The sequence below is a fragment of the Paenibacillus sp. JNU01 genome, from assembly GCF_059130585.1.
Window position 1 is genome coordinate 5,651,802 of the sequence record NZ_CP169723.1, and the last position, 230,686, is coordinate 5,882,487.

The 230,686-nt window shown below is 44.7% G+C and carries 254 protein-coding genes, 2 pseudogenes and 2 riboswitches (2 of these 258 only partly in view); of the genes and pseudogenes, 202 read left to right on the plus strand and 54 right to left on the minus strand.

The window, feature by feature from the left end:
- From NLBNIHML_RS24560 to NLBNIHML_RS24600, 9 genes are all read left to right on the plus strand, one after another.
- On the plus strand, positions 1-603 hold the 3' end of the coding sequence (locus NLBNIHML_RS24560) for a TadA family conjugal transfer-associated ATPase (protein WP_494352987.1). Its footprint begins 702 nt before the window's first position; only the last 603 of its 1,305 coding nucleotides appear in the window; the start codon falls outside the window, past its left edge; its stop codon occupies positions 601-603.
- A gap of 40 nt (positions 604-643) precedes the next feature.
- Positions 644-1,387 (plus strand): type II secretion system F family protein, encoded by a 744-nt coding sequence (locus NLBNIHML_RS24565; protein WP_494354759.1) that lies wholly within the window; start codon positions 644-646, stop codon positions 1,385-1,387.
- A gap of 12 nt (positions 1,388-1,399) precedes the next feature.
- Positions 1,400-2,269, plus strand: coding sequence for a type II secretion system F family protein (locus NLBNIHML_RS24570; RefSeq protein ID WP_339259617.1), 870 nt, complete (start codon positions 1,400-1,402; stop codon positions 2,267-2,269).
- An 11-nt stretch (positions 2,270-2,280) separates the two neighbouring features.
- Positions 2,281-2,469, plus strand: a complete 189-nt coding sequence (locus tag NLBNIHML_RS24575; protein WP_494352988.1) for a Flp1 family type IVb pilin — start codon at positions 2,281-2,283, stop codon at positions 2,467-2,469.
- Entirely contained in the window at positions 2,453-3,127 is a 675-nt protein-coding gene (locus NLBNIHML_RS24580) for a TadE/TadG family type IV pilus assembly protein (RefSeq protein WP_494352989.1), read from the plus strand. The genes NLBNIHML_RS24575 and NLBNIHML_RS24580 overlap by 17 nt, the downstream gene beginning before the upstream one ends.
- 91 nt (positions 3,128-3,218) lie before the next feature.
- The gene (locus tag NLBNIHML_RS24585; RefSeq protein ID WP_494352990.1) at positions 3,219-5,336 is read left to right on the plus strand and encodes a hypothetical protein; all 2,118 of its coding nucleotides are present in this window, start codon (positions 3,219-3,221) and stop codon (positions 5,334-5,336) included.
- 29 nt (positions 5,337-5,365) lie between these two features.
- Complete coding sequence (locus NLBNIHML_RS24590; RefSeq protein ID WP_494352991.1) at positions 5,366-6,397, plus strand: pilus assembly protein; 1,032 nt, start codon at positions 5,366-5,368, stop codon at positions 6,395-6,397.
- 16 nt (positions 6,398-6,413) lie between these two features.
- Complete coding sequence (locus NLBNIHML_RS24595) at positions 6,414-6,923, plus strand: A24 family peptidase (RefSeq protein ID WP_339259627.1); 510 nt, start codon at positions 6,414-6,416, stop codon at positions 6,921-6,923.
- Positions 6,924-7,080: 157 nt separating this feature from the next.
- Complete coding sequence (locus NLBNIHML_RS24600; protein ID WP_494352992.1) at positions 7,081-8,859, plus strand: DUF6382 domain-containing protein; 1,779 nt, start codon at positions 7,081-7,083, stop codon at positions 8,857-8,859.
- 24 nt (positions 8,860-8,883) lie between these two features.
- On the opposite strand, the gene NLBNIHML_RS24605 is transcribed toward NLBNIHML_RS24600, so the two are convergent.
- Both NLBNIHML_RS24605 and NLBNIHML_RS24610 read right to left on the minus strand, forming a co-directional pair.
- A complete protein-coding gene (locus tag NLBNIHML_RS24605) occupies positions 8,884-9,795 on the minus strand; it encodes a TIGR01777 family oxidoreductase (protein ID WP_339259631.1) in 912 nt (303 codons plus the stop codon).
- A 156-nt stretch (positions 9,796-9,951) separates the two neighbouring features.
- Entirely contained in the window at positions 9,952-10,419 is a 468-nt protein-coding gene (locus tag NLBNIHML_RS24610; protein WP_339259632.1) for a DUF2621 domain-containing protein, read from the minus strand.
- A 170-nt stretch (positions 10,420-10,589) separates the two neighbouring features.
- On the opposite strand from NLBNIHML_RS24610, the gene NLBNIHML_RS24615 reads away from it, so the two are divergent.
- Positions 10,590-11,696, plus strand: a complete 1,107-nt coding sequence (locus tag NLBNIHML_RS24615; RefSeq protein WP_149846393.1) for a deoxyribonuclease IV — start codon at positions 10,590-10,592, stop codon at positions 11,694-11,696.
- Between the two features lie 43 nt (positions 11,697-11,739).
- Positions 11,740-12,633 carry a formyltetrahydrofolate deformylase gene (gene purU / locus NLBNIHML_RS24620; protein ID WP_339240413.1) on the plus strand — a complete coding sequence of 298 codons (894 nt, stop codon included), beginning with the start codon at positions 11,740-11,742 and terminating at the stop codon, positions 12,631-12,633.
- 73 nt (positions 12,634-12,706) lie between these two features.
- Here purU and NLBNIHML_RS24625 read toward each other — a convergent pair whose 3' ends face one another.
- Positions 12,707-13,183 (minus strand): hypothetical protein, encoded by a 477-nt coding sequence (locus NLBNIHML_RS24625; protein ID WP_339240414.1) that lies wholly within the window; start codon positions 13,181-13,183, stop codon positions 12,707-12,709.
- Positions 13,184-13,614: 431 nt separating this feature from the next.
- On the opposite strand from NLBNIHML_RS24625, the gene tkt reads away from it, so the two are divergent.
- The 5 genes from tkt to NLBNIHML_RS24650 all read left to right on the plus strand — a co-directional run bounded on the left by tkt (position 13,615) and on the right by NLBNIHML_RS24650 (position 19,092).
- Complete coding sequence (tkt, locus tag NLBNIHML_RS24630; protein ID WP_494352993.1) at positions 13,615-15,657, plus strand: transketolase; 2,043 nt, start codon at positions 13,615-13,617, stop codon at positions 15,655-15,657.
- A gap of 150 nt (positions 15,658-15,807) precedes the next feature.
- Complete coding sequence (ppnP, locus tag NLBNIHML_RS24635; protein WP_105408176.1) at positions 15,808-16,125, plus strand: pyrimidine/purine nucleoside phosphorylase; 318 nt, start codon at positions 15,808-15,810, stop codon at positions 16,123-16,125.
- 188 nt (positions 16,126-16,313) lie between these two features.
- Complete coding sequence (locus NLBNIHML_RS24640) at positions 16,314-17,669, plus strand: glucose-6-phosphate isomerase (RefSeq protein WP_017689982.1); 1,356 nt, start codon at positions 16,314-16,316, stop codon at positions 17,667-17,669.
- Between the two features lie 176 nt (positions 17,670-17,845).
- Positions 17,846-18,478, plus strand: coding sequence for a YigZ family protein (locus NLBNIHML_RS24645; RefSeq protein ID WP_253431918.1), 633 nt, complete (start codon positions 17,846-17,848; stop codon positions 18,476-18,478).
- Positions 18,479-18,483: 5 nt separating this feature from the next.
- Entirely contained in the window at positions 18,484-19,092 is a 609-nt protein-coding gene (locus NLBNIHML_RS24650) for a TetR/AcrR family transcriptional regulator (RefSeq protein ID WP_339240417.1), read from the plus strand.
- A 189-nt stretch (positions 19,093-19,281) separates the two neighbouring features.
- Here the strand turns inward: NLBNIHML_RS24650 and NLBNIHML_RS24655 are convergent, their stop codons facing one another.
- Positions 19,282-19,683 (minus strand): secondary thiamine-phosphate synthase enzyme YjbQ, encoded by a 402-nt coding sequence (locus tag NLBNIHML_RS24655; RefSeq protein WP_339240418.1) that lies wholly within the window; start codon positions 19,681-19,683, stop codon positions 19,282-19,284.
- Positions 19,684-20,183: 500 nt separating this feature from the next.
- Between NLBNIHML_RS24655 and cysT the strand changes: the two genes are divergently transcribed.
- The 8 genes from cysT (at position 20,184) to clpP (ending at position 27,123) form a co-directional block, all read left to right on the plus strand.
- The gene (gene cysT / locus NLBNIHML_RS24660; RefSeq protein ID WP_494352994.1) at positions 20,184-20,999 is read left to right on the plus strand and encodes a sulfate ABC transporter permease subunit CysT; all 816 of its coding nucleotides are present in this window, start codon (positions 20,184-20,186) and stop codon (positions 20,997-20,999) included.
- Complete coding sequence (locus NLBNIHML_RS24665) at positions 20,996-21,793, plus strand: sulfate ABC transporter permease subunit (protein WP_494352995.1); 798 nt, start codon at positions 20,996-20,998, stop codon at positions 21,791-21,793. The genes cysT and NLBNIHML_RS24665 overlap by 4 nt, the downstream gene beginning before the upstream one ends.
- 1 nt (position 21,794) lies before the next feature.
- The gene (locus tag NLBNIHML_RS24670) at positions 21,795-22,859 is read left to right on the plus strand and encodes a sulfate/molybdate ABC transporter ATP-binding protein (protein ID WP_494352996.1); all 1,065 of its coding nucleotides are present in this window, start codon (positions 21,795-21,797) and stop codon (positions 22,857-22,859) included.
- Between the two features lie 24 nt (positions 22,860-22,883).
- Entirely contained in the window at positions 22,884-23,948 is a 1,065-nt protein-coding gene (locus tag NLBNIHML_RS24675; protein ID WP_339240420.1) for a sulfate ABC transporter substrate-binding protein, read from the plus strand.
- Positions 23,949-24,105: 157 nt separating this feature from the next.
- Positions 24,106-24,552 carry a hypothetical protein gene (locus NLBNIHML_RS24680; RefSeq protein ID WP_339303536.1) on the plus strand — a complete coding sequence of 149 codons (447 nt, stop codon included), beginning with the start codon at positions 24,106-24,108 and terminating at the stop codon, positions 24,550-24,552.
- Between the two features lie 194 nt (positions 24,553-24,746).
- Positions 24,747-25,541, plus strand: coding sequence for an MBL fold metallo-hydrolase (locus tag NLBNIHML_RS24685; protein WP_494352997.1), 795 nt, complete (start codon positions 24,747-24,749; stop codon positions 25,539-25,541).
- 112 nt (positions 25,542-25,653) lie between these two features.
- Positions 25,654-26,523, plus strand: coding sequence for an RNA polymerase sigma factor (locus NLBNIHML_RS24690; protein WP_494352998.1), 870 nt, complete (start codon positions 25,654-25,656; stop codon positions 26,521-26,523).
- 18 nt (positions 26,524-26,541) lie between these two features.
- On the plus strand, positions 26,542-27,123 hold the full coding sequence (gene clpP / locus NLBNIHML_RS24695; RefSeq protein ID WP_307538868.1) for an ATP-dependent Clp endopeptidase proteolytic subunit ClpP: 582 nt from the start codon (positions 26,542-26,544) through the stop codon (positions 27,121-27,123).
- Positions 27,124-27,179: 56 nt separating this feature from the next.
- Here clpP and NLBNIHML_RS24700 read toward each other — a convergent pair whose 3' ends face one another.
- Entirely contained in the window at positions 27,180-28,601 is a 1,422-nt protein-coding gene (locus tag NLBNIHML_RS24700) for an aminotransferase-like domain-containing protein (protein ID WP_494352999.1), read from the minus strand.
- A 121-nt stretch (positions 28,602-28,722) separates the two neighbouring features.
- Between NLBNIHML_RS24700 and NLBNIHML_RS24705 the strand changes: the two genes are divergently transcribed.
- A complete protein-coding gene (locus NLBNIHML_RS24705) occupies positions 28,723-29,661 on the plus strand; it encodes a DMT family transporter (RefSeq protein WP_494353000.1) in 939 nt (312 codons plus the stop codon).
- A 64-nt stretch (positions 29,662-29,725) separates the two neighbouring features.
- Here the strand turns inward: NLBNIHML_RS24705 and NLBNIHML_RS24710 are convergent, their stop codons facing one another.
- Entirely contained in the window at positions 29,726-30,295 is a 570-nt protein-coding gene (locus NLBNIHML_RS24710) for a TetR/AcrR family transcriptional regulator (RefSeq protein ID WP_494353001.1), read from the minus strand.
- A gap of 156 nt (positions 30,296-30,451) precedes the next feature.
- On the opposite strand from NLBNIHML_RS24710, the gene NLBNIHML_RS24715 reads away from it, so the two are divergent.
- Together NLBNIHML_RS24715 and NLBNIHML_RS24720 are read left to right on the plus strand one after the other, a co-directional pair.
- Positions 30,452-31,978 carry an NAD(P)/FAD-dependent oxidoreductase gene (locus tag NLBNIHML_RS24715; protein ID WP_494353002.1) on the plus strand — a complete coding sequence of 509 codons (1,527 nt, stop codon included), beginning with the start codon at positions 30,452-30,454 and terminating at the stop codon, positions 31,976-31,978.
- 39 nt (positions 31,979-32,017) lie between these two features.
- Positions 32,018-32,197: a hypothetical protein gene (locus NLBNIHML_RS24720; protein WP_339240437.1), complete on the plus strand. Its 180-nt coding sequence runs from the start codon at positions 32,018-32,020 to the stop codon at positions 32,195-32,197.
- Between the two features lie 114 nt (positions 32,198-32,311).
- Here the strand turns inward: NLBNIHML_RS24720 and NLBNIHML_RS24725 are convergent, their stop codons facing one another.
- Entirely contained in the window at positions 32,312-33,115 is an 804-nt protein-coding gene (locus NLBNIHML_RS24725; protein WP_192134328.1) for a Cof-type HAD-IIB family hydrolase, read from the minus strand.
- 279 nt (positions 33,116-33,394) lie between these two features.
- Positions 33,395-34,399: a lipoate--protein ligase gene (lplA, locus tag NLBNIHML_RS24730; RefSeq protein WP_339259649.1), complete on the minus strand. Its 1,005-nt coding sequence runs from the start codon at positions 34,397-34,399 to the stop codon at positions 33,395-33,397.
- Between the two features lie 189 nt (positions 34,400-34,588).
- Between lplA and cobD the strand changes: the two genes are divergently transcribed.
- From cobD to NLBNIHML_RS24785, 11 genes are all read left to right on the plus strand, one after another.
- Entirely contained in the window at positions 34,589-35,779 is a 1,191-nt protein-coding gene (gene cobD, locus NLBNIHML_RS24735; protein WP_494353003.1) for a threonine-phosphate decarboxylase CobD, read from the plus strand.
- Complete coding sequence (locus tag NLBNIHML_RS24740; RefSeq protein WP_339259650.1) at positions 35,776-36,606, plus strand: adenosylcobinamide amidohydrolase; 831 nt, start codon at positions 35,776-35,778, stop codon at positions 36,604-36,606. The genes cobD and NLBNIHML_RS24740 overlap by 4 nt, the downstream gene beginning before the upstream one ends.
- A gap of 44 nt (positions 36,607-36,650) precedes the next feature.
- Positions 36,651-37,631, plus strand: coding sequence for an adenosylcobinamide-phosphate synthase CbiB (cbiB, locus tag NLBNIHML_RS24745; RefSeq protein ID WP_342573295.1), 981 nt, complete (start codon positions 36,651-36,653; stop codon positions 37,629-37,631).
- Positions 37,622-38,308 (plus strand): histidine phosphatase family protein, encoded by a 687-nt coding sequence (locus NLBNIHML_RS24750; RefSeq protein WP_342572220.1) that lies wholly within the window; start codon positions 37,622-37,624, stop codon positions 38,306-38,308. The genes cbiB and NLBNIHML_RS24750 overlap by 10 nt, the downstream gene beginning before the upstream one ends.
- Positions 38,309-38,454: 146 nt before the next feature.
- Positions 38,455-38,604: riboswitch (cobalamin riboswitch) on the plus strand.
- 443 nt (positions 38,605-39,047) lie between these two features.
- On the plus strand, positions 39,048-40,046 hold the full coding sequence (locus tag NLBNIHML_RS24755; protein WP_342572221.1) for an ABC transporter substrate-binding protein: 999 nt from the start codon (positions 39,048-39,050) through the stop codon (positions 40,044-40,046).
- The gene (locus NLBNIHML_RS24760) at positions 40,043-41,089 is read left to right on the plus strand and encodes a FecCD family ABC transporter permease (protein ID WP_494353004.1); all 1,047 of its coding nucleotides are present in this window, start codon (positions 40,043-40,045) and stop codon (positions 41,087-41,089) included. The genes NLBNIHML_RS24755 and NLBNIHML_RS24760 overlap by 4 nt, the downstream gene beginning before the upstream one ends.
- Positions 41,086-41,898: an ABC transporter ATP-binding protein gene (locus NLBNIHML_RS24765; RefSeq protein ID WP_494353005.1), complete on the plus strand. Its 813-nt coding sequence runs from the start codon at positions 41,086-41,088 to the stop codon at positions 41,896-41,898. The genes NLBNIHML_RS24760 and NLBNIHML_RS24765 overlap by 4 nt, the downstream gene beginning before the upstream one ends.
- 45 nt (positions 41,899-41,943) lie before the next feature.
- Positions 41,944-43,062: a nicotinate-nucleotide--dimethylbenzimidazole phosphoribosyltransferase gene (gene cobT / locus NLBNIHML_RS24770; protein WP_494353006.1), complete on the plus strand. Its 1,119-nt coding sequence runs from the start codon at positions 41,944-41,946 to the stop codon at positions 43,060-43,062.
- Positions 43,059-43,619, plus strand: coding sequence for a bifunctional adenosylcobinamide kinase/adenosylcobinamide-phosphate guanylyltransferase (gene cobU, locus NLBNIHML_RS24775; RefSeq protein WP_339240453.1), 561 nt, complete (start codon positions 43,059-43,061; stop codon positions 43,617-43,619). The genes cobT and cobU overlap by 4 nt, the downstream gene beginning before the upstream one ends.
- The gene (gene cobS, locus NLBNIHML_RS24780; RefSeq protein WP_494353007.1) at positions 43,616-44,506 is read left to right on the plus strand and encodes an adenosylcobinamide-GDP ribazoletransferase; all 891 of its coding nucleotides are present in this window, start codon (positions 43,616-43,618) and stop codon (positions 44,504-44,506) included. The genes cobU and cobS overlap by 4 nt, the downstream gene beginning before the upstream one ends.
- A 129-nt stretch (positions 44,507-44,635) precedes the next feature.
- Entirely contained in the window at positions 44,636-46,180 is a 1,545-nt protein-coding gene (locus NLBNIHML_RS24785) for a cobyric acid synthase (protein WP_494354760.1), read from the plus strand.
- A 265-nt stretch (positions 46,181-46,445) separates the two neighbouring features.
- Here the strand turns inward: NLBNIHML_RS24785 and NLBNIHML_RS24790 are convergent, their stop codons facing one another.
- Positions 46,446-48,146 carry a methyl-accepting chemotaxis protein gene (locus tag NLBNIHML_RS24790; protein ID WP_494353008.1) on the minus strand — a complete coding sequence of 567 codons (1,701 nt, stop codon included), beginning with the start codon at positions 48,144-48,146 and terminating at the stop codon, positions 46,446-46,448.
- 351 nt (positions 48,147-48,497) lie between these two features.
- Here NLBNIHML_RS24790 and NLBNIHML_RS24795 point away from each other — a divergent pair, with 351 nt between their 5' ends.
- The 3 genes from NLBNIHML_RS24795 to NLBNIHML_RS24805 all read left to right on the plus strand — a co-directional run bounded on the left by NLBNIHML_RS24795 (position 48,498) and on the right by NLBNIHML_RS24805 (position 51,517).
- The gene (locus NLBNIHML_RS24795; protein ID WP_342572226.1) at positions 48,498-49,895 is read left to right on the plus strand and encodes an L-cystine transporter; all 1,398 of its coding nucleotides are present in this window, start codon (positions 48,498-48,500) and stop codon (positions 49,893-49,895) included.
- A gap of 375 nt (positions 49,896-50,270) precedes the next feature.
- On the plus strand, positions 50,271-50,954 hold the full coding sequence (locus tag NLBNIHML_RS24800) for a queuosine precursor transporter (RefSeq protein ID WP_339259662.1): 684 nt from the start codon (positions 50,271-50,273) through the stop codon (positions 50,952-50,954).
- Between the two features lie 209 nt (positions 50,955-51,163).
- Positions 51,164-51,517, plus strand: coding sequence for a hypothetical protein (locus tag NLBNIHML_RS24805; protein ID WP_339259664.1), 354 nt, complete (start codon positions 51,164-51,166; stop codon positions 51,515-51,517).
- Positions 51,518-51,804: 287 nt separating this feature from the next.
- Here NLBNIHML_RS24805 and NLBNIHML_RS24810 read toward each other — a convergent pair whose 3' ends face one another.
- A complete protein-coding gene (locus NLBNIHML_RS24810) occupies positions 51,805-52,893 on the minus strand; it encodes a M24 family metallopeptidase (protein ID WP_494353009.1) in 1,089 nt (362 codons plus the stop codon).
- Between the two features lie 271 nt (positions 52,894-53,164).
- On the opposite strand from NLBNIHML_RS24810, the gene NLBNIHML_RS24815 reads away from it, so the two are divergent.
- Positions 53,165-54,379, plus strand: coding sequence for a PQQ-dependent sugar dehydrogenase (locus tag NLBNIHML_RS24815; protein WP_494353010.1), 1,215 nt, complete (start codon positions 53,165-53,167; stop codon positions 54,377-54,379).
- A gap of 611 nt (positions 54,380-54,990) precedes the next feature.
- On the opposite strand, the gene NLBNIHML_RS24820 is transcribed toward NLBNIHML_RS24815, so the two are convergent.
- Together NLBNIHML_RS24820 and NLBNIHML_RS24825 are read right to left on the minus strand one after the other, a co-directional pair.
- Entirely contained in the window at positions 54,991-55,722 is a 732-nt protein-coding gene (locus tag NLBNIHML_RS24820) for an MBL fold metallo-hydrolase (RefSeq protein WP_494353011.1), read from the minus strand.
- A 56-nt stretch (positions 55,723-55,778) separates the two neighbouring features.
- A complete protein-coding gene (locus NLBNIHML_RS24825) occupies positions 55,779-56,321 on the minus strand; it encodes a hypothetical protein (protein WP_494353012.1) in 543 nt (180 codons plus the stop codon).
- Positions 56,322-56,424: 103 nt separating this feature from the next.
- Here NLBNIHML_RS24825 and NLBNIHML_RS24830 point away from each other — a divergent pair, with 103 nt between their 5' ends.
- Positions 56,425-57,288, plus strand: a complete 864-nt coding sequence (locus NLBNIHML_RS24830; protein ID WP_494353013.1) for an SDR family oxidoreductase — start codon at positions 56,425-56,427, stop codon at positions 57,286-57,288.
- Between the two features lie 47 nt (positions 57,289-57,335).
- Here NLBNIHML_RS24830 and thrS read toward each other — a convergent pair whose 3' ends face one another.
- The 3 genes from thrS to NLBNIHML_RS24845 form a co-directional block, all read right to left on the minus strand.
- Positions 57,336-59,336, minus strand: a complete 2,001-nt coding sequence (gene thrS / locus NLBNIHML_RS24835; RefSeq protein ID WP_494353014.1) for a threonine--tRNA ligase — start codon at positions 59,334-59,336, stop codon at positions 57,336-57,338.
- 472 nt (positions 59,337-59,808) lie between these two features.
- Positions 59,809-61,569 carry a sensor histidine kinase gene (locus tag NLBNIHML_RS24840; protein WP_339259679.1) on the minus strand — a complete coding sequence of 587 codons (1,761 nt, stop codon included), beginning with the start codon at positions 61,567-61,569 and terminating at the stop codon, positions 59,809-59,811.
- On the minus strand, positions 61,566-62,327 hold the full coding sequence (locus tag NLBNIHML_RS24845; protein WP_494353015.1) for a response regulator transcription factor: 762 nt from the start codon (positions 62,325-62,327) through the stop codon (positions 61,566-61,568). Before NLBNIHML_RS24845 ends, NLBNIHML_RS24840 begins: the two co-directional genes overlap by 4 nt.
- A 221-nt stretch (positions 62,328-62,548) precedes the next feature.
- On the opposite strand from NLBNIHML_RS24845, the gene NLBNIHML_RS24850 reads away from it, so the two are divergent.
- Together NLBNIHML_RS24850 and NLBNIHML_RS24855 are read left to right on the plus strand one after the other, a co-directional pair.
- Positions 62,549-63,649, plus strand: coding sequence for a M23 family metallopeptidase (locus NLBNIHML_RS24850; RefSeq protein ID WP_339259683.1), 1,101 nt, complete (start codon positions 62,549-62,551; stop codon positions 63,647-63,649).
- Between the two features lie 296 nt (positions 63,650-63,945).
- Entirely contained in the window at positions 63,946-64,449 is a 504-nt protein-coding gene (locus NLBNIHML_RS24855; protein ID WP_494353016.1) for a GNAT family N-acetyltransferase, read from the plus strand.
- Between the two features lie 133 nt (positions 64,450-64,582).
- Here NLBNIHML_RS24855 and NLBNIHML_RS24860 read toward each other — a convergent pair whose 3' ends face one another.
- Complete coding sequence (locus NLBNIHML_RS24860; RefSeq protein ID WP_494353017.1) at positions 64,583-65,074, minus strand: DinB family protein; 492 nt, start codon at positions 65,072-65,074, stop codon at positions 64,583-64,585.
- Between the two features lie 284 nt (positions 65,075-65,358).
- On the opposite strand from NLBNIHML_RS24860, the gene NLBNIHML_RS24865 reads away from it, so the two are divergent.
- The 10 genes from NLBNIHML_RS24865 to NLBNIHML_RS24910 all read left to right on the plus strand — a co-directional run bounded on the left by NLBNIHML_RS24865 (position 65,359) and on the right by NLBNIHML_RS24910 (position 75,409).
- Positions 65,359-65,778, plus strand: a complete 420-nt coding sequence (locus NLBNIHML_RS24865; protein WP_339259688.1) for a hypothetical protein — start codon at positions 65,359-65,361, stop codon at positions 65,776-65,778.
- Positions 65,775-67,064, plus strand: a complete 1,290-nt coding sequence (locus NLBNIHML_RS24870; RefSeq protein WP_339240485.1) for an ammonium transporter — start codon at positions 65,775-65,777, stop codon at positions 67,062-67,064. The genes NLBNIHML_RS24865 and NLBNIHML_RS24870 overlap by 4 nt, the downstream gene beginning before the upstream one ends.
- A 149-nt stretch (positions 67,065-67,213) precedes the next feature.
- Positions 67,214-68,155, plus strand: a complete 942-nt coding sequence (locus tag NLBNIHML_RS24875) for a DUF1963 domain-containing protein (protein WP_339240486.1) — start codon at positions 67,214-67,216, stop codon at positions 68,153-68,155.
- Between the two features lie 437 nt (positions 68,156-68,592).
- Positions 68,593-69,051, plus strand: a complete 459-nt coding sequence (locus NLBNIHML_RS24880; protein ID WP_339303503.1) for a DinB family protein — start codon at positions 68,593-68,595, stop codon at positions 69,049-69,051.
- 107 nt (positions 69,052-69,158) lie between these two features.
- Positions 69,159-70,115 (plus strand): aminoglycoside phosphotransferase family protein, encoded by a 957-nt coding sequence (locus tag NLBNIHML_RS24885; protein WP_494353018.1) that lies wholly within the window; start codon positions 69,159-69,161, stop codon positions 70,113-70,115.
- Positions 70,112-70,846 (plus strand): response regulator transcription factor, encoded by a 735-nt coding sequence (locus tag NLBNIHML_RS24890; RefSeq protein WP_339261349.1) that lies wholly within the window; start codon positions 70,112-70,114, stop codon positions 70,844-70,846. The genes NLBNIHML_RS24885 and NLBNIHML_RS24890 overlap by 4 nt, the downstream gene beginning before the upstream one ends.
- A gap of 55 nt (positions 70,847-70,901) precedes the next feature.
- Complete coding sequence (locus tag NLBNIHML_RS24895; RefSeq protein ID WP_339259697.1) at positions 70,902-72,035, plus strand: sensor histidine kinase; 1,134 nt, start codon at positions 70,902-70,904, stop codon at positions 72,033-72,035.
- A gap of 99 nt (positions 72,036-72,134) precedes the next feature.
- A complete protein-coding gene (locus tag NLBNIHML_RS24900) occupies positions 72,135-72,875 on the plus strand; it encodes a hypothetical protein (RefSeq protein WP_339259698.1) in 741 nt (246 codons plus the stop codon).
- Positions 72,869-74,737: a transglycosylase domain-containing protein gene (locus tag NLBNIHML_RS24905; protein WP_494353019.1), complete on the plus strand. Its 1,869-nt coding sequence runs from the start codon at positions 72,869-72,871 to the stop codon at positions 74,735-74,737. Before NLBNIHML_RS24900 ends, NLBNIHML_RS24905 begins: the two co-directional genes overlap by 7 nt.
- Before the next feature lie 120 nt (positions 74,738-74,857).
- On the plus strand, positions 74,858-75,409 hold the full coding sequence (locus NLBNIHML_RS24910; protein WP_339240491.1) for a DUF2569 domain-containing protein: 552 nt from the start codon (positions 74,858-74,860) through the stop codon (positions 75,407-75,409).
- Between the two features lie 101 nt (positions 75,410-75,510).
- Here NLBNIHML_RS24910 and NLBNIHML_RS24915 read toward each other — a convergent pair whose 3' ends face one another.
- From NLBNIHML_RS24915 to NLBNIHML_RS24975, 13 genes and pseudogenes are all read right to left on the minus strand, one after another.
- Positions 75,511-75,969 (minus strand): threonine/serine exporter family protein, encoded by a 459-nt coding sequence (locus tag NLBNIHML_RS24915; RefSeq protein ID WP_339240493.1) that lies wholly within the window; start codon positions 75,967-75,969, stop codon positions 75,511-75,513.
- Positions 75,970-75,987: 18 nt separating this feature from the next.
- On the minus strand, positions 75,988-76,749 hold the full coding sequence (locus NLBNIHML_RS24920; protein WP_342573298.1) for a threonine/serine exporter family protein: 762 nt from the start codon (positions 76,747-76,749) through the stop codon (positions 75,988-75,990).
- 244 nt (positions 76,750-76,993) lie between these two features.
- A complete protein-coding gene (locus tag NLBNIHML_RS24925; protein WP_091015194.1) occupies positions 76,994-77,299 on the minus strand; it encodes a hypothetical protein in 306 nt (101 codons plus the stop codon).
- Positions 77,300-77,363: 64 nt separating this feature from the next.
- Positions 77,364-78,407, minus strand: coding sequence for a S66 family peptidase (locus tag NLBNIHML_RS24930; protein WP_494353020.1), 1,044 nt, complete (start codon positions 78,405-78,407; stop codon positions 77,364-77,366).
- A gap of 97 nt (positions 78,408-78,504) precedes the next feature.
- Complete coding sequence (locus tag NLBNIHML_RS24935; RefSeq protein ID WP_494353021.1) at positions 78,505-79,839, minus strand: DUF4179 domain-containing protein; 1,335 nt, start codon at positions 79,837-79,839, stop codon at positions 78,505-78,507.
- Positions 79,836-80,351, minus strand: a complete 516-nt coding sequence (locus NLBNIHML_RS24940) for an RNA polymerase sigma factor (RefSeq protein ID WP_339240499.1) — start codon at positions 80,349-80,351, stop codon at positions 79,836-79,838. The genes NLBNIHML_RS24935 and NLBNIHML_RS24940 overlap by 4 nt, the downstream gene beginning before the upstream one ends.
- Before the next feature lie 222 nt (positions 80,352-80,573).
- On the minus strand, positions 80,574-81,101 hold the full coding sequence (locus NLBNIHML_RS24945; protein ID WP_339259704.1) for an ankyrin repeat domain-containing protein: 528 nt from the start codon (positions 81,099-81,101) through the stop codon (positions 80,574-80,576).
- A 32-nt stretch (positions 81,102-81,133) separates the two neighbouring features.
- Complete coding sequence (locus tag NLBNIHML_RS24950; RefSeq protein WP_494354761.1) at positions 81,134-81,538, minus strand: NUDIX domain-containing protein; 405 nt, start codon at positions 81,536-81,538, stop codon at positions 81,134-81,136.
- A gap of 189 nt (positions 81,539-81,727) precedes the next feature.
- Positions 81,728-82,168, minus strand: a pseudogene (locus tag NLBNIHML_RS24955) (GNAT family N-acetyltransferase); the annotation flags it as partial.
- Positions 82,169-82,316: 148 nt separating this feature from the next.
- Positions 82,317-82,727 (minus strand): flagellar basal body rod protein FlgB, encoded by a 411-nt coding sequence (gene flgB / locus NLBNIHML_RS24960; RefSeq protein ID WP_253432078.1) that lies wholly within the window; start codon positions 82,725-82,727, stop codon positions 82,317-82,319.
- A gap of 184 nt (positions 82,728-82,911) precedes the next feature.
- Positions 82,912-83,727, minus strand: a complete 816-nt coding sequence (gene speD, locus NLBNIHML_RS24965) for an adenosylmethionine decarboxylase (RefSeq protein ID WP_253432081.1) — start codon at positions 83,725-83,727, stop codon at positions 82,912-82,914.
- A gap of 167 nt (positions 83,728-83,894) precedes the next feature.
- The gene (locus NLBNIHML_RS24970) at positions 83,895-84,473 is read right to left on the minus strand and encodes an SLOG family protein (protein WP_442031603.1); all 579 of its coding nucleotides are present in this window, start codon (positions 84,471-84,473) and stop codon (positions 83,895-83,897) included.
- A gap of 79 nt (positions 84,474-84,552) precedes the next feature.
- A complete protein-coding gene (locus NLBNIHML_RS24975) occupies positions 84,553-85,701 on the minus strand; it encodes an RluA family pseudouridine synthase (RefSeq protein WP_494353022.1) in 1,149 nt (382 codons plus the stop codon).
- Positions 85,702-85,889: 188 nt separating this feature from the next.
- Here NLBNIHML_RS24975 and NLBNIHML_RS24980 point away from each other — a divergent pair, with 188 nt between their 5' ends.
- Entirely contained in the window at positions 85,890-86,297 is a 408-nt protein-coding gene (locus NLBNIHML_RS24980; RefSeq protein ID WP_339240503.1) for a hypothetical protein, read from the plus strand.
- Between the two features lie 224 nt (positions 86,298-86,521).
- Here NLBNIHML_RS24980 and NLBNIHML_RS24985 read toward each other — a convergent pair whose 3' ends face one another.
- The gene (locus NLBNIHML_RS24985) at positions 86,522-87,232 is read right to left on the minus strand and encodes a GT-D fold domain-containing glycosyltransferase (RefSeq protein WP_339259707.1); all 711 of its coding nucleotides are present in this window, start codon (positions 87,230-87,232) and stop codon (positions 86,522-86,524) included.
- 327 nt (positions 87,233-87,559) lie between these two features.
- Between NLBNIHML_RS24985 and NLBNIHML_RS24990 the strand changes: the two genes are divergently transcribed.
- The 5 genes from NLBNIHML_RS24990 to NLBNIHML_RS25010 all read left to right on the plus strand — a co-directional run bounded on the left by NLBNIHML_RS24990 (position 87,560) and on the right by NLBNIHML_RS25010 (position 93,178).
- A complete protein-coding gene (locus NLBNIHML_RS24990) occupies positions 87,560-88,249 on the plus strand; it encodes a glycosyltransferase (protein WP_339303489.1) in 690 nt (229 codons plus the stop codon).
- A 17-nt stretch (positions 88,250-88,266) separates the two neighbouring features.
- Entirely contained in the window at positions 88,267-89,256 is a 990-nt protein-coding gene (locus tag NLBNIHML_RS24995; RefSeq protein ID WP_124113486.1) for a polysaccharide biosynthesis protein, read from the plus strand.
- Positions 89,257-89,319: 63 nt separating this feature from the next.
- The gene (locus NLBNIHML_RS25000) at positions 89,320-90,846 is read left to right on the plus strand and encodes a nucleotide sugar dehydrogenase (RefSeq protein WP_494353023.1); all 1,527 of its coding nucleotides are present in this window, start codon (positions 89,320-89,322) and stop codon (positions 90,844-90,846) included.
- Positions 90,833-91,579, plus strand: coding sequence for a class I SAM-dependent methyltransferase (locus tag NLBNIHML_RS25005; protein WP_494353024.1), 747 nt, complete (start codon positions 90,833-90,835; stop codon positions 91,577-91,579). Before NLBNIHML_RS25000 ends, NLBNIHML_RS25005 begins: the two co-directional genes overlap by 14 nt.
- 468 nt (positions 91,580-92,047) lie before the next feature.
- Positions 92,048-93,178, plus strand: coding sequence for a glycosyltransferase family 2 protein (locus tag NLBNIHML_RS25010; protein ID WP_494353025.1), 1,131 nt, complete (start codon positions 92,048-92,050; stop codon positions 93,176-93,178).
- 383 nt (positions 93,179-93,561) lie between these two features.
- Here NLBNIHML_RS25010 and NLBNIHML_RS25015 read toward each other — a convergent pair whose 3' ends face one another.
- Positions 93,562-94,086, minus strand: coding sequence for a DUF5412 family protein (locus NLBNIHML_RS25015; protein WP_494353026.1), 525 nt, complete (start codon positions 94,084-94,086; stop codon positions 93,562-93,564).
- Positions 94,087-94,421: 335 nt separating this feature from the next.
- Between NLBNIHML_RS25015 and recQ the strand changes: the two genes are divergently transcribed.
- From recQ to NLBNIHML_RS25075, 12 genes and pseudogenes are all read left to right on the plus strand, one after another.
- Positions 94,422-96,302 (plus strand): DNA helicase RecQ, encoded by a 1,881-nt coding sequence (gene recQ, locus NLBNIHML_RS25020; RefSeq protein WP_339240531.1) that lies wholly within the window; start codon positions 94,422-94,424, stop codon positions 96,300-96,302.
- A 525-nt stretch (positions 96,303-96,827) separates the two neighbouring features.
- A complete protein-coding gene (locus NLBNIHML_RS25025; RefSeq protein WP_494353027.1) occupies positions 96,828-98,870 on the plus strand; it encodes a B12-binding domain-containing radical SAM protein in 2,043 nt (680 codons plus the stop codon).
- A 131-nt stretch (positions 98,871-99,001) separates the two neighbouring features.
- Positions 99,002-99,325 carry a hypothetical protein gene (locus NLBNIHML_RS25030; protein ID WP_494353028.1) on the plus strand — a complete coding sequence of 108 codons (324 nt, stop codon included), beginning with the start codon at positions 99,002-99,004 and terminating at the stop codon, positions 99,323-99,325.
- A 28-nt stretch (positions 99,326-99,353) separates the two neighbouring features.
- Positions 99,354-99,437 (plus strand): annotated as a pseudogene (locus NLBNIHML_RS25035) (hypothetical protein); the annotation flags it as partial.
- A 120-nt stretch (positions 99,438-99,557) separates the two neighbouring features.
- Entirely contained in the window at positions 99,558-100,094 is a 537-nt protein-coding gene (locus NLBNIHML_RS25040) for a tyrosine-type recombinase/integrase (RefSeq protein WP_494354762.1), read from the plus strand.
- A 167-nt stretch (positions 100,095-100,261) separates the two neighbouring features.
- Positions 100,262-100,750 carry an AAA family ATPase gene (locus NLBNIHML_RS25045; protein WP_472473727.1) on the plus strand — a complete coding sequence of 163 codons (489 nt, stop codon included), beginning with the start codon at positions 100,262-100,264 and terminating at the stop codon, positions 100,748-100,750.
- A gap of 171 nt (positions 100,751-100,921) precedes the next feature.
- Positions 100,922-101,305, plus strand: coding sequence for a nuclear transport factor 2 family protein (locus tag NLBNIHML_RS25050; RefSeq protein ID WP_472473725.1), 384 nt, complete (start codon positions 100,922-100,924; stop codon positions 101,303-101,305).
- 212 nt (positions 101,306-101,517) lie between these two features.
- A complete protein-coding gene (locus NLBNIHML_RS25055) occupies positions 101,518-102,096 on the plus strand; it encodes a histidine phosphatase family protein (protein ID WP_494353029.1) in 579 nt (192 codons plus the stop codon).
- 487 nt (positions 102,097-102,583) lie between these two features.
- The gene (locus tag NLBNIHML_RS25060; RefSeq protein ID WP_494353030.1) at positions 102,584-103,708 is read left to right on the plus strand and encodes a GntR family transcriptional regulator; all 1,125 of its coding nucleotides are present in this window, start codon (positions 102,584-102,586) and stop codon (positions 103,706-103,708) included.
- Positions 103,709-104,080: 372 nt separating this feature from the next.
- On the plus strand, positions 104,081-105,382 hold the full coding sequence (locus NLBNIHML_RS25065) for an ABC transporter substrate-binding protein (RefSeq protein ID WP_339259722.1): 1,302 nt from the start codon (positions 104,081-104,083) through the stop codon (positions 105,380-105,382).
- A 72-nt stretch (positions 105,383-105,454) separates the two neighbouring features.
- Positions 105,455-106,390 carry a carbohydrate ABC transporter permease gene (locus NLBNIHML_RS25070; RefSeq protein WP_494353031.1) on the plus strand — a complete coding sequence of 312 codons (936 nt, stop codon included), beginning with the start codon at positions 105,455-105,457 and terminating at the stop codon, positions 106,388-106,390.
- A gap of 17 nt (positions 106,391-106,407) precedes the next feature.
- Positions 106,408-107,244, plus strand: coding sequence for a carbohydrate ABC transporter permease (locus tag NLBNIHML_RS25075; RefSeq protein ID WP_091015157.1), 837 nt, complete (start codon positions 106,408-106,410; stop codon positions 107,242-107,244).
- A gap of 410 nt (positions 107,245-107,654) precedes the next feature.
- On the opposite strand, the gene NLBNIHML_RS25080 is transcribed toward NLBNIHML_RS25075, so the two are convergent.
- Positions 107,655-108,269 (minus strand): hypothetical protein, encoded by a 615-nt coding sequence (locus NLBNIHML_RS25080; protein ID WP_494353032.1) that lies wholly within the window; start codon positions 108,267-108,269, stop codon positions 107,655-107,657.
- 287 nt (positions 108,270-108,556) lie between these two features.
- Here NLBNIHML_RS25080 and NLBNIHML_RS25085 point away from each other — a divergent pair, with 287 nt between their 5' ends.
- A complete protein-coding gene (locus NLBNIHML_RS25085) occupies positions 108,557-109,141 on the plus strand; it encodes a chloramphenicol phosphotransferase CPT family protein (RefSeq protein WP_472473715.1) in 585 nt (194 codons plus the stop codon).
- 42 nt (positions 109,142-109,183) lie between these two features.
- On the opposite strand, the gene NLBNIHML_RS25090 is transcribed toward NLBNIHML_RS25085, so the two are convergent.
- Positions 109,184-109,555 (minus strand): hypothetical protein, encoded by a 372-nt coding sequence (locus NLBNIHML_RS25090; RefSeq protein ID WP_494353033.1) that lies wholly within the window; start codon positions 109,553-109,555, stop codon positions 109,184-109,186.
- 160 nt (positions 109,556-109,715) lie between these two features.
- On the opposite strand from NLBNIHML_RS25090, the gene NLBNIHML_RS25095 reads away from it, so the two are divergent.
- The 13 genes from NLBNIHML_RS25095 (at position 109,716) to NLBNIHML_RS25155 (ending at position 120,026) form a co-directional block, all read left to right on the plus strand.
- A complete protein-coding gene (locus tag NLBNIHML_RS25095; protein ID WP_494353034.1) occupies positions 109,716-110,009 on the plus strand; it encodes a hypothetical protein in 294 nt (97 codons plus the stop codon).
- A gap of 136 nt (positions 110,010-110,145) precedes the next feature.
- On the plus strand, positions 110,146-111,186 hold the full coding sequence (locus NLBNIHML_RS25100; RefSeq protein WP_494353035.1) for an ABC transporter substrate-binding protein: 1,041 nt from the start codon (positions 110,146-110,148) through the stop codon (positions 111,184-111,186).
- A gap of 1 nt (position 111,187) precedes the next feature.
- Entirely contained in the window at positions 111,188-111,964 is a 777-nt protein-coding gene (locus NLBNIHML_RS25105) for a ferric iron reductase (RefSeq protein WP_494353036.1), read from the plus strand.
- A 44-nt stretch (positions 111,965-112,008) separates the two neighbouring features.
- Positions 112,009-113,730 carry a helix-turn-helix domain-containing protein gene (locus NLBNIHML_RS25110; RefSeq protein WP_494353037.1) on the plus strand — a complete coding sequence of 574 codons (1,722 nt, stop codon included), beginning with the start codon at positions 112,009-112,011 and terminating at the stop codon, positions 113,728-113,730.
- Positions 113,731-113,879: 149 nt separating this feature from the next.
- A complete protein-coding gene (locus tag NLBNIHML_RS25115; RefSeq protein ID WP_494353038.1) occupies positions 113,880-114,305 on the plus strand; it encodes a hypothetical protein in 426 nt (141 codons plus the stop codon).
- A gap of 306 nt (positions 114,306-114,611) precedes the next feature.
- A complete protein-coding gene (locus NLBNIHML_RS25120; RefSeq protein WP_124113519.1) occupies positions 114,612-114,833 on the plus strand; it encodes a hypothetical protein in 222 nt (73 codons plus the stop codon).
- A gap of 11 nt (positions 114,834-114,844) precedes the next feature.
- Positions 114,845-115,255, plus strand: a complete 411-nt coding sequence (locus NLBNIHML_RS25125) for a hypothetical protein (RefSeq protein WP_494353039.1) — start codon at positions 114,845-114,847, stop codon at positions 115,253-115,255.
- 84 nt (positions 115,256-115,339) lie between these two features.
- Positions 115,340-115,648: a hypothetical protein gene (locus NLBNIHML_RS25130; RefSeq protein WP_494353040.1), complete on the plus strand. Its 309-nt coding sequence runs from the start codon at positions 115,340-115,342 to the stop codon at positions 115,646-115,648.
- Positions 115,649-116,162: 514 nt separating this feature from the next.
- Complete coding sequence (locus NLBNIHML_RS25135) at positions 116,163-116,570, plus strand: DUF4279 domain-containing protein (protein WP_494353041.1); 408 nt, start codon at positions 116,163-116,165, stop codon at positions 116,568-116,570.
- 103 nt (positions 116,571-116,673) lie between these two features.
- Positions 116,674-116,904 (plus strand): hypothetical protein, encoded by a 231-nt coding sequence (locus NLBNIHML_RS25140; RefSeq protein ID WP_310333564.1) that lies wholly within the window; start codon positions 116,674-116,676, stop codon positions 116,902-116,904.
- Between the two features lie 88 nt (positions 116,905-116,992).
- A complete protein-coding gene (locus NLBNIHML_RS25145) occupies positions 116,993-117,628 on the plus strand; it encodes a chloramphenicol acetyltransferase (protein ID WP_494353042.1) in 636 nt (211 codons plus the stop codon).
- Positions 117,629-117,733: 105 nt separating this feature from the next.
- Entirely contained in the window at positions 117,734-118,108 is a 375-nt protein-coding gene (locus NLBNIHML_RS25150) for a hypothetical protein (protein ID WP_494353043.1), read from the plus strand.
- Between the two features lie 112 nt (positions 118,109-118,220).
- The gene (locus NLBNIHML_RS25155; RefSeq protein WP_494353044.1) at positions 118,221-120,026 is read left to right on the plus strand and encodes a serine hydrolase domain-containing protein; all 1,806 of its coding nucleotides are present in this window, start codon (positions 118,221-118,223) and stop codon (positions 120,024-120,026) included.
- 840 nt (positions 120,027-120,866) lie between these two features.
- On the opposite strand, the gene NLBNIHML_RS25160 is transcribed toward NLBNIHML_RS25155, so the two are convergent.
- The gene (locus tag NLBNIHML_RS25160; RefSeq protein WP_253432264.1) at positions 120,867-121,232 is read right to left on the minus strand and encodes a hypothetical protein; all 366 of its coding nucleotides are present in this window, start codon (positions 121,230-121,232) and stop codon (positions 120,867-120,869) included.
- Positions 121,233-121,306: 74 nt separating this feature from the next.
- Entirely contained in the window at positions 121,307-122,056 is a 750-nt protein-coding gene (locus tag NLBNIHML_RS25165) for a hypothetical protein (RefSeq protein ID WP_494353045.1), read from the minus strand.
- Positions 122,057-122,686: 630 nt separating this feature from the next.
- Here NLBNIHML_RS25165 and NLBNIHML_RS25170 point away from each other — a divergent pair.
- From NLBNIHML_RS25170 to NLBNIHML_RS25265, 20 genes are all read left to right on the plus strand, one after another.
- A complete protein-coding gene (locus tag NLBNIHML_RS25170; protein ID WP_494353046.1) occupies positions 122,687-122,860 on the plus strand; it encodes a hypothetical protein in 174 nt (57 codons plus the stop codon).
- Positions 122,861-123,194: 334 nt separating this feature from the next.
- On the plus strand, positions 123,195-123,467 hold the full coding sequence (locus NLBNIHML_RS25175) for a hypothetical protein (RefSeq protein WP_494353047.1): 273 nt from the start codon (positions 123,195-123,197) through the stop codon (positions 123,465-123,467).
- Between the two features lie 103 nt (positions 123,468-123,570).
- Entirely contained in the window at positions 123,571-124,107 is a 537-nt protein-coding gene (locus NLBNIHML_RS25180; protein ID WP_494353048.1) for a tyrosine-type recombinase/integrase, read from the plus strand.
- A 172-nt stretch (positions 124,108-124,279) separates the two neighbouring features.
- On the plus strand, positions 124,280-124,810 hold the full coding sequence (locus NLBNIHML_RS25185) for a P-loop nucleotide/nucleoside kinase family protein (protein WP_366345996.1): 531 nt from the start codon (positions 124,280-124,282) through the stop codon (positions 124,808-124,810).
- A 247-nt stretch (positions 124,811-125,057) separates the two neighbouring features.
- The gene (locus tag NLBNIHML_RS25190; protein ID WP_494353049.1) at positions 125,058-125,783 is read left to right on the plus strand and encodes a HEPN domain-containing protein; all 726 of its coding nucleotides are present in this window, start codon (positions 125,058-125,060) and stop codon (positions 125,781-125,783) included.
- 157 nt (positions 125,784-125,940) lie between these two features.
- Complete coding sequence (locus tag NLBNIHML_RS25195) at positions 125,941-127,335, plus strand: hypothetical protein (RefSeq protein WP_494353050.1); 1,395 nt, start codon at positions 125,941-125,943, stop codon at positions 127,333-127,335.
- Positions 127,336-127,574: 239 nt separating this feature from the next.
- The gene (locus NLBNIHML_RS25200) at positions 127,575-128,105 is read left to right on the plus strand and encodes a hypothetical protein (protein ID WP_494353051.1); all 531 of its coding nucleotides are present in this window, start codon (positions 127,575-127,577) and stop codon (positions 128,103-128,105) included.
- A gap of 135 nt (positions 128,106-128,240) precedes the next feature.
- Positions 128,241-129,140 (plus strand): GIY-YIG nuclease family protein, encoded by a 900-nt coding sequence (locus tag NLBNIHML_RS25205; RefSeq protein WP_494353052.1) that lies wholly within the window; start codon positions 128,241-128,243, stop codon positions 129,138-129,140.
- A gap of 161 nt (positions 129,141-129,301) precedes the next feature.
- A complete protein-coding gene (locus NLBNIHML_RS25210) occupies positions 129,302-129,811 on the plus strand; it encodes a hypothetical protein (RefSeq protein ID WP_494353053.1) in 510 nt (169 codons plus the stop codon).
- Entirely contained in the window at positions 129,798-131,030 is a 1,233-nt protein-coding gene (locus NLBNIHML_RS25215; protein ID WP_494353054.1) for a hypothetical protein, read from the plus strand. The genes NLBNIHML_RS25210 and NLBNIHML_RS25215 overlap by 14 nt, the downstream gene beginning before the upstream one ends.
- Before the next feature lie 180 nt (positions 131,031-131,210).
- Entirely contained in the window at positions 131,211-131,984 is a 774-nt protein-coding gene (locus NLBNIHML_RS25220; RefSeq protein ID WP_494353055.1) for a hypothetical protein, read from the plus strand.
- A gap of 258 nt (positions 131,985-132,242) precedes the next feature.
- Entirely contained in the window at positions 132,243-133,001 is a 759-nt protein-coding gene (locus tag NLBNIHML_RS25225) for an HNH endonuclease (protein ID WP_494353056.1), read from the plus strand.
- A gap of 246 nt (positions 133,002-133,247) precedes the next feature.
- The gene (locus NLBNIHML_RS25230; RefSeq protein ID WP_494353057.1) at positions 133,248-133,748 is read left to right on the plus strand and encodes an SF0329 family protein; all 501 of its coding nucleotides are present in this window, start codon (positions 133,248-133,250) and stop codon (positions 133,746-133,748) included.
- Between the two features lie 208 nt (positions 133,749-133,956).
- Entirely contained in the window at positions 133,957-134,817 is an 861-nt protein-coding gene (locus tag NLBNIHML_RS25235; protein WP_494353058.1) for a DUF4238 domain-containing protein, read from the plus strand.
- Between the two features lie 201 nt (positions 134,818-135,018).
- Positions 135,019-135,642, plus strand: coding sequence for a hypothetical protein (locus NLBNIHML_RS25240; protein ID WP_494353059.1), 624 nt, complete (start codon positions 135,019-135,021; stop codon positions 135,640-135,642).
- Positions 135,643-135,813: 171 nt separating this feature from the next.
- Positions 135,814-136,377, plus strand: a complete 564-nt coding sequence (locus NLBNIHML_RS25245) for a hypothetical protein (RefSeq protein ID WP_494353060.1) — start codon at positions 135,814-135,816, stop codon at positions 136,375-136,377.
- A 520-nt stretch (positions 136,378-136,897) separates the two neighbouring features.
- A complete protein-coding gene (locus tag NLBNIHML_RS25250) occupies positions 136,898-137,101 on the plus strand; it encodes an aspartyl-phosphate phosphatase Spo0E family protein (RefSeq protein WP_494353061.1) in 204 nt (67 codons plus the stop codon).
- 12 nt (positions 137,102-137,113) lie between these two features.
- Positions 137,114-137,410: a hypothetical protein gene (locus tag NLBNIHML_RS25255; protein WP_494353062.1), complete on the plus strand. Its 297-nt coding sequence runs from the start codon at positions 137,114-137,116 to the stop codon at positions 137,408-137,410.
- Between the two features lie 197 nt (positions 137,411-137,607).
- Positions 137,608-137,952, plus strand: coding sequence for a hypothetical protein (locus NLBNIHML_RS25260; RefSeq protein ID WP_494353063.1), 345 nt, complete (start codon positions 137,608-137,610; stop codon positions 137,950-137,952).
- Between the two features lie 359 nt (positions 137,953-138,311).
- Positions 138,312-138,896 carry a hypothetical protein gene (locus NLBNIHML_RS25265; protein ID WP_494353064.1) on the plus strand — a complete coding sequence of 195 codons (585 nt, stop codon included), beginning with the start codon at positions 138,312-138,314 and terminating at the stop codon, positions 138,894-138,896.
- Positions 138,897-139,021: 125 nt separating this feature from the next.
- Here NLBNIHML_RS25265 and NLBNIHML_RS25270 read toward each other — a convergent pair whose 3' ends face one another.
- The 3 genes from NLBNIHML_RS25270 to NLBNIHML_RS25280 all read right to left on the minus strand — a co-directional run bounded on the left by NLBNIHML_RS25270 (position 139,022) and on the right by NLBNIHML_RS25280 (position 144,646).
- Entirely contained in the window at positions 139,022-140,701 is a 1,680-nt protein-coding gene (locus NLBNIHML_RS25270) for a type 2 periplasmic-binding domain-containing protein (protein ID WP_100529643.1), read from the minus strand.
- A gap of 297 nt (positions 140,702-140,998) precedes the next feature.
- Positions 140,999-142,609, minus strand: coding sequence for a response regulator transcription factor (locus tag NLBNIHML_RS25275; protein WP_342572282.1), 1,611 nt, complete (start codon positions 142,607-142,609; stop codon positions 140,999-141,001).
- A gap of 231 nt (positions 142,610-142,840) precedes the next feature.
- Entirely contained in the window at positions 142,841-144,646 is a 1,806-nt protein-coding gene (locus NLBNIHML_RS25280; protein ID WP_494353065.1) for a sensor histidine kinase, read from the minus strand.
- 274 nt (positions 144,647-144,920) lie between these two features.
- Here NLBNIHML_RS25280 and NLBNIHML_RS25285 point away from each other — a divergent pair, with 274 nt between their 5' ends.
- From NLBNIHML_RS25285 to NLBNIHML_RS25295, 3 genes are all read left to right on the plus strand, one after another.
- Complete coding sequence (locus NLBNIHML_RS25285) at positions 144,921-145,778, plus strand: ABC transporter permease (protein ID WP_179086446.1); 858 nt, start codon at positions 144,921-144,923, stop codon at positions 145,776-145,778.
- 16 nt (positions 145,779-145,794) lie between these two features.
- Positions 145,795-146,667, plus strand: a complete 873-nt coding sequence (locus NLBNIHML_RS25290; RefSeq protein ID WP_253432288.1) for a carbohydrate ABC transporter permease — start codon at positions 145,795-145,797, stop codon at positions 146,665-146,667.
- Positions 146,668-147,345: 678 nt separating this feature from the next.
- A complete protein-coding gene (locus tag NLBNIHML_RS25295; RefSeq protein WP_494353066.1) occupies positions 147,346-148,491 on the plus strand; it encodes a hypothetical protein in 1,146 nt (381 codons plus the stop codon).
- 171 nt (positions 148,492-148,662) lie between these two features.
- Here the strand turns inward: NLBNIHML_RS25295 and NLBNIHML_RS25300 are convergent, their stop codons facing one another.
- Both NLBNIHML_RS25300 and NLBNIHML_RS25305 read right to left on the minus strand, forming a co-directional pair.
- Entirely contained in the window at positions 148,663-149,091 is a 429-nt protein-coding gene (locus tag NLBNIHML_RS25300; RefSeq protein WP_494353067.1) for a hypothetical protein, read from the minus strand.
- 115 nt (positions 149,092-149,206) lie between these two features.
- The gene (locus tag NLBNIHML_RS25305; protein WP_278296211.1) at positions 149,207-150,544 is read right to left on the minus strand and encodes a SpoIID/LytB domain-containing protein; all 1,338 of its coding nucleotides are present in this window, start codon (positions 150,542-150,544) and stop codon (positions 149,207-149,209) included.
- Between the two features lie 800 nt (positions 150,545-151,344).
- On the opposite strand from NLBNIHML_RS25305, the gene NLBNIHML_RS25310 reads away from it, so the two are divergent.
- Positions 151,345-151,986 carry a FusB/FusC family EF-G-binding protein gene (locus NLBNIHML_RS25310; RefSeq protein WP_494353068.1) on the plus strand — a complete coding sequence of 214 codons (642 nt, stop codon included), beginning with the start codon at positions 151,345-151,347 and terminating at the stop codon, positions 151,984-151,986.
- Positions 151,987-152,174: 188 nt separating this feature from the next.
- Here the strand turns inward: NLBNIHML_RS25310 and NLBNIHML_RS25315 are convergent, their stop codons facing one another.
- Complete coding sequence (locus NLBNIHML_RS25315) at positions 152,175-152,762, minus strand: NAD(P)H oxidoreductase (RefSeq protein WP_494354763.1); 588 nt, start codon at positions 152,760-152,762, stop codon at positions 152,175-152,177.
- A 245-nt stretch (positions 152,763-153,007) separates the two neighbouring features.
- Between NLBNIHML_RS25315 and NLBNIHML_RS25320 the strand changes: the two genes are divergently transcribed.
- The 8 genes from NLBNIHML_RS25320 to NLBNIHML_RS25355 all read left to right on the plus strand — a co-directional run bounded on the left by NLBNIHML_RS25320 (position 153,008) and on the right by NLBNIHML_RS25355 (position 158,404).
- Entirely contained in the window at positions 153,008-153,406 is a 399-nt protein-coding gene (locus tag NLBNIHML_RS25320; RefSeq protein ID WP_124113551.1) for a winged helix-turn-helix transcriptional regulator, read from the plus strand.
- Positions 153,403-153,897 (plus strand): NUDIX hydrolase, encoded by a 495-nt coding sequence (locus NLBNIHML_RS25325; RefSeq protein WP_494353069.1) that lies wholly within the window; start codon positions 153,403-153,405, stop codon positions 153,895-153,897. The genes NLBNIHML_RS25320 and NLBNIHML_RS25325 overlap by 4 nt, the downstream gene beginning before the upstream one ends.
- A gap of 60 nt (positions 153,898-153,957) precedes the next feature.
- Positions 153,958-154,347 (plus strand): hypothetical protein, encoded by a 390-nt coding sequence (locus NLBNIHML_RS25330; RefSeq protein ID WP_494353070.1) that lies wholly within the window; start codon positions 153,958-153,960, stop codon positions 154,345-154,347.
- Between the two features lie 59 nt (positions 154,348-154,406).
- Positions 154,407-154,922, plus strand: coding sequence for a hypothetical protein (locus NLBNIHML_RS25335; protein WP_494353071.1), 516 nt, complete (start codon positions 154,407-154,409; stop codon positions 154,920-154,922).
- 28 nt (positions 154,923-154,950) lie between these two features.
- A complete protein-coding gene (locus NLBNIHML_RS25340; RefSeq protein WP_494353072.1) occupies positions 154,951-155,814 on the plus strand; it encodes a DUF4085 family protein in 864 nt (287 codons plus the stop codon).
- A gap of 605 nt (positions 155,815-156,419) precedes the next feature.
- The gene (locus NLBNIHML_RS25345; protein ID WP_494353073.1) at positions 156,420-156,968 is read left to right on the plus strand and encodes an HAD-IIIA family hydrolase; all 549 of its coding nucleotides are present in this window, start codon (positions 156,420-156,422) and stop codon (positions 156,966-156,968) included.
- A gap of 21 nt (positions 156,969-156,989) precedes the next feature.
- Positions 156,990-157,463 (plus strand): NUDIX domain-containing protein, encoded by a 474-nt coding sequence (locus tag NLBNIHML_RS25350; protein WP_494353074.1) that lies wholly within the window; start codon positions 156,990-156,992, stop codon positions 157,461-157,463.
- Between the two features lie 77 nt (positions 157,464-157,540).
- A complete protein-coding gene (locus NLBNIHML_RS25355) occupies positions 157,541-158,404 on the plus strand; it encodes an aminoglycoside phosphotransferase family protein (RefSeq protein WP_494353075.1) in 864 nt (287 codons plus the stop codon).
- A gap of 45 nt (positions 158,405-158,449) precedes the next feature.
- Here NLBNIHML_RS25355 and NLBNIHML_RS25360 read toward each other — a convergent pair whose 3' ends face one another.
- Positions 158,450-158,581, minus strand: a complete 132-nt coding sequence (locus tag NLBNIHML_RS25360) for a hypothetical protein (RefSeq protein ID WP_339240598.1) — start codon at positions 158,579-158,581, stop codon at positions 158,450-158,452.
- 243 nt (positions 158,582-158,824) lie between these two features.
- Here NLBNIHML_RS25360 and NLBNIHML_RS25365 point away from each other — a divergent pair, with 243 nt between their 5' ends.
- The 6 genes from NLBNIHML_RS25365 to NLBNIHML_RS25390 all read left to right on the plus strand — a co-directional run bounded on the left by NLBNIHML_RS25365 (position 158,825) and on the right by NLBNIHML_RS25390 (position 162,824).
- The gene (locus NLBNIHML_RS25365; RefSeq protein ID WP_339240599.1) at positions 158,825-159,241 is read left to right on the plus strand and encodes a MerR family transcriptional regulator; all 417 of its coding nucleotides are present in this window, start codon (positions 158,825-158,827) and stop codon (positions 159,239-159,241) included.
- A gap of 25 nt (positions 159,242-159,266) precedes the next feature.
- Positions 159,267-160,238 (plus strand): aldo/keto reductase, encoded by a 972-nt coding sequence (locus NLBNIHML_RS25370; protein ID WP_494353076.1) that lies wholly within the window; start codon positions 159,267-159,269, stop codon positions 160,236-160,238.
- Positions 160,239-160,543: 305 nt separating this feature from the next.
- Positions 160,544-160,927 (plus strand): hypothetical protein, encoded by a 384-nt coding sequence (locus NLBNIHML_RS25375; protein WP_494353077.1) that lies wholly within the window; start codon positions 160,544-160,546, stop codon positions 160,925-160,927.
- Between the two features lie 150 nt (positions 160,928-161,077).
- A complete protein-coding gene (locus NLBNIHML_RS25380) occupies positions 161,078-161,932 on the plus strand; it encodes an MBL fold metallo-hydrolase (RefSeq protein ID WP_494353078.1) in 855 nt (284 codons plus the stop codon).
- Positions 161,933-162,080: 148 nt separating this feature from the next.
- Positions 162,081-162,464 carry a hypothetical protein gene (locus tag NLBNIHML_RS25385; protein WP_494353079.1) on the plus strand — a complete coding sequence of 128 codons (384 nt, stop codon included), beginning with the start codon at positions 162,081-162,083 and terminating at the stop codon, positions 162,462-162,464.
- A 63-nt stretch (positions 162,465-162,527) separates the two neighbouring features.
- On the plus strand, positions 162,528-162,824 hold the full coding sequence (locus tag NLBNIHML_RS25390) for an SHOCT domain-containing protein (protein WP_494353080.1): 297 nt from the start codon (positions 162,528-162,530) through the stop codon (positions 162,822-162,824).
- A 144-nt stretch (positions 162,825-162,968) separates the two neighbouring features.
- Here the strand turns inward: NLBNIHML_RS25390 and NLBNIHML_RS25395 are convergent, their stop codons facing one another.
- On the minus strand, positions 162,969-163,940 hold the full coding sequence (locus NLBNIHML_RS25395) for a cation diffusion facilitator family transporter (protein WP_494353081.1): 972 nt from the start codon (positions 163,938-163,940) through the stop codon (positions 162,969-162,971).
- A gap of 289 nt (positions 163,941-164,229) precedes the next feature.
- Between NLBNIHML_RS25395 and NLBNIHML_RS25400 the strand changes: the two genes are divergently transcribed.
- From NLBNIHML_RS25400 to NLBNIHML_RS25420, 5 genes are all read left to right on the plus strand, one after another.
- A complete protein-coding gene (locus tag NLBNIHML_RS25400; RefSeq protein ID WP_339259797.1) occupies positions 164,230-164,907 on the plus strand; it encodes a response regulator transcription factor in 678 nt (225 codons plus the stop codon).
- Positions 164,904-166,280 (plus strand): sensor histidine kinase, encoded by a 1,377-nt coding sequence (locus NLBNIHML_RS25405; RefSeq protein WP_494353082.1) that lies wholly within the window; start codon positions 164,904-164,906, stop codon positions 166,278-166,280. Before NLBNIHML_RS25400 ends, NLBNIHML_RS25405 begins: the two co-directional genes overlap by 4 nt.
- Before the next feature lie 67 nt (positions 166,281-166,347).
- The gene (locus tag NLBNIHML_RS25410; RefSeq protein WP_494353083.1) at positions 166,348-167,478 is read left to right on the plus strand and encodes an ABC transporter permease; all 1,131 of its coding nucleotides are present in this window, start codon (positions 166,348-166,350) and stop codon (positions 167,476-167,478) included.
- On the plus strand, positions 167,475-168,152 hold the full coding sequence (locus tag NLBNIHML_RS25415; RefSeq protein WP_494353084.1) for an ABC transporter ATP-binding protein: 678 nt from the start codon (positions 167,475-167,477) through the stop codon (positions 168,150-168,152). Before NLBNIHML_RS25410 ends, NLBNIHML_RS25415 begins: the two co-directional genes overlap by 4 nt.
- 120 nt (positions 168,153-168,272) lie before the next feature.
- On the plus strand, positions 168,273-168,851 hold the full coding sequence (locus NLBNIHML_RS25420; protein ID WP_494353085.1) for an NUDIX hydrolase: 579 nt from the start codon (positions 168,273-168,275) through the stop codon (positions 168,849-168,851).
- Between the two features lie 299 nt (positions 168,852-169,150).
- On the opposite strand, the gene NLBNIHML_RS25425 is transcribed toward NLBNIHML_RS25420, so the two are convergent.
- From NLBNIHML_RS25425 to NLBNIHML_RS25445, 5 genes are all read right to left on the minus strand, one after another.
- A complete protein-coding gene (locus NLBNIHML_RS25425; RefSeq protein ID WP_494353086.1) occupies positions 169,151-169,531 on the minus strand; it encodes an IS3 family transposase in 381 nt (126 codons plus the stop codon).
- 45 nt (positions 169,532-169,576) lie between these two features.
- Entirely contained in the window at positions 169,577-169,876 is a 300-nt protein-coding gene (locus NLBNIHML_RS25430; protein ID WP_494354764.1) for an IS3 family transposase, read from the minus strand.
- 155 nt (positions 169,877-170,031) lie between these two features.
- A complete protein-coding gene (locus NLBNIHML_RS25435) occupies positions 170,032-170,262 on the minus strand; it encodes a hypothetical protein (protein ID WP_494353087.1) in 231 nt (76 codons plus the stop codon).
- Positions 170,263-170,307: 45 nt separating this feature from the next.
- Entirely contained in the window at positions 170,308-170,487 is a 180-nt protein-coding gene (locus NLBNIHML_RS25440) for a hypothetical protein (protein WP_494353088.1), read from the minus strand.
- A gap of 132 nt (positions 170,488-170,619) precedes the next feature.
- Positions 170,620-171,114 (minus strand): PLAT/LH2 domain-containing protein, encoded by a 495-nt coding sequence (locus tag NLBNIHML_RS25445; protein ID WP_494353089.1) that lies wholly within the window; start codon positions 171,112-171,114, stop codon positions 170,620-170,622.
- 396 nt (positions 171,115-171,510) lie between these two features.
- Between NLBNIHML_RS25445 and NLBNIHML_RS25450 the strand changes: the two genes are divergently transcribed.
- Genes NLBNIHML_RS25450 through NLBNIHML_RS25460 form a run of 3 tightly spaced genes read left to right on the plus strand, consistent with a single transcriptional unit; the run spans position 171,511 to position 173,309 of the window.
- Positions 171,511-171,948 carry a DUF4304 domain-containing protein gene (locus NLBNIHML_RS25450; protein WP_494353090.1) on the plus strand — a complete coding sequence of 146 codons (438 nt, stop codon included), beginning with the start codon at positions 171,511-171,513 and terminating at the stop codon, positions 171,946-171,948.
- A gap of 40 nt (positions 171,949-171,988) precedes the next feature.
- On the plus strand, positions 171,989-172,996 hold the full coding sequence (locus NLBNIHML_RS25455) for a phosphotransferase (RefSeq protein WP_472473635.1): 1,008 nt from the start codon (positions 171,989-171,991) through the stop codon (positions 172,994-172,996).
- A gap of 19 nt (positions 172,997-173,015) precedes the next feature.
- Positions 173,016-173,309, plus strand: coding sequence for an RNA polymerase alpha subunit C-terminal domain-containing protein (locus NLBNIHML_RS25460; protein ID WP_472473633.1), 294 nt, complete (start codon positions 173,016-173,018; stop codon positions 173,307-173,309).
- A gap of 19 nt (positions 173,310-173,328) precedes the next feature.
- Here NLBNIHML_RS25460 and NLBNIHML_RS25465 read toward each other — a convergent pair whose 3' ends face one another.
- Positions 173,329-174,276 (minus strand): hypothetical protein, encoded by a 948-nt coding sequence (locus NLBNIHML_RS25465; RefSeq protein ID WP_494353091.1) that lies wholly within the window; start codon positions 174,274-174,276, stop codon positions 173,329-173,331.
- A gap of 367 nt (positions 174,277-174,643) precedes the next feature.
- Between NLBNIHML_RS25465 and NLBNIHML_RS25470 the strand changes: the two genes are divergently transcribed.
- From NLBNIHML_RS25470 to NLBNIHML_RS25500, 7 genes are all read left to right on the plus strand, one after another.
- Entirely contained in the window at positions 174,644-175,150 is a 507-nt protein-coding gene (locus NLBNIHML_RS25470; protein ID WP_494353092.1) for a DUF2569 domain-containing protein, read from the plus strand.
- A gap of 142 nt (positions 175,151-175,292) precedes the next feature.
- Positions 175,293-175,907 (plus strand): histidine phosphatase family protein, encoded by a 615-nt coding sequence (locus NLBNIHML_RS25475; protein ID WP_494353093.1) that lies wholly within the window; start codon positions 175,293-175,295, stop codon positions 175,905-175,907.
- Positions 175,908-176,011: 104 nt separating this feature from the next.
- The gene (locus NLBNIHML_RS25480) at positions 176,012-176,668 is read left to right on the plus strand and encodes a pyridoxine/pyridoxamine 5'-phosphate oxidase (protein WP_494353094.1); all 657 of its coding nucleotides are present in this window, start codon (positions 176,012-176,014) and stop codon (positions 176,666-176,668) included.
- A gap of 78 nt (positions 176,669-176,746) precedes the next feature.
- Entirely contained in the window at positions 176,747-177,319 is a 573-nt protein-coding gene (locus NLBNIHML_RS25485) for a GNAT family N-acetyltransferase (protein ID WP_339240620.1), read from the plus strand.
- Between the two features lie 233 nt (positions 177,320-177,552).
- A complete protein-coding gene (locus tag NLBNIHML_RS25490; RefSeq protein ID WP_339259822.1) occupies positions 177,553-178,509 on the plus strand; it encodes a radical SAM protein in 957 nt (318 codons plus the stop codon).
- Positions 178,510-178,806: 297 nt separating this feature from the next.
- Positions 178,807-179,820 carry a phosphodiester glycosidase family protein gene (locus tag NLBNIHML_RS25495; RefSeq protein WP_339259825.1) on the plus strand — a complete coding sequence of 338 codons (1,014 nt, stop codon included), beginning with the start codon at positions 178,807-178,809 and terminating at the stop codon, positions 179,818-179,820.
- Complete coding sequence (locus NLBNIHML_RS25500) at positions 179,817-180,830, plus strand: GtrA family protein (RefSeq protein WP_472473619.1); 1,014 nt, start codon at positions 179,817-179,819, stop codon at positions 180,828-180,830. Before NLBNIHML_RS25495 ends, NLBNIHML_RS25500 begins: the two co-directional genes overlap by 4 nt.
- Positions 180,831-180,984: 154 nt before the next feature.
- Here the strand turns inward: NLBNIHML_RS25500 and NLBNIHML_RS25505 are convergent, their stop codons facing one another.
- From NLBNIHML_RS25505 to NLBNIHML_RS25515, 3 genes are read right to left on the minus strand one after another with little or no spacing between them, the layout of a single operon-like run.
- Positions 180,985-182,439, minus strand: coding sequence for a PTS transporter subunit EIIC (locus NLBNIHML_RS25505; RefSeq protein ID WP_494353095.1), 1,455 nt, complete (start codon positions 182,437-182,439; stop codon positions 180,985-180,987).
- Positions 182,440-182,469: 30 nt separating this feature from the next.
- A complete protein-coding gene (locus tag NLBNIHML_RS25510; protein ID WP_494353096.1) occupies positions 182,470-182,976 on the minus strand; it encodes a PTS sugar transporter subunit IIA in 507 nt (168 codons plus the stop codon).
- Positions 182,973-183,857, minus strand: coding sequence for a PRD domain-containing protein (locus NLBNIHML_RS25515; RefSeq protein WP_494353097.1), 885 nt, complete (start codon positions 183,855-183,857; stop codon positions 182,973-182,975). Before NLBNIHML_RS25515 ends, NLBNIHML_RS25510 begins: the two co-directional genes overlap by 4 nt.
- Positions 183,858-184,154: 297 nt before the next feature.
- Here NLBNIHML_RS25515 and NLBNIHML_RS25520 point away from each other — a divergent pair, with 297 nt between their 5' ends.
- The 43 genes from NLBNIHML_RS25520 to NLBNIHML_RS25730 all read left to right on the plus strand — a co-directional run bounded on the left by NLBNIHML_RS25520 (position 184,155) and on the right by NLBNIHML_RS25730 (position 210,715).
- The gene (locus NLBNIHML_RS25520) at positions 184,155-184,865 is read left to right on the plus strand and encodes an AAA family ATPase (protein WP_494353098.1); all 711 of its coding nucleotides are present in this window, start codon (positions 184,155-184,157) and stop codon (positions 184,863-184,865) included.
- Positions 184,866-184,938: 73 nt separating this feature from the next.
- Entirely contained in the window at positions 184,939-185,427 is a 489-nt protein-coding gene (locus tag NLBNIHML_RS25525; RefSeq protein WP_339259835.1) for a cysteine hydrolase family protein, read from the plus strand.
- Between the two features lie 262 nt (positions 185,428-185,689).
- A complete protein-coding gene (locus tag NLBNIHML_RS25530; protein WP_494353099.1) occupies positions 185,690-186,217 on the plus strand; it encodes a GNAT family N-acetyltransferase in 528 nt (175 codons plus the stop codon).
- A 162-nt stretch (positions 186,218-186,379) separates the two neighbouring features.
- Positions 186,380-186,862: a hypothetical protein gene (locus NLBNIHML_RS25535; RefSeq protein WP_494353100.1), complete on the plus strand. Its 483-nt coding sequence runs from the start codon at positions 186,380-186,382 to the stop codon at positions 186,860-186,862.
- Positions 186,863-186,933: 71 nt separating this feature from the next.
- Entirely contained in the window at positions 186,934-187,188 is a 255-nt protein-coding gene (locus NLBNIHML_RS25540; RefSeq protein WP_494353101.1) for an NUDIX domain-containing protein, read from the plus strand.
- Positions 187,188-187,391 carry a hypothetical protein gene (locus NLBNIHML_RS25545; protein ID WP_494353102.1) on the plus strand — a complete coding sequence of 68 codons (204 nt, stop codon included), beginning with the start codon at positions 187,188-187,190 and terminating at the stop codon, positions 187,389-187,391. The genes NLBNIHML_RS25540 and NLBNIHML_RS25545 overlap by 1 nt, the downstream gene beginning before the upstream one ends.
- Before the next feature lie 43 nt (positions 187,392-187,434).
- Entirely contained in the window at positions 187,435-188,076 is a 642-nt protein-coding gene (locus tag NLBNIHML_RS25550) for a hypothetical protein (protein WP_494353103.1), read from the plus strand.
- The gene (locus NLBNIHML_RS25555) at positions 188,063-188,401 is read left to right on the plus strand and encodes a hypothetical protein (protein ID WP_472473607.1); all 339 of its coding nucleotides are present in this window, start codon (positions 188,063-188,065) and stop codon (positions 188,399-188,401) included. Before NLBNIHML_RS25550 ends, NLBNIHML_RS25555 begins: the two co-directional genes overlap by 14 nt.
- A gap of 458 nt (positions 188,402-188,859) precedes the next feature.
- The gene (locus NLBNIHML_RS25560; RefSeq protein ID WP_494353104.1) at positions 188,860-189,363 is read left to right on the plus strand and encodes a DUF4188 domain-containing protein; all 504 of its coding nucleotides are present in this window, start codon (positions 188,860-188,862) and stop codon (positions 189,361-189,363) included.
- Positions 189,364-189,388: 25 nt separating this feature from the next.
- Positions 189,389-189,889, plus strand: a complete 501-nt coding sequence (locus NLBNIHML_RS25565; protein WP_339240642.1) for a hypothetical protein — start codon at positions 189,389-189,391, stop codon at positions 189,887-189,889.
- Positions 189,890-190,098: 209 nt separating this feature from the next.
- Positions 190,099-190,545 carry a LytTR family DNA-binding domain-containing protein gene (locus NLBNIHML_RS25570; protein ID WP_339259851.1) on the plus strand — a complete coding sequence of 149 codons (447 nt, stop codon included), beginning with the start codon at positions 190,099-190,101 and terminating at the stop codon, positions 190,543-190,545.
- Complete coding sequence (locus NLBNIHML_RS25575) at positions 190,542-190,952, plus strand: hypothetical protein (protein WP_339240644.1); 411 nt, start codon at positions 190,542-190,544, stop codon at positions 190,950-190,952. The genes NLBNIHML_RS25570 and NLBNIHML_RS25575 overlap by 4 nt, the downstream gene beginning before the upstream one ends.
- A gap of 15 nt (positions 190,953-190,967) precedes the next feature.
- Complete coding sequence (locus tag NLBNIHML_RS25580; protein WP_494353105.1) at positions 190,968-191,366, plus strand: hypothetical protein; 399 nt, start codon at positions 190,968-190,970, stop codon at positions 191,364-191,366.
- Between the two features lie 41 nt (positions 191,367-191,407).
- The gene (locus NLBNIHML_RS25585) at positions 191,408-192,151 is read left to right on the plus strand and encodes a hypothetical protein (protein ID WP_494353106.1); all 744 of its coding nucleotides are present in this window, start codon (positions 191,408-191,410) and stop codon (positions 192,149-192,151) included.
- A 239-nt stretch (positions 192,152-192,390) separates the two neighbouring features.
- Positions 192,391-192,900, plus strand: coding sequence for a hypothetical protein (locus tag NLBNIHML_RS25590; RefSeq protein WP_494353107.1), 510 nt, complete (start codon positions 192,391-192,393; stop codon positions 192,898-192,900).
- 65 nt (positions 192,901-192,965) lie between these two features.
- The gene (locus NLBNIHML_RS25595) at positions 192,966-193,808 is read left to right on the plus strand and encodes an adenylyl-sulfate kinase (RefSeq protein WP_494353108.1); all 843 of its coding nucleotides are present in this window, start codon (positions 192,966-192,968) and stop codon (positions 193,806-193,808) included.
- 42 nt (positions 193,809-193,850) lie between these two features.
- On the plus strand, positions 193,851-194,102 hold the full coding sequence (locus tag NLBNIHML_RS25600) for a DUF7660 family protein (protein WP_472473591.1): 252 nt from the start codon (positions 193,851-193,853) through the stop codon (positions 194,100-194,102).
- 198 nt (positions 194,103-194,300) lie between these two features.
- Entirely contained in the window at positions 194,301-194,459 is a 159-nt protein-coding gene (locus NLBNIHML_RS25605) for a YcxB family protein (RefSeq protein ID WP_446723761.1), read from the plus strand.
- A 15-nt stretch (positions 194,460-194,474) separates the two neighbouring features.
- Positions 194,475-194,660, plus strand: coding sequence for a hypothetical protein (locus NLBNIHML_RS25610; protein WP_342572322.1), 186 nt, complete (start codon positions 194,475-194,477; stop codon positions 194,658-194,660).
- Between the two features lie 53 nt (positions 194,661-194,713).
- Positions 194,714-195,280, plus strand: a complete 567-nt coding sequence (locus tag NLBNIHML_RS25615; protein ID WP_494353109.1) for a phosphoglycerate mutase family protein — start codon at positions 194,714-194,716, stop codon at positions 195,278-195,280.
- A gap of 21 nt (positions 195,281-195,301) precedes the next feature.
- Positions 195,302-195,826 (plus strand): GNAT family N-acetyltransferase, encoded by a 525-nt coding sequence (locus NLBNIHML_RS25620; protein WP_494353110.1) that lies wholly within the window; start codon positions 195,302-195,304, stop codon positions 195,824-195,826.
- Positions 195,827-195,842: 16 nt separating this feature from the next.
- Positions 195,843-196,217 (plus strand): hypothetical protein, encoded by a 375-nt coding sequence (locus NLBNIHML_RS25625; protein ID WP_339259869.1) that lies wholly within the window; start codon positions 195,843-195,845, stop codon positions 196,215-196,217.
- A gap of 41 nt (positions 196,218-196,258) precedes the next feature.
- Positions 196,259-196,801 carry a GNAT family N-acetyltransferase gene (locus NLBNIHML_RS25630; RefSeq protein ID WP_494353111.1) on the plus strand — a complete coding sequence of 181 codons (543 nt, stop codon included), beginning with the start codon at positions 196,259-196,261 and terminating at the stop codon, positions 196,799-196,801.
- A gap of 20 nt (positions 196,802-196,821) precedes the next feature.
- Complete coding sequence (locus NLBNIHML_RS25635) at positions 196,822-197,487, plus strand: Type 1 glutamine amidotransferase-like domain-containing protein (protein ID WP_494353112.1); 666 nt, start codon at positions 196,822-196,824, stop codon at positions 197,485-197,487.
- Complete coding sequence (locus tag NLBNIHML_RS25640; protein WP_494353113.1) at positions 197,480-198,373, plus strand: PhzF family phenazine biosynthesis isomerase; 894 nt, start codon at positions 197,480-197,482, stop codon at positions 198,371-198,373. Before NLBNIHML_RS25635 ends, NLBNIHML_RS25640 begins: the two co-directional genes overlap by 8 nt.
- Positions 198,374-198,399: 26 nt before the next feature.
- On the plus strand, positions 198,400-199,161 hold the full coding sequence (locus tag NLBNIHML_RS25645) for an aminoglycoside adenylyltransferase domain-containing protein (RefSeq protein WP_494353114.1): 762 nt from the start codon (positions 198,400-198,402) through the stop codon (positions 199,159-199,161).
- Between the two features lie 4 nt (positions 199,162-199,165).
- A complete protein-coding gene (locus NLBNIHML_RS25650) occupies positions 199,166-199,420 on the plus strand; it encodes a GNAT family N-acetyltransferase (protein WP_494353115.1) in 255 nt (84 codons plus the stop codon).
- Positions 199,404-200,402 carry a phosphotransferase enzyme family protein gene (locus NLBNIHML_RS25655; RefSeq protein ID WP_494353116.1) on the plus strand — a complete coding sequence of 333 codons (999 nt, stop codon included), beginning with the start codon at positions 199,404-199,406 and terminating at the stop codon, positions 200,400-200,402. The genes NLBNIHML_RS25650 and NLBNIHML_RS25655 overlap by 17 nt, the downstream gene beginning before the upstream one ends.
- Positions 200,403-200,450: 48 nt before the next feature.
- Positions 200,451-201,290, plus strand: coding sequence for a GNAT family N-acetyltransferase (locus tag NLBNIHML_RS25660; protein WP_494353117.1), 840 nt, complete (start codon positions 200,451-200,453; stop codon positions 201,288-201,290).
- A 30-nt stretch (positions 201,291-201,320) separates the two neighbouring features.
- Positions 201,321-201,911: an HD domain-containing protein gene (locus tag NLBNIHML_RS25665; protein ID WP_472473577.1), complete on the plus strand. Its 591-nt coding sequence runs from the start codon at positions 201,321-201,323 to the stop codon at positions 201,909-201,911.
- Between the two features lie 39 nt (positions 201,912-201,950).
- On the plus strand, positions 201,951-202,283 hold the full coding sequence (locus NLBNIHML_RS25670; RefSeq protein ID WP_339259884.1) for an HIT domain-containing protein: 333 nt from the start codon (positions 201,951-201,953) through the stop codon (positions 202,281-202,283).
- A gap of 179 nt (positions 202,284-202,462) precedes the next feature.
- Positions 202,463-202,606: a hypothetical protein gene (locus NLBNIHML_RS25675; RefSeq protein WP_181155325.1), complete on the plus strand. Its 144-nt coding sequence runs from the start codon at positions 202,463-202,465 to the stop codon at positions 202,604-202,606.
- A gap of 107 nt (positions 202,607-202,713) precedes the next feature.
- Complete coding sequence (locus NLBNIHML_RS25680) at positions 202,714-203,493, plus strand: hypothetical protein (protein WP_472473572.1); 780 nt, start codon at positions 202,714-202,716, stop codon at positions 203,491-203,493.
- Between the two features lie 129 nt (positions 203,494-203,622).
- A complete protein-coding gene (locus NLBNIHML_RS25685; RefSeq protein WP_494353118.1) occupies positions 203,623-204,297 on the plus strand; it encodes a zinc dependent phospholipase C family protein in 675 nt (224 codons plus the stop codon).
- A 101-nt stretch (positions 204,298-204,398) separates the two neighbouring features.
- Entirely contained in the window at positions 204,399-204,821 is a 423-nt protein-coding gene (locus NLBNIHML_RS25690; RefSeq protein ID WP_494353119.1) for a YhfM domain-containing protein, read from the plus strand.
- Positions 204,822-204,848: 27 nt separating this feature from the next.
- A complete protein-coding gene (locus tag NLBNIHML_RS25695) occupies positions 204,849-205,427 on the plus strand; it encodes a GNAT family N-acetyltransferase (protein ID WP_494353120.1) in 579 nt (192 codons plus the stop codon).
- Positions 205,428-205,569: 142 nt separating this feature from the next.
- Positions 205,570-206,067 carry a PH domain-containing protein gene (locus NLBNIHML_RS25700; protein WP_339240668.1) on the plus strand — a complete coding sequence of 166 codons (498 nt, stop codon included), beginning with the start codon at positions 205,570-205,572 and terminating at the stop codon, positions 206,065-206,067.
- Complete coding sequence (locus NLBNIHML_RS25705; protein WP_494353121.1) at positions 206,064-207,632, plus strand: PH domain-containing protein; 1,569 nt, start codon at positions 206,064-206,066, stop codon at positions 207,630-207,632. Before NLBNIHML_RS25700 ends, NLBNIHML_RS25705 begins: the two co-directional genes overlap by 4 nt.
- A gap of 75 nt (positions 207,633-207,707) precedes the next feature.
- On the plus strand, positions 207,708-208,484 hold the full coding sequence (locus NLBNIHML_RS25710; RefSeq protein ID WP_494353122.1) for a Cof-type HAD-IIB family hydrolase: 777 nt from the start codon (positions 207,708-207,710) through the stop codon (positions 208,482-208,484).
- Positions 208,485-208,595: 111 nt separating this feature from the next.
- Entirely contained in the window at positions 208,596-208,766 is a 171-nt protein-coding gene (locus NLBNIHML_RS25715; RefSeq protein WP_339240672.1) for a YHYH domain-containing protein, read from the plus strand.
- Between the two features lie 35 nt (positions 208,767-208,801).
- On the plus strand, positions 208,802-209,464 hold the full coding sequence (locus tag NLBNIHML_RS25720; protein WP_339240674.1) for an HAD family hydrolase: 663 nt from the start codon (positions 208,802-208,804) through the stop codon (positions 209,462-209,464).
- A 68-nt stretch (positions 209,465-209,532) separates the two neighbouring features.
- Positions 209,533-210,057, plus strand: coding sequence for an NUDIX domain-containing protein (locus tag NLBNIHML_RS25725; protein ID WP_339240676.1), 525 nt, complete (start codon positions 209,533-209,535; stop codon positions 210,055-210,057).
- Positions 210,047-210,715 carry a DUF3298 and DUF4163 domain-containing protein gene (locus NLBNIHML_RS25730; protein ID WP_472473557.1) on the plus strand — a complete coding sequence of 223 codons (669 nt, stop codon included), beginning with the start codon at positions 210,047-210,049 and terminating at the stop codon, positions 210,713-210,715. Before NLBNIHML_RS25725 ends, NLBNIHML_RS25730 begins: the two co-directional genes overlap by 11 nt.
- Before the next feature lie 111 nt (positions 210,716-210,826).
- Here NLBNIHML_RS25730 and NLBNIHML_RS25735 read toward each other — a convergent pair whose 3' ends face one another.
- On the minus strand, positions 210,827-211,987 hold the full coding sequence (locus tag NLBNIHML_RS25735; RefSeq protein ID WP_494353123.1) for a glycosyltransferase family 4 protein: 1,161 nt from the start codon (positions 211,985-211,987) through the stop codon (positions 210,827-210,829).
- Between the two features lie 427 nt (positions 211,988-212,414).
- Between NLBNIHML_RS25735 and NLBNIHML_RS25740 the strand changes: the two genes are divergently transcribed.
- Together NLBNIHML_RS25740 and NLBNIHML_RS25745 are read left to right on the plus strand one after the other, a co-directional pair.
- Positions 212,415-212,984 carry a DMP19 family protein gene (locus tag NLBNIHML_RS25740; protein WP_339240681.1) on the plus strand — a complete coding sequence of 190 codons (570 nt, stop codon included), beginning with the start codon at positions 212,415-212,417 and terminating at the stop codon, positions 212,982-212,984.
- Between the two features lie 27 nt (positions 212,985-213,011).
- A complete protein-coding gene (locus tag NLBNIHML_RS25745; protein WP_494353124.1) occupies positions 213,012-213,296 on the plus strand; it encodes a hypothetical protein in 285 nt (94 codons plus the stop codon).
- A gap of 154 nt (positions 213,297-213,450) precedes the next feature.
- On the opposite strand, the gene NLBNIHML_RS25750 is transcribed toward NLBNIHML_RS25745, so the two are convergent.
- The gene (locus NLBNIHML_RS25750; RefSeq protein WP_339240684.1) at positions 213,451-214,224 is read right to left on the minus strand and encodes a sporulation protein; all 774 of its coding nucleotides are present in this window, start codon (positions 214,222-214,224) and stop codon (positions 213,451-213,453) included.
- Between the two features lie 184 nt (positions 214,225-214,408).
- Between NLBNIHML_RS25750 and NLBNIHML_RS25755 the strand changes: the two genes are divergently transcribed.
- The 17 genes from NLBNIHML_RS25755 to NLBNIHML_RS25835 form a co-directional block, all read left to right on the plus strand.
- The gene (locus NLBNIHML_RS25755; protein ID WP_472473551.1) at positions 214,409-214,849 is read left to right on the plus strand and encodes a cupin domain-containing protein; all 441 of its coding nucleotides are present in this window, start codon (positions 214,409-214,411) and stop codon (positions 214,847-214,849) included.
- A gap of 19 nt (positions 214,850-214,868) precedes the next feature.
- Complete coding sequence (locus NLBNIHML_RS25760) at positions 214,869-215,417, plus strand: hypothetical protein (protein ID WP_339259903.1); 549 nt, start codon at positions 214,869-214,871, stop codon at positions 215,415-215,417.
- Positions 215,417-215,956, plus strand: coding sequence for a GNAT family N-acetyltransferase (locus tag NLBNIHML_RS25765; RefSeq protein ID WP_494353125.1), 540 nt, complete (start codon positions 215,417-215,419; stop codon positions 215,954-215,956). Before NLBNIHML_RS25760 ends, NLBNIHML_RS25765 begins: the two co-directional genes overlap by 1 nt.
- Positions 215,957-216,001: 45 nt before the next feature.
- A complete protein-coding gene (locus NLBNIHML_RS25770) occupies positions 216,002-216,526 on the plus strand; it encodes a YfiT family bacillithiol transferase (protein WP_339259907.1) in 525 nt (174 codons plus the stop codon).
- 34 nt (positions 216,527-216,560) lie between these two features.
- The gene (locus NLBNIHML_RS25775) at positions 216,561-217,076 is read left to right on the plus strand and encodes a GNAT family N-acetyltransferase (protein ID WP_494353126.1); all 516 of its coding nucleotides are present in this window, start codon (positions 216,561-216,563) and stop codon (positions 217,074-217,076) included.
- A 30-nt stretch (positions 217,077-217,106) separates the two neighbouring features.
- Positions 217,107-217,188: riboswitch (ZMP/ZTP riboswitch) on the plus strand.
- Positions 217,189-217,341: 153 nt separating this feature from the next.
- Positions 217,342-217,815 (plus strand): GNAT family N-acetyltransferase, encoded by a 474-nt coding sequence (locus tag NLBNIHML_RS25780; protein ID WP_494353127.1) that lies wholly within the window; start codon positions 217,342-217,344, stop codon positions 217,813-217,815.
- 258 nt (positions 217,816-218,073) lie between these two features.
- Positions 218,074-218,457: a VOC family protein gene (locus NLBNIHML_RS25785; protein ID WP_339303347.1), complete on the plus strand. Its 384-nt coding sequence runs from the start codon at positions 218,074-218,076 to the stop codon at positions 218,455-218,457.
- A 220-nt stretch (positions 218,458-218,677) separates the two neighbouring features.
- Entirely contained in the window at positions 218,678-219,397 is a 720-nt protein-coding gene (locus tag NLBNIHML_RS25790; protein WP_339240693.1) for a class I SAM-dependent methyltransferase, read from the plus strand.
- 69 nt (positions 219,398-219,466) lie between these two features.
- Positions 219,467-220,192, plus strand: a complete 726-nt coding sequence (locus tag NLBNIHML_RS25795) for an SDR family NAD(P)-dependent oxidoreductase (protein ID WP_339259912.1) — start codon at positions 219,467-219,469, stop codon at positions 220,190-220,192.
- A 25-nt stretch (positions 220,193-220,217) separates the two neighbouring features.
- On the plus strand, positions 220,218-220,907 hold the full coding sequence (locus NLBNIHML_RS25800; protein ID WP_091033021.1) for a response regulator transcription factor: 690 nt from the start codon (positions 220,218-220,220) through the stop codon (positions 220,905-220,907).
- On the plus strand, positions 220,904-221,902 hold the full coding sequence (locus NLBNIHML_RS25805; RefSeq protein WP_494353128.1) for a sensor histidine kinase: 999 nt from the start codon (positions 220,904-220,906) through the stop codon (positions 221,900-221,902). The genes NLBNIHML_RS25800 and NLBNIHML_RS25805 overlap by 4 nt, the downstream gene beginning before the upstream one ends.
- A gap of 116 nt (positions 221,903-222,018) precedes the next feature.
- Positions 222,019-222,774 carry an ABC transporter ATP-binding protein gene (locus tag NLBNIHML_RS25810; RefSeq protein ID WP_339259915.1) on the plus strand — a complete coding sequence of 252 codons (756 nt, stop codon included), beginning with the start codon at positions 222,019-222,021 and terminating at the stop codon, positions 222,772-222,774.
- Entirely contained in the window at positions 222,771-224,696 is a 1,926-nt protein-coding gene (locus NLBNIHML_RS25815) for an FtsX-like permease family protein (RefSeq protein ID WP_494353129.1), read from the plus strand. The genes NLBNIHML_RS25810 and NLBNIHML_RS25815 overlap by 4 nt, the downstream gene beginning before the upstream one ends.
- Positions 224,697-224,892: 196 nt before the next feature.
- Positions 224,893-225,432, plus strand: a complete 540-nt coding sequence (pgsA, locus tag NLBNIHML_RS25820; protein ID WP_494353130.1) for a CDP-diacylglycerol--glycerol-3-phosphate 3-phosphatidyltransferase — start codon at positions 224,893-224,895, stop codon at positions 225,430-225,432.
- Positions 225,433-225,623: 191 nt separating this feature from the next.
- Entirely contained in the window at positions 225,624-228,293 is a 2,670-nt protein-coding gene (locus NLBNIHML_RS25825; protein WP_494353131.1) for a winged helix-turn-helix domain-containing protein, read from the plus strand.
- Positions 228,294-228,428: 135 nt separating this feature from the next.
- Positions 228,429-230,489 (plus strand): S-layer homology domain-containing protein, encoded by a 2,061-nt coding sequence (locus tag NLBNIHML_RS25830; RefSeq protein ID WP_494353132.1) that lies wholly within the window; start codon positions 228,429-228,431, stop codon positions 230,487-230,489.
- Positions 230,490-230,645: 156 nt separating this feature from the next.
- Positions 230,646-230,686 carry the beginning of a GNAT family N-acetyltransferase gene (locus tag NLBNIHML_RS25835; protein ID WP_494353133.1) on the plus strand. The gene runs 385 nt beyond the window's last position, so the window shows 41 of its 426 coding nt (coding positions 1-41); its start codon is at positions 230,646-230,648; its stop codon lies beyond the right edge, outside the window.

Here is a 230,686-nt window from a genome sequence, read left to right on the forward strand (position 1 = left end):
TCGGCTGAGTTACAGATTGTTACGGTACCCAATCTGGTGTCACTGGAAACGCGGAATGCCAATACCGAAGGCAAGGGGCAGATATCCATTCGGGATCTGATCAAGTCTTCCTTACGGATGCGTCCGAATCGGATTGTGATTGGTGAGGTAAGGGGCGCAGAAGCGCTGGATATGTTACAGGCCATGAACACAGGTCATGATGGATCTTTATCAACTGGGCACGCGAATACCATCTCGGACATGATTAGCAGACTGGAAACGATGGTGCTCAGTGGTGCGGATCTCCCCATTACGGTTGTAAGGCAGCAGATTAGTTCAGCAATTGATATTTTTGTACATCTGTCCCGGCTACGAGATCGCTCACGGCGGGTGACAGAGATTAGTGAAGTGATTGGCATGCAGAACGGTGAGGTTTTGCTGAACCCACTGTTTCGTTTCCAGGAGCAAGAAGAGCGTGAAGGCAAAATTATTGGTGGACTAATACAGGTTGGAAAGTTGAATCAGGTGGATAAAATTCAGATGGCTGGGCTCGGAGAATGGCTGGATGGATACATAGAACAATATAGTATGGAATCGGATTCATCAGATAACAACGTGAATTAAAGTTATTGGAAGGTGATTACTGTTGGGTGAAGCCAGACAGATGTTGACGGATTACACCGTATATACACTTTCCCGGAGACAGCAAATGGTCTGTATGCTGATTAGCGGTCTGTTGTTTTTTGGCATCGGAATTCTGTTCTACCATCACTGGTTGGCTGGGGCAATCCTGGCTGCAGGTTGTATATGGGTACCAAAACATTGGACTAAAGTGCTGCTGGAACGAAAAAGAATGACACTCAGTTTACATTTTAAACAAGCATTATATGCATTATCTTCGGCACTTGCCGCCGGAAAATCGGTGGAAAATGGATTCAAGGAATCCGTAGAGGATCTGCGAATGTTGAACCCGGAAGCAGATACCGATCTGATTCGTGAGTTCACGATATTGCGAACACGGATGGAGTATGGACAACCGATTGAAGAGGCACTACAGGACTTTTCGGATCGGGCACAGATTGAGGACATTACGAACTTTGCAGATGTGTTCATTACTTGTAAACGAACGGGCGGGGATCTGGTTGAAGTCGTGCGCCGCACCTCGGCTGTTATCGGGGAAAAGCTGGATATTCAGCAGGATATTATGGTCGCAGTGGCACAGAAGAAATTTGAATCCAAGGTCATGTTTGCAGCTCCATTTATTTTTTTGATATTTCTCAATCTGACCGCCAAGGACTTTATGGAGCCATTATATAGCGGGATGGGATATCTCGTCTCTACTGGTGCACTTGCAGTGTTGGCCTGCTGTTATCTGTGGATTAATCGCATTATGGATATCAAAGTATAAGGAGCTGAAACGATGCTGCTTCCCGTTATAGTCGCAGGGATGCTCGGAGCGGGATGGCTGGTACTGGATCGAACCCGGGGACAGACCTACCGGCATCTGCGCAAACTGGATATGGAAGGATTACGACTGAAGAAATTGCATGGCCCATTCCTGTTCATACTGGACAAGTTCGAGATTGGACGCAGATTGCCTGTGCTCATGTTTCGGATGCAACATGCCATTCAGAAAATGTATGGCATACAGCACAGTGGGGAGAAAACGATGCTCTATTGCGCTGAAATGTTAACCTACACGTGGCTTATGTTACTGGCAGGTTGTCTGTTAACACTTGTTGGAGATATGGGCATCGGAGGTATGGTGGGTGGACTGGCATTAGGAATAGCTTTACCTTTTGCACTCTATAAAGACCTCAATACCAAGGTCCAGCGGAGAGATCAGGACATCCTTATGGAGCTGCCCGAGCTATTGAACCGAATTGTTCTATTAGTAGGCGCCGGGGAGACCGTTCAGCGTGCCATCGTCCACTGTGTCACAAGCCAGGGGGAACGAGATCATCCGCTGTACAACGAACTCAGAAAAACCGTGGGAGATTGGAATAATGGCTACTCGTTTCAACAATCATTTGAACAGTTCAGTCGCCGCTGCGGTGTGCAGGAAGTGACGATCTTTACAACAACGGTGCTGCTGAATTTCCGGCGTGGGGGAGGTGACTTTGTATTGGCGCTGCGGGATCTGTCACATGTGTTGTGGGAGAAACGCAAGGCTGTCAGTCGGGCGAAGGGAGAACAGGCTTCTTCCAAACTGGTGTTTCCGATGGTACTTATCTTTTTTACAATTGTGGTCATGATCGGGACACCTGCTTTTATGATGATGAATATGTAGGAGGAATTGGGATGATGGAAGTATTGAAGAACAAGGTCAACGCATTTTGGAAGGAAGAGGACGGACTCGGCACGTTGGAGCTGATTCTGATCATTGGTGTTATTATCATTATTGCTTTGATATTCAAGAACCAAATCAAGACGTTAGTTGAAAGACTTTTGAAGAATGTTAGTGATAGAAGTAATGAATTTTTCGAATAACAAGTTCAAAAAGGAAGAAGGGAGCTTCACCGTTGAAGCCTCCCTGGTCTTCCCTGTTGTGCTGTTTATTTTGGTGTTACTGCTATTCTTCACCATGTACATGTATCAAAAGACATTCCTGAATCAACATGCCTATGCAGCTTCCGAACGTGCAGCTTATAGCTGGGACAACAGCCACAAGCAGGCGATGACAGGTGAATTTGTCGCTGGAGAACATGACAATCTGTACTGGAGACTGACGGATGATCGGATGCTCGGAGCACTGTTTGGCTGGGCGGGAGCGGACAACCAGGTTAGCGTTTCAATACCTGCTGGTGAAGGCGGAAGTCTCTCGGAACAGAAATTGGCACAAGCAGTTCAACATATGCCCTCAGCCATGAAAGGTACGATTGAGTATCAGAATTCTCTGATTCAGCGGAAAATAACGACCAAGCTGGAACAAGTGATTTCTTTGCCTCTTCCTTCCTTTTTGTTTGATTCAGGTAACCGGGTTCTAACTCAAGGATCATCTGCGGTTGTTGATCCGGTTGAATTCATTCGAACGGTAGATTTGGTCCGTTATTACGCAGCCAAGTTTAAAGGCAAGGGTGGTACGGCGACCAGTACAGCGGCAGAGGCCGGACAGGTTGTGCAGCATTTTGGCAAAAGCAAAAAATGAGAAAAGGAGGAGGGCGGAGCTGTTTAGAAAAAAAGACGGTGAGTTGGGAGCCGTAACCCTTTTTTTAATATTAATATTGGCGGGAGTTTATATGTTTGTCGCCATATTCATTGATTATGCTCGTATTGCTGCCTTCAAGGTGCAGACCGAACGAATGACTCATGCTGCAATGAGATCGGTCATGTCAGCCTATGACACCTCCCTGCGGGAGTATGGTTTATTCGGGTATGGTGACAGCAGTGGGGATGCAATTATGGCGAAAGTGCTGAATGATAGTGTGAAACCCTCGTCTGTAAAAGACAAATTTCCCATTCTGGATATCCAGTGGGATACAACTTCGCTGAACATGGAGCGTGAACTGGGAAGATACGATATATTTAATCGTCAGATTCAGGAGGATATGAAGTATCGGGCTCCGGTTGATTTTACCCTTGAAGTAATCAATCGGTTCAAACCGATGTCAGACGAGATGAAGGAAGCCGCGCACACGGTAGACTTGCTGAAGAAATTACAAAAGTTATATGACAAACGTGAAGAGTTGTTGGATGAGGCCATTGCCAATCAGACGGAATCGGCAGAGAAACTGAAGAATCTTCCGAAGTTGATTATGGACCCGCCTTCACAGGCTATCTACGATGAGATGCTGGAAGATACACCAGAGACTGCTGCCGAGGCAGCGGCACGTTATGCGGATTATCTGAACAAGCAAAGGGCGGACGAGGGATTGCCGTTCAGAGAGCAACAATACATATTGGAACTGGCTCGTTATCGGACGGGTGTTGGGAATGTGGTCACGGGCATCAGCATGATCATACAACCGGCGTTACAGGCCCATCAAACGAAGCTGGAGGAAGCACAGTCCAAGATCGAAGAAGCACGCAAGATCAATGAGGAAATGAAACGTGTGATCGCGGAGGGGGAGAACCGTTCGGAGAACGCCAGTTACGACAACGTGGGCAATTCGAATCTGCCTGGAACGAGCCCTGCATCTACAGGATCGGGCACTGAAGCCAAGAGTGCACGTTCTCTCGCTTCGGAGCTTGTGAGGGCAGATAGCCTGTTTGATCAGTTGAAGGCACGAGTGATTTCCCAGAACTCGGACTTCTCTAACGTCAGAAGAGACAACATGGAATTAAATACACAGCTTCGCAGTGTCACGGGTATGAGCGGTGTTCCGATTAAACCCGCGGTTAGACAGGCAAGCCAGATAACAGAACGATACATGGATACTTATGTGCGCAGCGGCCCTGCTAACCTCATCGAACAGAGTAAACAGCAGCTGGAGAGTGGTCGTGGTTCGGACGCCCAGCGTAAAGCGAATGATAAGGAATCCAAAGGGAAATTAAAGGAAGTTAAACGAATCTTGTCGCAGATTCAGAGTGGAAGTTCAGGTTCCATGGACGCTTTCAAACAGCTGGAGGAGTATTACAACGCTAATATAGCTTTTAATGAGGCTAGTCGTGAGGAGTCCAAAAAGGCAGAGATTGCTGGTGATCCCTATGACTCTGGTGGCGATGCCGTGAAGGGAATGGACAGTTTGTTTGGCGGGATGTCAGGTCTGCTGGATAGCCTGGGTGATGAATTATTCCAAAATGAATACGCTCTAGCCTATTTCAATTCCATGGATTTTGGTCAGCTATTTACCTGGACTGAAGGTGGTGGAGATGCGGGTGATGTTTTCAAATTGGAGAATCAGGAACTGGAGTATATCGTATACGGGTTTCATAATCCATCGGGTAACATCGCAGCGGCATATGCGGAAATCTTCGGGATGCGCCTCGCTATTCGAACCGCAGAAGGATTAATTGAACACAGCAAGCTGGGAAATCCACTTTTGGTGTTATCGGCAGCCATTTTATATGGAATTACAAACGCTATTGCGGATATGGTGAAACTTGCAAAAGAGGGCAGTGTGGAACTGTCCAAATATATCAAAGTCAAATTGACGTATAGGGACCATCTTCGATTGTTCCTCTTGATGCACAGCAACAATGAACGCAAAATGTCCAGAATGCTGGCGTTAATTCGATTGAATACGGGTGTGAATACGGATGAGAAACAGACGTACGCTTCGGGTAACATGCGAAGTAGCATCAAGCTGTGGTTTTTGCCAGGGGTGGTTAGAAGCATAGGTGCAGTTATGGGTAGTGAGGATCAGGTTGAAGGTGGGCGATTTTTCATTGAGCGGAAGGCGGATTATTCCTATTGAGTGATCGGGATTGTTTCGGTGGAGGGATTATGGATAAGCAGCAACGATATGAAAAAGAAAACGCACAATTACAGATTCGTTTAACCAGAATAATCAGATTGCAACGTTTGAAGTCTCTGAATAATCACATATGTTCTCCGAAAAAGGAACAGGGCAGCATGGTTCTGGAAGCCTCACTGGTGTTGCCTGTCTTTCTGTTCTTTATCATGTTTCTCATCTTCATTGTGCAAATGACTTTAATCTCCACAGCGCTACAGAGCACAGCAGGGGAAGCGGTGAAGCAGTTATCAACGAAAATATATCCTGTTTCCCTTGCATTCACACCTTCTGATTCTGCCGGTGGTGAAGGCTCTGGAGGAGGGTGGAAGATACCGGAGTTGTCTCTGACGGAATGGGCAGAAGGTTATGCTTCTTCTCTGCCCGAGCCATTAAGTGATTGGGTACGTTCAGCAGCGGCCAGTGGTGAACAACCACTACAGGAGATTAAGACATCCGTCTTGGAAACCGTGCTTGATCCCACGGTAAAACCACTGCTTCAACCCTTTATCGAGCCAACTCTGCTGAATATGGAACGGGTTCATGTGAATGGGATTTCCATACCTGATCTCAAAAACAAAACAAATCCATATTTCCGACTGGAACTGAGTTATGAATTGCCGGTAAAAGTCCCCTTTCTCAGTAAACCGCTTCGGATTCAGGCTGCTGCGGCAGAACGGGTATGGATTGGAGATACCGGAGAAGGGGCAGATGGCAGCGCAGGGAGCGGGGATACTGCCGGTTCAGCAACGGTATTGTCTAAGCCTGACCCGGCTTACATAGGCAACAATGCAACGATCAAGGTGAAGGTAGAACCAGGAGCGAGCGCCAATTTAACGATATTTTACAAGTCAGGTGAAAGTTCTGCGAAGCACATCGGATGGGCCACCGCAGATGAGAATGGAATAATTGAATGGACCTGGTTTGTTGGCACTCGGACAACAGAAGGAACATGGAGTTTTGTTGTCGAGACAGGAGACGGTACCAAGACGGAGACTACGTTTAACGTGGCTTCCAGAAAATAAGGAAGGGGATGATAGAGTGGAGTGGTTCTACATTGCCTGTGGCATATACATTATTGCAGCTTTTATTACTGACATACGATCCATGAAAATTCCAAATCGATTAACTTTACCCGTGACTGTTGCAGGTGTACTGGCCCATATCATATGGGGAGGTTGGGATGGGTTCTTATTCTCGGCTGCTGGATTTGCAGCAGGTTTTGGTATTTTGTTTCTGATGTATGTCATTGGCGCAGTAGGGGCAGGAGATGTGAAATTGTTTGGTGCGATTGGCGCATGGACGGGGTTTGCTTTTGGCATTCATGTGATTATTTACTCTGTTTTGTATGCAGGAGCTATTGGTTTAGTGATACTTCTATTCCGCAAGGACTCAGCGAAACGAATTCGTGGCATGGCAGGCAATCTTGCCGGTTTTTTCATGCTTGGTTCCCTCAAGCTGCTGAACACAGAGAAGACATTAAAGTTTCCATTTATGCTGGCCGTATTGCCTGGATTTATCACGGTGCTTATTTCAGGACTTTTCCCTTGAGTGAAGGAGTAAAGAAGTTTTGAGAGTAACAGTGATAGAAGATGGCACTACAATAGGAGTGGCAGAGTGTAACATATTGTAACTAAAACTTATATCAACTAAACTTTTTAAACTTTCTTTAGTTGATCCTATATAACAATGGAAAGAGAGGATTGGCATGTATGGATTAACGAGAGATTTTATTCGTAACGGCGGAGCGTTTATGGTTTTGGAGAAAGAGGACGGACTACGAATGGAGGAATTGAGCCGGGTACAGATGGGCATGCTGTCCTCCAATCAGATTCCGCGACTTCTTCCTGTTCATATTCGGGAAGTGGACCGAAATGTAACTTTGCAGTACGACATATCGGGGTACAAGATGTTATCCCAGATGTTAAAGTCAAGCAAAATCAAGTTGCGTGTTCTATATGGTCTGTTGTTCCAGCTAGCCGATGCCTTCACGGAATGTCGACAATATATGCTGGAGCCCCGTAAATTATTGATTCAGGAGGAGTACTTGTTCATCAACGGTTCATTCGAACAGGGTGAGCTTGGCATAGTCTATGTACCAATCATGGATACGGTTGAATTTGATCCAACGCCTCAGCAATTCCGTGAGCTGGTAATCAGGCTGATGGCCCATGTACAGGAATTGCAGGGTGAAGGCATTCAGCGTGTTCTACAGTTGTGTGACAATGAACGCTGGGATATCAGACAGCTGCGAGAGCTCTTGCTGGAATTGTACGCGGACGAGCAAGAGAATGGAGGAAGTGCAGCATTTCTTTCGTCCAGAACATCGGAAAACGTCAATGATCTACGAGGTAATTTTCATTCGTCAATTACTGGGCGGGATAACAGGCAATCCACTAGTTATTCTCGTCCAGATCAACCTGGTGCGCCTGTTCAAAAGGTTGCTGCGGAGCCCGTGCTAAATTTCCGTCAGACACAGAAAACGAGTGAATCCGAGGTTGAAGACTTTCCGATGAGATCTCGAACCTTTTCAGGCAGGCGCTCACCTGAACAATCTTCATTGGAGAGTTCAAACAGCATGGATAAGAGACGAAGTAACCCGCATAATTCTGATTCGCTAGAGCCCGTTGATATGGAAGTAGAGGAAAAGCCTACAACCTCCAAAATAACCTATGTCATATTGGGCTGCATGGTAGCCATGGCATTGGTATGGAGATTCATATACATGGAGCAACCGGGACAGACGCAGATGATCCTGTGCATGGTACTGAGCCTTGGTTTGCTTGGTGTAGCAGGATGGACTTGGAAGCGTAAGGGAATCACTCATAATGAACCAGAAAATAAGCGGACTTTTTCATTCAATTTAGGTAAGAACAAAGGGAAGCAGACGGAAGAAGAAGAGGAACCGTTTCAGGAGAGTTGGCGCTGGAATACAGCTGAAAGGCCGGTGGAACGCATAAACCAAACGATTGCATCCGCGTCAGAAGGTGGTAGTGAGCATTCCCATTATCAAAGCCTGCATATGACACCTGAACACTCTGATCCACCGTTCGTTCAGCGCCATGTGGAATCGGTAGCTTCAACTTCAGAGTTAATCCGGCATGATACAGTTGCGGAAGCAACCGTGAATCTGCAGAATCTGACCAAAGGTAACTTTAATGGGGAAGGGCCGGTGAAGGCGTCTTATTATCTTGAACGAAGATCGGGAAGCAGTGACCAACATGAACGGATGGATGTGCAAGGAGCATCTTTTGTCATCGGAAGATCAGCCGACATGGTTCAGTGGGTCGATACAGCGACCGGTGTGTCCCGTGCTCATGTGGAATTGAGCCGGAACAAATCGGGCTATGTCATTAAGGATCTGGGTTCAGTGAATGGAACTATTCTTCAGGGTAATATTCTTGCTCCTTATAAGGAGTATCCCTTGGCGGATGGAGATACATTTACATTGGCGGAATCTGTCTACATTTATCGGTCGGTTGGATAAGCAAAGATCTGTCCCGCAGTTGTATTAATCAGATAATCCACGATGCTTCAAGTCTTCCAGCGCTTGAGTTAACGTAGGGAAGGTGAATTGGAATCCGTGGTCGAGTGCTTTTTGCGGAATGACTCTCTGCCCTTGAAGCAAAACAACGGATAGTTCACCAACTAAGGTTTTAATTAAGAAACCGGGTACGGGGAACCAGTGAGGGCGATGATATACCTTGCCCACCGTGCGACCGAATTCATCATTGGTGACAGGGTTCGGGGAGGAAGCATTGACCGGACCTGACACTTGTTTATTTTGAATGCTAAAATCAATGAGTCTTACGATATCCATAATGTGAATCCAGCTGGTCCACTGTCTTCCACTGCCGATTTTGCCGCCAAAACCCAGCATATAAGGAAGTTTCATCAATGGAAAAGCACCTTTTTTATGACCGAGAACCAGACTCACCCGGATTTTAACGAGTCTTACATTTTTGATTGCATCTGCAGCAACTTCCCACTGTTCCGAGACCCGGGATGGGAAATTCATGGATTTTTGCGGACTGCTTTCGTCAAAGGTTTCGTTCGGTGAGGTTCCATAGATGGCCATGGCAGAAGCCTGAACGACCACTTCCGGCTTTTGCTCCAGGGTTTCTACCAATCGGGCTACCCGCGCTACGGTCGTTACTCGGGATTCAACAATCTCCAGCTTCGCCTTGGTTGTCCAGCGTTGATTCAGCGTTTCTCCAGCAAGGTTAACGAGAGCGTCCATACCTTCCAGCAAGTGAGGTTGTTCTTCGACTTGCTCCCATGATATATATGTAAGATTTTTACTTGGATTATGCAGGTCAGGCAGTTTTCGTGTAATAACTTTCACATGGTGCCCGGCTTGCAGCCAGTAATCTACAAGTGCTCCTCCCACAAATCCGGTACCTCCACAAATGGCAATTTTCATATCAAACATCCTCTCTATATTTAACTGCCCTGATATACACCCATGAATCGACAAACAGCCCCGTACGGTAAGCAATGCTTGTTGGGAACGACTTACCTGACGGAGCATATCTGTACATTAACCAAATCTATATATGGCTTAACTTATCTTTGTACTTTATTTAATCAAATGTTGATAAGGGGAATAATCGATTTTGTTTTTCTCCAAGAATTTTACCAAAAACTTATTATCCCGCTTCGGGGTGGCAATAATGTATCCTTTGATACAATGATCTCTCGATACTTCCGTGGCGTTGTCTTCAACTGCAATTTTACCGATCTCTGCAGCAATGGAATGTTTGGCGATGTCACGAAATGGCCCAGGTACAGGCTCGACGAGTTGATCCAAAAAAGCTTTGGCTTCATCCGTCCACAAGTGACGGCTGGTTTCCACCCAATAATTTTGCCAATCCAGTTTGGACTTTCCGTCTGCTTTGGGTAGCACTTTCAAAAACTTGCGCATCATGAAAAATCCACCGATACACATGCTGCCAAGCAATAAAAAAGTCCAGAATGCGATCGTATTCATAAACCAGTTGCTGGGGGAACTGCTGGTCAGTATCATTGTGTAGGAGTCGAAAATCATTGCGGAGTCACCTCGGTTCATTGATTTTCACGGAAAGACGGATTCCGCCTACCCATGTTCCATAAATTAGCTGTCAAAAATAGCCTCTATCCCGAATTATAGCGCATTTCTAGATTTATTTCGATAATCGCGTTAGAATAAGGGATAATTCAGATTAAGGGGGATCAATAATGCTGAAAATCGGCTCCCACGTGTCCTTTTCGGACAAGGGATTATTGAGTGCAACGAAGGAAGCGTCCTCGTACGGTTCCAGTTCGTTTATGATATATACGGGTGCACCACAGAATACACGTCGCAAGCCAATTGAATCCATGTATATTGAAGAAGGTAAGCTAGCCATGCAAGAGGGTGGAATGGAAGATATCGTTGTCCATGCACCGTACATTATCAATCTTGGCTCATACAAAGACAACACGTATAGACTCGCTGTAGATTTCCTACAGGAAGAGATCCGTCGTACTCATGCCATTGGTGTCAAAAACATCGTATTACATCCCGGCGCTTTTACAGATAAAGATGCCCACTATGGGATCGGACGGATCGCAGAAGGGTTGAATGAAGTGCTGGAAGGTGTGAAAGAGACAGATGTGAACATCGCTCTGGAAACCATGGCTGGCAAAGGTACGGAGATGGGGCGCAGTTTTGAAGAGATCGCCCAGATTATCGAGAAAGTAACGTATAACGAGCGCCTGACAGTGTGTATGGATACGTGCCATATTCATGATGCCGGATACGATATCGTTAACGATTTTGACGGTGTATTGGAACAATTCGATCGCACGGTAGGACTTGACCGCATTGCCGTAATGCATATTAATGATAGTAAGAATGCTGTGGGTGCGCACAAGGACCGTCATACTCCAATTGGCTCCGGCTGGATTGGGTTTGAAGCGATTAACCGCATTGTTAACCATGAGAAGCTTCAAGGACGTCCATTTATTCTGGAGACACCTTGGATTGGCAAAGAGGCCAAAACACAGCGCCCAATGTATGAGGTGGAGATTGCGTTGCTTCGTGGGGATGTGGCCGGTCGATTCGGCCAGGAATTCCTGACAGAAGTAGAACAATTGCAACACTTTTTCAAAGGTAAAGAGATTGAGTCCCGTTCGTATATTCTGGATGTGTGGACGCTGCTCAAAAATGATGCCAAAGCCAAAAAGGCAGACCCGCGTGAACCGCTGGAACGCCTCTATGACATGGTGACTGAAGCTGCGTTGTTCCCACATTTGAATGAAGAACAACTGAATCATCGCTTGATTGCATGGCTTGCGGGTTAACCCCGCAGGTCATGGCTTATATTGAAGGAGGAAGAATAACCCGATGGAGATCCACGCTAAACAAGTACGCCCTGATTCTAAAAACCGCGCCGATCGTGCGCGCATGCTCATTTCCTGTCCGGATGGTCCAGGAATTGTAGCTGCGGTATCTCATTTCCTGCATCAGCATGGAGCAAATATTGTTCAGTCGGACCAGTACACCATGGACCCTGCTGGCGGCATGTTCTTTATGCGAATTGAGTTTGATCTTCCGCAATTGTTGGTCAATTTGCCGAAACTGGAAGCAGACTTTGCAGAAGTGGCAAGCCGTTTTCAAATGGAATGGACGCTATCAGCGGTTAGCCGCAAGAAGAAATTAGCTATCTTTGTATCCAAAGAAGATCATTGTCTGGTGGAATTGTTGTGGCAATGGCAGGCAGGCGATCTGGATGCAGATATTGCGCTTGTGGTCAGCAACCATCTGGACATGAAAGAATATGTAGAATCATTCGGCATTCCATATCATCATATTCCGGTTACAGCAGATACCAAGAAAGAAGCGGAACAGCGTCAACTGGACGTGATCGGCAACGATGTGGATGTGATCATTCTGGCTCGTTACATGCAGATCATCTCTCCAATGTTCATTGAGCACTATCGCAATCGAATCATTAATATCCATCATTCATTCCTGCCCGCCTTTGTGGGTGGTAAACCGTATGCACAAGCGTATAACCGTGGTGTCAAAATCATCGGTGCGACAGCGCACTATGTTACGGAAGAACTGGATGGCGGCCCGATTATTGAACAAGACGTGCAACGTGTAAGCCACGGGGATGATGTCACCGAACTGAAGCGTATTGGACGTACCATTGAGCGTGTTGTGCTTGCACGTGCCGTGAAATGGCATGTTGAAGACCGGGTTCTCGTTCATGAAAATAAGACGGTTGTATTTTAAGTTTATACTTTAATACTGTGCAAGGTTGATTCGGAACCACATAACAGATTGAGTAAAAAGCGACCCCATTCGTTTACGAACGGTGAGTCGCTTTTTTTGCGCTGATATACTTTCCGCACAAGCCGAGCACAATACCGAATAACAGATGTCCGATTATCCAGTAGATAATGGCTGTAATATCGTAAAGGTCGGGTACACGTGAAGATAGTTGAGAGAGCGGGATGTAGAGCAGGGACGATCCAGCTCCAAGCAAGATTCCTTTGAACATCGGGTGACCTGAACGCCCTACCCACCATAGATAGAAGATGCCGATGAACACGGAAACGACGAGATGCAGAGAGAATTCAATCCATTCGGGAAGGGTTGGCGGAAGTCGAGGTACAAAATCAATATTCAGAAGCAGGGTATATACCTTTTCACCAGTGTAAAACTGAATTGTTTTGAGAAAGAATCCAAGGACAACGCCCGAAACCATACCTGTTAAAATACCCGGGAACCAGGGTAATGAACGATTTGAGTACCTAGTAGGGGGAGCAGCGGGTACAGACATGATAACAACCTCCTATGATTGATGCTTACTTTGAAAAGTAAACCACAGTCCCGCTTTCGAATCCATATTCAGGATATGTTATGTAAATTTAACTTGGATATCTAAAAAGTGTATGGTTTTCGTGTTAAAGGTTATACTTCATGCGATGGATTTGCGAGGCTTAATAGGTCTGTTTATGGAATTTAATGCCTTGTCCTGATACGGTTTTTGCTTGATTGGCAAGGGATTATTCATCAAAAACAACCGATTTTTCACGAACTTCTAAAAGAAGGTTATGGAAAAGCTTCACGCCAAGTGATACAATACAAAAGTGAATAAGTCAAAATGAAACACTCAAGCGGATTCACTTATTGTGAAATTCGGTTTGCTTGTATGATGAGAGGGATTCGCTTGCGCACCCGACTTATCTAAAGACATGAGGAGGACAAACCATGACTGACAAAAACGAAGCGATTCAAAAGGATGAAAATACTACAATCGACAACCTGTCGATTACGACCGTACGTACTTTGGCGATTGATGCAATTGAGAAGGCAAATTCCGGACATCCGGGTATGCCTATGGGCTCCGCTCCAATGGGGTACCAACTTTTTGCAAAAACGATGACTCATAACCCGGACCACCCAACTTGGGTTAACCGGGACCGTTTTGTCCTGTCTGCAGGACACGGCTCCATGTTGCTGTACAGCTTGCTGCACCTGAGCGGATATGATCTTCCAATGGAAGAACTGAAACAGTTCCGTCAATGGGGAAGCAAAACACCGGGTCACCCGGAATTCGGACATACTGCAGGTGTTGATGCAACTACAGGCCCACTGGGTCAAGGTATTGCAATGGCTGTAGGTATGGCGATGGCTGAAGCTCAACTGGGCGCAACTTACAATAAAGATAAGTTCAACGTAGTTGACCACTACACTTACGCAATCTGTGGTGATGGTGACTTGATGGAAGGCGTATCGCATGAATCAGCTTCCCTGGCTGGACGTTTGCACCTAGGCAAATTGATCATGTTGTTCGACTCCAATGACATCACACTCGATGGTAAATTGGATCTGTCTTCTTCCGAAAGTATCGCGAAGCGTTTTGAAGCTTATGGCTGGCAAGTGCTGCGCGTAGAAGATGGTAACGATCTGCCTGCAATCGAAAAAGCAATTCAGGAAGGTCAAGCAGATACACTGCGTCCTACACTGATCGAAGTTAAAACGGTTATCGGTTATGGTAGCCCGAACAAACAAGGTAAAGGCGGTCACGGCGGTACTCACGGATCTCCACTGGGTGCAGACGAAGCCAAATTGACTAAAGAGTATTACAAATGGGTTTACGAAGAAAACTTCCACGTACCAGCTGAAGTTCGCGATCACTTTGCACAAGTGAAAGATCGTGGTATCTCTGCTAATAAAGCTTGGGACGAGAAATTTGCCGAGTACAAAAAAGCATACCCTGAGCTGGCAGCTCAATTCGAAACAGCGATTAACGGCGACCTTCCAGAAGGATGGGACCGTGATCTTCCTAAATATGCAGCAACAGACAAAGCGCTCTCCACTCGTGTAGCATCCGGTAACGCTCTGAACGGTCTGGCACATAACGTGCCACAACTGACAGGTGGATCTGCTGACTTGGAAAGCTCCACAATGACTCACTTGAACAACCTGGAGAACTTCACACCTGAAGATTACTCCGGCCGTAACATCTACTTCGGTATCCGTGAATTCGGTATGGCTGGAGCAATGAACGGTATGGCACTGCACAGTGGTGTGAAAGTATTCGGAGGTACGTTCTTCGTATTTACCGATTACCTTCGTCCGGCTGTTCGTCTGGCTGCCCTGATGGGATTGCCTGTAACGTATGTTCTGACTCACGACAGTATCGCTGTTGGTGAAGACGGTCCTACGCACGAACCGATCGAGCAACTGGCATCCCTGCGTATCATCCCTAACCTGACGGTTATTCGTCCGGCTGATGGTAATGAAACTTCGGCTGCTTGGGCTTACGCGCTTGAGAACAAGAGCAATCCGGTTGCACTCGTACTCACTCGTCAAAACCTGCCGATCCTCGAAGGTACCGTTGAAGGTTCACGTGAGAACGTGAAACGTGGTGCTTATGTTGTGTCTGATGCAAAAGATGGCAAACCGGTAGCACAAATCATCGCTACAGGTTCTGAAGTGCAATTGGCTGTTAAAGCTCAAGTAGCACTTGCAGAACAAGGCATTCAAGTTCGCGTAATCAGCATGCCAAGCTGGGATCTGTTCGAGAAACAGGACAAAGCTTACAGAGAGTCCGTTCTTCTTCCGGATGTTAAAGCTCGTCTTGCCATTGAAATGGCTTATCCAATGGGCTGGGAGAAATATGTTGGAGATCAAGGTGACATTCTCGGAATCAGCACATTCGGTGCTTCCGCGCCTGGCGACCGTGTTATCCAAGAGTATGGCTTTACAGTGGACAACGTGGTTAGCCGCGTAAAAGCATTGCTGTAATAGTTTCATAAGCGCTGCTATGGTTGGGAGGGCACCATGCTCTCCTGATCCATGGCAGTAAGTTATTTCCGCAGAACATGGGCGGTAACTCATTATCGCCCTGATCTGTTTTGCCTTTTGTTTTCATTAACTTCAGGGGAGCGGGTACGCATGTCACAATTCGATCAAGTCAGTGTAGTGAAAGAGGCCAACATTTATTATGAAGGTCAGGTAACCAGCAGAACGGTTATTTTGGGGGATGGCAGCAAAGTGACTCTGGGCATCATGCTTCCAGGCAGTTATGAATTCGGTACGGATTCCCGTGAAATTATGGAGATTCTGTCCGGAGATCTGAAAGTATTGCTTCCCGGAGAAGAAGAGTGGCAAGAGATTCAAGGCCAAGCTACGTTCCACGTGCCTGCCGAATCCAAATTTAAACTGGAGATACGCAGCGTTACTGACTACGTCTGCTCGTACCCGGCGGAATAACATAAGAAGGGTAAGCAGAACCGCAACCTGCGGATTCGGTTTACCCTTTTTGCTTCTTGAATACGAACGACAAAGTTCGAGCGGCAAGCTTGTCAGCCCCGTGGATTTGAAGTATCCTTAAGGCAAGTTGTTTAGAATGGAATACGGAAAACACGCACTATAACCGAAATCAGGAGGTATTTGAGATCATGGCAAAAAAAGTGACATTTGACTATAGCACAGCATTGCAATTTGTAAATCAGCACGAAGTGGATTATTTCGCAGAACCAATTCGTTTGGCTCATGAGCAGCTCCACAACGGAACAGGAACAGGGTCCGACTATCTGGGCTGGATTGACCTGCCAACGGCTTATGACAAAGAAGAGTTCGCCCGCATTCAAAAAGCAGCTGCCAAAATCCAAAGCGACTCCGAAGTACTGATCGTTATCGGTATTGGTGGATCTTACCTGGGTGCACGTGCAGCGATTGAAATGCTGACACACTCTTTTTATAACAACCTGCCAAAAGATAAACGCAAAACACCTGAAATCTATTTTGCAGGAAACAATATCAGTTCCACATATGTAACTCACTTGCTGGATCTGGTTGAAGGCAAAGATTTCTCCGTAAACGTGATCTCCAAATCAGGTACAACAACAGAACCGGCAATCGCTTTCCGTATCTTCCGTGCAGCATTGGAAGAGAAATACGGTAAGGAAGAAGCACGCAAACGCATCTATGCAACAACAGACAAAGCGCGCGGTGCATTGAAAGAACTGGCAAATGCTGAAGGGTATGAATCTTTCATTATTCCGGACGATGTAGGTGGACGTTACTCCGTTCTGACAGCTGTAGGTTTGCTGCCTATCGCAGCAGCGGGGATCAGCATCGAAGAAATGATGCAAGGTGCGGCTGACGCATCCAAGGAATACAGCAACCCGAACGTAGCAGAGAACGAAGCATATCAATATGCAGCTGTTCGTAATGCATTGTATCGTAAAGGAAAAGGCACAGAGATTCTCGTAAACTATGAGCCATCCCTGCACTTCGTGTCCGAGTGGTGGAAACAGTTATTCGGAGAGAGTGAAGGTAAAGACTACAAAGGGATCTACCCAGCATCTGTTGATTTCTCTACAGACTTGCACTCCATGGGTCAATTCATTCAGGAAGGTAGCCGGAATATCTTCGAAACCGTGATTCAGGTTACTGAAGTTGCAGAACATATCTCGATCAAATCCGATCCGGATGACTTGGACGGTCTGAACTTCCTTGAAGGTAAAACGATGGACTTTGTTAACAAAAAAGCATTCCAGGGAACACTGCTTGCACATACAGATGGTCAAGTACCAAATCTGATTGTGAACATTCCAGATATGACTCCATATTCTTTCGGATATCTGGTATACTTCTTTGAAAAAGCATGCGGCATCAGTGGCTACCTGCTGGGTGTCAATCCATTTGACCAACCGGGCGTGGAAGCGTACAAGAAAAATATGTTTGCATTGCTGGGCAAACCAGGCTTTGAAGAAGAGAAAGCAGCGCTTGAAGCGAGACTTTCCGAATAATTCATCGGTCTGCTCATATAGTTAAATAAGCTAATGTAAATCTATCCGGGGATTACTGTTGAGTGTAATACAGGGTTCCCGGATATAGATAACCAGGGCAGTTCGTCCGCGTTCACGCGGGGAACTGCTTTCTTGTAAAATGGGACTCAGGAAAAGACTAGAAAGTTGGATTTGGGATGATTGAACGTTATCGCACGGTTCGAGGACCGGGCAATCTGGAAATTGTAATCAAGAAGTCGCGATTTATCGGACATATTATGCCGGTCACGACAGAGGAAGAAGCCGTTGCCTTTATTGATGATATCAAGAAAAAACATTGGAATGCGACTCATAACTGCTCTGCGTACATGATTGGGGAGCGGGATGAGATCCAGAAGCAATCCGATGACGGGGAACCTAGCGGAACAGCAGGGAAACCCATTCTTGAAGTGATTAAAAATCAGAAATTAAAAAATGTGGCAATTGTGGTTACACGATACTTTGGGGGAATCATGCTTGGAGCCGGAGGGTTAATTCGGGCTTATACGGATGGAGCTGTAGCAGCCATTGAAGCCGGAGAAGCCATTACCAACGTGCTGCATCGTGAAGTGTTTGTTGAACTGGATTATACATGGTTGGGTAAAGTGGAAAATGAGTTAAGGAGCCGGGAAGTCCGTACAGGTGAAACTGGATTCACCGATAAGGTTACGTTGACTTGTCTTCCGCCGGATAGTGAAACCGAGGCTTTTGTAGCCTGGATCACGGATTTGACGCAAGGGCAATCCCGGATCACGGAGGGACAGCGGCTTTATTTTATTGAAGGGGAATAAAATATATGGCTAGAAGAGCAGTCGAACAGGAGTTGTCGAGGGAGCGGATACTGGAGGCGGCGAGGCACCTTTTTATTACCAAAGGATACCGCGCCATTTCGATGCGAAGCATCGGCCAGCATCTAGGCTATAGTCATGGGTCGCTGTATTATCACTTTAAGGAAAAGGCAGAGCTGTTCTATGCCATCGTGGTTGAAGATTTCAATTATCTGGGGCATTTGCTGCTGCAAGCTATGGTCAGGCCGGTTCGTGATGATGTGAGCAAGGTAGAGCACATTATGATGGAGTTTATTCGTTTTGGTCTGGAGAATCCCTATCAATACGAGATTATGTTTATGATCAGGGACGAAGAACTGTTGTCTTATTGTCGTACCGAACAGGGACGCTGCTTCGAATTATTTGCATCGATTATAAGGCAGTATATGAACGAAGCGAACTGTACGGAAGAGGATATTCAAAGGGTACCGCGTACGCTATTTTTGGCTATGCACGGATTCATTTCTTATTACATTCAGGACCGTTTAACGTTTGAGGAGATTGAATCGTCTGCGCTGTCTCATGTCAAAGTGCTGTGCCGCAATCTGGGTCAGCAGCCTGAGTCTGGCGTCCAATAATGGCGCAATTGTTGCACCCCTACACTTCAGGGCGGTGATTTGTCATAACTTTAATTCTTTATCACATTGTCTCGCGAAAGTTAATGAGCGCAGAAGACCAAGTCAGGCGGCTCCGACCCGGTAAGAGGGTGGACCGCCTGTTTGTGTGTGCAAAAACGAAAGAACAGATGCAGGCCTGTTCGCCTGGAACTAGCCTTCCATGATTTTGAGAAAGTACTCCCGCTCACGTGGTCCATCGAATTCGCAAAAATAAATGCCTTGCCAGCGGCCAAGCAGCAACCTGCCTTCGTGAATAATCACCGTCTGTGATGGCCCTGTTGTGATTGATTTGAGGTGAGAGGCTGTATTGCCTTCGGCATGTCGGTACTTGGGATGCTCCCAAGGATACACTTCGTCCAGACGTAACAAGACATCGTGTTTTACATCCGGGTCTGCATTCTCGTTGATGGCGATACCCGCGGTTGTATGTGGGCAGTAGATGAGCACCGTCCCGTTCTGCACACCACTACTCTGGACAACCTGCTTCACGTCCCGTGTGATATCCTTCATTTCATCTCGTGTGGAAGTGGATATATTCTTCGTATATAACATGTTTAATCACTCCTTATCATCTCTGTTCTTACCCTCGATTGTACCTTAACCACTACATACCAAACAAACCACATATGTAAGGTGAAAAAAAGAAAATCGCCTCATAACGGAGAGGACAGAAATAACCTGAAGAAGCGTAAGCTAAAAGCTTTCTGTAAGAAAGCTGCTTCGGAAGCATAAGCTTCACCTTTATCACCGGATTTCCCCTTTAATACAAAGGGGATTAAAGAAATCTGGGGATAACAGTGATCGGAAGGTTGTTCTGGCCTCGCAGTGTACAGGTGCGATTATAATTAATTGATCTTATATCTGGCCTAATTATATTCAATAAAAGCATTGACGATTAGCACTGCAAACTGGTAAAGTATCAGAAAAGCAAAACCAAGTAGACTAATGGGAATAATAATGAAGTAATATCATCCAACTTAGGAAAATGTCGTATTGAAGCCAGGAAGACTGCCGACCGGAGCTAAAGCCGGAGGCTGGGAGGGAACGCAGCAATGAATACCGTTCTTCGTCATAAGGGATGGACTTGGGGATTCCGCAGTACCGTATTGTTATATTTTATCGTACTTATTGTACTTCCAATCATCGGTGTGTACGTCAATTCCTTCTCTGAAGGATGGAGCAACTTTGTTCAGAGCATTATGGACCCCATCGCGTGGAAAGCCGTACTGCTGACGATTCGGTTGGCCGTGATTGCTACGCTGATTAATGTGGTTCTGGGCACGATGATTGCCTGGGTGCTGACAAGGTATCGCTTTGTAGGCCGATCGTTTCTTAACAGTCTGGTTGATCTCCCGTTTGCACTGCCAACAGCGGTGGGCGGCTTGATGATTATGCTGCTATTGGGTCCGGTCAGTGCCATCGGGAAACTGGCACAATCCATGGGGTTTGAGATTGTATTTCACCAGCCCGCAATTGTTATCGCGATGACTTTTGTCACGTTTCCGTTTGTGATCCGTGCGGTGCAGCCTTTGCTGGAAGAAATCGATCCTTCCGAGGAAGAGGCCTCGTACACAATGGGGGCATCCAAGGCTCGCACGTTCATGCAAGTTATTCTGCCATCCATGGCACCTGGCATGATCAGTGGAGGGATGCTCGCTTTCTCCAGAGGACTGGCTGAATTCGGGGCTGTCGTGTTGGTGGCTGGTAACATTCCGGGAAGAACACTGACTGCTTCCGTATTTATCTACGGGGAGATTGAAAGTGATAATCCCACGGGCGCGGCTGCTGTATCCGTGTTGCTCCTAACGCTCTCCTTCCTGATCCTCTGGCTGATCAATCTGGTGCAGATGCGGGGGAGAAGACGATGAGACGACTCTTAATCGGATTGACGTTTGCGGTATTTATCGTACTGCTGATCATCCCGCTTGGACGCATTTTTATTGGTGCATTTGAAGACGGGGCAGATGGATTCCTGAAAGGGCTGATGAGCCCTGAGGCGTTACATGCTTTGATGATGACCGGACTGGTAGTCCTGGTGGTCACCCTGTTAAATACATTGTTTGGCATCATGATGGCTCTGTATCTGGTTCGTGCCGGATGGTTGAGTGAACGGATAAAAGGGCTGCTGAACAGCATTGTAGACCTGCCTTATGCTGTATCTCCTGTCATTGGCGGTTTGATGATTGTGTTGATGTTGGGACCTAACAGCATTATGGGCGCTTTTTTTGAAGGGATTGGATTTAATGTGGTCTATGCCTTCCCGGGTATGGTGATCGCAACGTTATTCGTTACCTTTCCACTGATGGTCAGAGAGGTTATGCCTGTCCTGCAGGAACTGGGTTCTCAACAAGAGGAGGCTGCTTCTACACTGGGCGCCTACGGCTGGAGAACGTTCTGGAGTGTGACATGGCCTTCGATCCGCTGGGCGGTAGTGTATGGTCTGGTCTTGACGGTTGCGCGCTCACTTGGAGAATTCGGTGCAGTGCTGGTTGTATCCGGTAATATTATGAACAAAACGCAGACAGCAACAACCCTGGTGTATCAGGATGTTGAGAATTTTAATGTGGCTGCCGCAAATGGTGTTGCATTGGTGCTGGTCACCTTCTCCATCGGGCTGCTGCTCCTGATGGAATGGGCCAAGAAGCGAAAGGAAGTGCATTGATATGCATGTAGAAGTCCGTGATCTGAACAAACATTTCGGTGATTTTCATGCGGTAAAAGATGTCTCATTCGATATTGCCAAAGGCCATCTGATCGGTCTGCTTGGACCCAGCGGAGGCGGGAAGACTTCCATTCTGCGGATGCTTGCGGGTCTGGAGAATCCAGGTTCCGGAGAGATTCGCTTTCATGGGAAAGTCGTGAACCATCTGCCTCCACAGGAACGTGGAATCGGATTTGTATTCCAGAACTATGCCCTGTTCAAACATATGACGGTATTTGAGAATATTGCTTTTGGACTCAAGGTCAAGAAGACACCGAAGGCCAAGATCCGTGATCGGGTTATGGAACTTGTTGAACTGACCGGGTTAAAAGGTTTCGAACAGCGCTATCCACATCAGTTGTCTGGTGGGCAGCGTCAACGTGTGGCTTTTGCCAGAGCACTCGCCCCGGAGCCGCAGTTGTTATTGCTGGACGAACCGTTCGCGGCCATTGATGCCAAGATCCGTCAGGAACTGCGTTCATGGTTACGGGAGCTCATCGAGCGAGTGGGAATTACTTCGATCTTTGTAACGCATGACCAGGATGAAGCGATTGAAGTAGCAGACGAGATTATGATTATCAGCCAGGGGCGTCTGGAACAGAAGGGCACACCTTGGGATATCTACAAAAATCCGCAGACACCGTTTGTCGCTACATTTATCGGGGAGTCTACGGTTGTGGAGGATGCCTCCCAGTTGAAAGGATTCGAACATGCCGTCGAGGGTGAACACACCAAAGCGCTAATTCGACCGGAATATATTGAGATCGGCTTGAAAAACGAGTTCACCATGTTGTCCGCAACGGAAAAAGGTACAGTCAAACATCTTCATTTCCGCGGCAGTCAATGGATGGTAGAGGTGGATGTACAAGGGCACAAGTTAATCACCTATCGTTCCCTGGAGAAAACGACATTGGAGATTGGTCAACAAATTCGCGTCCTTGTACACCGTGCATACCTGTTCAATGACTCCAACAGTTGGGTGGTTGAGAACCGACTGAAGGAAGATCCGATGCCGGTGATGATTTAGTCAAGTGGAAGAAAGGGGCTGCCCATGCAGATGAGGAAGAAGAAAGTCATACTCTTATATGTTGCCCTCATGCTTCTGCTCGTCTGCATGACCGCTGGATGCAGCAAGCAGGAGGAGTCAAGCGAACAGAATGAGCCCGCTGGTACCGATTCATCCAATACGCTAGTGATCGGTGCTTATAGTGTAGCAAAAGACGCTGTAGGCGAGTTGCTGCCCAAGTTCCAGGAAGAGTGGAAGGCAAAGACCGGACAGACGATTAACTTCCAGGAGTCCTATGAAGCTTCGGGTACACAGGCAAGAGCCATCGTCGGTGGATTCGAGGCGGATGTGGCCTTGCTCGCGATGGAGAGTGATATCGACAAGCTGGTCAAAGCCGATCTGGTTAGCCCCGATTGGAAACAGACCCCTCATGAGGGCATGATCACCCGTTCGATTGTTGTTCTGGGCACCAGAGCTGGCAACCCGCTTGGAATTCATGATTTTCAGGATTTAACCAAGCCGGGAGTGAAGGTACTCTACCCTAATCCAAAGACATCCGGGGGCGCACAATGGGACATTAATGCCATTTATGGTGCCGGATTGAAACTGTCGGAGGAGCAAGAGGGGAAGAAAGATCCTGCCGCAGCCAAAGCTTTTCTCGAACAGGTACATCGTAACGTTGAGTCATTGGACAAGAGTGGGCGTTCTTCGATGGCAGCTTTCGAATATGGCGTAGGTGATGTAATCGTCACATATGAAAATGAATTGCTTGCCCGGATCGCCAAAGGTGTAGATTACGACATCGTTATTCCGAAAAATACGATCCTCATTGAGAACCCGGCAGTCGTGGTGAATAAGTATGCCGACAAACATGGGAATCGTGAACTGGCTGAAGCCTTTGTCGCATATCTGCGTACACCGGAAGCACAGCAGATTTTCGCGAAGCATGGTTTTCGTTCCGTAGACCCGGATGTATTTGCACAGACGGAGTCGACATTCCCAACACCTGAAGGGTTATTTGATATCAACTATCTGGGTGGATGGGACGAGGTACGCAGTACGCTGTACTCCAAACGTGGCGTGTGGTATCAGGTGCTTGCGGGATTATGAGTATTGCTGATGTAATCGAATAGATAACCGAGCATGTGGATACTAAACCTTCATTTCAATGGAAGTAGAGATGAAGGTTTTTTACTGCCAATAGGATATAATAGAGGTATACTGAATCATGATTGTTACATAGTACTAACAGGAAGGCGTGAATTGGATGAGTTCAGAGATTAAATTATCCCAAAGTACAGCGATTCGACTGGAGCAGGCCCGCGGTAAGGGGATGTCCGAGGAAGATATTTTAAAAGCCATTCAAGCCAAAGACGTTTCCGCTTTTGACGCAGTGTCTGAAGAGGAATACCGATATAATGAATTTTTCTCGTATGCGGACGAGCACGGTGAAAATCTGGAGACAGCAGTGAAAGAAGGCTACCGGATTACCTTTAACACGCGTGGTGGGCTCGGAATTTGGTTGGAAAAGGCCTTTAAGGTGCAGCCAGAGAAAGACTTCACGGTGGGTGAAGGAATCGTTACCGGATTACAGTTGAAACCGGAGCAGGCAGAGGTGCTGGCGAAGCGACTTGCGTCGAACTGGGTGATTACGGAGTCGAAGGATGTACCTGCGGGTAAGGAATTGACATTGAAGCTGCGGGCACTGGTGTAGTTCGAGCGTTGAATTCATATGAGTTGAACGCTCCCGAATGGAGCGAAGCATGGAGATGAAGTCTGACGGTGAACAGTCAGACCACAGACTGTCCCGAATTGCAGTGCATAACTGCTGCGGGATGGTCTTTTTTTTGCAAAAACAGAGGTGCACGATTACAATTTACATATCATGAATTCAGGGGGGAATGCAGATTGAATCAGCTAACATTTCTGGGCACTGGCGATGCGATGGGCGTTCCACGTGTGTATTGCGATTGCGAAGTGTGTACAGAGGCGAGGCTTACGGGAGAGAATAAACGGAAACGTTCCTCTGTTCTGATTGACTATGATGGCGATGGTGCGAGTGAACAATTCATGATCGACTGCGGGCCGGACTGGAGATCACAGATGGAGGATCAGGGATTGCGTATGGTGCATACGCTGCTCATCACGCATGCCCATTTTGACCATATTGGAGGATTGCCGGAATGGGCAGATGCGTGCCGCTGGTTGGGTGTGAAGGGACGTTTATATTCACCACGTGAAGTGATATCCACCATTCAGGGACAGTTTCCCTGGTTGGGGCGTCATATGGACTTTCTAGAAACGGATGATGATATTGAACTCGGGGGATGGAGGGTGCATTCCTGGAAAGTGTGCCATGGGCATAACGGGTATTCGTACGCGTATCGGCTGGATCGGGTTGGGTATAGCTGGGCGTACTGTTCAGATGCCATTGACCTGAAGGAATCCGAGAAAGAGCCGCTACACGGATTGGATATGCTGGTGCTGGGAACAAGCTTTGTACATGAACATGCGGAATTCTCCACACGTTCCGTGTACGATATGCGCGAGGCACAGGAGCTGCTGCGGGAACTGAAACCGGGTCATACCTATTTTACACATATGTCCCATGACGTTGATGTACGCCAGAATTATAATCTGGATCAAGGTATCACGATTGCTCTTACTGGGATGAAAGTGTCGCTTGGAACCCTTCGAACTTAAAAGTGGGAGCAGGGAAAAAATGATTTTAGAAGAGCGTATCCTTTGGAAGAGGTTCTTCGTTTACATAGTGTGAGTCACAATAATCAGGAACCAGCAAAGGGGGGCCCCCGATATGGCCTTTGTGAAGTCCGTGAATTGCCGCATGAACAGACCACAAGAGGATGAACTAAAAAATAAACCTGATCTGGAATCCGGTGATATCGCCGGACATCCAGTTAACCAGAACATTCATGCCGTCTTAACCGACCTGATGGGTCCGTTATATGCGTATTGCTTATCCCTGACCAGATCTGTACCCGAGACCGAGGACTTGGTTCAGGATACCTGTCTCAAAGTATTGTCGTCCACGGCGGTGCAATCTTCCGAGACGACGAAAGAGATGAACTGGGAAGCTTATCTGATCCGAATTGCTCGCAACAGCTGGATTGATATGCTTCGGAAGCAACAGAGATTGCATTCCATATTGGATGGCTTGAAGCCTGTTATGCGAGAGTTCGCAGAGGAAGAGCATTTTGAAGAGCTAGAATCTGCTGTTCAGTTATTAATTAGCGAATTACCACCCTGGCAGCGTGCCATATATGTATTACGTGAATTAATGGGTTATAAGGCGGCAGAGACTGCGGATATGCTGGAGACGACAGAAGGCGCTGTGAAAGCGGCGTTAAGTCGTGCCCGTTCAGCCATCGCTGAGGTGAGGCACAGGTTGGAACAATCGGACGCTGAATTGCAGTATGGAGAGGGCTCAGTGGAGGACAATCAACAGGAGCTGCGCAGCTATCTGCTGGCATTCCGCACGGGAGATACCGCGCGCATCATTGATCTGTGCCTGAATCGGACCGATGATCCGATGGCTGTGGCCGGCAGCATTTTGCAGCAGACTCTGCCGTCTCCATCCATGCAGCCAGTGATGTACGGGTACGCCGCTTCCGGAACGAATGCGATGTCGTATGGAGGTGGGTACACGGTCAACATGGTTGCCTAAACCAAGGAGGCGACACACATGAATGTAGTACCCTATGTAGTGGAACAGACCGCTCGTGGTGAGCGGAGTTATGATATTTATTCACGTTTGCTCAAAGACCGAATTATTATGGTTTCCGGGGAGATTGAAGATCAGATGGCAAATGCCATTGTGGCTCAGTTGTTATTTTTGACTGCCGAGGACCCGGAGAAAGATATTCAGATGTACATTAACAGCCCTGGTGGGTCGGTGACCGCGGGATTTTCGATCTATGACACGATGCAATTCGTGAAGCCGGATATCTCCACGATCTGTACAGGTATGGCGGCAAGCTTTGGCACAATATTGCTGGTGGGTGGAACAAAAGGTAAACGTATGGCATTGCCAAACAGTGAGATCATGATCCATCAGCCACATGGCGGTACGCGAGGGCAGGCGTCGGATATGCTGATTCATGCTAACCGCATCATTCAACATCGTCAACGTCTTAACAAGCTGTTAGCCGAACATACAGGACAGTCGATTGAGCGGATTGAGAAGGACTCAGATCGAGATTATTTCCTGACTGCTGCTGAAGCAGTCGAATATGGATTGGTGGATAAAGTCATATCCAGCTCATAACAGTAGCCCGGAGGGTCATGTGACCTTTCGGGCTTTTTTGATTTATAATTCAAACTTTACATTTCGTTGGCCAGCGTAATAAGCCTGTTCATGCCTTCCCGAATCTGCTGCTCATGCGCATAAGAGAAGGACAAACGCAGCTTGCGACTGGCTGAATGATCCGAAGAATCGAATACGGTTCCGGGTACAAAGGCAACGGATTGTTCCATGCACTGGTGAAGCAGTCTTCCTGTATCCATGCCCCTCGGAAGCTCCACCCAAAAGTTAAGTCCGCCCTCGGGTCGGGTCCACGTCCAGTCTGTTTCCAGCAGATATTGTTCCATCACTTCCATACGTAGTTGGATGGCGGTCCGCAGCTTGGACAGATGCTGATGCATACGTTCTGACTGAAAATAACGGAGAAAAAGCTTCTGGTTCAGGAGAGGCGATCCGTTATCTGTCAGTGATTTTACGGCCTGTAGTCCTGGCATGAAACGCTGACGGCATATGATGGCTGCAATCCGCAGTCCGGGCGCAACATACTTGCTATAACTGCGAATGTACAAGGTGTGTCCGGTGGTGTCATAGGTGAAAATGGGTGCAGGAGGTTTCTCCTTAAAATAGATATCATAGGTGCTGTCGTCCTCGAGCAGAAAACAACCGTACTGTTCTGCAAGTTCGGGTAACTGTTTGCGCTGTTCTACTGGAACATTAATACCGGTTGGATTCTGAAAGGTCGGTGTCATATAAAAGAGGCGCGGCTTCTCACTCTTCATCAGCTGTTCGATCTGCTCCAGATCATAACCCTCGGGATGAATGTCGGTGAAGATGAGCCGGGCACCTTGTTTGCGGAAAATCTCCATTGCCGGTCCATACGTAGGCCGTTCCATCAAGACCCGATCTCCGGGCTTGACCAGCGTCCGCGAGATGACGTCAATTGCTTGCTGGGCACCCGATGTAATTAACACCTCGTCTGCGGAGAGGTAGAAGCGTTCCTTGGTTGTCAGATGGCTTGCCATTGCACTACGCAATTCCAGATCTCCTTGAATCGTGGAGTACGTTCCGAGCAGACGTGGATATTGATCCAACAGATCGCGCATCAGTTCTCCCCAATACCGATTGGGAAGCAAGGCGGGATCAATCAATGATTTGGAAAACTGGAATTCGGCTTCAAGCGATTGTACATGTGCGAGGGAGTCCCAATGCAACCAGGCAGACACGGCGGGATCATCCGCCTGATCTGTTACTGAGAATGGAGTTGCTGGACTGACATAATAGCCGGACTTGTCCCTCACATAAACATTCCCGCGCTCCTTTAACTCCTGATAGGCTTTGAAAACGGTCAGACGATGTACGCCGAGCAGTTCGGACAGGCTTCGTACAGATGGCAGTTTTTCATGTTCAGCCCACTCTCCCGCTTCAATACGTACAACGAGATAATGGATGACTTGCTCATATAATTTCAGGCTGTTATCTGTCATCATCAAGGTTTTGCCCATCCGGCTCACACTCCTTTGTGAACTCTATTGTAACAGCTAATAGGCGCCAACTGTTCTGTTTTATTCATTCTGTTCTATAGACCATGAGATATGATGAAGAACAGATAAAGGAGTGGTTATCATGGTGGGGATTGCATTTACGGTTATGTGTCTTATTTTCGGTACAACGTTTCTGGCTATTAAAATTGGAGTGGAGGCAGGCATGCCGCCTTTTCTGTCAGCCGGACTGCGTTTTGTAATCGCGGGAGCGCTGATGTTTGCATGGATGTGGATGAAGGGCAAGGTGAGCTGGTCCCTACTGTTCCGCAAGGAGATGCTGTTGACGGGAGCGGGTCTGACCTTCGGCACCTTTGCCACATTATATTGGGCTGAACAGCATGTGAGCTCGGGTGTGGGTGCCATTTTGTCAGCGACAGGGCCGCTTATGATTATGTTGATGCAGACGGCACTGTTACGGCAAAAAACATCTGCTCGTATGATGGTAGGCTGCCTAATCGGGTTCACGGGTGTGGTTCTGGTTGTGCTGCCAGGTGTATCGCTTGGTGCAGGTTACCTGTTCATGTGGGGCTGTATTGCGGTATTGGTGGGGGAAGTCTGTTATTCGGCAGGTGCATTGTACTCCAAAAAGGTCATTCATCAGTTCAAGGAGGCTAGTCCTGTAGCGATTAATGCGGTGCAGATGATGTATGGGGGATTGCTGCTGACTCTGCTCTCTGCTGGAACGGAATCGTGGAATATGTCTGTTCTGGATTGGGTGCCTGCTGTCTCGTCGGTCATCTATCTGACGGTCATTGGCTCGATGGTTGGACATAGTCTGTTCTATTGGATCATGTCGCGTACCAATCCGTTATTCCCGGCAACCTGGTTATACATCTCACCGCCCATCGCCGTTGGGCTTGGCGCTGTTGTCTATGGTGAGCATGTAAGCTGGATTACGTGGATCGGTGTGGTGCTGGTCGTTTCAGGTCTGCTGGCGATGAATGAAAAGGTGAGCGGCTGGTTGAAGAAAGGAAAGCGTGCGAGGGTGACAGTGCAGGCTTCCAAAACTGTTTTAAAATAGGTAAAGACTAATAGTATGCAGCTCCATCTCAAAATCAGCTCTTGATTTTAGGTTGAGCTGTTTGTTATTCCAACATAATGTTCTCGTTAACCAGTTGGTAGTAGTATTCATCCATTTGTTCTGCTGTAACATTTTCTTCGAAATGTTGTATCCACCACGTCACAAGTAAACGCATTACCCCCGAGTGAAACTCGGCTACCAGTTCTATGGGAAGTGAAAATTGTTTACCTCTTCTCTTCAATTCCAGAAAATCTCTTCTGAATATCTCTCCGATAAAATGTATGAAAAAGTTGTTAAAGCTCCCATCCTTCTGTTGGTTCTGCACGATGGTCTCCAGTACATTGCCAAACAAAATTTTAGATACGCTTTGCAAAGGCTGCTGTAGTCGATCTTCTACATTCATTTGTAAATAATCCCGAAGGACCCAAGTTAGGGTGGAGGACAGTAGAGCAAATTTATCCTTAAAATGTTTGTAAAACGTGGTCCGGTGAACCATAGCTTTGTCACATATTTCATTAATCGTGATGTTGCTGAATAGCTGGCCTTTCTCGCATAACAGATCGAGTAGCGCCATTGTTAACAATTTATGAGTTCGGGTAACTCTCAAATCCACCTTTTTACCAATCATTTTCATCTACATCATTTCCTTATTGTAGTTTAGCTATATAGTATCCTGATATTGATTCTTACTTGATAGGAGATTTCGAGTGTATATTGGTATTATAAGTAATTTTTTGATATAGCTACAAGTACGAAAGGATTATGATGGATTAGAGAGGATGAAGTGGCGATGTCCGACATGAAAAAAGCTGTAGTAATTGGGGCAGGTATTGCAGGGTTAATCACTGCAAGGATGTTATCTGATTATTATGATGAAGTATGTATCATTGAGCGAGATGAATTGCCTTCTGAGCCGGCGAATCGGCAGGGTGTGCCACAATCCTTTCATCCACATCGTGTATTACCGCGCGGCGGACTCATTTTGGAACATTACTTTCCCGGATACAATGATGAATTGGTCGCACTTGGCGCCATTCCTTCACAGGAAGAGAAAGTTGTGATTGCCAATCGCTACGGTACATTAGTGAATAAGGCGAATGCTGCTTCCTCATTCAAAATTGCATCGAGCAGTAGAGCCTTGCTGGAATGGGTACTGCGTCAGCGAGTCCGGAACATAGATCATATAAGCTTTTTAACGAATACAGAAGTTACGGGATTAATGGCATCAGAAGATCAGCGTTCCATTACAGGTGTGTATACCAAAGAAAGAGGCCGGGATCATCAGGAAGAAATGCTTGCAGCGGATATGGTTATAGATGCTGCGGGACGTTCTTCCAAATTAATTAGATGGCTTGGTAAGATAGGGCTGTCCGTGCCTGAGCCGGAAGTACTAAAGGTGTCTCTTGGTTACAGCACTCGCTATTATAAGATACCACCCTCTATTCAAAATAACTGGGCAACGGTCATAACAGAATCCGATCCTGCGCAAGGAATGCGTGCAGGCATGTTGTGGCGCATTGAAAATGATATCGCTGGACTATTACTGTTTAACGCAGGAGGAGATGAATATCCTTCAACCCATCCAGATGAATTCCAAGAACAAATCAAGCTTCTGTTTGCTTCGGATGATAACATAGCGTTGATAGACCAGCTGGAGCCTTTTCAAGGACCGCGGGGATACCGTATTTCCGAATCTGTCCGTCAACATTTTGAACTCATGGAGAATTGGCCCTCCGGATTACTCGTACTTGGCGATGCATTTTGCAGCTTCGATCCGATCCATGGCCAAGGCATGACGGTCGCTGCAATTGAAGCCGAGACCATAGGGAAATGTTTGGATGAGCAGCGAATGCACCTTGAGCCACAGTTTGAACGCCAAGTACTGCATCGTATGCAGCAGGCCATTGAACCGGCCTGGTGGCTTAGTTCTGTGGCTGATCTGCGTTGGAAAGGGGTCGTACATATCGGGCCTTCCCGAATGAAAGGGGTCGTCTTTGCGCAGAAATATATCAATTTGTTCAACAAGCAGGCCATGAAAAAGGCGAGTCAGGAAAACAATAAGCATCTCTTTATTTTGCAGTTCCTGATGAATGCTTTAATTCTTCCGCCAAGAGAATTTTTTAAAGCGGACGTTCTGAATATGATCCTGAATGATAACGGTTCCGAAGAAGAATTGGAGTTAAGAGCAGAGCTTGGTGTACAGGATCCTGAGCGGTTTCAGCAAAGAATTGATGAGCTCCTTCCGTCTTTTCAGCTGGAGCCTGATGGCCGAATCAAGAAACTGCTGGAGTCTATTCAACATGCCTTGAGCAAGTAAGCAGTTTAAAAGTGGGGGGAGTCGGGGAAAAGGCAAAACATGAAACAAATCATTCTTAATTTCTTAGCTAGCATTGTAATCTCATTCATTGTATTTTTTATTGTTTTGTTTTTTGACGATGTCCCAGATACAGATCGTGTCATCTTAGCTATGGCGATTACGATTTCACTACAGTTATCCCTGATCACCGCATTATTGCTCTCAAAACATAAAAAATAACAGAGAGAATATACCCAATATAATCTTATAAACAGCAAAGTGACTTATTTTTAAACATCAAACAAACAGCCCTGCACAGTGAAATTCACTGACCGGGCTGTTTGTTGACCTTATCTACTCTGCGTTCAATACAAACTTCTCAATAACCTCTTTTACACCGTCTTCGTTATTACTCGCCGTGATGTAGTCTGCCAGCTCTTTCAACGCAGGGATGGCATTCCCCATCGCTACACCAAGACCAGCAACTTCGAGCATCTCATGGTCATTCCAGGAGTCGCCGATGGCAATACACTCGCTGAGCTGGTGACCGAAGTGGTCAGCCAGGAACGTAAGGGCGTGGCCTTTGGTTCCTTCATTGTGCATAATCTCGAGGAAGTAAGGTTTGGATTTGGTAATATGCACTTGTGGTCCGAGCAATTCACGCAGTTCAACAGCAACCTTATCCAAGTAGTCAGGCTCATCGATAATAAGCAGCTTCGGTGTCTTCTGTTCGATGACTTTGATGAAATCAGATTCGATATAATATTGGGTGCCGTTTAGTTTGGCATAATCACGCAGCTTGTCGTTTTCCTCACGAGCATACAGCTTGTCGTCAATATATGTTTGAAGGTGGAGATTGTTCTCCAGGCAGTAATCATACAATTTGCGGGAAGCTTCCTGTGGAACGTAACGCTCATAAAGTACTTTTTCGTCCAGCAGGTTTTTCACCAAAGCGCCTTGATACGTAATAATTGGCACGTTAAGTCCGGTTTGACGAGCGAGGGCTTGTGCGGAAGCATAAGCACGTCCAGTCGCCAGCGTTACCGTTACACCATGGGCAACGGCTTGTTCCAGTGCAGTCTGTGTAGCAGGGGTAACTTCCTTGTTGTCGTTGATCAGGGTGTCATCAATGTCGATTGCAATCAATTTGTAGGTCATCTGTGTTTCTCTCCTTTTTTATCTGTATCTATACTAACGAACGAAAAAATAAGTTTTACACGAGGCCACTCCGAATACAGATTCATCTTTCGATCGCTGTTATCCCCGGATTTTTGATTCTATTCCCCTAAGGGGAAATCCGTTGATAAGCGTATGCTTCCGATGTAGCTTTTTTTCAAAAAGCTTTAAGCGAACGCTTCGCTTCTCCCGATAAATTCTGTCTTCTCCGTTAACGTGTAATCTTAGACTCCATTCTAAAACTATACTTCCATCTAAATCTTACTCTTCCAGGAAAACAAGGCCAATAAAGTCTTCCAGCTCAAGGTTGCCGAAGTAATGTTTTACATCCAGGCCCTCAAGTGCAGTACGCACCTCGGATTCCTCATAACGCTTGCCGCGCAGCATATTTTCGATATCCGCCACATCGCCTACACCGAAGAAGTCGCCAAAGATTTTGATATCCTCAATGCGTCCATCCTTGATGTTCATGCGCAGATCGATGATGCCGACAGGGAATTTGCGAGTGTGCTTCACATTGCTTTCCGGAGACAAGCCATAGTTCCAGTCCCAGTTGTTATAACGCTCAGCAGAGATTCCCTTGATTTTGTCCCAGTCCTTCTCAGTGAGCGTGTACTGTGGAACGTCCTTAGGCTCCATTCTGAAAATGTGACGCAAAAGCTCATCACGGAACTGCTCGATCGTCAGGTTGGTGTCAATCAGATCCCGTATGTTGGCGACCCGGCTGCGCACGGACTTGGTGCTCTTGGATTTGAATTTCTCGGGATTGACGTTCAGGGAAGCCTGAACATGCTCCAGATTCAGATCAAACATCAAGGTGCCATGACTGAACATGCGCCCACGTGTGGAAAACTGAGCGTTGCCCGAAATTTTCTTTTCGCCCACTTGCAGATCATTACGCCCGGTCAACTCGGCATTTACACCAAGCTCGTGCAAAGCTTCAACGACAGGCTGGGTAAACTTGCGGAAATTGTGGAAGGATTGACCGTCATCCGCTGTAATAAAACTGAAATTCAGGTTGCCCAGATCGTGATATACCGCTCCGCCGCCCGAAAGACGACGAACCACCTGCACACCGTTATCCTGAACGTACTCGATATTAATTTCTTCAATTGTATTTTGGTGCTTTCCGATGATGATTGACGGACGGTTAATGTAGAACAGCAGATAGCTGTCATCCTCCATCGGCAGATGCTTCAGAATGTACTCCTCAATCGCCAGGTTTACAGAAGGATCTGTAATGCCCTGATTGTCTACAAACAGCATGCTCATTCCTCCATTAATGTATGTGAGGGATTGCTAGTCCCTTATGTAGTGAACCTTGTATATCAAAAGGAACCGAAATTCCTCTTCTATTGTAAACGAATTATGGTTGGGACACAAAGAAAACAGGATTGACCCACACCTCCGGTGCCATCCATAATAAAAAGGACATACAGAAAGGATGACGGAAGAATGACCGGTTATATCGAAGTGTTCGGACATGGCGGGGACGTGGAGACGGCTGCGTCACGATTTGGAAGGGAAGCCGCTGAATTTCTGGATTTCAGTGCTAACATTAATCCGCTCGGTCCGCCCAGAGAAGTGCTGGAGTCTATACAGCAAGGGTTGCAGTCCGTGATTCGGTACCCCGATCCGGGGCATCGTAGATTCAAAGCACTGCTGAGCGAGCGTCTTGGTGTGATGCAGGAGCAGATTTCCGTGGGCAATGGTGCAGCCGAAAGTATGGCGCTCATCCTGCTGGGGCTTGCCCCGCGCAAGGTGGGTACGGTGGAACCGGGATTCTCGGAGTATCGGGCGTTGGCAGAACAATTCGGTGCCGAGGTTGTGCATACAGAGGGAAGAGAAGAGCTGGCGTGGCGAGCGGAACCCGAGGACATCGAACAGCTCATGGAAAAGGTAGACCTGCTCTTCCTCGGTCAGCCCAACAATCCGAACGGTGTACAATATCCGCTTGAGGTATTGCAAAGGCTTGCCCGCAAAGCGGAAAAAACGGGAACTGTCCTCGTCATTGATGAGGCATTTATGGATTTTATCCCGGTAGCCCGGCGTCAGTCCCTGGCAGCACATCTGAGCGACTATCCCAATGTGATCATCATTCGTTCGATGACGAAGTTTTATGCCATTCCGGGCTTGCGTCTAGGATATGCTTTGGGCCGTGCGGAATACATTCAGGCAATGACGAAGAAACAGGTGACCTGGAGTGTCAACGGTCTGGCGCTTATGGCAGGTGAAGCCTGTCTGCGCAGTGGAGAACGGTACGAACAGGAGACCATTTCACAGATCACGCGGGAACGGGAACATCTCATCGCAGGATTGCAGACGTATGGATGTGCGATCACACCGGGAGAAGCGAACTTTATTTTGGCACGTGTTCCAGCGCCTTGGACAGCAGCATCCATGCAGGAGGCGCTGGGCCAAAGGGGGATCTTGATTCGCAGCTGTGCGATGTATCCGGGACTTGATGAAGGCCATGTACGTTTCGCGGTCAAGGATGCAGACGCCAATGCCACATTACTCGAAGTGCTGGGCAGCGTGCTGGAAAGCAAGGGAGATCCGAATGCTGATCAGACCTCCATTCATGAATCAAGTCAGCAGGAGCAGACGAAAGATTCGGAACAGGAACAGGGAGGGAAACGGCAGTGACACTCCCGTTTTATAACTACTTCGCGAATGGAAAAACAGACGAGAATGAATATGCCGCCTCTTCCTGGCCGGGACTAAACATATCTGCATATGAACGACATATCAAAGCACAGAGCCCAATGGCTGCCCAAGCGTTGTCGAGTGCGGTATATGGCGGTGGGATGCTAGAACTGGATCGCATATTTAATATCTATGTGGACAGGCATTACCGTTGTGATGATCCGCCGCGTGATATCGAACAAGCACTGAACGAATGGCATGAGCCAGAAGATCAATGTGCCGGATTGTTGACAGCGGTAAGGCTGGAGCATACCTCCATTCAGGAATTTACAAGTGATGAATTTGGTCTTCTGTGCTGCACCACTGCGGGGGTATCGAATGCAGCACGCGCGGGTTCGGAGAGAACGGTATTTGATGCAGCGGGAAATAAGAAGATGGCTTCCGACATGAAGCATTCTGCTCCTTCAGCACGGAATCTAACGAAGCAGCCCTATGTCCCGGGTACAATTAACATCATGCTCTGGTTGAATGGACGCATGACCACCGGGGCGATGGTGAATGCGGTGCAGACGGCGGTGGAAGCCAAAGCGGCAGCGCTGGCGGATGCAGGTGTTTTGGATTCGGAGAACGGGTTGCCCGCCACCGGCACCACAACTGATGCCATTGTGTTTGCAGTACGTCAGGCAGTGGAGGAACCACAACCGATGATCACTTATGCCGGGACGGCGACTACGGCGGGGGCGGCGATTGGCAGATTGGTATACGACACGGTGACGGAGAGCCTTCAGGCCGGACTGTTATGGAAAGAGAGGATCAGGCACAAATGACTTTTGAGATAGAGCATCTATGGACCTGGCCGTTCTGGACAGGCATGGCTGGAGCCTGGATTATTATACTGGCGTACCTGTTAGACCGATGTATCGGTGATCCGCGCTGGATTCCCCACCCGGTGATTGGCATGGGAAAAGGCATCTCGGCGTTGGAGCGTGTTATTCGCTCGCGTGTGAACACAGATTCGGGGCTGAAGAGAGCAGGGCTGTTGTTCCCGCTTGTGGTTGCGGGGGGTTCTTTTGCCATCACTTGGGGACTTGTATATGTGCTTGGATTGATTCATCCTGTCATTGCGGCGGCAGCTGAAGTGGTGCTCATCGCAACGACCATTGCTTCAAAAGGGCTGAAGGATGCAGGTATGGAAGTGTATCGTCATCTGAAGCATCAGGATTGGCCGGCGGCCAGACGTTCACTGAGTATGATTGTAGGACGTGATACGGCGCATCTGGATGAACCGGAGGTTGTGCGGGGAACGGTAGAGACGGTTGCCGAAAATATCGTGGATGCCATTGTATCCCCGTTATTCTATGCGCTTATTGGAGGCGCTCCGCTAGCCATGGCTTATCGTGCCGTCAACACACTGGATTCCATGGTCGGATATAAAAATGACAAGTATCTGCATCTTGGTTGGGCCTCGGCCCGTCTGGATGATGTGGCGAACTGGATACCCGCCCGGCTCACCGCAATGCTGTTAATCGTGGGTGCCTGGGTCATGAAATTTGATGCCAAAGGAGCAGCACGGATGGTCGCTCGGGATGCAAGACTGCATCCAAGTCCGAATAGCGGGTTTCCCGAATCAGCAGTGGCTGGAGCACTGGGCATCCGACTTGGCGGACATAACGTGTATCACGGAGTTGCTTCGTTTCGTGCCTATATGGGCGAGGCCACACGGCCGATGGAAGCCGAGGATATTGTGCGAACATCACGCCTAATGTTCTGGTCCGCAGGGGCTTTTGTTGCACTTTGTGTGTTAATATCGCTGGGTGGCTGGCTGGCAGGAGGGATGCTGTTATGGCCCTAAATGAGGGGGATGCAGGCAAGGACATACATACGGATCAACCGGCTTCAATGAAAAGAAACATTCTGTGGGTCCGTCACGGGACAACGCTATGGAATGTGGAAAAAAGATACCTGGGGCATACCGACATCGGTCTGCTGCCAGATGCCAAAGAAGAACTGGCTCCGCTTCATGAACAATTGAGCCGTGTTTCGTGGCACGAGGTATATTGCAGTGATCTGCTGCGCTGCCGACAGACGCTGGAACAGATTCTTCCTGATGCCAGCGGAGAGGTGAAGTTCGATTCGCGTCTGCGTGAAATTGATTTTGGACAGTGGGAAGGGCTAACGTATGAGCAGCTCAAGGATAACCCTGAGTACCGAAACTGGATTGATGCGCCGCAGAAGGTCACTCCGCCTGATGGGGAATCGTGGCAGGAGTTTACGGGACGGTTGGATTCCTTTCTCCAAGAGATGTTGTTGGAGGGTCGTCCTTCGATGCACGTTGATGAGGGGCGCGAGTCAACCATAGTTGTGGTTACGCATGGTGGTGTCATCCGGTATGCCTTGTCCCGTCTGATTGCCGGGCTTGGATTCTGGGATACACATGTTGTCCCGGGACAGGCGATTCAGGTTCAGCTTGATCAACAGGGGAATGAGTGGTTTGGCAGCAGAGTGACTTTTCCGCCGATCGGGTTGTAAGGATGTACAATATACCCTATAATCACAACAGAAGTGTGACTTCAGCATGGATACAGATACGGTGCAGGCTGTGAAGCCTAATGCGTATATAACATGTAGAAATTACATGACAATGATATACCATATCAGCGACCAAGGGTCCCGCGTGTGAAGGCTATGTTCATGGCAGATTAGTACGAGTCGTGAAACACACAAGGGTGAAATGGGGAAGCCGGTGCAAATCCGGCACGGTCCCGCCACTGTAAAACAGGATGATTCCTGTAAGTCAGGTTACCTGCCCTGGACGTACAAACCGGTGTTCCTTCGAGGAAAGGACAGCGTTTCGGGCAATTCTATGCGCATGGACAACCTTTGGTTGAACATGTACAGATCGCCATATGCGAGACGTCATCCCTGATCCTGGACGTATGGATTGGGGATTTTTTATTGTTCATGTAAAAGAACCGAACTTTTACACGTTAACGAAGAGTGCAGAACCGATCTGAAGAAACGAAGTGTTCGCTTAAAGCTTTCTACAAGAAAGCTACATTGGAAGCATACGCTTATCCCCGGATTTTCCCTTTCGAAAAGGGAATCAAACAAATCTGGGGATAACAGCGATCGGAAGATGGTACTGCAATCGGAGTGGATTTGTGTAAAATTGATGGGTTTAACTTGTACAGGAACACCAAGGCATGGGAGCAGGAGTTTGAGCACGATGCAAGAAAATAGCACAAATAGAGAAGGGGAGAATAACAGAATGAATTTCAAGAATTGGAAAAGCGTAGCGTCCCTGCTAAGTGCAGCGGCACTCGTACTGGCTTTGGCCGGATGTGGCAATGCAACAACGAACGAGGGCACAGGTACTTCACAGCAACCGGCACAGGAGCAGTCCGAAGGCCAGGCGCAGACGGACCTCAAAACACAATATCCACTGACCGTTACGGATGCAACGGGTGAGTCTTTCACTTTTGAAAAGGCGCCAGCCAAAATTGTATCCGTGTCTCCGGCTGAGACGGAATCCCTGTTTGCCCTTGGATTGGACGATCAAATCGTTGGTGTATCCGACTATGACGATTATCCGGAAGCAGCAACAACCAAAGCGAAAATGGGTGGCATCACCAAGCCCAACGAAGAGTCCATCATTGCATCTGAAGCCGACATCGTCTTCACAGGAATCTCGATGAGCGAGGATGCCGTGAAGAAGCTGCGCGAGTTGGGTATTACCATTTTCAAAACGGATCCTAAATCCATTGACGATGTGATGAACAATATCGAAACCTTCGGTAAAATCACCGATCATCAGGAAAAAGCACAAGAAATCATCACTCAGATGAAACAGGACGTGACGGATGTAACCGAAGCGGTGAAGGCAGTTAAACCGGAAGAGAAGAAAAAAGTATACGTTGAATTCTCCCCAGGTTGGTCGGTAGGTAAAGGTGAGTTCATGGACGAACTGATCACTGTAGCCGGAGGAACCAATATCGCTTCAAACGAAAAAGGCTGGTACCAAATCAATGAAGAAAACGTGATTGCCTCCAACCCGGATGTGATCCTGTATGCCAACGATGTAATTGACGAAAACTCCAAAACACTGGATCAGATCATCAAGGCGCGCAGCGGCTGGGATCAAATTACGGCTGTGAAAAATGACGCGGTTATTGGCCTGGATGCCAACCTGTTGAGCCGTCCGGGTCCACGGGTAACTCAAGGGTTGAAAGAAGTAGCCAAAGCGATCTACCCTGACTTGTTCCAATGAGTAAAAAGCTGATCCTGTTCGGAACGACGGGCATGGTGCTGCTGGTGCTCACCGTGCTCATCTGCACGGGCATTGGTTCAGTAGCTTTGCCAATTCGGGATATTGCAGGCATCCTGATTCACAAAATTCCCTGGGTGGGCGACTGGATAACACCGGATTGGAATAAGCCAGCTGAACAGATTATCTGGAAAGTCCGTTTTCCGCGTGTACTGCTTGCTGTGCTCGTGGGGGCTTCACTGGCCATTGCGGGTGCGGGCTTCCAGGGTGTGCTGCGTAATCCGCTGGCCGATCCGTTTACACTCGGTGTATCATCCGGTGCATCGGTAGGGGCTGCTTTCCTGATTTTCTTCGGATTGCAGTACGCACTGATCGGGATTTGGACGTTACCTTTGATTGCGTTTTTGACGGGTGTAATCACGTTATGGTTTGTGATGGCACTGGCTCGTGAAGGGCGTAAAATACCAACACACAGCCTCATTCTGGCTGGTGTGGTTATGCAAAGTTTCCTGGGCGCAGTTGTTTCCTTCCTGTCGACCATGTCGAAACAGACGATTAATGAAATTATATACTGGACGATGGGAAGTCTGGCATTACGCGGGTGGTCGTATACGGCCATCCTTTTCCCGTATTTTTTGCTGGGGCTGGTCTTTCTCTGGAGCCGGGCACGTTCGTTGAATGTGCTTGCGCTGGGAGAACGTCAAGCGGCACATATCGGGATTGGCGTGGACAGGCTTAAGCTGTCCGTGCTGGCAGTCGGTACACTGCTGACCGCAGGGGCTGTCTCGGTATCCGGTGTCATCGGATTTGTCGGATTGGTGATCCCGCATATGTTGCGGCTGCTGGTGGGGCCGGATTATCGACTGCTGGTACCTTTGTCTGCCATTGGTGGAGCGATCTTCATGGTGTGGGCCGATACCATCGCAAGGTCGTTGCTGGCGCCCACTGAAATTCCACTCGGGGTGGTCACCGCCTTTGTTGGTGCGCCGTTCTTTGCTTACCTGCTGCACCGGAACAAAAAGTTGCAGAAGGGGATGATGCCATGAATTCCAGTACCAGTTCGAACTCAACTTCACTTATTTCCATTAAGGGAGCTGGGAAGTCATATGGTGATCATCAGGCATTGCGCAGTGTAGACTGGCATGTTGGTGAAGGTGACTGGTGGGGAGTTGTCGGTCCAAACGGTAGCGGCAAGTCCACCCTGATCCAGCTTATTGCCGGAACGGAACAGTTAAGCGAAGGTCAGATCCGTATCGATGGTCGAGATATCAGCTCATACAGCCGTAAGGACCTGTCACGCATGATCGCTGTATTGCAGCAGGACGGCTTGCCAGCCATCTCTTATCCTGTACGGGACGTGGTGGAGATGGGGCGATATCCGTACCAGAACTGGCTGGGGCGGGAAGTGGGTGATGGGGCACTTGTGGTAGACAGGGTGCTCGAAGACTTGGGATTGACGGAGCTCGCGGACAGACCGCTGGATGCACTCAGCGGCGGACAACGGCAGCGGGTCGCACTAGCGAAAGTCATGGCTCAGGAGCCGCGGTTGCTGCTGCTGGACGAGCCGACTACGTTCCTGGATATTAAGTATCAATTGCAATTCATGGAATTGTTATCGGCCTGGCGACAGAGAAACAACATTACGATTGTGGCTGTGCTGCATGATCTGAATCTCGCCGCGTTATTTTGCGATCATATTCTGGCGCTGCGTGAGGGCGTGGCGGTGGGAAAGGGCACACCTCATACGTTAATCAACGATGAGAATATTCAGGACATATTTCGCGTCAAACCCGCAATTGTCTCCCATCCCGACCATGCCATACCTCAACTGCTGCTACGGCGGGACATCGATTAGTTGAAGCGGGGCAACCCATATTTTGATGAAGGAAGTGCTGGTTGTATGAATAATGAACAGATGTTGGAGCAATTAACGAAAAGGATTACCGCTCCTGACCAGAAAGTGGCGGCAGAAACCTCTGCGCATGTGGATTCGTTGACGAAGCCGCCAGGGAGTCTGGGCAAATTGGAAGAGCTGGTGATCCGCCTGGCTGGCATGACGGGTATTGCTCGTCCGCGTTTTGATCACAGGGCGGTCATTGTCATGGCAGCAGATCACGGCGTAGTGGAAGAAGGCATCAGTGCTTTTCCTGCTGAAGTAACCCCGCAGATGGTCATGAATTTCCTCGCTGGGGGCGCAGCCGTGAATGTGCTTGCACGTCACGCAGGTGCTGATGTGATCTGTGTGGATATCGGGGTGAATGCCGATCTTGAACATCCGAATCTGCTTTCCCGTAAAATTCGCAAAGGCACGGCCAACATGGCCCGAGGCGCAGCGATGACACGGGATGAGGCAGTTCGGGCGATCCTGGCAGGAGCCGAAGTTGTATCGGCAGAGGTAGCGAAGGGAACACAGCTGTTTGTCACCGGAGAGATGGGAATCGGCAACACCACTGCAAGTGCTGCGGTAATGAGCGCACTAACCGGAGTTGCCCCGGCTGCTGCCGTGGGGAGAGGTACCGGCATTGATGATGCTGGCTTGCAGCGCAAAGCTGCAGTAGTTAGCCGGGCGCTTAGCGTAAACGCTCCGAACCGGGAAGATGCACTGGATGTTCTGTGCAAAGTGGGTGGACTGGAGATTGCCGGACTCACGGGGGTTATCCTCGCAGCAGCTGCTCATCGTTGCCCGGTTGTTGTAGACGGGTTCATCTCTACCGCCGCGGCGCTGGTTGCGAGACAACTTGCACCCCTGAGCACCGCTTATATGATCGCTTCTCATACTTCACATGAAAATGGACATGGAGCGCTGCTGCGTGAACTGGACCTGAAATCGATGCTGGATCTGGACATGCGTCTGGGTGAAGGCACAGGTGGTGTGCTCAGTCTTCATCTGATTGACGCAGCATGTCTTATTCTGAACGAGATGGCGACCTTTGCAAGCGCGGGTGTCTCAGACGGGACAAGCCCTGCTTCGGACTCTGCGTCGGATGACTCATCCGTGCAAAGAGAGGGTTCCCGATGAGTGTACTGGTGACGGGCGGGGCACGCAGTGGCAAAAGCTCCTTTGCCGAACGTCTCTGCATGCAGCGTTCCTCGGAGGCCTGGTATGTGGCGACAGCCCAGGCGTACGATGATGAAATGCGTGAGCGTATCGCCATGCATCAGCAACAGCGCGAGGCATCGGGGTATCTGTGGCATACGATGGAAGAGCCGATGCATCTGCCTGCTTTGATTAACCGCATGGGTGAAGGGCACACAGGGACTTCTGCACCCACCATTCTGGTGGATTGCCTGACGCTTTGGCTGACGAATGTTTTGTTAGCACATGAGCATGACGAGAAGCAGGTGTTACAGGGACATTTGGACGCACTGGTTGAAGCGATTCGAATCTATCCCGGTTTGCTTGTTCTTGTTACAAATGAAGTGGGGGACGGGATCGTACCGGAATATGCCCTTGGCAGGAAATATCGGGATCTGGCCGGTGTATTGAATCAGCGCATTGCGGCGATATGCGGTGAAGTGTTTCTGGTAACCGTAGGCATTGCGACTGAACTGAAAAGCAAGGAGTATCGCTTATGAAGGATGGCACGCCTGCTCCTCAGCGCAAACATGCCGCGGCAGCCGCTTTTCAATTTTTGTCCCGTTTCCCTGTCAAAATGCACATCGATTTTGTCCCGCCGCTGCTGCGTGAAAGTGTTGTTTTTTATCCGCTGGTCGGTGCTGCAATCGGTCTGTGTGTCTGGCTCGCGGGAGCCTTAAGCGGTGTAGTGCTTCCCGCCTTTCCGGCTGCCGTCCTGACCTTGACGTTATGGGTGTGGCTCACTGGTGGGCTTCATCTTGACGGATGGATGGATACGGCAGATGGTTTGCTCAGTTATCGTACTCGTGAGCGAATGCTGGAGATTATGAAGGACAGCCGTGTGGGGGCCATGGGCGTGATCGCCTGCGTCTTGTTGCTGATGATGAAAGCGGCGCTGATCGCCGATTTCATTGCCCGGGGCCACTGGGTGTATGGTGCGCTGTTGATCCTGCCCATGATCTGGAGCCGCTGGTTCATGGTGTATGCGATGTCTGCATGGCCGAATGCGCGCGGAGATGATGGACTTGCCGTATTGTTCAAAGGACTCGGTGAGCGGAAAGAGGTCCAGCGTGCACGCAGCTCAGCCGTGGGGCTGACCTTGATCGCAGGGGCAGTTACGTTTGCCGCGGTGTGGCTTTTCAAGCCGGATATGGGGATTGCAGATGCAATGCTGAGTGGTCTGGGAACACTGCCATGGTGGCTATACCCGGTGACGGCCGTTATTATACTGCCTGTGGCGTGTTATTACATCGGCCGATTCGTGGCTGCGCGGATCAGTGAACGACTCGGCGGTTTAACCGGGGATACGTATGGTGCCATGAATGAGCTACTGGAGGCGGCTTTGTTGACCGTGCTGAGCGTGCTTCAAGGACTGTTCTGGCTTTAACTTTTGAAGTGTGAAGCAGTTTGGAGAGCGTTACGCATGAGGTTGGCAGCATGGTGATCTGGAGATAACACGTAGACAGGGGGAGAGATCGTGGAGGGTAAGCTTGTACAGCAAACAGCAGCAGTACTCATGCTGCAAGGGACGGCTTCCGATGTGGGTAAAAGTGTCATCACAACGGCATTATGCCGTATATTCAAGCAGGATGGCTTCAAGCCAGCCCCGTTCAAGTCACAGAATATGGCGCTGAATTCCTATGTGACGGAAGATGGCAAGGAGATTGGTCGGGCCCAGGGGGCACAGGCCGAAGCCTGCGGTATTGAGGCGACTACCGACATGAACCCCATCTTGATCAAGCCGGTGCGGGACATGCATTCGCAGATCGTGGTGCATGGGGTACCTTTTGCCCAGATGAGTGCTTCGGACTACCGTCAGCATTTCCTGCCAGAAGCAAAGCAGACGGTTATGGATGCGTTGAACCGGCTACGGGACACTTATGATATTGTGCTGATGGAAGGGGCGGGCAGTCCTGCCGAGATCAATCTGAAGGATCGGGATATCGTCAACATGAATCTGGCAGGTTGGGCTGATGCACCGGTAATTCTGATCTCTGATATTGATCGGGGCGGGGTATTTGCTTCCATCGTTGGCACACTGGAGCTGTTAGAGCCGCATGAGGTCCAGCGTGTGAAGGGTTTTATCATCAACAAGTTTCGCGGTGATCTGTCCCTGTTGCAGCCTGGACTCGATTGGCTCGAAGAACGGACAGGCATTCCAGTATTAGGTGTATTGCCTTACATAAGAGATATTCAGATTGAAGCAGAGGATTCAGTGGTGCTGGACTCCATGCGTCATGGGAAATCCGGCAAAACCGAGCTGGATCTGGCGGTGATCCGATATCCGCGAATTTCCAACTTTACAGACTTCGATGCACTTTCTCGTGAGCCGGATGTGAATGTGCGTTACGTGACATCGCCAGAGGAATTGGGCAGTCCGGATGCCATTCTTCTGCCGGGTACGAAGGATACGATAGGGGATCTGGGATTTCTGCGTGAGTCTGGTCTGGAGCAGGCAATCGCCAGCCAGACCGAGCGTGAGCATGTCCAGCTCGTAGGCATATGTGGCGGATACCAGATGCTGGGACGTCATCTGAAGGACCCATTTGCTGTGGAGGCAAATCAGATTCAGGAAGCGAAGGGACTTGGCTGGCTTCCGCTATCGACAACGTTTCTTCAGAACAAACAGACGGTTAGAGCTTCCGGTCGAGTGCAGCCTGATCATCCTGTTCGTCTGTATAGTGAACAAGATGCAGCTGACGCTTCATTACCTGTAAACGGATATGAGATTCATATGGGTGTTACGGAGTGCCACGAGCCGGAGCATGTCACCGGATTGTTTGAAATCTCCCATCCAGGTGGTGAACCATTCCATGAAGGCTGGGGCACAACGGATGGCAGGGTGTGGGGAACTTATCTACATGGTTTGTTTGAAAGTGATCAATTCCGACGTTCATGGCTGAATGGTTTACGTGTTGGAAAAGGACTGGTTCCGCTTCAGGAGACATACAGTGCGCATGAACGTAAAGAGATGGAGTTCGATCGGGTAGCCGAATCATTGCGTTCGGCATTGGATATGCAGCGTGTGTACGAGATAATGGGTATTAAGTTACCGGAGTGAGCAGGAGAACAGAGTCAACAGCCGATCTGAGCGAGAAAACATCAAGTGATATATCAATATGGGAATGTGATTAATACGCTCAGGTATTGATTTTGAAATGGATTAAATGCATTTGTTAATCGTCATAAAACAGTTCTTATACAACAATACCCCCATGTCCGACAAACCGTTCTCTGGAAACGGAATGTTAGCGGCATGGGGGTATTGTATATCCTATGATTAAACAAGGTTTAAATCATGTGATGATGGGTTAATGGTTTACCTGTTAGTTTATTTTGAATTTCTTCATGGCGGATTGCAGCTCTACAGCTTGTTCATGCAGATGGCGAACCGTATCCGAATGTGAATCCATCTCGCTGAGTTGATGATCTGCTGTTGAAGCAATCTGTAACATGCTCTCACGGGATTTGGACGTAATCTGTGCTGTTTCTTCAACGGACGCACTTACTTCTTCAGCACCAGCGGATACTTGTTGTGTCGAAGCAGAGACGGTCTGAATGGTCAGATTGACGTTCTGGATCAATTCATTCAGTTGCTGGAAGGCTGAGCCTGCTTGTTGAACAACAGTTGTACCTGAACCAATCTCCTGGGTAACACGGTTCATGGCATCAACAGACCGTTCAGCGTCTTCTCGAATGGTGCCCAGATAATCCGAGATTTCCTCTGTGGCTGTTTTGGATTGTTCGGCAAGTTTGCGAACTTCTCCGGCAACGACAGCGAATCCGCGGCCATGCTCTCCGGCACGTGCTGCTTCAATGGAGGCGTTGAGTGACAGCATGTTGATCTGTTTGGTGATTTCAAAAATGGAAGCAACAATGGTACCTACGGCTACCGAACGTTCATTCATGGTCTCCACATACCGTAGTGATTCACTTGCTGTCTGGCCTACACGTTCCATCTGCTCAACGGCATTCTGAGCCAATCGGTTACCGTTAACTGCTTCATTGGCTGCTTCCCCAATCTGCTCGGATACTTCGGCAGAAGATGAAGCAATATGCATGATGCCCTGCGTAATTTCCTCCATGGCTCTGGCGTTCTCGGATGCGCTTGACGCAATGCTGATGCTGCCTTTCTCTGCATCTTCTGCAGAGCGGCTGGAGTTCCGTACCATACCAGACATCGATTCAACCCGTTGAAGCAGGTCATTGGAGCCTGACACCACTTCATTGGACGTGGACAAGGCACGACTGATCATTTCTTTCAGATTATGTGTCATCGTCTGGAAGCTTGAAGCGAGCTGGGCAATTTCATCTTTGCCTTTGATCTGGAGTTCAGCGGTCAGATCACCTTGGGATATTTGTTTACTATGTTGGACAAGCTTGATGATCGGTTTGGTTACTCTTTTGATCATACTAGTGGAGATCAGCCAACCGAGCACAAAGACTAATGCTGTAATCCCAAGACATAGCCAGAAAATTTGGGTAATCTTATCCTGAATGAATTGGGCGTCCATGCTCACAGCCATAATCATATTACTACCTGCAATTGGAATGAATGCTGCTTTATGTACACCAAAGGAATCCGAATAGACTTCGCTGATTACCATTTCTTTGCTCTCGATGGCTGTGTTCATTGCTGGCTCTACAGTGATCTCATCCTGGGCTTTCATACCTGAGGAAGAGTTGGCTACAACGACTTTGGCTGAGCCGTCCTGAATAGCAACAACGTAAACCGCATCTAGATTATGTTCTTTTGCTTTTTCGGCCAGATACGATTCCACGGTCATGGCAGCACCTTCTGAACCGGCTCCGCCACTCTGTACCTGTAGGATTTTGGAGGCAGAAGTATTCTTGTATATATCCTGAATGGACGTGTTTAGGACTTTGTCGAACTGCGGTAGAACGTAACTTTGAATAATATTCATCGACACGGCATAGAAACTAATACTGAACAACAGAGAAGCAACCAGCAGAACGAGGAACAAGGTGCCTCTGATTTTACCGGCAACGGTGCGATTACGAAACATATGATCATCCTTTCACGTCAAGTTCATTAACATTATCGCTTTTCCGTACTCATAAGACCTATCTACCAATGAAGAAAGACCTAAATTATATGTTGAGAAAACTTGGGAATAAGCGGATATACCTATATTACAAAATTAACCGGAGGTTGAATAGAACAATTTTCACGAATTGGTGTATTTTTTTCAGAAATTGATGAATCTGTTACATACATATTACATAATATCAATTAATACCTACCAGAATAGTTTGTTATATGGTATATTGTAAAATGTCTTGTTGGAAGTGCAAGAAATAGAAGAGAAAATCGGATATGTTCCGGTTACACACATGCCTGAGGAGGATTTAAAGAAATGGATACTTTTCTAATCATATTGAATGTAGTGGTGATGCTTGCTTTACTTGGCATCCTCTACTGGATGCAGAAAAAGCATATCTCCTTTACGAAACGCGTATTTGCGGGTCTTGGACTGGGGGTTGTGTACGGGGTTATTCTTCAATTGGTGTACTCATCAGGTTCTGATGTAGTTACGAAATCAGTCGATTGGTTCAATCTGGTCGGTTCAGGATATGTTCGTTTGTTGCAAATGGTTGTGATTCCATTGATCATGGTGTCGATCATCTCAGCCATCATGAATCTGAAGGGCAAGCAAAATCTCGGTAAGATGAGTGTTTCCATCATTGCCATTCTGTTGATCACCACAGCGATTGCTGCAGGGGTCAGCATTGTAACGAGCCTTAGCTTTAACCTGACTTCCATTGAAATTGAAGGTGGAGATCGTGAGATCGCCCAGGGTCAGAAGATGGAGGAACGTCTTGTTGATGTGAAGGATCAGACCATTCCGCAGCAAGTGCTGGAATTTATTCCTTCGAATCCATTTGCAGATATGACAGGAGAACGTCGTACATCCACACTGGCGGTCGTTATCTTCTCCGCGTTCATCGGTGTAGCCGTACTTGGACTGGATCGCAAAAAACCACAACAGGCGGAAACATTCCGAGGTATGGTTAATGCCGTATACGCGGTGGTTATGCGGATTGTAACATTGGTGCTCAGGCTTACGCCATACGGGATTCTGGCCCTTATCACCAAAGTGACGGCGACCACGAATCCGGATGAAATTCTCAAGTTGATCAAATTCGTCATTGCGTCCTACGTGGCCCTCATCGTGATGTTTATCATTCACCTGATCATCATCTCACTGTCCGGGTTCAACCCGATTACGTATGTGAAAAAGGTTCTGCCAACACTGGTATTTGCCTTCACCTCCCGTTCAAGTGCAGCGTCGATCCCGCTGAATGTGGAGACACAGACGAAGAAACTGGGCGTATCGGACGGGATTGCGAATCTGTCTGCAAGCTTTGGTGCTACAATTGGGCAAAACGGCTGCGCCGGGATCTATCCGGCCATGCTGGCGGTGATGATTGCTCCAACGGTCGGCATCGACCCGCTGAGCTGGGACTTCATCGTGACGTTGATCCTTGTTGTTATGATCAGTTCGTTTGGTGTGGCAGGTGTTGGCGGCGGGGCAACGTTCGCTTCCCTGATTGTATTGTCCACCATGAACCTGCCTGTAGCTTTGGCAGGATTGCTGATCTCTGTTGAACCGCTGATCGACATGGGTCGTACAGCGCTTAACGTGAACGGGTCCATGACTTCTGGACTTGTAACCAGCAAAATTTTGAAAGAAAATGATCATGACACATTCAATGATCAGAGCCGTGAGCTGGATTCAGCTGTTCAGGCTTAATAGACTGGATTGGATAGAGGCTCGTGGAAAGATAGCTAGAGCCTTTTGCAAGCCAAGTGAGAAAAGCCGTCCTTCGGAGGAATCCGGAGGGCGGTTTTTTTTGTAGCCATCACATCATCAAACCTGTGCATGTTGTGTGAATCCGTATACTTTTTGATGCTCGTGGTAAGAGAGATGGAGGTAGGAAAAGCGTAGTATGGTCGAGAGGAACACATGGAATATAGGAGGGTCGTAGTGACTCATGCACACTTGGAGTTATTTAGTTCTGTTCATGGGACGAGAAATGTGATAGAGTATTCATGTTTTGGCCCTGAGCCAAACCGCGGTTCGTAACCATCCCGCGTAATCAAAACTAGGAAGGCAGTGTATGTATTTATGTTTAACTTAGGGTGGGGAGCGGTTTTCGTTCTCGTAACTTATGGATTTTTCCTGTTGTGTTACCGCTTGTTCGGTAAAAAAGGTCTCTATGCCTGGATTGGTGTGGCTACGGTTATAGCCAACATTCAGGTGACCAAAACGATAGATATCATGGGCATTGTACTGACGCTTGGCAACACGATGTATGTCAGCATGTACCTGACCAGTGATCTGCTCAATGAGAAATATGGACCAGGTGAAGCGCGCAAAGCTGTATGGTTCGGATTCTTTACGCTCATCATGACCACGGTTCTGATGCAGATGGTGTTGTTCTTTGAGCCGGCACCGACGGACTTTGCACAGGATTCGATGAAAACATTATTCGGTCTGCTGCCACGTCTGGCTCTCGGAAGTTTGACCGCCTATTTCATCAGTCAGTTCCTGGATGTACGATTATATTCCTGGTTACGCAAGGTGGCCCCAGGGCGCAATCAGTTGTGGATTCGTACCAACGGCAGTTCGATCATCAGTTCATTTGTGGATACACTGGTGTTCTGCACAATCGCGTTTGCGTTCATCTATCCTTGGGATGTATGGCTGGAGATCTTCCTGACCACGTATATTATCAAATTTGTATTAACTGCGGTTGGAACACCGTTCCTGTATGCTGCACGCAGCTTTAAGTTTAAGGAAGAAGTTTAAAGAATATTCAAAGAGGATCACTTAAAATCACCCTTTGTGCAGTCCATTATAATTCGGACTCTGCAAGGGGATTTTTTATAGAAAACACATGTCCCCGAAACAAGATAAACCCTTTTTACATTATTATGAAAAAGTTATAATATAAACAACCTGTCGTTATGAGCATGTATCATTATCCAACGATGATATCAACCAAAGGGGAATCGCATATGTACTCTACACTGCGTTATACACTGGAAAGCAATGGCACAACCTACGAGAATGATAGCATTAATGCCTCACTATTGGTGGATTTGATTACCAATCTGGAATTGCAGGAATACGTAGTACTTGTACCTTCGGAGCTGGTGGAGGGAAGTATGTATTTGCAGGCTGCTGCGCTTGAGGAACCAGGGCACATGGTGGCGGAGATTCGGTTGCAGGAAGGTGAGGACGGTTTCCGTCATTACGGCTGCAAGACGACAGATGCGACTGGAATTATTCAATGGTTTCTGGATTATTGGGGGAAGCAACAGCTGCCACAGCTGGAATCCTGGCAGGATATCACGCATGAGTTTAACTAATGATGATTGAATGAGCAGGAATAAGATCACATAGAATGCAGACGAAGTAATTTAAGAATATGCTTCGTATAAATAAAATCCCGCAACCCATGATATCATGGATGTGCGGGATTTTGCGTTCGCGATTGTACTTGCTACTCTTTCTGTATATAGGCCTGAGGCGTACGCCTAAGGAGTATATTATTTTGAAGATACAGCTCAGCGCAGTTTCGTGCAGTGCGGTTCATGATGCAAGATCGGCTGAACATAGATGGATATGGTGTTGTTTTGACATAGATCCAATTGGATTAGTCGCTAAGGATTTGCAATTCTTTTGGATATGTTGTCAGAACTTCGATACCCGTCTCGGTCACAATCACATCATCTTCGATACGCACGCCGCCTGCTGCGGTATATATGCCCGGTTCAATCGTGAATACGGTACCTTCATTCAGGATGTCCATATTCTCTCCATGGAGAGAAGGATACTCATGTACGTCAATACCCAGTCCATGTCCTACTCTATGCATAAAGCGCTCGCCGTATCCTGCTTCTTCCGTGACCTGACGTGCCGCACGATCCACTTCTGCGCAGGTGATGCCGGGTTTTACGATTTGGATAGCCGCTTCGTTCGCTGCGAGCACCGTGTTATAGATGGTTTTGAGTTCAGGTGAGATGTCACCAAAGGCAAATGTACGCGTGATATCCGAAGCATATCCTGCAGCATACACACCCATATCAAACATCAACAGGTCACCATGTTGCAGTTTCCGTTCACCCGGTGTCCCGTGTGGCAGACCTGTTTTGGGTCCCGTGAGCACCATGGTATCAAAGGAAGGGCCGTCAGCTCCCAGTTTTTTCATCTGATACTCCATCTCGGCGACAAGTTCAATCTCGGTTACGCCTGTGCGAACATGAGAGAGGCCTTGACGGAGAGTTTCTTCAATCAGATGAATGGCATGGCGAATGCGGGCGACCTCATCGGGTGTTTTTTTCACACGTAATGTGCGAAGCAACGGGCCTACATCTTGGAAGCTGGCAGCACCAAGAGCGGCAGTAAGCTGCTCATAACGTGCGACCGTCACGTATTCTTTTTCAAGACCGACTCGGCCCAAGCACCCCTGATAACGATCAAACAAAGCATACGGATTATCCGTATCCGTGTGAGTTGCAATGTTGGATACCGAAGAAGCGGCTGCCGCAGCTTCAGCGTCAAGTGCGGGTACAATCAGCAGGGGCTCTTCGCCGCGTGCGAGAACCAGACCAAGGAAGCGTTCATGCGGATTGCTCGCAAATCCAGTTAAATAGTAGATATGTTTCGGATCTGTGATCAGCATGGCGTCCAATCCTTGCCCGGACAGATCGGCTTCAAGACGGGATAAAGGGTTTTGATTCATAAGTGTAGTTGTCCACCTTTCGATTCTTACTATCTTTCTATTATAAAAGAATATGATGGAATTCCAAACTGTAGTGATTTCAGATCGGTTGAATCCCTTGAATTCTTCGTTTGAGCGGCTGGTGTGAAGGGTAATACAGGGCGAAACCGCTGTACATGAATAATAGCATCACAACTATAGAGAACAACATAAAAACAACAGATTAACCATACGTTGAGGTTTAGCTTCGTTATTTTATACAAAAGTACGATCTGCGAAGGGAGATGTAATCATGAATAATCGAGGAACCGTTCCACTGTATGCTTCATTATTAAGTGTGGCACTGTTAACAGCATCATGCTCTTCAGCCGATCCCTCTGTTAGTGGAACAGAGCAGACGTCGTCTCAGGGACAGGGAACCGGTCAGGGAAAGACAGCCAATGGAGGCAACTCCGGTTCGAGTGGAAGTGAGGGTGGAGCGCAGGGAGAGGCGGTTATTCCGTATCAGGCTTCCGTTCTGGTTGAAGGATTGAATGCACCCTGGGAGATTGTAAGTGTGCCTGATGGTCGGATGTTTGTAACGGAGCGCCCTGGTGCAATTCGGATTATTGAGGATGGAAAACTGGCCCCTGAACCATTGATTGAATTCTCAGCTCCGTTTAATGAAGAAGGTGAAGGAGGGCTGTTGGGTCTTGCAGCTGATCCGGACTTTGAGGAGAACGGTTATTTGTATGCGTACCACTCCTATCTGGAAGGCGACGACATTGCCAATCGGGTGTTACGCCTCAAAGTGACTGAGGAGAAAGCCGTCATAGACAAAGAACTGCTTGGTAACATTCCAGGCGGAACGAATCATAATGGTGGGCGTATCAAGATTGGCCCGGATAAGTTGCTCTATATCACGACAGGTGAGCGATATGAACCGGAACTGTCACAGAAAAAAGATAGCCTTGGGGGTAAAATACTGCGGATTGGTCTCGATGGATCGATCCCTGCAGACAACCCGTGGCCGAATTCACCTGTGTACAGCATGGGGCACCGCAATGCACAGGGACTGGCCTGGAACCCGGACAACGGTTATCTCTATGCGACTGAGCATGGTCAGCGTAATCATGATGAGATTAACCGGATTGTAGCGGGTGAGAATTATGGCTGGCCCGAGGTGGAGGGAGACGACGATGACAATGGTGCATATCAGGCTCCACTCGCACATAGTGGGAATGATACGTGGGCGCCGTCTGGTGTAGCTTTTGTTGAAGAAGGACCTTGGGCCGGCTCACTGATTGCCGCAAATCTGCGTGGAGAGCAGTTGCTGAAGATTACTCTTTCGGAAGACGGTACACAGGTGGAGAAGGTGGAACCGATCTTCGAAGATGAGTGGGGACGGATTCGCAATGTGAGTGCTGGCGAGGACGGAAAGTTATATGTGCTTACGAACAATCGGGATGGACGAGGAACGCCACGGGATGGGGATGACAAGCTGATTGTACTTACGCCGGAGAGTTAATTTATTCTAACGAACCTGACACACCTTAAATAGAGGTTTAATGGCGTTTGTAGAATGTAACGAACCTCAGCCACGTTATATTGCCAAAATTCACTCGAAACCTGCGGGAAAATCAACGAAATGAGTAAATAAGGTGTCTGGAGTTCGTTAGAAAATCTTGATACTCAAAATACTGCGTATAGGGTGTCTCAGATTCGTTACAAAACAGCTATAGCGTTTAGAGTGTGCCCAATTCATTAAAGGTGGGACTCTGTCAAAAATCAGACACTCACGTTACGGATTTTTCGGTGGATTGTTTTGCCAAACGGGAAGGAGAAAGATTCTGTGCACATGCGTGGTGAAATATAGCGGTGTAATATAAGATACTGCGTGCATATCGTGCGCAATAGGATCTGCCATACGTCAATACCAGTATGGAAGTAGATGTACATGCTTAATTAATCAAAGGAGCTGTCCCGTCAAATTCATGACTTATGGGACAGCTCCTTGATTGTAAAGGATGTGTCATCCTAATCCTGAAGAGGGTACAACGTAGGTGTGCCACACCAATCTACAAGATTTAAAAGGATGCGTTATGGTCGCCAGAACATTCACAGTTCCGCGTTCTATATTTATTCTGCGCTCTCCGCAAGTGTGGCAATACGCTGAGCCGGATCATTGGTGTACTCTCCGCCGTGATAACAGAGAACTTTATCAAGTTTAAGGTCTGTCAGTTTCTTCAAGCTTCGGAGTGCTTCAGGCATGTCCGGTGTCGCAGGTGGCGCAGGGCCAACGAGTTCATCATCAACCACACGAAGTTCATCGGCAGCAAGCAGTAGTTGCTGCTCAACGAAATACAGGCAGATATGGCCTGGCGTATGTCCTGGTGTATGAATGACTTGTGTACCTCCTTGAAGCGGTAAAAGGTCTCCGTCTGCCAGCGTTCTGCTGATGTTCACTTCGGGCAGCTGCAAGAGAAGTTGGTCTGCCAGTGCCAGAACGGGCGCAGGCAGCAGAGAACGACGTTCAGGAGTGAACTTGATCAAAGGTTTCTCACCATTTAGATATGGAATCTCATCGGCATGTGCCCAGATTTCCAGATCGGGGATAGCATCCAGAAGAGCGCCCAGATTACCGATATGATCGATGTCCTGATGTGTAATAATCACACGTTTGACGTCCGAGAGATGTACGCCCTCGTGTTCCAATGCGGATTGAAGTTCAGCAAATTGGCCAATCATGCCCGTATCCACCAAGGTCACGCCATCTTCATCACGAAGCATGACGGGGAATATGGGGCTGTTCCCGGAAGGTGTGGGAATCTGAAGATGTAGCACAGTAATTGAAGTTGTTGAATGGCTCATGGTAATCCGGACCGTAGTCCGGTACACCTCCTTTTCTTTTTTAGCGATAATTGTTGTTATTCAGGGCGATTATATTTTAAGTGTTTTCTATATTTTTTGACCGTATGGAGCAGTGATTCGAACGTTTCTTCTTCATTACTGCCATCCTTAATGATGGAGACAAACGAAAAGTTATCATGAACAAGTTTGTTCCTTGTCTGAAATACCAGACCGAGGGTTTCAGCGAAGTGTTCTTTTTCGGATTCCAGAGCAATGAGCTCTTTACTCAGTTCAGCTTGAATGATCTCCATGTTGGAGCGTGCCCGATAGGCAGGAGTTTTCATCAGCTGGGTCGAATTAAACTTTTTCTGATATACGTGTCTGTACAGTTGATGTAACATCTGTTCAATGATGGCGCATAGTTCGATAACCAGTGAAGCATATCTTCGGTTTTTGCGTTTTCGGGTGAACTCACGTGTTTCTTCTTTGTTCAAAATACCGTATTTTTCATACAGCGTTGAATCAACGTTTTGCAAGATCTCCTGATATTCCTGTTCGAGTAGTGCGATTTCAAGTTTGGCTTGTTTTTTAACTTTTTTGAAGTCATCTTTGGTCAGCATACTTGTCCTCCCATGGAAACCGAGATGTGATCCTATCATTATCTCATATTGTCCGTCGTCGCGCCTCTAATTTCGGAACCTTTGGTTCAGAAGGGAAGTACTCATGTCCATTCAGACAGCAATTGTAACAGGGGCCAACTCAGGGATGGGTTTGGCAACCACCATTGAACTTGCAAAGCAAGGATATCACGTAATTATGGCATGCCGCAGTGAGAAGCGCGGACAGGATGCTCTTCAGGAGGCTGTGCGTCTGTCCGGCTCTTCTGCAATTGAATTGATGTTATGTGACCTGGGTTCACTCGAAAGTATACGCCAGTTTGCCCGCACATTCCGCGAGCGTCATGATCGCATTGACGTTCTGGTTAATAATGCGGGAGTGGTGATGATTAAGCGGAAGGAAACCTCAGATGGGTTCGAACAGAGTATCGGAATTAACCATCTGGGTCATTTTCTGCTGACTTTGCTTTTGATCGAACCTCTAAAAGCTGCAACGCAGGGACGGGTTGTGAACGTGTCGTCAGGTGCATACAAGGCCGGCAAAATCCACTTTGAAGATCCACATCTGCACAAAGGTTATAATCCGATCAAAAGCTATGCCCAATCCAAATTGGCTAATGTGTTGTTCACTCGAGCGCTGGCCCGTAAACTGTCAGGTACATCGGTTACGGTGAACTGTCTGCATCCTGGTGCGGTGGGCACGAGTATTGGTGTAGATCGCAATACCGGATTTGGCACACGCATTATGGCGTTTGTAGGCAAGCTTCCCTTTTTTCTGTCCCCTGAAGAAGGGGCGCGAACGGCTGTTTATCTGGCTACAAGCCCAGATGTTGTCGGCATCACCGGGCGTTACTTCTATCAACAGAAAGAGCAGCAGCTGAAGGCGCATGCCGTTGATGATACTTCAGCTGAGCGTTTCTGGACGTGGAGCGAAGAACAGGTCGGGCTAAAGCCTGATGAGAAGTTGTAATGCAACACAAGCTGATGATTGACCAATGAATCAGGTCGCATTAACTTTTATATTTTTGCCTTCACAGCTTGTTGAACCAGTTCAATAAAAGCTTCAATACGTTGAATGCCTTGATCTCCCTGACCGTATGCACGGACAGAGGCAGATGAGGCATTTTTCTCATTCTCACCAAGCACGAGCGAATAAGGTACTTTTTCCATCTGGGCTTCACGGATTTTGTATCCAAGTTTCTCGCTGCGCAGATCTGTTTCTACCCGAATGCCCGCAGCCCGGAGCTGGCTCTGGACTTGGAGCGCATAATCTGCGTAATGATCCGATACAGGCAGCAGCTTCACTTGCACAGGTGCGAGCCAAAGTGGGAACGCTCCTGCATAGTGCTCAGTCAGGATACCGATGAAACGATCGATGGAACCATAGATGGCACGATGGATCACGACTGGACGGTGCTTCAGGCTATCCTCACCAATGTAAGTGAGGTCGAACTTCTCCGGCATTTGAAAATCAAGCTGGATTGTTCCGCACTGCCAGCTGCGCTTCAGTGCATCAAGGATATGAAAGTCAATTTTCGGTCCATAAAAGGCACCGTCTCCTTCGTTAATGCGATACTCCACGCCCCGGCGATCCAGTACATTTTGCAATGCACGTTCCGCCTGATCCCACAGTTCTTCCGATCCCATGGAATCTTCCGGTCGAGTGGACAACTCAATTTTATATTCGAATCCAAAGATATCATACATACGGCCGATCAGTGAGATCGCCTGATTAATCTCGTCCTCGATCTGCTCTGGCATGACGTAGAGATGCGCATCATCCTGGCAGAATGTCCGCACACGCATCATGCCATTCAGGGCACCTGAGAATTCATGACGGTGAACTTGACCGAATTCCATCATGCGAATTGGCAATTCGCGGTAGGAATGGAGTGTATTTTTGAAGATCAGCATGTGCCCAGGACAGTTCATTGGTTTCAGTGCAAACGTTGCATCGTCCACTTCCGAAAAGTACATATTGTCCTTGTAATGCTCCCAATGGCCGGATTGCTCCCACAGCCGGTTGTTCATCATGAGCGGAGTCCGTACTTCCTGATAACCTTCCTGTAATTGCAGCTCACGCGAGAATTGCTCCAGTTCAGTACGAACAGTCATGCCTTTAGGCAGATAGAAGGGCATGCCGGGCGCTTCTTCGGAGAACATGAATAGTTCAAGCTCTTTACCGAGTTTGCGGTGATCCCGTTTTTTCGCTTCTTCGAGCATGTGCAGATGTTCATCCAGCTGGGCTTTGTTTGGGAAAGCAGTGCCGTAGATACGTTGCAGCATCTTATTATCCGAGTTACCCCGCCAGTACGCACCAGCCACATTCAGCAGCTTGAACGCCTTGATCCGGCCAGTGGATGGGAGATGGGGACCGCGACACAGATCGAAGAACTCTCCTTGATCATAGATCGAAAGCTCGGCGTCCTCCGGCAAATCCTGAATGAGTTCAAGCTTGTAGGGGTCCTGGATTGCTCCGAAGATGCGGAGGGCTTCCTCCCGGCTAACGACCCGCCGACTGATCTTATGATTCTCCTGAATGATTTTGTTCATTTCCCGCTCAATGGCAGCTAGATCACTGATGGACAAGGCATGTTCCAGATCAACATCGTAATAGAATCCATCCTCAATGACTGGGCCGATACCCAGTTTCACTTGTTCTGCACCGTAGATGCGTTTGAGCGCCTGTGCGAGCACATGTGCTGCGCTGTGACGGTAACGATACAGGCCTTCCGCACTGTCCAAAGTAACAATGACGAGTTCGCAATCTTGCTCAAGCACCCCATCGAGATCGATATTCTGACCATCTGCAATACCGCCGATCGCCTGTTTTCCAAGACTTGTGCTGATGGATGAGGCGACTGCACCCACAGTGATGCCTGCTTCGTAAGAACGAACATCTCCACCTTGCAGACGGACCTTAATGGATTGACTGGATGGTGGCAGATCATTGGCTTGATTGTTAATTTCGTTACCTGATTTGTTGCTTGCGGAGTTACTGTTTTCCTGTTTGCTCATGTGAACCACTCTCCATTTCATCAAATGAAAGCGCAAAAAACACCCGTCCCGGAAAAGGGACGAGTGCGCTTGGCTCGTGGTTCCACCCTAATTTGGTTATGGTGCACTCTGCTCTCGGCCAGCCGCCGTGAACAGGAAACATCATAACCCTCATTGGAATCCGCTATCGGGGATCAGGCGGTGCACTCTACTGGCAACAAGCCGAACATCCCAAGGGGAGTCCGAGATGCTGAGGTTCGAGTTCACGGCTGCAGAGGGGTAATTCCGGTCCGTTCGCTGAAGAAGGTTTCACCAATCCCTTCTCTCTCTGGGCAGCACGCAAACGAAATCTTGTCTCTGGTCATCGCCAAATATGTTAGATCAACTCATCAGATGATCCTGAAATGTGTTGTATTCAATATTAATATATGGGAACAGGTGTTATTGAGTGTCGATTATATAGACTGAAAATGGAAAGGTCAAGCGGAACATTTTAATTCGTTACGGACGGCCCATCCCATACTAAACGAATGATCGTTCCTTCACCAGGGGTGGACTGTACCTCAATATGCCCTTTCATCGCCTCAATCAACCCTTTGGTTACGGCCATGCCCAGCCCTGATCCAACGTCCGATGTACCTGTATCTGTACCGCGATAATATCGTTCAAATAACTTCCATACCGTCTCGGGGTCCATGCCTCGTCCATTATCGGCAAACTGAATACTGAATGCATCTGCATGTTCACCAGAGTGCACACTGACCACGAGGATGGACTCGGGTGGATTATGAAGAAGGGCATTGGCGGTCAGGTTATCCACAATTCGTTCAAACGAAGGAATATGGACAAGTCCATACACAGGCACTTCGGAAGGTTGGAATATAATGCGACCTTCCCCATAAGCCGGGTTTCGTTCAGCGCGTTGGATCAGATCACGGAGTAACGTATTTACGTCAGTCTCTTCCACCACAGGTTGATATCCGCCACTGCGTAATCGATAGGTCATGGCAAGGTCATTGATAAGCCTGTCCATATACATGGATTTATCGAGCATAATGCCTGCAAATTCCCTGACTTCTTCCACGGTCCAGCTATATTTATCTGCTTCAAGCATATGGGCATATCCCTGGATGGAGGATAGAGGCGTCTTCAGATCGTGAGTTATGCCAGCAATCCATTCCTCCCGAAGTGAATCGGTCTGTTTCCGAAGTTCTTCATCTTGCTTCAACGTGTAGGATAGGGCCTGCATGGAGCGAAGCACTTCAGCATACACGTTGTATTTGCGCTTCCACTTACCGTTACGACGCTGACTGCGAGGCACTCCGAAGGCTCCGGTAGGTTCCTCGTAATGACCTCGCTCCAGACGCTGTAACCATTGGAGCATATGCAGCATGGGCGAGCCGAATCGGTTGGCATACCAGAAGGCAAGCAAGATAAGCAGAATGATGATGGACACGATCAATATAACCAATGCCGGTTCCAGAATAAAACGGTAGGGATTCGAATTCCCTGTACCATTTGCCTCGCCAGGGATGCTAATCAACCAAGTGGTTCCATTCTTCTCATCGTACCATGTAGCAGTAGACTTGCCTGATCGACTTGGATAGCGAATCTGCAAGACCAACTCCTGAAGGGTGTATTCGCTTGGTACACCCACAGCTGGTTTGTTAAAGGAGGAGAGTTCTCGTCCTGACGCATCCAAGACTTGAAGATAGGCATGAGCAGCAAGAAGGGCTTCCTGTCGGCCCGGTTGAAGAGTAAACTTCCCGTTGGTCAGAATGAGGTCTGAACGAATATTATTGATGAGCGATTTGGCCGGGTTACTCTCCCCATACAACAAAGTGAAATTCTTCCCGTTTTTCTCCCGGATGAGTATGACAATCTGATAAGGGAAAGGCTTTTGATTTTCCCAATATGCAATCAATTCTCCCGGTTTATAGTGAGTAGGAACATCGGCGGGAGCGTGATAATCATCAATGACGTTGCCTTGTTCATCCAACACCTGGAGCCAGCCTTGATATTTATCCACTTGCTTTAACAACTTGGGATCATATTTGATGGTATTGTCTGGCATGAATTCTGCTGTATTAATCAATTGATCCAGACCGTTAAGCGCAAAATCATCCACCAAATTCACTTCATTAACCTTTTGCACGACCCAGTAAGTGGCTACAGACCCAAGAAGAATGATCAGAATGACGGCTCCCGCAAGCATTCCGATAAACCGGGTCATTAATCTGCGACGAATACTCATGGGCGTGACACATGTTCCGTCTGAATGAGCTTGTATCCCAGACCTCGGACGTTAACGAGATACACTGGATTGGAAGGATCTGCTTCAATGCGTTCCCGAATGCGGTGAATATGAACCATCACGGTATTGTCATCACTGATGGCCTCTGAGCCCCAGACCCGCTCATACAGATCTGACTTGGTGAAGATGCGATTGGGATGTTTGCAGAAAAAGAGCAGCAGTTGAAACACAAGCGCCGGACAGGATACGGATTCTCCTTCAACTCGAAGCTCAGCGGCCCATTCCAGCACCTGAAATCGTCCAAAGTCGTACACACCTTCCGGCATGCTTAGAGATGACGTATTTACGTTCGATGGGATGTGCTCCGAGATGGCAGCTGTTTTTGAAGGCAAATAACGCTTCAGTAAGGATTTAATTCGTGCAACGACTTCTAGCGGATTAAAAGGTTTGGCCACATAATCGTCGCCACCAACAGCGAATCCCGTTAATTTGTCGTAATCGGTTGTCTTGGCCGTCAGGAACAGGATGGGCGCATCGGTGACCTGCCGTAGAAAAGGACAGATTTCCAGTCCGCTTTTGCCAGGGAGCATGATGTCGAGCACGATGCAATGATACGTCTTGTTGTTGCAAGCCTCAATGGCAGCTTCACCTGTTGTTACGGTGTCGATATCGAGAAACTGTTCTTTGAGCAGAACGGTTTTGAGCATATGCAGAATCGCTTGTTCATCATCTACAAGCAGTATTGAGACGTTATCCATAGTTAGAAAATGACCTCCTGGTACTTCCGTTGTGTGTATTGATAATCATACCATCCTATGGGGATGTATAGCGTACATGCTATCTTAACGGAGTCTTAATTATGCAACCTAAGAAGACATGGTGAGTTTAACTACTGGTAAGTTGGGGTTAGACGAAGGATAAGACTCATTCTGTACACTTAACTGGAAAGTATAATGAATTAGCAGAAGGGATGTTGAAAATGAACTGGGAAGGTCATATGAAAACAGAGCAACAGACACATCAGATCGTTAAGCATAGAAAGGGCTGGAAGGTCCTTGCAATAACCCTAGGAGCTTGCGTGATATTGTCTGCTTGCGGCAATGGCAACGCGATTACTTCCGACCAGGCGGAGCAGCAGTCAGCCGAACAGGCGTCCAATCATGAAGCGAGCGAGAACACCAATCAGGAGCAGAACTCCACTTCAGAGGTGAGCGCAGTGGTTACACCGGACAATTTCATAGATACGTTGATGAACGGTTCAAAGGATGCAATCTATAGCCAGTTTTCCCCGGAATTAAAGGAAACGGTAACGCTTGAGCAGTTTAAAACGACCGCTGATCCTTTTCTGGAGGGTGTTGAATCGTGGGAGCAAGTGGTAGACGCCGAAATGAATCAATTAACCGAGGTTGCCTGGAAGGATCAGACAGGGACGAAAGGAATTCGCGCCTATTTTTCCGACGAAAATCTGATTGAGGGTCTGTCAATTCAACCGTTGGAAGCTCATGAAGACACAGATGACAAACTCACCAAAACCGAGTTCCAATTCCCGATGAAGGGGGAATGGTATGTATTCTGGGGAGGTCAAGATGTAATGTCGAATTATCATTATGAGCATGAAACCCAGCGCTATGCACTGGATATCGTTCGGACAAAAGAACAATCAAGTTATCATGGTGATGCTAAGGAAAATGAAAACTACCATGCTTTTGGTGAACCACTCTATGCTGCTGCGGATGGAACGGTCGTCGAAATCAAGAACGATATTCCGGACAATGTACCGGGTGTGATGAATCCGGAAGAGCCGGCGGGTAACTATGTAGTTATTGACCATGGCAACGGTGAATACAGCATCACAGCACATATCAAGAAAGGCAGTGTTTCGGTCAAAAAAGGAGATAAGCTCAAGCAGGGAGACCCTATCGGTGAGCTAGGTAATTCGGGTAACTCCAGTGAAGCCCATCTGCACTTCCAGGTATCGGACGGCCCCGATCTGTTCACATCTCGCTCGATGAACATTCGCTGGGCTGACCAGAGTCAGCAGTTAACTCGTGGCAATACCATTCAGGGACTTCCAGAGTAATTCTATATATAAGTTAAAGCATTGAATTTACACTTAACTACTACGCGGACAGAACCATCTTCCGATCGCTGTTATCCCCAGATTTTATTGATTCCCTTGTATAAAGGGGAAAATCCGGGGATAAAGGCGCACGCTGCGCTTCTTCTGATTAGTTCTGTCCTCTCCGTTGTCGTGTAAATATTTACTTAAAAATATAAAGATTTCTCTGTCAGAATGTAAGAGATGACGAAAACTTCTATTTTCCATTATAATATCCTCTATGATATAGAACGATCTGGATTAATGGAGGAGTATAGATGAAGCTGGAAGATGTGCAGATTGAATATGCGCGCCTGGAGGACTTGCCGAGGATTGTAGAGATTTATAATTCCACCATTGAAAGCCGTATGGTAACAGCGGATTTGGAATCGGTGACAGTGGAGCAACGTGTTCCGTGGTTCGAGGACCATTCACCGGATCATCGTCCTCTTTGGGTGATGAAGCAGGCAGGTCATGTGGTAGCTTGGGCAAGTCTCAGCTCGTTTTATGGACGCCCTGCGTATAATGGAACGGTGGAAGTCAGTGTATACGTGGATCAGCAATGCCGCGGAATTGGGGCTGGTGGACGTTTGCTTGAAACGGTATTTGCGGCTTGTCCTGCACTTGGAATTACGACCATTCTCGGATTTGTCTTCGGGCATAATGAACCGAGTCTGGGATTGTTGCGCAAGCATGGTTTTGAACAGTGGGGATATTATCCCGAAGTGGCCGTGCTGGATGGTGTGAACAGAGATTTGGCTATACTAGGCAAAAAAATATAAGTACCGTTCTTATTTCGTAACATAATTTATACGGAACATAAGAACACTGAAGATAACCTCCAACCTATTTTATAGGATTGGAGGTTTTTTTGTCGTACATATATTCTTCACTATGTGAAAGTGTAGCTAGTGCTTATACGCAAAGTTGATGCTTAATCTCTTGAATCTGTCCCAGATGGCGTTCCTCATGATAACTTGCGAAGTCAATCCATTGGGTAAGATCCATCTCACCGAATACGGGATGAGGAAAGGACTTGCTGCGCAGCAGATCAGGATCATGATCCAATGCAAAGTTATTTAACGCTTGGTGAGATTCGTCCAGATCGGTGCGTACGTCTTCGAGTGCTTCAGGCGCTGCTGGAGGTTGAAGATGGGGTGGTGCCTCGACGGAGCGGCTGCGGTCCAACGATAGTTCATATGGTTTTTTGTCCACAGACACCACCTGTTCCTTTTCGAGTGCAAGGCGGGCTTGTTTTCCAATTACATTTTCCATCAGATTCAGATGACGTAGTACTTGCATAATACTCCATTGTTTGGGTGAAGGCTTCCGGTTCAATTGTTCTTCTTCGAGCCCCGAGACGGCTTCCCAGATTTGGCTGCGTATATCGTCATTACGAGTAAACATCGTGTAATCCTCTCCTTATATACGTTTTCTGTGATGAGGGTGTCTGTGTATGTTCATTACCCCAAATGTGGATGCTTATTCTATAAGCATAGGGGATGGAATAAGTGAAGGCGAATCCAGGCAAGATTCGCCTTGTTAGATGTATTATGTACCCAATAAAAAAAGCCGTTCTCTCTGAACGGTTCATTTCAATCTATGCCAAGTCCAAAAAAAGATTGACGGGCGAACCCCGGCAAACTATAATCGGTACAAGTAACTTGATATGTAAGGAGTCCTGACATGATATGTTAGTAATCGACGAGGTTTATCACCACACAGCATTGCAAATATCATCGTCCGATTTATTGTACCTTATCGAACGGCTGAAGGTCAAAAAAGAAAATGAGATTCAAACGCTCAAGCAGAAGATCGAACAGTTCGAACAGAAGCGTCGAGCGGAAGAGGTCGCTTATCAATCGTTGTCGACCGTGCGCAAATGGTTTGCGGGACGCCCTGCAACCCATCATCAGGCGGTGGAATATATGGTTCAGGTGAAGGAACGTTTTCGCAAGATGGAACAGATTCGCAGACGCATACGTGAATTGGATCAGATCGCAGAACGAATCAAGCATCCGGACAGCATTGAGCGGGACGAGATTGAGCTAGCGCCCGATACCATCCGTGAGCTCAGACAGCTTAGTGAAACGGAGGATGTACAAGCATGACTTTGGAAACGTTAAGCACCGGGATCGATACGGTCTGGGTCGTACTGAGTGCAGCGATGATTTTATTGATGGAGGGTGGATTCGCCCTGCTCGAGGCTGGCTTTGTTCGTTATAAAAATAGTGTGAACATTATTATGAAGGTTTTTGCTGACATTACAATTGGAACGTTGCTGTTTTATGCCATCGGTTTTGGACTGATGTATGGTTCGGACGTTGGTGGTTTTGTGGGAGTAACGGGATTTTTCCTGAATGGGGATTTGTCTCATCTGGACGTACCGGTATCGCTGGAGACATTCTGGTTGTTCCAGGCTGCTTTTACGATTGCTGTTATCTCCATCGTTTCAGGAGCGGTAGCTGAGCGGATCAACTTCCGTGCCTATCTACTCTATATCATATTGATGACGGCGATCATCTATCCAATTGGTGGACACTGGGCATGGGGCGGCGGTTGGCTTAGTCAGCTGGGGATGCAGGACTTTGCCGGTTCGGCTGTCATCCATGCACTCGGCGGATTCTCGGCACTGGCTGCTGCAATTATCATTGGTCCGCGTAAAGGGAAATACACGCCTCTTGGCGTAAGTGCTATTGCACTTCCGAGCAATCTGCCACTAGCATCTGTGGGTGCATTTCTGTTATGGTTCGGCTGGTTTGGCTTCAATGCGGGTAGTACACTCAGCGCCACGGATGTAAGAATTGGTCACATTGCGATTGTTACGATGTTATCCGCGGCTTCGGGTGGTGCAGTTACATTGCTGTACACGTTATTCCGCTTCAATCGTTCAGATGCACCCTCGGTCATTAACGGTTCGCTTGCGGGACTGGTCGGAATTACGGCAGGCTGTGCTTTTGTTGGTGATGTAGCCGCGATATTCATTGGGGCGGTATCCGGCTTATTGATGATGGCTGCCACCAACTGGCTGGACCGTCGGCAGATTGATGATCCAGTTGGTGCTTTCCCGGTGCATGCCGTATCCGGAATGTGGGGCACGATTGCTGTAGGTCTGTTTGCTACGGATGGTGGATTATTCATGGGCGGCGGCTGGAGGCTGCTGGGTGTTCAGGCACTTGGCCTTACAGCCCTGGTTATCTGGGGGTTCGCCATGACCTGGATCGGGTTAAAGTTGATTGGCAAAATTGTGCCTGTACGATCGACAGAGGAAGAGGAAGATCTGGGTCTGGATATCAGCTATCATGGTGTGATGGCAGCTCATCAAGCCCATGAATTCCTGGACGGTGAGGAGCATATGCGTGCTTACCAGGAACAGTCCTCTGATCCAAATCGTTAAATGGAATATAGGATAAGGAAGTAGACTGACAAGCAATGTCAGTCTCTTTTTTTGCTAGAAGCAGGGAAAGACGTCCGGGCGGAAGAATATACAGGTGTGAACCTGAATATGTCTCAGCATAGGTGTATTGTCTGAAGGGGAGGATCTATATGATTAAGCCAGAACAATGTGAACGTCTGACCAGAAAAGCCCGTAAAACACTTGAGGAGTATGGTTTGGGAGTTGCTGCCGATCTGCTGTTGTCCTCAAGCCGCTGGGGAATTCGCCTCGATGTGTCCACACTGGACGAATATCGCAGGACAGGAAACTCACGTGTGGGTGGACATCCGGATTTGCCGAGTCACATGGAATGGCCCGTAACAAAAGAAGGCATTCCAATGACTTTCCTGGCCCAGTTGAACCTGGTGGATTTGTCGCCGTATACGCCGAATGATGGGCGCGGGACTTTGCCTGAACGTGGAATGTTATACTTTTTCGTTGGCACGGACGAATCTGCTTGTCCCATTGAACATCGTGTGATTTTTGAGCCAAGTTCTCATAATCTGATAAGGCGAGAACCTGAAGGGGATACCGCGCTAGATGGAGCACCGTTTGTTGCACATTCGGTGACTGTGCTGCCTAATCTTGAGTTTCCTACATATGCATATATTGACACCGCCGCACTGAACGAGCTCTCGCCGTCTCTGCTTGAGACCGATGAGACCGAAGCGGAAGTAAGTCTGTATGACCGATACCTTGAATTCGAGTCGAGCTGGAATCATCCAAGTACGCTGAACTGGGGTGGTATGTTTGGATATCCTGATGGGCAGCATCCGGATGCCGAGCATCGGGCCTTATTACAGATCGCAATGGGCGAAGAATATGATTATAATGAGCAGGCGTGTGAAGATAAGCTGACCAAGCATTACGGCGGAGATGAGGATCGGACATGGCAGGAATTATCCGATACGCTGCTGCTGTTGAAGATAGATACACATGACGCCATAGGTTTTCAATGGTGGGATTGCGGGGAACTGCAATTTTTCATTCGCAAGTCTGACCTGGAAGCTGGACGGTTCGAACATACGTATTGTTCGTTATACTCAAGTTGAGCAAAGATTTGAATTCATATAAGCAACAAAATGTCCTGAATCCCGTCTATAAGAAGGAGGAAGGACTTTTTTGTTCGTAGATTGTTATATAAATTGAACTAAAGAATATTTACACTGCACACTCCGATGACAGAACAATTTTCCGATCGCTGTTATCCCCAGATTTTTTTAATTCCTTTTATAAAGGGGAAATCCGGGGTGGCGTATGCTTCCGATGTAGCTTTCTTGCAGAAAGCTTGTAGGCGAAGTGTATGCTTCCGAAGCAGCTTTCTTGCAGAAAGTTTTTAGCTCCGCTTCTTCAGGTCCTTTCTGTCCTCTCCGTTTTGTGTATATGTTTTGTTCAATTTATATAGATTTGGGGTATATATCAGGGAGGGATATCTTGGTTGATAATAGAACGTATGTTCTGTATAATGGAGTAAAAAGGAAGTGGGCTGTTGATTCAATCTGCGTTCAAACATATTGACGTGGCTGTAACATCGTTGATAGATATATGTGATCAGCTGTCGGAAGAAGATTTGGCTTTGACTCCAATTGAAGGTAAACGGCCTATTGGAGAACTACTGGCTCATCTGTCTATGATCTGCCGAGCGGATGTGTATATTTCGGAAGGTGCATCGAAGGAAGAAATGGCTCAATTCTATGCTGAGAATCAGGTGCATTCGCTCCGTGAGATCAAGCAGGCACTGATCGATAACCAGATGTATCTATACGAACGATACAGGCAGTTTAACACGGAAGAGTTACTGCATGTGACGAATTCGTACTGGGGAGCATCCTATAGTCGGCTGGAGTGGTTGCTTGAGATTATGGGACATGTATACCATCACCGAGGACAACTGTATACGATGCTGACCCTGACAGGCAAAGAACCCGAATCAGTTCTTTTTAAATAGAAATGAGTAGAATACATACTAGCATGTTATAGGAAACATTACGGGTTAAAGTAAGAATAGACCGACGATACTGCACGTTATACGTGAAATAACGGAGGATTCGGGACGTGGAACAACAAAATACATGGAATGCATCGATGAACAATACGTTGATTGACAGGTTAAAACAGATTCCTGAACTTGGTCAGGCTACGCAGATGGAACCAGTTATGAAGGGGTATTCAGCGGATGCCAAATTCAAAATGTTTGTCCCTGGCCAAGGCCATGTGTTGGTGAGGGTATATGATGTTGCTGAGGAATGGATGAAGCAAAAGGAATATCAATGCTTGAAGATCATGCAACAATTAGGTGTACTATGTCCAGCAACGTTCGGCACAGGTAGATTGGATGAGAAGAACGGTTATATGATTCTTAGCTACATTGAAGGCGAAGGTGCGTCCGAGAGACTGCCTCAATTGAATGAACAGCAGCAGTGGGCCGTTGGCTTGGAAGCAGGAGCACAGTTAAGGCTGATTCACCAGTTGCCGATGGAGGAACAGGTCGAATCATGGTACACACGCAAGAGCGCGAAGCATCAACGTTACATGGAGCGCTATAAACAGTGCCCTATCGTGATGAAAGAGGATCAGGCTATTCATACGTTTATCGCAGACCATCTCGATTGGATGAAAAATCGTCCAGATGGATTTCAGCATGATGATTTCCACCCGAGCAATCTTGTCGTTAAGCAGGATAAGCTCGCAGGAGTAATTGATTTTAATCGTTATGATCAAGGTGATCCCATTCATGAATTTTTGAAGCTGGGTTTGTTTGCTTCGGAGATCAGTATTCCATATTCCATAGGTCAGATTCAGGGTTACTTCGATGGCAAAGAACCGAATGAGTTATTCTGGAGATTGTATTCACTGTATACGGCTATGGCGCTAGTGTCTTCTGTGGTATGGATTCAGCAGGTGAAGCCGGAAGAGACACATGAGATGATGACCAGGATCGAGCGTGTCCGTGAAGATCATGATGATTTTCGCAGTTTCATCCCTCGGTGGTATACTTTGAACAGATCATGAATTATGGAAGGGAAAGGAATAATGCCGTGGCACAGCCAGCAACCATTCTGCTTGTCGATGATGAGCAGGAGATTATTAAACTGATGGAAATTTATTTTGGCAACGAGGGTTATCGGATTCTCACCGCGAATGACGGGCTTGAAGCGCTAGAACAATTGAAAAGAGAGTCGATTGATCTCATTATTCTGGATGTCATGATGCCGAATATGGACGGAATAGAAGCTTGTATGAAAATTCGGGAAGAGCAGAAAATGCCAATTATTATGCTGTCCGCCAAAAGCATGGATATGGATAAAATCACAGGGCTAAGCATCGGTGCTGATGATTATGTAACCAAACCGTTTAACCCGCTTGAACTTGTCGCACGGGCGAAATCTCAGCTGCGCAGGTATCATACCTTCAATGAAGGTCGGGAGAACAAAGAGCACGAGTGGATTATTGATGATCTGGTCATTAATACCGATACACATGAAGTCTGGGTGGATGAGCAGCCGGTTCGTCTGACTCCGCGTGAATTTGCTGTTCTCGAATTACTGGCACGCCATCAGGGCTCAGTACTCAGTATGGAACAGATCTATCGTCAAGTCTGGAAAGAAGAATTCATGGAGTCGAACAATACCGTCATGGTGCATATTCGCAAGATTCGTGAGAAAATTGAACTCGACAGCAAACATCCCAAGTTCATTCAGACCGTATGGGGTGTTGGTTATAAAATGATCAAACCGCAATAAACATGTACATCCACAGGATGTCATGTGATATGAACACATTCAGGGAGTTCCGACTATGAATTCAAAGTTGATTAATACAGTCCGATGGAAATTTATCTATGCATTTTTGCTGAGCGGCATATTAACTGCAGTTATGTTGTACGGGGGCAGTCAAGTGGGGCAAACCATCTTGGAATCTCAGACGTATCCGAATTATTCCATTCCGGCCCAAGGGATCAGGTGGTTGGTGAATAATATCGGTTCGGTGCCTTTAATGATTGTGGTAGGTGTGCTTAGTTTTGTGCTGTTTTTTTTCCTGTTCTCTCGCAAGGTGATGCGGGTTCTGGACGAAATAACGGCAGGAATTCAGGAAGTTGCCAAAGGCGAGTTATCACATCGCATTGAAGTGAAGACCTCGGATGAATTCGGAGTGGTGGCTGCAAGCATTAATCAGATGGCTGAACAATTGCAGTTATCGCTTCAGGAAGAACGTAATGCAGTTGCTGCCAAAAATGATCTGATTACAGGGATATCACATGATCTTCGTACACCGCTCACTTCTATTCTGGGATTTCTGGAGTACATCGAGAAGGATCGCTACCAGGATGAGATTGAGATGCGCTATTACGTTAGCATTGCCTATGAGAAATCCCTGACTCTTCGTAAGCTGATCGATGACTTATTCGAATATACGCGTGTTAGTGGCGGGAGTCTTCCATTGTCTTTGCAGGCGTTGAACCTAAATTCGTTTCTGATGCAGTTGGCTGAAGAGTTTGCTCCCATGCTGGAGGATGCTGGGATGACCTACAATTTTGTTGGCGGGCAAGAGCCACTATGGATACAGGCTGCTCCGGGGGAGCTTGTAAGAGCGTATGAGAATCTGTTCAGCAATGCTATAAGATATGGTTCGCAAGGGAAACGAATGGAGATTGGAATGGCTCTTGAAGGTAAGGAGGCTGTAATCCGCATCAGTAATTATGGTGAATCGATTCCGGCACAAGATCTGCCCCATCTATTTGAACGATTCTATCGTGTGGATAAATCCCGCTCCCGTGAAACGGGAGGCACGGGTCTCGGCCTGGCGATTGCCAAATCGATGATTGAATTACATCGAGGAAGTATCGTTGCCTATAGTGAAAATGGCAGAACAGATTTTGTTACCCGATTCCCTGTCACGGCTCCTCCCCCAAGTAATTACTCAGAGGAATAATAATTAAGAATTTGGTAAGAAGTTAACTACTTCCTCATTAAGAAATATTCGGTATTCTACCTCTATTACCATATTGTTGTATAGAGGAGGATACCGAATATGAAGTCCCGATTCAGTACTGTAAGACTAAGATACATATACATTGGAGGAGCAAGCGCGTTACTGAGCGCAGCCCTCCTTTTTGTCGTCTATCACATGCTGCGATTTGCGCATAACCATGTCCTTCCTGATACAGCATGGATAACGCGTATGATGAACTGGGGAATCAACCATATCGGCACAAAGCCGTTCTTCATCTTCATTGGGGGAGCTTTGTTTGCGATCTTTTTCTGGATTCGATCCCAGAAGATTGCGGAAGATCTCAGTCAGCTTGCACGCGGAACAGCCGAACTTGCGTTGGGCCATAACCCTGGAAGAATTGATGTTCTCAGTGGTGGTGAACTAAGACAGATTGCTGCCAATCTGAATACGATTGCGTCTCTCCTGCATGAGGAAGGGCTGAACATACCAGAACGGAAACATGAGACAAGAGAGATAGAGGGGGCGTCTATATACAATGAGCAACACGATCTAAAGCAACATGTGGAAGAAGACAAGGAGAATGCTCAGACTAGTTCTGCACAGGTTGACTTACCGATAAAGCTTACCCTATACGGCGTCCGTTCCTCTCTGGATGAGATCATCCAAGGGCGCTGTCAGGACGAGGTAGAAGTTCAGCATTGGGTCAGGTTGGCGTATGAACAGACATTGCTGCTTCAACATGCTCTGGAGAGTACACAACGGGATGGACTGGAACGCGGAGTTTCAGATGAACAGGTACACAAGGAGCCTGAATGTTGAAGCACAGGGGCAAGCGATGGACGTATTACGTATTTGATGCAGCAGTGGTTGTAGTTGTGATGTTGGCGCTTTTCTATCTCTATCTGATTACTTATGGTGAAGGAGTGCTTCGCAATCGTCCAGAGGCTATGCAGGTGGCCGCTTCAACCATGATTACGAATGCAGAGGGAACCGAAATTTCGAGGTTGCTTACTCAGACCAAAGGGTATTCGGAATATGCTGAACTGCATGCCATGCCGGATTTATTAAAGATGGCTTTTTTGGTTACAGAAGATCGACGTTTCTACAACCATGATGGACTGGATTTCATCGGTCTCGGCAGGGCCATTGTGCAAGACATTATACATATGAATCTGAGTCAGGGAGGAAGCTCCATCACGCAGCAACTGGCAAGAAATCTGTACTTAAATGGGGATAAAACGTTGAATCGAAAGGTGAATGAGATGTCGATTGCGATGGCCCTTGAGAAGAAATACAGCAAGGATGAAATTCTGGAGATGTATCTGAATCAGATCTACATGGGACGCCAGCAGTATGGTGTAAAAGCGGCAGCCTGGCGGTATTTCGGTATGAAGGATCTGCATCAGTTGGAATTATGGCAGATGGCTACATTGGCCGGAATGCCCAAAGGTCCGTCTATATACAATCCAGTAGATCAGCCTGAACTTTCCAAACAAAGACGTGCCGTTATCCTTGGACTCATGCATGAACAGGGACTAATTACACGAAAGCAGATGCTTGAAGCTCGTAGCGTAGAATACACGCCGCCTGAAACCGTATTGAACACAACAACTTCATCGGGCTTGAGCGAGCCCGCATATGTGTCTGCCGTGGACGCTGTGATTCAGGAGGCTTCTCGACTCACAGGCAAAAGTGAAGCAGAAATTCAATCGGCAGGTTGGATTATTCAAACCGGGCTGGACCAACAGGCGCAACGGGCGATGGAAGAAACATTTGCAGACACGACCCGATTCCCCGATGATCGCCAAGACGAGCAGGTCCAGGCAAGTATGGTGATTATCGACCAGCATAACGGTGAAGTAAAAGCGATGATGGGTGGACGTAATCCCTTGAAAGGGGGCATCAACCGGGCGATTATGGATGCCAGGCAGCCAGGCTCTTCTTTCAAACCGATTATTGCTTACGGCCCTGCATTGGAGTTGGGGAAGTTCAAGCCAGAGAGCATACTGCCGGACAAACGCTTGAGTTATGGCAACTATCAGCCCAGCAATCTGGGTGGGCGTTACAGCGGTTCAATATCGATGTCCCAGGCCCTGCAAAAGTCCATCAATGCCCCAGCCGTATGGCTGCTTCATGAAACCGGACTGAAATACGCACATCAATTTGCGGCACGACTCGGTGTTGAACTGGGGCAAGAAGATCTGAACCTCTCGATTGCCTTGGGCGGAGTGCATCAGGGGGTGTCTCCAATGAAGATGGCGCAGGCCTATACCGTGTTTGCGAATAATGGCAAGTTGAACACAGCCCATCTGATACGCAAGATTACAGATTCCCGTGGACGAACAATCTATGCTCATAAGTCGGAAAATAAGCAGGTAATCTCGTCTAGCACGGCGAATGCCATGACCAGAATGCTGCAAAATGTAGTTAGTCAGGGAACAGGGAGTCGGGCACAGTTAGGTCAGCACAAGGTAGCAGGTAAAACGGGAACGACTCAGGTTGCATTACCAGGTGTGGGAAGGGAGGCCAATCGGGATCTGTGGTTTGTTGGCTACACGAGTAACTGGACTGCGGCGGTCTGGATGGGGTTTGATCATACGGATGCAGAACATTATATGAGGTCAGGAAGTGGTGCTGCAGCGGATTTGTTCGCAACGGTAATGAAACGCGCAATGCAATAGACATCAAGTGAGGGCGAGCATAGGCCACATGCTCTGTTCGTCCTCTAAAATATACAGAATCCAGATTGTAATATATAATATGTTCTCTTATCTAACGTAACGCGTAAACAGGAGGATGACATGGACCATAACTACAATAACTCGGATACAGATGCGGATATGAACTCGCTGCAACCCAAAACCGGTATCAGACCGGAACGGCCGGGTATCTCCGGATTAGGTGGATGGCTTATTTTAATCCAGATCAGTCTTTGGCTTGCCCTGGTGTTTCTTATCTCGGATGTATCGCAGGTGAATGTCATCATGGACCCTGCCCGATGGGAAGTCGGCCGTGGTGTTGACCCGCAGATCTACACGGAGACGATTCGTCCACTCCTATGGTTTGGTTTCATTAGCAGCACCATACTATTGATGATCGTAATCGTGAATCTCATTCTTTTATATAGGCGGAAGAAACAGTTTCCACGCATGATGATGGTGATGTATCTGATGAATGTAATCATAAGCATCGTGACCTGGATTCTGATTGCGCGAAATGAAATCCCAAGAGAACAGCATGTGCTTGATGCCACTCCTGCTTTTCAGCTGATCGTAAGATCTATTCTGACGTGCTGTATCTTCATCCCGTATTTCCTGAAGTCGGTGCGTGTGAAGAATACGTTTGTGAAGTAAAAAGGATGAATTGGAATAGTATACGGCAGGCCCGTTAGCATACAAGAGATCATCCTGTATACTAACGGGCCTTATGTGTGTTGAAACTATGAAAAGAATAATCATTTTGATGATGATTTTGTCCGCAGTGAGGCGGGAATTCGGCGTATCATCTGGTTTAATACCTCGGATAACACCAGGCCTACGGCAATAGCGCCGGATAACATGAGTGCTTTGGCGGCCATCTCCATGGCGGCACTATAGTCATTTTGCACAAAACTCCGCATCGCATTATACGCCAGCCCACCAGGAACCAGAGGAATGATGCCTGCAACGCTAAAGATGATAACGGGTGCACGAAACATGCGAGAGAATACCTGGCTGATGACACCTACGGCTATAGTCGCTGCAAGGGTAGCAGGCACCGCATCCGCTGCATATTCAAGCACGATATAGATCATCCAGCCGATCATGCCGACAAATCCGCCGTGGAGCAGCATGCGCCGTGGTGCGTTGAAGATGATCCCAAACGCGGCTGAAGCGACAAAACTGGTTAAGGCTTGTTCAATAAAATGGAGCATATCTTGCATTCCTCCGTCTTACATAAAAAGTGAAAATACAACTGCAATGCCGGTCCCTATGGCAAAGGCGGTCAGAAATGCCTCGGCTCCCTTGGATAGTCCGGAGACGAGATGTCCGGCCATCAGGTCACGTACAGCATTGGTAATCAGCAGCCCCGGAACCAGCGGCATAACCGAACCAATAATAATTTTGTCCCGTTCATGGCCCACTCCCATATAGATCAGGAGAAACGCGAGTACGCCAATAACGAAGGATGCTGTAAGCTCGGCAAAAAATTTGACCCGTACCAGCCGGTGAAAGGCAATAACGGCTGCATAACCTATGCCCCCGCAGATCAGCGCAGGAAGAAAGTCGCTCCAGCCTCCGCCAAACATAATGGTAAAACAACCACTGGATAACGCCGCGGCCGTAAGCTGTACAGCCGTTGAGTAGGAGGAAGGCTTGCCTTCGATCTGTACCAACAGTTCATGGGCTTCCTGCGCGGATAGCTCACCATGTCCAATACGGCGGGAGACCGCATTCACCTCGGATACCTTATCCAGATCCGTCGTACGCTCGGAAATACGAATCAGCTTGGCGGGTTCGGTTGCATCAACAGAGAAGAAGATGCCTGTAGGCACTACGTAACTGTGTGAATGGGGTAAACCGAGCGCTGCGGCCATACGTTTCATCGTATCTTCCACACGGTAGGTTTCACCACCACTTTGCAGCATGATTTTGCCTGCGAGCAGACAGATTGCAATTACGCGGGATTGTTCAGTAGGGTTGTTGCCAATCATACCCGTCTCGACTTGTGATACGGGTGATGAATCATGACGTATGTATTCCAACCGGATCAAGCTCCGTTTCATAAGTGATATGGGGTGGTGCGACACCATTGTATCATATTTCACACGCCCGCAAGGAATCATACCGCACCAGCGCCAAGACCATAAAAAAGCTTCGTTCCCAAGACTTGAAGATCTTAGGAGCGAAGCTTCGTGGAACAGATTCGGATATAAACGGATAAACAGGAACAATATCCTACATCAACAGGGTAATAACCAACAATTCATACAGCACCAGCGGCAAAATCGTAGGTCCAAACAACGCGCGCGGTTCAGGATATCCATGCATCGGGGTAACCTGGAGATACAAAATCCCCCGGTCTGCACTGATGATGACACCTTCCCACACTTGACCATCGATATTCTGGACTTGTACCTTCTTGCCTATATGCTGTCGGGCTGTATGATGAAGCATATTCCGCACACTTTGCACGGATTGAAGCATCGGTTGATTGGCTTGATACACGACACGCATGGATGGCGTGGATGTGGATTCAGACATGATGCACAACCCTTCCTCAAAATAAGTTCTTACTTCAAGGTATGCATCTGCCTACAAAGGGTGATTACACAAACGCCATCTCCAGGCTCCCGCGTCCATTTTCATAGGCGACTTTGCCCAATGCTCCATTCACAAAGGTTAACTGGGGCGGCATATGGCCAAGATCCACGTCATACAGTACAGGAACATCCAGATCCCCAAGTGCAGAGGAGAGAGCATCAGTGAAGTTGAAATCCGCTGTATCGGAATAACCCGCAGGTCGGCCGAACATGAAACCTTTCACGCCTGCAAACCAGCCAGCCTGTCTCATCTGCCACAGATGACGGTAAATATCTCCTGCGCTCATCTCACAGCTCTCCAGATACCAGATGGTTCCTTCTTCTGCACAATACTGATCCAAAAACGATTGCATGGGTGCATACGGGGTGCCGATCAGACAGGTGATGGTATCCATACAGCCACCGATCAGTCGACCGGAGAACGAGACAGCGGTAACTGCATCTTCCGAATGGCCGAGCTGTTTCCAGCGTGAGGGTGTATCCAGGTTAAATCCAGGTAGTTCCATTTTCCATTCCGATTGATAATGCGTGGAAGACGATTGTGTAATCTGTCCGCCGTAAGGGGTCTGTAATACATCGATCCAGCGCGCAGTTACGGGATCAAGGGCGTGTGATCTTAAATCCACATAATTGGTGCCGTGCGCTGTCGCTGTGCCGGTGAGCAGGGTGTATGCGAATAAAAAGGTGCTGATATCCGAATAACCCATGACCCATTTGGGCGGCAATGTTTTCAAAGCTTCCCAATCCAGCAGGGGCAGGATATCCATGAGAAACTCCCCGCCCCATGGAGGGATAATGGCTTGAATAGTCGGATTGCGAAGAAATTCATTCATCTCTTCGGCGCGTTGCTCTTTGGAGGCACTCACACATTTGATGTTCTGGCGGAGCGATGGGCTTTCTATCACGCCAAAACCAAGGCGCTCTATGTTGCGTTTACTCTCCTCAAGATAATGGTGCAAGGATTCGCCTACACCGCTGGAGGGTGCAGCTACACCGATGGTATTTCCCGGAGCGAGTGGCTGCGGATAACGGATGGAACGTTGATTCATATCTAAACACACCTTCCCTATGAACATCATTGCTCGTAATAATGAATGTTTCCATTATATAGAATATTTGCGATAATCACAGCCTATGGGTAGAAAATTAAGGATTAACAGGAATGTCCAATGAGAAGGGAGACTTTACTTTCATCGGATAGGTGGAGATGTTCATCTTCACTTCCCCTTTTAAATTGGCTCCATTTTGGATAGTAGAAGAAACAATCGTATGACTGTCATCCGTCCCATCCCCACTACTCCAACTGGAGCCAGGAACTTCATATGATTTCCCTGCACTATCTGTAACTTCCCTGAAAGTGAGAACGAATCCACCTTCCATCCTGCCAGCAACGGAAAAATCAATAATTAGATCTTTGCCTTCGACCTTGCTGCCTACCATCTTCAATCCAGGTGGTCCACCTGTGATCCGGTGTGAATTCAGATTAAGGGTGAAATCCAACTCATCTTTATCCAAACCGGAGAAGCCAGATCCCTGTAACGTCAACTTTTTTGGTATGGAGAAGTACATGCTTTCGAAGTAAATGGAACGTTCATCCTCACCGGTTGAGGTATCCGTTCTCCACGCGCGCCCTTGCTCATCAACCAGTTGAAGATCGCTGAGGCCAAATACCTTCTTGGTATTTTTAGGATCAAAATTCACATCAAGCACAAGACGTGTTGGATACAGAGTAGCTTGTTTCACATCAATACGCTGTCCATCCACTGTTAACGTCTGATTCACAGGAATGACTTTTTTCATGCCTTTGGTAAGATTCTTGTCTACCGGGAACGTTATTTTCCACTTTTCTGCACGCGTTGTATCTCTGGACTTAAACACGACGCTTAGCTTCTCAGGAGGAGAGGCTTCATCTGTGAAAATGACGTCAATCATATTCTCATTCACATTCTCGTCTGGAGAAGGTGTTGGATAAGAGTGAGTAAACGCAACAGGCAGATCATTCCCGTTCTCATCGAGCAGATCGATATCATAGTTGAATTTCTGGGGTTCTTTCATGCCTTTCATCGTGTAAAAAATGACCATACGTGACTCGTCTGTGATAATGCCTTCAACGGTCAAGGAAGTACCATCATGCTCGTCGGTGACACCGACCTTCTGCAAGAGAGACTGATCGATCGCCATCATTAATCCTTTGTCCTGGCGAATCATGCTCACAATGCCTTCCATGCCAGGCAATTGCTCCACAAAGGATGCAAAAGCGGGAGAGACACGGATACATCCCGTAAACAGCAGGATGAGGGCAGCAGCCGAGATGGAGCTCATATACCAGCGCAGCCGGGACTTTCGCTTACGGGCAGCTTGGCGAATTCCCGCTTGCACAGCCTGGGAGGCAGAATCCGGTACTGGCATGGTTTCGTATTCCGTCTTACGAGCATTCAGACGTTCTTCCAATGCGTCGAATGATTTTTGTTCATCCGTCATGAAGATGCATCTCCTTTCATTTCAAGTTGATCCCGGAGCTGTCCGAGTGCCCGATGTAATCGGGATTTGACGGTTCCGGTCGGGATTTCCAGAATATCAGCAACTTCGGTTAGGGAGAAACCTTCAAAATAACTCAGGATAATAATCTGTTTACAATCCCGATCAAGGTTGGATACGGCGGCAGCAAGATCAGGGTCGGCAGGACGATCCCAGCTGCTGGGTTCATGAATCGCCGTATCGGGGCTGAAACGGCTTTTGCGTTTGCGTTCGTCTGCGCAGTAGTTGAGCAGAATGCGGATGAGCCAAGTGCCAAAGTAGGATGGCTCTTTTAATTTTTTGAGTTTACGAAATGCCCGGAAGGTTGATTCCTGAATGGCCTCCAGTGCATCACCTTGGTTGTGCAGGTAGGCATAGGCGATGCGGTACAGTCGACTATGATGCAATTCCATTAAGGCTGCAAAAGCCTCGGCATCCCCTTTTTGTGCGGCGATAGTGAGCTGAGTAGGGGTCACATGGCTCCTCCTTTCATGGTTGTGTTGAGTATTAGACCGTGTAAGGTGTCAAACGGTTCTTGTTTTCTGAAAAAAATATGATGTATTGTGATTTCTATAGAAGTTGAACTACATATGTATACGAGAACGTAGAGGACAACACAAATAACCGTCAGACCTTCTCTTTGTACTCCAAAAAGAGTCCTGACGGTTATTCATGTTATTGTCCAAGCTAGCTAAACATTATTGCTGCTGAGCTGCAACGGCTGCTCGCAGACATGAAGCTGTAGACGTATTACCGCGTTCAAGTGCAATGTCCAATGGGGTCTGACCCGCTGAGTTCAGCGCATGTGGATCTGCACCATACTGGATTAACATCTCGATAAGTTCGATCTGATCCGTATGAAATGCTGCCGAGTGCAGTGCATATTGTCCATCACTGTCCAAAATGCTCGTGGATGCCCCATGTTGAAGCAAAAGGCCGATTACTTCGGAAGAACGTTCCCCCGCAAGAGCAGCATGCAGTGCAGTATTGGACGGAATAAAGGAAATTTTGGAATGAGACAGGGCGTTAACATTGGCTCCATGCTCCAGAAGAACACGAACTGCTCCTGCTTGTCCATAATGAGAGGCATACCCCAGCGGAGTTAACCCATCCTGATTCTCCGTATTGGTGAGTTCCGGCTGAGAAGCGAGAATTCCAGCAATGGATACCGCATCTCCAGCCTGTGCAGCCTGAAATAGTTGATTCATCTGTTCTGCATGATCCATAAGGATTACCTCCATCTGATGAGATAATTTAATTACAGGGATTCATTATATAGCTTCTTCAGAGCTTCCAACCCAGGTACGGCAAAACAAGCGAGTGGAGAAGGCAGATCATGGAGCGGGAACCAGCCGATCTCACCGATGGCTCCGCCTTCTTCCAGATTACGAGCATGGCCGCCAATCACCTTGGTGGAATAGAGCACGGATATCCAATGTTCCTGCTGTTGTGGCTGGATTGTCTCCGCCGTGCAGAGCAGGCTGTCGATGGCGATATCCAGGTTCACTTCTTCCTTGATTTCACGGATGACGGCTGTCTCCAGGGACTCATAGGGATCTACTTTCCCGCCAGGAATACTCCAGGTGTGCTGTTCAGGCTGGCGGTTCCGCCAGGCGAGAAGCACTTCGCCCCGATCATTCAGGATGACCGCGCCTACGCCAATACGAGGTGAAAAATCAGCAGCTACCCTATTTCCGGATTCGGCAGCAGGGGCAGAACGATTAGATCCGAACGACAATGGAAGCCCAGACTGTGCCGACCATTCTTCCGCAAGGATACTCATCGAGATCAGGTCATAATGCATGCCATCCCGCAGAACTGCAGAACGCTGACGCCCCTCTTCCCGGAATCCGGCTTTTAGGTATGCGCGTCTCGCGGCTTCATTGTATTCAATGACTTCCAGCGCAATCCGGTTGAGGTTCAATTCATGGAAGCCATATCGGAGAATCAGGGCGAGGGCATCGCTGCCATATCCTTTACCCCGATCATTTTCTTCACCGATGCCAATGGCCAGACGGGCGGAGCGATTGTTCCATTCAATCCGGTAGAGGGCGGTGAAGCCAATGAATCGATTTCCCTCCAGTGTACGTAATGCAAATTCAAAGCCGTTGTCTCGACGGACAGAGGAGGAGCCTGTCTCATCCGGCGTTAATGGAACGGCAATATCGGTATCCATGTTGCGCAAATATTCGTAATCGTCCGTGAAGCGGGAGAGACGCATGCAATCTTCCGGGCATGGGGCTGCGAGTCTGACTTTGGAACCTTGAAAAGCATTTAAATGACGTGGAGCCATGTTGCACCTCTTTTGTTCGATATGAAATCTTTCATTTCATTCCATTATACTACGAACAGGAGCAGATACCGAAAAATGGCACTAAACCGTCTACATTCATTGAAAAACAACAAAAAAAAGCAGCCATTTCGGGCTGCTTGTACATTCATTATTTCAGATCATTCAATAAATTCTTCATTTTTTTGTAATGTCCACTGACCCGGTCAACCATGTAGTTATACATGAGTTGGTTCTCTGAAAGGTCCGCCATTTCCTTGTCAATGTCAACGTTATTGTTGTTATTGTTCATCGTGGTTTCGTTGTTCTCGACAATTCGGTACTGTACGATGGAAGAATGGGGATCACTGACAGGGAAGTGTTTTTCATGAGTCCGCTTCATGGCGAGCTGATCGGTTTTGCCATTCTCAACGATCCGTCTCAGCTCTTCCTGAAACTCTACCGTTTTCTTTTTGTAGTTGGGCGTGTCTGCATTGGCTATGTTGTTGGTAATGGCATTGTGCTGTGCAGTAAGCGCTTGTAACAGTGATTCGTTACGTCTTGTGGTATTCGTTTCGATCACAGGCTCAGTCTCCTTCACTGCATATTAATACAGTTACTCCTATAATAAAAAATAAAGTTGCACACTGTCAACATAACATAGAAAAAGACAAGCACATGCCGGAGGCTCTTGAAGAGAACCTTGCCTTCATGAAATCTTGTCTTAGACCTTGGCTGGCTTTCTGGATCAGCCTTCGAGCAGACTTTTAAGTGGGACGATTCATATTTTTGCCGTAATAGATCTCGTCCATCTCCAGCTTCAGCCACTCCGTAATCTCCTGTTGTTCCTTCTTGCTAAGCTTATCCTTGGTGTACCCAAACAGATAATTATCGAGGTCGAATTCCTTCAGCTTACATTTGGTGTGGAAAATATTCTCCTGATAGACGTTCACGTCAATCATGTCAAAGCTGTTCTTGATCTCGTCGGGAATATAATTCTGAATCGAGCCGATCTCATGGTCAATGAACAGCTTGCGTCCACTGGTGTCCCGCGTGAAGCCACGTACCCGGTAATCCATCGTCATAATGTCTGTATCAAACGAGTGGATCAGATAATTAAGCGCCTTGAGCGGTGAAATCTCACCGCAGGTGGAGACGTCGATGTCCGCACGAAAGGTACTTATGCCTTCACTAGGGTGAAACTCTGGGTAGGTGTGCACCGTGATATGACTTTTGTCCAGCTGCATAACGACGTTATCGGGCAGAGGGCCGGGAGATTCATCGAGTGATTCTTCGGGGATCTCCACAATAGGACCTTCCGAGACAAGGATCGTCACACTGGCACCTTGAGGCACATAATCCTGCTTAGCAACATTTAACACGTGGGCCCCGATGATGTCGGAGACGTTGTTCAGAATCTTGCTTAGCCGGTCGGCGTTATATTGTTCATCAATATATTCAATGTAAGCTTCGCGTTCGTCTTTGGTTTTCGTATAACAGATATCGTACATATTGAAGCTCAGCGACTTGGTCAGGTTGTTAAATCCATGCAGTTGAATGCGCTGCTCTGGCGTAATTGTCATGGTTGCAGTTCCCCTTATCCCATACGACATATCATCGCAGTTATAATACTACTTATACCCAACCTGACTCCAAAAAAAACATATGTACGTCATACGGAATGTTAATCTCATCTGATGATGGATGTGAACGGATGGACCTTGAACGGTCTGCATTGATCGAGCATGATTCAGAAGGAAGAATCGTCGAAGTCTACAATATCGTTCATGCGCTCATCTTCAGCTACCGATTGGATATCCTCTGAAGTGACACTGATGATCGTATAGTCCTCATTCTGCTGTTTCTTCACGGCTTTTTCCTTCACAAAACGGGGACTGCCTTCCCCGGCATCTTCATCATAAACGAGCAGAAGACCGTCGCTTTTACGCAGCAACAGGTCATCCCGGGCAGTGAACTGCCACGGTCCAATATAAGGCTGATTGCTAATCGCACCGTAATAGTCCACACCCGAGAGGATGGAACGGTAATACTCCTGCTTGTCTTCTTTCCATTGTTCCTCGGGGTTCTGAAAGGCAGTAATGATCGATAGTTTCAGATGTGGATACGTCTTCTTCAGATCAATCACGACTTCGCATGCCCACAGATCCACACCGTATTGTCCCGGCGTCAGCACCCATTCCAGACCATCCTCGACAAGAGGTGTGAGGCGGGAGGAGATGGCTTTTTTGATAAAAGGAATACCTTCATGTTTTTGTCCGAAAATTTGCAATTCATGTGCCCGGTAACCGGTAATCAACAGATTTTTCAGTGTCCGTTCCTCCTTTCAGGCATGATCAATGATCAGTGGAATTTTCTATATTTTCTATAGACACACACTAAAGATGCAGTTATTTCGCAGGTGGAGCATCTGCACGGAACGGATACAGGAATGGTTTCGGAATATCCGTTTCAAATGACATCAGCTCATCCGTTGTCGGATGAATAAATGAGAGTATACGTGCATGAAGTCCGAGACGGCCGAGGTCTCTTGTGCGTGCGCCATATTTTCGGTCACCGGCAATCGGATGTCCGAGATCTTCCATGTGCACACGAATCTGATTTTTGCGACCTGTCTCCAGACGTACTTCCAGCAGAGAGAAGTCGCGGTTCGACTTCAGACGTTTGTAATGCGTGATCGCATGTTGTCCATCATTCGGACGAGAGCTGGAGTACATTTTCAGTGTTTTGGTTTCCTTCAGCCAGGAAGAGATGGTGCCTTCTTCTTTGGCTACTGCACCTTCAACAAGGGCAACGTAGACACGGTCCTGCACATTTTCTTTCCAGTTGTTTTGCAGTTTCTGCTGTACCTCTTCACTTTTGGCAAACATCATTACACCCGATGTATCCCGATCCAGACGGTGGACGACAAAGATCCGGTTCAGCGGATTGGTGCGGCGTACATGCTCTGTCAGTTGGCGATAAGCTGTCAGATCATCCGTCTTGTCAGCGGCAATGGACAACAGTCCGGCTTCCTTGCGGATCACGATGATATCATCGTCTTCATGCAAAATGTTAATACCCGTCAAGGATGGAGCAGCGACTGCACCTTCTTTTCGGATGTAGACAATCTGACCTGGCGTTAGCGCTTCATTAAACTTGGTTACGACTTTCTGATCCACGGACACCTGTCCACGACCCAGAATGGACTTCACCGCGTTCCGTCCCGACTTCAAATGCTGCAACAGGAAGTTCAGCAGTTCGTCCGGTTCGGTGACTTTGTACTGGCGTGGTGGTTCCTGCTTGCGATAATAGGCATTGCCCGGGCGCTTGGAAGCACTGCCATTTTTGGATTTGTTACCTCCGGCTTTCTTCGGTGCGGCTGATGATTTGGCAGCTAGTGTTTTCTTATTCTCCTCCGTATTGCGTGATGCGGAAGCACCTGATGATTTTGCAGATGAGAAGTTAGACTTGCCAGAACGTGCTGTAGATGAACCTGCGTATGATTTTCCCTTGGCCGAGGCCGATGTTTTGCCTGTTGGACGTTTGCGTTTATTCATGAATAGTAATCTCCTTCTGAACAGCCTGTACCGCTTGTGTGCATACGATCCGTTCATTTCGTTATGCAGTCCAATATACCATTAACAGTCGACAAATAAAAATAGGTTCATGAAACTGCTATACATCCAATCCGAAGAGTTGTGAGATTCATAGGATATGGTATCCCATAGCATTGGAGGTGTTACTCATGGGCGTGTTTCTCGATATGAGAACTTCGATGAACTCGGGAACTGTTGGACAGCCCGGTTTGTCGCTGTCAGAATCCCCGACAGCTTTTGGTGCGATTGGTCTGCAGACTCAAGGCGTGGTGAATCCCATTATTACGTTGAACGGAACAGTGGGGGTTACGGGAGAACTTGGAGATACCTTTGTGGTGGAGCTGGTACGGGGATTCGTATATGATCCATTCTATGTCATCTACCGTGCTGAAGGGACGATTGGACAGAACGGCGGTGCCGAATTTCATTCGTTCACAGCTCAGGACCTGTCTGCACCACCCGCACTGGAAAGTGTGTATACTTCGTTCATCTCGGGGGTGTCCACAGCAGTAAGAACCGGGCCGGAGATGTTATACGGTATTGCAGCCACTGGTTAGTTGTGAGGCGTAATATCAATAAGCAGAGTGCTCGTCATCGCTTATGTTGACGGCAGAGTTCGTTTCATTTCCCAGAAACCAGAAGTAGAAGGTCGTGTAGCAATATATCTCGACTAGCGCTCAGCATGAAACCCCCGGCTTAAGGAGCCGGGGGTTTTGGTCATACAAATGTCTGTACAGTCAAGGCGGATCACTCATCTGAAGGATGGAGGTGTCCAGGGGGATCAGTTGGCACGCCCTTTCAGAATGATGTTGTTGGCTTTGCCGAAGTCAATGGCGACTTTGCCGGCGAGTGCAGCTGTACGCTCAGCCAGAACAACCGCGTTGACACCACAGGAGAAGAGAGCGACATCAAAGGTATCTTGATTCGTCTGAATCCACTCGAGTGTTTCCTGCATGTGATCATAGCTGTCGAAGGGCAGCGCAGTCACGATGTTTAAATGATACGGCTCACGTTCGAGCGTAGCACGCAAGGCTTCGGTCTCACGGGTAACGAGAAGCACACGCTTGCCTGCAAGCATCTGCCAGAAACGCGGATTTTGTGCCAGCTCCCGATTGACACAGGCATGACAAGTCCGTGAGGGAGAGATGCCAAAGTGGGCAAACACCATATCGGTCAGAGGTCGTTTGAGATAATCCGGCGCGTTAATGGTACTGTCACCGCGGGGAAGAACGCCGACGATATCCGCCCGTTGCAAGGAAGCGGCAACTTCATCCCGGAGCTGCGGGTTGGGAAGACGCAATCCCTTTTGTCCTAAATTGGCTTTCTTGGCCCAACGCTCCTGAAGGACCCGTTCCGTGGTCCATACGGTTTCTTGAGACATGACGATATTCTCGCCATCGCCGACACGTACAAGAGAGAGCGGACGCTGTTCAAGAAGCGCCGTTTCAAGCTGCTCAAGCACACCTTCCAGTTCAAGATAGATCGAATCCATTCAGCGATTGCCCCCTTTGAAAATAGAACTGCTCTATTCTATGTTGCGACTGGAGCAACGATATGTACGTTCGACCCGCAGGGCTTCATCTTCAGGCGTATATGAATCTATTTATATGAAAGTCAGTACATCTGTCGGTACCGCTTCTATTAACGTTTCATACGTTATAGAGTGCGGAATTCCAAAGGAGATGTTGCTTGGAAGAGATATGAATGTGATAGATGTGGCTCATTGAGAGACGGCATCGAGAGAGACGACATCAATACTATGAAAACGGTCTGTATGCTGTAAAAGGATCATGCAGTAGCGTTCATGAGGAGGAATGTTATGTCCAGGAAAGTTGTGATTGAGATTAACTTCAACAATTACGGGATGGACCCGCAGCGATTGACGCGGGAGTGGCTGGAACGTCGAATGAGCATCTTCCGCACGTTCACATTGCATTGCCTGAAGGCACAGACGAATCAGGATTTCCTGACCGTGGTGAAGCTGTCCAAGGAATCGGGGGAGTTGATGCAGGAGATTCTGGCAGGTCAAGAGCCGCTCCCTTCCAATATCCGTTTTGGAACAAATATTGAAAGTGTGCGTGCCATTCTGGCTTTTGCTGAAGGAGCAGAGGATATCTATATTGCCCGTCTGGATTCGGATGATCTGTATCATAGAACCTTTGTTCAGCAACTCTACGATATTCAGCCACAGCCGCAGACGATGGCATTGATTAACCAGAACGGCTATCTCTGGGATAGCGTGAACAACGAAATGGCACCAGCGTTTCATCGTTCTCCGCAATTCTATGTCTACCTGTATAAAACAGCCGAGTACGCATCCGGATACCGGGTCAAGCTTCCGGGCAGAGGTACACATGGCAATGTCATAGACTTGCCGCATGAACTGCTTGCTCCGCGCAATTATGTCAACATCGTACATTCAAACAATACTTCAGTGAAAAAAGTACCGCCAAAAGACCGATTAAGCCGGGATGAGATGGCCCAGGTATTACGCGAATTCATGATCTGATCAGGGGGGATTCATCGATGATTCAAGGACAAACGATTCTGATCACCGGAGGAACAGGCTCCTGGGGTCAAAAGCTGACCGAGGTGCTGCTGGAACAGGACCCGGCTGAGATTCGCCTTCTGTCACGCAATGAATACGCCCAGATTGCAATGCAGCGTGAGTTCAACCATGACCCGCGTCTGCGATTCATCATTGGAGATATCCGGGATTATCGGGCAGTGGAAGATGCATGCAGGGGCGTGGATGTGCTTTTCCATTTGGCTGCGCTGAAGCATGTGCCGGTCTGCGAGGACCAGCCGGATGAGGCGTTCAAGACCAATGTGATCGGCACACAGAACATTATTCGGGCTGCGATCCGTATGCAGATTCCCAAAGTTATTGATGTGTCCACGGATAAGGCGGTAGATCCGATTAACGTATATGGCATGACGAAGGCTTTGGGTGAAAAAATGATGATCCGTGCCAATTGGCTGAGTGAAGGGACCCGGTTTGTCTGCATCCGCGGCGGTAATGTGCTTGGAACCAGCGGAAGTGTCGTGCCCTTGTTCCGTCGCCAGATCGATGAAGGCAAGAGCCTGACCATTACAGACAAAGGCATGACCCGCTTTTTCCTTACACGTACCGAGGCCATACATTTACTGCTTAAGGCCGCTGAGGCAGCCGTGGGCGGGGAGACGTTTGTGATGAAAATGAAAGCTTGCAAGATGACGGATCTGGCTTCCGTCATGTTGGAACAGGCAGGTCGTCCATCCTTCGATTACAAGGTGACCGGAATTCGTCCGGGCGAGAAGTTGCATGAAGTGCTGATCTCGCCCTTTGAAGCACCGCGCACTCGTCAATACGATGCACAGTATTATGTGATCCTGCCGGAGCACCAGGACAAGGGACTGACGGATCAGTACAGCAGCCTGTCACATGTGAACTTCACAGAGTATCGTTCGGACAGTGCCATGATGAACAAACCAGCGATTGCCCGTTTTTTGCGTGCAGGCGGTTATATCGATTAGGGTGTGTCTCAAAACGGCTTCAACGGAGTTTTCAGACACGCCCAGCGAAGGGAGGCGGAGCATTTGGAGTTGGAAGGAATGGAAGAGAATCATCAGCATGAGCAGCACGAAGGAAATGAAGAATTACAGCCACCGACCCCAATACAACCTATTCATGATCGCTCCTTGAAAGCTGTTGTCATCGGTCTCGGTTATGTAGGTTTGCCCATGGCCATCGAGATGGCCCAGGCAGGATATCGGGTTCACGGGATCGATATCGATACCTCCAAGGTAGCCAAGCTGCGTGCCGGACATTCGTATGTTATCGGTATAGATGATACAGTCCTGCAGTCTCTCATGAAGGCAGGTTTGTTCACGGCCAGCACGGATTATACAGCGGTGGCACAGGCGAATGTCATTGTAATCTGTGTGCCCACTCCGCTGACTGCCGAGCATCAACCGGATATCTCGTATATTGCGTCTGCGGTGGATGGCATGACTCCATATTTGCAGGAGGGCAGTCTTGTTATATTGGAAAGCACGACTTATCCGGGCACGACGGAAGAAGTCGTGAAACAACCGATAGAGGCGGCAAACGGCTGGCGGGCGGGAGAACAATTCTACGTTTGCTATTCTCCCGAACGGGTAGATCCTGGCAGTGTGCATTATGGTGTGAAAAATACGCCAAAGATCATTGGCGGCTCTACGCCTGCCTGTCTGGAGTATGGTAAACAGTTCTACGGCTCGTTCCTCAACGAAGTTGTTCCGGTCAGTTCAACGACGGTAGCGGAGACGGCGAAGCTGTTCGAAAATACATTTCGCAGTGTCAACATTGCACTCGTCAATGAGCTGACTCCGGCCTGTGAACAGATGGGCGTGAACATCTGGGAGGTGTTGGGTGCTGCGGCCACCAAGCCGTTTGGTTACATGCCATTTTATCCCGGTCCAGGCATCGGCGGACACTGTATCCCGATCGATCCCATCTATCTGTCCTGGGCGGCAAGCCGGCAAGGATCAGAGTTGCAATTCATCCAGCTGGCAGATGCAACCAATCGACAGATGCCAGAGAACGTAGTGAAGCGTTCAGCAGAATTGCTGGAGCAAAAGGGGATATCTCTGCGGGGCGCGCGCGTTGTGCTGGCGGGTATGGCTTATAAAAAAGACATCGATGACTTGCGCGAATCACCTGCGCTGGACGTCTTTCGGCTGCTGAGCGCAGCGGGGGCAGAAGTCGTTTTCACCGATCCGATGGTGCCTGTCTTCCGCAAGGATGATGGCACAGTGCTGCACGCTAGTCCGGCGGTGCCGGAATTGTGGGCATGGGCTGACTTGGTGATCATCACAACGGATCATACGGGATTCAATTATCAGGAGATGGCGGATCATGCGAAGCTGATCTTCGATACACGCAACGCAACGGCCGGATGCCACGGAGGAAATATTGTGGTGTTGGGCCAGCCTGTGCGGCCTGAGATGAAGGGAGTATGCGAGCAACAGGAGAGTATAGCATCGGTAGGACAAAAAGAAACGGCAGTCAAGGATGGTGCAGCTCACCATGAAGTTGCCATCGGCCCCGACGAGGATCAGGGAGACGCCCATGGCAAATCATGATCGTGTGAGTGAACGTTACTATGGCGAGATTAACTCGGAAGATTCTCATGAAGCAACGAGAACGCGTATCCACTGGATGTGCCGTGAGGCGACAGGCAAACGCATCCTGGATGTCGGGTGCAGTCAGGGCATTACGTCCATTCTGCTGGCACGTGAAGGATTTCGTGTCACTGGCATTGATCTGGAGGAAGAGAGCATTCGGTATGCACAAGAAGAACTTGCCAAAGAGTCCAGGCCGGTCAGGAATAATGTGGATTTTCGGATGCTGGATATTACGCAATGGAAAGTCAGAACGACTTTTGACACGGTACTGCTGGGAGAAGTACTGGAGCATTTTGCTCATCCAGAGACGTTATTGATTCAGATTCATCGGCTGTTGCAAGAAGAGGGGACGCTGGTGGTAACCGTGCCATATGGATATCATCCGTTCTATGATCACAAGCAGACCTTCTATGCAGGAAATCTGGCGATGTGTCTGATGCCCTATTTCGAAGTCTTGAAACTGGAAGTTCATCATAAATATCTATGTTGCGTTGCCCGCAGACGGCGGAGAACACAGCTGCATATGTCGCCAACGTTAGATCAACTGATGGAGTGGATGGAGCTAGATCATGCACATTTTGCCGAGGTGGAACAACAGCATCTTCGCGTAATGAAACAACGCAAGAAGGCACTGGACAGTGCGGTGGAGCAGGTGAAACGGTTTCGTCGTCAGGAGAGTGGGGATGGGTAGCAGTAAAGGTGGGAACAGGGCAGGAAAAAGAAAAGAGATACGGCCAGTGGCAAGGCAGGGGGAGAGAAAGTGGCAAGGGCAGGGTTAGAGCCTAAGTCAAGGACAAGGACAGTCTATGTTCTAACGAATCTCACACGTCTTATATTGGTGATTTTCGAGAGGTGACAAATCTAACGAATCTAAGCGACGCTATTTCATTAGAAAGCTGTGATAAAAGAGGAATGCATGCCTAAAACGCAAGGATAGCGCGCCTCAGATTCGTTAGTTTTTCCAAGTGGCTGAAATACAACTAATAGCGTTACCTCGGTTCGTTAGCCATAGTGAAAATGATGTCGATGTATTCTTTATTGGACTTTGAGATTTGAGGGAATGAGAGTGCTAGTACTTTGTTTGAAGTAACTAGTCAATGAAAGAGCAAAGCCGTCATGACATTTCGCAATACGCGTCTGACAGGAAGGGGCTCAAAATGTGATAACCATCAGTCTGTGCATGATTGTGAAGAACGAGGAACGCATGCTAGCGCGCTGTCTCGACTCGGTTGCTGGCATCGCTGACGAGATCGTCATTGTGGATACCGGTTCATCAGATCGCACGATGGACATTGCTGCGCAGTACACCAACCAGGTCTACACGTATGAATGGAAGGAAGACTTTGCAGCAGCGCGGAATGAGTCATTCGCCAAGGCCACGCAGGAGTATATCCTGTGGCTGGATGCGGACGATGTGCTGCTGCCCGCGGAACGGGCGAAGCTGGAGGTGTTGAAGCAGCAGCTTCCGTCTGAGGGGGAAGCGGCGGCTGTGATCTTGAACTACACGCTGGCCGAGGGGCCGGAGGGAAGTCCGCTTGTGACGGACCGACGCCTTCGCCTGGTCAAGCGGGATGCCGGGTGCCGCTGGCATGGCCGGCTGCACGAGCAGCTCAGCTTCCCGCAGGGCGAGGTCATTACGGCAGACATTGCCGTCACGCATCGCCGCGAAGCGGGACATCATTCGGCGCGAAACGTGCGCATTCTGCGCAAATGGATCGCCGAAGAGGGCGTAGCCCAAGGTCGCCTGCTGTTCTATTATGCAGGCGAATGTTATGACCGCCAGCAGTATGCGGCGGCGGCACGCGGGTACGCGAAGCTGCTGGAACAGCCAAGCGGTTACCGCGAGGATCGCCTGATTGCCTGCGCGAGGCTGGCGGAATGTTATGAACGACTGGGCGAGACGGGCCGCAAGCTGGGGGCATTACTGCAATCGTTCCAGTATGATCTGCCGCATGCCGATTTCTGTTGCGCCATTGCTGCCTGTTTCCATGAACGGCATGAACCCGTCTCGGCGATCTACTGGTATATGCAGGCAGTCGATGTGAGCAGCCGCGATCCGGGTCTGCGCCCGGTACCTGTCGCCTGTCGCACCTGGTTGCCGCATGCCCGGCTCTCCCTTTGTTATGCCCATCTGGGCAACTGGGAGCAGGCATTGATGCATAACACCAAAGCCCGTGAGTATTTGCCCAACGATCCAGGGCTGCTTGCCAATCGGCAGAAACTCGAAGTAGTGGTGCGCAAAGAGATGAAGGAACGGGAAGAACGTGGTGCAGAGTCACCTCGTAAGTAAGGAGACGAACTGGGGCAGATGAGGACTGAAGCGTTTGAAGCGGGGAAAAGGAAATAAGGCAAATAGATTGAAGCATAAGTGAAAGAGCAGAAGCAGAATGATAGATAAATTATAATGCTGCCATATGTTTTAAGTCCGATAGATACGAATTGTTAATGAACAAAAGAAGCCCCGCTTAACCGAAAGAGTCGGTGAGTGGGGCTTCTTACGCTTCGCGTACCCCAAAAGTATCTCCAATCATGATGTAATGTAAGTAAGCATTTTTTGGGGGGTTCACAAGCCTTCCACAGCGTAGAACTTCTGGTGTGCGATGCAGTAAAGATTAAGCATCAAGATGAGAGTTGAGTATTCAAGGCCGTCATATTAGCTGCTAGTACGTTGTTTTACTTTTCCGGTGCCAGGCAGCGCACATACTGGTCTTTCATCCGTAAGCTTTTGCACGCCCAGCCCCGTCCATCATATATTTCCTCCTCTATGTTCAGTGTAATGGTCTCATCCGTGTATTCATTCCAGTTTTCAATCCGGATTGTATTTTCACTTTCCCATTCAAGATGGTTATTTCCGTGGTGCTCGGCACGATATATCGTTTTTACCGTGGAGTCCTCAGGGGCATTTGTCTTCTTCACATCGACCCAGATCGTAACGCCGCCTGCCGCACCACCGTAAGGTACACCATAAATCTCGGCAGTATATTCACCGTTCCGTGAAGGCATGGAATAACTCAGATCTCCCAGCTCGGAACGGTCAAATGTGGAGAAGTATGGACGGAGCCAGAAGTACAGGAATACGGAAGCAAACAGCACAAGGATCAATAGTGTAAATGTAGTGAGAATCGGGTGTTGACGTATCCATGACTTTGATGGTGATTTGTTTGAAGGATTAATTCCATGAGGATGTTGTTGTTTCATAATAAATTACTCTCCTTTGAAGGTGTTGGTTAGGAACAATAAGGAAATCGATATGTAGATGTAGATATGCCAAGGTTCTCTCTTTAAGCTATTTGTTAATTGATGGTAACACATTATGTTATTGATTAAAGCAGGTTCGAGCATTTTACAGTAAAACGCGGTTGCTCATTCGGGGCTGGGCCGTTAAACTAAAGGGAGCGGCGTTTGCTTGACGGACAAGTCATGAGAACGCCATTTTGTTGTCAAGGATGCGGTATTTGAGCCGCTTTCGGATGTCAGAATCGGATCGGACCAAGCTGGTGGAAGAACACCGGTGATAAGTAAGGAGTCTTTACATGAGTGTGCAAACACCAACTATTGAAGAAGCGCAGGGTCTCCTGCAAAAATATTATGGCTACCCCGACTTCCGTGAGGGACAGAAAAAGATTGTAGCCAGCCTGCTCGAACGTGAAGATACGCTCGGCATTATGCCAACCGGGGGCGGTAAGTCGATCTGTTATCAGATCCCCGCTCTGTTATATTCGGGTCTGACACTAGTTGTCTCCCCGTTGATCTCATTAATGAAGGACCAGGTCGATGCGTTGACGACCGCTGGAATTGCTGCCGCGTATATTAATAGTACACTTAGCGGCAAAGAAGTGAATGATCGTATCCGCGCGGCGCAACGCGGTGAGCTGAAGTTGCTCTATGTCGCGCCTGAGCGACTGGAGCTGGATTGGTTCCGCGAGGAGATGGGCTATTTGCCGATCTCGTGCGTTGCTGTGGATGAGGCCCACTGTGTGTCACAGTGGGGGCATGATTTTCGGACAAGCTACCTGGCGGTAGCGCCGTTTGTGGACAGTTTGCCGGAGCGGCCGGTGGTTGCGGCCTTCACGGCAACAGCGACGCCCGAGGTCATGGGCGATATTCTGCGGCTGCTGCGTTTGCAGGACCCGCAGACGTATGTGACCGGACTTGGGCGGGATAATCTGGCGTTTAGCGTGCTTCGCGGCGAGAGCAAGAAGGACTTTGTCCTGAATTATGCGCGCGAGCATGCCAGCGAGCCTGGAATTGTATATGCCGCGACCCGTAAGGACGTGGATGATCTGCATCAGCGTTTGTTGCAGGCGGGATTGCCAGCTGGACGCTACCATGCCGGCATGACGGATGATGAACGGGCCCAGAGCCAGGAAGCTTTTTTGTACGATGATATCCGAGTGATGGTGGCAACGAATGCGTTCGGGATGGGGATTGATAAATCGAACGTGCGTTACGTAATTCATAACAGCATGCCGAAGAACATGGAGGCATATGTACAGGAAGCCGGACGTGCAGGCCGGGACGGAGAGCCCAGTCAGTGTATTCTGCTATTTGGGGCACAGGACATTATCACCCAGAAGTTCCTGATTGAGCAGAATCCGATGGAAGGCGACCGTAAACAGAACGATTACCGGAAGCTGCAACAGATGGTGGATTACTGTTACACGACGCGTTGTCTGCGCAGTGCGCAGCTGGATTATTTCGGTGAGGTGCATGACGATACACCTTGCGGTATTTGCAGTTCCTGTACGGACGACCGTGAGCTGGTAGACATGACGATTGATGCTCAGAAAATATTCAGCTGCATTCACCGCATGCGTGAACGGTATGGTGTATCGCTGGTCGCTTCGGTGCTCAAAGGCTCCCGTGCCAAAAAGGTGCTTGATTATGGCTTCGATTCCCTGCCAACCTATGGTGTGATGGGAAATCGCACAGAGCGCGAGATATCGGAGATCATCAACGTGATGGTATCCGAAGGATATCTGATGCTGTCCGAGGGGCAGTATCCGGTCGTTCGTTTGCAGCCACTTGCGGTGGAAGTGCTCAAAGGTCAGCGTGAAGTAATGCAACGTGTCGTGCGCAAGACAGCGGCGACGGCTTCGGGTACGAATTATGGTGGACGTCGTGGACGCGATGCGATGCCATCTGCGGTTAACGAGACGGTATTTGAACAACTTCGTCTGATCCGGCGTGATCTGGCGGCGAAAGAGCATGTACCATCGTACATTATTTTCAATGACGCGACCCTGCGCGAGATGAGTGTGGTATGTCCACAGACGGAACGTGACATGCTGGATATCAAAGGGGTCGGTGAGGTCAAGTATCGCAAGTACGGACTGCCGTTCCTGGAGTTTTTCCAGAAGCAATCCGGTGAAGAAGTGGATACGGATGATGATGCATTTTACGAGTTTGAGTAGTATGCAAAGGTATAATCAGATATGAGCAAGTTGGGATGAAGTGTGAATTGTGGTTACATTCGCGCTTTCAGGTCTTTGAGGCTCATGTGCGTAAAGCTTAAAGGATTGTAGAGATGCTATATGTCTATTCAGAGGATATCTTCAAACCTGTCGAAAGCCGGAGCGCAATTAAGTTTGAAATGGAATTGGACTAGAGTGTGTCTCTGTATTGTGGACAAATTAAGGTGAATTGTCTTTCAAAGGGTGGACATTGGCGTTAGGGATGTCTGAAAGTAGCATGTACAATATGTGGTTTTGTTTATTGGGTTGCGCACTGTATGTTGTGTTTTTGGTTTGGCGAGGTGTATATGTCTTTTTGAAAAGAGTGTCCACTCTTTGAAAGACAAAAGTAGAAAATGTCCATGAGACATTGGAATGGCTAGTTCAAAAGAGGTTTGCATGAACAGCATCCGGGGCAGGATGGCTGTGCAGCTTTACTTTTACCAAAAAAATATGGTCTGGGTGTCCAGGCAAAGGTTGTGAACCATGAAGGTTATTCTTTCTACATTAAATGCAAAATACATCCATACCTCCTTGGCCTTGCGTTGTCTGAAGGCGTACAGTGAGAAGGATTTTGATATTGATCTGGCGGAGTATACGATCAAAGATCCAGTCATGAACATTGTGTCTGATCTATACCAGCGCGGCGCGGACGTGATTGGGTTCTCGTGTTACATCTGGAACATTGAAGAGACGATTAAGGTCATTGATAATCTGAAAAAGGTTATGCCTGACGTGAAAATTTTGCTGGGCGGGCCGGAAGTGTCCTACGACACGGAATATTGGATGAACCGAATTCCCAATGTCGATTTCATCGTGATGGGTGAAGGGGAAGAGACGCTGCATCAGCTGTTGATGGAGCTGGAAGGAAGCAAGAAGTTCCACTTTGTCTATGGACTGGCGTATCGCAAAGGGGAAGAGGTTATTCTCATGCCAGGACGCCCGAAAGCGGATCTGAACGATCTGCCGTCACCGCACCGATTTGAAGAGGATATTCCCGACCTCGGGAAACGTGTGGTTTATTTTGAGACCAGCCGGGGCTGTCCGTTCAGTTGTCAGTTCTGTCTGTCCAGTATTGAGGTCGGCGTGCGGTATTACGATATTGAGCGGACGAAGTCGGATATTCTGTACCTGATTGAGAAGGGTGCGAAGCTGATCAAGTTTGTGGATCGGACGTTTAACATCAAGCGGGATTATGCGCTCGAAATGTTCAAATTCCTGATCGAGAATCATCAGGGGACGGTGTTCCAGTTTGAAATTACGGCAGACATTATGCGTCCCGAGGTACTGGATTATCTGGCAGAGAATGCGCCGCCGGGCACATTCCGCTTCGAGATCGGGGTTCAATCCACGAATGATCCGACGAATGAACTGGTGAAACGCCGCCAGAACTTTACCAAGCTGAGCCGGACCGTCAACAAAGTCAAAGCCAGTGGCAAGATCGACCAGCATCTGGATCTCATCGCCGGACTGCCAGAGGAAGATTACAATACGTTCCGCAAGACGTTTAACGATGTATTTGCCCTGGGGCCGGAAGAGCTTCAGCTCGGATTCCTCAAAATGCTGCGTGGTACGGGTCTGCGTCTGGATGCGGAGAAGTACAACTATACGTATATGGATCACGCGCCGTATGAGATTCTGGGTAGTGATGTGCTGCCGTTTAGCGACATCGTGCGCTTGAAGCGGCTGGAGGATGTATTGGAGAAATACTGGAACGCACACCGGATGGATCACACGCTGAAGTATCTGATGGAGCAGGAGTTCAATTCGCCGTTTGATTTCTTCCAGGCATTCGGGGATTACTGGGAGGGGCAGGGTTGGCAGAAGATCGGTCACCAGCTGGAGGATCTGTTCACGCGTCTGCACAGCTTCCTGGAGTCGCGGAACACGCCGCATATGGATGTCGTGCTTGGCCTGATGAAGCTGGACTATTTCCTCGGCCACAAGTACAAACCACGCAAAATCTGGTGGGAAGATCCGCTCCAGAAAGACCAGTGGGCGGGTTATATGAAAACGTTGGCTGAACGTCCGGAAGACGTTCGTCTGCCACGTGTTGCCGGTGCCGCTGGCACGGCATGGCTGGAAAGTAGCGGCACGGGTCCGAGTGCCGCTGTGGCAAGTTCGGCTGCTGCCGGAGAAGACTCTGCCGCAGATGCGGCGGGTGTGATCGGCAGCGATGCCGGGGGTGCAGCGTCGCTCACTTCGGGCGACGCAACAGGGTCCGCCGCGGATGGAGCGGCGGACGGGGAAGACGGCAACGCTTCGCGTGCGTTGCCGATGACCTCGGCCATGACCGCACAGACGGTCATGGGTGCCCGGGCTTTCGCCGACCTTGGTCTCGGCGAAAAGGAACTGCAGAAGCACACCGTACTGGATTTGCTTCCGTTCCGGCTTGAGCGTGTGCTAGCTGGCGCCAGCCCGCTTGCCGCGAAAGGCCGGACGCTGCTGGTCGTTGTGTACCAGCAGCACGAAGGGCAGCAGGCGCAGTATTACATGCTGCCGCTGGGAGAAGAAGCCGCTGCCATGTAGGTGCAGCGACCATATTTCCGAAAGCATCGGAAGATCACTAGATTCCCTTACGGGATGAAGATGATCTTCCTTTTTTATTTTGTTAATTTTATAGAACTCATAAATCCAATTAAGCTGAAGGGAGAGTTTTTATGAAAGATAAAGCAGAAAACACCATCATTTTAACCAAAGGTTCTGATGATACGTTGTTTGTGCAAATTCCGTATAATACGGTGCATATCCAGCGCATTCGTCAGGTAACAGGAAGAAGGTGGGAGCCTGACACGAAACGTTGGGTCATCCCCTATTCAGACACATCTCTTCAGGAGTTTACAAAGCACTTTGATGCGCGAGATGTAGAGATTTCCCCGGAGCTGTGGGTGGAGAGTGATATATTGAGAAAATGGAAGTTACATGGAGAGAAAACACAATGGAGAAGAGATGAGTTGCAACAAGCTCTAAAATTGAGAGGGTAAAGCATACTGTAATCAGATTGAACGATTTGTGACCAGTCTTCCTCAGATCGATACAGAAATTCATGCATCTCATGTCCAGACATATTGTTTGAGATTGCTTGAGCGAGGAGTCTCCCATTCCAGTGTAAATCAGACGATTAGTGCGATCCGATTCTATTGTAAACATGTGTTACTTCATCCTGCCGAGTTTCAATATATACGTCCTAAAAAACAAAATAAGTTGCCCAATGTCATGTCCGAAAAAGAAGTCACCCAATTGCTGAAAACTGTGACTAATCTCAAACACAAAACAATTCTTTATCTAACCTATTCGGCAGGGCTTCGTGTCGGCGAAGTCGTTCGTCTACGCTGTAGTGATCTGGACATTGAGCGTCAGACCATTATCGTAAGGCAGGGAAAAGGTCAAAAGGATCGAAGAACTCTTCTCTCCCATCTTGCTTGGGAGATTGTACAGAAGTACATCGCCGAATATAAAACCGATCGTTGGTTGTTTCCGGGACAGTCTTCAGATCGACATCTTACGGAGCGCAGTGTACAAAAGGTTTTTGAAGAAGCTAGACAAAGAGCGGGTATTGTAATAAAATGCAGCATTCATGCTTTGCGGCACTCTTTCGCTACACATTTGCTGGAAAATGGAACAGACCTGCGCTATATTCAGGAGCTTCTTGGTCATACGAGTGCACAAACAACACAACGATATACGCATGTGAGCACGAAAAATATTCAGCGTATTCAGAGTCCACTGGATGGTGTGGACATGGGAGATTGAGTATCTCAAATCTCTCCCTTTTTCACCAAATTTCTCTTCGCATATATCGCCTCATAGGTTATCATATACGTAGTTCAGATATTACTTTGGAAGTATGGTATTTACGAAGTAAATAAATTAGATGTTAGCTGAAATTCCCCTAAATCTATAAAATGAAGGTGTATTCAATGAAGAAACTCATTGTAATAAACGGAACAATGGGAGTCGGAAAAACCACAATTTGTAAAGAATTATATAAGTCACTTGATAAAGCAGTATGGTTAGATGGTGATTGGTGTTGGATGATGAATCCCTGGATAGTAAATGAAGAGAACATGCGAATGGTTGAGAATAATATTACATATTTACTAAGAAACTTTTTATCAAATTCTACATTTGATTATGTCATTTTCAACTGGGTTCTTCATAGAAAAGAGATCCTAGATGGTTTACTTGACCGTTTAGGTGATTTAGATTTTCAGGTTAAGAAGGTTACTTTGTTGTGTTCTGAAGCTGCATTACGACAAAGAATGAATCAAGATAATAGATCGGAAGAACAAATTACTTTAAGCATCAAGAGGTTAAGAATGTATGAGAATATGGATACTAACATTATTGATACAAGTGAAAGTGGGATAGAAGAGATTATTGAAAGAATAGCGGAAATAATATGTTGATGTTAATTTTGAGAAGAGGGGAACATCACCTAACATAATATTCACAATGCGGACATTCGTCCTTGGTCTTGCAGTCGCCAGACACCCAGCATAAGCTGGGTCGTGAATACAGGAACGTTATCTGAAATCAGGACAAATATGTAATATCAAAATCTAGGAGTGTGATTCGACTTGGAGAACTCAAATTTAAAAGATCTTATTGAAAAATACCTGAGCGCATATAACACGTTTAACATTGATGGAATGATAGGAGTTTTGAATGAGAATATTCATTTTCGAAACATTTCTAAAGGTGAAGTGAATTCGGAAACAAAGGGGATACAGGAATTTCGCACATTAGCAGAGCAGTCAATTGAGGTATTCTCTCACAGACGTCAAGTAATAAAGAACATTACTTTCACAGGAGATAAAGCAGAGGTTGACATTGATTATGAGGGAATATTGTCCAGTGATCTCCCTAATGGAATGAAGGCAGGAGAAACATTAAAAATTCAAGGGAAATCAATATTTCAAATGAAAGATAAGATGTTGATACTGATTGAAGATCATAGTTGAAACATTGTTGAAAGTTATTCATAGATTATCCTGAAATCAGATAACAATATATTCACGCATCGGGCATACGCCCTCGATCCGGCTGAAGCATTTCAGGGAAGCAGAGGCTGCCGGACACACTTGGCATACGCCAAGCGTCGTGAATACAGGAACGTTAGATGAAAGATCGGCAGTATCCTAAAAACATAAAATGAAATGAAAGAGGAACAAGTATGACATTGATAGGACTTATAAGACATGGAGTAACAGATTGGAATGATGAATACAGGGCACAGGGACAAGTTGATATACCTTTAAATGATGAGGGACGAAGGCAAGCTGAATTACTATCTAAGAGAATGGAGAACGAGGAGTGGGATTATATTTATTCAAGTGACTTATCAAGAGCACTCGAAACAGCAGAAATGATAGGAAGGATTAAGAATGTTGAAGTGAAAACTGACCCGCGATTAAGAGAAATGAACTGCGGTCTTATTGAGGGAACAACTGAACAAGATAGAGTTAGTAAGTGGGGATACGGATGGTCCAAACTAGATCTTGGTATAGAACCAAACGCTGAGATAATCACAAGAGGAATGAATTGCCTAATGGACATTTCTGAAAGACACCCCGACAAAAAAATATTGATAATAAGTCATGGAGCACTAATTGGACTGACTCTAAAGAAACTAATTCCGCACATCGATACAGAAGAACACCTCCATAATACATCAGTAACAATTTTAAATAAAGACCGATTCAGATGGGATTGTGAACTATATAATTGTATTACTCACTTAAACGTTGAATAAATTATGAATAGCAAATCCGAAGAAGGCCAATCAATCATTTATCTTGTATTCACGCAGCGGGGCTATCGGCCCTTGGTTGACAGATGTATAATCTTGGAGGAAGCTCAGTCAACAAACGCCCAAGCCTAAGATAAGAGTTATCTAAGGATTGGGCGTTTCGTGAATATCAGAACGTTATGCGAAACTAAATGAGATTTTGAAGAATGGGTGATCTAATTGAATAATATTGAGCTTCAAAGCTGGATCGGTACATATAAAATTATGGATAGAACTTGACGACTGAACAATCATCAAGCCTCTAGGAGGCATTCGACCTTCTTCAAGGAAATTAACCACCATCATATCCACAAGATAAACGGGAATGTGCTGTAGACTAAGGACCCTTTATTCCGTGCTACAGAAGTTCGTCGGTATTCTCAGTAACTTTGCGAATTACTTCTTGTGTAATATACTTAGTATATTAATATTATGATGTCAGGGTGGTTTTGTGGAATTGCATTTATACGAGCAGATATATAGCTATATTGTACAAGAGATTAAAGAAGGTCGCTTAAACGAAGGTGACCGGGTCTCTTCTGAAAAAGAGTTGGCTGAACAATTTGGCGTCAGTCGTATTACATCTAAAAAGGCTTTGGAGAAATTGGCAGATTCTGGGGTTATTAAACGAATACAAGGAAAAGGTTCATATGTGGCCGATGGTATCATTGGAGGACAAGAACCGAAGCATTATTCAGAGGTAAGAACAACTTTGGTTCCTGAGGACGATAAGCGGGTGATCGGGTTTATTATACCGAATTTTTCTGACGAGTTTGGCCTGGAACTTCTTAGATCGATGGAAAAGCGGAGTGCTGAGCATAATTATCAACTCGTTATCAAGCGAACTTGCGGAGATCGGGATGAGGAAAAACGTGCGATCGACTTATTTATTGGTTTAGGCATCAAAGGATTAATCGTGACCCCCATTCATGGTCAACACTATAATTCTGAACTGCTCCGACTTGTATTAGATCGGTTTCCAATTGTTTTGGCCGATAGATATCTAAAAGGAATTCCGGTTTGTTCGGTATATACAGACAATAAGAAAGCAGCCATGGATCTTACGCGTCATCTGATTAGCAAAGGTCATAAAAAAATTGCCTTTTTATCTCCGCCGGAAGAGAACACTTCAACATTGGAGGAAAGGCTGTTTGGATATACGTTTGCCTTCACCCAGGAAGGAATGAATTTGAACAAAGATTATGTATTGACGAACTTGACGGGCACCCTTCCCAAGAACATAAACGGAACAGCGATTGAAAGTGATAAAGAAACAGTAAAGCATTTTTTGAAAAAACACCCTGATGTAAAGGCATTTGTCGCATCGGAATTTCTAATAGCTACCATGCTGGCTCAAGTCATCCACTCGATGGGGAAATCTCTGGAGGAATTCGAGATCGTTTGTTTCGACTCCCTGAACGATCACCTGGGTCAACCCATCTTCACTCATATTAAGCAGGATGAGAAGCAGATGGGTGAATTGGCAGTGGACATGTTAATCTCTCAACTGCATGGAACAGCAGTTCCCGAGCTGAACATTATTAACCATCGTATGGTTGTGAAAAATAACGGATAGGGTTTATTCAAGTGCAGCTAAACCAAAGCAAGGGTATTGTTCAAAGTGTCGAGAAGTCCCGATGGGCTTTTCGGCACTTTTTTTTGATATCAGACATATGAAACGTCGATTTCTATATCTAAATTAAAGCCATACATCATGAATAGTGATGTCGTAATATTGCAATTGACATGTTTTATAATGTCATATTAATATACTTAGTATAACTAGTGGGCTCCTATAACAAATTCACGGTGTTCATCATTTTCTGATTTTATAGTTCATATCACCAGAGTTGTTAGCGCTTACATAAGTTGTGGATGATCAGAAAATGAAGTGGATTCTATAGGAATTCAAGTTAAACGAATTCATTTAACTTAAGGGGGACTTTGAATGAGGAGATCCAAAAGATTCGCATTTCCAATTCTTGTTTGCTTTCTGGTTATGTTACTGCTTGTAACGGCTTGTTCAACGAAGGGAGGCTCTGGTGATCAGGCCGGAGAGGGGATTACAACGGTTACGATGTGGCATGGTCTTACCTCCATTGATTTAGATAATATGAATAAAGTCGTGAAGGCATTTGAAGAGAAAAACCCTACGATCAAAATGAATTTGGTTTATACAGAATCTAACGAGGGATCCGACCAGAAGCTGCTGACTGCAGTCGCAGGCGGCAATCCTCCTGACGTTGCACTTTTCGATCGGTTTAAGGTCGGTACTTGGGCTGCGCAAGGTTCTCTGACTGACTTATCCTCTATGGCAGCAGAATCCGGAATTCGTAAGGAAATGTATTATCCATTTGCATGGGAGGAGTCCAGTTATCAAGGAAAGCTTTATGCAATGCCGATGGATACGGACTCTCGCCTGCTATTTTACAATAAGGATCATTTCACAGAAGTGGGGTTGGATCCCAACAAACCACCACAAACGATCGCCGAGCTTGAAGCGGCCGCCGATAAGTTGACCATCAAGGAAGGTAAACGTTTCAAACGGATTGGGTTCATCCCATGGTATTCGCAAGGCTGGCTGTATACTTGGGGATGGGCATTTGGAGGAGAGTTCCAGGATGCTGCCACCGGCAAAATTACCGCAAATGATCCTAAAGTCGTGGAAGCATTACAATGGATGACCGACTTTGGCAAAAAATACAATGTCGAGGATATTGCCGGATTCACAAGTGCAGCGGGTACGGAGGAAATGGATCCGTTCATTTCCGGTCAAGTCAGCATGAAGATAAGTGGAAATTTTACGGTGAAGGGAATAGAAAAATTTAAGCCGGATTTAAACTACGGTGTTGCACCTATACCGACCCCAACAGGTACTAATTTTACGACATGGTCGGGAGGCGGGTCCGCTATTATCCCTAAAGGCGCCAAGAACGTCGCTGCTGCTTGGGAATTCCTCGAATTCTTAGGGAAAGAAGAGGGGCAAACGTTATTAAACGCTGATTCTCAAATTTCCGTTATTGATTCGGTTAACGACAAATACGGTTACAAGGACGATCCGATTATGAAGGAATTTATTAATATTTTGCCCAATTCACACAACCGCCCAGTTATTCCTGAAGGACAACTGCTGTGGAATGAGTTAGCTTCCGCTACGGAAAAGGCTACCCGCGGTAACGGTACTCCGAAAGAGAACCTTGATAGAGTAACAGAGACGGTTAATAAGGCTTTAGAAAAATACGACAAATAGAGTGCTCGGTAGGCAGGGGGAGCGAACTTTCTCCTTGCCTATTCATGAATGACAATTGGAAGGAGAATGTACATGGCGAAACTGGCCGATCCAGTTCAAGTAAAAGCAATTCCATCGGCAAGTAAACGAGCACTCCACAGAACTAACGCGATTGGGTGGCTGTTTGCTTCACCTTGGGCTATAGGGCTGCTATGCTTTTATGCAATTCCGATGCTAATGTCCATCTACTTCAGCTTCACTACTTACAGCATTCTGCAGCCTGGTGAATTTGTCGGAATGAATAATTATAGAGATCTTTTCCATGATCCTCTGTTTTGGAAATCCATATACAACACGATTTATTTTACGGTATTTTTTGTTCCATTAAGTATATTTTTCGGTGTGGCACTCGCTATGATGTTGAATATGAAGGTTAAGGGTATGGCTGTATTCAGAACGATCTTTTTCTTACCTACTCTCGTCCCACAAGTAGCTCTGGCTGTTCTGTGGATGTGGCTGTTACATCCAAACTTCGGATTGGTGAACGGGATGTTAGCGAATATAGGTATCGATGGACCCGCTTGGCTTGGTGGTGAGTCATGGTCCAAGCCCTCTCTCATTCTGATGTCGCTTTGGGGTATTGGGCAAGCGGTCGTTATCTACCTTGCTGGATTAGGAGACATTCCTGAGGAGTACTATGAAGCGGCGCAAATCGATGGAGCTAACTGGTTTCAGAAAACGAGAAAGGTAACCCTGCCTTTGCTCACTCCCGTTATTTTCTACAACCTTGTCATGGGAATGATTGGTGCATTCCAACAGTTTACTCTTCCCTATACGTTGACCAAAGGGCAAGGAACTCCTGCAAATTCCATGACTTTTTACGTCATGTATTTATATGAGAACGGATTCAGGTATTTCAAAATGGGTTATGCCTCCGCAATGGCCTGGATCTTATTTATTATCGTTATGGCATTAACCGGAATTATTTTTATTACTTCTAAACGCTGGGTTCATTATCAGGGGAAATAAGGAGGAGGAAGTAAGGGATGAATCCTACCGCTATCAAAAGAATCAATCGTGCGTTAGCCTATGTATGTCTAATTGTTGCTTCTGCATTTTTCATGATTCCGTTCATTTGGCTGCTTTCGACTTCTCTTAAACCACTCACACAAATCTTTACATTCCCACCAGAGTGGATTCCGCGTCCAATTCTGTGGAGTAATTATTCCCGTGCTGTTGAGTATATCCCTTTCTGGACATATCTGAAAAACACGGCGATTATAACTATCGTTAGTACGCTTGGTGTGATCATATCCTGTCCCTTGGTTGCCTATAGTTTTGCCAAGTTAGAGTACCGTGGGAGAGGTTTACTTTTCTTTGTTACCCTTGCTGTTATGATGATCCCCGGACAGGTGACCATGATTCCTCTATTCCTGTTGTTTACTAAATTAGGTTGGGTAGGGACACCTCTTCCACTGATTGTACCCCAATTTTTTGGAGTACCCATTTACATTTTTCTGTTGCGGCAATTTTTCATGGGACTGCCTGATGCCCTGCGCGAAGCAGCCCGCTTGGACGGCGCTAGTGAGTTCCGTATATATTTACAGATCATGTTTCCACTAGCCAAATCCGCCGTTTTAGCCGTGGCATTGTTTCAATTTATGGGGAGCTGGACTGATTTCATGGGCCCCTTGCTTTATTTAACCAATGAACCATCTTACACGGTTTCGCTCGGATTGCAGCAATTTCAGAGTCAAAAGGGATCGGAATGGGGTCTATTAATGGCCGTATCCACCTTGATGACATTACCTATTATCGTTCTGTTCTTTTTTCTTCAAAAGACGTTTATTAGCGGTATTACCTTTAGTGGTATAAAAGGTTGAACAATCATACAGGGCGGAATATCAGCGATCGAGCAAGTGTCTGGGAACTATGGATACGGATGAGCGACAGCGCATATACTCGGTAGATTTTGCGACATGGATCTGCTGTTATAGACCCACAGCTCGTGTGGCTACTACCATAAGTCGTAAATGATTAGCATAGCCCCATTGTTAAAATTGTAAAATCAAAAGAAACCGTTCCTTGGTAAATGGGTGTGCGAGCAACCATTTACCAAAAGAGACGGTTTCTTTGTACATTCAACATATTATGAATTAACTTTACTTGCCAACCAATGAAAAAAATTATTTCCATTATACAATTGTATTTTTTATTATCCAAAATGGATGGGGAAGAGTAACTGTTGGGAGTTGTTTCGACTCAAATTAATCATGCTATAGCTGGTGGTCTGCTATTGAACTTGCTGTATATTATACTTGTCCATGACAGAGTTACGAAATTTTTCGTATTCTGATAACGCTTGTGCAGTGGAGGATTGAGGTACACTATATTGAGTTATCCCTTCCAAGCTGAATTTGCCTAAATTATCGTTGATTAATCCATAATCACCAAAAGTATTTTTCATCAAGAAAAGTACACTTGTATCGCCTTTCTGTAGTTCCGTATAGTCATTAACTGTGTACTTGACGTTTCCTTCCAGACTGATGGGTTCGATGATCGTTAATTTGTTTTGATCTGAAGGGAAATCATCGGGCTTTTTCAATATCTTATCAATTTTTATATTCGTATTGGTGTGAAAAGATTGCATGGTTCCATCATCAAATGCAGTTATGATATGCTCGCGATCTTTGAAATTTTCTGTTGCATAACCAATGACGATCAGTTCAGCGAATGCATCCAGCTTATCTATTTCATGAAATGTTAGGGAGTTAGCTGAAAGGTTGACGACATTATGAATGGGAACGTCCCGTTTCGATTGACCATTGACGTAAGCGATTGCACTGACAGAGATAGCTAATAATACGAATAAAGAGACTAGTACAATCTTCTTTTTGAAAAAAGACATGATCTCATCCTCTCTGTTAGATTGGTATATTGAAAGCATTTAGCATCATTTCTACTATACACATATCTGAAAATTATTGTAAATTAATTATACATACCTGGTTTAATGAAATGAATGAGGCCAATGGTTACTTTATTGATATAAAGGAACGTGAAGACATTACGGAAGAATGGAGAGAGTGGTAATTTGACCGAATAGCATAACACCCATTTTAGATAAAGCCTCCCTAAAAAAATATGGCTATTACTCGTCCATTCGTTCAATTTTAATAGACAAGGGTGATTAATGTGGATAAAGGACTCATTATATTTCTAAACGGAACATCAAGTTCGGGGAAAACAAGCATCGCGATGGAAATGAAGAATCAAGGAGACATTCCGTTTCATCATCTATCTGTAGATCAATTTCTTCATAATTATGACCAATTCATAGATACTACATATCCAGATATTAAACCAATAAGAGAAGTGGAACACCACGTGATGACCGATATCCTGTTCGACCCCATCAATTCGTTGTACTGTGCAACCATTAAACTGTTTTCGGAGATGGGCCTGAATGTCATCGTGGATACAGTCATCAGCAATGACAAGTGGTTTAACGAGTTTTATGATTTATTATCGGATTATCCGGTATTGTTTGTAGGTGTACACTGCTCCAAAGAAGAACTTACCAGAAGAGAGCAGACCAGAGGAGATCGTGAGATTGGACTGGCCCATTCCCAGTTTGACTACATCTACTCTTATGATGAATATGATCTGGAAGTGAATACGGAAGAACTCAGTTCAGCTGCATGTGCGGAAAAGATATTAGGTTATATCAAGTCCGATCAGGAATACTCGGCATTTAAGAATTTAAGCAGAAGAGACTGAAGCTGTTTGCGTCAGATCATATGATATCCATTCCAATGAAAGTTAGGGATTCGGCCAAATCTTTTTCTTAGCGTTGCCTCGACCCAATAAGTAGATTTCATCAACAAACGCATAAGTATTAGAAAATGAAATAGAAAAGTCTTTACTACCACCGATAGGAAGTTTGCTGCCTTTAATCTGGATGAACAGTGTATTGTTATGATGTGAAATGTTGTAACCATGATATCTGCTAATACTGTCTCCAAACCCACCTTGTAGAGTAATAAGATCAGGAGAAACTTCAGTTCTCGTAACCATAATCTCGTCAGGGTCAACAACGTTGTTTAACATAAAAAGTCCAATGATAATAGGAACAACGATAATAAAAACTGCTCCAACAATAATGCTATACTTCATGTTTGGTCGCATACTCATGATTCACCTCCATAATTAGATGATATGAATCGATGTCTCAATACTCTTTGGGCATAAATTCCTTGCTCAATAAGAACATAATTCTACGTTTAGCAATAGGAGACTCATGTAAATCATATACTAATTCATTTTTGTGTATAGAGATAGGGGGAGGTTACGGATGGAAACTAACGCCATGAATCCAGAAGACCATATCCAACATATGTTGCAGGTGATCATCGAAAAAACACAATCCATCATCGGCGATAACCTTAAACAATCCTTCGGCTCGCTGGAATATTTCCTGGGACATATTGTTGAGTATCGCGATGTAAAGCAATACCTGACAGAGGAGTGGCATATCCGTACACCGCGCTGGTTAGGGGAGTATGGCAATACACCGGAGGAAGAAGAGCTTCTTTCAGACATTTACCGGCTGCAGGCATACATCACCGAAACATTAAAGGGTGGATAAGTGCTCGTGATGTCGCATTAGTCCGACTGAAATGTCGCAAAAGTACATGGTAACACGATACGGAGATCGTATATACTCTCTTTATGTTTCGATAATGAAAATCATTATCAGTACTATACATAAGGGGGATTTACAAATGAAACAAGGAACAAAGGGGCAAGCAGCTGGTAACAAAGCCTATGCTGCTCACAAATCACGATTACTCATGGGCTTGATGCTGGCCCTTATTCTTGTATTGACAGCTTGCGGTGCTGCAACAGGTACAGATAGCGGTAAGAAATCTGCGGCAACGCCAGCGGAGACACCTGCGAATGCGGAAACAAAGACGGACGGAGCTTTTCCCGTAACGATCAAGGGTATGAAGGGTGACATCACTCTAAACGAAAAACCACAGAAAATTGCAGTGCTTGATGTTAAGTTTCTGGATCAGATGTTAGCGGTTGGCGAGAAGCCAGCAGGTAGTGTTATCGCTGGAGGCAACACTGATTTCCCAGAATACTTAGGCGATCAACCGAATGGCGTAGAAGTTCTGGGTACACGGGACGAGCCTAACCTGGAAGCGATTGTTGCACTCGACCCGGATCTGATCATCATGACCGACTTCCAGGAGAAACAGTATGAGAGTGTAAGCAAAATTGCGCCTACCCTGGTACTCGATTTCTACGAAGACTGGCGTGATACGTTAGCTACGGTTGCCCAAGTTACAGACAAGCAGGATGAGGCAGAGAAAGTGCGCACAGCGTATGAAGACAAAATTGCCGGGCTGAAGACAAAATTGTCAGAGAAGCTGGGCGATGAAACAGTGGCGATCATTCGTCCACGAAAAGAAGGAATTCGTGTTCACGGTATTGAGCATCGCATTGGCGGTATTATGTACAATGACTTGGGGCTGAAGATGCCTGCTTTGGTACAGGAGATTAATGAAGATGGCTCCGTTGAAATTTCGATGGAAAAAGTGCCTGAGATTGGGGCAGATCGTTATTTTGTGCTGTCGGATGAGCTGTTTGCGGCAGAAGCAGAGTCTATGTTGAGTAATCCTGTGTGGAAGTCCCTCGATGCTGTGAAAAATAACCGCACGTATGATGTAAACTCAACACTGTGGATTGCATACTACGGACCGCTTGCAATTAATCTGATTGTTGATCAGGCATCGGAAGCCCTGCTAGGATCGAATTAATATGAACCGATATCTCTCGACAGACTTATGGAAAGAGACGGTAGAGGATTATTCGATTTTGCTTGGTGATCCGCCTGAACATAGTGTCCGTACCATTGCTTTGAGTGAGCTGCATGACGAAGAGGCGTGTCGAGAGTATATCCGCTGGTTTCAGAACTATATCGATGCACCAGACATGAAAGTTGCTGCTTCCATGTTAGCCAAGCGGCTTGGCTATCTATGGACGACTCCGCTCGTGACCGCGATGACGTATCATCATCAGCATGTAACTTTTCAACTGGAGAACAGCTTTCTCTATCATCCGAAGCTCGAAGAACATGAGGAGGGTACACGATTTCCTTTTCTAGCGGTGAATGGGCTTCAGGCTGAAGAATGGACTGGAGACAGGAACGTATGGCGGGAAAAAGCGGTCAAGGAGATGTTTGCGGTCCAGCTGACACCTCTGTTAAAGACACTTGCTGCGATTGCACCTCTTTCGATGAGCATACTCTGGGAGAATATTATGGTACGGATTGGCCGACTATTCGCTCCTGATGAAGCCGAGACAGAGCAGGAAAGTAAGATCATTCGAGAGGACTTTTCCTATCTAACACAGGTGGCATCCGGGGAGGTGTTTGGTGAGAGGAAGAATCCGTTAACCCGCTTCACCGATTGTAAGGACAATGTGCATGTTGCCAAAAGTGAGCGGATCACCTGCTGTTTCTATTACCAGATGTCAGGGGAGTATTGCCTCAAATGTCCGAAAATTGACAATGAGAAAGAATCTCAATTAAAATGACAACAGCAACAATTTACCTATGCGATTGTCAGGAGATGAGAGAAATGCCGCTGCAAGAACAGACAAGTCTATGGAGTGATACGACGATCAAGATGATCGACGGATATAGCGGTACTTTGCAGACTGGCAGTGTTCTTCACGAAACCGAATTAATTTCAAATGTGTTACTGCTGGCGGTAGGCGGGGAAGGGGAGCTTGCAATGAATGGTGAAGTTTTCCACATTGGAGCTTCTTTTGCTTGTCATGTAGCGAAGGGAACATCCGTTACACTGACGGCTAGATCAGACGAACTTTATTATATCGTGATTAGGTATAAGGCTTCTTCCCTGGAAGGAGCCTCCCATGCGTTGCCCTCGTATCGCAAACATCCGCTGCAAACGTCGTTTATTCAAAATCCTGTGACGCAAGCGGAATGGATTCAGAATGCGGAAAAAATCGTTGCCAAATGGCGTCGCGGCGAAGGGCTGGAACGTTTTCATGCCAATGCATTGCTTCAGGGGATGATCTACGAACTGATCATGGAGTATGAACGTGGTCAAGGTGGAGCAGAGTCCGACATGGTGGATGTGGTCGTGTCCTATATATCATCGCATTATCGGCAGAATCTGGAGCTGAAAGAGCTGGCAGCCCTCGCCGGATGCAGTGTAAGGCAGTTGCAGCGACGATTCAAACAAGAGAAACAGCTCGGGCCGATGGAGTACGTCATCCAGTTGCGGATGGAGAATGCGTCGCGGATGTTACTTCATACGGATGCTTCCATTGGGGAAATTGCTGACAAAATGGGCTACCGCGACATGTATTATTTCAGCAGGGCGTTTAAGAAATATTATGGCGTTCCTCCACTGCGTTATCGACTTGCTGCCGCTTCAGAATTAGATGAAAACTATGCTCAAGCCTTACTGCGGAATCGCACAGCTTCTTCGTACGAGTCGGCCCAAGGTCCGGTGATCTGCCATATGCGAGGTGAATATCAGGTTACTGAATCACCACAACGTATCGCCGTACTGGATGTTCAATATGCCGATCATTTGCTTGCGCTTGGTTTGTCTCCAGTAGGAAGTGTAGGATCGGGAAGTGCCGTGGTCAATTTCCCTCAATATATCCGAGCAGGACTTCAGGGTACCGAATTACTCGGAACGTATGAGTATCCTGATCTGCTTGCGGTAGAACGATTGTCACCGGATCTGATTATCTGTACCGAGGTGCATGATCAGCATCATGAACGGTTAAGTCGAATCGCTCCAGTGATTATGTTCAAGCGTAATGAGAGCTGGCAGACCATCCTGAGTCTGTTCGGTGAACTGACAGGCAAGCGAGCAGAGGCCAAGCGTATACTTGCCGATTATCATCGACGTACTGCTTTGCTGTCCGAAGAACTGGCTGCAGTACTGGCAGGTAAAAGTGTAGCATTGATTCGTCCGCTGGACTCTCTCGTTCGGGTTCACTCTGCCGCACATCGTACAGGCGCTGTGCTGTACCGTGATCTGGGTCTGCCTGTTCCGTTATTTGTATCCGATACCGCCGACACGGCCTATCATATCTCGGTTGATAGACTACCGGCTGTACAAGCCAGTCATTACTTTTTGCTCAGTAATGAGCTTATGCAGGATGGGATATCCGCGACAGAACAGCGTGTGTGGGGGATGCTGGATTCTGGTGAGCGTCAACAAATACATTCCGTCGATGCTGCGACATGGATCGGTTGTTATGGGCCGATGGGGATCAATGGCATTGTGGATCAGATTGAGCAGGCGTTGTTGGGGTGAGGGGGAGTTCCGCTGTGACTCCTCCTATTTTACATATGGGGGGCAATTTATCTGATTTAACCTTTATAAAATGAGTTTTTTAATTTAAATTTTTGTTAAAATGTGGAACAATTTAAATGCGAAAATCGTTTAATGATTAAGGGGCGAATATGATGAAAAAATATTTACTCTTCACCTTAATTTGTGCTTCGTTGTTGACTTTGTTTCTTAGCGCATGTCAGAGTTCTAGTCAGTCCGATCAGATGGAAGTAAGCAAAGAACCAAAAGAATTAGAAACCTTCTATCCCGGGGATATTACACAGGTTGATTCTATTAGAATGATGAGCAGTGATGGCACTAAAAAAATAACTACAGATCAAGCACTCATTCTGGAATGGATTGAAAAAGTACGCCACTTAAAGGTTGTACTTGATCCAGATCAAGAAGATTCAACAGGGGTTCTGTTTCATATCACTATGTTTGAGCAGGGGAAAGAAATGTTATATATGACCCCTACCGATATAAATCATCAGCGGATGCAGCCACAATCAGAGTTAGCAGACCGAATGACAGAGCTTTACGATACTGTAAAATAAGGTGATAATCGCTGGTTGTGAACTAGGAAAAGCTAACATTTAAGCACAATGAAAAGCAACGCTCGTTTAAAAAGACGGGGCGTTGTTTTCTTTACTCATCTAAGGTTGAGAATTTTCAATTTGTTTTTTACTTCTAGGCTCCTTTGAATGCTTCTGTGGCCTAAGCAGTTTACGAGTTGCTCCTAGAAAAGGTGAGATTAGACTTTAATGAGACTCGCCTGTCGCCGAGCCGTTGACTATTTTGACTAACCTATATGTTAAAATGATAGTAAGTTGAACAAATACGAATAACCGGAGGTATAACACATGAAATGGCAAGAGGTTAGAGAACTGTTCCCTGACCAATTTGTTCTGGTTTCTATCATTCATTATCATGAGGAAGATAACAAAAAAATCGTAGATGAAGTTGCACCAATTCGCACCGTATCAGAACAAGATGCGAATAAAGAGTTTTTTCGAGTAGAACCTGGTAACGTTGTATATCATACTTCGAATCAAGACTTTGTGATTCATCTCCGTAAAGATTAGAAGGAGAGACTATGAACGAAAAAATTAAAGCGAAATTAAAAAAGCAATTGCTATTCATCGTTCTATTTATTTTTATTATTGGAGTTCAATTAACTACCAGATACTTCGCATATCATCCTCCTGTATGGACAACTGCATTATCAACTTTTTGCTTTATTATTTTTTGTATACTCGGCCTTGTAACATACCTTGATCTCAAGAAGCAAGAGCAGTTCATAACGATTGGACAAGTCGTAGATGTGAGATTGAACAAAAATATCATCGTAGTTAAAGGATTGGGACGAGGTAATAGCAAGATTTTAATCAAAGATAGTCATATTTTGAATATGATGCAGCCAAATGACCTCATTGAAATCACGAGATTAAAATATACAAAAACAATAACGAAAAAAGTGTATAAAGACCAGGAGATAGAACTTTGATCAAGTGGTGGGAGAGATAAGTATTTTACATAATAATAAAGAGCATTTTTGGATGTACATCTAAGGTAGAAGGAGAGAATGGATATGGACAACATAAACTCTCAACATTGCAACCTAAATATAAGGTATGACCTGCCTGATGAGGTATGGGCTAAAGTTGCTAAAGTATATGAGTGTATGCCAGGGTGGATGGGTTATAACAGTGGAATTCCACATTGGTTTGGTACTGAAGAGGATGAGGTCTTCATTGAAGCATCCGTTGAGCCTAGTGGGTTATCCTTTTATGCGCAGATGAATAGCGAGGATTGGGCTTCTTGGATAGAAGCATTTAAGTTGGAAGCGTCAAAAGTGTTGGGCTTTGATGTTGGTGAACCTGAGGATGGATATGTATGATATTATGTGAAATTGTATTAGAAGAGTTGGAGTAGGTGAGTTAAGTAGTGGAAAGGAAATTCAAAAGTCATTTTTTTTATATTGTTCTACTGTCAGTTCCATTTGTAGTATTAGAGATTTTACTTTTATTAAAATATCCTAACACCGGATTAGGAAGAATTATTAGCGTGCCATTAACCTTTATGATGAATGGTGTGATAATTCTGATCTCATCTAGTTTGGTTTATTATTTGCTTAAATACACCGGATTTAGAGTCGTTGTGCGAGTCATTCTAGGAATAATTATATGTCTGACTCTTATCGTAACAATATGGTTATATCCGCAGGATTCATCTATACATATTTCAGAAATCATAATAGAAGATATTAAGAATTTCTGGATTAAATGAGGATTTCAATCATCCTAAGATAAGAGCTATCTAAGGATGAAGCCAGTCGTGAATCTTTGATTGTTAGGTAAGATCCATACATCCATTTTAAAGAGGTGAGACTCCTGAAAGACAAAACCAAAGTAATGGCTTATTTTAGCTTGTTTGGAGATGAATTCGATCCGAATTATGTAAGTTCAATACTTAAAATTGAACCTACGAATACGGCTTATAAAGGCGATATAATTAACAAAAAGCATCGAATAAAAGAAACATCATGGACATTAGGTACGCATTATGAAGAATCATTAGATGTAAATCACCAATTAACAAAAGTAGTTGATCTATTAAAAAATAAAGTGAAAGAAATCAATTCGATTCGGATTGAACATCGATTATTTACGAAAATTTTCATTGTAATCAGAATAGAAGAGGGCAAAACTCCTGCTCTTTATTTCGATTCTGATTTTATTGAATTCGTTAATATGATTCATGCTGAAATTGATGTGGATTTGTATACAAATCCATATAATGAAGAATTGGAACAAGAATAGACGAATCTTAAGGCTCATCATCGGATAAAGTGTTTATGTTGTGGGACAGGCTTCCTTTTTGCTGTAAATAGTGGTGTTTTCCTTAAAGGAGGATCTTAAATAATTGAGAAAACGACATTCTATTGAAAAAGCGGAGTGGTCAGAAACTAGAGAGAACCACTATCACAAAGACTGCAAGGATATGGCATTTGCATTTGGCGATAGACTCATCGAAGTGGATGGCACGGTTTATTTGAAAAGAAAAGAAGTCGAGATTAAGGTGATTAAACCTCTTAAACGAAAAACATTTTGGTATGAAACATGGCTGAAGATCAAAGAAATCTACAATGCATAGTCTAACATGAAATTCAACATGATCACTTAAGAGCCAGTGAAGGTTGATTAATTATTTTGTGAGTCATATCAGGAGGTAATATATTTCAATGACGATAATTTGTCTCGAAGGTGCCAGTTCTGTAGGTAAAAGTACGACTTGTCAGCAGTTCGCTACACAATATGATGCATTTATTGTTCCAGAAAAAGGGAATCTTTTTGAAACTCCTCAGCTTGAAGGTAAGGAACTTATGATGTGGTTACTGGAGAGACAAATCGACAGATGGCATATAGCATATGAGAAGAATCAACAACATGAGTATGTGATATTGGATAGCGATGTATTTAAGATGTGGTACAGCTGGATATATGGTTATGAGCATCTATCTTTAGATGAAACAGCGAACTTTTTTAGAAAGAAATTATTGGAGAATGAAATATCATTACCGGATGCTTATGTACTATTCTGGGCGGAAGAAGATGAACTGCGCAAGCGAAAGGAGATGGATCAGACACGATCCAGAAGAAATTTTGATAAACACCTACGCATGATTGAACCTCAAATGAGATACTTTCATTATCTTAATGAACTCGTACCAGGATATGTGGGAATTCATAAAGCAGAGTCTATAGCAGATAATGTACATCATATTGTAAAGCATAGCGAGACATTACCGCACATAAAAAAACGAGAGATCGAGATCTTTGATAGAGTCATTGATTTTTACAAGAGTACTACTCCTTAAACTCAGTGTGGCTTTTGATATCAGATACCGAGTTACTTTAGCTGTGTCTTGGTTAAATGACCAAATACTGCGATCAAAAGAAAAAAGAAATATGCGAGGTGAGTTATGGGCGTAAGAAAAAAATATAAACGTAAAATCGTTCGCTCCAATCGATTGTTTTATTGGTATGTTGATCCGGATATTGACGACGAAGGGATAATCAAATTACATATCGTTTCTGAGGATAAGAAGTTAATTGTCACTTATGAAGTGGGACAACACAGTATTAAGAACAAGCCCCCATTTATAGTCATCATAGGAGAAGAATTTGAAGGCTGGACAACAGAATATATAGGATACAGAAGAGTATTAACACCGCAATGGAACGATGAGATCATCACGCCAAAGTTGATAGGTGAAATTATTGATTGGTGCATCTTGGTAGACAAAGAAATAAACATCGTAAATTGGAAAGGTGAAATTCTCCGACCTCTCTCCTGAATGGAGTGTAATTGCATTTGAGAATAATTTAGATTCATGTGGACTCATTTGAAAACGCATACGTGAGAACAAGAATATGTAATTAACATTTTAATATAAAAGGAGAGAAGCTATGCAGCTGAATCGTGGATATAAAACTGTTAACAAAGTAATCGCTTGTGTTCTGTCATTCATTTTTATCATTATGGCAATAGCGGTACCTGCCCACGCTGAAGAAAAACAGGTTGAGACTACACCATCCAGGATTCCTTTATCCAATTTAGAGGAGACGATTGATGCTTATGTTGCATCGTATGAGAAGTATACCGCTGCCGTTTCGGTTGTGGCTATCAAAGATGGTGAAACTATTGTGAATAAGGCATATGGTTACGCAGATATTGAGAATCAGCGAAAGGCCGATACCTCTACTGTTTTTGTATGGGCTTCGATCTCTAAACTGCTGGTCTATACGAGTGTGATGCAGCTTGTTGAACAAGGAAAGCTTGATTTGCAGACGGATATCCAAGAATATCTGCCAGAGGGATTTTTCAAAAAGCTGAAATACGATGATCCAATTACCCTATTGAACCTGATGCATCACAATGCGGGTTGGGAAGATCAAACAGCGGCTGGGGTGTTGTATTACTCCGAGAAAGAAACGTTAGAATTAGGAGAAACGCTGCGTAAAAATGAGCCGAAACAGATCTATAAACCGAATAGCATAGTGGGTTATTCGAACTACGGCGTTGGTCTAGCCGGTTACATCGTGGAAGAGATAAGTGGACAACCTTTTTATGAATATGTTAAACAACATATTTTTGAACCGCTTCATATGAACGACACTACGGTTCATCCAACGGGGCAAGATCGTCCAGATATCGTGCAAAGAAGGAATGAGGTTGAAGGGTATACGAAAGAGATGAAACCAATCCCTCAGAACAGAGGATACGTCACCTTTTATCCTGCCGGGGCAGCGATGGGGACAGCAGAAGATTTAGGCAAATTCCTTGCAGCGTTGATGCCAGTAGATGATAGTAATGTATTATTTAAGAACAGGGATACGTTAAACGAAATGTTGTCAACAAGTCTATATTATGATGGGACTTCTATTCCGCGATTTGCGCATGGGTTCGTTGAGATGGAATACTGGGTGCCTACATTGCTGCACGAGGGGAATTTGAAAGCATTCTCCAGCAAAGTTGTCTTTGATCCCGAATCTAAATTTGGGGTGGTGGTCATGACAAATCAGTCTTTTGAAGAAGTTTACGGTTATGGACTTATTAAAGAGATTTTCGGTAATAACGTCAATTCTAATAGAGTTACTTCGGAGGGGGGAGGATATTTTCAATCCGCACGACGGGCAGCATCTAGATTTACTAATTTATTTACGGCTCTTGATATAAGGAAATTCACAAAAGCTGAATTAAGTAGTTCTTATCATGTTGTCGAGCATGATGGGGTTGTTGATAGAATTTCCTTTACTCCTTACATTGATTACTTGCCTGTTTCGAATGTAAAGGTGAACTTGATTAAAATATCTTTTATTCCTGCTGTGCTTGCCGCCATTTTCACTTTAATTGCTTTGCTCGGCTATGTAATCCGGATGCTTTTTAATAAACTAAATAAACGAAGAAATCCTAACACTAATTTTAATAAATATTATCTTGCAATTAACTTTGCAGGTGTGGCACTCCTTCTTAATCTTTTCATCTTACAAACGAAGTTGAGGTTTCCAAATTATCCTGCTTATTCTTCGTTACGGATCAATTTAATGTTTAACCTACTTTATGTGGTTCTAGCAGTGGCGTATCTCGGCTTGCTTATGTACAAACTGCGGAAGAGCAGTTACAGCAAAAAGCAAAAGGTAATGTACATTATGTCTGGCATCTCTGCTGTGATCTTGGCTGCTTTTATTGTGGGATGGCATTTGTATGTTTAAGGTGGCAAACGCTGAACGTAGATATTTCAAGCATTACAATGGCTCGCGGATGACTTCTACATATCAATAGTATTAAGTGGGGTCAATTAAACGGAGTAAAGGCAGCAGTTCCTTATTGAGGACTGCTGCCTTTGTGTTAGTACGCCTTTTGGCAACTTGTGCCTCGGCATATTGAAGGGGGATGAAGATCATCCTATTTTTTGTCTATCAAAATAAATAATTTAATAGAACTGTAAATGACCACTAGAATATTCAATAATAATAGACCTATATATCCATCCGTTAATTTTGTTCGTTCAATCCACTTATTCACTAACTCTCCCGAGAGAGCCTGTTTTCCTAAATATTTTTCTATATCATTTGATTTATTTCATCCCTATATATAAGTGGAAACTCCATGCTGTTGGAAGAAGCAGCTAGCGGCGGATAGAACTCTACCCATTTCTGACCTGCCCATCGATCATACTTATAATGAAAGTCTTCACTAGATTCAAGATTATCCCACCTGAGAAAACCCAATATGATTAGAATACAAAGTGTAAAACGCTAAATATTAACTTCTTGTTATTCAAATAAACCCCATCCTTATGTTTGTGAGTATATTACGTTCCATAAGACATTTAACGATATGTAAGGTAGCATTGGAAAAAGTCATGAGATAAGTAGTTAAACAAAACCTAATTCAACGATTATAAATACCAAAAAACTTAAAAAAGATGATCTAGCTAGATTACAGGATCACCTTCTTTAAGCAGTAAAGTTCCAATTATAGAAATGTTCATTACATAGATCAGGAATGATTCGAACGATCTAGAGATGTTACTTTTAATAAAAAGGTAATTAGGGATTTGGCCAAATCTTTTTCTTTGAGTCATCTGGACCTAGTAAATAGATTTCTTCGACCTTTCCGTAGGCATTGGAAAACGATATATTGAAATCCTTACTACCTCCTATGGGGAGTTTACTACCTTTAATCTGAATGAATAATGAATTGTTATTATGCGAAACGTTATAGCCGTGATACCTACTGATACTATCTGCGAATCCACCTTTTAAAGTGATAAGTTCAGAAGAAACTTCGGATTTCGTAACCATGATTTCCTCAGGGTTCACAACCTTGTTAAACATATAAATTCCAATGATAACAGGAACCACAACGATTATAACGGCACTAACGATAATGCCATACTTTGTTCTTGGTCTCATAGTTGATAAATCACCTCATTGATATTAATCGATGCACCCGATGATACTTGGGTACATCGATTAATTGTATTTGTTTAAAACTGATTGCTACGTTTAGGAGCATTAGGTTCATCTGAATAATATACCAAATAATCATATGGCACAGCAGCATTCGTAGTGTAAGCACCGTCTCTGAGTGAATTATACAGATTTTGTGGCGTATTTGGAAAACCAGCAGTATACGTATCTGTTGATACAGAATTCCACAATCCTACCGCAAAAGAAGAGCAATTATTTAACGAGCTCCAAGAGTCATGGCTTCGAATATATGAATTGACACTGTTAAGTTGGCTCTGGGTTAAATACATAGAACGGGAAACTCTATTATTGTAGCTATTCTCAGAGATAAATTTAGCTTCTAAGTTATAAAATATGCCTTCATTTTCGCTTTTATTGCCCCATGTACCCACAGAAATAGTTTTATTAGAGGCAATTCCGCTAAGTCCGCCAACAGAAATATTGGATGTACTCACGTTTTTAACTGTTATAAAAGAATGGGTGCCCCAATTCGATCCTGTCGAACCCCCTGAACTATTTGTACTGCCATTAGGGACCGAAAAAAGAGTCAATACGGCAACATCAGAGCTTGCCATAGGAATAATAGTACCATTTTTGTTCTTTACTACGGGACTAGGCTGTTCACTAGATACAGTCGCTTTAGACGGTTGAGCCTCTGTCGGTACAGTAGTGTTGCTATTTGCAGAAGCATAGGTCGGAAATATAGTACTGAACGCTAGAGTGAAGATAGCCAACAAAAGAAACGGAACTCTAAATAGATTCTTCATTTTAAATTTGATTCCTCCATACTTTCAGGATTTTGTATTATCTTTCCAGTAGTAAATTTCTGTTCAGCATCCAAAGAAGATCGAAATGAGATAGACATTGTAACGACTCATTATCTAACAATATCTTCGAAAATCACCTCTTTCTTTAGTTGATTTAGAGTGTTATGTAATACTTGATGTGATTATTTTTCCTCTCGAATCTATTAACAACGAAAGTTCAATAGAAGTTACATTTTTTTTAGAAAAAAATTCAAAAAAATATTATTAAATGGAATAAAAACAAGTGGTGTATGTATCCTGAATCAATATTTCGTAGTAAATCATCGTCAAAGTAAAAGAGCTGAGACAAGCATTTATACTATTCGCATATGACCGATAACAGAAAAAATATGATTGTGTAGATGGATTTCTGAATTACTGGACATTTGGCGTCAATGGAGCGATTAGAGAAGCAGTTTTGCCTACAGATGCTTGGTCAAGTATCTGTAGGCAAGGTTTGCTCCTGACCTCAATTCTACTGAACGGTATACTTTATTGAGAGATGCGATGCTTAGACTTCGTAATGCCGATCTCAGGGTGCGAGATGTCAAAGGCGAGCTATTCATAGATCAGAGATAAGGAGGCCACAGAATGGAAACTAAAATGCTGTTTGGCTTGGGGTTAGTCTTCGATACTCCGGAATTCGGAATCATCGTTATGGGGGCTAATGAAGAGTTGGATGAACTACTTTCTTCAACAATCAAAGAGATGATCGGTAAACAGATTATCATCAAAAAAAACGGATGGGGAAGAGCAAATATTTGAAGTTGTTTCTACTCAAATAACCATTCTATAGCTGGCAAGAAGAATATCGGTATATGTTTGGGAAAAGGGATTTCCCCAGACGAAGTACCAGCTGGTTCAATCGTCTACTGTTATCCATGAGGACAGATTGATCAGTAGATATGCTTTGTTGAAGCTACATGGAGTGGCAGTTTTTTATTGTACTGGCTGTGCCCATCTTTACTTTTAAAGATCATATATGTTCCGAAAGCATCGGAAGGTCATCTGATTCCCTTTTTGGGATGAGGAGAGCCTTCCTTTTTTATTTTTCAAAATTGCGGAGAAAGACATAGACTCAAACAAAGGAGAGTTTCCTATGAACGATGATACTACAACGGAAGAGAAGATCACCATAACTAAAGGTTCCACTCTTTCATTGCATATTCGTTGTCCCTATAATCCTGCATATATTCAGCGCATTCGCCAGATTACGGGCGGAAAGTGGGAACCCAAACAGAAAATGTGGATCATACCCTACACTATTGCGGCCATCCAGGAGTTTATGAGCCAGTTAGATCCAGATGAAGTTCAGATTACCCCGGAGCAAAGAACCGTTACCTGGAGCGAGGAATTTCCCATTCAAGCGTGAATCAGACCATTAGCGCGCTCCGCTTCTATTGCAAACATGTGCTCCATCATCCTACGGATATCCAGTATATTCGTCCCAAGAAGCGACCAAGCTTCCACAAGTGATGTCCGAAAAGGAAGTTGCACAATTACTCAAATCCGTAACCAACCCTAAACATAAGGCCATATTGTTTCTGACCTATCCTTCCGGGCTTCGTGTAGGTGAAGTTGTGCGTCTGCGTTGCACCTATCTGGATATTGAAAGGCAGACACTCAATGTGAGACAGGGAAAGGGTCAAAAGGATCGGAGAACGCTTCTTTCAAGCCTCGCCTGGGATATGGTGCAGAAATACATAGATGAATACAGACCCAATCGTTGGCTGTTTCCGGGGCAATCTTCTGATCGACATCTTACTGAGCGGAGCGTGCAGAAGGTTTTTGAAGAAGCTAGACAACGCACAGGAATTATGAAAAAGGTAAGTATTCATGCGCTGAGACACTCCTTCGCCACTCATTTGCTGGAAAACGGGACAGACCTGCGCTACATTCAGGAGTTACTTGGTCATACGAGTGCACGTACAACTCAGCGATATACGCATGTTAGCTCCAAAAATATCCAGCATATTCAAAGCCCGCTGGATCGGATGGATTTGGGAGATTGAATGCTTCAATAAATCTCCCTTTTTCACCAAATTCTTCTTCGCAAATACTACACCATAGGTTATCATATACGTAGTTCACATATCATGCAGGATGTGTGGTATTTACGAAGTACATAAAATAGATGTTATCCGAAAGACTTACAATACTACATTTGAGGATAGAGGTGTAAGTATGTTCTTTTTACAGATGTCAGGATTCCCAGGATCAGGAAAGTCGACATTAGCAAGACAGATTAGCCAAGCAACTGGAGCTGTCATTGTCGATCATGATATTTCCAAAACAGCAATTTTAAAATCGTTATCATCACAAGGAAACACGATGGAAGGTAAAGCAATAGGACAACTATCCTATGATGTAGATTGGTCGTTGGTGGATTTTCATTTATCGAATGGACACAGTGTCATTATGGATAGTCCTTGTTTGTACAGAAATTTATTAGAAACCGGACTTGAATTAGCGAGAAAACACAAAAAGAGATATAAGTATGTGGAATGTTATATAGAAGACATTGAAATAATACGAAATCGATTAAAAAATCGAGAAAGACTTCTGAGTCAAATCGAAGCACCATCATCAGAAGAAGGATTTTATAGGACTATTAAAAACAGTAAAAAACCAGAAGAAGAGAAGTATATAGTAGTAGATTCATCGAAACCAATCGCAGATTACTTTCCAAAAGTTCTTGAATATATAAATGAATGAAAATAAAAGTATAGATATACTGAAAGTAAATTCAAGGTGGCCAGTCCATCGGATAACAAAACATTAACGCATCGGGACATCCGTCCCTTGGTCAGCAGAGGTATTGGCAGAGAAGTAGATCCTGCTGACAACCCTGCGAGCCAAAGTCTGACGACCCGTTACGCTTCGCTCCACTTAAGGCTCTCGGGTTCGTGAATGCAAGAACGTTAGGCGAAATTATTTCAAAAATTAGGAGATAGTTTAAAAAATGAACCCAAAATATGATTTTAGAAAATATTGGTCTCTAAATTTCTTTTCGATTCTAAACTATGAAACATTGTTAGATTATGTTAATGATGAAGATTCAATGAGGGTATTCACAAATAAACACGGGTGGGCAATCGACGATCAAGGTAACAAGATATTAATTTCAGAAGATGATGATTCAAGACCAACTATACATACAAGTATTAAGAAAGATATTATCTCAGCTTCTGAGATAATGAATAACCAAGTTATTGTATATATGGCCACAATTATAGAAGCATCAATAAGTGATTTCTTCTATTGTCTTTTTGCTATTGATCCGCAAAGAATGAGGACAGTTAAGTCCGAAGATCGTTTTGGTTTCTCATATGACGATTTCATTAAATATGAGTCAAAAGATGATTATATACTTACACTTGCAAGCAGAGCAGCAGGAATTTGTTCCAGTGGGACTATCAATAGTGTTATAAAACGTATGACCGATATAAGTGGACTTACAATTGCTGAAGAAAATGTTCAAACAATTAATGAAATTACTTTGTTAAGAAACGAAGTTGTACATGGGAACAAGCATCACGATTTCAAGATTCAGAGGATAAAGGAATATAGTGATTCAATCGATCAATTCATTAAATGTATTGCAAGAAAATTACATGAGATGAAGGTAGATGTTATAGATCCAGGAGACTTACTAGATCTTAGCAGGGATTTCCAGGGAGAGAAATAGCTTCGCCTAACATAATATTCATGCTGAGGCTCCGTAGGAGCCTTGGTCTGCTGGATGGATTTCGAGGAGGCATTTCAGCAGACAACCCCGTTGGGGTTCATGAATACAGGAACGTTAAGCTAAACTTCTGAAAAAATAGACATTTAAGGAGAAATCAATGAAAGATGAGCCAGTTTTTTACGTAGTAGATATAAAAGAAGATATTGATAAACTAATTGAACTAAATATAAATCTGTTTTCTAAATTTAAAGTAGAGAGTAAAGATATAAATTCATCGAATAGGTTTCTAAATAATTTATGGGAAATTGTAGATGAGAAAATTAGCCCTAAAGAGAACAATTATTGTCCATGGGCATATTTCCCCAGGAAATTCTCTTTTACTAACGTAACTTATACTTATTTTGGATCCATGAGAACATCAATTGGATATATTCATTTTGCCATTTCTTCTAATAAAAGAGGAACAATAAAAGATATTTATTTATTTTCATTTGAAATCGACTTAAATGTTGAGAAATGGAGATCGGTTTTCAGCGACTATATAAAATTAGCTAAAGATAATCTATATACAGATAGAGTCTTTTTTGTACAATGTGATCTTAAACTATTGAGCACTTCAAATAATTTATTTTTTGAAAGATATCAAGGTAAGAGTTTTTCTTTTGATATTGTAAGGGATAGCCAAAAATTGAAACTACAGTTATGCGCCTTGAATTCGAGTGATGCATCGAATAAAGCGTTACAGAAAATAGATAAAATAATAGACTTTCTTGCTGTTGAAACGAATTTATTATACCAATATACCCAAATAGAAATTCTTCAAGATAATAAAAAAGAAACTTTCGAGGATGCTGTCCACTTTCAGAATGATTTTTTGTGGCAAAATAGTTTCGACGAAAATAAATTTATAGATTTTTACCCTGTTGTAGATGGAAAATTGATAATTTCTACTGAAGCTATATCAGTCATCGAAAAAATATTAAATGATGATTATTCTCAAGAGGAAGACTTTAATGTGTTTTTAAAAGGTTGCTATCATTTTAGAAATAGTTTAATGAATGAAATAAAAATTCAGAGTGAGTTTTTAGAAATTGGAAATGAAGCTGTCTTAATGAAAACAAGAATTGATAATAATGTGAATACAATCTTAGATACTTCTGTTACTGGATATTTATCTTCAATTGAAACAGTAACTTCAAACATCGATAAATCCTCTGTAATGAAATGCGATTCTTGTGGGCAGATAAGATTTAATATTACTTCTCGTGTGAATAATTTTATGGAGAATTATCTAGGTGAGGGCTACGGTGTAATATTTAAGAAAATTTATAATCTTAGATCTCTTTATTTACATACAGGTGAGACATGTGCCAGTAAGTATGTTGGACCAGTTAGGCCACTTCTAGATCAAAATACTGGGTCAGGTGCAGTAGATTATAGTGGTATTTCGATTAGTATCAATGGTGAAAGTAGAGCTTTTAATATTTCAAATATTCGTGAATGGGTTAGTTACAGTTTGAGAAATTATTACAAAGAAGAAATATTAAAATAAAGTTTTGAGATTGTGAATTGAAAACAGGAAGTCAGAAGCATCGCTTAACACAGTATTCACGTTGCGTCACCTGAAGGCTCCTTGGTCTGCAAGAGGTGGTCCGGAGAAGTGAATCAGCAGACAATCCTGCGAGGCTAAGTGCTGTGACCCAGTCGCTGACGCTCCTTTAAGCCTCTCGTATTCGTGAATACAGAAACGTTAAGTGAAATTCCGAGGCGAAATTGAAAGGAAGGTAAGTGATGTTTGATGGAGATCAGTTCAATGAATTTGAGACTGCAAAAAATTATCAAGAAGCCTTTCTGTCGATGAAAAGAGAGTGGGACAAAGGGAAGCGTGATTTGAGTATATGCTTGAATTTAGGTTTTCTATCCTGGTATTTGAGTGTCGAATCTGGCAATACGTTTGTTACTGAGGGGCTTAATGAAAACGATTATGAAATGATTGAATTGACATTAAACGAAGTTACAGAGAAAGGGATACATAATTTCTCTGCAGAAACGCAGTTTTTATTGATTTTCGGTTATATGATTACGTTGTTTCCTCAACATTTTGGAGACTATGAGCATTGGGAAAGCATAGGGAAAAACATGCTGTCAAAAGCATACGAGTTGGAACCAAGTGATCCAATAATTGAAATGGTTTTTCTTGCGGATAGTATGAAAAGTGAAGGTTATAAAAATGCTTGTTTAAGAGCAAAAGAACATATTAAAGACAGATTTAAGAATAAAGGATTAATGGATAAATATTTTCAAGACGTATTTGATAGGTAATTCAGAGGAACATCACTTAACAATATATTCACGCTGCGGACATACATCCTTGGTCCGGCATTCGCCGGACACCCAGCATGGGCTGGGTCGTGAATACAGGAACGTTATGAGAAATCAAATTAAAGGAGAAATAAAATGGGGAAAAAATTAACTATATTTCTTGTGGACGGTTCGGAAACAGGACCTCGAACAATCGAAATCGGTAATTGGTCAGGAAAGGCTGTATATTCTCAACGTTCTTCTTTACCTAAAATTATAGAGCGCTCTGAATTTGATAGACCAGGAGTATATATTTTAAAGTCCTTACCAAATAGTGAAAACTATAATGAACGCATATACATAGGGGAAGCAGAGAATCTCAAAAAGAGATTAAAACAACATTTAGCAGATTCAGATAAGGACTTTATTGAGATTGTAGCTTTTATAAGCAAAGACGAAATGCTCACTAAGTCTCATATAAAGTATTTAGAATCTCGAATTATCTTCTTATCTAAAGAAGCGAAAACAGCCGAGATTGATAATTCGGTTCAGCCTGAACTATCAACTCTCCCGGAAGCTGATATTTCGGATATGGAGTATTTTTTAGAACAAATGAAATTAATTTTTCCAGTAGTTAATTTTATGTTCTTGGTTCCTTCTACCCTCAAACAATCAAATGAGACTGTAATTGCCCCAGTACAAGTCAATAGCGATATTGTATACACGCTTAAAAGTAAAAGAGCTTCTGCTAAATTGATTGAAACTGAAAAGGGCTATGTAGTTCTATCTGGATCTCAAAGTTGCAAGCAAACATCAAGTTCAATCTCTGAAGGATGGATCAAGCAGAGAAATAAGTTGATAGAAACCGGAATCCTAATCGATAATGGAGAATTTTATATATTCAAAGAGAATGCGATTTTTTCTAGTATTAGTGCAGCGACTGCTGTAGTACTAGGACGTCAAGCGGCTGGACCAGTAGAGTGGGTAGATGCTAACGGAAGGACGTTTAAGCAGAACCAAGAAAAGAAGTTTGAAAGCGAAAACAGTGAAGGTTAATTTGACATCTCATAACAATATATTCACGCTACGGACATTCGTCCTTGGTCCGGCATACGCCGGACACTCGACATTCGTCGAATCGTGAATACAGGAACGTTATGTGAAACTTCAACAACTAATAAAGTGATACAAGTATATAACAGAAAGGAGGATAAAGAATGTTTAGGGACAAGGTAGCTCCATGGCTATTATTCATTCTCGGTGTCTTATTAGGATTAAACCTTTATGATTTTAATGAGTTTCAGCTTAATGTATTTAATATAGGTGCATTTTTTTTGACTCTTACTGGTTTGAATTTGGGTTCTTCATCTAGCCCTAGGAAGAATTCCATTTTGAAATTCTTAAAGAAGGTGAATATAGGCATTGGTATATTTATGATTATATTGGCTGCCTTTGCTAGCGGGTTCAAATATTACAGTATCCTTTTTGAATTAGTTAACAATATAAACACTAATGCTCTTCTTTTAATAGGTATAGCAGTAACCTTGTGGTCCTTTAAATTGTCTGACGAAAGACAAAACATATTGGTTGATAAAAAAGGCGAAGAGACTTTTATATTCAGAGAAAAATATCTAGAAGAAAGGGAATTGAGAATAAAATACCAAGAAGAAATAAATAAGTTAAGAAAAACAATTGCAAAAAGGAGTAATAACAATGAGGAAAATTGAATTTAAATTAGAACAGAATGAAGATGAATTTCTGAAATCTTGGAGGGTCATTGATTTTGCAAACAAAATCAATGAATTGCATTATAAGCATGAATTGCTAAATGAAGTGCAAAATAGAATAAAATCAGGAGAGAAGCCACAGAATTTCTTTGTATTTGATAAATCATTCAGTATTCACAGAAGTTATAGATACTTGGGAATACATAAGTTAAGTAGTAAAAACGGAGTGAAAAATCTATATCATTTAGGGATTCCAATTCCTTTATACTCAAACCCTAAAATTGATGCAGTAAGGTACATATTTGATTCTTTTTCTCGAATGTACACAGAGTTTAATAAGGAGACAGGAGAAGGACAAGTTAAGCTGGATAAGAATAATCTTTATTTTTTTGTTAAAGAAGCTATGACATCTGATAACACAATTGAAATTCATAAGTACCAAAAATATTTAAACACATACATTTCAACAATTATTGAGCCTAAATCTCAAAATAAAATGAGGGATTTGGTTTCTCAAGAATTGAAGACATTACGAGTCAGATACACGGATAGATACGAAATACAGAAAAAAATGATTGAAACCGAAGAAGAGATCAAGTCGAATAAGACTGAATCCCTTCATAAAGATTATTATGAATTAGCAAGCAAAGTACCAGGAGCATTTGAACGTAGTTTTATAAACAATAAACGCCCTATTGTAGGCGTTTATAATGAAGAGAGTAATAGTGTTGAGATACTATGTAAGAACTTTATTAGGCAAAAGATCAAAGAAGATAGACAGTTTGATTTAAAAGAAATAAGTCATAATAGTCCTTATGTTATTGTTTTCCTTGCTACTTATGTACTCGCCCAGTTATTTTATCAAATGTATGTCAATAAAATTGATAGGCTTCAAGTTCAAAACGAAATTGTTTTTGATGATATTGAATTAGTGGATGAAGGTTATGAAGAACGAGAACAATCCAATAGTGAGGCTGAAGATGCTCAAAACAAAACACTTATATTAGAAGAGAATAGAAATAGGTTAAAAGAAGTTGCTGTTACTTTAGAGAATGCAGAGCAGCAAAATGAACTAGCTAGTATACCGCTAAGTGTACAAAACACGCTAACTCATATTTCAAATTCAAATATAAGTAAAATGGCTATAAATTTTGATCAAAATGGATTCAGTAATGGAAGCTTATATTTAACAAAAACTGATGAAGAAAATAATAATTGAAGCTGGATATAAAGAGTCGAAAGAAATAAGAAGCATCACATAACATAATATTCAAGCAGCGGCTCCTTTGGAGCCTGGGTCTGCGGATGGATTTCGGAGGGGAATTTCAGCAGACAACCCCTTCGGGGTTCATGAATACAGGAACGTTATCAGAGATTCTAGAAAAGAGGATGAGAAATCATGAGTAAGAATATTGGTCACTGTAAGCTTTGTGGTGAATTCAGAAACCTAGTAAGATCTCATATTATTCCTGAAGGTTTTTATCTACCTCTATATGATGAAAAACAAGTAACCTACCACTCTTCACCTTCTAGAAATCAATTTAAATTCATGCAAAAAGGACAGAGAGAGTATATGTTGTGTAATAAATGTGACAGAGACTTACTAGGTCCTTATGATAAATACGGGATTGAAGTGATTAGAGACAACAAATACATAAATAAATTTTTTAGCGAGGAAGCAGAGTTTTGGACTAATGTCGAATATAATAAATTTAAAATTTTTTTACTTTCAGTTTTGCTAAGAGCACATTTTGCTGAAAATTTATTTACCGGTATAGAGTTAGATAGAAGTGAAGAAGAAGTTTTAAAAGAGTATATTCTCAAAGAATCAGCACCATCAATTGATATTTTTCCTGTAATGGGTGTGAAGTTATTTGATCCTATTACAAATAACTTTAATTTAGATGAAATTATAACTCATGGAAATACATATCTCAGAGAAAATTATACAGACTCTCGATTAATAGTAATGATTTTTGGAGGGTATGGTTGGATGTTCATTTTACCAAAAGGAGAAAAAGATGATGTTAATTACAATCAATTTCTTAGAGAAGATGGAGTGTTTGCTTTACTTAAAGAAAACATCAGAGAATTTCTTCCTTTCACGGATATGAGAGAATCTATAGCGTATTCAAATTTAAATTTTAAAAGGCTTAATAAGGATCAATCATAAAAGATTTTTCTAAGAATCAGAATATATTTGATTTTTTACAAGTAGTTGCTTGATTCGAGCAATATAGAACTTCTGATAACATAATATTCACGCTGCGAACATTCGTCCTTGATCCGGCATACACCGGACACTCGACATGCGTCGGGTCGTGAATACGGGAACGTTATAGGAAATCAGCGCAAAAATAAATATTCGTTTTAGGAGATGGAAATCATTAGTGGAAAGATCAGGATTTTAAATCTTTATGAGGCTTATTCGGTGGTAGCAGGTGTAATTGCAGAACTTGATGGGGAATATGAATTTTCACCAATTGAATGGATTGATTATGAAGATGTTGATTACTTATCAATTGTTTTAAAGCCTCAACGGTATACCTTATTGCATGGATATATAACAAGTGTTTATAAATATCATTTAGAGTATATAGTTGATAAACATTTCTATGATGAAGTAATTGAAGATCTAGTTAAGGTATTTGATACTTACGAATTTAATTCAGATGAAATAATTGATATAAAAAAAGAATATGAGATTAGTCAATTAGAAGACCCAGATCATAGAGATAATAACAAACTAGTATACCGACTTTTGAATTATTTTGAAAAAACACTATTGAAATATGTAGTGGAGGATGCATTTACTGTTCTTTATCAAAATAAAGTCTTCCTTAGGGATTTTAATTTAAAGATAGCAGAACTAATAATTAAATTTGAACAAGACGACTACCCTAAAGTATTGTCTAGCAATGGAGTCTTAAGAAGATGTGATTATCTTCCTGAATGGTTGAAACAAGGAGTCTTTTTCCGTGATAAGGGACGATGTCAATTATGTGGTACGGATTTATCAAGATTATTAAGTAATGATTTTGAAATACATTATGATCACATTGTGCCACTCAATATAGGTGGAACAAATGACCCTACAAACTTCCAATTAACATGTTCAAAATGCAATTTAATTAAAGGCGCTAGAAATAGTAACACTAAAAATATTGGTTCTCTTTTTTGGGATATATAAGATATGTAAGAGTTTCAATGAAGGCGCTGACATCCCATAACATCATATCCACGCATCGAAGCCTGACGGCTTCTCGGTCCGCCCGAAGTGATTGACAGGGAAGTTGAATCAGGCGGACACATCCGCACCGACTAGTCGCGGCCGCCCCTGAGGGGCTTTAGTCGGTAGGGCATCGTGGATACAGGAACGTTAGATGAAATGCAGGGAACAGATTAATCAATCAAAAATAAATGAGAGGACTACTTCATGGATTGGTCTAAATTACGTGTAATGATAAGAGAATTTATTACTCCGGGATTAAAGAAACGTATTGATATTCACGAAACCAGGTATCGCGAAGCACACGATGGGTATGGTGAAGCTTGGATTACACTGGATGGTAAGAAGATTTTCGGAGGTGGATATTATCATTGGTACATGAATGAGCTACCTGAGAATATTACATTACTAGAACTTCACCATGGATATCATGAGGATTTATATAAAACACATATAAGAAACGATGATGTAAAGACAATAATGAATATGGGTTTGCATGAAACAAGTCATATTACTGAAAATCTTAGAAATTACATAAATACACCTTTCTCAGAAATAATGAGTTCCAATAACCCAATATATAAAGCATTTGGAATTATTGATAGACGACTTGGTAGGAGACGGTTTGAGAAAATCGTTTTAAATGAAGATGAACATCAGTTGGTAAAGATGATTTATGGACTGAGGAAAGAACAATTTGACAGCTAATACAAAGAAATCCTGCAAATCGCCTAACATCGCATCTACGCTGCGGGGCGTTCGCCCCTTGGTTCGCAAGAACTAGAAAGCAAAGGAGTTGATTCAACTCTCAACCCTGCAAGGCTAAGTGGGGAAGCCACCGAGTCGCTACGCTCCTTTAAGCCTATCGGGTTCGTAGATACAGTAACGTTAGCTGAAATCAAAAGGGAGAATTCATATGAATGAAGCAAAATTTCATCATTATGTTCCAAGATTTTATTTAAATAATTTTACTAATTCAGAGGGAAAGTTATTTATTTATGATAAGCAAAGGGAAGTTTCTTTTTCTATCGCTCCTAAAAATATTGCAGTAGTAAATCATTTTTATAGACATGAAGAACTTCAAAAACAGGGACATGATCCTTTAATAATGGAAAAACAATTTTCGAGAATAGAATCAGAAGCAAGCAATATTCTGAAAAATTGGCTCCATCAATTTTCAATTTCGAACAAGCTAGAAATTCCGAATGTAAATAGAGAAATAATTTCTTTGTATATCACTCTTCAACTTCTTAGAACAGTAGAAGCTAGAGAACAAATCGTTCAATTTTCTGAACGGAATACAAAAAATTATGATGCCAGAAATGATCAAGCAGGGCTTCATCTTTCACTATTATGGGATGAATCCACAGTTAATATGCTTACCAATCAAATAGCTAAATGTATTTGGATATTTGGCAAGAACGATAGTGCTACTCCTTTTATGATTTCTGATCATCCAGTGCTAATCAGAAATTTTAATCATACTGAATGGATAATTGGACCAAGGGTATTCGATAAGGGTATGTACATTGTTTTCCCACTTACGCCTAACTTAATTATGTATTGTAAGGAGCCTGATTATTGGGGGAAACTTAAAACATTCGAAAACCGAATAACTCCTGTAAATTATTCGAGCGATATGGTGAACCATGAAAACTCAGGGCAAATTGGGATGTCATATAAACTTCTAATTTCTTCTATCAATAATTTTGACTTCGCAAAAAAATTTCTCAAAGAACAAAATGATTTTAAAAATTCTAATAGAGACAGGTTCTAAGTTCTTTTTGAACATTAACTTGCATCGAAGAATAATCAGATCAACAATAACTTAGAAAACATCTGACATCAGCTAACAAAATATTCACGCTGCGGACATTCGTCCTTGGTCCGACATTCGCCGGACACTCAGCATGCGCTGAGTCGTGAATAGAGGAACGTTAGGTGAAATTTACAAGAAAATTATTTTGGAGGCATTTCCATGGGAGAATTATTTAAGAGAAATTCAGACATTAACAAGAATGCGTTTCCTAACTGGAGAAGAAGTCATTATTCAAGTTGGGAATTCAAAACTTATTCAGATATGTATAAAAAAAGTGGTGACCTATTAATAAATTCTATTGGTGATAATGTTACGAAACAAGCTGATGAAGTAATAATTCCAAGCATTTTTTTGTATCGGCATTCAACGGAATTGATTTTAAAAGCAATTCTTTTAACACATTATTTAATGGATAAGAGTATGACAAGAGAAAAAATCCAAGAAAAATTGAAGGGCCACAGCATAAAGACTCTTTGGAATAAAACAGAAAATATACTTCATGAGTATTTAGGTGAAGCTATTAGAAAAGATAGATCGCCATTTGTAATGATGAAAGAAACTATTGAAGACTTAGATAGTATCGACTCATCTTCTATGATGTTTAGATATCCTTTTGATAATAAATATGAGAAGGCGCAATTAATAGGAGATAAAGAACATAACTATGGTATCGACTATGAACATTTAAAACTAGCTTTTAATGAATCATATGATTATTTTGAAGGTTGTTTTTATACTATCTATAACAAGTATGAAAATTTAGATACTATACCAATTTTGTAAGCATACTCGTGGAGAAGTGGACATCCCTAACATCATATTTAAGCAGCGGCTCCCTTGGAGCCTTGGTCTGCGGGAAGGAATTTGAAGAAGGATTTCAGCAGACAAACCCTTCGGGGTTCGTGAATACAGAAACGTTATCAGAAATTTTTGAATAAGAAAGGACAAAGATCGTTGAAAACCAGAGTAGAGAGAGTCTGTGAAGAGAAAGAAAAACTCAGAAAAGAAATGATACTGATTCCTTTCCAAATCGCTTTTTTAATTTCAAGTCTTTTGGTATATGCACTTGGTTTGGCTCTTTGGGCTAAAGTCTTGAATAAAACAGCATATAGTAGTTTGATAAGTGGAATTTTAGAAATTAATATAATGACAGTCGGTTTTTTTATGATACTCGGTTTTGCGAATTTGAAATTTCTTATTGTGTTAGTAAAGTCCTTGCTTAAAATAATGTTTATGGTTTGGATAGTTATGATTGTTCAATTATCACCAATGAAGCCAGTAGAACAAAGTACATGGATTATATCTTCGGCTTTTTTTTTCATCTACTTAGAAGTTTTATTGGAAATTAATGATTGCTTATTTCAGGTGAAAGATGATTTCAAAATGTTAAAGATAAAATTCCTAACAGCTACTTTTATAAAGAAAAACTCTTTGTCTATCTCTATATTATTTTTAAGTATCATAAATATAGCTTTGTCTTATTTTATAGTTGACCTATTGAGCGTAATTTATAATTAATTCAATGTAGAATAGTACAGAACTTCTGATAACATAATATTCACGCTGCGTACATACGTTCTTGTTCCGTCATTCGCCGGATACTTGACATGCGTCGAGTCGTGAATACAGGAACGTTATACAAAACCCCTAAACCAAACCCCTAAACCAAACCAAACAAAAAGATACAACACATTTGAAAGTTGAGGATGAGATTAATGGAGGATCGAGTAGGAGCTTTTTAAAGCCTTGGGTGGAGGGGGGAGAAATTTCTTAACAGACCAGTGAATTTGCTGTGACTGTGAGGTTAGATAGGAAGCTGAGAGTTGGTCTTATTATTGACACCGAAAGTTTATATCGGTGTTTTTTTATTTTTAATTCGATTGCCGCATTAAAGCAATCATAGTTTATCTTAAAATTTGGTTTAGATGAAAATATTAGTATTCAACATCGGGTACAGATATTCGCATTAAAATTGACTGCTCACGTCTAGCATTAACAAGACATGACACAGTTTAGACCCATCAGAGAGGGTGCATGTATGAGCCGGTTGCTTGACTTATTGGAAGAGGAACGGCGCAAGCTTAATCAGCTTGGTGAGGCATCCTTGAATCAAGCGATTCCGTTGTGGGAGAACCCTGAGGTTCAGGAACAGAGCCGAAGGGTGGACGAACTGGTGGCCCGAGTTAGTGAAGCGAAGGCGAAACATAGTAGCACGGCAATGAGCGAAGTACATAATGGGTAGGGAGGAGAAGCTATGGATTTTCCACGGTGGATGCAACGAGCGATTCAAGCAAGGCTGGATGAGGTGACTGCCCGGATCGAACATGATCCTGAACTGAGTCGAGTACGTCGGGGAACAGACGAAGCGCTTGAAGTTTTGTTTGCAGGTAAGGATGTCGAGCAGACACCTGAATATATCGAGTGGGAGAATCGTTATATTGTCAGAAAAGGCATAGAAAATGAGAGGTTGTATATGCAGGGACTACGAGATGGTATTCAGCTCACAGTATCCTTGCTGGGTCAGTCGATGCCAGAGGAGACCGATACTTAGGCTTGATCCACTAAGCGAACCCATAAGTCAGGGGAAGCTACCTCAAACTTAACTTAAAAACCGGAGCCGAAGCGTGAATCTATCGCTTTGGCTCCTGTTTTAATGCTCTACTTTTCCAAATTCTAAATTAAGGAAAGGAGGACTTAGTGTATGTGTTAAGCTTAAAAAAACAAGGGTAGAAGAGAGGTATGGATATTATGAAAAAAAGATCTAAATACTTAATCGTGCTTTTTATGTTTATTGCGATTGTATCTATTCTGTTTTTTTTAAATACCAACAAAAATGAAGCTAATGGGCCAGTGGTTAATGGAAATATTATTCAAGTCAAAAACTTTGATCTGGATGCCAAATCAACGAATTTAAAGACAATGACAGAAGGAACGATATTTGTTGAGGGTGAGAAGGAGCATATTGATCATATCAAAATAGTAGCACATGTAGAGATTGACCCCGCTGACTGGGGAGTGTTGCATTTTATATCCCTGATCAATGGAGTGTCTCCAGCATCACTAGCAGTTATCCTGAAAATCAATCGAAGTTAAAGCCCGCTGAGTATATATCCACTTGGATGAATTCTTCTGATGACTCTTCATGGCGCACGATGATTGAGATTGGGAGAGAACGAAATTACATAGCAAATGGCGGAGGTACTGGAACGATTGTGATCGAGTTAAGTCCAGATCAAAAGGGAATGTCCCCCTCTGAGTCATTAAAAATTGGTATTGAGGTCGGATCAGAAGAGAAAAATGGAAACCGAATTATGGGTACGGATTCTGTTAAAGTTGCTGTATTTTGAAGTATTTAATCGTGATTGTTTTATTTAGGAAATGAAAACTGTACAGACCTATGATAAGTCAAATATAAAAGAGAAATATGGAAATTAAACTTTGGAGGTGCTGACATGAAAAAGTGGATAATAGCAGGAGTTATAGCTGTGATGGGGGTTAGCATTTTTTTTGGATATAAGCATTTAAATGCACAAGAACTACGTCCAGATGCAGATTACCACAATTACGCTCTTTCTGAGATAGAATCATTAGCTACTGTCATTGTGGAGGCTGATTGGGAAGAGGAAACGAATTCAATCGTTGAATTAGATCAAAAGGATAAGTATCCATTGGACACACGTACATTTTCAAATATAAAAGTGAAGAAAGTATACAAGGGTGAAGTGAAGGAGGGGGAGGAACTAAACGTAGTTGAATACTATGCCAAGTGGAGAGATGTGGCAGGTGCATATGTAAAATATCCAAATGAATTGTATCAACCTTTAACGTCGGGTAAAAACTATCTATTGTTTTTATATCAAAGTCCAGAGGAACCTTCAGGTTCATATGAGATCATCGGCAACCATCAGGGTAAATATGTTTACCCGGAAAGTCAAAGTAATATGAGTATTCAATCCACTAATGATCTGGATATTGCCGAAAAAGATGAACATTATTCTGCCTTATATAACGAGGTAAGTGAAAAGTATTTTAAGTAGCACAATGGATATTATTTGAATTACAGAGGGAAACGACCCTGATCTACACTTAAAAACCCGAGCCGAAGCTTGAATACCTCGCTTCGGCTCGGGTTTTAATGCTCTACTTTCCCCAAATCCAATTCTTACTTCGCACTCACTGACTTAAACCAATCATTCACTTCTTGCGTGATCTGATCTCCGCCATTGGATTTCCAGTTGGCGACGAATTGGTCAAAGGCATCAATTGGCAGATTGCCGTAGATGATTTTGTTGAAGGTTTCCATCTCAGACTGACGGAGCAGGTTCCATTTGGATACCATGGTTGGTGTTGCAGCGCCAGTGAAATAGTTTTGTTTACGGACGTCGATCTGGGACATAACGACTTTACCTGCATACCAGTTTTCCGGTTTGCGGAATTCGGCCATTTGTTTCTCGTACGGTGTTTCAGGCTTCTCGCCGTTGGCCAGCTTCACGAGTGTTTTCATGTACAGATCCGGGATACGTGCTGGGCCGGTCAGGAACGGGAATTCGTTGGAGAAGTCTTTGATCTTCTCTTTGTCACTGGTCGGTTGTCCGTCAATGATATCCCAGTCGTAACCTTTGGCGAAGCCGTATTCATACTCACTGCCCGCTTTCGGGTTCGCAAGATTATCCAGCAGGTAGTTGTAGTACAGGAAGATGGCTTCTGGATGCTTCGCATCCTTGTTAATCATGATACTTGCGTTGACACCAGAGTTCTGCCACTTCGTACCGATCTTGCCGTCTGGGCCAGCTGGAACAGGGTAAGCTTTATACTTAGAGCCAGGTACGTTCTTCAGCAGGTCAGGTGCAGGCCAGTCAGGTACCCAGTTTGCGCCAGGCAGAATGCCTGCTTTGCCAGCTGTCCAGCTTTCAGCGGATTTGCCTTCGTCCCACAGAGCGGAGTCAGCGTGGATATAACCTTTATCCATCCATTCAGCCAGCTTGGCTAGGGCTTGTTTGGCTCCCGGGTTAACGGAGCCGTACTCGAGGTTGCCATTCGCGTCTTTGTTCCATTGCTCCTCGATTGTACCGTATGCACCGAACAACCAGTCGAGCTGACCCATCCAGGTGTTGGTGTTATTTTTCAGCGAGATCGCCAGCGGGAATACTTTGTCTGGAGACAGACCGTCCGGGTTCTCGTTCTTGAATTTGTCCATGATGTTCTCAAGGTCTGCGATGGTTTTCGGAGCTTCCAGGTTCAGCTTCTCCATCCAGTCCTCGCGGAGCCAGAGCAGTGTATCGTCGTTATCGGTGTACTCCATGATCGGCATGTTGTATTTCTTGCCGTCCTTGGTGAACGGATACCACAGTTCAGGATGTGCTGCTGCGTGATCTTTCAGGGTCTGACTCGCGTACTTGTCGAACAACTCATCGATGGCGATGAATTGACCGGAGTCGATCAGCTGATTGGTCAGTACCGCATTGGTGGGTACGGTGACGAAATCAGGCAGCTTCTCGCCAGAGGCGATCGCCAGTTGCAGCTTTTGTCTGTATTGATCGTCATTGGCCGGATACCAGGTATCTTTATGTTTCATACCCAGCGTTTCGAGCATCCAGCGATCGTGCACGTTATTTTCTTTGGTATCCCCTTGCACGTATTTCTTCGGCATTAATACCGAACTGAACTCGATGGGTGGGTCATATTTTCCTTTGGCAAAAGCAGCTTCTGCTTCCGCTGAGCCGACAGTTCCCGGCGTATTATCGGTACCATTGTCACTGGCTGTCTCGCCACTGCCGCACGCAGTGATCGTGATGAGCGCGATAACCATGAGCAGTGACCACCATGTTTTAAATTTGATCATTGTTCAGTCCCCCTACGGTGTATGATCTTTACAATGTAACTGTACCAATTTGGGCGGGAGGGCATCTATATGAGTTTGTTAGTTTCCATAGGACTCTATTAGTGAATGTTCAAATGAAGTTCAAAAAATTCGGTTTTCAGTACCGAGAAGATGGGATAAAGCTAGAAATGGAGTAGCGGAGCGTAGGCAAACTACGTGAGCAACGGACATTTCGGCTGAATTCCATATTCGATGCTGATGATGCCGTGAGGCATCCTTCGTAATCAAAAGCGGATTTTTTGAACAACCTCTAAGATGTTATTTGTGCTGGTCTCTGTATTCTTGCGGCGTAACGCCGAATTGACGCTTGAACACTTTGATAAAATAAGCCGGGTCCATATAACCAATCTCCATGCTGATTTCATATACTTTTTTGGTGGTCGTCACCAGCTTGTGACAGGCCCGATCCATACGCAGGCGCGAGATATAATCACTGATGCCTTCGCCCGTTTCGATCTTATAGATCTTGGACAGGTGGGTTGGGTGCAGATTGACATGGTCAGCCAATACACGCAAAGAGACATCCAGATGCAGGTTCTTATCTGTAAAATCCTGAATCTTCTTCACATAATCCGAACGAATATCCTTGATCTCATTGGATGTGCCTTCCTTGAGTTTACCGAGCACGCTGAGCGACCATTTCCGCAGTTTGCTGATGGTAGCGAAGACTTCGCCACTTTGTAAATCCTCGACATCATTTCCCATTAAAGTGGTCAGGGTCAGCTTGTTTCGGTGAGCAATATTAGTGAATGAAGCTGTAATAAGAAAACCTGCCTCCATGCAATGTTCCCAGGATTCCGACCATTTCTCATCCAACTCGGCGCAGACTGCGAGGATTTTCTCTTCGGCGGCATCCCACTGTCCACTTTCCAACAGGCTAATGAAGGTGGGCGGGGTGTACAACACGTCGAGTGGACCTTGCGCTGCAGGCGTCTCGACATCGCTCACACGCATGACAAATTCGCGTTCGTCGCCAACGATCTGCCGGAAATAGGCCGAAGCCTGACGGAAGCGATCGTAAATCTGTTCCGGGAAGGTGAACCACTCGGTGATAACGATGGAGAGGGAGCCTTTCAGAAACTGTTTTACTTTGGATTGAAGCTGAATCGATAGCTTCTCCAGCATGGTTTCTTTGCCAATATCGCCTTTCCGTTCTTTCAACTGAAGCAAAAACACCAGATATCCGTGTTCCTCCTTCACGCCCCACACTTCCATAAACTCACCCATAATCTCTTCCGCCATGTTGATGATCGCATATTCGATCAGGGTCTGATCATTGCTGTCATAGTGTCCGAATTCTTCTTCCAAACGAACCAACATTAATGCGGCATCCCCGGTGTGAAAAGGGAGATCATAATTGGCGAGCTTCCGCTCCCATTCGGCAGCGGCGATTCGTTGTCCCTGCAACGCCCCAAGGAGCAGTCGTCCTCGTAAATGGGGGAGATTCTCTCGCAACGTAAACTGCGTTCGTGTCAGTGAACTGACCAGTTCCCATTCATTGTTCAATTGATCAATGGCCTTCTGAACAGCACCCATTAGTTCATCGTCAGTGGGCGGCTTCAACAAATAGTCTACGGCTTCGAACTGGATCGCTTTTTTGGCGTAATCGAATTCGGAATACCCGGATAACAGGATGCATTTAATTTTTTTGTCCCGTATGCGGATACGTTCGATTAGTTCTATACCTGTCATTTCGGGCATCTGTATATCCGAGATCACGATATCAATAGGGTGGGTGTCAATCATTTGTAGTGCTTCGTGGGCCGAGTAGGCTTTATGCACATGTTCAATCCCCAGCGTATGCCAGGGTTTGGTCATGGACAGGTTATCGACCCAGTGTGCTTCATCGTCTACGATCATCATGTGCATGTTTGTATTGTCTCCTTGGTGGTTGAACGCAGACATATGTACACTTGCCACTCCGATGACAGAATAACCTTCCGATCGCTGTTACCCCCAGATTTATTGATTGATTTTTTAAACGTGTAAATCTGGGGATAAAGGCGAGCACTCCGTTTCTTCAGGTTTTTTCTGTCCTCTGCGTTATCGTGTACATGATCTTGTTCAAAATTAAATCTCAATTTATTGGTTGTATTAACTTTAACTCTTAGAAGAATCTCCTCGCTCCGTATCCTCTTTTGATATCTCCCAGATAATTTCGGTTCGGAATCCGCCAAGTGGGGAGGGGCCGAATAGGAGGTAGGAATGGCTTCCGAATGTGTGCATGATTCGTTGATTCGTATTCCAGAGGCCGCAGCCCATTTCTTCTTGTAAAGGTTCCTGCATCTTCAAGTTCAGCGCTTCGTACTGTTCGGGGCTTAGGCCGGGTCCGTCGTCGTCGATGTATATTCTGCCAAAACCATTCTTGCGCTCCCCGGTAATTCGGATTTCCCCGGATGAATAGGACTTCGCCACACCGTGTATGACGGAATTCTCGACCATCGGTTGAAGCATTAATCGCGGCACCGATTGGGCAAGCATGTCCTCAGGAATATCAATGTGATATTCAATTCGGCCATTGCGCAGCTTCTGGATATCCAGATAGTTGATCAGCAGCTTGATCTCTTCCTGAAGCGACGATGTCTCCTTTTCCATACGGGTGGTATAGCGATAATACGCACTTAGGTTATGCGCCATGGAGACGACGGCTTGCTCGTCCTTCATCTGAGCCATGTTGATGATATAACCAAGACAATTATATAGGAAATGCGGATTAATCTGCGCTTGTAATTGCTTCAGCGTAGCTTCCCTGGCTCTAATTTTCTCATGGAACACATTCTCGATCAGATCCTGAATCTGATGGGACATATCGTTGAATCGGCGGAACAGGAATGAGAATTCATTCTGGTTTTTGCTATGCAGTCGAACAGAATAATCGCCCTGCTCTACGCGGCGTAAACCTTTGATCAGCTGTTTGATCGGATACTGGACATTCCGGTACAGCAGGATGGAAGCCGAGATGCCCACAACGAGTAGCAAAATCATACTGGTGTAGAACAGATTCTGACTGAGCGAGATGGGTTTCAAAATCTGATACAGCGGGATGACGTCAACCAGATGCCAATCCAGATAGGTAGACTTCACGGAGCTAACCAGATATTTCTTTCCGTTTAGTTCGACCACGTCCTGTGTAGTATCCTCTGGCGAGTGTGTATCCAGATACTGGGTGAGTGCTGCGGATAATTGCTTGTCCGCGCTGCGATTCAGAATGGGTGCATTTCCTTTGTGATATAAGAAAGGATCGCCTTGTCCACCTGCTTTATACGTATCCAGCATATTCTGAATATTCTCATAGCTGAAGCTGGCTTCAATCACCAGATTGCTTCCCGTGAGCATTCCTGGTTGGGCAAGGGAGTCCGTATAGAACCAATAGAAGGATTTCATCTCATCCTGTGATTCCGCACTTTGATCCCCATAGGTCCATTGTCCGCTCATATTTTTTTTCAAATAGGCCTCATCATATCCGGTAGTTCGGTTGTAGTTGGCGATGACATCCTCATTCTGCTGTGAATACACCGCATATCGGGTAGGCCATATATCGGTAACGCTCGTCTGAAGCGTCATCTTCTCCTGAATCACATAACGGGTCTGCATCCGGTCATATCGATCATCCCACATGTTCAGGCCGTTGAAGGCTCTGACATTGGGATCTCGGGAGAGAATCAGGCTGAAATCCATCATCTGATTGATGCGGGAGTCGATCTGACTGGACAAGAACGTGAGCTGTTTCGTGTTGGAGATTTGCAGTTCTTTGCTGACGACATCATAGGTGACGTTATTCGAGTAGGTGTACATGATCAGAATGGGGATGAATAAGACCACAATTAACAGATTTATTTTGGCGAATAGACTGAATCGGGATCTGGTTTTATTTTGAAAAGGCATGAAGCGCTTCCATATATACATAAAAAGTCTCCTTTTAATTCGTGTGTAAACAACTGTTTCTAGGATGGCCCTAACAAAACACTATCAAGCCTAACAATGTTATATAGCAGACCTCAGTATGGCTTGATACTATTTATATCAGAGAACCCCATCACACACAAAAACTTTTTTTGGGAACAGGAGCAGTGCTATGGAGGCTAAATTGGAGGGTAAGCGGGTCCCGCAGGCAAACGTTGGGAACAAGCTGGAGAAAAAGAGAAAAAGACGCTATAAACAGCCATGGATTCTGCACTTCATGGTGTTGCCGGCAGCCATTATGGTCTTTATATTTTCATACATTCCGATGTCCGGGATTTTGATGGCATTTCAGGATTATAAACCTGCACTGGGATTTTTCAATTCCGAATGGGTAGGACTGAAGCACTTCAGGTATATGTGGGAAAATGATTATTTCCTGCAAATTACGTGGAACACGCTATTTTTTGCCTGTACGAAGATTGTCATGAATCTGATCATTCCGTTTGTCTTCGCCTTATTGCTCAACGAGGTACGGAAGATGGCGCTGAAAAGAACGATTCAGACGCTCGTGTATCTGCCACACTTTCTGTCTTGGGTAACGTTATCCGGTATCCTGATCGACATTCTGGCCCAGACGGGTATTGTCAATCAGTTCCTGGTATCCGTATTCGGCATCAAGCCGATCTTCTTCCTGGGGGATGGCAGCTGGTTCCGGTTCACGATTATCGCAAGTGATGTCTGGAAAGAGTTTGGATTCAACACGATCATCTTCCTTGCGGCATTGTCCGGCATTAACCCGGCACTTTATGAAGCGGCTGAAGTGGATGGCGCAGGACGCTGGAAGCAAACGATGTATATTACCATCCCGGCACTTATTCCGATTGGGATCGTCATCGCGACCCTGGCACTGGGGAACGTGCTTAACGCCAACTTTGACCAGATCTTTAACTTATATAGCCCGTTGATTTACCAACAAGGTGATATTATCGATACGTTTGTGTATAGAGAAGGTCTGCTTAGTGGGCAGTTCAGTTTCGCTACCGCTGTGAATCTGTTCAAATCGGTCATCAGCCTGATCCTGATTGTGATCTCGTACCGACTGGCTTACCGATTCGCCGGATACCGAATTTTCTAGAGAGGAGGACGAACGAATGTATCATAAAACGATGCCTTACCGCATATTCAGCATATTCAACAATGTGTTACTGACCCTGCTTTCACTGCTCTGCTTGCTGCCTTTGTATCACTTGCTCATGGTATCTCTTAGCGCATCTGCACCTGCGAATGCTGGTCTCGTCACGTTCTGGCCGATTGGATTTACATTGGAGGCGTATGCAAAAACATTTGCCAATACCAACTTCCTCTCCTCCTTATGGGTATCCGTGGAGCGGACCGTACTCGGTACAGGGCTTGCGTTAATCGTCAATACACTTGCAGCCTATGCGCTGTCCAAGGAGACGCGGGTGTTCCGCGCACGTAACATCTATCTGTGGTATTTTGTCATCACGATGCTGTTCAGCGGTGGCCTCATTCCGGGGTATATCCTGATTCTGAAGCTGGGTCTGATGAACACATTGCTGGCCTTGATCCTGCCGGGATTGGTTGCGGTGTTCAACATCATTCTATTGCTGAATTTCTTCCGTACCGTTCCGAAGGATCTGGAGGAAGCTGCATTTATTGATGGGGCAGGTCACTTGCAGACGTTTATCAAAATCTATCTGCCGGTCTCCGTACCTGTTATTGCAACGGTTTCACTCTTCATGATGGTTGGGCATTGGAACGCATACTTTGATGGGATTATCTACATCCGTGATGCGGAAAAGCTGCCACTCGCGACATTCATGCAGACGATCATCGTGCAGGCCGATATGTCGAAGCTTGATCCGGAAGCGGTGAAGAACCTGTCCCAACGGACGATTCGGGCTTCGCAGATCTTTATCAGTGCACTTCCGATCTTGTTAGTGTATCCGTTCCTGCAACGTTACTTTGTAACGGGGATTGTGGTTGGTGCTGTTAAGGAGTAGGGAACGTAAATGTAAACATGTGTTGCTCAACTGAAAGGAATGTATTATGAAAAAGGAGTTACTGAACTGGGGAAGGCCAGGGAGGTGGCTTCTTTTTGTGTAAATATTTTCAATCCTATTAATTTGTTGTAAGATAGTACCAATCTATTATGGAAGTGAGGTTAATCGTGTTGCTACCTCCATATGTTATAGACCTCTAGGTACGTTACTACTCATACCTTATTTTAGGTAAATCTAAAGTCCGTGCCGGGGATCTTATTGTTCAAAGATAACGACGAAATGCAAGTATGGGAAATGCAACAGCTAGACAAGGACCTGGATCCATGGAAGAGAATAAAAAGAGATTTCGATCCCAGAATCAAGAAATTAAATGAGTATCGAAATCACAGAAAAACCAAGTATTATTATCATAACGAGGTTAAGTACATTCGAAGACTCACTCAAAGAAGTTTTCGAAAACAATTTAAAAAGAACATGGTTCATGAAGAATTTTATCGTCCAGTACCTCATGATTATCGTACGTATGGGTGGTTGTCTTACTAAGTTGTCTTACTTAAGTGAAAAGAGAGAAGAAATTCTCTCTTTTTCTTTTGAATGGAGACTTGATAAGAGACGAGCACAGGCAATTACAGGCGATTTAGAAAGACATAGACAGTTGACACGGAGGAGTGAAAAATTATGATTGACAAAGAATATTATGCAAAGCTTAGTCAAAATGCCCAAGAGAATTATACATTTTTCAAGGAAGAGGCTGAAGCATCGCTACATAGAAGAGAATATACCACCAGCAAGTGTTATGACATTTCTCCATATTGGTTTGAACGCCAAGGTGAAATTTCTGGAGATATTTCAGATAAAGAGACGAATACATATTATGGGTTTGATAAGCATGGCAACAAAAGGATCTCGGCTTGTGATGATTTAATTGAAGGGTATGCTTATACTGCATATGAAGAAAATAAAAAAACTACCAGAACGTATGTCAATGGAATTTTGGATTCCATCAAAGAGTACTTGTTGCAAGATGGATTGATCGATCGGTCTGTGGAATATTTCCCTCGATTCGATAAATTAGTGGTTGAAGACTATATCTATGAGGGGACCATTTTGGTTCAAATATATCAACCTCAATATGAAAATAATGCTTATTTTAATCATCTTCTTCGAACCTATTTCGAATATGATGAGCAAGGCAATCTACTGCGAGTGTTAGATGGGACCAAAGGTGTTATCTATGTAAGGATGCCATATGAGGAAGTCTTAATACTCAGAGAAACGGTAAAAGAGGAACTCATTCTAGCCTTAAAAGAAATTATTAGCGATCTTTATGAGAATCAATCAGACAAAGAGTATTGTTTTATGTCGATCTACTTGCATGATGAAGTGCATACGGTATACTCACCTATTTTCCATCCTGGCTTGCAAGAAGTAAGAGAGGAGCAAATAGAAGTAAAAGATAATGATGAGGAAGAATATTATTACACGATCTGGAATTCAGGAGATCATCCGATGAACGATCAACAGGAACTTACGGATCAATATTTAATTCAGAAACTTCGAACTCTTATTATGTATTGGCGTAGCAACGGAGATTGGTGGGAGGAAGGCAAGAACTTGTGGAAAGAAGTCGCGTATACCCTTAATGAAAAGACGAATTGGTCCGATTACTCCATACTGACAGAAAACTTTGTTGTGTTCGTCGAATGGGAAGCGATGGATGTTATGAATGGAGATTTGCAAGAAAGCATCCCTCCAGCTAAGTTAGAAGTTTTACAATCTGAAGGCTTAGCGCCAATTATTAAACTCCATCCAATTCACAAGTAGAAAGTTGAGAGAAAGAATATGATTACTAAATATGAATCTGAGCAAAAAAAGAGAAGCTGCTTAACAAGATTAAATCGTTAAGAGACAACTGAATAATTAACAATGGACGAACACCTAAAGTGGGCATCCATTGTTAATTATATCTTCGTTAACTAATGATCTAGATCAGACTTATTCATTCGTAATATTTATCGTTTCATCAGTGATCGTTTTTCCATCACTCCCCAATGCTTGAACTACTAAACGATTGTGTAATGACTTACCCGCAATATTCCACGTTATATTCCAACCATCGCTCCCACTGGTATCGTACCCAATTAGTTCTCTTTCTCCCCAAGTCTCTGTCCCAGTTGGAACGGACCAGAAAAGAAGTGTTTCCGTGTTTGTCGTCTCTACAGTGACTGTTATTTCAGAACTGTTTGCAGGGACTACGACCCAACCTTCTTTTTCAGGAAAGTTAGTCTTAATACTCGCGATCATAGGTGCAGACTCTTTTCTTTGAACATTTTCAGTCTCATGATTTTTCCTAGAGTCTTCTGAAGTACATGCAGTGAGAAGAAGAAGGAAAAAAAGAAGCAGGTAGAATGCTTTTTTTGTCATTATCATCACCTCCTTCTATAATTTTCTACGAATAAACTATATTATAGAAAAAAATGAATTAAAATTCCAAAAAAACGCCAAACTTTACGTTTGACGTCTAATCTGAAGGATAAGATTAATAGTTCCCAGTTTGAATGTATCCACTACTTTTATCAGAAAAACTGTAATAATAGCTTAATATAGTGTAGTAGTTATACTCTGGGTAATTTTGTGCAATATATTGTGTACCCCATTGACTTAACACTCCACCCCAAGCTGTACCAATATCCCCTTCTGATCCTGCTCTATACTGAGCGTCAAAAACTTTGCCATCAGAATTGACCATGAAGATTCCTGATACAGCATTAACGGCATTGTTTGTAGTTGTTTGACCAGAATTTGGAACGTAGTGTTGGTAATTTTGCCAGCGGTCTGTCAAGTGTGCCCCATAATCTGTTGCAGGTTTTCTTGGATAAGTGGCGTTATACCAGGCATATGTCTTAATTGTTACTGCTCCAGCTTTCAATGACTCTGATTTCCATGATCCGTACCACTCGTTTGGCAATACATTCTTTGCGTAAGTGTCAAATCCTATATTAGTGATTGTTCCGGAACCAGTGATATACAATTTAAATGATGATGGCGTACTCGTAGCACTTAAAGGTTGGATATCACCTGAATTACTTTGAGCGTTACCTCCGTTCTTAGCTTTTTCCAAATTCAATTGTTCTCGTGGTTTCTTAATTGTAGTTGTTTCAGGGAAATCCTGATTAAGATCTATAGTATTTTCTTCTACTGTTTGGTTTAAATCTGCATGTTGCGCATCTTCTTTAATAGTAGTTTGCTCGATAGATTTATTCTCAAAGTTTACAATATGCCCCTGTTCTCGTTCTTTAACTACGTTATTGGCTTGTTGCTCAGCTGCTGAATTAAAGGCATAACCAAGAGCTACAAGTTCGTCAATATTATAAACATTTTCATGACCAATAATATATTCTTGTCCGTTTAGATTCCCTGTTGCAATTAACTCATATTTAACACCATTGTAGAAGAATTCGCTTTCTTTATTAACTGTATAATTAAATCCTACATAGTAATAACCGATATCCGTGTATGCTGAGCTGATGTCAGCAAAATAGGGCTCTACTTCTAGTATATTACTGGAAGGGAGTTTTTTTGCCTCGAATACATTGATAGATTCTACAGATAAAATACCTGTTTTATTTTTTTCTTGTTCTTTACTTGGAAATCCTTGATAAAATTGTTGTCGATCAGGCGAATAAGAATGAACAAACGTATCCCAGTCTTTGTTATTGATTGCGTCGACATAATCAGAAACAACGGTAGGCAATATACTGTCAGATGCGCTTATGGTCTTAACCGAGTCAGTTGCAAAGGCGTTACTTGCAAGTGGAATTGTTAGAATCGATACCATGCAACATGAGACAAATACGGATTTGAACATTTTTAACATGAATGTTATTCCTCCTAGTTTTTCAGAATGGATAAACTATGATACAGCGTTGAAGGAACTTTCATTAATCACCACCTATGTATTCAAGCTACTCCCGAATATGAATCTCTATAAACCTCAGCTCTTCAAAGGATGTAATTAGCGGAAGTATCATTGAATAAATTTCTACTATTTTCCTTATATTGAATCTTGATACAATAACTATTTTTACCTATTAAACTCTAAATTATCAATGATGTTTTTGTGAGATTTTCGAAGTTTATACTACTTATTTTTCACTGAACTAACAATTTTATATTAACGGAAAGAGAAAAAGCATCAATAACATAGTTATTGATACGGGAGAAAGTCATACCTTAATTTCACAGGGTGAAGTAGATGATATTGGCATTCAAGTTGACAAAGAGAATGAGATCATAATATTAACGGTTTATTAGGACTAGATATACTTAAAGAAGGTAAATTCAATATAGATCTAGAGAACTTTAGACTTTATCATTTATAAATGTAGAACAAAGCTATTTTTGAATTGAAAACTGAAACGAAGCCCGTTGCCTACGCTATGCTACCCTGTTATAATTTCGATATATCTATCGTATTGGGGGTTATGACGTGGCAATATGGATGATGCCGGATTGCTCGTTCGCTAGAAAGCCTTACGCAAAGCCTGAATAGGGGCGGACTTTGTGTAGGGCGCGACCAGATGAGATCGTTTGCCCTGGAATCAACATCAACATGGTTCAACCCGCAGGCTTTGCACCTTACTTTATTTTCATAATAAATATAAGGGGCTGAAAGCCATGCAAGCACCATTTATTCACAATCATCAATTCAATTATATTCATAAACAAGCTGATTTCCTGCTGAAAACGCTGCGCTCGGTCGTGGACCCCAAGGTATTGGATACGGTCCGTTATACGGTCAGCACGAATGCCGTTGGCATCTTCAATGATCTGACGCCAGAACAAAAGCAACTGCTAGAGCAGTTATCCACGTATGAGAAGACACATGAGTTGCAGACCTATCTGAACCAGCTGGAAGCATATCTGATTCCATTTCCGCAAGTATCCGCGAAGCAGATTCAGAAGCTGTTTCCCAAGGTAAAGAAGCTCAAAGTACCGGATCTGGAATCCATCGATTACGCACGTACAACTTATCTGAGATGGACCGACATTGCTACCGATCGCTTGTTCATCGTGTACCCGCATGAGGGCAAATTCCTCGGTATTGAGGGACGGCTTACAGCCACGAACAAGAAAGGGTACTGCATGTTCTGTCATCGTCATCAGGAGCTCGGATTCTTTAACGTGAAGACCAAGAGCTATACGCCGGATAACATATCTTCTGTTGCCCAGTATGTATGCAGGGATAACACAGCTTGCAACCATAGCATAACCGATACTAGTATGTTGGAGAAGTTTCTTCTCTCGACCGTAAAATAATGCAAGACACACAGACAGGGTCGCTCTTCGGAGCGACCTGTTTGCCGTGTTCAAGCGTAGTTGTTCTCTTACCGTAAACGCAAGAGGTCATCGTGATGGTTAACGTGATTTTTATGTTCACAAAGAAGGCTTCAGGCCACAGAAATTAAAACAGATCTTCAGACTTCATATCGGGGTTGTAATGCCCTTTAAAGCGTCGAAGGATCGTTGGCATAGTTCAGTCCCAGGTTATGTGCATGGTTCAGTAATGCCTCATAATGCTCTGGCTTGGATTCCAACGTTTCATATAAAAACTCAACCCTGGATCGGGACACGCCGCAGTAATCGGCAATACCTACATTGAGCAGATTGGCAATTGATTCACCATAGTTGCGCTTGTGCATCTGTTCTTCCGTCACACCTGAAAGAGAGAGCCACAATATTTGCTGATGAGGAAGTTTGTTCGTGCCATAGGCAAACCCGTTGTTCATGACACGATCCACATAACCTTTCAACATGGCTGGCAGATGCCACCACCAGAGAGGAAACACAAAAGCCACAGCATCGTGCTTCTTCAAACGCTCCATCTCGGTTACAACCTCAGGTGAGAACACCTGATTCTCTTGGGTATAGTCGGGTTCATCCTTTTCACGAAGAATCGGGTCGAATCCAATTTCATGCAAATCCAATATTTCATAACCGTGACCAGCCTCGGTAAGCCCTTTTGCAAAACGTTCAGCTACCTGGAAGGTCAACGAATCTTTACGCGGGTGGGATACTACAACGAGTACGTTCATCTTATCTTTCACTACCTTTCTGGATTGCGGTCTTGTAGCCATAAATCAATGGCTGATGCTATTATAAACAGGTATGAGAACATCTGGAAGTACGCACTTTGATGTTCTATAAGAAGAATAAAGTGCCATAGGAACATTGAAGTACCCTACATGGATGCCTCGAAATGAGCTTAATAATAGAAAAAAGAACAGCAAAAAGATTATATTTTCATCTGGGATACAACTGGATATGGAGGGGTTCAATAATGACGGAACATGGAGAAACAAGTGCTCCAAAGAAATATAAAGTAGGCGTGGAAGCGGCTTTGGAAGTGATGGGTGGGAAGTGGAAGCCTTTGATTATCTATCACTTGATGACTGGACGGAAACGCACGTCAGAGCTTCGACGATTGATACCGGACATTACGCAGAAGATGCTGACAACACAGCTCAGAGGTCTCGAAAAGGACGAGATTGTGCAGCGCAAGGTATATTCGGAAGTTCCTCCCAAAGTGGAGTATGAGTTAACGGACTACGGCTGGGGACTTAAGCCTGCCCTGGACCATTTATGTTATTGGGGAGAAGATCATCTGGACAAAATCCACGGGGATAAGTTTAAAGTGTTGGAGGACTTTGATTCCGAAGAGAAGGGGTCGGGAAGATGAATGGTGCGGAGCACGCGAAACAGGAAGTGCCCTTTCGTTGTGAAGGCGTGGCTGTAGTTCTGTTGAAGAAGAGCCACGATCAATACCGTGTACTGATGTTAAAGCGGGCGGGTCGGATGTTGCATAATGAATGGTGTTATGTTGGCGGCGGGATAGAGAAGGGTGAGAAGGCATGGGAAGCTGCACTGAGAGAAGTTCACGAGGAAACAGGCATTACGAAAGTCCGGTTGTATTCTGCCAATCAATTTGAACAATATTATTCACCCAAGGAGGAGTATATCTATACCGCGCCCGTTTTTGTAGGATACGTGGATGAAAGCCAGCCTGTCCGGTTAAATCATGAACATACCGAGTACCAATGGATGACGTTTGACGAAGCCAAAGACAATGCGGCATTGCCCGGAATTGATGACATTTTGGATTTTGTTGAAAAGCATTTTGCCAGAAAAGCCCCTTCCAAGTGGCTTCGGATTCATGTAGAGAATGTTTAGGAGGTGGAACTCATCACATACAAGACGATTTATCCAAGAGCATGGTTGAGCCTACTATGTATGTTGGTCATTGAAGCAATACTCCTCAGGGATGGTATTTACAATAAAAATGGGATTTGGAAGTACTCCCTGATCGCTATATTGACCTATATTCTGGTTTATATCGTTTTCCTGATCTGGCGGTTATTTTTCACTAAGCCCAGTATTACGCTGGCAAGCGATCATGTGATTTCTACGAAACATCAGAGATATGATGCATCTCAGATTGAGTGTATTTATATGAATTACAGACGGATTGGCATCAAACTCTATGGTAAACGGTTAGTGCCGATGGATCTATGTTTTTATTTTCAACGAGGTCAGGAGACTACAGGGGTTGAAGCTGTGCATGAATGGGCTGCGCGAAACGACAAAGAAATAAAACACAGATTTTTTCAAACCTTGGCGTAGACCCGTGCGTCTGTTGAGTATAAGGAATGGTTAAGGCTGAAGATAGGGGAGGCGTAGCGATGCAAACCATAGAGCAATTTCTAACGAGTGATTGGTATAAACAGGTAACAGCTGAGATCATTCAGCTTAAACCTCAGGTCCAATTTGTCGAGCATGCCAGTTTTGAAGCATCGTTGCTGATGGATTCATTTAAAGAACGGAAATATGTACTAGAGGGTTTCGGTGTTTCGGCTCCAACCGAAGAAGAGTGTATACAGTGGATCATGGAGCAGATGGACAGAGACAAGGACCACATCATGTCCTATGTTCTAGCTCGATTAACATTCAGTGAACAGTTGGAAGATGATCCAGATGGAGAATTTCCAGAAGGCGAGGAGCTTGAGGCAGGAGATCGATCTGAAGTGGTCGAGGTATTAGGTTTTACGAGATCTGTTATCGCTAACACCATCATTGAATATGATATGGTCAAAAATCATGCTAAACAATTAACAGCGTTTTTTAAACGCACACATATTCCAGGTGCAGCTAATTTCTCGTCACAAATTAAAAAGCTTTACGCTTCAATCGCAAAGTAGATTCTAAAAATCAGCAGGAGAGGTGCATATGAAATTTTTAACGAAAGAATGGTATGAGCTGTGTCAGCAGACACATCTTCATTTTGGTATAAGAGTACATAGTGGAGCGTATGAGTTTGATGAGAATCTATTTTTAAGGCTATATAAACGAAAGGAAAAAGCGCATGTGGAGCAGGAGCGAGAGTTATATAACTTGGACCCGCGTTTCATGCTGGAGCATGATGGTCAGGTCATGACTCGTGTAGAGAAGGCTTTTAGCGGGGAAGAGATAACGGAAGAGGATCAGATGGTATTTCGCATGCCGCTGGAACAAAGAGCGCATATCGAGAAACTTATTGCAGAATATGATGTACGCCCTCCGTTTGATGAGAAGAAATGCAAGGAAGAGTACAAAGAATCAATGGAATGGAATTTTCGATATATGGCAGAGAAATTGCCACAGAAAATCGTTGAACAAATTGCGGATATCCGTGTGTTTACGTTGGGCTACTGTACGAGAGAAGTTATGCTACAGCTAAAGAAACAGAGCGCAGAAAATAGGAGAGAGATGGAGCGTGTATTGGATGAATACCGGGAAGTCATTATAGCACAGGATATTCCGGATGAAATTCGTAACCGGGTTCAATTTCATGATTGTACAGTGACGGAATTACTGACGGGAGAGGAAGTGCTCATTCGTTTTGACACTCGTGGGGGCTTCACCAATATAAACAAACTTACGCTGGTTGCACCAGAAATCATTAAGAAAGACGGTGGGATTCTAGGCACTTATTGGCTGTATCAAGAGCTGTACCGGATCGATAACGGATATGAGCTTCATGTTCTATTTGATGGAGAGAATATGCCTGAGCTAATGGTTCGCTGTACCGACATTCTTGTAGAGGAAGAATGAGAGAGCGCCCAAAAGGAGGATGGAGGGTATAGAGATAGAATGGAATACCAGTACCTTTGGTTATTTATCAATTCCCGTATTTGTCGTGGGCATTGCGTTTTACTTCTTTCCTGACCTCTTATACAAGCTATTTGTTCTGATGAGATATCGAGAAATTAAACCGAATTGGGAGTTCGAAGATAACCCACCTCATGGTGATATCCCTAAGCATATTGAAATAATATTAAAAGTACTAGGCACCATTATGGTGATCCTGGGGGTGATATGGTTTTGGTTCTCAGAAGAGTTTTACAATTTAGTTTTTTGACAGCAAGGAGTTGAGCACCATTTTCGAATTTATCTGGGCTATAGTGATCTCAATTATAAGTATTATTGTAGTTCTTATCTTTGCGGCAATCATACGGTATGCCGTAGATTCATCCAAAACATCGAAAAAGTTGGACGCATTAATTAAAGAAGTACACTATCTTAAAACTGAAATCAAAAAACAACAACACCATAAGCAGCAAGATAATAGCAAGCATATTTTTGACGAGAAAGTATAGGGGGATAATTTTAGATCGAGGCGAGAGATACAATAATATGTTCTCGGAAAGGAACAGACCATGATGAAAGCAAATGGGAATGTACAAGCTGTTTTTATAGATAGAGATGGAACCATCGGTGGGACAGGTCATTTTATTCATCCGAGAGATTTCAGATTATACCCCAATGCTCAAGAAGCCATTATGCGTTTGAAACGAGAAGGAATTATGGTACTGGCGTTTACGAATCAATATCGAATCTCACGTGGAGAAGCAAGTGTTCAGGATTTTGAAGCGCAGTTTCGCGAGTATGGATTCGATCACTCCTATATATGTCCACATGAGCAAGAATGCAGTTGCCGAAAGCCCAAACCCGGAATGTTATTACAGGCCTCAGAGGAACACGGTCTGGATTTATCCAAATGCATCGTTATTGGAGATGTGGGAGATACAGACATGCTTGCTGCCCATGCTGTAGGAGCGACCAAGATCATGGTGAGAACAGGTTGGGGGGAATCTTCGCTAACCCAATTTAGAGACAAATGGTTAGAGACTGAACCTGATTATATCGCAGAAGATATTTGGGATGCCGTACAATGGATCATTCATGGAAGGGAATCCAGAGAATAAAAAAACAGGAGGTAACTGTGTATGGGCATGTCAGACTATTACAAAAACCTCAGGGACAAGATCGGCAACGAGCTTATTTTTATGCCGGGTGTCGCTGGAATTATCCGAAATGAACAAGGGGAGATCCTGTTCGGTCGTAAACATAACGAATCAACCTGGGGTTTGATTGCCGGAGCCATTGAGCTTGGTGAGACACCGGCGCAAGCGATGGTGAGAGAGACACTGGAAGAGACAGGTCTGGTCGTTGAACCCGAGAAGATTATCGGAGTATACGGTGGTGAAGCAAGACGGTTTATATACAGTAACGGTCATCAGGTCGAATATTTGACTATCGTATTTGAATGCAGGATCCAATCTGGGCAACTCATGCCCGATAATGAAGAGATGAAGGAGTTGCAGTTTTTCCCCGAGGATCAGCTTCCCCCCATGGCAAACCAGTATCCGGATTATATTTTTAGCTCCAAGCAAGAAGAACGAGCCCATTTTGAAAGATAACCCACTGTACAATTCGAAGCTAACCTCGCCGCATGTTTACCAAATGAATAAGATCCTAGTTGTATGAGGAGAACTATATGTTAATCAATCCAACGGTAAATGAGATCAATAACTTATTCAAGATACATCATATCAACGAAGTGATCACTGAAATTCAACGTTTGTCAGGTACCACCGCTGGACGTGTTTATCGGTTGAGTACAAGTCTGAATAAGCACTATATTTTAAAATCGGATGAACCTGAACAGATACATATCGCCCAGCAGTTTTTGGAGACGTATAAGAATTCTTCGTTATTGCCTGAAGTTTTGTTGACTGCTCAGGACAACACTTATCTAATTTACTCCTATATTGAAGGCACAACCCATTTCAACCGTGGACTGAAGAAAGAATGGTTAACTCGTCTGGTGAAAGAGCTGTTCAATACCTATGTGCGTTCTACAGATACGAAATCATGGGGCAGAATGGAGTTCCCGCAGAGGACATGGAAAGAATTCAATCAGATTAGCATTCATGAAGCGAAGGTGAATATCGGAAGTATGTTAACGACAGATGATTATCATCTGGTTCAATCTAAAGTGGATCGCCTGTTTCTTGAGGAAGAGGAAAAGTTTCTTTTGCATGGCGATACGGGAGTTCATAATTTTGTATACGATCAAAATAAACTCATCGGCGTTATTGATCCCTCTCCAATGGTCGGACCTATCCTCTATGATTTCTTGTATGCCTTTAGCTCTTCGCCAGATGATATCAACACCGAAACCTTATTTGCTGCGTTCGATCTGTTAGAGCAAGTGGATATGGACAAATCCAGATTGATTGAGGAAGATCTGGTTCATCTCTATTGCCGAATTGGGCTGAGTAACAAGCATCATCCGGATGATCTGCCTGAATATTTGAAGGCATGGGATAAATGGAAGCGATTATGTGAGGAACTTTGATCTAGCAAAAGTTTCTACAGCTATCACGGAATGCCTTAGTTCAGACTAAACGATATCGTATCGGATTAAGGCAAAGGTGGCAAGCGCCATACGTGTATATCCGCCTACAAGGAACAATTGAATTAAGATCAAGCTCGGGCACTCTATGGCACCCAACGCTTGAAGTAAGTGAAACAAACCCAGCATCTCCAGGTTCTTTTTCTCCGTATTTCTGCTTTCACCGATCTTCTCGGCAAATCTCCTCTAATCGTTACTTCCCAGTACTGAAGCGTGTGTTATGTCCTCCATTTGTTAAAAAAAGTGATCAGCTAAATTATTTTTTTGAAATTAGTGCTTGCCTTAATGTGAACATGAAGCCTTAGGATGTAAAAGAACCGGCCAAATGCATCCCAAAATGAACATAAAGGAGGAGTCAGCATTATGGCTTTTTCGATAAAAGAAGCTTCCGAGCGGCTGGGTTGTCCTGCACATAAAATTCGTTATTACGAGAAGGAGGGACTGCTCCCTTTCATTAGGCGGGATCAACATGGCAATCGGATGTTCGAGGAAGAACATTTGGATTGGATGAGACTGATGTCCTGTTTCCGGGCAACGGGTATGAAGGTATCTACATTGAAACATATGGTTAGTCTGGCGCTGGAGGGGGATTCAACGATTCCACAACGGAAAGCGATACTTCACGAATATAAAGAGGAATTACATCGCCGCCAACTTGAAATTGCCGAGGCACTTGCAGCGGTGGATAACAAATTGACGATCTATGAAGACATAGAGACAGGAAAGCTTCCTTCAGAAAGCAAGCTGCTAGACCAAATGGAAAGCATCGCTGAAGACTAACATGAACGGATGGAGAGATGCAGAAATGAAGCAAAGAGTGCTGGGAAATAGCGATATTGTTGTATCTTCGATTGGATTGGGAATAATGGGCATGTCTCCAGGGATGTACGGAGAAACCAATGATGAGGAGTCAATAAAGACTATCCATCACGCGCTGGAGATTGGCGTTACACTGCTAGATACAGCTGACGTGTATGGTAATGGTCATAATGAAGAACTACTGGGGAAAGCGCTGAAGGGTCGTCGCGATCAGGCAATTATTGCTACCAAATTTGCGTATACCCCGAACTATGAGATGTTGAATGGTCATCCGGATTACGTGAAAAAAGCTGTAGAAGCAAGTCTTCGTCGGCTGGATACCGAATATATTGATCTGTACTACCAACACAGGGTAGATCCTCAGATTCCGATTGAGGAAACCGTTGGTGCGATGGCCGACTTGGTTAAAGAGGGAAAAGTCCGCTGCCTTGGCTTGTCGGAAGCATCAGCTTCCACCATGCGCCGGGCACACGCCGTTCATCCGATCTCTGCGTTGCAGAGCGAATATTCTCTGTGGAGCCGGGATATTGAGGACGAGATTCTGCCGACTGCAAGAGAACTGAATATTACACATGTTGCATACAGTCCATTAAGCAGAGGATTTATCTCAGGTGAGCTACGGGGATTCGAAGATTTGCATGTTAATGATCTGCGCAGATATATGCCGAGGTTCCAAGGAGATAATTTCCTCAAAAACATAGAAGTTGTGGATAAAATCAAAGAGATTGCGATGGAGAAGAGTTGTACTCCTGCACAATTGGCTTTAGCTTGGACAATGGCTAATCACGCATTGCCGATTCCGGGAACGAAGCGAATCAACTATTTGGAGGAAAATGCGAACGCTGCAACCATTGAACTGACACCGGATGACTTAGATCGCATTGAAAAGGTAAGTCCTCAAAATGAGGTTCATGGAACACGTTATATGACAGAAATGATGACGCAGCTTAATGGGTAAAGATGTCCATATAACTTATTATTTCATGTGAAGTAGTTGCTCAGCAAAAATACAAATATGGAATACAAAAGAGACTTTCCTTTAGTGAAAGTCTCTAACTGTATTCACCCCAATCGAGAGACACGAATTGACAGGCTGGGGAGTCGAACAGGAAAAAAAGGAAGTATGATTTAGTGGAATATCCTGTATAATTTAGAGAACTATCACGTTACATTTCTGTAGAGAATGAAGGATCTACGAGTGGGAATGAAGTATCCCTATCATGAGAGTTATTCTACCGCCACTTTGAATACTGGAGCGTGCTCATGATCGTATTAACGTCAGCAATGGTATTCACCGTCTTGATTCTGATCGTGATTCTCTTTCAAGTTGCTTTGGCGGTAGGTGTGCCGTGGGGCGAGTATTCTATGGGTGGGAAGTTTCCCGGGAAATACCCCATTTCCATGCGTTTTGCCTGCATAGTTCAGATCGCAATTTTGGCATTTATCGATACCATTGTTCTGAGTAAAGCAGGATTGCTTTGGCCTCAGTGGTCTGTTTTTGCAAGGACAGCGATTTGGTTCATTGTAGGGTATTTGGTGTTGGGGACGATATTGAATCTGATCACGAGAAGTGTATGGGAACGGAGGATCTGGGCGCCCGTAACGTTGTTGATGCTGATAAGTAGTGTAATAGTGGCTGTGTCATAAGATGGCGTTGAAATATTGATTAAAGATTGAAAGAGGTGATTCCATTGGTAAATCCATAAACGGAGAAAAATCCATGTATTAGCTTGAATAAGCATGCGGTTTTTCTCTGCCTATGATATGAAAATACTCATATAGAGGAGAAGAATTGACATGTTAAATCAAATAAGCGATTCCATTTATTATATGTCCAATGATAATGATAGAGAAAGACCGGTATTAGGCTTGGTGTGTGGGGAAAAATATAGCCTGGTGATCGATGGTGGAAATTCAGTTCAACATGCCAGAGATTTTATCGAGGGAATTCGATCCCTGGATGTGCCTCCCGTTCAGTATGTGGTTATTACGCATGCACATTGGGATCATTTTCTGGGAATGAATGAATTCAATGCGACGATCATCGTTAATCGTTTAACCAATAAGCGCTTAAACGACTGGAGATCTTATTCCTTCGATGATCAGTCACTTCGTGAGTATGTAGATGCCGATATGATCAGCGCGCATTGCATGGAAATTATACAGACGGAAATCCCGATGCGAGAATCATTTATACTAGATAAGCCTGGTATTGTCTTTAAAGATTCCTTCCAGATTGATTTGGGGAACAAGCTCTGTATGCTGGAGAGGATTCAAAGTACGCACACGGATGATTCGACAGTTGTTTATATTCCTGATGAGAAGACTATTTTTCTGGGAGATAGTCCTTATGGAACAACAACGAATAAAATGTTTCATTTTAAGCAATCCTTGCTCAGCCACATGATACAAGATATCCAAATGTATGATGCAGAACATTTCATTCTCGGACACGAGTCTATATGTGATCGGGAAGAGATGGATGTATTCTGGAGAGAGCTTACTACTAGTAGTAGAGCGGTTACATCTACTTCATTGGAGCAGGCGATAGCACTTTTTAATAAGGATCAGCTGCGGGAGCCTAATGGGAATGAACTTTTCTTCTTGAAAGCATTTGTTAATGATCAATTGTTACAGGCACAGAAGAAATAGATCGACAGTTCGAAAGTAATTATATACTTTGACTTTCAGATTAGTTATGTGGTTTATAAGATCAAAGTTTCTTAAAGAGAATTTGAGTTTGAATCGAAGAGCCCTAGCATATGTGCTAGGGTTATATTATCCGAAAGGAGAGGTAGTATTGCACAGCTCCAGATTCACACCGTATTTAAGTTTTATAGGTTTTGGATTAGTCATTCTCACCTTGAGTGTAAATGTAAGCTTCAAACTAGGGATTGAGAAAGGTTTGGATGAAGGTTCACTTATGCTGTTGTCAGTTGCTAACGCAGTATTACTGATATATACATTAGTCTGGGGTGTATTTGGTGTAATCGAGTTTATGCTGTTATGGAAAGAAAAACAAAAGATGAAGTCCAAGTTGGAACGCGGAAAAATGAACAAAGAGGAATTCTGGGATCAGACCAAGAGAGTGAAGACCAGTCTGGGAATCAACATCAGTTATATTGTCATTCTGTTGTTTCAGATTGGATACGTCATTATAAACTGGGACGAGGTTGATGTTTAGTGTTCTGACCGACCTTTCCTGATTTTGAATAAAAACATACATAACATTTAGGAGGAATATTGATTGAAAGCATTATCGATCGTTAGCCTTATTGGGTTCGTACTTAATTTTTTATTAATAGTCTTTTTTTTAGATGGTTCGCAAGATGGTGCGGAAGTAGCGGCAGGTTTGGGGATTTTGGGCGTCCTGTATGGTCTGCTTTTCTCAATTCTAGCCTTGATTATATCTGGCAAGAGAAAAAAGACCCCTGTGAATGTACATGAACAAATGCTTCAGCTAGGTGAATTAAAAGAAAAAAATATCATTTCAGAATATGAATTCGATCAAAAGAAAGAGAAGTTACTCTCCAAATACAAGTAGTCCAGAGCTAATGCGATAAGGTAAGGGCTATCTCATTTTCTACTCACCCCCAAAAGCTGAACTTAGACAAACAAAAACAGGGCGTTCCCTTACCGGGGAATGTGCCCTGTTTTTGTTTAGAAACAACCATATGTTATGCCCATCTCAATGGTGATGATGTGCGTGAGCATCTGGTGCGTCGCCTTTGACAGTGCATAATACCGAGGTGTCATGCAGATGTTTCTCAGACTCCACTTGAAGTGTCACATGTTTGATTTCTTTATGCTCGAGCATATGTTCAATCTTCTGAACCAGGATCTCGGATGCATACACATCCATTGTTCCATCTACGACGATATGAGCAGTCAGTGCATTCAGGTTACTGGTAATGGACCAGACATGCACATCGTGTACACCTTTGACGCCATCCACTTGTTTGATGGTCTGCACCAGCTCATTCACATCCACATTGGCCGGTGTACCTTCCATTAAGATATGCAGAGATGATTTGGTGACATAGAACCCACTACGCAATACCAACGCCGCGACAATCACACTCGCCAGTGGATCGGCCCAACCCCAGCCAAAGAACATCATCAGCAGTGCCGCCGCAATGGCCCCAACCGATCCCAGCATGTCGCTGATGACATGCAGATAAGCACCGCGCATGTTCAGGTTATTCTCCGTATCGCTACCACGCATCATGATCCAGGCCACCAGAATATTGACGAGCAAACCAATGACGCTGATGATTAACATGCCTACGGTTGCGACTTCTGGCGGGTTAATGAATCGACCAATGGCTTCGTAGAAAATGTAGAGTGCAATGGCGATTAACGTAATTCCGTTTAACGTGGCAGCCAGAATTTCAAATCTTCTGTAGCCGTACGTTTTGCCGGTATTCACGGCTTTTTCACCAAACGTGAACGCCAGCAAAGCGATCCCGAGCGCAATGGAATCGGACAACATATGACCTGCATCCGAGATGAGAGCAAGACTGTTGGTAATGAATCCGCCAAAGGCTTCAACGATCATATAGACGGTAATAATAATGAAGGAAAACAACAATACTTTTTTGTTATTGGTGGTGTGAGCGTGATCGTGCCCATGGTTATGACTGTGTTGATGTCCAGACATATAAATCCTCTCCTTTGGAGCGAGGCTCCGTTATGTAATATGAATTCTAGTGTGACTATAAATGATCCTTAACAAGGATTAATAACCTATAAATGAATATATGAGCGTCTGTTCATATGTTATGGTTTTATTATAGTTGCGCCTCATAGTAGTGTCAACCAGATTTAAGGAAATGTAAACATACCAAGGTATCTCCATGCACGTGCTGGCGAATGAGATTGCTTTTGTGCTACCATCTGTGCAGGATCATAGTGAGATGTTCTCGCTACATAGAAGGGCGGACAACGATATGAAACATCTGCTGCTGGCAGACGATGATGCAAATATTCGAGCACTCCTCCGGCATGTCATGACCAAGGAGGGTTATCGGGTACATGAAGCACAGGATGGACTGGAAGCGGTCAAACTGATGCAAGAAACGCCGATCGATCTGGCGATCCTCGATGTCATGATGCCTGGCATGGACGGACTAGAATTATGTGATTACATTCGGCAGCATTACGACATTCCGATTATGTTGCTGACGGCACGAGATCAGCTATCTGACAAGCGAGAAGGTTATTTGAAAGGAACAGATGAGTATGTGACCAAGCCGTTTGAACCCGAAGAACTGGTTTACCGGGTAAAGGCATTATTTCGCCGCTACCATCGCACGTCCAGTGATATCATTCGTATGAACCGGATCGTGATCGACCGGAACAATGTGGAGGTTACGGACGGGCAATCCATTCTCTTTTTACCAATGAAGGAATTCGAATTACTCTCACAGCTTGCCCAGTTCCCGGGACGTTTGTTCTCTCGGGATGAACTCATTCGACTTGTCTGGGGAGCGGATTACGAAGGAGATGACCGTACTGTTGATGTACATATTAAGCGACTCCGTGATCGGTTTGCTGATTATACGGATGATTTTGTGATCCAAACGGTCCGGGGCATTGGTTATAAGATGGAGGTGAAAGCACCGTGAGGACCTTGTACGTCCGGGTATTCCTTATTACGGTGGCGGTGATTGTGGTCAGCGGCATGCTTGGTTTCCTTTTATCGAATATCTATTATCATGCGAAGCTCAAGGACTTCAATGATGAGAAGCTGGTGGGCATTGCAACGCAAATGAAGCAATTTGTGGAGCAGCAACCGGACACAATGGAGCAGTATTTAAACAATGCCGCCGATCTTGGATACGAAATCTATGTGACGGATGGGAAAGGCAACGACCAATTCTACGGCCGAGAATTCCGTGAAAAAGATCTGGACAAGCAAGCTGTGGAACTGGTGCTGAATGGAGAGGTATACCATGGCGTCGCCCAGTTTCCAAGCAAACCGTTCATTACCGGTTTCTTCGATAATCAATTAAGCAATACCGTGGGTGTTCATCTACAGTTGGGCAATACCAATTACGCTCTCTTTATGCGCCCGGATGTAATCCTGCAGTTCGGTGAGCTGCGTATCTTTTTTGCACTGATTGGCGCATTTACCATAGGCATTAGTATTCTCATCTTTCTGATCAGTACCCGATATCTGGTCAATCCGATTGAACGTCTGTCAGAGGCGACCAAGCGCATTGCACAAGGAAAGTATAATCTGAAATTGCCTACTGCACGGCGTGATGAGATTGGTCAACTGGCTCAGCATTTCATGACCATGAGTCGTGAATTGGAGAGAGTGGATCAGGCGCGGCAGCAGTTTGTATCCAACGTATCTCATGAAATTCAATCGCCGCTGACCTCCATTCAGGGGTTTGCCCAGTTGGTGGCAGATCGGGATCTGCCTGAACAGGAACGGGAGCACTATGCGTCGATCATTGAGGAGGAGAGCCGTCATCTCTCCTTGTTGAGCAAGCAGCTGCTTCTTCTGTCCTCTCTGGAACAAGGCAACGAAGATCTGACCAAAGTGGAGTTCTCTCTGCGGGATCAATTCCGGCAAGCGGTTCAGGTGCTGCAATGGCAACTGGAAGAAAAAGAACTGCTGCTTCGGATTTCGGTGCCCGAATCCATCCAGCTGATTGGCAATGAAGTGCTGCTCATGCAAGTCTGGATGAATCTTCTCGGTAATGCGGTGAATCATCTTCCACAAGGAAGAAGCATCGAGATTCATGCCGAACAGATAGATAACCAGTGTGTGATTCAGATTCGGGATACAGGGGACGGCATTGCTGCGGAGCATCTGCCTTTCCTGTTCGATCGATTCTATCGGGTGGACCGTGCGCGGGAACGTTCTTCCGGACGAACCGGGCTTGGACTTGCCATTGTGCAGAAAATTATCCGAATCCATGACGGTACAATTGAGGTTGCCAGTTCGCCAGCGGGTACGGTCTTTACCGTGACACTTCCGCAGATGTAATCTGTTATTCATTTTCCGTTCATTTTCGCCTCCTATACTTGGGTTATCAAGAGGGAGGTCACACAACATGTACTTGGCTATTCGAGAAATGAGGTATGCCAAAGGGCGGTATGCCTTAATTGCTACAATCATGGTGCTGGTTTCATTTCTGGTACTGTTTGTTACAGGTCTTGCACAGGGGCTGGCGTATGATAACGCAGCTTCGGTCAAAAATATGGCAGCAACCCACTTTGTGCTGGAACAGGATTCGAATCATCGGTTTACCCGGTCACAAGTGGATCAGGATCAGCTTGATCAAGCTCGCTCCGTAGTGGGGAAAGAGAACGCTGAGCCGCTCGGTGTGAAAATGACAACCGTCAGTCCAATGGGCGACACGAAAAAGATCGATGTCACGTTGTTCATGGTGAATCCGGAGGGCTGGCTTGCTCCAGCGGTTACCGAAGGAACTCCGATTACGGATCAGACCAACGGGCAGGTTGTGGTGGATCATAAGTTAGCTGAATCTGGTGTGACGATTGGCACCGTTCTGGTCGATCAAGCTTCGGGGATGAAGTGGACTGTTGGCGGATTTGTACAAAATGAGTCTTTCAGTCACTCTCCGGTCGTGTTCCTGAATGAAGAAGAATGGCTTACGCTTCAAGGAGGGACACGGACTACACAAGGTTCAACCGACACCAATGCCAATGCTCCGATATACAATGCCATTGCGGTAAAGGACGCGGGTGAGCAGGTAGACGAACTAAGTGCTGCAATGCCTGATACGGAAGTCATCACGAAATCGGATGCCGTTTCGGCTATTCCTGGATATAAGGAAGAGCAGGGATCGTTGCTTATGATGATCGCTTTTCTATATGTCATCTCAGCGTTTGTACTTGCGGTATTCTTCTATGTCATCACGATTCAGAAAACAAGTCAGTTTGGCATATTGAAAGCAATCGGAACGCGGAATGGATATCTGGCGGGTAGTGTTTCTTTACAAGTATTCATTCTATCGGTTGGTAGTCTGGTCATTAGCGTACTGTTGGTTCGACTGTTTGAGTCCATTCTGCCTGCATCAATGCCGTTTCAATTAGGTTTATCCACCCTCGCACTGACCTGTGTATTGTTCATCCTGATGTCTATGGCGGGTTCATTATTTTCAGTGTGGAAGGTTACCAAAATTGATGCACTTGATGCGATAGGGAGGGCAGCAGCATGAGAAACCGATTGGTATTACAGGGAATTACCCAGACCTTTGAAGATGGTGGCAGTAAACGCACGATTCTGGATAAGCTCGATCTTGAGGTGGCCGAAGGGGAACTTGTGGCTGTGATGGGGCCTTCCGGCTCTGGCAAAAGTACATTCCTGTCCATTGCTGGCGCACTTCTTGAACCAACGGAAGGACAGGTTCTGTTGGACGGGGCTTCTATTATGGGCAAAAGCAAACAAGATATATATGATATACGGCTTAAGCAGCTTGGTTTTATATTTCAAAGTGCCAACCTCATTCCTTACCTGAAAGTAGAAGAACAACTGATGGTGGTCGCGAAGCTCGCCGGAACGGATAAAAACAAGGCGGAGAAACGAGTGGATGAGCTGCTGGATACGGTAGGATTGACTCATCGGCGGAAGGCGTATGCGGAGAAGTTGTCTGGCGGGGAACGTCAGCGGGTCGCTATTGCGCGGGCGCTGATGAATGATCCGGCTGTCCTGCTCGCGGATGAACCGACAGCTAGCTTGGATGCGGAGCGCGGACTGGATATTGTCGGCATGATTGCACGGCTTGTGAAAGAGCAGGGCAAGAGTGCAGTGATGGTTACGCATGATGAGCGGATTTTGCCGCTCTGTAGCCGGGTTCTTTTTTTGGAAAAGGGAAAGCTGGTTCATCATTAGACATTAGGTAAGTTGTCAGGAACGATCTGATGTGGTTAAGGACGAGAAGGTCATGTATTCCCTCAAGGGGAAGGTGGCCTTCTTTCTTCATTTTCATCTATAATTGGGAGAAGTATATAAATGAGAGATTTTATTTTAGATAGAGAGGAACGGATGCGGTTGAGCAGCTTGAATGCAGAACAATTCCCGGCACTGACGACGTCGATTCATTGGGGCATTATTGAGGCAGAGTTCAGATTAAATGCCATCGTGGATGAAAAGCAGGTGAGCAATATTAGTATCATTCCATTTGTCGGGGATCAATGTGTTGTTTTTCAACTGGATAATGGAGACTGGGAGCTGCCTGGGGGGACGCTTGAAGCAGGTGAGCCGTATATGGACGGACTGAAGCGCGAACTGATGGAGGAACTTGGGGCAGAAATCCGCTCCTATCAGATTTTTGGTCAATTCCATTGTACATCCAGTGCGTTGGAGCCATATCGACCGCATATCCCGCACCCCCATTTTGTAAGAATCATCGGTTATGGTGACGTTGAACTTGTTGCTGATCCGCTGAATCCAGAGGATGGCGAGCAGGTAGTTGCGGTGGAGGTTGTTGAGATCGACGAAGCGATTCGGAGATTCCAGAAGCAGAACAGATATGACATTGCTGAGATGTACAAATTGGCTCATATGCTGCGAAAAGAAGCTAAAGGATAAGGCGATGTTGCATCCGAACTGTATGAGAAATCCGAAGGAATTGTACAGCGTTTTTGCCGAGCATATAGATGAAGAGTCTATCCACTATTGCTAGTACAAGTAGTGGCACATCTTTAGTTACGAATGAATAACATAAATACCTGACTCACGATGCAACGGTCTTCATAGGTTTATTTTAGTGTTGAATGGAATGCGGTAATCAGGAAAAAGGGAACATCGTGTTAAAAGAAAAGAGGCTTAAATCAGAATCTTGAACTGTCACCCCAATTGTGGAATCTGCTAAAAAGGGTCCCTATTCATTAAGCAGCAATGAGATGACATCTGTATTCATCAGAAGTCATCTTTTTTAATGTCCATTGGTAGCGTTCGGTATTGTAATACGTGATGTACTTGTTGACACGAACTCTCAGTTCTTGTAGGGATGAGCAATCCTTGAACTCTAATTCATTCTTCATATGCCCGAAAAACGTCTCCATTGAAGCATTATCCCCACAGTTTCCTTTTCGTGACATCGATTGTTTGAACCCAGCTTTAGCAATCATGGAACGAACTTCAGGATGTGTGTGATGGAAACCCTGATCATAGTGAAAGATCGCCTCCAGATGTAATTCCCCATCTAGATGGTCAAGCAGTCGCTTCAGTGTTCGTTGAACAAGAGACAACTCCAACGAAGAGGACAAGTAGTGGGCTAAGATTTCTTTTTTTGCACCATCTTTTACATAGGATTAATAAGCCCGCTGTCCATTTCCATAATGCATATAAGTAATGTCGGTTAGTAATACCATTTCAGGCTCTCCCTGGTCAAATTGACGCTTCAGGAGATTCGGACAGGTGCGGTGCTCTTGCGTCGCTTTAGCCATTTTACGATAAGGATTCATTTGACGGATCACAGTAACGAGTCTGAATTTCCGCATCAAACGGCGAATTTTTTTGTGATTCATAATGATTCCATGAAGCCGTTCTAACCTCATTTTAATGACCAATGCGCCTGATTTCCCTCTAGGTGAATCAAAGTGCGACTTCAGAAGTAAGAAGTCTTGTTCATCGGCAGCCTCTCGAAGCTGGCGGTGTTCTTCCGCCGCACACTAGCGATAATACCCGCTTGTACTGACTTCAGCAAGCTTCAAAGATAGCGAGTCACGCGTCTCAGCCCATGTTTACGAATGACCTAATTGATGATCTAGAAGCGCTCGGAAGACGCTAGTAGTTCATTGTTGTCTTTGTGCCTTTCGATCGCTTCTAGCTTTTTTAAGAGTTCATTCTCAGCTTCCAAAAGCTTGATACGTGCCTCAGCAAGACGAAGCTTTTCCTGATCCGATAGTTCACGACTAACCGGTCTGCCTGAGCTTCCCTTCCCCCTACGTTCTTCCAGCAGACCAGCTTCATCTGAAGAGCTTATGTTTTCCTCCAACGCTCCAAACATCTTTTTGGCGTTTCCAGTCCGATCAGTTCAACGTTAAATCCTGCCTGTACGAAGATCTCCATGGGTGTATGCCCCACCTGATTGTGCCTGTACAGCCGCAATCTTAAAGGCAGGGGAGTACGTGATATTCTTCTCGGATACGCGAGGAATGGATAGATTCGATTTCAGTATCTTGATCTCATTTTCCGTAAAAAACCGTTTGATTTTCCCCATAATCTACAACCTCAGAAACTTTTAAAATCTGATTAAAACACAAAAAAACCCTAAGAGGGCACTTTTTTTCAAAGTGTCCATCTTACGGGTCACAGTTCATCTATCTGAATTTAAGCTTCTTTTCTTAACTTATTATTTAGGGAATAGTACAACAGTATCTAGGCCGTTTTCACCAAAGAAACGTCCCGGTATATTAAATTGCTTTCCGTCTAGTGTGATTTTACTGATTAACCAGCCAGATTTCCAACCGCTACCATCTGACTTTAAAGCTATAGCCTGCACTTGTCCAACATCTTCACTACTAAAGTTGATGACGTCTGTTTTTCCTCTTTCAAAGTTGTCAATATTATAATTATTAAGCAATATTTCGCTAGACTTTCCGTTACTTCCTATAATGCTGATCCAAATTAAAGAATCGGTACCCGCATCAGCTTCATTAGAAGTTACAAAAGTAATCAGATGGTCTTTAAATGCTGCTTTAAGATTACTCTGATTAGTTTCGATGTTATTACTCGGCGAACTGTTTTTAGTCGTAGCATCTACGGATTCTGCAAACACTGAAGCAGGTAATAATAAAGATGAACCTAATAACAGTGAAGAGCTGAGTATCGATAGTTTTTTTCTCATATTTGTAAACCCACCATTCATTTTAATATGTAAACCAAATATGTAATTTGATGTACATTATAGATTATATTATATATGAAAATTATTTATTTAAATACATAATAATACAAATTGATTATAAAGTAGGATTATCTGGATGTGTAAAACAATAACTTGGTAGTATAGAACTATTATAAAGTGACAAATGGAGACAAATAGAGTTTGCATTTGTCGAAGTTTGACAAAACAAAACATTAAGTGGCTTTTCTGGTGTTTATCATTATATTCTCGAATTCGAGAGATATCTTTTGCAGGAACTGTTTAAGAAGATCATCAACACAGACGTCAAACCCGTTTTTACTAAACACCTCATATACAAGTTCAACGTCCAGAAATCAAAGTAACAGCAGTAGGCATGTGCAGTTTTATATTAACTGTAGTGTCCATTCCACCGAGCTTGCGGAGTTGCAGTCCGTTGCTTTGAGTGGGGCCATATTGGAGAACAAATCGCATTTTACTTGCCGGATCGAGGAAATAGTCCCATCCGCCCCAGACCACTATTCCCTAACGCCTGATGTTGATCAGGACGCTTTATCGAAAGAACTGGTTTCACATTTGGAAGAGGGTATTTCATTCCTACACTCGCTAACAGGGGCCAGAGATATAGTCCATTATTATATGGCGAAGACAGCGCTACATTTAAGTGAAGAAACTTTCCGCTTCCTGCTACAAGCCGGCGATACGGAAGAAGCCAAGCATTATTTAGAGCAACTACATGCCAAATACGGAGTCGAAAAGCGTTGGACGATATTTGAAAAGAAATATGCAGCCATTTTTGCTGAGTACGGTTTGTAAGCTTTGCTCCAGACAAATAGCCAAAATGAGGGGATGACATATGAATGATACTCAATATAATTTGAATTTCAATAAACTGTGTAGCGAATTACAGCTTGGTGAATTGATCAGTTCGCCCAAACCAATCTCAGGTGGACTTCTTCATCGAATGTACAGCATTGAAACGACGCAAGCTAATTATGCAGTTAAGGCATTGAATCCACAGATCATGATAAGACCTTCTGCTGTGCAAAATTATATGGATTCAGAAAAAATAGCAAACGTGGCAGCTGAACATATCCATGCTCAACCTGCAAAAATGTTAAAGGGCGCTTCTATGCATAACATTGATAATCAATTCTATCTAATATTTGATTGGATTGAGGGTCAATGTTTGGAACAAGATGAAGTCACGATCAATAACAGTTCTCTGATGGGTACGATCCTTGCAGATATCCACAAAACGGATTTTAGACAACTAGAATTGGATAGTTCACAGGTAACTAATCCTAAAACAATAGATTGGATGTTTTATCTGAACAAAGGAAAGAAAGAGAATATAGAATGGATTGATATTTTGGATTCCAATATCAATAAGCTGTATGAGTGGAGCACAAAGGCTAAGAAGTCATCTTCAATGCTAGCATCCGATAAGGTAATTAGTCACAGAGATCTGGAGCCGAAGAATGTGATGTGGAAACAAGGCATACCTATTATTATCGATTGGGAATCGGCAGGTTATATTAATCCCATGCATGATCTGGTCGAGACCGCTGTGTATTGGTCAGTAGGTAGCACTGGAAGTATAAACAAGGAAAAGTTCTTGGCTTTTATAGCTGGTTATGAGAAGCGAGTGGGGAGTCTAACAGCCAATTGGGAAGTGGTTCTGGATAATGGTTTTGCTGGAAAGTTGGACTGGCTCGAATATAGTCTTAAACGGTCACTGTGGATTGAATGTACGGACATAGAGGAACAGTTAGTGGGAACATCACAAGTCATTTACACTTTAGAGGCTTTGAAACAATACGAAAACATGATTTCAGATATGAAGAACTGGTTGAATACTTAATCCAGGAGGGGATGCCCATATGGCAAACGATAAAGGAACACTCAGAACATGCGAACAAGGACATTCGTATTATAAAAAAAGTGATTGCCCAACCTGTCCAACGTGCGAAGCTGAACGTAAACCGAAAAATGGATTTCTAGCCTTGATGTCTGCTCCCGCCAGACGAGCCTTGGAGAATGAAGGGATTACAACACTACAGCAAGTTGCGGAGTACACGGAGAAAGAAATCCTGAAGCTGCACGGAATCGGGCTATCTGCCATACCTAAACTGCGAAGCGCTTTGGAAGAAGAGGGAATGTCTTTTAAGAAATAACCCTCTTTACGCTGTTCCACTAATCCAAACCAGGAGCTGCTGAAAGAATCTCCTCCATCGTTACCCGATACAACAAGTTACCTTCACTGAGTAGCAGACGATGTTGGCGAAAATCCTGCCTTGCCTGCTTGAAGGGCCGACCATTTTCATTTAATAAATCAATCTTCTGCCCCTTGCTGAATCTTCCGGGCTTCTCCATCTTCTTAAGCACAAACGTCCCATGTTTACCGTACCCGGCATCGAACAAGAAATGATAACCATCCGTACTGAAGCCGGAGGAACCGGAGATGTTTGGATTCGTGAATGTAACGTTGGGTTCACAGGTGCCCCCTGAGATACAACCGAGTTCAAAATCGGTATAGAAGTAGAACCAGACCTGCTTCTCATTCACCACATTGAGTGCGTAACAATCCGCAATGTCAGCTTCACGATTTTCATATCGTTTATTCCCGTGCTCATCCCAGGCCAGCAGACCATATGATCCAATCGGATCGCTCCAACCGTAGTTACCAAATACCCCTTCATCAAAGTAACTGGTCCAGATCGTTCCCTTTTCTGTGACCTGCACACTTTGGATCCCGTCTCCCAACAAAAACTCGCGAATGGTATTTCCGTCTAAATCACACACTTTGGCGTTCAGATCAACCTGTTCATTCCCATAATTCGCACACCGTGCTCCGACGAGCAGCAGATGATCATGTAATGGTTGTACGTAATGATAATTGAACGTCTGTCCCCAGATGACAACTTCCTCAATAGTTTGATCAGTCACAATAAGCACTTTGTACGTATAGCTTTGGTTCAATTTACTTTGGACGAACATACCTCGTTTTCTTTTAGGGATCTGATTCATCAACAGTACATAGACAAGGCCATCACCGCCCCACTGGGTGGAAACGATATCGAAGCCTTCGACATAATCTGAAATATCGGCAAAAGGCAAAAGTTTTACTTTGGGTATGGGCATATCCATATCCTCCTTTGTAGATGTCAAATGCAGAGTCACCATCTGCATCTGTATAAGAGCATTATGATGTACACGTACTATGCTGAACATGGCGGAAGTATAGCGAAGGTCTTCTTTACTGTTACAGCGTATAAGTATAATGTTCTGAAATTGAAGCTTCTTCCTTGACACTCGTAGTACAATAAGGAAGTTGTGTAAAATTCTATATGATAGGAGGGTGCGAGGCAGCTATAGAAGAGTATCAGAACATACATACAATGCACTTGGAGTAAGGAGATAGAAGCACCCGTAGATTCGAATTGCAACAGTACTGTTACGAGGAAGACTTATCTCAGAAAAACAAAATGATATAAGGAAGTGTTACGAAGTGGAACCACATATTCAAGAACCAAAAACAGACTACCGTCCACTAGGCGTATCGGGATTGGGTGGTTGGCTGATTCTTGTCCAGATTGGATTATTTCTTACGGTGATTTTCCTGGCGATCCAGTTGGTGTTGTATTGTTTGCCCACGCTTACAACCGAGACTTGGGAGCTGCTAACTTCGGAGCAATCTGAATATTATCACCCGCTATGGGGACCGGTCGTTATTTTTGAGACGGTATATAACGTGCTATTTTTAGTGTTTGGCATTTATACGATCATTGCTCTTTATAGCAAAAAATCGATTTTTCCTCGTCTTATGATCATGTTTTATAGTGTCAGTCTGGCCGTTAGTATTATTGATTATCTGTTGTTGCTCCAGATTCCAATGGCGAGAGAATTTGAGGATGGAAGCTCGTTAAGGGATATAGGCAAATCGGTACTTACTTGTGCCATCTGGATTCCTTATTTTATCAAGTCGGAACGAGTTCATAACACATTTGTAAGATAAATGGGTTGCAGGAAATGCCCGATCTTGGATAGAAGCTATCTGAGGTCGGGTTTATTTGATTCTATTGAAAGGTTCTATAAACGTAAAGTAGGTATGTATGTTAAGGAATCTGTTTAGTGGAATCTGAAAAGGAGGAGAGATCTTGAAAATTTATCTGGTAAGGCATGGGATGGATGAGGAAGGCTATCGAGGCGGATGGAGTGAGCGTGGACTCACGGAACAGGGGATCAATCAATCCAGGAAATTGGGAGAGCATTTGCATCATCATGCTGAGGAGTACAACATACATACCATCATGAGCAGTGATCTGCCTCGTGCAGCACAGACAACACGAGAAATTGAGAAGAGATTAAACATGCAGGCGATCTTCATGAAAGATTGGCGGGAGATGAATAACGGAGAGTTGGCAGGTATGCTTCATAAAGATGCGGAAGTGCATTATCCAGGAGTGTATTTCAACACCCTTGAGATGCATTCCCCTTTTCCGGGAGGAGAAAGTCCAAGAGACTTTTATAGCCGGATAAGCACCGCTTTCGAGAATCTTTTCAGAGATTTAGAGGAGAATACACTCAAGTCCAATGTACTGTTAATTACTCACGGCGGAGTGATTAACATCCTGTATTATCTGCTTGAGAATCGGGAATGGAGCAATCAGTCCAGCTTTTATCCCATGGGTAACACCAGTGTACATACCGTTGAAAAGGGAAGGCACGGTTGGAAACTTAGTAGTGCAAATGCATTAAGTCATCTAGAGTAGTTGTTTATTAGATCCAGAGCTGATCAGTCGACATAATCAGGATGTACAGACTCATAGGTCCCAATGTATTACAATGGTATAAAATAACAAACGGAGGCGATGACATGAGTAATCAACCCATTGAACTGCTACAACATTTGAAGTCTTTATCTGGACCATTTCCAACGTGGGATATGGGGCAGTTGCCGGAGCGGCCAGGGAAGCTATTTTTGGAGTGGTTGAGATTGGCGGTTGAGAACGAAGTGAAAGAACCTCATGCCATGACGATCTCCACCGTGGATCACGATGGTTATCCTGATGCGCGGGTGTTAATTTTGAAAAACGTAATCGACGAAACGTTCTATTTTGCTTCCAGTTCGGAGAGCCGAAAAGGGCAGCAGTTGAAGGAGAACCCTCATGTGGCTCTCACCTTCTACTGGCCTTCACTTGGAAGACAGATTCGGATAAAGGGAATTGCTGAGGATCAGGGAGATCAAGCGGGCGCTGATGATTTCCGCAAGCGTTCAGCTGGAGCGCGAGCAGTTGCCATGACAGGGCATCAGAGTGAGGTTTTGAATAGTGAGAAAGTGCTGGATAATGCCATTGAAGCCCAGAAAGAACGCATCCAACGTGATCCCGATGTCGTTACATCTCAATGGCGTTTATATGCCGTGAATGCACAAGAGGTGGAGTTCTGGCAGGGAGATTCAGAGCGCAAGCATGTGCGAGTCCAATATGTGATGCAAGATGGGCAGTGGAAGACACGCAGATTGTGGCCTTGATTTTATAACAGATGAGTAGGCAGCGCGGATCGAACGGTTATGGATTTCTTTTCTTAACAATCTCAGGGAGGCGAATCTATGAAAACGATTGAAAGTTTCTTCGAACCATTTCCGGTGTTGGAGACCGAAAGGACGATACTCCGGCGGCTTACCTATGATGATCTGGATGATATGTATAGTTATTGTGTTGTACCCGCTGTCTCGGAGTTCACCACTTGGGACGCGCATCAGAGCAAAGAAGATACCAAAGCTTTTTTGGATTTTGTCATGAGCCGGTATGATGTGAATTTAATAGGCCCATGGGGCATTGAAGATAAACAAACCAAGAGACTGATTGGGAGTTGTAACTATCTAGGGTGTGATAGCGATAACAGGAGAGTCGAGTTGGGATATGTGTTATCTGATCAATATTGGAATCAAGGCTACATGACCGAAGTAGTGAAACGAATCATCCAATTTGGATTTGACGAAGTGGGATTGGAACGAATCCAGGCTCAATGTTTAGTGAAGAACACGGGCTCCGCGAAAGTCATGGAGAAGGCAGGCATGCAATTTGAAGGTGTGCTGAGAAAATACATGAAGGTAAAAAATGAACTTCAGGATCTGAAGATGTATGCCATTGTAAAAGAAGATTTCTATAACTCGTATTAAATATAGAACGTGTTTTTGAAAGGGCGATCGAGTTTGCTGGCGAGCCACGAGTTTGCCTATAATCCTGAGTTCAACATGGATGACATACAATAGAGGGCTCCGGGGATTTCCTTTCATCACACTTTTACAACAACCAACGTACATAATGTCATATCGTCAACCGTGTGCTATCCGCTATACTCTTCAAGTTACCCAAACGTGGATTGAATGAGAGAATCGGGAGGTACAACGAATTGACAGCCAAAAACAAATATAAATCACTCGAACTTGAAACACCCGGCGTATATGAGCTGGAAGGGCTTGAAGTTGGAGTGACATCGAACTGTAATTATAAATGCGACTATTGCTGCGCCTACAATCGGGACGATGGAGCGTGCATCGGTAGTCAGGAAGTCATCCGTATTATTAGTGAGCTTCCTCGTCTTAAGCGCGTGCGATTGTCCGGGGGCGAAGTTACCCTGAAATACCAGGATTGCCTGGAGATCGTGACGTACTGTGCGGCACATGGCATCGATACACAATTGAACAGTAATGCCAGTCTGCTGACAGAAGAACGGATTCTCGCGTTGCGTGATGCAGGCTTGTCCAACATTCATATCTCGTTCAATTATACGGATGCGGAGTCGTATGCTGCGTACTACCGTGTGCATCCTCGCATGTATGAGAGACTGGAGCAGAATATCCGTTTGTGCACGGAAGCCGGTCTGGAGACGGTACTGGAAACGTTACTGTTTGAAGGGAATCAAGCGAACATGCAGGCCATTAGCGATAAGGTGTATGATCTGGGTGTGCGCATCCATGAGATCCAGAACAGCATTAAGATGCCGCATACCGACTGGAGCCAGATTGTATCCAAAGCGTCTCTCATTCGATCTGTAACGGAATTAATTGAGCATAAAAAGCCAGATACAACGCTCTATTTCACCTGTATGGACCGGTTTGCGGAACAGTTGAATTTGCGGGAGCAACCGGGCGTGTATTTCTCTAATTGCGTGGATGGCACGAAACAACTTCACTTGCACGGCAACGGAGATATTCTCATCTGTGAGTTATGTCATCCTGTCGTCATTGGCAACATCTATAAAGGAACGTCGTTGAAGGATATCTATGCCCAGCAGCCACCAGCGTTAACGGAATTCCTGAAAAAGCGGCCTTGTCCCGCATATGATGCTCTATTTCCATACGTATAACAGGAAGCTCTGACGAAGATGTTTTGATCTGTAAGCTGAACGAAACATCTATACAATAACAGCGACATTTAAGGTTATATAGATTAAAAATCAAGGTGATCTGCTTTCCTCATTGGGAAAACGGATCACCTTATTTTATTGAACTATTCATTTACACAATAACAGCGATTGGATGGTTGCTCTGTCATCGTAGTGTCAGTGTGAATATTCTTTAGTTCAAGTTATTTAGTTTCAGATTCATTTAAGCTCCCCGGCCTAATATGGCCTTAAGAACTTAGATGAAGAGGTGAGCTTGACATGATGAAGATCTATCAGAAACCAACCCGGAAAGACCCCCATAAAAGACCGATCTCCCCTAGAAAGCGAAGATGGCTCATCATCACACTTGTCCTTGTGCTCGCAGTAGGTGGAATCCTGTACAGCTTGGCTGACCGTTACCTGATCCGGCATGTGCAGGTGGTTGTAGCGGATGAGAACACAGCAACGGCAGCAACGGGCAACACGAATGATTCCACCAGTACTCCGACCACCGCAACTAAAGTGAATGCAACGTCAGATGATTGGAATTATTCGAGCGATGATATGGAGGTCCATATTGATAAGGTACAGTCAGGATCTGGCTCGGATCAAATTACGTATTATGTCGCTGATGTTCAGCTAACGGATGCAAGCAGCCTGAGAACAGCACTGGCGGATAACAGTTTTGGAACGAACATTACCGAGAATACGTCAGAGATTGCCGCAGCCAACAATGCGATCTTTGCCATTAATGGTGATTATTATGGATTCCGTGATGATGGTGTCATTATTCGAAATGGAACATTGTACCGGGACAGCCCAACACGGGATGCACTGGCCCTGTTCAACGACGGAACGATGAAAACATATAACGAGAACGAGATTTCTTCCTCGGAACTGCTGAGCGAAGGTGCCACCAATACATTATCCTTTGGACCCATTCTGATTCAGGATGGCGAGATTGTCAGTGATTTTAGCAGTGTAAAAATTGACAACAACTTCGGCAACCGCTCCATCCAGGATGCGAATCCAAGAACAGCAATCGGCATGATTGCTCCGAATCATTACGTCTTCGTAGTGGTGGACGGGCGGCAGGACGACAGTCGTGGCATGACCTTGGCAGAACTGGCCGATGTCATGAAAGGCCTTGGAGCAACCGAAGCCTACAATCTGGACGGCGGCGGTTCATCCACGATGTATTTTATGGGCAGAGTCGTCAATAATCCACTGGGGCGCAACCAGGAACGTGGCGTAAGTGACATTCTATATCTGACGGAGGGACAAGGATCATGACGATATTAATTCCATCCTATGAACCCGATGTGCGTTTGCTGAATCTCGTTCTGCAGTTACAGACATTTAAGCTTGGACCTATTGTGATTGTGGATGATGGCAGTGGCCCGGGTTACCGTGGGATTTTCGAGACGGCAGAAGCCTATGGCTGTACGATCCTGACACATCCCGTCAATCTGGGGAAGGGTAGGGCGTTGAAGACAGGCTTTCAGTATATTAAGGAGTATGGGCCTCAGGGTGGTGTAGTGTGCGCGGACAGTGACGGACAGCATCTGCCACATGATATTAAGCGTATCTTCGAAGTGCTGCTGGCACAAACGACACCCGGAATTGTACTCGGCAGCCGTCGCTTCAGTGGTAAGATTCCAGCACGGAGCCGTTTTGGCAACACCGTTACACGAGCGGTCTTTTCCCTCACGACAGGTACCAAAGTATATGACACACAGACGGGTCTGCGCGGTTTTCCCTACGCCATGCTGGACTGGCTGAACCAGATCCCCGGGGAACGGTTTGAATACGAGATGAACATGCTGTTAAGTGCACACAAGGAAGGGTACGAGATTACGGAGGAGTTTATTGATACGGTGTATCTGGATCACAATGAATCCTCTCATTTCCGCCCGCTGGTCGATTCGTTCCGAATCTATAGGCCCATCCTGATGTTCAGCACATCTTCGTTGCTGTCTGCTCTAATTGATTTTGCATTACTATTCGTTATTCAGTATTTCACGCATAATCTGTTTCTGTCGGTTGTTGCAGCGAGACTATGCAGCTCACTCTTCAACTACACGATGAATCGGAAGTACGTATTTTCAGCTGGACGAACCTCGAAGGTTCGGCAGTCTTTGCCCAAATACTTCTCACTTGTCCTACTGGTGCTGTTATTAAACTACGGTTTACTGTATTTTTATAATGAAAAGCTGATTATTCCGCTGCTCGCAGCCAAGCTGTTAACTGAGGTGTCCATCTTTGTATTCAGCTATTGGGCACAGCGCAGATTTGTCTATTAACACAGAGAGAGTGGGCATACAGCTTGCTCTCTTTTTTTCAATCAAAACCGTTTCAAAAGAATATCCCGTGCTTCTTGATTAACCAAAAATGGCCGAGAACAGGGGGGGGAAATACCCTTGTTCTCGGCCGTTTAAACTCACAGGAGGACGAGCGTTACATCAGCTTCTTAATCTCATCCTTCAGGATTTCAGACTGAGTGCCGAAGATAACCTGCACAGCTCCACCACCGAGCCTCATGACGCCGGAAGCGCCAAGCTGTTTGAGTGCCCGATCGTTGACGGCTTTGTCGTCCCTAACAACTAGCCGGAGGCGAGTGATGCAGGCGTCAATGCTCTCGATATTATCTGTTCCCCCGATCTCGGCAAGCACCTTACCAGCCTTGGTGTCGGCAGACGCTGCCACGGCGGAAGTATCAGTGGGGGTATCGGCATCATAAGCGTCATCTTCGCGCCCCGGCGTTTTCAGGTTGAACTTGACAATCATGAACCGGAACAGGAAATAATAGACGACCGCAAATGCGAGTCCGACCGGGATCATGAGCAACGGATTGGTTGACAGCTTCATGTTCACGAGGTAATCGATCAGACCTGCAGAGAAGGCGAAGCCCAGCTTAACGTTCAGCAGGTACATGATCAGGGCTGCTGCACCGGTAAGAATAGCGTGCACTACATACAGCAGAGGAGCCGCGAACATGAAGGAGAACTCGAGCGGCTCGGTGATACCCGTTAAGAACGAAGCGACCGCTGCTCCGATAAAGATCGAAGCGACCATTTTGCGCTTTTCAGGCCGGGCTGTATGAATCAAGGCTAGCGCCGCTGCCGGAAGAGCGAACATCATAATCGGGAAGAAGCCAGACATGAACATGCCTGCCGTAGGGTCTCCGTTGAAGAAGCGGGTCAGGTCGCCGTGCACGACTTCCCCGGCTGCATTGGTATAATCTCCAATCTGGAACCAGGCGATGGAGTTGAGGACATGATGCAGACCGAGCGGGATGAGCAGGCGGTTGGCGATCATGAACACCATGGAGCCAACGCCGCCAAAACCTACAATCCAGGCGCCGAAAGCACCGATGGCATCCTGAATCGGGCTCCAGATCATGCCGAACAGAATGGCCAACACCAGCATGGAGCCGGCGGTCACCATCGGCACAAAGCGTTTGCCGGAGAAGAAGCCGAGCCAGTCAGGAAGCTTGATAGTATGATATTTTTTATACATATAGGCTGCAAGCAGTCCGGCAAATATCCCGCCCAATACGCCCATATCCAGCTTGACATCGTCAGGAATATAGCCGAATACACTTGGAACGGCTCCCAGAATCCGCGTCAGTACCATATAAGCGATCAGGGCGGAAAGCGCGGCGACCGCATCCCCCGCCAGTCCGATTGCCACCCCAATGGCGAAGATGAGCGCAAGGTTGCCAAAGATCGCCCCCGCGCCCTCATTCAGGAATGGGACTACATACTGATTAAGAAATCCCCCGATCACGGGACCGAGCGGAATGTCCTTTTCATAATTAAGAAGACCGAGGCCTTGAAGAATCCCTGCTGCAGGCAAGGTTGCTACAGGAAGCATCAGGGATTTTCCCAGCTTTTGCAGTGATTTCAGCATATTGTTCTTCCTTTCTTTTTTTGATTTAGGTTATTTGGATAAGCTGACTTTCATGATCGTTCCCATGCCTGCTTCTAAGCTGCCATACTCCGGGTGTGACTCCCACGACTGTTCAGCCGCATTCGCAACGATGACAGGGGTGATGACCGGATAACCGGCGGAAGCGATCGCATTCAGGTCAAATTCAATCAGAGTCTGACCGATAGTGACTTGATCCCCGGTCTGCACTTGGGGTGTGAAACCCTGTCCTTTCAGGCTGACAGTATTCATACCGATATGCAGCAACAGCTGCAGCCCGGAAGCATGCTCAATCATTAAGGCATGGTGCGATTTGATCAGGTGCACCACAGTGCCGTCGATAGGGGCGACCAGCCTGCCCTCCTGGGGAATCATTGCGACTCCCGGTCCCATAATTCCTTGCGCGAACGCTTCGTCAGGCACTTCTTCCAAACTGACGCAGGTTCCGGTGAGCGGGGAGGCAACGGATATTGTTTCAGATGTTTTGGCAGATTTGTTGTTTTTCCATTTCCAGATCATTGTGTGTTGTCCTTTCTGTTGTTGGTTTTGGCATGGGTTTGAAAAAGCCGGTATAAATGCATTGTGAGAAAAGCCGTTTCTTCCTCAGGCACTTCTGTACCCAAATCCTCGGCCATTACAGCGCTTAGTTTTCTGGCCAGCTGGTATTCAGACGTATATTCATTTTTCACATATTGTGCGAAGGTGGGGGCCGTCATCGGTTGCTGATACAGGCGTTCCATGGAGAAGCGCAGGTGTATCATGAGTCTTGCCTGGCTAAGGCTGCCCTGATCAAAGCGAACACCACCCTCATCTTCAATAATCGACTGAAGTTTGCTGATCACATTGGATACCTTAACCAACTGTCCGACAGGGACGTGATTTACGGAGGAGTACACATGGTATGTCAGGAACCCGGCCTCATCCTCCGGTACCTCTACGCCAAAGGCCTCTCCGATCATGGCCGCCGCTTCCGAGGCAATTTCGAATTCTTTCGGAAAACTGAGCTTTGTCTCCGTAAGAAAAGGATTCAGAATCTCCATCCCGTTGCGGATACGATATAAGGTGAACTGAATATGACTCGGAAGAGCAAGGTAGATCTTGTCATTCAGCTTGCCGGGAAACTGATCAGCGATGAGACGGATAATTCGGTCAGAGATGTCGATGACATTGGGGTCCAGATCCTTTATCAGCTCCTGCGCCTGCCCCCACTCCTCCCGGTCTTCCAGCCGGAACCTTTTCTCAATCCGCGGATCATCGGCCTGAACGGTGCTTTCCGCCTTGAACGCAAATCCCAACCCTTTGCCAATCAGTACGTACTCCTTGGTATTCTGGTGCGACCGGGCCAGAACAATATTACTGCCAACGACCCGCTCCACCTGCAGAATCATTCCTTTACTCACGGTTCACCGCCTCCTCATTTCTAAAGTTAACGCTTTCATGCCTCCGGAACGCAAAAAGAGCCAAGAAGCGAGTATAGTCTCATGTTCGCTTCTTGGCTCATGCCCTCTGGGGTGGTAACACGCCAATTCATTTTATGTTTTCATCAGAACGTTCTTCCTACATAATATAAAGCTGATCTGCCACCGTCAACCATTAATTTTGTCATCCAACTGTTCGTCGTTTAATATAGGGAATGTGTAAACGAAAAGGTACCTGCCGTAGTTGGAGCCAATTCTAACATGAATAGGAGTATGCCTATGTATCTTCGAAGTGTAGAACTCATGTCGGCCAAGATTGAGAATCGGAACCAATATCCTTTTGACATCCCCGCGATACGTTCGTTGGAACGTTTGGAGCTCACGAATAACATTACTTTTTTTGTAGGTGAAAATGGTTCTGGGAAATCTACGCTGCTAGAGGGCATCGCTCATCAATGTGGATTCAATACCGCAGGGGGCGGCAGGAATAATACCTATGAGACACATGCTTCGGAATCCTCGCTCGGGAATTATCTCAGGCTGGCATGGTTGCCCAAAATAACGAATGGTTTCTTCATGCGCTCTGAATCGTTCTATCAATTCGCATCACATGTCGATGAAATGCCGGCATCGCTTCAATATTATGGCGGGCGTTCGTTGCATGAACAATCGCACGGGGAGTCTTTTCTCAGTCTGTTCGTCAATCGCTTCAGTTCCAAAGGCATCTATCTGCTTGATGAGCCCGAAGCCGCTTTATCTCCTGCTAGGCAGCTCTCTTTATTGCGTATCCTTCATAATCTGTCAGGCACTTCGCAATTCATTATTGCGACGCACTCACCCATTTTGCTTGGGTATCCAGGGGCAGAGATTTTAAGCTTTGACGATAGCCAGATTCAAGGGGTAGCCTATGAGGATACCGACCACTATCAGATTACCCGCAGTTTCCTGGAGAACCGCGACCGGATGCTGAATGAACTATTCAAGGATTAAGTTAAGTTATCCGTGTAAACAAGGGAAGATATTGAATCATGCGACATTAAATTTATTATTGAGGAGAGATTAGATGAAAGTAGGTTTGCTGATTATTGATATGCAAGAGAGTATTGTGCGGAAAAAGATGGACCAGACTTCGATAGACCATGCATGCGAGTACATTAATCATGTTGCAGGTGTGCTGCGCACGAATAATCATGTGGTCATTCACGTACAGGATGTGGAAGGGATGGAAGAGGCAGCGCCAGATGAGTATCGCATTATTCCCGAGGTGGATGTGAATGAGAAGGATATCACGGTTACGAAGGAAGCATCCAATGCCTTCTGGCAGACTGATCTGGAGCAAGTGTTGAAGAGTCATGGCATTGAACTAGTGATCATCGCCGGCTTTGCCGCAGAGGAATGTGTACTATTCACCTACAACGGAGCGATGGAGCGAGGTTTCCGGCCGGTGATGTTGCAAAATGGAATTCTAAGCACACATCACGAAGCGGTGACTTCAACGTACAGAGACCGCAATGTGATCTCATATCCTGTGGTTGATTATCTAATCCATTAAGGGTTGGCTACATGCCAGAGGATACTTGGTGGTGGAAAATAAAGACAAGATCAATAAATGGACTCTGTAGGGAGTCTTTTTTTTGTACATATGTGCATGTCGACCGTGAATGTATGGTTACTCTATGGTTTAAACCAAACTTTGCCTATATCTGCTAGGGTTGAAACGATATATTGAGAACAGGGCGCAGCAAGCGCTTTGTGGATATCGGGAAAGTCCTGTATGGGTCACGAACCAACTGATTAACTAAGGGAGATGTGGAATGAAGATGAATGTGCAAATTACGCGTATTTTGGCAGAACAAAAGGAATTGTTTCTCAACCTGTTCAACTTGTACTTATATGATCTGTCTGAATATTCTGGCGAAGATCTAATAGAAGAGGGGAAATATGATCCAACGAACACCTATTTATATCTGGAACGCGATGAATTACATCCGTTTTTGATTCAGTATGAGGGGAAGGTTATTGGATTCGTACTGGTGTGCTCACCTCCATATGTGCCGGAAGATGTGAATTATACCGTGCAGGAGTTGTTCTTGGTCAAAAAATATCGCGGGCAAGGGCTGGCATCACAAGCGGTTGACTTGGTTTTTGCTCAATTTCAGGGTAGATTCAAAGTAGAACAACTCGCTAACAATGCGGCAGCAGTTTCATTCTGGAAAAAATATTATGAGCACCATCAGATCGAATATACCGAGTCTGAATATAACATTGAGATTGACAACATCGCTGGTAGCCACCGGATTTTGTCCCAGACTTTTGTGCGAAGAGGCAGAGATTCTGAGTGAATGAAAGGTTTTTTGAATGTAATTGATTTTTTTAGGTCCGATTTGCTTCTCCTATGTTGAGAGGTGGATAGGATCTTTTTCAATTTCCATTTACCAATACATGGGTTATGATGAAGAAAGAGGAGTCTATAGGAATGACCGTGTAAGGGGGAGAAAGCAGGTATGCCCAAGCATCATTTTGTGATTGAAAACAAATCGCGAGTAAACGAGAATATGTATACCTCCTACTCCTGGGATTCTCATGGCAACATACATAAAAGTGGGCTGAAGTCAGAGTTTTATGCGGCCCTGGAAGACGAATTCATTGCATATATTTATGATTCCCTTCGCTGGTTGGATACATGGAATCCATCCACCTGTATGAGATGTAGTGGACTGAACAACTGTGGAATAACCGTTATTGAAGAGCAGGATGCATTGTTGAAGTTTCATAAATTGATTCAAGCCTGGATAGATCTATTTAGTCATGCGACAGATCCGATTGTTCTAACAGGGAGTTACTGTGTCGATGGAGAAGAACAAAAGGGCTACTACGAGAAACTTGCATACAATAAGGTCGAATTAATCTACGAATTACATAAACTTGCGAACATGGCAAAGCATGCTGAGATAAATGGGAAATGCATTGTGCATTTTGGGATATGAAGAAATAATCGTAGAATTTCCTGATTGAAATTGTGAGCTGTTGAAGTAACTCAACAGAGAGGGGCAGAGGCATGACTAGTCGTATTGTTGTTACCGGTGGAGCTATTATTCGAGATCGTATGGGAAGGGTTCTGCTGCAAAAGAGATCTGATTATGGAGATTGGGGATTACCTGGTGGTGGTATGGAGCCAGGTGAACGAATCGAAGAAACCATGATTAGAGAAGTGAAAGAGGAAACAGGGCTTGACGTGAGTTCTTATAAATTGGCCTCCATCTACACGGGCGAGAGAATGCATTATACGTATCCGGATGGAAATGAAGTGTAATGTTTTTATTTGACGTTATTGCGGAGTTGGAAGGAAAACTCTGTGATGACCAGATGACTCTTTTATTTGAAGATGAACAAAAGGAATCATTACAGCTTGTTTTCAGATATCTTGATGAGATTGATATTGCCACAATTAACAATGTGCAGAAGCCTATATTTGTAGACTTGAAGCAAGGAGCGACTAAATTGCTTCGCGAGTGATCGCGATAATAGAATAGTTCAGATAGAGAAAGGAGCTTTTACATTGCCTTGGCCTATGGTCCATTTTGCAATTGCATCAGAATTGATATCCAAGCCACCCTCTGAATTGTTATTGGGAAGCCTAGCTCCTGATTCCATCCATGTAAGAACTAATCTTCGTACCGATAAGGCAAAAACCCACCTCATGCCAGAGGAGGGAAGGTTTGCAACAGATGAAGAACTTAAAGCTTTTTTTGAGTCCAACAAGAAGTTAGCTTATAGTGATCCCAAATTCATGCAATATCTGTGCGGTTACATCGCCCATATCTATACGGACCGCGTATGGACATTCGATATATATCCTGCATATGAAGTTCACCCCAATGGAAGAAACGTGTATACGAAGGATGTCACGAAGCTTGAATTTCTGATTTTACGGAATTGGGACAAGGCCAGCGATTGGTTAAGTGAGCTGAACGTGGGAAAAGCATATGATTTAGGCGGATTGCTGGAAGCTGAGGTGTATCAGTATAGGGGAGAGAAACTTGAGTTTTTAGCTAACCCTGACAACGAACACTTGGGTGACTTAAATATTTTATCCATGGAAGCTATGCAAGAGTTCATATATACAACAGGATTAGCGTTAAAACAATTGTATACGAAATGGGATGTTTATAAGGATTTACGCAGCAGTGTGTGTAAGTAAGGGAGGGATATACCTGAAGGTATACAGGAAACAACTCCGCAAAATTGTAGTGAATGATACACTGTTCCTGTACGTTGTGGATGAACAAGCATATGATATCGTCATTCGGGTTTATTCGAATTCACTTAAATCCACATTCGTAGAGTTCGATGTTGCTTGGGAAGATACATGGGATATATTTGTCCATGAACCCAGACTGATATCCAACCTTATTCAATATGCAATAAGACAAGGGTGGGACTACCAACAGAAGAATAACAAAATGAGATTCAAAAACGCGAATAGCATTGTAAGAATTTTAATGGCAGAGAATCTGGACCAATAAACGTTCGCAGACGATATGAGGATCAACTAGATTTAGAGAGTCGGGGTCAGATCAGATGTATGCGGTAATTACCAATGTTATTAAGGACAATCAACTCCGAACGGGTGCGAAGGTGTACATTTTATATTGTCATGGTATGGCTGAAAGTCCATTGGTATATGGTATGGCCAGGGGAGGAAAGAGAATCGAGAAGTATATTTCCTACAAAAAATTAAAGAAATTCAGATCACAGTGGGTCCCTCAACATATTAGACATCGGGTGAAATGGTCATATGAAGATCGAAAAGAAGCGGATAAGTGTGCTAAGTCATTAGAATTAATGTGGACTAACGTCCGATTATTTGATAGTGCGGGTCATATAATTAAAGAGGGTGTGGCGACAAGCCAAGCTTTTAATATTGCTAGTAAGATCAAGTTTATTGAACGCAGGTACATGTTGGACGAGAAGGAGAAGTGACGTGCCGAACATATATAAGGGAAGATATTCAGCTCAAATTGATGGAGAATTTGTTGTATTTATCATCGGAATGAGGATTAATCGTCTGTGGGCTATACATAAATGGCTGCCTGTTTTACGATCCATGGGGCCGATGATTAAAGAACTCTATATGAATCCGGAGACCGGATTTCTGAGTACAGAGTATTTTATAAGCTGGCGTGGGGTGACGCTACTCCAATATTGGCGATCTTACGATGAATTGGAGAAATACGCACGGGGCGGACTGCACTTGGAAGCCTGGAAAAGATTCAACGGCTCCATTGGTTCCGATGGAACAGTAGGGATTTATCATGAAACATATAAAGCTCAGTCGGGTTCCTTCGAGACCATATATGTAAATATGCCCCAATTCGGATTAGCTAAAGCGTCTGAACACGTGCCTTCGACGGGCAAGATGGAGACATCCAGACGCAGAATGGGTGGAGAGAATGACCCGGCCGTGGATACACCAGAGAATCCTTAAATTAGTGAATAGAGAGGAGCATGTTATGAAGGCTAGACTTCGGCCAGAAGATATATATTCCAAGCAATTAAGCTGGCTGTGTATTGAACCGATGCTTGTTTCCGTGCGGGGCAGAGATATGGCCGCCAAAACAGAGATATACCGACAGTTACATGAGGGGCAACAAGCTTTATTTTTGTTCTATTCCTATCACAATCACACGAAGAGTCTGGCAGAATTTTATTGGTTTTCGGCGTATAACATCACCCAGATCAAGAGTTGGAATGGGATTAAAAATGGGATGCGGTTTTTTCATTTAGATGAGATGGTGAATGTACTGGATCAGATAGAAAGCCTGATTACGGAACACAATTGGGTGGATGAAGTGTGGCGTGAGGTGCTGCCAACCGATCTGGAGAAGGACCCGATCCTACTTCAGAGAACAGAAGCATTATATGCTAATTATCAAGCCGTGGCACAAGAAGCTATTACACACATGAACGAGATGATCCTGCAAAATCAGGAGATGTATCTGGAGATCGATTAACATTAACCTAGCACCATTATATGAAAAGACTAACTCATGCCTTGAATGCTCCGGATGAGTATATAGAAGAACTGCTCCCATGGAGTGGTTCTTTTTGGTATCTGTGCAGTGCCGATGCAACAAACTTGCAAAATCCTGCAACAAAACGCAATACAGTGGGATTGTCGTAACTATGCTTGTAATATGAGTTGTGAGAGGAGGGCCAACACATGAAAGTCATTTTTGAAGAGGACACGTCAGTTGAAAAAAGGGTAGCCAAGGTCATTACACATCCAGAGGAAAAGTCGAAGTGGGATCGTATTCAGCAGGCGATCTGCGAATCAGAAACTCAATTAACGGTCATCCATGCCAAGAATAATCGCAATATGCAGATCCAATTGAGCTCGGTGGTTGCCTTTGAATCAGAGGATCGGATGTGCTGTGTCCGGGTGATCTCAGGGGAGAGGTATTTGCTTAATAAACGTCTGAAATTTGTAGAAGAGGATCTGGGTGACGTTCATTTTGTGAAAATTAATAATCAAACGATCATCAATACACGATACATCACCGCATTCTCTGCAACAGACCATGCCCGAATTAAGGTAGACCTGAGCGATCGCTCCAGCTACTTTGTCAGTCGATTTTATATTAAAAACTTTAGGGGGAAATTATCATGATGACTCAACTTAGACATTCTTTTTTTCAAGTATTCACGATGATGACGCTATGGATCACACTCTTGGCAACCATATTCTTTGGTGATCTACCCATTCAGATGTCCTATTTATGGAACATAGCGGGTATTGCTCTCATTGCAGCTGTGTTGTTTGGAGTGATGTATAACATACTGTGGAACCATTTTACGTTAAAACCGGTATGGAATATCGTTATTTCTTCCACATTCAATATTGCTGGAGGTATGGCGATGGTATGGTTATTCTCGGTAGATATGTTCCAGTTCATCGCTCCCTGGTTCCCCGGTATGTGGTTATTATCTATCGTGCTGCACATCATCGCTTTTTATTTTTATGCTAGAATAGATAGCAGGAAAAAAGCGGAAGAGTTAAATAACATTCTCAAGTAGGCAGGGAGTGCACGTATGAACGAGGAAGAACTGTTGCAGCTGTACGGATTGGAACCAGATGAGCTTAACCGGAAGGACATCCGACAGCTGCTACACCAAGAGATAGAGAATCGAAACTTAGAGGATAACGAAGTTCTAAAACTATTGTGCATTATGTTGTTCTGTATCGGAAATGTAGAGGACACCACGCTGATCTGGCAGGCCAAACAAAAGAATCAGGATACGAGCAGTTATCTTGATGTGCAGTTATTATGTGGTGCAGGGTATGAAGAGACATTGTTTTACCTGGAAAAGATGGAGGGGGAACAGGCGCACAAGGAATTGCTGTACCTTAGACAGTGCGAGCCGTATGATTTTGTTGATTTCTCCAAAGTGGAATGGGTCTCGAACTATAAACGATATTACGGTGTTTGAGGATAAACGAGTTAACGGACATATCGGAAGGAGGGGGGAGTATGCCAAGTTTGCATGACAACATCATATTAAGCTACGAAGTAGATTTAGAGAACGAAAGAATCAGGATGCGTACTCGTTCAAGTCATGCTGTGCCGAAAAATATGGATGTCTTATTCTCTGGTGTAATGGCCCATGCGTTCGATACGCCGCTGCATGGCAGCATTATTTTGGATCTGGATGAGTGGGATCTGGAGCATTTTATCCCATCTAATCGCGAATTGTTAGAGTCGGGAAAGGGCTACTGCTGGCCTGTCAGTTATGATTCGTATGACGAATTGCATAACCGGCTGATCGATGAGAAATACAAGTACATGGTGATCTCATCCTCATATGGATTGAGTGGTTGGGTTTTGGCGAAGAGCGTAGAGATTTCTGCTCAAGAAATGGGTGATCAAGATGAGCCTGAATACACGCAACATGGTAGCAAGAGGAAGACAGGACTAAGAACAGGCATTGTTGTATTTGTTGTTCTGATCGTTATTCTAGTCATGACCAATCCAAACGAAGAGGATTTTGTTGCCTGGCTCTCAAGTGAACATGGCATCCATGCTTCGTATAATGTGAATGAAGGCAGTACGTTTACGCAGACAATCGACGGTGACGAAAAGAGACTTCATTACAAAGGTGGACATATACGCCATATGGGAATCTTTTCAACGTATAGTTATCTTTTCTCGGATCATGAAGAAAAAGAAATCCTGATTGAAGCGGTCGGCATAATGAACATGCTATGGAATCGATAGTTAGATTCACTATGGACAGTTAAAAAAGTTAGGAAAAAGTTCTGCTGATATCCACGCTCTATGCATGATGTAACTTGTGCAGAGAAGCGTGTTTTTGGCGTGAGATGCTTTATACGTTGGAATGGCTAATTTCGTTCGTTCGCAAATCCCACATTATGGGTTATGATGTACCTTGAGAGAAAATTTTACATAGATAGGAAGTCTTCTTATGTAGACGATTGGTGATTGGAGGACGGAATATGAAAAAGTTAATCCTAGTTTCATTATTATTTCTGCTTCTGGTGGCTTGTCAGAACCAGGCAAACACTGAAGATGCGCAGCAAACAATAGATTCCTCAACCTTAAATGTCACAGAAAAAGAGACACAACAGAATGAAGAAATATCGACATCCCAAGAGAAGGAAGACACTCCACCAGAGTATCTCGATGAAACAAACTATAACGGAGACCAATTGGAAATTGTCAAACTGATGAATGCCCGCTTGCGTTATTTATACGAAAAGGATGAAGCAGCATATATGAGTCTGATTGATCCTGAATCTCCTATATTAGGTATGGGAAGATACAAAATTCGCAAGGTTACTTCCATGAGCGACATAACGATACAGGAGCAAAGGAAGCTCTATCAGGCAGTGGTGATGGTTAACGAATTAAATGAGAACGACGAAGAGTATAGCAATACGATGGTGTTTTGGAAAAAGAAAGAAGATGGCGATTCTGCGCAATGGGTTATTGCAGATATTGATTAATAACATAATGTCTGACACATGGAAGATCTATATCTTCACATTCACATAACATAAAGGGTGATGCAATGATAACAAGGCGATTAATACTGATTGAAGGTTTACCGGGTTCAGGCAAGTCAACAGTTGCCCAAATGGTATCCGAAATTTTAAAGGGACAAGGCAAAAAGGTACAACTATTTCAGGAAGGGAACCTGGATCACCCTGCTGATTACGAAGGTGTTGCTTTTTATGATGCTGGAGATTTTGAGGTTTTATTGAAAAAACATGAAGAATACAGAGAGGTTCTGGAAAGCAATGCGACTGCCTATGGCGATGGTTTTCTGATTCCTTATCGTAAGATGAGAGAACAACGGGGAATAGAGCTCCCCGATCACATTGTACAGGATATTTTCAGCCGAGATATTTACGAAATTCCTTTTGAGCAAAATATGGAGCTGATCACCGAGAAGTGGCAAGATTTTGCCCAAAACGTGTTAAGTACGAATGATGATTACATCACGATATTTGAGTGCTGTTTTATCCAGAATCCACTGACCATGGGTCTCGTAAAATGCAATCAAACCAAAGAGCAGAATGTGCAGTATGTATTGGAACTCGGGCGTATCATTCATGCTCTAAATCCGCTTCTCATTTATATCGACCAGAAAGATATATCCTTTACTTTTGATAAGGCAGTTCGTGAAAGACCGAAGGAATGGTCAGAAGGTTTTATTAACTATTATACGAACCAGGGTTTGGGGCAAGCGCAAGGTTATCAGGGGGTTCAGGGCACGGTACAAGTTTTACAGGAAAGAAAGAAGCTGGAGTCCGAAATCTATGACTTACTTCAGATGGATAAGGTATGGCTGGATAACTCGGATTATGACCTGGAGCTTTGTAGGCGCAAACTGGACAAAATTCTGGAGTAACCTTACGAAGCTAAGAAATCGAGAGCAGGTGAACAAAACAACATGAAAAAAACGTTATTTGAGCTTGTAAATGAAGTCGAAGATGAAGTGACCTTTATGGTTTTCCTACAACAATTAAGTAAGGATCGGGAAGGTCATGCAGATGAATGGCAGAATGATTCAATAGCGTCATTTTTGGAAGCGGCAGCGGAGTGGGGACAAGCGTCGATAGATGGATTAAGCCATTACGAGAAGCCGGATAACCCATGGAAGAGATGCGCTCAGATCCTGTATATGGGCAAGATTTATGAGTAATATCAGACTAGATTGCAACGAGTGGAGGAAGTTAGTAACATGATGCATATTCATCTGACAGAAGAAGATTACTGGCAAATGAACAAATTTGCGATGTTTAAACTGTAAGAGAAAGGTGTGCTGATCGCTGTATGTGTGCTGCCTGTGGCTATTGCCATCCTATTTAGACAACTTGATTTTTCATAGAAGTGGAAAGGTTTGGAAATCTTCAATGAGACAAAACAATATTTCTTTATTCTCATTAATAAGGCAAGTGCACATGTGATTCCGAAACGATCTTTTGAAACGGAGGCGGAAGCAGTTCGGTTTGCAGAACAGGTCAGAACATATATGAAAACTGCTCAGCATAATACATAACGGAGGTTTATTTTCATGCTCTTGTTGGAAGTAGCATTAATTGTTGTAACAGCTTTATTGTTAGGGGTTGGTGCTAAAAGCAAAAGGAAAATTTTGCTTAAATGGGGTATAGCCAGTTTGATTTTATTGCTCGGACTCGTTATTTTTTCATTCATCATGGGATTTATAAATGGAGTGTCCGATGGATGGTCAGCAAGATGAGTATCTAAGAAAACAAAAATAATTAGTTGAGAAGCTTGAGGAATAGAGGGCTTATGGACATTACATTTATTCGTCATGGTCATGGTGAACACTTGTTAGATTATCCTAATCAATTAAATTACCTGCATCCTGGTCTCACTGAATTGGGAAAACGTCAAGTTATAGCGTTACGTAAACAAGTGAATTTATCGCCTGAAGACACCATCTTGGTTAGTCCAACGAAACGTACTATTGAAACAGCGCGCCTGCTAGAACCAAAAGGCAATCTTATGTTCAGCCCGTTGGTTGGCCCAAGAATGTTTCCTCAGAATCCGGAGTTTGTTCCTCTTGTCTGCGATCAGACCTATTCCAAGGAAGAACTCAGCCATCAATACACTTACATAAGAATGCTTGATTTGGGGCTGGATTGTTGGAAGGAAAGTATTGATCAGATGGATGCACATCGATTCGAGCTATTAGCTGAACAGCTTCTGGAGTGGTGCAGGAAACAGAGGGGCAACACGTTTGTCATTTCACATGACGGTACAATATCGAACTACAGGATGTTGCTCGGAGAAAAAGGATTAACCAAAAGTGATTTTCTTGGTGAGGCCGGGCAGTACACAATCCGAAACGTTTAACGATTTAAAGGAGATCATGTCATGATACATTTTCCTAATGTAGAGACTGAACGTCTGTACCTCAGAGAATTAACCTTAGCAGACCGGCAGGATGTGTATGAACATTTTGCTAAACCGGATGTAACTCGATTAATGGATATTCAGCCTTGCCGTGATGTAAAGGAAGCAGAAGAAATCATACAATTTCACATTGAAGATTCAGGTTGCAGATATGGTCTATTCCATAAATTAGATGGCGAATTCATAGGTACAGCGGGGTTTCACTGTTGGAATACGGATTCACCGTCGAAGGCAGAGATTGGCTTTGACTTATCCCCGGACTATTGGGGACAAAGGTTGATGCAAGAAGCTTTAACCGCAATGTTCGAAATTGGCTGGAACGAGATGAATCTTGATTTTATTGAAGCGACTGTGGAGCAGGCAAATATTCAATCGCAGAGCTTGTTAGAAAAGTTAAACTTTCTGAAGTCCACTGAGTTAGTAGACAATCTCTTCTATTACACTTTACAGAAAAAATATGTTGGGTCTGACATAGACCCCTTTTGAGCAAGGGAGGATTTAAATGAAATCTGTTCCGTTCTCTATACTTTTAGCTAGTGCCATTTTGGGTATCTGCTTTATCATTGGCTGTATAATTTTAACCACTCATGAGAGAAATAGTGAACTCACTCAGGCAGTAGAGCAAGTAGTACCAAACGATAAAGTATTGTTGACGATGCAAGAAACTGCCGAGTATCTGAGTATGACTGAAGAACAGGTGATGAGTATTATTAAGGCGGAACAAGGAAGCTTTACCGTATCAGGTTTCTTTGATGGGAAAATGTTCCCGTTCATTAAGGTTCAGGATCAATTTTTTGTGAGTAGAGTTGAGTTGGACTTGTGGGTTCAAGAAGCATCTGCAAGCCACAGAAGATATATTAACGGGCTGATGCAGTAGTCTATGGGAATGGTGGCATAATCCTAAGGAGATGAATTCACATGGAATTCGTGGGACAGGAAATTAAAATAACTACAGTTACAGAACAAGACCTCAACTTCATAGGTCAACTTGAATGTGACACAAGCGTATGGAGCTTCGAGGAAACTGTTGAAACAGATGAGGAAAAGGTCCGTGAGAAATATCGCAGCCATTTTGCTGTCGCAGATGAGAAACCGTATGCTTATGATTTCGTTATACGGCGCGTGAATGATCCAGAGGATACACCCATTGGGATCGTTCAGATGTGGAGTTACGTGGATCACCGAAAAAGCTGGGAACTTGGATTCGCTGTACTTTCGGAATACGCAGGTAGAGGATACGGGAGTGAAGCTACCCGACTTTTGCTACATTTTGCATTTCAAGAGTTACAAGCTCATAAGGTTGTCGGCATGTGTAATTCACAAAACGTCCGCTCAGTAGCACTGATGCAGTATGTGGGTATGACACGGGAGGCCGTCTTCCAGGAAGAACTATGGTGGAACAAACAGTGGACAGACCAGTATTTCTTCTCAATTTTGGAAAGAGAGTTTAAGCCAGTCTAATAGATACGGGAGGAAATCAGATGACTACGTTGGTTCTGCTAAGTGATTTGGTGTTCGAATCTAACGATAAATTGAATCAGAAAATACGAAGCTTATTCCACAGTGAACAGCCTTCCATCGGCTATATACCATCATGTTCCGACGCGGAGCGAAGGTATTTTGAGCACACTAGACGTTACTATAACCAAATAGGAATAGACAACATTCAATATTATGATCTTGATCTGGAGTACGAGGAGAACACATTTGGCTCTATTTTCGAGTGTGATGCGATACATCTATCCGGCGGAAATACGTTTTATTTTCTAAGTCTATTACAGAAGAGAAATGTGCTAGGTTTGCTGCGTTCCTATGTGAAGAGTGGTGGCATGCTGATTGGGGTCAGCGCAGGCAGTATTCTTACTACACCTACGATAGAGATCGCTGGGCATGGGGAAGATGCAGATGAGAACAATCTAGATCTGAAAGACATGAAAGCACTGGGTTTTGTCGATTTTGAGGTTGCACCCCACTGGGATGGTTCGGAAGATGCTTTGGATTCATTAAGAGAGTATACCCGTGTTAACCGTACAGCTGTATATGCGTGCCAAGATGGTGGCGGGCTTGTAGTTGATGGTGAAAGCGTAGAGTTATATGGAAATGTGCGTCTCGTAGATTACAGAGAAAGTGGGTCTTTTGATGAGTGATGTTACGGTCTATCATTATGATGCTTTCTCCACAGTTCCCGGTCAAGGTAACCCGGCAGGAGTGGTCTTTGATGCGGATCATTTCAGTGAGGCGGAGATGCAGCAGATCGCTTATCAAATTGGCTTTAATGAGACGGTATTTGTGTTGAAATCTGAAGTAGCTGACGTCCGATTACGTTATTTTACGCCGGGTCATGAGATTAATCTGTGTGGACATGCCACAATGGCATCCCTGTATGGATTAAAGACGCGTGGTATGCTGGGTGACCGAGAGTTAATCACGATTGAAACCAATGTAGGCATACTACCTATTCGATTTGAGCGAAATGACAACATCATTTACATGGAGATGAAACAGGATCATCCGCAGTTTATACCGTTCCAGGGGGATATCGAGAAGCTGGTAAGCGCCATAAACCTCACTCTGGATGAAGTGGATCATTCTATGCCAATCGTTTATGGGAGTACGGGAACCTGGACGTTGTTAATCCCCATTCGTGATTTGAACTCTTTTATGAAAATGAAACCGGATTCTTCCCTGTTCCCAGAAATTTTAATTGAGAATCCCAAAGCTTCCTTACATCCTTTTTGTTTCGAAACTCGTGATTCCGATGCGATGATGCATGCCAGACATTTCTCTTCACCTTACTCAGGTACGACGGAAGATCCAGTGACTGGAACAGCCTCCGGGGTGATGGGTGCTTATTATTTAACCTATGTGAAACCGGAGATCGATGAGGTACAGTTTGTGGTAGAGCAGGGGCATGAGATTGGAAGAGATGGAAAGGTTCAAGTGAGCGTAATTCGGGATGGAGAGGATATGGATGTCAGAATGAAGGGGACAGCTGTTTTTGTGCGTGAACTGAACGTTGAATTGGATACCTGATCATATACATAAGGGAGTTGCTTCTGTTGAATGAAAAGACGGTTTTAGATAACGTTACTCGTGTCTTGAAAGAAGAATTAACGGATGCCTTGGTGGGAATCTATCTACACGGCTCTATGGCCATGGGATGCTTTCATCCGAATCAGAGTGATATCGATATCTTGGTCGTTAGCCGGGAACATCGATCTGCCGACACCTATCGAAGGATTGCACAAAAGTTAATGCAGATTGAAGATGAGATGCGCATTACGAAAGGGTTTGAACTCAGTATCATACTAGAATCTATAGTTGTTGCTATGTCTTACCCTACACCTTTCGAATTTCATTATTCTGCTTATCACCGGGAGAAATATCGGACGGAAGAGCAATATCTATGTGGTGGATATGAAGATCCAGATCTGGTAGCACATATGGCGGTCATCTATGATCGAGGTATTGTGCTGGATGGTACACCCATTAAGGATCTGTTCCAACCGGAAAATCGTGAACATATGATTGCTTCAATTACATCGGACGCGAGTTCAGCTTTGGAAGAAATTGTGGACAACCCAGTCTACTATGTACTGAGTCTGTGCCGTGTTCTTTTGTACGTGAGAGATTCAGTCATTCACTCCAAACGAGAAGCAGGAGAATGGGCGCTCACAGAGCTTCCCTCTAAATACAAGGATATCATCTCACAATGCCTTGCGAAGTACAATGGTGATCTGGAGAAGGTGAATTTGAATGAAGCCTTACTTCTGGAGTATGCGGAATATATGTTGAATCAGATCCAAGTGAAGGGAGATTAACATTTTGCAAATTTTTGATATCCGGCAGAAGCCGGAGGTGCTACAAGAAGCAGTACAGTATTTCTGCAAACATTGGGGCCAAAGTCTGGGTGGACAACTTCAAATCCATGCATTGAGTGAGGTGAAAGCAAAACGGTATAACAAGCTCTATTTGTGTACTGATCTGACCGATTTTTATGAAAGAAATAATTGGGACTATATCAGTAGAGGTTATCTGCTTGATGATGAAGAGACGAGAATCTATGAATATCAGATTTGACGAAATCCTTTCTCATTATTTCAAAGATACCGAGTATAGCTTGGGAGCCGTTCCATTTGGCTTGACGAATATGACCAAGATTCTTGAAATAGATGGACAGAGGTTTATCGCTCGTATCTATAACAGACATCTCAAAACGATCGATGGAATTGAACTTGAATGTGAAGTCACGGCTTTCCTTGAAAGTAAGCCTTCTTCGTTTCAAGTCCCTCGCTTTCATAGGACAATAGATGGCCAAAACTATATATTATTAGAAGATGGGACGCTTGCGGCTATTACTTCCTTTCTGGAGGGTACAGTACCCCAGTTGCATAGCGTAGACAGATCTAAGAAGTTTGGTCAATTGGTGGGAGAGTTTTCGACACGAATGCAGAGGTTCCCAATAGGCAAGCAAGTATACAGGGGGATTTCATTTACTAAGATGTACGAAATTCATCCGTTAGCTAACCAGCAGTCGATTAAGGCTTTTTACAAAAATTCACCTTTTGAATTATCAGTCTCAAAGGTTACCTTTTACCAGAAAATGATTAGAGAAATTGAGAGTTCCGAACTTCAGCTTGAGGTGTTACCACAACAGTTGGTTCATCATGATTTGTTAATTTATAATTTGCTCACTCAGAATGAGGAGATCACTGGTGTGCTAGATTTTGATTTTATGGGTATGGATACTGCGTTTATGGAATTCACAATTAGCTTTAACCATGTGGTTCAGGAATCCCAAGGATCATTGGAAATAATCGAGTCCTTTCTTCAAGGATACGGCAGTGAACGCAAGCATTTAGTGCTTGAGTTCGGTTATCTCCCTTTACTTACAAAAATCTATTATATAGCAGTACTTCATTTCTATATTGGTCAGCATTATGCCGGAGCAACGATTGAACACAACTTCACGTTTATGATTGAACAGTTTGAGAGGAACATGAATTGGCTAGAAAAGCATAATCTTGAGATTCAAGAATTGCTTAACAAATACTTGGTCTGATTATAATTGTAATGATTCCTGAGCTGTTGTTATAGGAGGAATAAACCTATGATTACCGAGATTAATAAACATGATTTCCACAAAGTAAAACATCTCACGGACTCGTGTCAGAATATTGAAGTAAAGGCGGTTGCGTCTGGGTTGAATCCGGGAAGGATCTATGTAGATGATGCAGCGAATATAACAGCAGCACTAATTTGGATACATGGACAATCTGGTTTTCAGTTGATCGGAGATTCTCGAAGTGAACCCTTTCTGAATGAATTGAACGAGTACATGCGGGAAAGTATCGAACCTAAGTTGTTGAACTTACATATTCATGGTGTTGAAATTGGTGTGGTGGACGAAGCTTGGGAAGATGTTCTCCAGCACATCTCTGGGAAAAGAGAGTTCTCCAGTGACATTCAGCATGTATTCAAATTGAATCCAGATCACATAAGTCATCAAATTCCTTTCGACATATGTGCTTCTCGGGACGAAGAAGTCAGAATTATCAGGATAGATGAAGTGATATTAGGAGAGAAAAGATACAACAATTCTGCATTTCTGATGGACAAAATCTATCACTTCTGGACTACAATAGATGATTTTTTACAATATGGCTTTGGCTATATTGCAGTGCATAATGATGATATCGCGAGTGTTTGTCTCTCGGCTTTTATCGCAGATGAGACACATGCGGTTGATATTGAAACGGTTGAAGACTATAGAAGAAGGAATTATGGTGCGATGGTGGCAAAAGCTTTTGTAGAAGAATGCAACCGTGTAGGCATACATCCATATTGGGATTGTTCACCGGACAATGCGGGTTCCATTCGTCTGGCGCAGGGTGTGGGAATGTCACTGGATTTTAACTATAGAGTTTACTGGTACGATCTATCCACGTAGATGGGGGTCAGATATGAAGGAGGATGTGCTATGAGCGAATCATTACAGGATCAGATTCAATTTCTCATTGAGATTGATAAACTCAAAACGATTGAACGAAAGACGAGAATTATGCATGGTGAGAGACTTGAAAATGATGCAGAGCATTCTTGGCATCTGGCAATGATGGCTTTGGTTTTACAGAGTCATGCCAACACGGATGTGGATATGCTCAAAGTCATTAAGATGCTTCTCGTTCATGATCTGGTTGAGATCGATGCCGGCGATACTTTTGCCTACGATACGGTGGGGAATACGGATAAATATGATCGTGAACTCAAAGCGGCTCATCGACTGTTTGGTATGTTGCCTAAGGAACAGGCTGAAGAACTACTCCACTTATGGTTAGAGTTTGAAGCAAAACAGACGTCTGAAGCACAATTTGCCTCATCTCTCGATCGATTGCAGCCTATTATCCACAACCATCAGAATGAGGGAGATACATGGCAGAAATATAACATTACAAGTGAACAGGTGTTAAACAGAAACCGTGAGATTGCGAACGGTTCCGAGACATTGTGGGAGTATGCGCAGCAGCTTATTCAGAAATCGGTGGATCAGGGAATCTTGACCAAATCATAAGTTTACGCTCTAACGTACGCACTTTGAAGAAGGGGGAGTATGATGACGCAGGACTTTTATTGTGATGAGGTGCTGAGTGGTAAAACGCAAGTTAAAGTTGTCATGGAAACCAATAACGTTATGGCTTATCATCACACTCGGCCCTACTACAAGCATCACATTGTTGTAATTCCCAAGATGCATATTCAGTCCTTCATTTCAGAAGAGGAAGAGAATAATAATGAGTTACTCTTAGAAATGATGCAAGTCATTAAAAAGGTAGCTGCTGACATGTTAGCTCAGACAGGCTCATCGAAGATTGTAACTAACTTGGGCAGTTATCAAGACTCGAAGCATCAGCATTGGCATATAGTCAGTGGTGAACGAACTTAGGAAACGGTAGACCGGTTTATAAATCTTCCACCTTTCATAAAGGGACGTGGAGGATTTTTTTTGTTTTGAATCAATAAGCACCCCGAATAACCTTTACATCCACCATAAAAGTTAACTGAGGGAAAATATGCTAGAATAGGAAGTGATAATTTAATAGGTTGATAGGAGGAATAACAATTATGATTACAATGTTTCTAATGTTGATTAATGTGTTGTTATATGGACTCGGTGTGTATGCGCTGATCCTGTTTATTAAGCTGGCCCGGCGTGGGATTCAGGCACTGGATATCTACCTGTATGAGAAACGCGGCGAACGTTTCTAACGTTCACTATCTCACACTCGAACAGAATTATCATTTTTCTCTCAGTGTTTTATCTCTCCTAATCTAGTATGATTAACGCATCATTTCAGTAAAGAGAGGTTCACGACATGGAAGCTTTTTTAGAGCAGATTAACGAGTTAAACGAGCTTCAGAAGGACTTGGTTAGCCTACATCCTCTGTTTGCAGAACATTATCCAGTGGTTGTCGCCTATGAAGCTTTATTATATATCTATGATTATTCGTCCAAGACGCAGCAATATGAGTGGGTAAAGACGGTGCCGGACGATTTATATATTCCAGATGAATGCCTTGCAGCCATGCCAGTGCCTCATATGGATGGACGTATGTGTGCGATTGTTACGGACGCAGCATTCAAAGACCTGGAGCAGAAAGTCTATTTGTTCCACGAATATGTTCATTGCTATGTATATGAGAGTTATGATGAGCGAATCGTCAACCGTCTTCAGATTAAACATAAAATGACGCAATTGAAGCGTGTGACATGGGAACTGGATTATGAGTTTCCGTATGAAGATGCAGTCGTTGTGGAGCGGATTAACGCATTGTTGTCTGCTTTGAAGAGTAGAGACCTAACACAAGTACATACAGCTAGAAAGGCGTTGTTTACTTCATTAACTGAAGAACAAGCTGAGTACTGGAGTTGGTTGGAATGGAACGAGGGTTACGCACGTTATATTGAGAATCTGATTCGGGCAAAATTCGGACAGGAAAGCAATCATATGGGAGACACAGCCCCGTTTAACCGCTTGATGTTCTATGAATGTGGGTCGGAATATATTAGTCTGCTTGTGAAGGAGCACCCGGAGTACCATACGGATCTGGAGCAATTGTTTGATCGAATGCAAGCAGAGAGAATACAGGATTAATCACGTATCTACGGTGAAAAGGTGAAACATAGCGGAGTCACACTATTCCAGTGATCTGTACGTTCCACCAGTAGGTATATCGTTTTTTAATTAATGTAGAATACTTCCCGATAAAAGGAGATCAACTCTATGCCGCTACCCATGGTTCATCTCAATATTGCTAATCGGATTGCTGACTCGCTGCAAATGCAGGCTAATCGAGGTTCATTCTATCTGGGGAACATCGCCCCGGATTCCATACATATGCGTGAAGGCACAACCAGAGAGGATAAGGAATACACCCATTTTAACCCGAAAGATGATGGAGATTACGTTGGAGGGCTCCACGAACTCTACTCATCCTATATGCAACCACTCATTGATGAAGGATGGAAGTGGTTTGTGCGGGGGTACTTTATGCATGTGCTAACGGATTATTACTGGTTCCGCAGCGTGCATCCTGAATTTGTAGAACGGGTCAACAAGGCAGACTTATCCATAGGTACGAGTAGATCCAAGGAAGAACTGGCGCGTTTATACTATCAGGAGACGGACCAGATCGATTTCAATCTCTATCAAGGTTCGAGTTGGAGCGAAGAGGTGTGGCAGCTGATCAACAGTTCACCAGGTTATGACATGATGGATCGCTTAACTGCTGATGAGATTGTACGCTGGAGGGACCACACGTTTTCTTTTCTGAATGGGGAAGAACCTGGAATTACTCCTGAGTTCATTACGGGGGAGAAGATCCAAGTATTTGTGGAAGAGACCGTAGAGCGACTGAGCACTTTGTTGTCTTCATGGGACCCGGAGTTACGTAACTGAATATGACAAGTTGAGTGCAATTGAGTCATTAGAACTGTATTTATTACTTCTCTGTTCATCACTTGTATTTAACACGAAGTCAGGGGGGGGGGGCACGCAGTATGGTGAGATATGTAGGAGTGTTGCTCGTAGTCGTCATTGCCACGATCATTGCAGGGTGCAGTCAACCGAATGAATCGAACGCGGAAGAAGGGCTTCCTGTACTAATCACTTTAACGTGTAATCCCAACCTCGCCTCGGAACCATGCCAAGATGTTGAGTTTGATCGACCTGACGAGATTCAAATCATGATGGAGGCCATACATAAGGCAGAGCGTATACCGGGTATTATTGATTATGGTACGCAGTACAAGATGAGTATCAATAATGCAGATGGTTCGGTTACCCGGTATGATTTTTCATTAGGAATGGATCCCAAAATGCAAGGACTGTTAGTAAACGAGGAAGACACGCATACTGGATATAGCATTGCTCTTGAGGATGCGAATCAACTAAGAAGACTGATTCAGCGACGTACAGATTAAGAAGGTATATGGAACGGAGAAGAACCTGTGGATGACAAAATTACCATTGAACCATTGACACGATCGGACGCAGATGGAGCGTATCAGGTGTTCAAGACAACGATCCCGGCAGCATTTGAACAGGAGGGCATAGGCTCGCTACTGGATGATATCCAGGATGAAATAGCACATAAGAGAGCATTAATTCACACTGCATTGCAGCCAGATCATAACAAGGAAGCAAATATATTTTTCCTCGTGGCCAAAATGGGTAAGTCCATTGTAGGCACAATCTCGTATGGACCTTGTGGTGAGGAGATTCGAGAATGTACAGAGGGTAGACTGAATGATATCGGAGAACTGGGTAGCCTGTACGTGATGCCCGAGGTTCAAGGTCAAGGGATTGGTTCGGCGCTCATAGTCGCATTGGTTACTGAGCTTCAGCGGCGTGGAATTAAACAATTCTGCCTGGATAGCGGCTATCGAATTGCACAGAAGAAGTGGCAACGCAAATTCGGTGAACCCTATGTCGTAATGAAGAACTATTGGGGTGAAGGAACAGATCATATGGTTTGGCTATGTAAAGTACAGGATTTTATAGAGGTTGTTCAAAAAGCCCGCTTTTGATTACAAATAAAGAGATGACGACCTGTACTTTACAGGGGTCATCTCTTTTACTAAGTGAATCTTTCTGCATCGATGGTAGACGATTATTCGTACAGTGTATTATGTGTGTTTTTATGTAGCCGAAGGAAAAAGGAGTGAACATATGTCAATCCAATGGAAGATACCCGAGCAACGGCTCTCCCCTCATGCGGTAAATCTATGGAGAATTAGCGCCATCCTATGGAATGTCATAGGTTTCCTGATCCTTGCCGTACTGTTAATACTCGACTCCATCTATGGATGGAAGACGTGGGTCGGTTGGATCCTGTGGGGGGTTACGGCCATATCCGTGCTCTATGCGGCGTGGGATATTTTCATCCAGCCTGCATGGTTATATAAGCATTGGTACTATGATGTGAATGAGGAGTTTCTGCAATTGAAGCGTGGGGCGCTAACCAAGGTACATCAGATCATCCCTATGGCTAAGATACAATCGGTTACAACAAATCAGGGACCTTTGATGCGAAAATATGGACTCTATTCCGTATCGGTTGGCACGATGGGGTCATCGCATGAAATCCCGGCATTGCCCGAGGAAGTCGCGCTTGCGCTCCGTCATCAGATTGCGTCCTATGCACGGATTAATGAGGTGGATGAATGATCGATATGAAGCGACATCATCCATTAACCATACTGTGGAGTCTGTGGAAACTGGTGAAGAATTCGTTTGCCATCATCCTTTTTTTGTTTGTTTTCCGTCAGGGCTCAGAGTCCCCATGGCTTTTCTATGGAAGGATCGCCTTCTATGCAGGTATCTCCATCGGCATCGTGTCAATCATCTGGAAGTGGTTTACCTCTCGTTATACTGCAGACGATAAGGCCTTTCACATCTATAGTGGTGTGTTTAACCGCACCCGAAGAACGATACCATATACCAAAGTGCAAAATGTGAATCGCCACACGACTCTATTTCACCGTCTGTTTAACGTGACATCGATCCGATTTGAGACCGGGATTAAGGGAGAAGATGCTACCTTTCAGTTACACGTTGTTTCACTTTCCGAAGCAGAACAGTTGGAGAAGATTGTGGCGGGTTATATGACAGAAGATGCAGAAGCAGAAACGGTAGAAGCAACAGAGGAACATGAACCGTTGGATGCAGTTAAAGATATGGAAGAGGGAGAGGCGAAATCCCACTCTGTTATAACCGATCAAGCCATGTCTCTGCCTGCAAAAGAGAAACAAGAACGGGTTGTTCATTATCATTCGACCCGCAAGGACATAATCAAAGCGTCGTTTACCTCGCTCAGCTTTCTCGTATTGATTCCAGTCCTGGGTACACTTTATTCCTGGGTGAAAGATTTCTTCCCCGATGAAGAAGTAACGGAAAGTTTATTCTTAACATGGCTTGATTCCTGGTGGATTGCCGGTTTGATGATTTTGGTTTTATTGATCATATCCATCGCTCTGGGGATTGTCAGAACCTTTGTGAAGTATGGAAACTTTCAGATCACCTCGGATACCAAGCGGATCTATATCTCGAAGGGCATGATGGAACAAACGTCATTTTCAATCTTGAAAGAACGAGTTCAGGCTGTGAAAATTACACAGTCTCCGATGAAAAGGTTGCTTGGACTAGCGGAAGTAGAACTGACCACTGCAGGTAGTCTGGGGGAATCCGAGCAGGAGGTAAACTCGCTCTATCCCTTCTTGCCGGTGAAGCAAGCTTATACCATGATTGAAGAGATACTACCATCCTATCAGGTGACGCAGGAGATGGAAAAACTTCCGAGAATATCACTATGGCTGCGTCTGCTCAAACCAAGCTGGGGATGGATCATGATTACAGGTGTATTGTGGTATTTCAAACCATTTGTTCTTGGGCAGAAGCATGCCTGGTGGATGATTTCGACGATTCTGCTCGTGTGGATTGCAACAAGCAGAGTGATGGACTTTTTCCATACCAGATACACTTTACATCAAAATTTCATTCAACTTCGGACTGGGGCGCTCACTTCAACACTCTTTATCTCCAAACGCGAGAAAGTCATCGAAGTACAGATCACCCGTAACGTGTTACAGCGCTGGTTCGGTGTTGCTTCCATTCATACGGTAAACCGTGCCAAACCTGTCCTGCATCATCGTGCACATGACATTCCCCTGGATACGGCGGAATCATTTCAATTATGGTACATGGGACGTACCCAAGATGTTCAGACCCGGTAAATCGCAAGAGCAAGTGCAGGAAGACCGCATCAGGTTATTCTGTACTTGCTCTTTTAATAGAGGAGGAAGGATATTTTGATGAAAGCTGTGTTCTTTGATGTGGATGGCACATTGCTGAGCGAAATAGATCGGAGTTTGTCACCGCGTACAGCAGAGTCGATCCGGGAATTGATTCGTAAAGGCGTTCAAGTCGTACTTGTAACAGGTAGACCCTATAATCTATGCGAAGAATTCAGAAATCTCGGAATCGAGACGATCATTTCGGCTAATGGGGCATTGATCAAAGCAGGTAATGAAGTGATACATAAGTCTGTACTTTCTGCACAGATGGTAAGAGCATTCAGTGAGTTTGCCGAGTTGCAGGGGCACAGTATTTCATATTTTACAGAATCATTTGAGACGAACGGGTTGTGTACAGCAGATGGTCGTGTTACTGATGCCTTAAGAGATACGCTTGGACTCATGGTTTCCCCGGAGAAAATCAGCACGTTGGAACAGGACGTATATTGCATCTGCTTATATGCGGATGAAACGGAGACGGAGAAATTCCAATCCAGATTTCCTTCTTTACGATTCGTGAGATTCCATCCGTATGTAGTGAATGTGCTGGAAGCAAGCGAAGTCAGCAAATCGATAGCCGCAGAGAAAGTCCTCAATTACCTGAAGATATCCAGAGAGGATACAATGGCCTTTGGCGATGGGGAGAATGATGTGGATCTGCTAACGTATGCGGGAATCGGAATTGCGATGGGAAATGGCGGAGAACGAATTAAACAAACCGCAGATTATGTTACTCTACGAGCAAGTGAAGATGGCGTCACCCATGCGCTGGAGCAATTCAAGCTCATATGAGGATTCACACATAAAATAAAGATGAAGGATATCCCAATTGTGGATTTTCATGTAGAATGATATAGCACGTAATAAGCCCTAAAGCATAGGGTGTAGATCGAAGGGTGACTTATGAAAAAGGTTGTTATTGTAATTCTGTCTCTTGTTGTACTTGTTGGTGTATCTTCTTCCGCTTATGCTCATCCAGGCAGACTGGATAAGAACGGTGGACATAACTGTTCAGCCAAATCCAAGCAAAAGGGTCTGTGCAAGGGTTATCACTATCATAAAAAGAAAAAATAAGCACTGCTTTACATTCTTGAACAGGGGGAAGAGGAATGAATCATATTAAAGCCGTTATTTTTGATTTGGACAATACAATTCTAAACAGAACGATGACTTTTGACGGATTCACGCAACGTTTAATGAACACTTATTTTGGTCACCTTGAGTCAACTGAAGAGATAAGCAAGCGAATTATTGAACTAGACCAGGATGGTTATAAGGACAAACCCCTCCTGTTCAACGAATTGTTGCATGAATTGCCATGGGCAGAGCATCCGCCACATGCAGAACTGATGGAGTTCTACGGCAGAGAGTATGTACGAAGTTCAGTTCTAATGGAACAGGCGCGAGAAGTCGTTCAGCATCTGCGGGGGAAATATCAAACCGGGTTAATAACCAATGGGCAGACTGATATTCAGTATGGGAAAATCGATCAACTCGGTATCCGGGATGACTACGACCATATTATTGTTTCAGAAGAGGCAGGAGTCAAAAAGCCTGATCCACGCATCTTTCAGCTTGCACTTGATCATTTCGGTCTAACTCCGGAGCAGTGCATCTACATTGGCGATCATCCGGTGAACGATATTCAAGGTGCAGCAAGCGTAGGCATGAGCACCATCTGGATGAAGGTCAACCAACCTTGGCAGGACAGCATCACGATTAGTCCTTTACATACGATTGAACATCTAAGTGAGCTAAAGGAATTGCTTTAGAGGACAGTTAGATAAGTAAAATCTAATATCACAGTTTCGAAAGCGAGGTACATATGGAGATTAGACAGATGGCTACAGCGTTTTTGAGCAATGGCTCAGACATGCTGATGATGAAGAAGGCAGGCAGCAGATTGTTTGATTTTGAATTTTGGGGCGGTATAGGCGGGCATCTGGAGCAAGGGGAACTGAACGCACCCATGACTGCCAGCTATCGGGAGATTGAAGAAGAGACCGGATTCAAGCCAGAGGATATCGAACACTTTCGACTTCGAACTATTCTGTTAGAGGTTAGCGGTGGTGAGATTTGGCAGCAGTTTGTCTATTTTGGAGAGACGAAGCATCGACAATTTGTACCTTCCGATGAAGGAGAGTTATTCTGGATACCGCAAGATGAGGTACTGGATTTACATGCGTCTATTCTGGTCAAAGCGACGCTTAGGCACTATTTACAACAGCCGGGAGCAGAAGACATCTGGATTGGCAACGTTCAGAGCGGAACAGACTTAAAGGGCACTCCACAGGTTATATGGAACAGAATGCAGGAAGCGAAATCATTTGAGCCCAAGGGGGTTGCCAATAATATTGAAAGATAGAACTGGAAGAAAAAAATGGAGATGGATTAATTACCTGTTGATCACTGTACTGATTGCTATCATTCTTCCGAGTAGTCATGTAGAGGCAGACAGCACGATTACAGTGAAAACGAAGGTCCAATATTACAAAGGACAGCCATACATACATCTAACAGGTGGAAAGAAATCTGTGACGGATAAGTTGAACAAGACGTTTAAACTCCACGCAGTGAAAGCAGCTCGCCTGGACAAAGAAGAAAAGCAATCAAACAAAGCTTATTTCTACACTACCATGGCCAGTGTAAAATACAATGCAAAAGAAAAGTTGTCTGTAGTATATGAAGATCATGTATACACTGGCGGAGCACATGGAATGGATGCGACAACATCATATAACTATGATTTAAGAACAGGGGAAGAACTGAAGCTAAGCGAGTATGTTAAAGATGATATTCAGATGGAGAAGGTAGAGAGATCCATCTCCAACAGTTTATTAGCCATGTATAATGCTGGAGTTTCTATTTTTGAAGAGAATATTTATGATTTTCAGCTTGATCAAACATCTGAATTCTTTTTGTATGACAAAGGGATCGTCATCCGATTCTATCCTTATGAGGTTGCACCCTACGCTAAAGGATTTGTAGATATCAAAGTCCCATACACTAAATTCAACCAATAGATATATGCAATAAAAGACATGATCCCGTTCAATAAGATCATGTCTCTTTATATTAATATCGTAATATCAATACATAATATGTCTTTAACGAATGAAGTCTTTACGACCGGATCAGGCTGTAATAATCCGATCTTTCGTTTGTCTATTCCGATGTTCGATAGCTTCCTCATAATCCACGATCAATGTATCAAAAATATGCTCCCACGACCGCTGTTCAGCCAGCTTTCTGCCTTCCAGTCCCATCATCCTCAATTGGTCCACGTGATTTCCCCAGAGACATATCTCCCGAATCAGTGCATCAGCCTGACCTGGCTCGAACAATACTCCATTACGGTGGTGGGATACCAGATCCTTTACACCTCCGGCATTGGCCGCCACCACAGGAAGCCCTGAAGCCATCGCTTCCAGCACCACATTGCCAAATGTCTCCGTAGCGGAAGGAAACACAAACAGATCTGCCGAAGCATACATAACAGCAAGGTCTTCCCCGTGCATATAACCTGTAAAGGTGACATTTGGTGGGGAGTGCAGACGCATTTTGGGAAGAGATGGGCCGTCACCAACGATAATCCAGTGTACACGGGACTGCATTTCCTGGGGCAACTGTTGCATCGTAGTCGTGAGCGTAGCGATATCTTTTTCCGGGGCAATGCGTCCAACGTAGAGTAAAATAAGGGGAGCAGTGATGTGGTATCGTTCACGGATATCCGAGCTGCGTTTATCAGGGGAGTACAGGTTGCAATCAATTCCGCGAGACCAAAGCTTCAGACGCTGAATGCCTTGGACTTGAAGGGTGTTTATCGTTTCCCGAGATGGGGCAAGGGTTGCATCACAGGTGCGGTGGAACCATTGGATATATTTCCAATAGAGAGGGATCATACTTTTCAACCGGTAATATTCGAGGTAACGATCAAAGTGGGTATGGTAGGAGACAACATGTGGAAGGTGATGTTTGAGCGCATACCTCAGGCCAAGCAGCCCCATATTAAAAGGCGTGGCGATATGCAGCAGATCGGGTTGAAAGGTTTGCAGCTGCTTATGAGTGTCTGTTCTGTTGGGTAGTGCAATGCGGCATTCAGGATACAGAAAAAAAGGGATGTTGGCAACCGATCGGACTTGAGTCTCATGGCTTCCTTCAATGATGGAGTTCGGAGTAAACAGCAGATGTTCAATTCTTCTGCGGTTCAGATGGTTACTCAAGCGGTGGAGCGTGCCAGCAACACCATTGGTTTCCGGAAGATAGGTGTCTGTGAACAAGGCCAGGCGCATCATTACCCCTCCCATGACTCGTGATGCCAAGATCATAACAGCGGAACATTTTCCCGAGGTCAAGTGCATGTTAACTTGACGATATTCCCTGTAAATTTGATAACAGGATAGACATACTAACTACTATAAGTTCAACTTATATAATGTATTCTGCTATGATGTAATAACGTGTCGGCGTAGTTGAGCTTGATATTTACACGATAACGGAGAGGACAGAAAAAAACTGAAGAAGCGGAGCTAAAAGCTTTCTGCAAGAAAGCTGCTTCGGAAGCATACACTTCGCCTTTATCACTGGAGTTTCCCCGTTAATAAAGGGAATGAGAAAAATCTGGGGATAACAGCGAGCGGAAGTTTATTCTGGCCGCGTAGTGGTCCAGTGTAAAAAAATCGTTTAACTATTCAGATAGAGAGATACAGGAGGCAGAGAAAGATGAACAAGTTACAAGAAGAACTGCAGGAGTTGTTACCACTCGATCAGTTTGAAGAGATGTCAGGTGAAGAAGTGGTGGGGAGTGTTGCCATGGACCTTTATCGGGCTGAATTCGCAACGATTCGAGAGAGTGGGCCGGAACTTCCGCAAGTATTGCGAGATATCATTCTAATCATCGATCTGGATACCGAGCTGTCCATGAACGGTATGACCGGTTTCCTTGAGAATGCCAGCGGGCAGTATCTGAGTGAGACGATAACAGCTATGGAACGGATCGGCAATGATGCAGATGCCGTGATCCTGAAGAAGATAGAGCAGATGTTGTCCGAAAGCGGCGTAACGAACGGGCAATTGCGAGATAATGTGAATGGCCTGTCTGAAGATGACATTACGACAAGCCTGCAAACGCATGGGGAACAGATTCATGAGGTATTGCAGGAGATTGAATTGGAAGCCGCGAATTTAAGCATGCAAGCAGATAACGAGGAAAGCTTCGACTTGCTGTATCAGTATGTGGATGCCAACAAAGGTCTGCTGAAAAAGGAGATGCAGCATTTCTTGTCTAATTGAATGGGAAGAGGGGGCGAAATGACAAACATGAACAAAAGATTAGCAACGGAATCCGTTCTGGTTACCCTGTTATTCATCATCGGTTTTGCAGCTTGGAATGTTGTGCAAGGCATGATCATGACCATGAATTACGCACCTGATCTGACAAACACCGCTTCTTCCTTTACCCCATTGCAATCCAAGGTTGCCTTTGGAACTATGGTTCGATGGGATACAACATCCATGATTATGGCTGTTGCCGGGTTCATTGTGCTCGCCGCTGCATATTACGGTCTTCGATCAGGAATGCAACGCTGGACACAGCGTTCCTGAAGGTGTGTCCTCGTAAGCTACATGTCTGTCCCATGTTCCTTACGCTGTCTTTGCACGGGGAGAACTTCGAAGTCTTATTACCCGGAAAACCAAAAACCGTCCTTCATCAGATTTATCTGATAGAGGACGGTTTTATTTTTTCACAGACTACAGACTAGATATGTTTGGAAATAACCTCTTCCAGTCCTTGAGCGACAGAATGTGCACCCCGTGCCAGATGCCTTTCATACAGATGCAAGCGGACAAAACTTTCATCCGTCCCCATGGCTTCGGAGAATATTCCACTGAGCCCACGAGCACGGCGGTCGATCTGTAATAACAGTTCGAGCGAATCGCCCATTGGATAGAACAGGACTTCCAACTCATCCAGATGTCCACGGAACTTGTTTGTTGGTACATATTCGAATTCCTGCACAAATGGCAGATTTCCGCCAAGCTTCGGCGCATAGTCGTTGGTCACTTCACGCAGCTTGAAGCCAAGAATATCGATCGCATCGAGCACAGTATTCATGTCTTTGCTAGGAACAACATGCAATCTGTCACGGTCTGATGGGTCCACCGCGCTTGAGATATCGAGCCCCGTTTCTACCCAAACTTCTGCACGATGCAGTGTAATCGGCAGGTTTTCTGGCAGGTCAAATGAAAATTCTTTCTCCAATTTGGCTCCAGGCTGTAAAGTAAAACCTTCGGTGAGCAGGTATTTGGCGATAATGGCTGTTTCTTTTACTTTGCGATCATCGTGCTCCCGTATGTAATGGGTTTTGATTGAAAGATAGATTCGATCTACGTTCTGTTCCACATCTCCACCTTCAATGTACACAACCCCTGAGATGATTCCTCCAGGCGTGACTTCTGGTGTATGCAATTCCGTATTTACTTTGGCTGCTCCAACACCTACACTGGCTAACATTTTTTTGAAAAATGACATGCGCTCAACCTCCAGATCAGATGGTTTTATTATTGGGCATACATACGACTTCGACCTTAATACGGAAGCTGGGAGAGAAGCGTTTCAAATTTTGGCAAAGATATTCGCATATTCAAACAGGAGATTCGCTTAGTCGATGTCGAATGTTAGATTAAAGGGATTTTTTGTCAGGAGATGAAGACAATTGAACACAGAATTTTCAGAACAGAAATATGGTGAGACTGGTGTCAAAACCAGCTTTGAGCAGATGGCGAACGGGGAACAGAAATATAAAATGATATCCGAAGATGGCAGTTATTATTGCAGAACCGTTGCTTCTTCCCAGGGAGCATGGCAAAACAGTCATGTACATATCAGTCTAACGGAGTTTTATGTGGTGCAATCCGGATGGATTGCTTATGCCAGTTATGGAGACGATCAGGTGTTTTCCATTCGAGTGATGCGTGAAGGAGAGCATATTATTGTCCAACCTGGAGTGCACCACAATATATACATGTCTGCACATAGCACGATCCATACAATCAAACATGGATTGAATACATCCAGTGATTGGATGGCATCACCTGAGTTGGATAGGTTAACTCAATCTGTAACAGAGAAGGAGCTGCTCCAGAAGTATGATTAACCAGACGGGAGGCAGACAGATGCGTAAAAGAACAATATTTTGGATTACGGGAATAACGATCATATTCTTGGTGACTCTGCTCATCTATAGCTATGTTATTCCAAGTGTGAATGCCAAAGATGTTGTAATGGCAGGTACCATCAGGCAGATTGATACGGATGCAGTTGAGGTAGAGTTAGAGATAACGCGAAAAAGAGAAGACAAAGATCAACATATGGTGTATCCCGTTGTCCCGGGGTGGGGAGGAGCCACATTCACTGAAGAACAAGATAATGCGTGGTACGTGCCTTCGTCTGTTGGCAGCTCCTATCTTGATCAAGTCATTCTGGAAGAGTATCTGAAGGTGCAGGGGAAAACGAGGAAATCAGCTGAGAATCTGATAGGGTTTGCAATCCCTGATGAGATGGGGAGTTACAAGTTGAGGTTTACGCTCAGATCCTTGGATGGAACGACTCAACCGCTTGAAAATCCCATCGTGTATTATGTTCATAACGAGCAGTTGTTGGGGAAGGATCTAAGTTGGGTTACGGGTGAAAATCTGGAGATCATTAAGGAGTATGCAGAGTGATGAGTGTATATGAATCAAACGGAATCACCGTACGTTTCTTGGAAACAGAAGATGAACACCAGCTGGTGAAGTGGCTGACTGACCCGGAAGTCCTTCAATACTATGAAGGCCGTGATCGGCCGCATGATCTGGAGCAGGTAAGAGAGCATTTTTACAATCAGGATGATGATGCTACCCGTTGTATCGTTGAGTATGTAGGAAGTCCCATAGGATACATTCAGTTCTATAAGCTTGAGGAAGAAGAACGAACGGAGTATGGTTATGGAGACACGGATGAGATCATCTATGGAACGGATCAGTTCATTGGTGAGATAGATTATTGGAACAAAGGTATCGGAACATTGCTGGTGCAATCCATGCTGGCCTATCTCATTCATGAAAAACAAGCCCGTAAAGTGGTTATGGACCCTCAATCCTGGAACTTGCGAGCGATATCCTGTTATGAGAAATGTGGTTTTCAAAGGATTAAGCTGTTGGAGAAACATGAGCTGCATGAAGGGCAGATGAGAGACTGCTGGCTCATGGAATATGCACGTTAGAATATTAAGAGCTATTTTCATCATACAAACAAGGAGGAATAATGGATGGACGAACGATTTCCGATAGGCCCATTTGTACACACGGGTGAAGTTACTTTGGCACAGCGGGAGAAGTGGATTCAGGACATTGCTGAGCTACCTGAACGCGCGCGAGAAGCGGTAAAGGGGCTGAGTGAAGAGCAATTAAGTCTGCCGTATCGAGAAGGTGGATGGATGCTCAAACAGGTCATTCACCACATGGCAGACAGCCATATGAACAGTATGATTCGTTTCAAGTTGGCACTGACAGAGGATACACCTACAATTCGACCGTATTATGAAGAGCGTTGGGCTGAACTGAGTGATTCAAGGGACCTGGATGTTGAGTTCTCACTTCAAATTCTGGATGCGCTCCATCGTCGGTGGGTGGTTCTGTTAAATGCACTGACAGATGCGGATTATGCCAAACAATTCTATCATCCCTCATCGCAAGAAACGACGAGACTGGATTATAATCTGGGCATGTATGCTTGGCATGGCAAACACCATGTTGCTCATATTACATCGCTTCGAGATCGACTGGAAATTTAGTTAGGATAAATATCTTATTAAGGAGAATTTATTAATGACTGTACATATCAGATTATTAAATGAGAGTGATCCTGTAATCATATCCAAGGCGTTTCAGGAGCAGGGGTGGGGGAGATACGCTGAGCAGTATCTTCATTACTTGGCTGAACAACAGAATGGGGACCGTGTAACCTTGGTAGCGGAGTTGAATGGAGAATTTGCCGGATACGTGAATGTATTGTGGCATTCCAAATACCCTTCTTTCAGGGAACAAGGCATTCCCGAAATTAACGATTTCAATGTGCTGATCAAGTTCCAGCGCCAAGGTATTGGTTCACGGTTGATGGACCGCGCAGAGGAAGTTATTTCGGAACGAACGGATGTAGCAGGTATTGGTGTAGGTGTATTTTCCGATTATGGCAAAGCGCAAATTTTATATGCCCATCGCGGATACATACCGGACGGTCATGGTGTTCACAGACACGATCATTACATTCAGCCAGGTGAAGAAACGATTATGGACGACGATGTTGTACTTTATCTTACGAAGAAATTAAGAGGCATACAATAAGTGTGAGTGATGTATACTGGTTTTTAAATATCGATTGTGTGTGACTGGCGTAAACGTGGAGTGAACCACGAGGAAGCACATATATTATATGCCGTACGCCTGGGCAAAGTGTTTGATCTTTTGATCAAACACTTTATTTATTATTCGGGTACGAGAGGACGGGTGGCGGCAATGAAAATGGCGTTTGTTTTATTTGATGGAATGACAAGCTTGGATTTGGCTGGATTCTATGAAGCTGTGACCTTTAAGGGGAGGGGGTGGCAAGATGACTATTCGTCTTTTTCAAACGATTGATCAGCCAGCAGTGCTGAAAATGATGACGGATCATAATTTTCAATTCCCTTCGTTTATACGCGAACAGTATCCTGCGCGCTGGGATTTATTTTTAAATATGATGGATGAACGGATCAGTGCTTATTATGTCATGGTTGACGAAGCAGATGTTGTCATAGGTCATGCTGGTTATATCTTTCAGCCTACGGTTAACCGATATGAAATCGTTGGCGTTGTTACGTGTAAATCACACCTTCGACAAGGTGTAGCACGTACACTAATTACTGAAATATGCATGAAAATAGCTGAATTTGGATGTAGTGATATCATGCTTTACACACTTGATCATGCAGAAAATGAAGCAGCGCTCGTATTTTATGAACGAATGAATTTTCAAAAGGAAGGTATTGATATGAATTATTATACCTCGGGATTCCATAGGCTGGCTCTTGTCAAAACATTATAAGTAACTTCGAGAAATCCATTTTACTCAAAATCTGATCTTGATTTGTTAAGCTAATTTAAACTATCTGCATAGTGAAGGGGAAGCTCCCATTCTCCAAAGTAGGATCGCTACATCGGTCTGATCTGAAACTTCGATCAAAGCAGTGTAATGCCAAAGAAAGATAATGAAAAAGCTGTCCTGCATGTTATACTCTATTGGAAGTTGAGGAATGATAAGCAGGATGTTGAGAGATTAGATGATCAGAGGAGTGATTGTTCCATGTTTAGCAAAGTCGGCCAAATTATGTTGTATGTCAACAATCAGGATGAATCACTGGCATTTTGGACGGAAGTTGCAGGATTCCACATTGTGGATGAAGTAAACCTCGACGAGGGCATGAGATGGATTGAGATTGCGCCTACCCCAGATTCGCAGACGAGCATTATTCTCCATGACAAAGAGTTTGTCGAGCGGATGTCGGCGGGTGTAAATCTGGGTACACCATCATTAATGTTCTTTACCGAAAATCTGGATCAACTATATGCTGACTTGTCTGGAAAACATGTAACGGTTGGAGAGATTGTCGAGATGCCAACGGGGCGTGTCTTCAACTTTGCTGATAACGAAAAAAATTACTTTGCAGTCATGGAACGGGCGAAGTAAACTGTAACTCATAACTGCTACAATTGTTAGCGATCGACATCCAAGTCGGTCGTTTTTTTGTTGGAAAAATCTTATATTTCAGAGTAGAAAAATACAAGAAAAATAGAGGATTAATGGTTAAAAATGTTATAATAAAGTGTAGCTAATTTAATGAAAATTGACGAGAAATGAAGGGTCTGAACTGAAGTTTCGGATGGATGACTTAAGGAGGAATGTAGTAGTGGAAAAGACGATTAAAAGTGTACAGGATCTGTACGATATGCTCGATGCAGACTTCAGATCTGCCAAGCAATTTTGGGAGCCTTTCTATGAGGATCGGAACAGACCCATACCCTTTTTCCCAAACAAACCGGATGAGAATCTGGTAGCGCATGTGAACGCAGGTTTGCTGGCAGGTGGCAAGGCACTGGAACTGGGTTGTGGTCCAGGCAGAAATGCATTGTATTTGACCCGCCAAGGATATCAGGTAGATGCTTATGATCTTTCCAAGACAGCTATTGCCTGGGCTAAGGAGAGGGCGGCAGAAGAGCAACTGGACGTACATTTTGAATGTCGCTCCGTGTTCGAACTGGCCCCGCAGCAAGAATATGATCTTGTCTACGACTCGGGTTGTCTGCATCATCTGCTACCTCATCAGCGGATTCCTTACATAGAGATGATTCACCAAGCGCTCAAGCCCGGAGGATACTTTGGGATGAGCTGTTTTGCTCCTGGTTTTGGCGGTCAAGGTGGGCCGGAGAGCGTCATGGATGATTGGCAGGTATATCAAGAGAAGTCGATGAAAGGCGGACTGGCCTTTACGGAGGAAAAGCTCCGTTATTTACTACAAGATCCATTTGAATGCGTGGAATTACGTCCTATGAAGGCGATGGGCCAGGATGAGAATTGTTTTGGATTACCCATTTTGTGGGTGACCATGTGGAGAAAACCGGGCGTGTAGTTATAGAGTTATAAAGTCATAGGGTGGAGTTTAACTAATACTGCATTGAGCGAGAGAAGGCGGGGGAATATGAGACAGAGGTATTTTATCATTACAGGTACATCCAAAGGAATTGGCAAACAGCTCGCGGAGTTGTTGTTAGCCAGGGGAGACTGGGTCTATGGCATTTCACGCGGGCATTCGCACGAGTTGGAATCAAGCGAGGAATGGAGCGGGCGTTACCATCATGTTCAGTACGATCTAGCCGACCTGACGGGGATTGATGATATGGTTACACGTGTATTGGACGAAATCCCTTCTCAGGAAGCTGATTGCATTGGACTCATTAATAATGCAGCGATGCTGGAGCCTCTAGGACCCATAGAACAATGCAGTGCGGCAGAGATAAGTCAGAGTCTTAACATCAGTCTTGCAGCGCCAATGATACTGAGCTCATCTTTTATTCAACAAACCAATCACCTGTCCGCCAGACGTAAAATTGTTAATCTCTCATCGGGTTCGGGAAGTTATCCCGCGCCTTCAATGGCAGTGTACTGTACATCCAAAGCAGGCCTGAACATGTTCACCCAATGCGTATCTTTGGAGCAAACGGGTCAACAGAATCCTGTTGAGATCATTGTTTTTGATCCGGGGATGGTCGATACAGAGTTACAGGCTGCTGCACGAGGCAAAAGTACAGAGGAGTTTGCGCTTGCAGGCATGTTCAATCAAGTGTATGAAGCAGGCCAATTAAGATCGCCACGAGACGTCGCGATACAGTTGATCGAGCGGATGGATGGACACAATCAACCTTAGAAGAACAGAAACGTGGTGAACTCTCTTGTTTAAAATTATGCTCATTGAAGACGACGAATCGTTATTTAATGAAATCAAGGAACGGTTATCCCAATGGTCGTATGACGTGTATGGTGTGCAGGACTTTGGCAAGGTATTGCAGGAGTACAGCGTAATTCAGCCGCAATTGGTCATTATTGATATTCAGTTGCCCCAATATGACGGGTTCCATTGGTGTCGGATCATTCGTTCGCATTCCAATGTGCCGATTATCTTTTTGTCCTCACGGGATCATCCTGCGGATATGGTCATGTCCATGCATTTGGGCGCAGACGATTTTATCCAGAAGCCGTTTCACTTCGATGTATTGATTGCCAAGATTCAGGCAACTCTGCGGAGGGTGTACAACTACAATACAGAGCATATTGAACTCCGGACTTGGCGCGGTGCTGCAATTGAATATGTGAAAAATACACTCACTTGCGGGGATGAATCTGTTTTGTTAACCAAAAATGAGATGTTCATCCTTAAAGTGCTGGTGGAGCACAAAAATCAGATCGTTACCCGTGAGGATCTCATCCGGAGCTTGTGGGATCACGAGCATTTCGTGAGTGACAATACGCTGACGGTTAACGTTAATCGGTTACGGAAGAAGCTTGAACCCATCGGCTTGGAGCGATACATTGAAACCAAGGTAGGTCAGGGGTACATGGCAACGGAAGAGGCAGAAGCATGAAGTACATACGAGAAAGGGCTAGTTGGTTATGTCTACTGGTAAGCATACAACTTATTATTTTATTGGTAGCTTACCTGGACTCGTCCATTCCATTCCAATCTGTGGTGTATATCGTAGTGCTGAATGTGGTGGTCTGTCTTGTTTTTATCTGGGCGAGATATCTGAAAGAGACTCGTTTCTATAAAAAGTTGAGCACCTGGGATCAAACTTATAATCTGGGAGAACTCGATATCGCCGATAGTCCGTATGAGCACATCGTACATGAGGCCCTCAGTTCCCAGACACAGCGATATCGTAAGGAGTCGTCACATCATTTTATCGCTCTGGAACAGGAGAAGGACGAGATGTTGTCCTGGATTCATGAGGTGAAGACCCCACTGACTGCGTTGCAACTGATGATCGAGCGCTTGCCAGATGATAAGCTACAGAGCCAAATGACATATGAATGGTTACGAATCCATCAGTTGCTGGATCAGCAGCTTCATCAGAAGCGGATTCCGTTCATGCATAATGATCTGTTCATCGAAGAGACGGAATTTGAACCGATATTGAATAGTGAGATTCGAGCACTGAGATCGTGGTGCATATCCAAGGGGATTGGCTTTGATGTGTCGTTGATGGTATCGCGTGTGCTCACAGACAGCAAATGGTTAGGCTTCATCCTCCGGCAGTTGTTGAGCAATGCGGTGAAATATAGCGATTCATCGGACATCCTCATTGAAAGTCGGGAACAGGATGGACATGTCATACTGAGGATTAAGGATCACGGGCGAGGGATTGAGGCTCAGGATCTGCCGCGTATATTTGATAAAGGATTTACGTCTACCCGAGGCAGAATGGATGGAGCGGCGACTGGGATGGGGCTGTATCTGGTTCGTCAGGTGGTCCAAACCCTTCATATGCGCATTCATGTAGAGTCTTCTCCTGGCGAGGGCACTACCGTCACACTTACTTTTCCGCGAAAGAACGACATGGTGCATCTTGCAGGCGTGTGACAATAATGTCACATGCTTTTTGGTTTTGTTCGGTGAATCACACGATAACACTGCACATCCCGCCTATGATATAGACATGGGCATTTTGCAGAAGTTCAAAGAGGAGTGAGTGGGATATGTGGATACTGGAAGCCAAAAAAATTCATAAAGTCTATGGTAATAAACTGAATAAACAGGAAGTGCTGAAGGGGATTGATCTCGGGGTAAGCAAGGGAGAGTTTGTCGGTATTATGGGGCCATCGGGTTCGGGTAAAACGACACTGCTTAATGTACTTTCCTCCATCGATCGGGTGAGCCAGGGCACGATTGATATTGAGGGCAAGGAATTCACCGGAATGAAGGAGAAACAGCTGGCTGAGTTCCGCAAACATCATCTGGGCTTTATTTTTCAGGAATATAATCTGCTGGATACCCTTACGGTGAAGGAAAATGTATTATTGCCGCTCTCGATCACGAGCATTCCAAAACAGGAGGCACACCGGAAGTTTGAACAGATTGCCAATGAACTGGGCATCTACGAATTGAAGGACAAGTATCCATCCGAGATTTCAGGTGGGCAGAAGCAGCGGACTTCAGCAGCACGAGCATTTGTCCATGAGCCAAGTATCATCTTTGCGGATGAGCCAACCGGAGCGCTCGATTCCAAGTCTGCCTCCGATCTGCTCGGCAAGTTAAGTGAGATGAACAGCACCCGAAAGGCAACCATTATTATGGTTACCCATGATCCGGTTGCTGCAAGTTATTGCAGCAGAGTGATCTTCATTCGAGACGGTCAGATCTACACCCAGCTGAATAAAGGAGACGAGTCCCGGCAATCGTTCTTTAATGACATTATCAAAACCCAGGGCGTATTGGGTGGTGTGCAGCAATGAGCTTGAATTATATTATCTTCCGTAATCTCAGGAAAAACTTGAAGAATTATTATCTCTATGTATTTGCGCTTGTGTTCAGTGTGGCTTTGTATTTTTCCTTTGTGACGTTACAGTATGATCCTTCCATGGATGAGGTAGCTGCTTCAACAAAAGGTGGGGCAGCCATAGGCGCATCTTCGGTATTATTAATCGGTATTGTCGGTATTTTTCTGTTATATGCCAATACCATTTTTATTAAGCGGCGCAGCAAAGAAATTGGATTATTTCAGTTGATTGGACTGACGAAGGGCAGAATTTTTGGTATTTTGAGCGCCGAGAACAGTATCCTTTATTTTGGCTCCATGGCCATTGGTGTGTTGATTGGTTTTCTTGCGTCCAAGCTTGTATTGATGATATTGTTCAAAATTCTCGGTGTGGATGCGATTACCAAACTGTACTTCTCTCCGATGGCACTGATGCAAACGGTGATCGTCTTTACGATGATGTATCTGCTCATCATGCTGATGAATTATATCTTTATCAAGCGCCAGAGTATTCTCTCGCTCTTTCGGGTGTCATCCACTTCGGAGCAGCAGGTGCAGAAGATGTCGTTTGGACAGATGATTGTTGGCGTCTTGGGCATTGCCCTGATGGTGTATGGATACTTCGTGTCTGCTCGGCTGTTCAGTGGTGAGGCAATGGATATGCAGCAGTTGATGTATACGATGATCCTGATTCTGTTCTCGGTCATACTGGGGACATACCTGTTCTATAAGGGGTCGGTAAGTTTTATCTTTAATCTGATTCGCAAAAGCAAAAACGGCTACCTATCCATTTATGAGGTGTTATCGTTATCTTCAATTATGTTCCGCATGAAGTCCAATGCCTTGCTGCTCACGATTATTACAACCGTATCTGCGCTTGCGATTGGCATGTTGTCACTCAGTTACATTTCATATTATTCGGCAGAGGCTCAGGCTAAGGAAAGTTTGCCGGAGGATTTCTCTTTTGCTCAGGTGGATGTGAAAAGTCGTTTTGTAGCGGAGTTGGAACACAAACAGATTGCTTATGAAGAGAAGCATAGAGAGCCTATCTATATTGAAATCGATGCACAGGAAGTGATGGATGACTCCGCAATGGAGGAGCTGTTGTTCAGCAGTGTGCTGAGTGACAACATGGTAGATAACATTGATGTGCAAGCAGGTGAAGTGGTCTTCATGGGATATGGAAATGCCATTAAGCAGTTAATTTCCATTCAGGAGAAAGGTCCAATCGTCTTGCACGGGTTGAAACATAGGCGGGCACAACAACTGATCGGAACAACTAAACAAGGCGTCCTTCCCACGTACTATACTAGGGGCACGCCTGTAGCGGTCGTGGATGAGACGGTATATCAGCAACTGAAGCAGGATATCGATCCCGAGCTGCAGAAAGTCGAGTGGGCTGACTACTATGGTGTACGTATTGTGAACGAGGGGCAGGCTGAAGATGCCTATGCCGTATATAAGGAGCAGCAGTTGGAAGCCCCAAGTTTCTCCCAGATTGAGTTCAGAAATAACCAACGTAACACGATGGGCCTAATTATGTTCATTGTTGGATTCCTCGGTTTGACGTTTTTAATTACATCAGGATGTATCCTGTACTTTAAACAAATGAATGAGAGTGAAGAGGAGAAGGGCAATTATACCATTCTGCGAAAGCTCGGATTTATGCAAGGCAATCTGTTGCGTGGCATTCAGATCAAGCAGTTGTTTAACTTCGGTATTCCACTCATGGTAGGATTGAGCCATAGTTACTTTGCCGTGAAATCAGGTTGGTTTTTCTTTGGCACGGAGCTGGCGACACCTACGGTCATTGTCATGATAGTCTATACATTGTTATATTCGATCTTTGGTCTGTTGTCCGTGTGGTATTATAAACGGGTAATTAAGGAAGCTTTGTAGAATGGGGATCAGGCGTATGCTGATATAACAAAAATAGTTTGAGTAAAGGGCAGCTGTAATATATACAGACTGTTCTTTTTTTTCTAAGTACATTACTTCGTGGAAAAAAGGATGAAATGGAATTGAGTCGAAATGATGATAGAGTCACGGAATCTGATCCAAGGATAACATTTGAATCGAGGAGAGGTGATGTTCAATGAATTATGCAAATAAAATCACGTTGGCAAGAATTGCGTTGATTCCATTGTTTATGCTCTGTTTCCTTAATCAGAGTAGCTTGTTGTTTGCACTTATTATATTTGCAGTAGCGGCAGGTACGGATAAATTGGATGGATATGTAGCGAGAAAATATAATCAGATCACGAATCTGGGAAAGCTTCTTGATCCGCTGGCGGATAAACTGTTGATTGCGGTAGCGTTAATCCTGATGGTTCAGGAGAATATGATCAGTTCATGGATTGCTGTAATCATTATTGGGCGTGAAATAGTCATTACAGCGTTACGAATGGTGGCAACGGAGCAGGGCATTGCTCTTGCAGCCGATCGATATGGCAAGATCAAAATGGTGCTTCAGGTGGCAGCGATTATTGCAATTTTGTTGAACAATGTTCCGATCAGTTTGCTGACTGAGGTGCGGGTTGACCTAATTCTATTATGGCTGGCGGCAGGCGTTACGCTGTTATCGGGATTGAATTATATTGTAGTGAACTATCAGTTGCTTCGGACAGAAAAATAGAAGAGCCAATCGGATAATGGTTGATAATCCGAATGTTACCCTGTACTTCATGTACACAGGGGTTGTTTGTCGTTGATTTCCGTTCAAAAATATGTGGGGCATAGTCATGGTTCCTTGTATACTTAGAATATCTGAATATACATAAAATGAATCGGAAAACAGGCACAACGGTGCTGATTCAGGAGGATCTCATGCAACAGGAACATACCGCTGGTCACCACGGGGACTGGCTTCAATTTATGATTTTAACAACCAAACTGGAACTTCCACCTTTGCCAGCGGACACAATGGAACGTCCACGGCTAAGTTTGCAACACGAAGAATTGTTCCAATCCAAAGTCACGTTGTTGACTGCCCCGGCGGGTTCAGGGAAGTCAACACTTTTAGGTAGCTGGGTGAGAAGTGCAGCTATTCATGCAGCCTGTGTCTGCCTGGATGATAAAGATCAGGACCCGCTTCAGTTTTGGCTCTACATTATTCATGCACTGGATCGCGTGAGTAAGGGTCTCTGCGGGGATGTACTGCCGCATTTTTTGCAACGGTACCCGGTAGATCCCAGGTCGGCATTGATATTATTGCTGAACCGTGTTGCCCAGACCAATCAACATGCGCTACTCATTCTGGATGACTATCATGCAGTTACCCAGCCGGAGATTCATGAACAGATGCAGTACTTTATTGAAAATCTTCCGCTATCCATTCATCTGGTCCTGTCTAGTCGCACATATCCTCCGTTCATGCTTGAAAAGATGCGTCTGAGAGGTGAGTTGAAGCAATTTACACTTCAGGAACTGGCATTTACGCCAGAAGAGGGCATTGAATTTTGCCAAGAGATCATGCATCTGGATATTACCGGGGGAGATGCGCGTGGATGGGTACAGCAGACAGAGGGTTGGGCTGCCGGTTTGAAGCTGCTCGCTTTATCTCACGCATGGGGTGGAAATGCTTCGGTCAGCCCTATGAATTCGATATCATCACCTCTGTCTCGTGAAGATTATGGAACAACTGGCGAGAGAACGATTTCGGATTACTTGCTCGAAGAGGTATTCCAGCGTCAGTCACCGCAAATGCAGCAATTTCTTCTCCGAACAGCGATCACGAGAAGAATGAACAGCAGTCTATGTAAGGTATTAAGTAATATGCAGGAAGCTCCGCAATTGTTAAGGCAACTGGAGAAGGAGCATCTTTTTCTTGCTCCACTTGATCGGGAAGCACACTGGTATCGTTATCATCATTTGTTCTCTGCATTTCTAAAGCGTGAACTGGATCGTTGTGGCACAGAACAAGTAAATGAATTACATGCTCTTGCTGCAGTTTGGTATGAGCGACAAGGGTACACGGCTGAAGCGTTGGATCATTATATCCTCGGACAGCATATGCAGGATGCAGCGAGACTGCTGGAAGAGTTGTTCGCCCATTTTATTATGGGAGAGTGGTGGACGCTCCGGCGATACTTTGATGTTGTGCCACTGGAGATCGTGAAATCACGTCCCAAATTATATATGTCTTATCTGTTCCTTGTTGCACGTGAAATGCCTTATGGACAGATGGTGAAGCAACTTGATGAACTGGAACATGTGATCCGGGTGCATCTTCAAGGGCAGCTGGAACCAGAGATTATCGGGTATTTGTTGCAAGTTATATGTGTAATGCGAGCTTATATGGCCTATCTGAACAGAGATTTGGAGGGGTTGACTCATTATTTGGTGTTCTATATTGATCAGGGATATCCCGATGATATTGCCTTTCAGTATATGGACTATGACCGGAGAGAGAGCATGCGCCTGCGCAGCTTTCATGGTGTTAATGGCTACTTGAGACGTGGGGAAGCTTGCTTCGGGGCGATTACGGAACGTTGGTATGCTGAACGTGCCTACGTGACGTCCTATTACGGTGTTGGATATGGTGAGATTTTAATGGAACAGGATCGAATTACAGAAGCGATAAGTTATGCGGACCGAGCGCTTGAAGTGGCTTTGCAGATCAAGGTGGCTGCGCTGCTCGTTCCTGCGTATGTACTCAAGGTCAGACTTGAACTTACAATGGGCCGACCTGAAGAAGGTTTGAAACTGCTTCAGCAGGTCTTGGGTTTATTATCTGTGAAGGACATGGAATACTGGCAGCCAGTACTGGAAGCACATCAACACCGAATTTTAATTGAAATGAGTCCAGTGGAATCGTCCCATACCATTCTGACTAAGCCTGCAAACGAAGGAGATGCAGCTGTTGAGATCAGCTGTGATCAGATCTTTCGATCCATGGTTCGCATACGTGCGATGATCATCCTTGAACAGTATGATCATGCACGAGAGGAATTGAGACGAATCCGTAAACTGGCTGAAGAACGGGACTTGCTTGCTGAACAGGTAGAGTGTGCTCTGCTAGAGTCAATCATGCTGCAAAAGCAGGCATCTACAGATGCCGGTGTTGTGGCGTTATCCCGTGCTCTGGTGCTGGGAGGACCCGAAGGGTATATCCGTTCATTTGTTGCTGAAGGTGAACAGATGAAGCGGCTGCTACAGGACTACCTGTCTCTGCGTCGCACGAAGGCAATACACGATGATGGTGTGAAAATGGCTTATGTGAAACAGTTATTGTCTGCTTTCGCAAGAGACAAACGGTTAAGAGGCCTCTCATCTGTAGGAGAGGCGAAGCTGGATACAAAGGAAGTGGGACTCAGCCCGATGGAGCAAAAAATATTCGGTCACATCGCTGAGGGCATGACCAGCAAACAGATTGCTGCCGAGTTTGGCATTTCACCTGGAACCGTTAATACACACATTCGCCGAGTGTTCGCGAAGTTGGGTGCGAGTAGTCGTACTCATGCTGTACAGATTGCGGAGCAACGGGGATTGTTATGATGTAGTGAAACGATGTCTACTCTTTTGTAGACTGTTTTCGAGTCAAGGTCTCTCCTACAATGAAGATAATCAAATAACGCTGACGAGTCTTTGCTGACACCAGAGTTATGTTCACGTGGGAGGTAACGTTAAGAGATGTCAACACGAATAACCAAACGTAAAGTTCATACGAAAAATAAGATCCGTAAGGTCTCGCCTTATTGGGCAGCCCTTCTGTCTTTATCTGTCATTTCTGTTCCCGGGATAGTGCATGCAGCGACTGATGCAGTAAACATTCGGGATTTGCAGCAGGCAGCACCATGGGCCAAGCAAGCTATTGAAAGGGCTGCCGAGCAACAGATGATTCTGGCGGACAAAGCAGGGAATTTCAACCCGACCGCAACGTTAACAAGAGGCGACCTTGCGTATACGCTGGCTCAACTATTGGAGTTGAACGTGTTGTCCTCAGTCCAGCTTCCAGATCTTTTATTCAGGGATTTGGATCATAACGCTGAGAATGGAACCTATATTCATGCCCTTCAAGTGGCAGGAATTATGAATGGTTATCCCGATGGTACGTTTCGTCCTGCCGGTCTGGTAACGAGGGAAGAGCTGGCAACGACAATTATTCGGGCTCTGAAGGCTAAAGGATATGACGAAACATTAAATTTGACCAAAGAGTTGTCATTTAAGGATACTTCCGATATTAGTGCCTGGGCATTGCCTAGTGTACAACAGGCTGTTGAATTGGGAATCTTGAAAGGGGACAATGGAAACTTTGCGCCGAAGCGTTCTACCTCCAGACAGGAAATGGCTGTGATCGCACTACGCACAACTGAAGTCATTCAAGTGCTTGATGAAGCTGCGAACCAAGGGGGTACCAACTCGGAATCCAATCCTGATGAGCCAGGAAAGGGAATTGAGGTGCAGGGTACAACTTCAGGCGGCAATAGCGCAGGAAACGCAAACAGTAATTCCGGGGTGACACCAGGGAATGGAACTGGAAGTACGGGTGGAGGAGGTGTATCTGCGCCAACTACGCCAACGAATCCTTCCACTCCGTCCAATCCAGGTACGGGGAACAGGGCGCCACTGGTTAGTAGTGGCGGTTTGCCTGATCAGGAACTTACACTAGATCATGCCGCATTGGACTTGGATGTCTCCACGTATTTTAGTGATCCAGATGGTGATGAATTGCAATTCAGTGTCATAACCGGAGATGCAACCATTGTTTCCTCTACTGTCGTAGAAAAAGTGATTCGACTTGTTCCACAGGCTACTGGAGTAACAACGTTGACGATCAAAGCAGCTGACGTCCAGGGTGCCAGTGTCACGGCACAACTCAACGTTAAGGTACAGGGCAATACGATAAGTCGTCAATTTCCTGATCCATATTTGGCTGGAGCAATTGCGTATTGGTTGCAAAAGGATGTGGATGATCCACTGACCAAAGATGAATTGGTGGAAGCTCTCATTCAGACCAATGGAGGATTGTATGCCAGAAATGCGGGCATTTCCGATCTGACAGGTGTCGAGATATTCAAAGGGCTGAACGTAACTGAAATCGACCTCTCTGGAAATGAAATAAGCAAAGCAGATGCCTCTGGATTTGATCGCTTGAATTGGCTTGATTTATCCGGTAACGAACTTACGCAAATTAATGTGACAGGACTGGATCAGCTGGAGTATCTGAATCTTGCGAATAATCGACTTGCTTTATTGGATGTGAGCGGACTAGACTCCTTGCAAGAACTGGATATGAACAGTAATGAGCTTGTTCATTTACCCGTTGGAATTGCTGGATTACCTGATCTGCAATATCTGGATGTGAGTAACAATCCCATAACACTGAGAGAAGAGGCTGACTTCACACTGCATCACACGTTGCTGCAACGTTTGGACAGGTATGACTTCGATGATGCGTCTCCTGTATTGGTAGAGGCACCTGCGGGTAATACCGCTTATGTTCATGGGGATGAGGTTGAGATTGACCTGTCCTTTATGTTTGAGGATGAAGATGACGTTAGATCAACTCTCACACTAGAGGCTGACTCCCCTGATCCACAACTGGCAGATGTCAGAATGATTGGACAGAAACTATACGTTACTGCACTGGGGACGAGTAGTGAGCCTATTCGGATTGAGGTGAAAGCTACCGACCCTCTGGGCAGAACCGGTGTAGGTCACGTGTACGTTGATCTGAGAGGAATAGAGTAGCGTAACTTAGAACAGCATATGTGAACTAATGCAAGTTACATCAACGTGCCTTCCTATATGGAAGGTTCGTTGTTTTTATTTTGTGTGAGATAACTTTATGTTAAAATATGCAAGAAATGAATGAGGCTGTGAGTAATGATGATAGGGGAGAAGAGGATGTCTAAAGGAAATATCAATCCAAGTACTTCAGAGGATTC

Bases quoted from the DNA above. Each gene is read 5' to 3' on its own strand.
- NLBNIHML_RS24565 (WP_494354759.1), top strand. From the start codon at position 644: ATGTTGACGGATTACACCGTATATACACTTTCCCGGAGACAGCAAATG.
- NLBNIHML_RS24570 (WP_339259617.1), top strand. From the start codon at position 1,400: ATGCTGCTTCCCGTTATAGTCGCAGGGATGCTCGGAGCGGGATGGCTG.
- NLBNIHML_RS24575 (WP_494352988.1), top strand. From the start codon at position 2,281: ATGATGGAAGTATTGAAGAACAAGGTCAACGCATTTTGGAAGGAAGAG.
- NLBNIHML_RS24580 (WP_494352989.1), top strand. From the start codon at position 2,453: ATGAATTTTTCGAATAACAAGTTCAAAAAGGAAGAAGGGAGCTTCACC.
- NLBNIHML_RS24585 (WP_494352990.1), top strand. From the start codon at position 3,219: ATGTTTGTCGCCATATTCATTGATTATGCTCGTATTGCTGCCTTCAAG.
- NLBNIHML_RS24590 (WP_494352991.1), top strand. From the start codon at position 5,366: ATGGATAAGCAGCAACGATATGAAAAAGAAAACGCACAATTACAGATT.
- NLBNIHML_RS24600 (WP_494352992.1), top strand. From the start codon at position 7,081: ATGTATGGATTAACGAGAGATTTTATTCGTAACGGCGGAGCGTTTATG.
- NLBNIHML_RS24605 (WP_339259631.1), bottom strand. From the start codon at position 9,795: ATGAAAATTGCCATTTGTGGAGGTACCGGATTTGTGGGAGGAGCACTT.
- NLBNIHML_RS24610 (WP_339259632.1), bottom strand. From the start codon at position 10,419: ATGATTTTCGACTCCTACACAATGATACTGACCAGCAGTTCCCCCAGC.
- NLBNIHML_RS24615 (WP_149846393.1), top strand. From the start codon at position 10,590: ATGCTGAAAATCGGCTCCCACGTGTCCTTTTCGGACAAGGGATTATTG.
- purU (WP_339240413.1), top strand. From the start codon at position 11,740: ATGGAGATCCACGCTAAACAAGTACGCCCTGATTCTAAAAACCGCGCC.
- NLBNIHML_RS24625 (WP_339240414.1), bottom strand. From the start codon at position 13,183: ATGTCTGTACCCGCTGCTCCCCCTACTAGGTACTCAAATCGTTCATTA.
- tkt (WP_494352993.1), top strand. From the start codon at position 13,615: ATGACTGACAAAAACGAAGCGATTCAAAAGGATGAAAATACTACAATC.
- ppnP (WP_105408176.1), top strand. From the start codon at position 15,808: ATGTCACAATTCGATCAAGTCAGTGTAGTGAAAGAGGCCAACATTTAT.
- NLBNIHML_RS24640 (WP_017689982.1), top strand. From the start codon at position 16,314: ATGGCAAAAAAAGTGACATTTGACTATAGCACAGCATTGCAATTTGTA.
- NLBNIHML_RS24645 (WP_253431918.1), top strand. From the start codon at position 17,846: ATGATTGAACGTTATCGCACGGTTCGAGGACCGGGCAATCTGGAAATT.
- NLBNIHML_RS24650 (WP_339240417.1), top strand. From the start codon at position 18,484: ATGGCTAGAAGAGCAGTCGAACAGGAGTTGTCGAGGGAGCGGATACTG.
- NLBNIHML_RS24655 (WP_339240418.1), bottom strand. From the start codon at position 19,683: ATGTTATATACGAAGAATATATCCACTTCCACACGAGATGAAATGAAG.
- cysT (WP_494352994.1), top strand. From the start codon at position 20,184: ATGAATACCGTTCTTCGTCATAAGGGATGGACTTGGGGATTCCGCAGT.
- NLBNIHML_RS24665 (WP_494352995.1), top strand. From the start codon at position 20,996: ATGAGACGACTCTTAATCGGATTGACGTTTGCGGTATTTATCGTACTG.
- NLBNIHML_RS24670 (WP_494352996.1), top strand. From the start codon at position 21,795: ATGCATGTAGAAGTCCGTGATCTGAACAAACATTTCGGTGATTTTCAT.
- NLBNIHML_RS24675 (WP_339240420.1), top strand. From the start codon at position 22,884: ATGCAGATGAGGAAGAAGAAAGTCATACTCTTATATGTTGCCCTCATG.
- NLBNIHML_RS24680 (WP_339303536.1), top strand. From the start codon at position 24,106: ATGAGTTCAGAGATTAAATTATCCCAAAGTACAGCGATTCGACTGGAG.
- NLBNIHML_RS24690 (WP_494352998.1), top strand. From the start codon at position 25,654: ATGGCCTTTGTGAAGTCCGTGAATTGCCGCATGAACAGACCACAAGAG.
- clpP (WP_307538868.1), top strand. From the start codon at position 26,542: ATGAATGTAGTACCCTATGTAGTGGAACAGACCGCTCGTGGTGAGCGG.
- NLBNIHML_RS24700 (WP_494352999.1), bottom strand. From the start codon at position 28,601: ATGGGCAAAACCTTGATGATGACAGATAACAGCCTGAAATTATATGAG.
- NLBNIHML_RS24705 (WP_494353000.1), top strand. From the start codon at position 28,723: ATGGTGGGGATTGCATTTACGGTTATGTGTCTTATTTTCGGTACAACG.
- NLBNIHML_RS24710 (WP_494353001.1), bottom strand. From the start codon at position 30,295: ATGAAAATGATTGGTAAAAAGGTGGATTTGAGAGTTACCCGAACTCAT.
- NLBNIHML_RS24715 (WP_494353002.1), top strand. From the start codon at position 30,452: ATGTCCGACATGAAAAAAGCTGTAGTAATTGGGGCAGGTATTGCAGGG.
- NLBNIHML_RS24720 (WP_339240437.1), top strand. From the start codon at position 32,018: ATGAAACAAATCATTCTTAATTTCTTAGCTAGCATTGTAATCTCATTC.
- NLBNIHML_RS24725 (WP_192134328.1), bottom strand. From the start codon at position 33,115: ATGACCTACAAATTGATTGCAATCGACATTGATGACACCCTGATCAAC.
- lplA (WP_339259649.1), bottom strand. From the start codon at position 34,399: ATGCTGTTTGTAGACAATCAGGGCATTACAGATCCTTCTGTAAACCTG.
- cobD (WP_494353003.1), top strand. From the start codon at position 34,589: ATGACCGGTTATATCGAAGTGTTCGGACATGGCGGGGACGTGGAGACG.
- cbiB (WP_342573295.1), top strand. From the start codon at position 36,651: ATGGCTGGAGCCTGGATTATTATACTGGCGTACCTGTTAGACCGATGT.
- NLBNIHML_RS24750 (WP_342572220.1), top strand. From the start codon at position 37,622: ATGGCCCTAAATGAGGGGGATGCAGGCAAGGACATACATACGGATCAA.
- NLBNIHML_RS24755 (WP_342572221.1), top strand. From the start codon at position 39,048: ATGAATTTCAAGAATTGGAAAAGCGTAGCGTCCCTGCTAAGTGCAGCG.
- NLBNIHML_RS24760 (WP_494353004.1), top strand. From the start codon at position 40,043: ATGAGTAAAAAGCTGATCCTGTTCGGAACGACGGGCATGGTGCTGCTG.
- NLBNIHML_RS24765 (WP_494353005.1), top strand. From the start codon at position 41,086: ATGAATTCCAGTACCAGTTCGAACTCAACTTCACTTATTTCCATTAAG.
- cobT (WP_494353006.1), top strand. From the start codon at position 41,944: ATGAATAATGAACAGATGTTGGAGCAATTAACGAAAAGGATTACCGCT.
- cobU (WP_339240453.1), top strand. From the start codon at position 43,059: ATGAGTGTACTGGTGACGGGCGGGGCACGCAGTGGCAAAAGCTCCTTT.
- cobS (WP_494353007.1), top strand. From the start codon at position 43,616: ATGAAGGATGGCACGCCTGCTCCTCAGCGCAAACATGCCGCGGCAGCC.
- NLBNIHML_RS24785 (WP_494354760.1), top strand. From the start codon at position 44,636: ATGCTGCAAGGGACGGCTTCCGATGTGGGTAAAAGTGTCATCACAACG.
- NLBNIHML_RS24790 (WP_494353008.1), bottom strand. From the start codon at position 48,146: ATGTTTCGTAATCGCACCGTTGCCGGTAAAATCAGAGGCACCTTGTTC.
- NLBNIHML_RS24795 (WP_342572226.1), top strand. From the start codon at position 48,498: ATGGATACTTTTCTAATCATATTGAATGTAGTGGTGATGCTTGCTTTA.
- NLBNIHML_RS24800 (WP_339259662.1), top strand. From the start codon at position 50,271: ATGTTTAACTTAGGGTGGGGAGCGGTTTTCGTTCTCGTAACTTATGGA.
- NLBNIHML_RS24805 (WP_339259664.1), top strand. From the start codon at position 51,164: ATGTACTCTACACTGCGTTATACACTGGAAAGCAATGGCACAACCTAC.
- NLBNIHML_RS24810 (WP_494353009.1), bottom strand. From the start codon at position 52,893: ATGAATCAAAACCCTTTATCCCGTCTTGAAGCCGATCTGTCCGGGCAA.
- NLBNIHML_RS24815 (WP_494353010.1), top strand. From the start codon at position 53,165: ATGAATAATCGAGGAACCGTTCCACTGTATGCTTCATTATTAAGTGTG.
- NLBNIHML_RS24820 (WP_494353011.1), bottom strand. From the start codon at position 55,722: ATGAGCCATTCAACAACTTCAATTACTGTGCTACATCTTCAGATTCCC.
- NLBNIHML_RS24825 (WP_494353012.1), bottom strand. From the start codon at position 56,321: ATGCTGACCAAAGATGACTTCAAAAAAGTTAAAAAACAAGCCAAACTT.
- NLBNIHML_RS24830 (WP_494353013.1), top strand. From the start codon at position 56,425: ATGTCCATTCAGACAGCAATTGTAACAGGGGCCAACTCAGGGATGGGT.
- thrS (WP_494353014.1), bottom strand. From the start codon at position 59,336: ATGAGCAAACAGGAAAACAGTAACTCCGCAAGCAACAAATCAGGTAAC.
- NLBNIHML_RS24840 (WP_339259679.1), bottom strand. From the start codon at position 61,569: ATGAGTATTCGTCGCAGATTAATGACCCGGTTTATCGGAATGCTTGCG.
- NLBNIHML_RS24845 (WP_494353015.1), bottom strand. From the start codon at position 62,327: ATGGATAACGTCTCAATACTGCTTGTAGATGATGAACAAGCGATTCTG.
- NLBNIHML_RS24850 (WP_339259683.1), top strand. From the start codon at position 62,549: ATGAACTGGGAAGGTCATATGAAAACAGAGCAACAGACACATCAGATC.
- NLBNIHML_RS24855 (WP_494353016.1), top strand. From the start codon at position 63,946: ATGAAGCTGGAAGATGTGCAGATTGAATATGCGCGCCTGGAGGACTTG.
- NLBNIHML_RS24860 (WP_494353017.1), bottom strand. From the start codon at position 65,074: ATGTTTACTCGTAATGACGATATACGCAGCCAAATCTGGGAAGCCGTC.
- NLBNIHML_RS24865 (WP_339259688.1), top strand. From the start codon at position 65,359: ATGTTAGTAATCGACGAGGTTTATCACCACACAGCATTGCAAATATCA.
- NLBNIHML_RS24870 (WP_339240485.1), top strand. From the start codon at position 65,775: ATGACTTTGGAAACGTTAAGCACCGGGATCGATACGGTCTGGGTCGTA.
- NLBNIHML_RS24875 (WP_339240486.1), top strand. From the start codon at position 67,214: ATGATTAAGCCAGAACAATGTGAACGTCTGACCAGAAAAGCCCGTAAA.
- NLBNIHML_RS24890 (WP_339261349.1), top strand. From the start codon at position 70,112: ATGAATTATGGAAGGGAAAGGAATAATGCCGTGGCACAGCCAGCAACC.
- NLBNIHML_RS24895 (WP_339259697.1), top strand. From the start codon at position 70,902: ATGAATTCAAAGTTGATTAATACAGTCCGATGGAAATTTATCTATGCA.
- NLBNIHML_RS24900 (WP_339259698.1), top strand. From the start codon at position 72,135: ATGAAGTCCCGATTCAGTACTGTAAGACTAAGATACATATACATTGGA.
- NLBNIHML_RS24905 (WP_494353019.1), top strand. From the start codon at position 72,869: ATGTTGAAGCACAGGGGCAAGCGATGGACGTATTACGTATTTGATGCA.
- NLBNIHML_RS24910 (WP_339240491.1), top strand. From the start codon at position 74,858: ATGGACCATAACTACAATAACTCGGATACAGATGCGGATATGAACTCG.
- NLBNIHML_RS24915 (WP_339240493.1), bottom strand. From the start codon at position 75,969: ATGCTCCATTTTATTGAACAAGCCTTAACCAGTTTTGTCGCTTCAGCC.
- NLBNIHML_RS24920 (WP_342573298.1), bottom strand. From the start codon at position 76,749: ATGATTGGCAACAACCCTACTGAACAATCCCGCGTAATTGCAATCTGT.
- NLBNIHML_RS24925 (WP_091015194.1), bottom strand. From the start codon at position 77,299: ATGTCTGAATCCACATCCACGCCATCCATGCGTGTCGTGTATCAAGCC.
- NLBNIHML_RS24930 (WP_494353020.1), bottom strand. From the start codon at position 78,407: ATGAATCAACGTTCCATCCGTTATCCGCAGCCACTCGCTCCGGGAAAT.
- NLBNIHML_RS24935 (WP_494353021.1), bottom strand. From the start codon at position 79,839: ATGACGGATGAACAAAAATCATTCGACGCATTGGAAGAACGTCTGAAT.
- NLBNIHML_RS24945 (WP_339259704.1), bottom strand. From the start codon at position 81,101: ATGGATCATGCAGAACAGATGAATCAACTATTTCAGGCTGCACAGGCT.
- speD (WP_253432081.1), bottom strand. From the start codon at position 83,727: ATGACAATTACGCCAGAGCAGCGCATTCAACTGCATGGATTTAACAAC.
- NLBNIHML_RS24975 (WP_494353022.1), bottom strand. From the start codon at position 85,701: ATGAATAAACGCAAACGTCCAACAGGCAAAACATCGGCCTCGGCCAAG.
- NLBNIHML_RS24980 (WP_339240503.1), top strand. From the start codon at position 85,890: ATGGGCGTGTTTCTCGATATGAGAACTTCGATGAACTCGGGAACTGTT.
- NLBNIHML_RS24985 (WP_339259707.1), bottom strand. From the start codon at position 87,232: ATGGATTCGATCTATCTTGAACTGGAAGGTGTGCTTGAGCAGCTTGAA.
- NLBNIHML_RS24990 (WP_339303489.1), top strand. From the start codon at position 87,560: ATGTCCAGGAAAGTTGTGATTGAGATTAACTTCAACAATTACGGGATG.
- NLBNIHML_RS24995 (WP_124113486.1), top strand. From the start codon at position 88,267: ATGATTCAAGGACAAACGATTCTGATCACCGGAGGAACAGGCTCCTGG.
- NLBNIHML_RS25005 (WP_494353024.1), top strand. From the start codon at position 90,833: ATGGCAAATCATGATCGTGTGAGTGAACGTTACTATGGCGAGATTAAC.
- NLBNIHML_RS25015 (WP_494353026.1), bottom strand. From the start codon at position 94,086: ATGAAACAACAACATCCTCATGGAATTAATCCTTCAAACAAATCACCA.
- recQ (WP_339240531.1), top strand. From the start codon at position 94,422: ATGAGTGTGCAAACACCAACTATTGAAGAAGCGCAGGGTCTCCTGCAA.
- NLBNIHML_RS25025 (WP_494353027.1), top strand. From the start codon at position 96,828: ATGAAGGTTATTCTTTCTACATTAAATGCAAAATACATCCATACCTCC.
- NLBNIHML_RS25030 (WP_494353028.1), top strand. From the start codon at position 99,002: ATGAAAGATAAAGCAGAAAACACCATCATTTTAACCAAAGGTTCTGAT.
- NLBNIHML_RS25040 (WP_494354762.1), top strand. From the start codon at position 99,558: ATGTCCGAAAAAGAAGTCACCCAATTGCTGAAAACTGTGACTAATCTC.
- NLBNIHML_RS25045 (WP_472473727.1), top strand. From the start codon at position 100,262: ATGAAGAAACTCATTGTAATAAACGGAACAATGGGAGTCGGAAAAACC.
- NLBNIHML_RS25055 (WP_494353029.1), top strand. From the start codon at position 101,518: ATGACATTGATAGGACTTATAAGACATGGAGTAACAGATTGGAATGAT.
- NLBNIHML_RS25065 (WP_339259722.1), top strand. From the start codon at position 104,081: ATGAGGAGATCCAAAAGATTCGCATTTCCAATTCTTGTTTGCTTTCTG.
- NLBNIHML_RS25070 (WP_494353031.1), top strand. From the start codon at position 105,455: ATGGCGAAACTGGCCGATCCAGTTCAAGTAAAAGCAATTCCATCGGCA.
- NLBNIHML_RS25075 (WP_091015157.1), top strand. From the start codon at position 106,408: ATGAATCCTACCGCTATCAAAAGAATCAATCGTGCGTTAGCCTATGTA.
- NLBNIHML_RS25080 (WP_494353032.1), bottom strand. From the start codon at position 108,269: ATGTCTTTTTTCAAAAAGAAGATTGTACTAGTCTCTTTATTCGTATTA.
- NLBNIHML_RS25090 (WP_494353033.1), bottom strand. From the start codon at position 109,555: ATGAGTATGCGACCAAACATGAAGTATAGCATTATTGTTGGAGCAGTT.
- NLBNIHML_RS25095 (WP_494353034.1), top strand. From the start codon at position 109,716: ATGGAAACTAACGCCATGAATCCAGAAGACCATATCCAACATATGTTG.
- NLBNIHML_RS25100 (WP_494353035.1), top strand. From the start codon at position 110,146: ATGAAACAAGGAACAAAGGGGCAAGCAGCTGGTAACAAAGCCTATGCT.
- NLBNIHML_RS25105 (WP_494353036.1), top strand. From the start codon at position 111,188: ATGAACCGATATCTCTCGACAGACTTATGGAAAGAGACGGTAGAGGAT.
- NLBNIHML_RS25110 (WP_494353037.1), top strand. From the start codon at position 112,009: ATGCCGCTGCAAGAACAGACAAGTCTATGGAGTGATACGACGATCAAG.
- NLBNIHML_RS25115 (WP_494353038.1), top strand. From the start codon at position 113,880: ATGATGAAAAAATATTTACTCTTCACCTTAATTTGTGCTTCGTTGTTG.
- NLBNIHML_RS25120 (WP_124113519.1), top strand. From the start codon at position 114,612: ATGAAATGGCAAGAGGTTAGAGAACTGTTCCCTGACCAATTTGTTCTG.
- NLBNIHML_RS25125 (WP_494353039.1), top strand. From the start codon at position 114,845: ATGAACGAAAAAATTAAAGCGAAATTAAAAAAGCAATTGCTATTCATC.
- NLBNIHML_RS25130 (WP_494353040.1), top strand. From the start codon at position 115,340: ATGGACAACATAAACTCTCAACATTGCAACCTAAATATAAGGTATGAC.
- NLBNIHML_RS25135 (WP_494353041.1), top strand. From the start codon at position 116,163: ATGGCTTATTTTAGCTTGTTTGGAGATGAATTCGATCCGAATTATGTA.
- NLBNIHML_RS25145 (WP_494353042.1), top strand. From the start codon at position 116,993: ATGACGATAATTTGTCTCGAAGGTGCCAGTTCTGTAGGTAAAAGTACG.
- NLBNIHML_RS25150 (WP_494353043.1), top strand. From the start codon at position 117,734: ATGGGCGTAAGAAAAAAATATAAACGTAAAATCGTTCGCTCCAATCGA.
- NLBNIHML_RS25155 (WP_494353044.1), top strand. From the start codon at position 118,221: ATGCAGCTGAATCGTGGATATAAAACTGTTAACAAAGTAATCGCTTGT.
- NLBNIHML_RS25160 (WP_253432264.1), bottom strand. From the start codon at position 121,232: ATGAGACCAAGAACAAAGTATGGCATTATCGTTAGTGCCGTTATAATC.
- NLBNIHML_RS25165 (WP_494353045.1), bottom strand. From the start codon at position 122,056: ATGAAGAATCTATTTAGAGTTCCGTTTCTTTTGTTGGCTATCTTCACT.
- NLBNIHML_RS25170 (WP_494353046.1), top strand. From the start codon at position 122,687: ATGGAAACTAAAATGCTGTTTGGCTTGGGGTTAGTCTTCGATACTCCG.
- NLBNIHML_RS25175 (WP_494353047.1), top strand. From the start codon at position 123,195: ATGAACGATGATACTACAACGGAAGAGAAGATCACCATAACTAAAGGT.
- NLBNIHML_RS25180 (WP_494353048.1), top strand. From the start codon at position 123,571: ATGTCCGAAAAGGAAGTTGCACAATTACTCAAATCCGTAACCAACCCT.
- NLBNIHML_RS25185 (WP_366345996.1), top strand. From the start codon at position 124,280: ATGTTCTTTTTACAGATGTCAGGATTCCCAGGATCAGGAAAGTCGACA.
- NLBNIHML_RS25190 (WP_494353049.1), top strand. From the start codon at position 125,058: ATGAACCCAAAATATGATTTTAGAAAATATTGGTCTCTAAATTTCTTT.
- NLBNIHML_RS25195 (WP_494353050.1), top strand. From the start codon at position 125,941: ATGAAAGATGAGCCAGTTTTTTACGTAGTAGATATAAAAGAAGATATT.
- NLBNIHML_RS25200 (WP_494353051.1), top strand. From the start codon at position 127,575: ATGTTTGATGGAGATCAGTTCAATGAATTTGAGACTGCAAAAAATTAT.
- NLBNIHML_RS25205 (WP_494353052.1), top strand. From the start codon at position 128,241: ATGGGGAAAAAATTAACTATATTTCTTGTGGACGGTTCGGAAACAGGA.
- NLBNIHML_RS25210 (WP_494353053.1), top strand. From the start codon at position 129,302: ATGTTTAGGGACAAGGTAGCTCCATGGCTATTATTCATTCTCGGTGTC.
- NLBNIHML_RS25215 (WP_494353054.1), top strand. From the start codon at position 129,798: ATGAGGAAAATTGAATTTAAATTAGAACAGAATGAAGATGAATTTCTG.
- NLBNIHML_RS25220 (WP_494353055.1), top strand. From the start codon at position 131,211: ATGAGTAAGAATATTGGTCACTGTAAGCTTTGTGGTGAATTCAGAAAC.
- NLBNIHML_RS25230 (WP_494353057.1), top strand. From the start codon at position 133,248: ATGGATTGGTCTAAATTACGTGTAATGATAAGAGAATTTATTACTCCG.
- NLBNIHML_RS25235 (WP_494353058.1), top strand. From the start codon at position 133,957: ATGAATGAAGCAAAATTTCATCATTATGTTCCAAGATTTTATTTAAAT.
- NLBNIHML_RS25240 (WP_494353059.1), top strand. From the start codon at position 135,019: ATGGGAGAATTATTTAAGAGAAATTCAGACATTAACAAGAATGCGTTT.
- NLBNIHML_RS25250 (WP_494353061.1), top strand. From the start codon at position 136,898: ATGAGCCGGTTGCTTGACTTATTGGAAGAGGAACGGCGCAAGCTTAAT.
- NLBNIHML_RS25255 (WP_494353062.1), top strand. From the start codon at position 137,114: ATGGATTTTCCACGGTGGATGCAACGAGCGATTCAAGCAAGGCTGGAT.
- NLBNIHML_RS25260 (WP_494353063.1), top strand. From the start codon at position 137,608: ATGAAAAAAAGATCTAAATACTTAATCGTGCTTTTTATGTTTATTGCG.
- NLBNIHML_RS25265 (WP_494353064.1), top strand. From the start codon at position 138,312: ATGAAAAAGTGGATAATAGCAGGAGTTATAGCTGTGATGGGGGTTAGC.
- NLBNIHML_RS25270 (WP_100529643.1), bottom strand. From the start codon at position 140,701: ATGATCAAATTTAAAACATGGTGGTCACTGCTCATGGTTATCGCGCTC.
- NLBNIHML_RS25275 (WP_342572282.1), bottom strand. From the start codon at position 142,609: ATGCACATGATGATCGTAGACGATGAAGCACACTGGGTCGATAACCTG.
- NLBNIHML_RS25280 (WP_494353065.1), bottom strand. From the start codon at position 144,646: ATGTATATATGGAAGCGCTTCATGCCTTTTCAAAATAAAACCAGATCC.
- NLBNIHML_RS25285 (WP_179086446.1), top strand. From the start codon at position 144,921: ATGGTGTTGCCGGCAGCCATTATGGTCTTTATATTTTCATACATTCCG.
- NLBNIHML_RS25290 (WP_253432288.1), top strand. From the start codon at position 145,795: ATGTATCATAAAACGATGCCTTACCGCATATTCAGCATATTCAACAAT.
- NLBNIHML_RS25295 (WP_494353066.1), top strand. From the start codon at position 147,346: ATGATTGACAAAGAATATTATGCAAAGCTTAGTCAAAATGCCCAAGAG.
- NLBNIHML_RS25300 (WP_494353067.1), bottom strand. From the start codon at position 149,091: ATGACAAAAAAAGCATTCTACCTGCTTCTTTTTTTCCTTCTTCTTCTC.
- NLBNIHML_RS25305 (WP_278296211.1), bottom strand. From the start codon at position 150,544: ATGTTAAAAATGTTCAAATCCGTATTTGTCTCATGTTGCATGGTATCG.
- NLBNIHML_RS25310 (WP_494353068.1), top strand. From the start codon at position 151,345: ATGCAAGCACCATTTATTCACAATCATCAATTCAATTATATTCATAAA.
- NLBNIHML_RS25315 (WP_494354763.1), bottom strand. From the start codon at position 152,762: ATGAACGTACTCGTTGTAGTATCCCACCCGCGTAAAGATTCGTTGACC.
- NLBNIHML_RS25320 (WP_124113551.1), top strand. From the start codon at position 153,008: ATGACGGAACATGGAGAAACAAGTGCTCCAAAGAAATATAAAGTAGGC.
- NLBNIHML_RS25325 (WP_494353069.1), top strand. From the start codon at position 153,403: ATGAATGGTGCGGAGCACGCGAAACAGGAAGTGCCCTTTCGTTGTGAA.
- NLBNIHML_RS25330 (WP_494353070.1), top strand. From the start codon at position 153,958: ATGTTGGTCATTGAAGCAATACTCCTCAGGGATGGTATTTACAATAAA.
- NLBNIHML_RS25335 (WP_494353071.1), top strand. From the start codon at position 154,407: ATGCAAACCATAGAGCAATTTCTAACGAGTGATTGGTATAAACAGGTA.
- NLBNIHML_RS25340 (WP_494353072.1), top strand. From the start codon at position 154,951: ATGAAATTTTTAACGAAAGAATGGTATGAGCTGTGTCAGCAGACACAT.
- NLBNIHML_RS25345 (WP_494353073.1), top strand. From the start codon at position 156,420: ATGATGAAAGCAAATGGGAATGTACAAGCTGTTTTTATAGATAGAGAT.
- NLBNIHML_RS25350 (WP_494353074.1), top strand. From the start codon at position 156,990: ATGGGCATGTCAGACTATTACAAAAACCTCAGGGACAAGATCGGCAAC.
- NLBNIHML_RS25355 (WP_494353075.1), top strand. From the start codon at position 157,541: ATGTTAATCAATCCAACGGTAAATGAGATCAATAACTTATTCAAGATA.
- NLBNIHML_RS25365 (WP_339240599.1), top strand. From the start codon at position 158,825: ATGGCTTTTTCGATAAAAGAAGCTTCCGAGCGGCTGGGTTGTCCTGCA.
- NLBNIHML_RS25370 (WP_494353076.1), top strand. From the start codon at position 159,267: ATGAAGCAAAGAGTGCTGGGAAATAGCGATATTGTTGTATCTTCGATT.
- NLBNIHML_RS25375 (WP_494353077.1), top strand. From the start codon at position 160,544: ATGATCGTATTAACGTCAGCAATGGTATTCACCGTCTTGATTCTGATC.
- NLBNIHML_RS25380 (WP_494353078.1), top strand. From the start codon at position 161,078: ATGTTAAATCAAATAAGCGATTCCATTTATTATATGTCCAATGATAAT.
- NLBNIHML_RS25395 (WP_494353081.1), bottom strand. From the start codon at position 163,940: ATGTCTGGACATCAACACAGTCATAACCATGGGCACGATCACGCTCAC.
- NLBNIHML_RS25400 (WP_339259797.1), top strand. From the start codon at position 164,230: ATGAAACATCTGCTGCTGGCAGACGATGATGCAAATATTCGAGCACTC.
- NLBNIHML_RS25410 (WP_494353083.1), top strand. From the start codon at position 166,348: ATGTACTTGGCTATTCGAGAAATGAGGTATGCCAAAGGGCGGTATGCC.
- NLBNIHML_RS25415 (WP_494353084.1), top strand. From the start codon at position 167,475: ATGAGAAACCGATTGGTATTACAGGGAATTACCCAGACCTTTGAAGAT.
- NLBNIHML_RS25420 (WP_494353085.1), top strand. From the start codon at position 168,273: ATGAGAGATTTTATTTTAGATAGAGAGGAACGGATGCGGTTGAGCAGC.
- NLBNIHML_RS25440 (WP_494353088.1), bottom strand. From the start codon at position 170,487: ATGGGGAAAATCAAACGGTTTTTTACGGAAAATGAGATCAAGATACTG.
- NLBNIHML_RS25445 (WP_494353089.1), bottom strand. From the start codon at position 171,114: ATGAGAAAAAAACTATCGATACTCAGCTCTTCACTGTTATTAGGTTCA.
- NLBNIHML_RS25455 (WP_472473635.1), top strand. From the start codon at position 171,989: ATGAATGATACTCAATATAATTTGAATTTCAATAAACTGTGTAGCGAA.
- NLBNIHML_RS25460 (WP_472473633.1), top strand. From the start codon at position 173,016: ATGGCAAACGATAAAGGAACACTCAGAACATGCGAACAAGGACATTCG.
- NLBNIHML_RS25465 (WP_494353091.1), bottom strand. From the start codon at position 174,276: ATGCCCATACCCAAAGTAAAACTTTTGCCTTTTGCCGATATTTCAGAT.
- NLBNIHML_RS25480 (WP_494353094.1), top strand. From the start codon at position 176,012: ATGAGTAATCAACCCATTGAACTGCTACAACATTTGAAGTCTTTATCT.
- NLBNIHML_RS25485 (WP_339240620.1), top strand. From the start codon at position 176,747: ATGAAAACGATTGAAAGTTTCTTCGAACCATTTCCGGTGTTGGAGACC.
- NLBNIHML_RS25495 (WP_339259825.1), top strand. From the start codon at position 178,807: ATGATGAAGATCTATCAGAAACCAACCCGGAAAGACCCCCATAAAAGA.
- NLBNIHML_RS25500 (WP_472473619.1), top strand. From the start codon at position 179,817: ATGACGATATTAATTCCATCCTATGAACCCGATGTGCGTTTGCTGAAT.
- NLBNIHML_RS25505 (WP_494353095.1), bottom strand. From the start codon at position 182,439: ATGCTGAAATCACTGCAAAAGCTGGGAAAATCCCTGATGCTTCCTGTA.
- NLBNIHML_RS25510 (WP_494353096.1), bottom strand. From the start codon at position 182,976: ATGATCTGGAAATGGAAAAACAACAAATCTGCCAAAACATCTGAAACA.
- NLBNIHML_RS25520 (WP_494353098.1), top strand. From the start codon at position 184,155: ATGTATCTTCGAAGTGTAGAACTCATGTCGGCCAAGATTGAGAATCGG.
- NLBNIHML_RS25525 (WP_339259835.1), top strand. From the start codon at position 184,939: ATGAAAGTAGGTTTGCTGATTATTGATATGCAAGAGAGTATTGTGCGG.
- NLBNIHML_RS25530 (WP_494353099.1), top strand. From the start codon at position 185,690: ATGAAGATGAATGTGCAAATTACGCGTATTTTGGCAGAACAAAAGGAA.
- NLBNIHML_RS25535 (WP_494353100.1), top strand. From the start codon at position 186,380: ATGCCCAAGCATCATTTTGTGATTGAAAACAAATCGCGAGTAAACGAG.
- NLBNIHML_RS25540 (WP_494353101.1), top strand. From the start codon at position 186,934: ATGACTAGTCGTATTGTTGTTACCGGTGGAGCTATTATTCGAGATCGT.
- NLBNIHML_RS25545 (WP_494353102.1), top strand. From the start codon at position 187,188: ATGTTTTTATTTGACGTTATTGCGGAGTTGGAAGGAAAACTCTGTGAT.
- NLBNIHML_RS25565 (WP_339240642.1), top strand. From the start codon at position 189,389: ATGAAGGCTAGACTTCGGCCAGAAGATATATATTCCAAGCAATTAAGC.
- NLBNIHML_RS25570 (WP_339259851.1), top strand. From the start codon at position 190,099: ATGAAAGTCATTTTTGAAGAGGACACGTCAGTTGAAAAAAGGGTAGCC.
- NLBNIHML_RS25575 (WP_339240644.1), top strand. From the start codon at position 190,542: ATGATGACTCAACTTAGACATTCTTTTTTTCAAGTATTCACGATGATG.
- NLBNIHML_RS25580 (WP_494353105.1), top strand. From the start codon at position 190,968: ATGAACGAGGAAGAACTGTTGCAGCTGTACGGATTGGAACCAGATGAG.
- NLBNIHML_RS25585 (WP_494353106.1), top strand. From the start codon at position 191,408: ATGCCAAGTTTGCATGACAACATCATATTAAGCTACGAAGTAGATTTA.
- NLBNIHML_RS25590 (WP_494353107.1), top strand. From the start codon at position 192,391: ATGAAAAAGTTAATCCTAGTTTCATTATTATTTCTGCTTCTGGTGGCT.
- NLBNIHML_RS25595 (WP_494353108.1), top strand. From the start codon at position 192,966: ATGATAACAAGGCGATTAATACTGATTGAAGGTTTACCGGGTTCAGGC.
- NLBNIHML_RS25600 (WP_472473591.1), top strand. From the start codon at position 193,851: ATGAAAAAAACGTTATTTGAGCTTGTAAATGAAGTCGAAGATGAAGTG.
- NLBNIHML_RS25610 (WP_342572322.1), top strand. From the start codon at position 194,475: ATGCTCTTGTTGGAAGTAGCATTAATTGTTGTAACAGCTTTATTGTTA.
- NLBNIHML_RS25615 (WP_494353109.1), top strand. From the start codon at position 194,714: ATGGACATTACATTTATTCGTCATGGTCATGGTGAACACTTGTTAGAT.
- NLBNIHML_RS25620 (WP_494353110.1), top strand. From the start codon at position 195,302: ATGATACATTTTCCTAATGTAGAGACTGAACGTCTGTACCTCAGAGAA.
- NLBNIHML_RS25625 (WP_339259869.1), top strand. From the start codon at position 195,843: ATGAAATCTGTTCCGTTCTCTATACTTTTAGCTAGTGCCATTTTGGGT.
- NLBNIHML_RS25630 (WP_494353111.1), top strand. From the start codon at position 196,259: ATGGAATTCGTGGGACAGGAAATTAAAATAACTACAGTTACAGAACAA.
- NLBNIHML_RS25635 (WP_494353112.1), top strand. From the start codon at position 196,822: ATGACTACGTTGGTTCTGCTAAGTGATTTGGTGTTCGAATCTAACGAT.
- NLBNIHML_RS25640 (WP_494353113.1), top strand. From the start codon at position 197,480: ATGAGTGATGTTACGGTCTATCATTATGATGCTTTCTCCACAGTTCCC.
- NLBNIHML_RS25655 (WP_494353116.1), top strand. From the start codon at position 199,404: ATGAATATCAGATTTGACGAAATCCTTTCTCATTATTTCAAAGATACC.
- NLBNIHML_RS25660 (WP_494353117.1), top strand. From the start codon at position 200,451: ATGATTACCGAGATTAATAAACATGATTTCCACAAAGTAAAACATCTC.
- NLBNIHML_RS25665 (WP_472473577.1), top strand. From the start codon at position 201,321: ATGAGCGAATCATTACAGGATCAGATTCAATTTCTCATTGAGATTGAT.
- NLBNIHML_RS25670 (WP_339259884.1), top strand. From the start codon at position 201,951: ATGATGACGCAGGACTTTTATTGTGATGAGGTGCTGAGTGGTAAAACG.
- NLBNIHML_RS25675 (WP_181155325.1), top strand. From the start codon at position 202,463: ATGATTACAATGTTTCTAATGTTGATTAATGTGTTGTTATATGGACTC.
- NLBNIHML_RS25680 (WP_472473572.1), top strand. From the start codon at position 202,714: ATGGAAGCTTTTTTAGAGCAGATTAACGAGTTAAACGAGCTTCAGAAG.
- NLBNIHML_RS25685 (WP_494353118.1), top strand. From the start codon at position 203,623: ATGCCGCTACCCATGGTTCATCTCAATATTGCTAATCGGATTGCTGAC.
- NLBNIHML_RS25690 (WP_494353119.1), top strand. From the start codon at position 204,399: ATGGTGAGATATGTAGGAGTGTTGCTCGTAGTCGTCATTGCCACGATC.
- NLBNIHML_RS25700 (WP_339240668.1), top strand. From the start codon at position 205,570: ATGTCAATCCAATGGAAGATACCCGAGCAACGGCTCTCCCCTCATGCG.
- NLBNIHML_RS25705 (WP_494353121.1), top strand. From the start codon at position 206,064: ATGATCGATATGAAGCGACATCATCCATTAACCATACTGTGGAGTCTG.
- NLBNIHML_RS25715 (WP_339240672.1), top strand. From the start codon at position 208,596: ATGAAAAAGGTTGTTATTGTAATTCTGTCTCTTGTTGTACTTGTTGGT.
- NLBNIHML_RS25720 (WP_339240674.1), top strand. From the start codon at position 208,802: ATGAATCATATTAAAGCCGTTATTTTTGATTTGGACAATACAATTCTA.
- NLBNIHML_RS25725 (WP_339240676.1), top strand. From the start codon at position 209,533: ATGGCTACAGCGTTTTTGAGCAATGGCTCAGACATGCTGATGATGAAG.
- NLBNIHML_RS25735 (WP_494353123.1), bottom strand. From the start codon at position 211,987: ATGATGCGCCTGGCCTTGTTCACAGACACCTATCTTCCGGAAACCAAT.
- NLBNIHML_RS25740 (WP_339240681.1), top strand. From the start codon at position 212,415: ATGAACAAGTTACAAGAAGAACTGCAGGAGTTGTTACCACTCGATCAG.
- NLBNIHML_RS25745 (WP_494353124.1), top strand. From the start codon at position 213,012: ATGAACAAAAGATTAGCAACGGAATCCGTTCTGGTTACCCTGTTATTC.
- NLBNIHML_RS25750 (WP_339240684.1), bottom strand. From the start codon at position 214,224: ATGTCATTTTTCAAAAAAATGTTAGCCAGTGTAGGTGTTGGAGCAGCC.
- NLBNIHML_RS25760 (WP_339259903.1), top strand. From the start codon at position 214,869: ATGCGTAAAAGAACAATATTTTGGATTACGGGAATAACGATCATATTC.
- NLBNIHML_RS25765 (WP_494353125.1), top strand. From the start codon at position 215,417: ATGAGTGTATATGAATCAAACGGAATCACCGTACGTTTCTTGGAAACA.
- NLBNIHML_RS25770 (WP_339259907.1), top strand. From the start codon at position 216,002: ATGGACGAACGATTTCCGATAGGCCCATTTGTACACACGGGTGAAGTT.
- NLBNIHML_RS25775 (WP_494353126.1), top strand. From the start codon at position 216,561: ATGACTGTACATATCAGATTATTAAATGAGAGTGATCCTGTAATCATA.
- NLBNIHML_RS25780 (WP_494353127.1), top strand. From the start codon at position 217,342: ATGACTATTCGTCTTTTTCAAACGATTGATCAGCCAGCAGTGCTGAAA.
- NLBNIHML_RS25785 (WP_339303347.1), top strand. From the start codon at position 218,074: ATGTTTAGCAAAGTCGGCCAAATTATGTTGTATGTCAACAATCAGGAT.
- NLBNIHML_RS25795 (WP_339259912.1), top strand. From the start codon at position 219,467: ATGAGACAGAGGTATTTTATCATTACAGGTACATCCAAAGGAATTGGC.
- NLBNIHML_RS25805 (WP_494353128.1), top strand. From the start codon at position 220,904: ATGAAGTACATACGAGAAAGGGCTAGTTGGTTATGTCTACTGGTAAGC.
- NLBNIHML_RS25810 (WP_339259915.1), top strand. From the start codon at position 222,019: ATGTGGATACTGGAAGCCAAAAAAATTCATAAAGTCTATGGTAATAAA.
- NLBNIHML_RS25815 (WP_494353129.1), top strand. From the start codon at position 222,771: ATGAGCTTGAATTATATTATCTTCCGTAATCTCAGGAAAAACTTGAAG.
- pgsA (WP_494353130.1), top strand. From the start codon at position 224,893: ATGAATTATGCAAATAAAATCACGTTGGCAAGAATTGCGTTGATTCCA.
- NLBNIHML_RS25825 (WP_494353131.1), top strand. From the start codon at position 225,624: ATGCAACAGGAACATACCGCTGGTCACCACGGGGACTGGCTTCAATTT.
- NLBNIHML_RS25830 (WP_494353132.1), top strand. From the start codon at position 228,429: ATGTCAACACGAATAACCAAACGTAAAGTTCATACGAAAAATAAGATC.